The sequence below is a fragment of the Allobosea sp. 10L417 genome (assembly GCF_056395485.1).
In genome coordinates this window covers 112,548-337,400 of record NZ_JBFTJP010000002.1, presented here as the reverse complement: position 1 = coordinate 337,400, position 224,853 = coordinate 112,548, and the positions used below count along the sequence as shown (strand labels likewise).

The following is a 224,853-nucleotide window of genomic DNA, read 5'->3' as shown; positions in this document are numbered from 1 at the left end:
CATTGCCTCGGCAAAATTCAGATCATCCGCAAGCGCTTCGACGAATTCCGGCGGCAGAGCGACCTGATCCTCCGAAATTTCGTTGAACTCGATCTGCGCTACCCATTGGCGCAACTTACGCTCCGCCTCCTCCAGCGCCTTCACCGTCCAGTCGATCGGCTGGCGGTAATGCGTCTTCAGCATCGCGAGACGCAGCACTTCGCCCGGCCATTTGCGGCCGCCGAACGCGTCAGTCTCCAGCAGCTCATGGATCGTGACGAAGTTGCCGAGGGACTTCGACATCTTCTCGCCCTCGACCTGCAGGAAGCCGTTATGCATCCAGATATTGGCCATGAGCGGCTGCCCTTCCCCGCCGCCGAAGGCGCAGCAGGATTGGGCGATCTCGTTCTCATGGTGCGGGAAGACGAGGTCGATGCCGCCGCCATGGATGTCGAAGACGTTCTTCGCCGGATCGTCGCATGCAAGGCCGCCGCCGAAGGGCGAGAGCAGCTTCGCCATCGACATGGCCGAGCATTCGATATGCCAGCCGGGCCGGCCGGGCGTGGCGATGCCGGCCGGCGACGGCCAGCCGGGATCGATGCCGTCACGGCTCGGCTTCCACAGCACGAAATCCATGGAGTCGCGCTTGTACGGTGCGACGTCGACGCGGGCACCGGCCAGCATCTCGTCAAGCGATCGGCGGGCGAGCGTGCCGTATTTCGGCGCCTTGGCGAGATGCGACGCTGCCGGAACATGGAAAAGCACATGCTCCTCGGCGACATAGGCGACGCCACGCGCGATCAGGCGCTCGATGATCGCCTTCATCTCCTCGATATGGTCGGTGGCGCGGGGCTCCGCCGTCGGGCGCAAATTGCCGAGCGCATCCACGTCATGATGGAACTGCGCCGTCGTCGCCCGTGTGACCTGCGCGATCGCCTCGTTCAGCGGCAGGCCGGGAAAGTCGCGGGCAGCGCGGGCGTTGATCTTGTCGTCGACGTCCGTGAGGTTGCGAGCATAGGTGACACGCTCCGCCCCATAGATGTGGCGCAGCAGCCGGTAGAGCACGTCGAAGACGATGACCGGGCGGGCATTGCCGATATGGGCGTAGTCGTAGACCGTCGGGCCGCAAACATACATGCGGACATTCGACGGATCGATCGGCGCGAAGTCCTGCTTCGTCCGCGTCAGCGTGTTGTGGAGCCTCAGGGTCGGCGACATCGGGGGCAAATCCTGGAACGAACGAAACGGCGAAATACGAGAAAAGACCTGGCCGCTGGCCGGGGAGCTTTTGTCGGTTCGTTTTCAGGACGAGGACGTGAGCAGCCGGCCAGCGAAAGCTAGCGGCAAATAATGCAAGGGCTGTTGATGGCGGCTCGCGTCATGATGGAAAGTGATTGCCTGTCCACAGGCCTTGCGTCAAGAGGGCGCCCTATTTGTTGCGGCGCAACATTTCGGCCGCAATTCACGCAAATTTAACCGCCCGGAACCATCCTCCCGATTCACGGGTTCTCCGCCCGTCTTCATCAGGAACCAGATTTCATGCGCCGCGCCGTGGCTTTCGTCGGACTGCTCGGGATCGTCGCCGCCGGCATCTCGCTCTCGATCATGCCGTCCAGCCGTTCGGTCGCCGCCGCAAACGAGCCGCGAACCTTCCTGATCCCCGCCAGCGACGGCTATGGCGTCGCCGACTGCATCTCGACGAAGGCCGAATGCGGCAAGATCGTCGCCAATGCGTGGTGCGAGTCTCAGGGCTTCGGCAAGGCGGTCGCCTTCGGCGTGGCCGATCGCGAGGATTTCACCGGCACGGTCGCCCGCCCAAGCCCGGCCCAGGTGGCAGAGCAGCCGCTCAGCATCACCTGCAGCAACTGACCCGCAGGCCGATCAGCGAATCCACTCCGAGCATTTCGGCGGCTCGCCGGACGTCCCCCAGGGCATGATCGGCACGGTCGAGGTCGAGTTCTGCGGCGAGCCGTCGATCAGCTTGTCGGTGTAGACCAGATAGACCAGCACGTTGCGCTTGGTGTCGCAGCCGCGCACGATCTGCATCTTCTTCCAGACCAGCGAGCGGCGCTCACGGAAGACGACATCGCCCTGCTCCGCCTTTTCCTTGAACTTGATCGGCCCGATCTGGCGGCAGGCCAGCGAGACCTCCGAGACCTCCTCGGCCACGCCGAACATGCCGGAAACGCCACCCTTCTCGGGCACCGTATAGTGGCAGGCCACACCCTCGACGATGGGATCGTCGACGCCGTAGACGGCGAGCTTGTCGTTCGGGGTCAGCATCTTCCAGACGGTCGACTTGCGGAAGATCAGGTCCTCCTGAGCCGTCGCGGGCGACAACAAACCTCCTGACAGGGTGACGGCCAGCGCGGCCAAGACCCAACGGCGAAGCAGCATTCTCATTCTCCCGGCGCGTTCCAGATCGGCGCCCGGCACGATATGGGAAGCCCTGCACCGCTGCACCAGAGTATTGCGCTGCAACCGCCGGGAAGAGGATCGCCGCGTGCTGCCGGAACTGGAAAGCGAAAGGCTGCTGCTGCGCCCGCGCCGGCTTGCGGATATCGAGGCCGTCATGCGCATGAACGCCGACCCGCAGGTGATGCGCCATATCGCGGCGGTCGGAGACCCAGCCATGGGGCGGGAGGCCGTCGCCGCGCGCAGCTTCAACCATGTCGAGCGCGGGCTGGGCTACTGGTCGGTCTTCGCCAAGGCGAACCCTCGAGAATTCACCGGCTATGTCGGGCTCATTCCCGACGGCGACGCGGCGGAGGATGTGCAGATCAGCTACCGTTTCGCGGTGCGGCATTGGGGGCGGGGCTATGCCGGCGAAGCCGCGGCCTGCCTCCTCGACTACAGCTTCGGCACGCTCGGCTTCCCCATGATCGGGATCACGACCCATCCGCTCAACGCCGCCTCGCTGCGTCTGGCCGGGCGGCTGGGCTTCGCGGCGGCGCCGACGGACCCCCGCATCCTCATCGGCGATCCGCCGGTTCCGGCGGCGCGGCTGTGGCTCAAGCGCGGCGCGTGGCCGAAGCTCAGGCCGCCAGAGGCTTGAAGACGAGATAGGCCGCCACGAGCGCGCCGACCACGCCGAGCGCGAACAGGACGAGCTTCATCCGCGTCATCGTGCTGGCGAAGGCGACATTGCCGCTATCGACCTGCGGATAACGGTCGAGCAGGCGCGCCACGGCGAAATTCTCGGCAACGTCGCAGAGGCCGCCCAGGAACCAGCCGCCGCCGCAGAGCGCCGCCACCCACCAGGGCTGGCCGCGCGTGGCGAGGCCGGCGATCAGCAGCGCGCCAACGATCGCATAGGTGAAGGCGCAAGCAACATCTGCGGGCAGCACGCGATTGCGATAGCGCGCCCGCCTCGTCTCGCCATAGAGCGAGAACAGCTTCTCGACATCGGCGACGTTGTAGCCGTCCCAGTCGCTCTCCAGCATGCGCGGCACGCCCTGCCGGCTCGACCAGAAGCCGACCGCCCAGAACAGCACCACCACCAGCACTGGCCCCCAGATGAAGAAGGCGAGCGGGACGATGGTCGAATAGAACGGCACGGTCTCGATCATGGCGGCTCGTTTCTCGCGGCAGGCATCGGCGCTTCGTGGGTCAGGTTATCCGGCGTGCGGGCCGCCGCCAAGCACGGCAAACCCCTTCCCTGCTCAAAGCAGCACTTCCGGCGGCAGCAGGTCGAGGCGGCGCAGCTCGACGCGCGTCTGCTGCGAATCGTAGAGCAGGAAATATTCGTCGAGCTGGGGTGGCGCGATGTCGGTCCCGGACAGCATCGCATGGGCCTGGCCGCGATGGTGGATCTGGTGCTGGAAGAGATGCGCCAGCAGATCGTCGATCCGCTCCTCGACCGCGCCATGCTCGCCGCGGTCCGTAGCGACGGTCGCATCGAGCGCAGCGTCCGAAAGCCCATCGCAGACGGCGATGAGGCGGCGATCGGCTGCGCTCTGCGCCTGGAACAGCGCCGGCGCCTCGAAGGGCCGGAAGCGTTCGAAGACCTGCCGGCCGAGCCCGCCACGCTCGAGCGCATCGATATAGTAGAGATCGACCATCAGATTGTGATTCAACGTCTCGCGCAGCGAGGGAAAGAAGCTCGTGCGCGTTGCCTTGAAGGCGTCGTCGTCCAGCCGCATGCAAGCCGAGAGCAGCCGCCAGTTCGCCCAGGCGTTGTTATGCGCCATCTTGCGGAAATGGGCGCTCAGCGGCCCGCGCCGGCTCGCGTTTTCAGACATCGCGCGGCTCAGACATGTGGCAGGATCTCCTGTTCGATCGCGCCGAAGATGGAGTACCCGGCGGCATCCTTCATCTCGATGCGAACCGTGTCGCCGAAACGCAGGAAGGGCGTCTTCGGTTCGCCCTGAAGGATCGTCTCGACCATGCGCTGCTCGGCGATGCAGGCATAGCCGAGGCCGCCCGCCGCCACCGGCCGGCCCGGCCCGCCATCGGCATCGCGGTTCGAGACCGTGCCGGAGCCGATGATCGTGCCGGCCGAAAGCCGGCGCGTAGCGGCGGCATGCGCCACCAGCGTGCCGAAGTCGAAGGTCATGTCGGCGCCGGCATCGGGCTTGCCGAAGGGGGTGCCGTTGACCTGCGTCAGCAGCGGCAGATGGAGCTTTCCATCCCGCCAGGCCGCGCCGAGTTCTTCAGGCGTGACGGCGACCGGCGAGAAGGCCGAAGACGGCTTTGACTGAACGAATCCAAAGCCTTTCGCCAGTTCGCTCGGAATCCGATTCCGCAAGCTCACGTCGTTTGCGAGCATGACGAGGCGGATGCGGGCGAGCGCATCCTCCCGGCTCGCGCCCATCGGCACGTCGTCGGTGACGACCGCGATCTCCGCCTCGAAATCGATGCCGTCCTCCTCGCTGCGGGCCTGGATCGCCTGGCGCGGACCGAGCGGCGCGTCGCTGCCGCCCTGATACATCAGCGGATCGGTCCAGAAGCTCTCGGGCATGGTCGCCCCCCTCGCCTTCCGGACGAGATCGACATGGTTCACATAGGCGGAGCCGTCGAGCCATTGATAGGCGCGCGGCAACGGCGCAGCGCAGTCATGTTCATGGAAGCGGAAGGACGGCACCGAGCCGTGCTCCAAACCCTCGGCCAGGTCGGCGAGGCGCGGGGCGAGGCGCTTCCAGTCGTCCAGCGCGGCCTGCAGGGTCGCGACGACCGGGAAGGCGTCGGTCGCACGGGTCAGATCCCGCGAGACGATGACGAGGCGGCCATCTCGGCCATGCGTAAGCGAAGCGAGCTTCATCTCTTTCCATTCCTTCCCGGACGCGCCAATAAGGACGCAACGAGCCTTCGGGAGGAGACCATATGGAACGTCGCAGCTTTTTGAAAACGGGGGCACTCGCCGCCGCCGCGACGACCGTCGCGATGCCGGCGATCGCCCAGTCGCAGCCCGAGGTGAAATGGCGGTTGACGTCGAGCTTCCCGAAGTCGCTCGACACCATCTTCGGCACCGCGCAGCAGTTCTCGAAATACGTATCCGAGGCGACGGACGGCAAGTTCGACATCCAGGTCTTCGCTCCCGGCGAGATCGTCCCCGGCCTGCAGGCGCTCGATGCGGTGTCTTCGGGAACTGTCGAATGCGCGCATTCGCCGACCTATTTCTATATCGGCAAGGATCCGACGCTCGGCTTGGGCACCGGCATCCCCTTCGGCCTCAATGCCCGCCAGCAGCATAGCTGGTGGTATTTCGGCGGCGGCGAGCAGATCGTGAACGGCGTGCTCGACCGCTTCAACGCCTATTCCATCCCCTGCGGCAATTCGGGCTGCCAGATGGGCGGMTTCTTCCGCAAGGAACTCGCCGGCCTCGACGACCTCAAGGGCCTGAAGTTCCGCATCGGCGGCATGGGCGGGGCGGTGCTCGCCAAGCTCGGCGTGGTGCCGACGCAGATTGCGCCCGGCGACGTGTATCCGGCGCTGGAGCGCGGCACGATCGACGCTGCCGAGTTCGTCGGCCCCTATGACGACGAGAAGCTCGGCTTCATCCGCGTCGCGAAATACTACTACTACCCCGGCTGGTGGGAGGGCGGCGCGATGCTGCATCTCATCATCGGCAAGGACGCCTGGAGCAAGCTGCCGAAGCATTACCAGGCCATCGTCCAGAACGCCTGCGAAGCCGCCAACAACTGGATGCTGGCGAAGTACGACTTCGTGAATCCCGGCGGCCTGCGCCGGCTGGTGGCGCAGGGCGCGCAGCTGCGCGGCTTCCCGCTGCCAGTCATGGAGGCCGCGCTCAAGGCGGCCGAGGAATATTACGCCGAGACCAGCGCCAAGAGCCCGGACTTCAAGAAGGGATACGACTCCATGGTCGCCTTCCGCGGCGAGAACCTGCTCTGGTGGCAGGTGGCAGAGCTTTCGTACGACAGCTTCATGAACCGGCTGAAGGCGCGCTGAGGCGCGCCTTTTCATCGCTAGATCGCATCGCCATGACGACGAAACCACCCACTGATCCCGAGACCAAGGCGCTCCATCTGGAGCGCTTCCTGCCTTATCGCCTCAACGTGGTCGGCACGCTGGGCGGCCGCGCGCTCGGCCGCATCTATGGCGAGCATTTCGGCATCGGCATCCCGGAATGGCGGGTGGTGGCGCAGCTCGGCGAATTCGGCAAGCTGACCTCACGCGACATCGGCGAGCTCGCCCAGATGCACAAGACCAAGGTCTCGCGCGCCGTCAGCGAGCTGGAGAAGCGGGGCCTCGTCTCGCGCGCCGAGAACCGGCAGGACCGGCGTGAATCCTTCGTGACGCTGACTGCGGCGGGCAAGCGCATCTACGACCAGATCGTGCCGCTCGCGCTCGGCTTCGAGGCGCGCTGGGTCGAGGATATCTCCCCCGACGAGCTCAAGGTGTTCGAGCGCGTGCTGTCGATCCTGACCGAGCGCGGCCGGCATCTCGCCGGCGGCTATCGCGACGAGGACGGGGCCTGAAGGTAACGGCCGTCATGCTCGGGCTTGACCCGAGCATCTCGTGACGCGGAGGCTCCGAGCTTCGTCCGGCCTGAGATTCTCGGGTCAAGCCCGAGAATGACGTGCATTCCCGCAGCGCCCCTAGAAATACTGCGCCAGATTGCGCCTGATCCGCGGCAGCGGATCCTCCCCCTCTGGCGGATAGGCGAAGGGCTGTCCGGTGATCGTCTCGAAGGCGCGGACATAGACCGCCGAGGTCTGGTCGATCAGCTCCTGCGGGATCGGTGGCAGCGCTTCCTTGTAGGGGTCGCAGCGGGCGACCACCCAGTTGCGCACGAAATCCTTGTCGAAGGATTCGGGCTTCTCGCCGGCGGCGAAGCGGGCCGGATAGCTTTCCGCGAACCAGTAGCGGCTCGAATCCGGCGTGTGGATCTCGTCGGCGAGGAGGATGCGCCCCTCGGCGTCGGTGCCGAACTCGTATTTGGTGTCGGCGAGGATGAGGCCGCGCTCGCGGGCGAGCTTCCGGCCACGCGCGAAGAGTGCGAGCGCGTAAGCCGAGACGGTGTCCCATTGCTCCTGCGTCAGCAGTCCGCCCTCGACGATCTGGTGCTCGGAGAGCGGCTCGTCATGGCCGCCGTCGAAGGCCTTGCTCGTCGGCGTGATGATCGCCTCCGGAAGCTCCTGATTGTCGCGCAGGCGGTCCGGCAGGGTGATGCCGTACATATCGCGCTGACCCTGCTTGTAGAGCGTCAGGATCGAGGTGCCGGTCGTCCCGGCCAGATAGCCGCGCACGACGATCTCGACCGGCAGGATCTCGAGGCGCGTGCCGACGACGACGTTGGGATCGGGATATTCGAGCACGTGATTGGGACAGATATCGGCGGTCTGCTCGAACCAGTAGCGCGCCGTCTGGGTCAGCACCTGGCCCTTGAGTGGAATCGACGCGATCGCGCGGTCGAAGGCCGAGAGCCGGTCGGTCGAGATCAGGATGCGGCGGCCATCCGGCAAATCGTAATTCTCGCGGACCTTGCCGCGATAGTAGTTCGGCAGTTCCGGAATGACGGCTTCGTGAAGAGGCAGATAATCGGACATGGCGGAGCTTGCCTCTTTGACGGAGCGCGCGGACAGGCGCCGGAGCGCCGTTCAGGCAGTCCTTCTAGCGAAAGCGCGCGTTTTCCACCACCGCGGCGGCATGTGCTTCCCCCGATTGCTGCAACGGCCCGAATATGGCATGCGAAGCCTCGAGCGGGAGCCAGGTCCGCGGCGCACCGACGCAGGCCGCTCCATAGTTCCGTCGTGTTTGGCGGGTGTTGTTGGGCGGAGCCGGCAAACCGGCTTTCGACCATGGATGGCGTGACCCGACCTGCGATGATCCTGCGACTTTCCAGACGTTTCAGCATGGCGCTGCTGGCGCTCGCAGCCCTCAGCGGGCCTGCCGCAGCGCAATCGCCTTCCTGCGACGCCTGGCGGTCGGAACTCGAAAGCCTGCAAGGCCGCAGCGGCGGCGACCCGCGCGCTGCCCAGGCCGCCGAACGTGTCGGCGCCCAGCTTTCGCAGCTCAACGGGCAATATCGCGCGATGGGCTGCGAGCGTTCTTTCGGCATTTTCGATTCGGGCCCGCCGCAATGCGGTGCGATCCGCGCCCAGCTCGGCCAGCTGCAGTCGCAATATGCGGCGCTGCAGCGGCAGGCGCAGAGCGGCGGGGTCGAGCAGCGGCGCGCCCAGCTCGCCGCTGCGATCAACAACAATTGCCGGGCGCAGCCGCGCGGCTTCTTCGAGACGATCTTCGGGATCGAGCCCCGCCGCGGCGGCGAGATCGATTCGACCATGCCGGAACTCGACCCGGAGCAGCCGATGGAACCGGCGAAGCCGCGCCTCGGCGGCCCGCAGACCGTCTGCGTGCGAACCTGCGACGGCTTCTTCTTTCCGCTGAGCAACAACACCGGCAATCCCGACGAAATGTGCCAGGCGCTCTGCCCCGGCGTCGAAACGCTCGCCTACGGCATGAGTGCCGGCGGCGACGTCCAGAACGCCGCCTCGCGCTCGACCGGGCAGCCTTACTCTTCGCTGCCGAACGCGCTGAAGTACACGCGCAGTTTCGACGCGGCCTGCACCTGCCGCGGCCAGGGCGAGAGCTGGTCGGCGGCACTAAAGAATGCCGAGTATCTGCTCGACAAGCGCAAGGGTGACGTCATCCTGACGGAGCAGCGCGCGGCCGAGCTCTCGCGCCCGAAGATCGACCCGAAGGCGGAGGCCAAGCGGCGGGGCGCGGCACAGCAGCCGGCTCCCACCTCCACCGGGACCGTGCCCGAGGTCGCCGACGACAAGCCGATGCCATCCGAGAACTCGCCGACCTCGGGCACGGAATCAGCCGGTGTCGGCCCCGACATCGTCGGCGAGAAGGTGCTCGACAAGAAGGACGGGCTGAAGAGCGAGTCGCGCAGCGTCACCGGAGAACGCCGCAGCGTCCGGATCGTCGCGCCCAATCTCGCGCCCAATCTGAGTCCGCAACTCGTCCGGCCCTGATCCGGCAAAGTTCCATGCGCCTTGCGCAGGAACGCGGGCAAGACGACAGCGCGCCGGCCGCTGGACGCATGGCTAAAACCGGCGCATAAGGAGCCATCAAGCCGCCCTCGGGAGGCCGCCAGACTGCCTTCCACGGCCCTTCGGGCCGCGCGCTCGCCTCTGACGCTCCCCAGCTCCAGAAGGCCGCCATGTCCGATACGACCACCACGCAGCATCCCCATCCGATCGAGCTCGACGACGCCAAACGACGCCTCAAGGCGATCTTCATCGGCTCCGTCGGCAATCTCGTCGAATGGTACGATTTCTACGCCTACACCGCCTTTGCGCTCTATTTCGCGCCGCATTTCTTTCCTTCGCATGATCCGGTCGTGCAGCAGCTCAATGCCGCGACGCTTTTCGCCGCCGGCTTCATCGTGCGGCCGGTCGGCGGCTGGCTCTTCGGGCATCTCGCGGACCGCTATGGGCGGCGGCTATCGCTGATGGTGTCGGTCCTGATGATGTGCTTCGGCTCGCTCCTCATCGCCTTCACGCCGACCTATGCGACGATCGGCTTCGCTGCCCCGGCCCTGCTGGCGCTGGCGCGTATCATCGAGGGGCTGAGCCTCGGCGGCGAATACGGGGCGAGCGCGACCTATCTCTCCGAGATCGCCGACCCCGAGCATCGCGGTTTCTATTCGAGCTTCCAGTATGTGACGCTGATCGGCGGCCAGCTCACCGCGATCCTGGTGCTGCTGCTGCTCCAGAACGTCTTCCTGACGCATGAGCAGCTTGTCGCCTGGGGCTGGCGCATCCCCTTCGTGATCGGCGCGCTGCTCGCCGTCACCGCGATGTTCATGCGGCGGCATATGCAGGAGACCGAAGCCTTCGAGGCGGCCAAGAGCACGATGAAGCGCGAAAGCTCGCTCAAGGGCCTGCTGCGCTATCCGCGCGAGGTTGCCATCGTGGTCGGCCTCACCGCCGGCGGCACGGCCGCCTTCTACACCTTCACCACCTATATGCAGACCTTCGTCAGGCAGACGGTCGGCCTCTCCGACATCGTGACGACCTATGTCATCGCAGGATCACTGATCTTCGCGGCAGCGCTGCAGCCGATCTACGGGCTGATCTCCGACAAGATCGGCCGCAAGCCGATGCTGATGTTCTTCGGCCTCGCCGGCACGCTCCTGACCGTGCCGATCCTGATGACGCTCGCCGGCACGAAATCGGCGTGGATGGCTTTCCTGCTGATCTGCGGCGCCTGGATCTTCACCGCCGGCTATACCTCGATCAATGCCGTCGTGAAGGCGGAACTCTTCCCGACGGCGATCCGCGCCACGGGGGTCGCCGTGCCCTATGCGGTCACGGTTTCGATCTTCGGCGGCACGGCGCCCGCCATCGCCCTGTTCTTCAAGCAGCAGGGCCACGAAGAGTGGTTCTATTACTACCTCGCCGGGATCATCTTCCTGTCGTTCCTGGTCTATTCGACCATGCGCGACACCAAGCGCGCCTCGGCGATGGAGCGGCACGAGTGAAGCCCTGTCATTCCAGGGCAGGCTGGCTGGCCTGAACCCGGAACCCACGACTGGGCAAATCGCTGCAAGGCGCCGTCATCAAGAGCTCGCCCAGTCGTGGATTCCGGGTTCAAGCGCTACGCGCTCGCCCCGGAATGACAACCTTCAGGTGCTCTCGCCGGCCAGTCGCTTCAGCGCCTTCTCGCGCCCGATCAGCGGCAGCAGCGCCGCCAGTTCCGGGCCGTGATCAAGACCCGTCAGCGCCTGCCGCAGCGGCATGAACAGCGCCTTGCCCTTGGCGCCGGTCGCGGCCGAAACGGCCTGCGTCCAGCTCTTCCAGGTCGTGGCGTCGAAGGGCTCCTGCGGCAGCAGGCCGGCAGCCGTAGCCGCGAAGGACTGATCCGCGATCACGGGCGTGACCGCGCCCTGAACGACCTGCCACCACAAGGTCGCCTCATCCAGCTTCGCGTGGTTGCCGCGCACCGCCAGCCAGAAAGGCTCACCGCCGCCGACGCCGAGCGCCGCGAGCCGCTCCGCAACGGCCTCGAATGAGAAATGATGGAGCGTGCGTGCGCTCAGCGCCGCCAGCTCGTACTCGTCGAACTTGGCCGGTGCCCGCGAGACATGGGCGAGCTCGACGAGACCGGCCAATTCATCGAGGCTCGACACCGGGCGCACCGCATCGGAGGTGCCGACCATTGTCGCCAGTGCCGCGACCGCGAGCGCCTCGACGCCGCTGTCCCGTAGGCCGCGCAGCGAGAGATGGCCGAGGCGCTTGGAAAGCCCCTCGCCGCTCGCGGTGGTCAGCAGGTTGTGATGGCCAAAGGCCGGCAGGCTCGCGCCCAGCGCTTCGAAGATCTGCGCCTGCACCGCGGTGTTGGTAACATGGTCCTCGCCGCGGATGACATGCGTCACGCCGGTCTCGATATCGTCGACCACCGACGGCAGGGTGTAGAGATAGCTGCTGTCCTCGCGCACCAGAACCGGGTCGGAGAGCGAGGCGCAGTCGACGTGGGAGGCGCCGCGCACGAGATCGTCCCAGGTGACCTCGCGCGGCTCCAGCAGGAAGCGCCAGTGCGGCTTGCGCCCCTCCGCCTCGAAGGCCGCCTTCTGCTCGGTGGTGAGCTTCAGCGCGGCCCGGTCGTAAATCGGCGGCAGGCCGCGTGCGAGCTGGCGCTTGCGGCGCCTGTCGAGCTCGTCGGCGGTCTCGTAGCAGGCGTAGAGCCGCCCCGCCTGGCGCAGGCGCTCAGCCGCGGCGTCATAGACCGCAAGCCTCTCCGACTGCTTGATCACGAGATCGGGCACGATGCCGAGCCAGCCGAGATCCTCGGCAATGGCCTGCGCATATTCCGGCTTCGACCGGACGAGATCGGTATCGTCGTAGCGCAGCAGGAAGCGGCCGCCGTGCCGGCGGGCGAAAAGCCAGTTGAACAGCGCCGGCCGGGCGTTGCCGATGTGGAGATAGCCGGTGGGCGACGGCGCGAAGCGAACCAGGGGCGAGGTCATGATGCGGCTTATGGCGCGTTTGCAGGCAGGCGACAATCGCGTCTTTCCGGGCCATGCCGCACCGTTAACCGCGTATTAGGGTTACCAAGGCATGAATTGTCTCCGAGCAGGGCGAAACGGGTGGAGCCGGACAGCTGCTCTGGGAGATCAGGATGCGTATCCGTTCCATCGGGCCCGCGCTCGCGGCCACTGCCCTCGCGGCAGTTCTACTCGCCGCCCCTGCCTACGCGGCGGATTACCTGCGCGGCTCGCAGGTCATCGAGGCTCAGGAACAGCCGACGATCGACCGTGGCATCAACTGGTCCGGCTTCTACTTCGGCGGCGGCGCCGGCGTCTCCGACACCAAGTTCAAGCCCGGGACGGGGCTGCAGGACCTTGCCAACTTCGCATTCCGCAACACGCTGCTTGGCCAACAGGTCAACATGGGCTCGCTGGTCAACAACCTGCCCGAGAAGAGCGATAGCGGCGCGACCTATTTCGGCTTCCTGGGCTACAACTGGGCGTTCGGCGATGTGGTACTGGGCCTGGAGGCCGACTACACCCGCTCCGGACAAAGCTATCAAATCAACGACTCCATTGCCCGCCGCTTCATTACCTCGGACGGCACCATCAACGATTTCTCGTTGAATACGAACCAAAGTGCCAAGCTCGACGACTACGTCACGGCCCGCCTGCGCATGGGCTGGAGCTACGGCAGCATCATGCCGTTCGCCACGATCGGCGGAGCGGTGGGACGCTTCAACACGAGCTCGACGATCGCCACGACCAACTATCTGACCAGAACGAATCCTGTAACCGGGCTGCCGGAGTCCGGTTACTCGGTCGGGCGTTCGCCCGGCGATCCGCCCGTCGGCGCCACCAAAAAGAACGTCTACGGCTTCGGCCTCGCCATAGGCGGCGGCGTGGAATGGGCCCTGTCCGACAATCTCATCCTGCGCGGCGAATATCAGCTCATTCGCTTCGCCGATGTCGAGGGCACAACGACGACGGTCAACACCGCGCGGGCGGCAGCAGCCGTCAAGTTCTGAATTCAAACGATGCCAGAAACAGAAAGGCCGGGACGAAACGTCCCGGCCTTTCTGCATTCTCTCTGCCGCGCAGCCTTATTCGGCCGCCTCGACCTCCGGCCGGGTCCGCCCTGCCCGCTCGCGCTTGACGAGTTCGGCGACGAGGAAGGCCAGCTCCAGCGCCTGCTCAGCATTGAGGCGGGGATCGCAGACCGTGTGATAGCGATCGTTGAGATCGGCGTCGGTCATGCCGCGCGCGCCGCCGGTGCACTCGGTGACGTTCTTGCCGGTCATCTCCAGATGCAGGCCGCCGGCATGGGTGCCTTCAGCCTGGTGGACGGCGAAGAAGTTCTTCACCTCGGTCATGATCAGGTCGAAAGGCCGGGTCTTGTAGCCGCTCGCCGCCTTGACCGTGTTGCCGTGCATCGGGTCGCAGGACCAGACGACGTTGCGCCCTTCGCGCTTGGTCGCGCGCACCAGAGCCGGCAGGTTGTCGAAGACCTTGTCGGCACCGAAGCGGGCGATCAGCGTCAGGCGGCCCGGCTGGTTCTGCGGGTCGAGCACCTCGATCAGCTTGAGCAGGCCGTCGACCGTGGTCGAGGGACCGCATTTCAGGCCGATCGGGTTCTTGATACCGCGGAAGAACTCGACATGGGCATGGTCGAGCTGGCGCGTGCGATCGCCGATCCAGACCATGTGGCCGGAGGTGTCGTACCACTCGCCGGTCGTCGAGTCGGTGCGGGTCATCGCCTGCTCGTAGCCGAGCAGCAGCGCCTCGTGGCTGGTGTAGAAATCGGTCGTACGCATCTCCGGATGGGTCTCCGGATCGATGCCGATCGCGCGCATGAAGTCGAGCGCCTCGGTGATGCGCTCAGCGACTTCCTGATAGCGATGCGACTGCGGGCTATCCTTGACGAAGCCGAGCATCCAGCGATGTGCGTTGTCGAGATTAGCGTAGCCGCCGGTCGCGAAGGCGCGGATCAGGTTCAGCGTCGCGGCCGACTGCCGGTAGGCCTCGAGCTGGCGCCGCGGATCGGGAATGCGCGCCTCTTCCGTGAAGGCGATGTCGTTGACGATGTCGCCCTTGTAGCTGGGAAGCTCGACGCCGCCTTCCTTCTCCGTCGGCGCCGAACGCGGCTTGGCGAACTGGCCGGCGATGCGCCCGACCTTCACCACCGGCGAGCCGCCGGCGAAAGTCAGCACCACCGCCATCTGCAGGAACAGGCGGAAGAAATCGCGGATGTTGTCGGCCGAATGCTCGGCGAAGCTCTCCGCGCAATCGCCTCCCTGAAGGAGGAAGGCCTCGCCGGCCGCAACTTTGCCCAACGCCCGTTTGAGCTTGCGCGCCTCGCCTGCAAAAACGAGCGGCGGAAAGCCGGCGAGCTGCTGCTCGACCGCCTTCAAGGCTGCCTGGTCCGGATAATCCGGAATCTGCTGGGCGGGCTTGGCCCTCCAGCTCTCTGGCGTCCACCGCTCGGACATGGGACTACGTGCTCCTGATCTTTGAGATCGCGCGTGGTTAACCTCTTGGTAGCGCGAAGGCGCGGCTATACACCCAAGGCACGAGAATAGCCACCGCTCGCCGACCGCGCGCCAGCCGCAGGTTTCGGCATCCCAAAACGAGAGCCGAAACGCGGCTTCAGCGCAGCGGCACGCCGCTTCCGCCCTCCGCGCGGGCGATTGCACCGCGCTTCGCCGGGCGGTTCCGCTCCGACGGAATCGACGCTGCGCTGACGCTAGCCCACCCGCGGCGAGCGCATCGTCACGAGTTCCTCGGCTGCGCTCGGGTGCAAGGCGACGGTGCGGTCGAAATCCGCCTTGGTCGCCCCCATCGTCACGGCGATGGCAACGGCCTGGATGATCTCGCCGGCGTCATGGCCGAGGATATGGACGCCGAGTACCTTGTCGGTGGCCGCATCGACGACGAGCTTCATATAGGTGCGCTCGTGCCGCCCGGAGATGGTCGCCTTCATCGGGCGGAAGCCAGATTCGAAGATCCTGACATCATGCCCGGCGGCAATCGCCTGGTTCTCCGACAGGCCGACCGTACCGATCTCCGGCGTGGTGAAGACCGCCGAGGCGACCGTGGCGTGATCGACCGTCCAGGAGCGATTGCCGAAGGTGCTGTCGGCGAAGGCATGTCCCTCCCGGATCGCGACGGGGGTCAGGTTGACGCGGTTGGTGACATCGCCGACCGCGTGGATCGACGGCACGCTGCTGGCCGAGGCTGCGTCGACTGCGATCTCGCAGAGCGGACCGAGTTTCACCCCCGCCCGCTCGAGCCCCAGACCTTTCGTGTTGGGCCGCCGGCCGGTCGCGACGAGAACGACATCGGCATCGATCGGCGCGCCATGGGCACAATGGGCGCGGCGGCTGCCGTCGGCGAGTTCCTCGATACGCTCGATGGTGCAGCCGAGACGCATGGTAATGCCGGCATGGGCCAGCGCATCGCGCAGGCGGTTGCGGACGTCTTCGTCGAAGCCGCGCAGGATGTTATCGCCGCGATGGAGCAGCGTCACGGCAACGCCGAGCCGAGCAAAGAGGCTGGCGAATTCGAGCGCGATGTAGCCGCCGCCAACGACCAGAAGCCGCTTCGGCAAGGCCGGAAGATGGAAGACCTCGTTGGAGGAGATGCCGAGCTCGCCGCCGGGGATCGGCGGGTCGAAGGCGGGCCAGCCACCGGTCGCGACGAGGATGTGCCGGGCGGTGACGGTCTGGCTGCTTTTGACCAACCGAACGCTATGCGGCCCCTCGACGACGGCGCGCTCCTCCCGAATCTCGACCTTGGCGCCTTCAAGACCCTTGCGATAAAGGCCGGACAGGCGCGTGACCTCGTTCGCCACGGCATCGCGCAGTGTCGGCCAGTCGAAGGCGGGTTTGGCACCCAGCGTCCAGCCAAAGCCGGCCGCGTCCTCGAAATCCTCGGCGAAGCGGCTGGCATAGACGAAGAGCTTCTTCGGCACGCAGCCGCGGATGACGCAGGTGCCGCCGATGCGATCCTCCTCCGCGATCATCGCACGGGCGCCATGCCCCGCCGCGATGCGCGCCGCACGCGTGCCGCCGGAGCCCGCCCCGATGACGAAGAGATCGACGTCGAATTCAGCCATGATCTTCTCCTTGGCGCCCCGGTCCGAACCAGAGGATTCCGGCTCCCAGCAGTGCGATCCACCAGCCCTGCCAGGCTCCGTGCCCGACGACGGAAATTGCAAAAGCGCCAGCGAACATGGCCAGGCGCGGCGCCATCTCCCGCGCGCTCATCCGGCGCAGCCGCGCGAGCAGGAGAAGGCCCGCCAGGAGCAGGATGCCTGCTCCGATCACCCCGGTCTCCGCCCATGCCTGCAGCGGCATGTCATGCGGATGCCCGACGCCGAGGAGCGTCCTGTGCTCCGGCGCCACCTCGGTTGCCACGGGGTGGTGGTCCATGCTGGCCGAGGTCCCGAAGCCGGCGCCTGCGATCGGCCGCACCCGCACGACCTCGCCGAAGCTCTGCCAGATATCGATGCGGGCCTGCCCGGTCATCACGGCGAAGCGGTTCAGGATCATCGAGGGCAGCCAATTGTGAGCGGCAATGCCGAGCACCGGCGCCATCACCATGGCGAGGACGAAGCCCAGGCCCGCCGCCGTCAGCGTCAGGCGCGGCCAACAGGCCGACAACGCCCAGCAGACGACACAGACCGCGACGCCAAGCCGCGCGGACGCACTCTCCGAGCGCAGTGCCAATGCGGCAACAGTCAAACCGAGGATGACCGCCAATATCCGGTCGGACCGGCGTGCGGCCGGCGCATTCCAGAGACCGTGAATCGTCGGAACGGCCAGCATCAGCGCTGTGAGTGCGGGCCGGTTGAAGACGAAGCTCATCAGCTTGCCGACGCCGAGCGCCGCCCGCTGCGAGAGGCCAGAGGCAAGTTCGACGATTGATAGCAGGCACGCCAGGATCAGCGCGAATGCGAGCGCACGCAGCCACGCCGGCCTTGGCCTGAACCGGCCCGAGGCGGCAATCGCAAACGCGAAGGCGATCGGCAGAACAAGCTCTGCCCAGGCGCGCAGGGAGGCGCCCGGCTTGTGACTCCATGCAATCGAGATCAGCGCCCAGGCAAGGAAGGCAGCCAGGGTCAGTCCCAGCGGTGTCGCAAGCAGGCTCCGCAAGCGCGCGGCGACGTCTCCCGCCTGGCCCGCGGCGACGGCCGCGGCGATGAAGGGAATGACGGCCAAGCCGAGCATGAGCGGGGCGGAGCGGTTGGCCAGCCACATCGCCAGCGGCATCAGCACCATGAGCGCCACGCCGATCGCTGTCAGGCGCGACGGCAATTTCCCCGTGTCGGGCGCGGATTCGTGGCGGTCGGCGAAACGCATCTGACTCATGGGTTGCGATTACGCGATCGCGAGAAGCGCCGCCAGAGGCTTATCCGGAAGCCGGCCGGAGTCGTAGAACGAAAGGAGCAGAAGCCAAGGCGAACGCGGCGGAACCGGAGCATTATTGTCAAGTCATTATTCAATCAGGCGCAATTGACGCCCTGCGTGGCAAGGTGTCACAGCCGAAGCTGCCCAAAAAAACCACGGCAGGGGCCGTAATCGGAGGAAATCCATGCTGACATCTGTTCTGAAGCGCACAGCCCTGACTGCGGTGGCTCTCGCCGCTCTCTCGACGGCCGCCTTCGCCCAGCTCACTGAACTGAAGATCATGGCCCCCGCAGCGCCGGGCGGCGGCTGGGATGGCACCGCGCGCTCGATGCAGCAGGCTCTGACCTCGGCTGGCATCGTCAAGAGCGTGCAGGTCAACAACGTCACCGGCGCCGGCGGCACGATCGGCCTTGCCCAGCTCATCGGCGCGAAAGGCGACGGCCATCAGCTGATGGTCAACGGCTTCGTGATGGTCGGCGCGATCCTCCTCAACAAGTCGCCGGTCAACCTGACGCAGGTGACGCCGATCGCGCGCCTCACCGCCGAGGCCGAGGTCATCGTCGTCCCGACGGAATCCCCGCTCAAGACCGCCAAGGACCTGGCCGAGCGCCTGAAGGCCGATCCGGCCAAGGTGACCTGGGCGGGCGGCTCGGCCGGCGGCACTGACCACATCCTCGCCGCGCTGTTCGCGCAGGCCGTCGGCGCCGACGCCAAGAAGATCAACTACATCCCGTTCTCGGGCGGCGGCGAGGCACTGGCTGCTATGCTCGGCGGGCGCGTGACCGCCGGCGTCTCCGGCTATGGCGAGTTCGAAGGCCAGATCAAGGCCGGGAAGTTGCGCGTGCTCGCCGTCTCCTCGCCCAAGCGCCTCGAGAATGCGCCGGACGCCCCGACGCTGAAGGAGCAGGGCATCAACCTCGAACTGCTGAACTGGCGTTCGGTCGTCGCCCCTCCCGGCCTCTCGGCCGACCAGACCAAGGCCCTGACCGAAACCGTCGAGAAGATGGTCAAGTCTAAGGAGTGGCAGGAAATCCTCAAGGCCCGCGGCTGGGACGACGCCTTCCTTGCCGGCGCCGCCTTCGACACCTTCCTGAAGGCCGAGATCGAACGCGTCTCGAAGGTGATGACCGAAGTCGGCCTGGTGAAGTAAGTTCTTCCGACGTCTAAGATCGGAGGGGCCGGGAAACCGGCCCCTTTTCTCACCGCCAGAAGCGCCCGAAAGCGCCGGCCTTACCCTGCGGGAACGCCATGACGAACGAGACTCGCACGCAAGGTGCCAACAAGCCGGCACTGGTCGTCGGTGTGCTGCTGCTGATCGTCGCCGCCCTCGTGGGCTACGATGCCTCCACGCAGACCATCACCTCCACCTATGGCATCGGGCCGACGGCCATGCCCTATGTCGTGACGGTCGGCCTCGTCATCCTCGGCCTGGCGCATTTCGTCGTCGCCTTCCGCGAAGGCCTGCCCGAGCCGGAGGCGGCCGACAACAAGGCCCTCCTGTGGATCGCAGGCGGCCTCGTCTTTCTGATTGCCTGCATCGGGCTTGGCGGCGGCTTCATCATCGCCATCTCCGTGGTCTTCGCCTGCACCGCGCGCGGCATGGGCCGGCAGGCCCTGCTGGTCGATGCGGCGATCGGCTTCGTCCTCGGCCTGATCATCTTCCTCGTTTTCGCGAAGCTCCTGACGCTGATCCTGCCGTCGGGACCGCTCGAGCAACTCTTCCTCTGAGCCGGGGCTGAACGATGGATACCTTGTTTTCGCTGCTCAATGGCTTTGGCGTCGCCTTCGAGCCCTCCAAGCTGCTGTTCTGCCTCATCGGCGTCTTTCTCGGCACCGCAGTCGGCGTGCTGCCCGGCATCGGCCCGGCGCTGACCGTCGCGCTGCTGCTGCCGGTCACCTTCAAGCTCGACCCTGCCGGGTCGCTGATCATGTTCGCGGGCATCTACTATGGCGGCATGTATGGCGGATCGACCACCGCGATCCTGCTCAATGCGCCGGGCGAAAGCGCCTCTCTCGCCACGGCCCTCGAAGGCTCGAAGATGGCCAAGGCCGGCCGCGGCGGCCCCGCGCTTGCGACATCGGCGATCGGCTCCTTCGTCGCCGGCCTGATCGCGACGATCGGGCTTGCCTTCCTCGCGCCCTGGCTCGTCGAGGTCGCAGTCAAGTTCGGTCCCTGGGACTATTTCGCCCTGATGATCGTGGCCTTCGTCACGGTATCGGCGACCTTCGGCGACTCGCCGCTGCGCGGCCTCACCAGCCTGTTTCTCGGCATCACGCTGGGTCTGGTCGGCATCGACAAGCTGACCGGCCAGGCGCGTCTGACCTTCGGCGTGCCGGAGCTGCTCAACGGCGTCGAGGTCACGACGCTGGCCGTTGGTCTCTTCGCCGTGGGCGAGGCCTTCTACGTCGCCTCCAAGCGCTTCCGCGAGCCGGAAGAGATCATCCCGATCAAGGGCTCGCTCTGGATGACGAAGGAGGACTGGAAGCGCTCCTGGGCGCCGTGGCTGCGCGGCACCGCCTTCGGCTTCCCGATCGGCGCCTTGCCGGCCGGCGGCGCCGAAGTCCCGACCTTCCTGAGCTACTCGACCGAGAAGAAGCTCTGCAAATACCCGGACGAGTTCGGCAAGGGCGCGATCGAGGGCGTCGCCGGGCCGGAGGCAGCCAACAATGCCTCCGCCGCGGGCACGCTGGTGCCGCTGCTCACGCTCGGCCTGCCGACCTCGGCGACGGCAGCGATCATGCTCGCCGGCTTTCAGCAATATGGCCTCAACCCCGGCCCTCTGCTCTTCGCCGAGAGGCCGGATCTCGTTTGGGGCCTGATCGCCTCGCTCTTCATCGCCAACGTCATGCTGGTGATCCTGAACCTGCCGCTGATCGGGCTCTGGGTCCGGCTGCTCGCGATCCCGCAGCCCTGGCTCTATGCCGGCATCCTCGTCTTCGCGACGATGGGCACGCTCGCGGTCAACGGCTCGGCGGTCGAACTGACCATGCTCTTCGTCTTTGGCTTCATCGGCTACCTGATGCGCCGCTACGACTACCCGGTAGCGCCGATGGTGGTCGGTCTTATCCTCGGGCCGATGGCGGAGCAGCAATTGCGCCGCGCCTTGCAGATCAGCCTCGGCGACCCGATGATCCTGCTGGAGAATCCGATCTCGGCGACACTGCTCGGCATTGCCGCGCTCGCCTTGGTCGCGCCCTTCGCGATGAAGGGGCTGAACCGCTTCAAGGCCTCCGAGGACTGACGAGGCCGAGCCGCAGCAGGCTCTCGCCGGTCGCGACGAGCGCCTCTGCAGGCGGCCTGGGCTGCCAGCCCAGCATGGCCCGCGCCTTGGCGCTGGTCGCGTTCTTGACGCGGCCGAGCTCCGGCGTCGCTGCCTGACGCGCGGTGGCGCTGAAGCGCGCGGCAAAGCGCACCAGCCAGTCCGGCAATGTGCGGGTCGAGACGCCGGCGGCGCGCTCGCCGAGCCCATCCTTCAACGCCTGGGCGATGGCGTGCATCGTCATGAAATCCCCGGCGGTCGCGAGAAAGCGCTCGCCCGCCGCGGCAGGGTCGGTCATGGCGCGCAAATGCAGGTCAGCGACGTCGCGCACATCGACCACGCCGAACATCAGCCGCGGAACCGCCCAGAGCCTCCCCTCCAGCATGGTCTTCACTAGCAGGATCGAGGCGGAAAGGTCCGGCCCCAGCAGCGGACCGAAGACGCCGACCGGATTGACAACGGCGAGTTCGAGCCCCTGCCCTTCCCCGTCGACGAAATCCCAGGCGGCAAGCTCGGCCAGCGTTTTCGACTTCGGATAGGCGGCGAGGCCGGGCGCGGACGGATTGGTCCAGTCGCGCTCGTCATAGGGGCGCCTCAGCGCGCGGCCATAGCCGATGGCCGCGAAGGAAGAGGTCAGCACGGCGCGCTTCACCCCGGCGCGACGAGCGGCGCGGAGAACGCGGAGCGTGCCGTCGCGCGCCGGACGGATCAGTTCATCCTCGTCCCTGGGAGCCGCTGACGCCAGCGGCGATGCGACGTGCATCACACGGGAGCAACCGGCCATCGCCGCATCCCATCCGGCATCCTGCATCAGATCGGCAGCGGCGATCTGCAGGCGCTCGCCCGCATCGATCCCCGCCGCTTTCAAGGCTTCCCGCAAGCGCTCTTCCCGCGCCGGCGAGCGCAGCGTGGCACGAACATCGAATCCCGCCTCCAGCAGCTTCAGGATGCAATGTCCTGCAACGAAGCCGGAGCCTCCGGTCACCAGCACGAGGTCGCGGGTCATGGTCCTGGCTCCGAAAGCTGCAACTGCGACATCCCGCAGATAGGTCGGCAGCCGGACGAACGCCAGCACCCAACATGTATCGGCTGCGCCGGGACGCGATGCGCGGCAGCCGTGGCGCAGATCGCCGCCGGTGCGGCGCTGTGGCGTGTCTCCACTCCCATCGCCCGGCGAACTGGGAAACGGGCAGGCGATACGCCGATGGAGGACCTTGGCGGCACAGGCCCGTAAACCGACGCGCCGAACGAAAACGCCTCCCCTTCCTGCGAAGGGGAGGCGTCGATGGCTGGGCGCTGCCCCCGGCCAGCTGCCTTAGAGCGTATGGCCGCGCTTGCGCATTTCCTGCGAGAAGCGATCGAAGAGATAATTGCTGGTCTGCACGCTCCAGGGCTGCAGAAGCGGGAAGATCTCTTCCATCGCCTTGCCACGCAGGCTGGTATAGCGCTGCCCGACTTCGGACTTGAAGAAGCCGGCGACCGCCTTCAGGTCGGCTTCCGTCATCTTGCTGGCGAAAACGGCGGCAGACGTCTTGATCATCTCCTCGGAGCGCTTGTCGGCCTCGGCCTTCAGCTCGCCGAGCACGGCATCCGTGTCCTTCGCCATTTCCGGCCGGGTTGCCACGAGGCCCTTCGCGCTCTCTTCGAATTCGCGATAGATATTGTTGATATTCTGCGTGACGCCGGTCAGCTCCATGACCTCGCGCGCCGCCTGGAGATGGCTCGGCGTCAATGTCGGCGTCTGGGCAGAGGCGGGAGCGGCGCCCAGCAGCGCGAGGCCGAGGGCCAGGCTGGCGAGAATATGGCGGATCATGCGGTCAAAACCCCTTCATCGTTGACGAGCCGCCGATGCGACCGGCAGCGTCGCCGGCCCTGCCGAGCCGACCATTGTTTCGCGCGTTCCTTAGCGTGGATCGCGCGGGAATGGAATCACTCGATCTTGCCAAGCAGCTTGAGCCCGTCGGCACCGGCGAGGATCGCTCCGGTCGCGAGACCGATGAACAGGCCGTGCTCCACGACCCCTGGCACCATGTTCAGAGCCTGAGCCAATAATTCCGGCCGCTCTATGGCGCCCAGATGAGCGTCGAGGATAAAATGGCCGCCATCGGTGACGAGCGTAGAGCCGTCGGCCCGCTGGCGCAGCGAGATCTTGCCGGCGGAGCCGGAAGCGGCGATGGCCTCAGCCACCGCGCGGCGCGTCGCCTCCAGCCCGAAAGGCACGACCTCGATCGGCAGCGGGAAGCGGCCGAGCTTCTGCACCAGCTTGCCGTCATCGGCGATGACGATCATGCGGGCGGAAGCGGCGGCGACGATCTTCTCGCGCAGCAGCGCCGCGCCGCCGCCCTTGATCAGGCGCAGCTGCGGATCGAGCTCGTCAGCGCCATCGACCGTTAGGTCGAGCTCGGGCGTCTCGTCGAGAGTGGACATCGGGATACCCAACGAGACCGCCTGCGCCTGCGTCGCCTCGGAGGTGGCGACGCAGGTCACCGCGAAGCCGGACGCGACTTTCGTACCGAGGAGATCGACGAAATGCTTCGCGGTGGAGCCCGTTCCGAGACCGAGGCGCATGCCGGGCCTCACGAGCTCGAGCGCGCGGGCGGCAGCCTGCTTCTTCAGATCATCGGCGTTCATAGGATTTGCCCGGATGGAGTTTGATGGAGACCGGCCGCTACCCACGAAAAGTAGCGCCGCTCTCCTGCCGCGCCCGGCGCTCCATGTCCAGCGCGCGCAGGTCGCAAGGTATTATTTGGTTTGCGGCGTGCACACCGTCTTGTCGTCGAAGACGTAGCAGATGCTCATCTCCCCGGTACGGATATTGACGCGGAAGATGCCGCCCTCGCGCTCGTGCCGGGAGGGCATCAGCGCATAGTCGCTCGGCGCCTGAGGCCCGGCCCCCTCGCCCGTCGGGAAGCACACGGTGAGGCCGACGCCGCCCTCCTTCAGCTGGAACTGACAGGCACCGACCTCGCCCGTCGCCTTGTCGATACGGTAGACCCGGTTGAGATCGGTCTGCGGCGCTGGCGCGAACTCGAACGGCCCTGCGAGGGCCGGGAGCGCACATGGCAGCGCAAGGCCGAGTGCCAATCCCAGGCGCGTCGCGCCGGGCCGGATTGCGATGATCTTCGACATGACATGTTCCCTGCCGCGAAGGCGACGAATCGAGCGAACGATACCATCATGCGCGGTGAATTTGGGGAGCCGGTGACATGGCCCTTTGCGGCGGAGCACTTGCCAGCCGGCCCGCGAAGCCGTTTAAGCCGGTCGTCTGCCGCATTGCCCGGAAAGCCACGCCATGAAAGCCACGCCATGAGCCAGCCCCCGATCGTCGTGTTCGATCTCGACGGAACGCTCGCCGAGACCGCACCGGACATCATGCGGGTTCTGAACGTCATTCTGGTGCGCGAAGGCCTGGCCGCATTGCCATTGGACCGGGCACGCGAGCTTGTCGGCGCGGGCGCGCGCGCCCTGATCGAACGCGGCTTCAAGGTATCGGGCCAGCCACTCGACACCGAGACCCTGGAGCGGCTCTTCGCGGATTTTCTAGACATCTACGCCGACGATGTCGCCTCCCACAGCCATCTGTTCGACGGCGTGCTGGGCGCGCTCGATGTACTGGCCGACGAGGGCTACGCGCTCGCCGTCTGCACCAACAAGCCGATCCTGCACACGCGCCTGATCCTCGACCATTTCGACATCGCCAAACGCTTCGCGGCCGTGGCGGGGCGCGACAGCTTCCCCTGGTTCAAGCCCGATCCGCGCCACCTCACGATGACCATCGAGGCGGCGAAGGCCGACGTTTCGCGCGCCGTGATGATCGGCGATTCCCGCACCGACATCGCGACCGCGCGCGCGGCGGGCATCCCGTCGATCTGCGTGCCCTTCGGCTATACCGATGTGCCGATCGAGACGCTGGAACCGGATTTCGTCATCCAGCACTTCGACGAGTTGCCGGGCGCTGTGGATCGCGCGCTCAATCTGGTGCCTGCACGTCCTTGACGGCGTGAAGCGCGCCGACTAGGAGAGGGCCGGTCCGGGCGGCTAGCTCAGCGGTAGAGCACTCCCTTCACACGGGAGGGGTCACAGGTTCGATCCCTGTGCCGCCCACCATTTTCCCGACATCGTCAGCGCAGGACCCGGGCCGCACCATCCGGCAGCGGCTGGCCTCCCTTTGCGATCGCGACCAGTTCCTCGGCGAACCGGGCCGCGATGGGCAGGCGGAAATGCAGGGGATCCCAGTAATTTTCATCCCGCGCCGTGATCGGCGAGGCATGCGCGTAGTCGACCAGCGTCGCGCCATGGCGCCGCGCCAATGCGGCGATACCCGCCTTGCATGCACCGTAGCGCTGCCAGCCCGCCGAGCCTTCGCGGGGGTAGCCCATCAGATGTGCGGGCGGCAGGACGAGCATCACCTGCGTTTCCTTCGGGAAGGCGGCGATCGCCTCCTCCAGCCAGGCCAGAGCGGGAAAGCGCCAGCCAGCGCTTTCAGCGGCTGACACCGGCATCGGCGGCAAGGGCGTCAAATCCAGCTTCTGGCCGCCATTGCTCATGTAGATGTGGCTGCGCGCGCGAGCGAGATCGTAGCTCGCCTCCGGCGGCGTGAAGACCTCGTAGCCGTCACCGCGGATCCGCTCCTGCGACCAGCCGAGGCGATAGGCCATCAGCCGGCCGGCGATCTCCAGATTGGTCAGGTTGAGCAGCTTCGGCCAATCGGTCCAGCGAACCTCTCGCGAGAGCCAGTCCGGCATCGGCCGCGGCGTCAGGCGCTTCGCCGCATCGGTGGCATCGGGCTCGCACCAGGTGACATCGAGGCCCCAGATGATTCGCTTGGGAAGGCTGACATGATCCCGGAACAGCCCGGCCATCTGCAGTTGCTCCCAAGGCGTCGCGGCATTCATCGCAAGGTTGACGAAGCGTGCATCGAGCCCCTGCGAAAGCGTCTGCGGATCGAGAAGGCGCATGGTCGAGGTGCCGAGCACCGCCGCATCGAAGCGCCCGGAGCGCACGAGCTGCGGGTACATGAAGCGCTGGTTGATATCCATGATCGGCCGTGCCGGCTGCCCCGCTCCGACCCGCATGCCGAAAGGATCGAGCGCAGCGACGAACGCGAACAGCAGCCCGGCGCAGCCCGCCGCCGCCACCAGGAACCACCGCGACCAGACGATCCAGGCCTTCTCCATGCTGGCCCTGTACTCCAATGTCATGACCCTGACCGGTTAGCCGGCCGGCGCCCTCTTCGCACATGGGATGCCTCCGTCACAACGCGGAAGGCGCCGCAGTTGGCAGCCGCCGCGCGAACATGCGAGAGAGGCCAGATGATCTCAGGCGCCTTCCGCCGTCTGGCCAGCCCCGCGCAGCGACTTATCGCCGCCCTGATCGCGCTCTGCCTGCTGCCCGGCCCCGGGCATGCTGCGGAAGAGCCGCTGCCGGCTTCCTCCGGAATACAGGATGCGCTCTGCCGCCTGATCGACGACGCCGCACGGGAGCACGCGGTGCCGCCGGCCTTTCTGACCCGGCTGATCTTCCAGGAATCGAGCTTTCGCCCGCATGTCACGAGCCCGGCCGGCGCACAGGGCGTGGCGCAGTTCATGCCCGGCACGGCGCGCGAGCGCGGCCTGCTCGATCCGTTCGACCCCGAGCAGGCCGTGCCCAAGGCTGCGCATTTCCTCGCCGAGCTGCGCAACCGCTTCGGCAATTGGGGGCTTGCGGCGGCGGCCTATAATGGCGGCCCGAACCGCCTTGCCGGCTGGCTTACCGCCCGCGCTGCAGGGCAGACCCGCTTCCTGCCGATGGAGACCGAGAACTATGTCCTGCTGATCACCGGCGCCTCAGTCGAGGACTGGGCCGAGGATGCCCGCAACAGCGCCAATGGCGACGGGCGCTCGCCGCCGGCGCGACCGGCGACACGCGATCAGCTGGCCGCCTGCGCGCCGACGCTGGTCGCGATCCGGCAGGCTCGCCCGGCCCTCCCCGCAATTGCGGAGGCCCCATTCGCGCCCTGGGGCGTCCAGCTCGCCGGCAATTTCTCCAAGGCCCGCGCACTCGCCAGCTTCCAGCGCGCGAGCGCTCGCCACCGCACCATCATCGGCGAGCTCGAGCCGATGATCATCGGCACGCGCCTGCGCAGCCGCGGCACGCGGGCATTCTACCGGGTCCGGCTGCCCGCGGCGACGCGCGCCGAGGCAACCGCACTCTGCCGGCGCATCCAGATCGATCGCGGCGCCTGCGTGGTCCTGAGGAGCTGATCCATCGCAGCCATGTTGCATGTGCGCAACGCGGAATGGCAAAGCTCGAACGCTCTCAGTGATGTGATAAAAGCCCGATTGCAGCGGCCCCGGGAAGCTGACAGGACGTTGAGGAGACGTTGACTTTTCCGTGTCAACTTCGTGTCCACACGCTGCCCCGACCGCCCGAGGTTCTCGATGATCCGCTCCATCCGTCTGGCCATGCTCGCCGGTCTTGGCCTGCTTGCCCTTGGCTCCGCCGCCCGGGCCGAAATCGATCCGCTGACGCGCCAGCCTCTGGTGCAATATGTCGACCCGGCGAAGGCGCAGGCTACCGCCGTTCCGCGCGAGGTCGTTGACTATCCGACGCGATACCAGCCGGGCACGATCGTCATCAATTCGACGGAGCGCCGTCTCTATTTCGTGATGCCCAATGGCAAGGCGGTGCGCTATGGCGTCGGCGTCGGCCGCCCGGGCTTCGACTGGGCGGGCAGCCAGAGCATCACCCGCAAGGCCGAGTGGCCGAGCTGGACCCCGCCGTCGCAGATGCTGAAGCGCCGTCCCGACCTGCCGCGCTTCATGCCCGGCGGCCCGGACAACCCGCTTGGCGCCCGCGCCATGTATCTCGGCTCGACGCTCTATCGCATCCATGGCTCGAACGAGCCGGAGACGATCGGCCAGGCCGTCTCCTCGGGCTGCATCCGCATGCTGAACGAGGACGTCATCGATCTCTACGAGCGCACCAAGGTCGGCACCCGCGTCGTCGTCGCGCGCTGAGTCGCTCACGCTTCATTCCCATCGAATAAGCCGGCGGAAACGCCGGCTTTTTTGTTTGGCCGGCTCGCCCCGCGATCGACCGGTCGCATGGCCCTCGCAACGCAAGGGTTTGGCCACGACGCGCCCCCGCGCGCGTCGGTCGCGCGGACGCGGGAATTGCAGACTTTTTGACGGGCCACACCACAGGCCCGGGATGACCGCGTGGTTGCGGGAGAACGCTGCGCGCTCAGGAGACGAGGGACAGCGGAGCTCCCGGCGCCATTCCGGCTCGGGACATGCGCACATTCATCGGGCTCGACCATTTTCATCAAGGAACCCGAAATCATCGGCTATATTCGCCATTCGACAGTCAAAATTCGCGAACTCCACCGCTCAATTTCAACGACGATGCGCATGCACGCCGGATCGCCAGGCCGGACGAAGCAAAATCGAAGAGCATCGGGAAACAGCCATGGCTCCAAAGGACTGGACCAAACACGCCCTTCCCGCCCAGGCATCGAACGCCGGACGTCGCTGAGCTGTGGCGAACACCGTCCAAAGCCAAGGAACCGCTGCCGAGCCGGCCGAGCGGCGGCTCGGCCAGATCCTGCTTGTCATCACCGCATGCGGCTGGGGCCTGAACTGGTCGGTCCTGAAATTCGTTCTGCTCGACTGGCCGCCGCTGTTTGCGCGCGGCATGGCTGGCCTCCTCGGCGCGGCCGGCCTGGCGGTTTTGGCATGGCGCCGCGGCGAGCCGCTTGGCGTGCCGCGCGAATTCCGCCTCCCGCTCGTGATCGCTGCCGGAATCAACGTGTTCGCCTGGATGGGCTTTACGGCCCTGTCCCTGAATTGGCTGAAGGTTTCCGAAGGCGCCCTCATCGCCTATTCGATGCCGATATGGGCGATGCTGATTGCCTGGCCGCTGCATGGCGAACGCCCGGATCGCCGCAGCCTGCTTGCATTGGCGCTCGGCGTTGCCGGCATCGCGATCTTGATGGGCGGCCCGAACCTCGCCGTCCAAAAACTGCCGGGCGTTCTCTTCGGCCTAGCGGCCGCCATTCTGTTCGCTGTCGGCACCGTCATGGCACGCAAGCCCATCGCGATGCCTTTCATGGCGCTGACGGCATGGCAGGTGGCACTCGGCTGCCTGCCGATGATCGCGCTGAGCCTGTTTCTCGAACAGCCTCATCCTCTCGCATTATCCAGTCAGGGCCTGGTCGGCCTGGCCTATATGGCGGCGGGGCCGATGGCATTGTGCTATCTGACGTGGTTTGGGGCGCTGAAACGCCTGCCCACGTCAACGGCGGCAACGGGCATGCTGATCGTCCCGATTGTGGGAACGCTATCGGCCGTACCGCTGCTCGGAGATACCCTGGGCTCGCGGGAAATCCTCGCCATCGGCGTCGCGCTCAGCGGCGTCGCATTGGCACTCCGCAAGAACCGTCGCTGACATTCGCGGACGCAGGCGTTCGATCGCGAAAACCCGCACGATCGTCAACTGTAGAAGATGTGCCGGCCGATCACGTCCATTTTCTTGAGCTTCTTCGCCCAGCCGGGTTGGACATAGTCGGCGTGGTAATGCATGGCGGCCCCGACCTCTTCGAGATAGATTTTGCCCTCGTAGACTTCGCGGGCGATGCGCATCGCGGCTTTCCATGCCTCGGGTTCGGTGATCCGCAAGGCCTTGCCCTCGCAGGCGAAGGTGAACTGGCAGGCCAGCTTGCGATGTCGGTTCTGGAAGACCACGCCGCAGATCGTCGCCGGATAGACACCGCTCTTGACCCGGTTGAGCACGACCTGGGCGACGGCGGCCCTCCCTTGCTCCACTTCGGAACGCGCCTCGAAATAGACGGCCTGGGCCAGGCAACGCTCTTCGCGCTCCAGGTTCTCGGGCTCGATCAGCCCGACATAAGTCTGCCGCGGTTCAAGCTCCTTCCCGGGCAGGACGATAATGCCCGTCGGCGTTACCCAGGCGATCGTCGTGGCTTCGCTCGTCGGAGTCAGCACGCTCTGCGCCGCGCTCGCGGCAGGGCGCGGGGTCGTTCCATCATTTTTCGCAAGACCCTCGCGCGAAGGCTGCGCGGCTCCTGGGGGCGCCTGCTCGCGCTGCTCGCCGTCGCGCGAGAAGCGCGCGAGACCAGTGTACGGTTTGCCCGCGGGCTCGTGCACGATCGCCAATGCGAGCATCGGGCTGTTCAGCCTGCCGAACAGGCGCAGGTCATCGGCATGGAGACGGCTCTCGGGAAGCTCCGTCGTATGGAAACCCAGTGTGCGGCTATCGACACCGAGGGGGATGCGCGACGGGGCGGGCGACGTCGTTGGCAGGGTCTTGGTAGGCAGCACGACGAGAGCCGCGAGCGCGAGCAGCGCCTGCGGGACGATGCGCTTCATGAAGGATGCTCCGGAGAAATAGGGGCAAGCCGAGCAGGCGCCGCACCGATACCGGCGGCGAGATCAGCGGCTCGCTTGGCTGGAACTTGCTGGGAAGGGGGAAGGGAAACGAGCTAGCGATCGGCCCGGGAGGGAATCAGGCGCGGTTGGACTGCTACGCTCGTCGCTGGCTTTGGTCGCCGGACGGCAATCAGATCAGGCGCAGGACTGCGGGGGTTCGCAGGCGATCTGCCACGGCAGGAGAATGCCGGGGATAGGCTCTGTCGCACCGGCGGCTCTTGGCATCGCCGCGATATCAGGAGCGATCATCACGCGCCGAGAGGCACAGGGCGAAAGCCTTCCGAAAGAAGCTCCTACCTGCATGAGCACTCGGCCCGGCTATACCTGAACATAATCCTATTCACCGCACAGATATCTGCGCAAATGTTACTTTCCATCAAGGACCCTTAACTCAACATTAACCAAACTAGGCGTCGCTTGACCTGCGCTATGACGAGAGACTTCGGCATCTTTGTGACGCAATCGATCCGCCGTCGAATGGCGAACCGGAACTGTAACTGTTACAGGCTCGACAGGCCGGCAGGGCGTGCCAAGTTGCGGCTTCAAACGATTGCGCTGGAGGCGACGATGCGGTGGAGCCGGATTGGCGGCGCATTGATGGTCCTGAGCGGACTACCGGCCCAGGCCCAGACGGGGCCGGCGGACGATCTGGCGCGGCGCAACATCGAACGGCGCGCCGTCGGGGCGATGATCTGGGCGATGCCCGCGGTCAACACCGACCTGATGCTCCAGGAGCCCTCGGCAAGACCAAGGCGAAGCCGAACGACATCGTCTTCTGGTCGCAGCCGGTCAACTGGAAGAACCAGACGCTGACGCCGAACCCGGATTCGATCTACTTCATGTCGTTCTGGAACGTGAAGGACGGCCCCATCGTCATCGAGATCCCGCCTGCGAAGGGCGGATCGATCGCGGGGAACATCGTCACCATCTGGCAGATGCCGCTCGAAGATGCCGGGCCCGAAGGGGCGGACAAGGGCAAGGGCGGCAAGTACCTGATCACGCCGCCGGGCTATAGGGGCAAGGTTCCGGCCGGCTATATCCATCTGCCGTCCGACAGCTATAGCGGCTTTGCGCTGCTGCGCTCGAATTTGCCGAGCCATAGCGCCGCGGATATTGCGAAATCGGTCGCCTACGGCAAGCAGGTCAGGATGTATCCGCTGTCGCGCGCCGCGAACCCGCCGACGACGAATTTCGTCGATGCCTTCGACGTGATGTTCGACTCGACGATCAAATACGACGCCAGCTTCTACCGAAACCTCGACCGCGTCGTGCAGAACGAGCCCTGGCTGCAGCGCGACCGGGTGATGATCGATCAACTGAAGACGCTCGGCATCGAGAAGGGCAAGCCCTTCAATCCCGATGCGAAGACGCAGGAGGCTCTCGGTGCCGGCGCCAAGGAAGCCCATGCTCTGCTTTCGGAGCGCTATGACGCCGGCTTCCCGGTGATCAATCAGGGAATACGCTGGTTCCCCCCTGCGATGCCGGACGTGATCAAGGCGGTCCAGAACGGCTATGCCGATGTCGACCTTTACCCGGTCGATGCGCGCGGCGTGACCTATACGCTCGGCTTTACCGGCATCAAGCGCATCGGCACCGCCCAATTCTACCTGATGGCAAACAAGGACAAAGACGGCAACGCGTTCGACGGCGGCGCCACCTACCGGCTGACCGTGCCGCCCAACGCACCAGTGAAGCAATACTGGTCGGCGACAGTCTACGACCGGGAGACGCACGCCCTCGTCAAGAACATGAACCGTGCCAGCCTCGCCTCGATCAGCCCCGGCGTGCAGAAGAACCAGGATGGGTCGGTCGACGTGATTTTCGGCCCGCTGGCTCCGGCCGGGAAGGAAACGAACTGGGTTCCGACCGATCCCAATCGCAAGTTCGAGCTGCTGTTCCGGCTCTACGGACCGGAGAAACCGCTCTTCGACAAGAGCTGGAAGCTGCCGGACGTGGAGCGAGTCGCCAGCCCCTGAGATCGCCCCGCGGCTTCACGGAAGCGCCTGTCATCCCGGCCGTTGCGGCGCTGAGAGCCGCGATTCATGCCTGAACCTCGACCGGAAATGTTCCGGCGTGGATCCCGGGTCAAGCCCGGGATGACAGCACGTTTCCGTGCAACGTCGCCAAGCCCGAGGCGTCCTTGTTTTCTGCAACTGCGGCACCACGTCGTCCGGAGCAGTGCTTTTCTGGGTCGTCAGCGATCCCGCGACGCCTCCACGCTCGATGAGACGCGCAGATGTCCGAGCAAGCCGAAACTGGATTCCATCAGGAACGCCCCAGCCGTCGGGACTTCATCTTCTTGGCCACGGCAGCGTTCGGCTCGGTCGGGGCAATTGCTGCGGCCTGGCCCATCATCGCTTCGATGAACCCATCCGCTGATGTAGAGGCAGCCGGTGTTCCGGTTTCTATTGATCTTTCCCAGATTCAGCCGGGCCAGCAGATTTCTTTCTTTTGGCAAGGGAAGCCGATTGTGGTGCTGCATCGAACCGCCCAAGCTCTGGCAGAACTGAAGAACTCAAGCCTCATTGCGAGGCTCAGCGATCCCGATTCCTCCGTCTATCAGCAACCGGACTATGCCAGGAACTGGTGTCGCTCGAGCAAACCCGAATTCATGGTTCTCATTGCTATCTGCACCCACCTCGGCTGCATACCCATCGTCAGGCCCGATTTAGGCGATCCCAGCATTGATGCTTCCTGGCCGGGGGGCTATTTCTGCCCTTGCCACGGGTCGAAATACGATTTGGCTGGACGCGTATTCCGAGGCGTTCCAGCGCCATACAATCTTCCCGTCCCCCCGCACCACTACACCAGCGATACGACGCTTGTGGTTGGCGAGAACCCGGTTGGCGAAGACTTCTCGCTTTCTTCGATCGAGCAGCTCTAGCGCTGCCGCTCGCGGGAGAGCCCCTTCTCCGCCAGCGCCGCCTCATAGGCCTTCATCTTCTCGTCGGCCTGCTCGCCAAGCTCGCGCAGATAGTCCCAGGCGTAGATGCCGGTCTCGTGCATGTCGTCGAAACCGAGCCTGACGGCGTAGTTGCCGACCGGCTCGACCCTGAGGATCTCGACCGCGGCCTTGCCGGCGACGATCGTCTTCTGGCTGGGATGGTGGCCCTGGACCTCGGCCGAGGGGCTTTCGACGCGCAGAAGCTCTGCCGGCAGCGTAAAACTCGCCCCGTCATCGAAGGCGACGTGCAGGGTGCGACGGTCTTTCGACAGGCGGATTTCGGTCGGCCAGGATGACATGATCGTGTACGTCCTTCGCAGGCTGCGGCAGTCACGCGCTTGACCTTGGCCGCAGCAGTGCCAATGTCCTGCTATAGCAATGTGCAAACCAGTCCGCATCCTGGTCGGAGCGGCTGGGCGTTCGGAGTTGAGGCAGACGTGCTGCTCGACGACATGAAGCCGCTGACGCGGTCGCCGCTGGTCGATCCGTTCGGCCGGAAAATATCCTATCTGCGCATCTCGGTGACGGATCGCTGCGATTTCCGCTGCGTCTACTGCATGGCCGAGAACATGCAGTTCCTCCCCCGGAAGGAGCTGCTGACGCTGGAAGAGCTCGACCGGATCGCGACCGCCTTCGTCAGCCGCGGCACGCGCAAGCTGCGACTCACCGGCGGCGAGCCGCTGGTGCGCCGGGACATCATGAGCCTGTTCCGCTCGCTCTCGCGCCACCTCGCCTCAGGCGCGCTGGACGAGCTGACGCTGACGACCAACGGTTCGTTGCTCTCGCGCTATGCCGATGAGCTCGCCGGCTATGGCGTGCGCCGCATCAACGTCTCGCTCGACACGCTCGACGCCGACAAGTTCCGCGAGATCACCCGCCGGGGCGATCTCAAGGTCGTGCTCGCCGGCATCGAGGCGGCCCGCAAGGCCGGCATGCGCGTCAAGATCAACGCTGTGGCGCTGAAGGGCGTCAACGACGACGAGATCGAAGAGCTGATGCTCTGGTCGCACGGCCTCGGCATGGACCTCACGCTGATCGAGGTCATGCCGATGGGCGAGATCGAGGTCGGCCGCATCGACCAGTATCTCCCGCTCTCGGTGGTGCGCGGGCGGCTGATGGACAAGTACTCGCTGGTCGACGACCCCTACCGGACGGGCGGGCCGGCGCGCTATGTCCGCGTCAAGGAGACCGGTGGACTGGTCGGCTTCATCACGCCGCTCACCCATAATTTCTGCGAGAGCTGCAACCGCGTGCGGCTGACCTGCACCGGCACGCTCTATATGTGCCTCGGCCAGGAGGACGCCGCCGATCTGCGCGCCGCCGTCCGCTCCTCCCCTGACGACGCCCTGCTCTACCGCGCCATGGACGAGGCCATCGCCCGCAAGCCCAAGGGTCACGATTTCATCATCGACCGGCGCCATGCGCGCCCCGCCGTCGGCCGGCATATGAACGTCACCGGCGGCTGATCGGCAGGACGGCGATTGCCGCGTCAGCTTGACCGGCTGGGCGAATACCGGCACCGTCAGGCGACGGGTGGAGTTGCTGCGGGTCATGTTCAAGGCGATCGCAGGCCGCGTGAGAGCGGCCGCAAGCGCAATCATTGACGCCGTGAGGCAGACCCACGCCGCGCGTCTGGCCGTTATGGCCCTGCGGCTGCGGCGGCTCCTGCCTCTTCTTGCCATCCTCGTCGCGACCACCCTGCTCTTCTGCCTGTTCCTCGGCTGGTCCAGCGGGCGCAATGTCTTCGTTGCACTCGCGCCGGCATCGGCGACCTGGATCGGGGCCGGAATAGTGGGCGCCCTGGCGGGTCTGGTCGTGCTCGAACTCTGTGCGGCCTTCGCGATCACACTCATGACCGCCGCACTGCAGCTCGCCTACGACACCGGGCGGCACCGCGTGCGCGCCCTGCTTGTGATCGCCTGCACGATGGTGCTGGCGGGACTCGGCTGGCGGCTTTCGGCGCTCGATTCCGCAGGCTTGTCCCTCGTCGGCACCCTGCCGATGCTGGCCGGCGCGGGACTTGTCGCGCTGACGATGTGGTTCGAGCGGGCCTATCTGCGCCCGGCCTATCCCGGCTTCCGCGATTTCTGGATCGATGTCGTCGATGCCCGCCAGTTTCTGACGCGAGCCGCCCATGGCGAATGACAATGGCAGCACGGCCTCGCCCCATGGCATCACCCCGGCGATGACGGCGCACCATCTCGCTGAAGCGGTCAGGGCCGGCCACAACGGCGCAAGCGACGCAGTCGAGAACCTGCCCCCGGCCGACGCGACCATGCTGTCGCAGACCGAGCAGACGCTGATCGCCCGGGTGCGCGAACACCACACCATGCTGCGGCAGGAGGCAGCGGCGCGGCTCAACGCCATCCAGGCCGAGATCGTCAGCCGGCGGGAACTCTTCACGCAGCAACGCTTCGAGGGACGGGTGCGCGGTGTCGAGGCGACTATGCGGGCGATGCTCAACAAGCACGGCAGCGAGCTGGAGCAGCGCGTCTACGACGCGCTCCGCGCCAAGCGCGAATACGCGTTCTTCAACTACGAGAACAAGCGCCGCGCCGACCCCAAGCTCGACAAGTGGCAGTTCATCCTGTTCTTCCTCGTCGTGCCGCTGGTGATCGAGAGCCTGCTCAACGGCAATTTCTTTGCCGAAGCCAGCGATTTCGGCCTGGTCGGCGGCGCGGCCACCGCCGTCATCATCTCCGCGCTCAATATCGCGCTCGGCTTTTGCATGGGCATCGGCCCGGCGCGCTACTGCCAGCACGTCAAGAGCTCGCATCTGTTCTGGGCCCTGCCGGCCTATGCCGGGATGATCGCACTCATCGTGCTGTTCAACCTCGCGGTCGGCCATTACCGCGAGATGCTGATCGCCAATCCGGATGCGCGCTCGTTCCAGGTCATGCCGCGCGTGATGGAAAACCCCCTCGCGATCTATGACATCAAATCGGTCGCGCTGGTCATCATCGGCTGCCTCGTCGCCTTCGTCGCGGCGACGAAGGGCTATACCGCCTTCGGCACTTATCCTGGCCATGCCGCCGCCTATAAGCGCTGGCGCCAGCGCTGGAGCGCGGTCGAGGAAGAGCGGCGCCGGCTCGATGGCGAGTTGCTGCCGGAGCTGGAGGCGATCCGTACCCAGATCGACGGCTTCCGCGCCGATTGCCGCGACGAACTCGGCAAGCTGCAGGGCACGAAGGCGGCAGTCGAGAAGGCGCGGGACCTCTATCTCTCCCGCCTCGGCCAGCTGCGCGCGGCCAAGGACGCGGCGATGATGCAATATCGCGAAGCAAATCTTCGGGTCCGCACCGATCTGCCGCCAGCCTATTTCTCGCAATCGCTCAACCTCGCCGAGATCGACCAGCCCGGCGAGCTGCCGGAAATTGTCGCGGCGCGCCGGCAGATAGAGGATTTCGAGCAGCAGCTCACCAGCATGCCGGGGCTTATCGAGGCGAAGCTCAAGGACAGGCTGATGCTGCTGCGCGGCGTCGATCTCGCCGGCGAGATCGAGCAGGTGAAGCTGCGCGCGGCACAGGCGGGGCGCGAAGCCTTCGAGCGCGACGAGGCGGCCCAGAAGCAGGCGGCGGAGGATTTCGCCGCAATGCCACGCTAAAGGTCGGGGCATGAAGACCGAGAACCTGGCCATCGTCGCCTCCCTGCTCGCGGGCGTCGCGCTCGTTGGCTTCTTCGCGGCCCCTTCCCTGCTGCGCGGCCCGCCGCGCGACCAGGAGACGCTGTGCCCGAAGACCGGCCCGGTCGGCCATACGCTGATCCTCGTCGACAAGACCGATCCGTGGAGCGAGGTGCAGGCCGGACGGCTGAAGAAGCTGGTCAAGCAGATCGGCGACGAGCTGCCGGCCGAGCGCATGCTCTCGATCTACGTCTTCAACGACGTCTTCGAGCCCGGCTTCCCGGCCCTGATCTCGCTGTGCAACCCCGGCAAGACCGCAAGCGAGCTGATCGGCAATCCGCGCCGCGAATATGTGAAATGGGTCGAGAAATTCGGCCGCCCGCTCGACGATGCGTTGACCGTGCTGACACAGCCGGCGAAGGGCAACCAGTCTCCGATCGTCGAGGCCATCGGCGACGTGGTGTCGCGCCGCGAGAACCGCGTGCCGAATGGCGACCGCTCGCTCGTCCTCGTCTCGGACATGCTGCAGAACTCCGGGCAGTTCACCGTCTTCGGCAATGCCGCCGGCGCGCGCGACCCGGAGCGGCTGCGGCGCTTGCTCGATAAAGTCTGGCAGGATTCGGGTGCGAAGACGTGGACGCTCAGCATCCATCAGGTTCAGGGCGTCTACGACCCGAACCGGCTGGAGCAGACCGCCACGCTCTGGAAGCAGGCCTTTCAGAAGCTCAACATCGCGGTGACCTGGGACAGGCTGTAGCCTCGACCAAGCCGCCTGCCCTGCTTGGGCCGGCGCGTGGCGGGTTTCAGAGCCTGTAGGCCATCCGCACGCCGCCCCAATGGCGCCCGCGCACGCGCAGCGGCGCGTTGATCTCGCTCAGCGCCTCGCTGCTGCCATTCCCGAAGTCATGATGGCAGAGCTGGACCATGAACGGACGCACAGAGCGGCTCGCGCTGATGCCGGAACGGCTCTCGAGAATGCGCCGGTTGCGGGCATGAATCGCGTTCCAGGCCGGATCATGGCTGCGCGGCATCAGGGACGTCTCGGTGTGATGCACCGGCACATAGCCGTTGCGATCGCTCGGCACGGCAAAGACCAGACGCGGATCGCTCGCCAGCGCCCTCTCCAGGAGTGGCGGCAAGAGCGCTTCCAGCGCAGGCAGGCTCGGGCTCAGATATTGGAGCGGGTCACTCTCGGGAACCGGCGTGTAATCCGCCTCGAACAGGTCTTCTTCCGCCACAAGCCCCTTCTCGATCGCGGCTTCCATCACCGCGGCCACTTCGCGGGCAAAGTCCTGGGCGCGCTCGATGAGCGGCCGATAGGAACGCTCGATGTCCTCGATCATCTGCGCCAGCGCACCGCTGCCGGCGACTGCGTCCGGATCGAAAGCGAGGTGCAATCCCTGCTCGCTTTGCCCTGCCATCCGGCAAGGAAGCGGCGGCAGACCGTCAATGGTAAGCGTGCCCACGCCGCCGCCGAACCGGGCAGACTGCGCGTCGGCGAGAAGCGCGCCGCCGCGGCCAACATCGACGATGCGGCTCGACAGATCGATACCGCCGAGCATCAGCCGGGCACGGCGCGCGGTCGGAAAGCGATCGAAGCGCCGCCTGTCGGCAAAGGCAGAGTGCCGCAGGACCGGCTTGAAGCGCCGGAGCATGCGGCCGACCAGCCGGCTGCCCTTTTCGGAGGCGCGGCGCACCCGCTCACTCTCGGCCACCGTGGCATGCGCGATGCGATCGATTTCATCGGCGCGGCGTGCCACGCCCTCGACGAAAAGCGCCGCCTCCCGGGCATTGCGCGACAATTCCGCCGTCGAGGCCGCCTGCTCCTGTGAGGCCTCGCTGATCGTGCTCATGAGTGGATTGACGTCCCGCACGATCTGGAGCGCTTCGTTGACGCTGCCGGTCGAGCTCTGCGCTGCGTGGGTGAGCCGATCGACCCTGCTGCGGATGTGCTCGACGGCCTCGCTCACCGCGATGGAGAGCGTCTTCACCTCATGCGCGACGACACCGAACCCGCGCCCGGCCTCGCCGGCACGGGCCGCCTCGATGGCCGCATTGAGCGCCAGCAGATTGGTCTGGCGGGCGATCTCGGCAATGGAATCGACGATGCCGCGGATCTCGCCGGTCGCCTCGGCGAGCCCATCAAGCATCAAGGTGGCCTGGCCGGCGCGCGCGACGGCAGCGTCGAGCCGGTCGCGAACGCTGGCCATGGCGCTGTCGACCTGCTCGGCCGACTGCGAAACCTGCTGCGACGCCGCCGCAAGGACCGAAGCGTTCTCGCTCGCGGCGCCAACGGCCATACGCATGCTGCCGGCGCTCTCCAGAATGGTGCGCGAGCCGCTTTCGGAATCGGCCGACAGCTTCTCGACCTCGCCCAATTCCTTCGTGAGCCGATCCATCGCGAACAGGATATCGCGCTCGATATCATCAACCGCATCGCGGAGGGAGAGGTCGCGGGGGGCGATCTGTGGAGCCGACGCCTCTGCCGTCTCGGCCGTCATCGGCTCCGGTGAAGCCTCGCTGCCAGCTGGAGTTCGGGCGCTCAGCCAGCGTCGTATCCTGCCCTGCATCCCCAGCCCAGTCTCACCTAAGGTCAGCCCTGAATCGGTTATGGGTGGCGAGGGTTAACAAAAAGCTTCCTCGACGGCTGCACGGCGCCTGTGCCGCAGAAGCATTGGACCGTCTTCCCAGGCGCCTGTATGGCTTGGCCTTCCGCATCTGACGGGCACGAGCCATGAGCCAGCACAGCTATGACGTCATCGTCGCGGGGGTCGGCGCCATGGGGTCGGCGGCTTGCTGGCACCTCGCCCAGCGCGGTCTCAAGGTGCTGGGGCTCGAGCGGTTCGACCTCGGCCACGCCATGGGCTCCTCCCACGGCCTGACCCGGATCATCCGGCTCGCCTATTTCGAAGGCTCGCACTACGTCCCGATCGTGCGCAGGGCGCATGAGCTCTGGGCCGAGACCGGCAAGCAGGCGGGACTCAAGCTGCTGCATGTCACCGGCTCGCTCGATCTCGCGCCGAAGGGCGGCGGACCTGTCGAATCCTCGTTGCAATCCTGCCTCGACCACGGGCTGACGCATGAGGTTCTGGAGGGGGCCGAGGTGATGCGGCGCTTTCCCGGCTTCCAGCTGCCGGCAGGGCATATCGGCCTGTGGCAGCCGGATGGCGGCTTCGTCGCCTCCGAGAAGGCGATCTATGCCCATGTCGGCCTGGCGCAATCGCGCGGCGCCGACATCCGCACCAACGAACCGCTGCTGGACTGGACGCCGACCGCGCAAGGCGGCGTCATCGTGCGCACCGAGCGTGGAACCTATTCCGCCGGTCGCCTCGTCATCACCTCGGGCGGCTGGATCGCGGATGCGGTGCCGGCGCTGTCGCAGCGGGTCACCACCGTGAAGCAGGCGATCGGCTGGTTCACCACGCGCCGCCCCGAGCTTTTCCGCGAAGGCGCCTTCCCCGTGTTCATTCTCAGCGTCGAGGAAGGCAACTTCTACGGCTTCCCGCTCTATGAGCACCCCGGCTTCAAGCTCGGCGGGCCGCATTTCGGGCGCGAGCCGATGGATCCGCGCGAGCCGGACAGGACTCCGAGCGAGAACCAGGTCAGCCTCATTCGGGAGTGCCTCGCGCGCTACCTTCCCGATGCGGCGGGCGAGCCCTTGACGGTCAAGGGCTGCGTCTACACGGTTTCACCGGACGAGGATTTCATCATCGACACGGTGCCGGGCGTGCCGCAGGCCGTCTTCGCTTCGGCCTGCTCCGGCCATGGCTTCAAATTCGCCAGCGCTATCGGCGAAATCCTCGCCGATCTGTCGACCACCGGCCATTCACCCTTCGACCTCTCTCCCTTCTCGCTTTCCCGCTTCGCGGCCTGAGCCTTTCCGGCAGGATACCCCTTTGGCCAGCGCAGCCGAAAATCGCCGCGGCATCATCTTCATGCTCGCGGCCATGTCGCTCTTCGTCCTCAACGACACGCTGATGAAGCTGGCGCGCCAGACCTACCCGGCCGGTCAAGCCATCGCGCTGAGGACGGCTTTCGCGATCGTCGTCGGCTTCGGGCTTGTCTTCCTCGCCCGCGAGAGCGACCGCCTCGCCATGACCTTCAGGCCGCGCGTGCTGCTGCGCGGGGTCCTCGAGGCCCTCAGCGCGCTGACTTTCGGCTGGTCGCTCGGGCTGCTGCCGCTGGCCAACATCACCGCGATCAACATGGCCTCGCCACTGCTCATCGTCGCGCTTGCGGTGGTGCTGGGGATGGAACGCGTCGGCTGGCGGCGGACGACGGCGCTGACCGTCGGCTTCATCGGCGTGCTGTTCGTGGTGAAGCCGGGCGCGGCCTCCTTCAATTCCGCGGCGCTCGTCGCCCTGTTCAGCACCTTCCTCGTCGCCTGCCGCGATCTCGCGACCCGCACCATCGGCGATGACGTGCCCTCGACAGTCGTTTCGCTCACCACGACGGTCCTCGTCGGCGTCGCCGCCCTCGCCTACGGCCTGACCGAGCAATGGCTGCCGGTCTGGCGGCTCGAGACCGTCTATGTCGCCCTGGCTGCCGTTCTGGTCACAGTCGGCACCTTCTTCATCATCAGCGCGTTCCGCCGCACCGATGTCGGCGTGATCTCGCAGTACCGCTACGCCGTCATCGTCTTCGCGACACTGCTCGGCTATTTCGTCTGGGGCGACGTGCCCGATCTCTTCGCCTTCCTCGGCATCGGGCTGATCGTCGGCAGCGGGCTCTACGCGATGCACCGGCAGCGCGTGCGACCGGATTCCCGGCTGAAGCTCGACCGCCGCCCCGATCCTTCGAAAGAGGCCGCCTGACGGTGGACGGGCCGCGAGGGCCCGTCTCAGGTTTCCGGTGTCAGCGCCGCTTTACGGTTCCAGGCGAGCGATCAGGCTGGAGGTGTCCCAGCGATTGCCGCCCATCTTCTGCACCTCGGCGTAGAACTGATCGACCAGCGCGGTGACCGGCAGCTGTGCGCCATTGCGGCGGGCCTCGTCGAGGACGATGCCGAGGTCCTTGCGCATCCAGTCCACGGCGAAGCCGAAATCGAACTTGTTCTGGTTCATCGTCTTGCCGCGGTTCTCCATCTGCCAGGAGCCGGCGGCGCCCTTGGAAATCACCTCCAGCATGGTCTCGACGTCGAGCCCGGCGCGCTTGGCGAAATGCACGCCCTCGGACAGGCCCTGGACCAGGCCGGCGATGCAGATCTGGTTGACCATCTTGGTGAGCTGGCCGGAGCCGGCCGGGCCCATCAGGCGGCACATCCGGGCAAAGCTCGCGACGACCGGTTCGACGCGGGCGTAGGTCTCAGGCTCGCCGCCGCACATCACGGTCAGAACGCCGTTCTCGGCGCCAGCCTGGCCGCCCGAGACGGGCGCGTCGACGAAGCCGAAGCCGCCAAGCTTTGACGCCTCGTAGAGCTCCCGCGCGACATTGGCCGAGGCGGTGGTGTGGTCGACGAAAACAGCCCCCTTCTCCATGCCCGCGAAGGCGCCGTCCTCTCCTGTCGTCACCGAGCGCAAATCGTCATCGTTGCCGACGCAGGCGAAGACGATCTCCTGACCTTTCGCAGCATCGGCCGGTGTCGCTGCGGACAAGCCGCCATGCTGGGCGACCCAGGCCTGCGCCTTCGTCGGGTTGCGGTTGTAGACGGTGACCTCATGGCCCTTGGCCTTGAGATGGCCCGCCATGGGATATCCCATCACGCCGAGACCGATGAACGCGACTTTGGCCATGAGCAGCTCCCGCTCCTTTTTGAAGACTGAAACGCTTTAGCGCGCCGTTGCCGGTCCGGGAAGACGGATGCGCGCCAGCCCTCCATGCGGCATTTTCCGTTGCAGCCGGGAGACTGGCGGCTTAGCTGCGGTCCATGACCATATCGAACGACGACGAATTGCAGGCCCTCAAGGAGATCGGCGGCATCGTGGCTCGCGCGCTTGCAGCCATGGGCAAGGCTCTGGAGCCCGGCATGACCACTGCGGAACTCGACGCGATCGGGCGCGATTTCCTCGAGCGGCACGGCGCATGCCCGGCCCCCGAACTGGCCTACGGCTTCCCTGGCGCGACCTGCATCAGTGTCAACGAGGAGATCGCCCACGGCATTCCCGGCGAGCGGCGCATCCTCGCGGGCGATCTCGTCAATATCGACGTCTCGGCGGAGAAGGACGGCTTCTTCGGCGATACCGGAGCCTCGTTCGCCGTGCCGCCGGTCAAGCCGAAGGTCGAGCGGCTGTGCCGCGACGGCCGGCGCGCGCTATGGGCCGGCATCGGACAGGTCGGCGCCGGCAAGCCGCTCGCCGGCATCGGCCAAGCCGTGGGGCGCTTCGCGGACAAGAACGGCTATACGCTCGTGCGCAACCTGGCGAGCCACGGCGTCGGCCGCTCGCTGCACGAGGAGCCGACGGAGATTGCGACCTGGCCCGACCGGCGCGAACGCCGGACCATGACGAACGGGCTCGTCTTCACCGTCGAGCCGTTCCTCTCGCTGGGCGCGGACTGGGCGGAACAAGGGGATGGCGATCGCTGGACGCTCTACAGCGATCCCCGCGCGCCAACCGTCCAGTACGAGCACACCGTGGTCGCGACACCGCGCGGCGCCGTCGTCCTGACCCTGCCGGGCTGAAGCCAGGCTACGGCCGGCTCAGCGTAGCGAGAGATGCCGGCTGAGCCGCAATTCGACCCTGTCCCAGACGCGCCGGATGATCTCTACCAGCACAAGATAGATCAGCGCCGCATAGAGATAGATCGACAGGTCGAAGGAGCGGGCGAAGGCGAGCCGCGTCGCGCCCATGAGGTCGAAGAGCGTGACCAGCGAGGCGATGGCGCTCGCCTTGATCATCACGATCAGCTCGTTGCCGAGCGGACGCAGCGCCAGGATCATCGCCTGCGGCATGATTACGAGACGCAGCGTCGCCCAGCGGTGCAGGCCGAGCGAGAGCGCCCCCTCGAACTGCCCGCGCGGGATGGATTGGATCGCGCCGCGCAGGATCTCGGCCTGATAGGCGGCCGTGTTGATCGTGAAGGTGAGAAGCGCGCAATAGAACGGGTCGCGAAAGAACCACCACAGGCCGACATCCTGCCAGAACAGCCGGAACTGACCGAGGCCGTAATAGACGAGGAAAAGCTGGCAGAGCAGCGGCGTGCCCCGAAAGAAGGTGGTGTAGCCGCTCACCAGCTTGCCGATCCAGGGCGCCCCGTAAAGCCTCGCGACCGCAAGGCCGAAAGCCATGACGAAGCCGAGCAGCACCGAGAAGAAGACCAGCTCGACCGTGATCCAGAGGCCGGACGCCATCCGGCAGCCGTAGTTCTGCAGGACTTCGCTACCGACGAACCAGCCGGGGTATTCGCACCAGTTCATCGCGTCGCGCCCCCGAAGGCCGCAAAGCCGCGATTGGCGCGCCTTTCCAGCCCGTCGATCGTCCGGGCAGAGATAAGCGAGAAGAAGAGGTAGATCATCATCGCCGCGCCGAAGAACAGGAAGGGTTCCTTGGTCACGACATTGGCGCGGGTCGTGATGAACATGATGTCCGGCAGGGTGATGACCGAGACCAGCGAAGTCTCCTTGAGCAGCACCATCCAGTTGTTGCCGAGGCCGGGCAGCGCCACACGGACAAGCTGCGGCAGCACGACAAGCCGGAAGGCCTGGCCCTTGCTCAAGCCGAGCGCCGCGGCAGCCTCGCGCTGGCCCTTCTGGATCGAGTTCAGCGCACCGACCCAGACCTCGCTGGAGAAAGCCGAGAGCACGACGCCGAGCGCGACCATGCCCGCAACAAAGGGGGGCATGCTGAAGGAACCGGGCAGGCCGAGGCTCTGCCAGAGCTGCTGAAGCAGGATCTGGATGCCGAAATAGATGATGTAGAGCGTGAGCAGCTCGGGCACGCCGCGAAAGACGGTGGTGTAGAGCGTGGAGATCCAGCGCAGCAGCGCGTTGTCGGAGCGCTTGCCGAGCGCGACGATCAGCCCCAGCGCAAGGCCGAAAGGCAGCGTCGCCAGCGCGATCGAGATCGTGACGGCGGCGCCCTGCAGCAGGGCCCAGCCCCAGCCTTCGGGGCCGAAGCCGAGCAGCGCGAATTTATCGAGCATGAAGATGCCGGGGCAGGAGAAGCTTATGCCCGCCGGCCCAGCCGGGCCGGCGGGAACGGTTCAGGACAGCCGGCTCAGTCGTATTTGAACCACTTGTCCTCGAGCTTCTTGTGCGAGCCGTCGGCCATGGTCTCGGCGATGGCCTTGCTGATCTTCTCCTTGAGCTCCGGGTCCGACTTGCGCACGGCGCCGCCGACGCCGGGGCCATGGATGGCGTCGTCGCGCTTCACCTCGGCGATCTTGCGGCAGCAATCCTTGCCCTTGCCCCGAAGGAAGTCGGACAGCGCGAGCGCGTCGGCGACGATGTAGTCGAGACGGCCGTTGAGCAGGTCGAGATTCGCTTCTTCCTGCGTCGGGTAGAGGCGAATGTCGGAGTCCTTGTAGAACTTCTCGAGATAGTTGGCGTGAATGGTCGAGCCCTGGGTGCCGACCGACTTGCCCTTGAGCGCGGCCGGCGAGATGTCGTCCGACTTGGTGCTCTTCGGCCCGATCGCCCAGATCGGCGTCTTGCTGTAGACCGCGGTGAAGTCGACCCGCTTCTTGCGCTCGTCGGTGGCGTTCATGCCGGCGAAGATGACGTCATACTTGTTGGCGAGCAGCGCCGGGATGATGCCATCCCAATCCTGCACCACCCAGGTGCATTTCACCTTCATCTTCTCGCAGAGCAGGTTGCCGTAATCGATCTCGAAGCCCTCGAGCTCCTTCTTGGCGTTCAGATTGTTGTAGGGCGGATAGGCGCCTTCGGTGCCGATCCGAATCTCCTTCCACTCCTTGGCCTGGGCGAGAGCGCCTGTCGCACCAGCCAGCGTCAGCGCCGCAGCAGCGACGAAACGAACGAAACCCTTCATGAAACCTCCCGCAGTTTCGAGGCCGCCGGATTTACCCTTGTCCCCGGTCCGACCCCGCTGCGACAGATTGGGCGCAGTTTCGCCTTACCCGCAAGAGGGTGCCCCGCAGCTTTTGACGGCCGGCACCGCCCAAAGGGCTGGCAACGAGGTCAATACTGCCAAAGGAGAAGACTGGCGTTGTGCGGGAGGCCCGACGGGCCGCGCGTTTCAGCGACGAGCGTCGATGACCGCCACGATCCAGATCGCAAGGCCGCCCAGCGCAAGCGCCGCACCGACCCAGCCGGTCGAGGTCCAGCCATAGCCAGCAGCGATCGCCATGCCGCCGAGCCAAGGGCCGAGCGCATTGGCGGTGTTGAAGGCGCTGTGGTTGAGCGCGGCGGCCAGCGTCTGCGCGTCCTCGGCGACATCCATCAGGCGCGTCTGCAGCATGGCACCGAGACCGCCGCCGCTGCCGATCATGAAGACGACCAGCGACACCGCCCAGATATTGCCGGAAGCGAAGGGGAAAGCCGCGAGCCAGAAAGCGCTCCAGAGCAAGAGGCCGGCAGTTGCCGGAACCAGCGCCCGGTCTGCCGCCCAGCCGGCGAAGAGCGTGCCGAGTGTCAGTCCAAGCCCGAAGACGGCGAGCACGACCGGCACAAGCGCGGGCGAAGCACCGGTCACCGCCATCAGGGTCGAGGCGAGATAGGCGTAGACCGCGAAGAGTCCGCCGAAACCGATCGCGCCGGTGGCGAGCGTGAGCCAGACCTGCCGACGCTTCAGCGCGCCGAGCTCCCGCAGCGGGCTCGCGCCCGGTTGCACCCTGTCGCGCGGCGCATAGAGCCCGATCAGCAGGACCGTCAGCAGGGCCAGCCCCGCGACGATGGCGAAGCCAGAGCGCCAGCCCAGGACCTGCCCCATCCAGCTCGCGGCGGGAACGCCGAGAATCGTCGCGATCGTCAGGCCAAGCATGACCCGCGCGACCGACTGCGCCCGCCGGTTCGGCGGCGAGAGCGAAGCGGCGACCAATGCCGCGACGCCGAAGTAGGCGCCGTGCGGCAGGCCGCTGAGGAAGCGGAAGGCCAGCATCCAGTGATAGTTCGGCGCCATAGCACTCAGGCCGTTGCCGATCGCGAAGACGGTCATCAGGCCGATCAGCAGCGTACGGCGCGGCACCCGCGCCGCCAGCACGGCAATCAGCGGCGCGCCGACCACGACGCCCAGCGCATAGATGCTGATGACATGCCCTGCCGTGGGTTCGTCGATGCCGAGGCCGGCCGAGAAATAGGGCAGCAGGCTCATCGCCGCGAATTCGGTCGTGCCGATCGCGAAACCGCCCATGGCGAGCGCGAACAGCACCAGCCCGACCGGCGTCGAGCGAATGGCGGACGTGCCTGCGTTCAGGCTGCGATCATGCGCGGCAAGGCTCATAAGTGGCTTTCGAAGGGATGGGCGCGCGATGCTGCGCCGCAACATGGAATAGCCATTCCGACACGCCATAGCAGCAGCGAAAACGACGCGGCCCCATGCACTGAGGGCATGGAAATCCGACCGATACGCTGCGGACGCGCGCAGCTATAAGGCGGGTTCAGACACAGGTGAGAGCAACGTGATTCCCTGGACGGTCCTCGACAGCGCGCCCCTGCCCGATGGCAGCGGAGATCTGCGCCTCAAGCAGCGGGGCAGCGAGTTCTCGATCATGCTGGGCAGCAACGAGCTGATGAACAGCCGTCTCAGCGGCTCGGAGGAGGCGCTGGCGAAGCTGGTCTGCGAGCGGCTGGGCCAGCGCCCCGGAATCCGAATGCTGATCGGCGGACTCGGGATGGGATTCACATTACGGGCCGCCCTCACCCATCTGCCGCCGGATGCAGAGGTCGAGGTGGCCGAACTGATCCCCGCCGTCGTCGACTGGGCGCGCGGGCCGATGGCGGCGGTCTTCGCCGGCTGCCTGGACGATCCGCGCACCCAACTGACCGTTGCCGACGTGGCCGGCGTCATCACCAACGCCAGGGGCCGCTACGACGCGATCCTGCTCGATGTCGACAATGGGCCGGAAGGGCTGACAGTCGCCGGCAATGACCGGCTCTATGCGGCAGGAGGGTTGCACGCCGCCAAGGAGGCGCTGCGGCCGGGCGGCATCCTCGCAATCTGGTCATCGGGCCCGGACCACGGCTTCACCCGGCGCCTGCGCAGCGCAGGCTTCGCCACCGAGGAGATCACGGCACGCGCCCGCCGCACGGGCGGCGGGGCGCGGCATGTGATCTGGCTGGCGGCGCGGCGCTAGCGATACCGAAGAACGGCCGGGATACCGGCCGATCTCCTCAGTTGAGCCGGCAGAGCCCGTCGCAGGGCGCCGCCGAAACGGTCTGGATGAATTCGCCAACCGCCTTCTGCGCATCCGGCTTCAGGACGGGCTGAGCCGCCTGCAAAGACGCGATCAGCGCCTGCCGATCCGGGGGCGCGATGCCAGCGGCGATATCGGCCGCGTTCTCGGCAAGGCTGCGTGCGATCAAGAGCTGATTCTGAGGCTTCAACGCCGGATTGCGCAGCGCCAGCGCCGCTCCGGTGACGATCTGCTGCAGGCCTAGGCGCATTTGCCGGATGCCCTGAAAGCGAGCATCGGTCTTCTCGTCGGCCTGCAGATGCGCGCCGAAATTGTTGATCGCCTGCAGCGACGCGGCGACAGCCTTCAGCAGGAAGACATGGGTCCGCGTCAACTCGTCTTGGTACTCGGCGACGTTCTTGGCCGTGTCCGGCGGCTTCCGGTCGGCCGAGAACAGGGTATAGGCCTGCAGGATTCTCGTCTGCTTCTGGACGATGTTCAGCAACGCCGGGATATCGGCGCCCGTATAGGGCTTCTTGCCGAGGATGGCCTGCTCGTCCCAGACGTCAGCCAGCACCTTGCCTTCGACGGGATCGGCCAGGCGCGGCAGGCTCGGCTGGCTCTCCGACGCCTTCATCATCGTCTCGACCGACGCGGCGGCGGCGTCCATATAGGCCGATCCGTTCTGCGGCACCTCGGCGCGCGCTGCGAACCCCAGGAGACAGGCCCCGCCCAGGGCGGCGAGCCGTGCGATCGAACCGAACCTCGTCATGGTCTTCCTTTTCCTGCGGCGCGAGCCTCAGCCAGAAGGCAGAGCTCGGTGAAGAGAACCTGCGCCGCGCATTGCGCCGTGTTGCTGGTCGCATCGTATTGCGGCGCGACCTCGACGACATCAGCCGCCACGATGTCGCGCCCCTTGAGCGCGCGCAAAATCGCCAGTGCCTCGCGCGGCGTCAAGCCGCCAACTTCGGGCGTGCCGGTGCCGGGCGCAAAACCGGGGTCGAGCGAGTCGACATCGAAGGAGACATAGGTCGGCCCGTCGCCGATCACGGCCAACGCCTTGGCGATCACCGCATCAAGACCGAGATCGTCGACTTCATTGGCATGGATCACGGTCATGCCGGACTCGTAGGAGAACTCCCACAGATATTCGGCGCCGCCGCGGATGCCGATCTGGATCACGCGCTCGGGGTCGAGCACGCCATCCAGCACCGCCTGGCGAAACGGGCCGCCATGATGGAACTTCGAGCCCTCATAGGGGCCGGACGTGTCGCAATGGGCGTCGATATGCACCATGCCGACCGGGCGCTTCGCTCCCACGGCCTTGAGGATCGAATAGGTGATGGAGTGATCGCCGCCCACCGCCAGCGGCGAGACGCCGGCCTCGACGATCGTCCGGAAGGTCGCCTCTATATCCTCATGGCAGCTTTCGAGCGAATAGCGCGAACGGAACGGCACGTCACCGACATCGGCGGCCTTGATCATGGTGAAGGGCGCCGTGCCGAGCGCATGATCCATGGGGCCCATCCGCTCGATGGCACGGACAGCGCGCGGGCCGAGGCGGGCGCCGGCCCGGTTGGTCACGCCCAGATCCATCGGCACGCCGATGATCGCGACATCGAGGCCGCCGATATCGGGCTTGGCGAGGGCGTCCGGGCGATAGGGCGCACCGACGAAGGTCGCGACATCGGCGAAGGGCCATTTGCGCCTGTCGCCGGTGAACTGGCCTGCCGCGACCTTGGCGAAGCGCGGATCGTGAATGTCGCCGCCGCTGGCGCCGGCATAGCGCTGCCTGAGCCGGTTGAGCCTGTCCTGATCCATGCCTGCCTCCTCGCGGACTTGCCTCAGCCCGGAATGCGCTCGAGCATCAGCACCGTGTGGTCCTGATATTCGACCTGTCCGAAGCCCTTGTAGCCGAGCTTTTGCGCGACGCGTAGGGAAGCAACGTTCTCGGGCGCGATGATGCAGACGCTGCGCCGTGCGCCATGGGTCGCCGCAAACCAGCCGTGAGCGGCAGCCGCCGCTTCGCTTGCATAGCCCTTGCCGTGAGCCTCTGCGGCCAAAATCCAACCGGCCTCGGGGGCATTGTCGAACTGCGGGGACAGCCCACGGCAACCGTCGAACAGGCCGATCTCGCCGACGAAGGCGCTGCTGTGTCTCTCGACCGCCACAAACATGCCGTATCCGCGCAGAGCCCAATGGCCGGCGATGCGGGTCAACCGATGCCAGGCCTCCTCCCGGCTGAGCGCCCGGCCGCCGAGGTAGCGAACGACATCCGGGTCGCTGCGCATCGCGTGGATCGCATCGAGATCATCGATCTCAGGGCGGCGCAGCCGCAGGTTTTCAGTCTCGATCATGGCCGCTTTAAGCATCGCCGCGGGAGCGAGCCAAGAGATGCATCGGAACTAGCCGAAAGTCGCAAGAATCGTCGATGAAATCCCTCGCGCTTCGAAAATCCATTCGCTACAACGCGTTTCGGAACGTCGGGCGACAGAACCCCTTTCGAAACGCCCGCACCCCCTGAATGTCCGAGGAGAATCGCTAGATGAAGCGTCGTCAGTTTATTCAGACCGCGGCTGCCGGCGCCGCGGCCAGCGCTGTGGCCATGCCTGCGGTTGCGCAGTCCAATCCCGAGGTGAAGTGGCGCCTGGCCTCGAGCTTCCCGAAGTCGCTCGATACGATCTATGCCGGCGCCGAGATCATGGCCAAGATGGTCTCCGAGCTGACCGACGGAAAGTTCCAGATCCAGGTCTTCGCCGCCGGCGAAATCGTCCCGGCCCTGCAGGCTCTCGACGCCGTCACGAACAACACCGTCGAGATGTGCCACACCGTCTCGTATTACTATGTCGGCAAGGATCCGACCTTCGCGATCCCCGCCTCGGTGCCGTTCGGCCTCAACGCCCGCATGCAGAACGCCTGGCTGTTCCAGCATGGCGGCAACGAGCTGTTCAACGAATTCTACAAGAAGTTCAACGCCTACGGCCTTCCCTGCGGCAATACCGGCGCGCAGATGGGCGGCTGGTTCCGCAAGGAAATCAAGTCGACCACCGATCTCCAAGGCCTGAAGATGCGCATCGGCGGCATCGCCGGCTCGGTGCTGCAGAAGCTCGGCGTCGTGCCGCAGCAGCTCGGCGGCGGCGACATCTACCCGGCGCTCGAGAAGGGCACCATCGACGGCGCCGAGTGGGTCGGTCCCTATGACGACGAGAAGCTCGGCTTCGCCAAGGTCGCGCCGTACTATTACTATCCGGGCTTCTGGGAGGGTGGACCGACCGTCCACGCCTTCGTGAACCTCGAGAAGTGGAACTCGCTGCCGAAGACCTATCAGGCCGCGCTCACCGCCGCCTGCACCTATGCGAACACCCAGATGGCGGCACGCTATGATGTCGTGAATCCGCCGGCGCTGAAGCGACTGGTTGCGGCCGGCACGCAGCTGCGCCCCTTCCCGCAGGACGTGCTGGAAGCGAGCCTCAAGGCCTCGAACGAGCTCTATTCCGAAATTTCGGCGAAGAACCCGGACTTCAAGAAGGCGATCGAGACCATGGCCGCGTTCCGTTCCGACCAGTATCTCTGGTGGCAGGTGGCGGAGCTGAGCTTCGACGTCTTCCAGGTGCGCACGCGCGCACGCTGAACGGCGGACGCCAAATCGTTGTTTCGAAGGCCCGGCATCACGCCGGGCCTTTTTTATTTGGCTGGTTGCCGCGGCGAGCGATCCATTGCGGATTATCGGCCCTGCCCCGCAATCCATGACGAAATTGCATGATTGCCATGCAAATACATCTTGCGCCGACAACCAGACCTGCTTTGCTGGCGTGCGTCAGCAACGACCGGAAAACCGGCGTGCATGCCTCTGAGGGAGAGCAAACTGGATGAAGCGTCGTCTATTCCTGAAGACCGCAGCAATCGGGGCAGCTGCGGGAACTATCGCGAGCCCGGCCATTGCGCAGCCGATGCCGGAGATCAAATGGCGGATCACCTCGTCCTTCCCGAAATCGCTCGATACGATCTACGGCGCCTCGGAAGTTCTGGCCAAGGCCGTTTCAGAAGCGACTGACGGCAATTTTCAAATTCAGGTTTTCGCAGCTGGCGAGATCGTGCCGGCTCTGCAGGCGGCGGATGCCGTGACGAACGGCACCGTCGAGATGTGCCACACCGCCTCCTACTACTATGTCGGAAAAGACCCGACCTTCGCCTTCGGCACGGCCGTGCCGTTCGGACTCAATTCCCGCCAGCAGAACGCCTGGTTTTACCATGGCGGCGGTATGGATTTGCTGAACGAGTTCTACAAGAAGGCGAACATCTACGCCCTGCCCGGTGGCAATACCGGCTGCCAGATGGGTGGGTGGTTCCGCAAGGAGATCAAGACCGCCGCCGACCTGCAGGGCGTGAAGATGCGCATCGGGGGCTTTGCCGGGCAGGTGATGAGCAAGCTCGGCGTCGTGCCGCAACAGATCGGCGGCGGGGATATCTACCCGGCGCTGGAGAAGGGAACCATCGACGCGGCGGAGTGGGTCGGCCCCGCCGATGACGAGAAGCTCGGCTTCAACAAGGTTGCGCCCTATTACTACTATCCCGGCTGGTGGGAGGGCGGAGCCTCGCTCCACTTCTTCATCAACACGGCGAAGTGGAACGAACTGCCGAAGGTCTACAAGTCGCTGCTCACGACAGCCGCCGCCCAGGCGAATATCGACATGCAGGCGAAGTACGACGCCCGCAATCCGGCCGCGCTCAAGCGCCTTGTCGCCGCCGGCGCGCAACTGCGCCCGTTTTCGCAGGAGATCCTCGAAGCCTGCCTGAAGGCATCGAAGGAAGTCTACGCGGAAACCAGCGCCAAGAATCCGGACTTCAAGAAGATCTACGATTCGATGTCGGCCTTCCGCGGCGACCAATATCTGTGGTTCCAGATCGCGGAATACACCTACGACAACTTCCTGATCCGCTCGCGCGTTTCGAACCTGCTCTGACCCAACGGAGCTTCCAGCGCGAGCGACACTTGCCCCGGCGCAAGCCGGGGTTTTTCATCGCATTGCGCCAAGCCACTCCCGCGGCAGCGCGCGCCATGCTAGACGGGATGCCATAGCCGTGCCTTGCTTTAGGGTTAGCAGGCATCGTCGCTCGGAAATCGCCATGCCCCGCACCGTCCTCGCCCTGCTCCTGACCTGCCTTGCGACCGCTGCCACAGCGCAATCGCTCGGCGAGCCCTTGCCGGGGCGCGCCGCTCCTCGCGAATCCTTCAGCAAACCCGCCCCCGCGGCCAGCAAGGGCGCCCGCCCCTGCCCCGAATACGGCGCCGGCTTCGTCCGCCTCGAAGGCTCCTCCCTCTGCGTCCGGGCCGGCGGCTCGGTCCGCGCCGAATTCGGGAAGAGCTCGCGCAACGGTTATGGCAGCCGCGCGGACGGGATGGCCTATCTCGAAAGCCGTGGCCAGACCGCCCTCGGGCCTGTCCGCTCGGTCCTCAGCGTTCGCGGCGGGGTCGATCGCGGCCTGGATTCCGGGCCGTTCCGCTACTGATCTCTTTATTTTCTACCGCGTTGTCGTCACGCGAGCCGGTGTCCGCTGCTCTCAAGGACGCTCTCGCCCTGAGGCTTCAGTAGCCGCGCGACCTCCGCCTGAAGCACGGGAACCAACTCTCGCTCGAACCAGGGATTGCGCTTGAGCCAGGCGTTGTTGCGCCAGGACGGGTGCGGCAGCGGCAGCACGCGCGGATGCACCGGCCGGGCCAGGATCTCACGCCAGTTCGACACCGTCCCCGAGAGATTGGCGGCCTCCTTTGCACCCAGATGCCAGCCCTGGGCATAGCGCCCGATCGCGAGCACAAGCTCGATCCGCGGCAGTGCCGCGAAGACCCGTCCGCGCCAGGCCGGCGCGCATTCCCGCCTCGGCGGCTTGTCTCCGCCCTTCGCGTCCAGCCCCGGAAAGCAATGCCCCATCGGCACGATGGCGACCTTGGCGGCGTCGTAGAACGCCGCCTCGTCGATGCCGAGCCAGCTCCGCAACCTCACGCCGGAAGGGTCGGTGAACGGGCGGCCGCTGGCATGAACGCGCGTGCCTGGGGCCTGCCCGGCGATGCAGAGCCGCGCCGTCGCGGAAGCCTGGATCACCGGGCGCGGCTGGTGCGGCAACGGCGGCAGGTAGAGCGGCGCGTCACGGCAAATCCGGCAGGCCCGCAGTTCCGCCAGCACCTCGTCGAGCGTTTCCGGCGCGCTCATCGCCTTGCCAGCCTGGAACGTCCGGGAGCCTGCGAGATTAGCCCATCGCAGACCCAAGCGGGCTGCTTCGCCGCATAGTCGTGCGGATCGCCTTTCTCGATCCGGGCGAGACCGTTGATGCGGCCGCTCGGACGGTTGCGGATGACATAGAGATCGCCGCTGACCTCGATGGTGAAACAATAGGTCCGGCGCGTTTCCTGCGGACCGTAGTAGTAGCAAACCGCGTCCGCGGTCGTCGTCCAGCAGGCATCCTTGTTCGACACGCCGCGGTTGTGACCGCTCGCGCGACCGTCGGGATGGTGAAACTCGCTGAAGGGCAGGTTGGTGCCGGTATAGACACCGGAGACGGTGTTGCCTTCGAACAGCCGCCGGATCTGCTCACCGTTCAGCCGCTCGGCCGCGCCGGCACCGGTCGCGGCGAGAAGCCCAAGGACCGCGACCGCGATGCCCGAGCACCGTCGCATCAGCGTTGCGCCAGCTTCCGGCTCATCGGCGGCGCCGGGGCGCGCGAGATCAAACCGTCGCAATACCAGGGCGTGCCGTTGTCGGTATGGTTGCGCGGATTGCCGAGTTCGACCTTGGCCAGCGCATTGACCATGCCGTTGCCGACGTTGCGCAGCACGTAGAGGTCGCCGCTCATCTCGACGGTGAAGCAATGCACCGTGCGATCGCTCGGCGGGCCGTAATAGTAGCAGATGCGGTCCGGCTTGGTGATCCAGCAGGCATCGGTATTGGGTTGCCAGCCATTATGGCCGAGCGCCTGCCCGTTCGGATCGTGATACTCGGTGAAGAAGCCGCCATTGGTGTAGCGCCCGGACACCGTGTTGCCGCGAAAGGCGCGTTCGATCGCCTCCCCGCTCAGGCGTTCGACCGCCTGCGCCGCGGTGACCGGAACCAGCAGAGCCAACAGGAACGGGAACAACCGGCGCATCACGCCTTCCAGCTCGGGCGCGTCGACAGCTGATCGTGCCAGCGGCGGATATGGACGAAGTCCTCGGCGAGCGGAATGCGTGAGGGCTTCATGAAGTCGATGGCGATGCCAGCGGTAATATCCGCCACGGAGAGGGCTTCGCCGCAGACGAAGGCGTTGCCGGCAAGCTGCAATTCCAGCAGCCAGAGATGGTCGTCCACGTGGTCCCGATTGGCCTCCGCCCATTCGGGGACCTGGTCCTCAAGCTCTGCCATGGACGGATGGCTGTGGCGGAAGACGGCGGCAACGCTGGCGAACAGCCCGAGCTCGATCCGCCGGTTCCACATCTCGATGGTCGCCTGCTCCTTCGGATCGCGGCCGAACAGCGCCGGCTGGGGATGAAGCGCCTCGATGTAGCGGCAGATCGCGATGGTCTCGGCAAGCGCGGTGCCATCGTCGAGTTCGAGCACCGGCAGGCGCTGCGCCGGGTTGATCCGGGCGAAGGCTTCGGTCCGATGCTCCTTCTTGGCGATGTCGATCGCCACCAGATCCGGCAGCGCCACGCCCTTTTCCGCGAAGAAGATGCGGACCCGCCGCGGATTTGGCGCCCGCCCGCCATCGTAGAGCTTCATCAGATGTTCTCCGTCTCCGGTGCACCGGATCACGGCCCGCGCCGGAAGGTCAACCACATGCTGCGGTTTCGTGACGCCAGCAAGGCGGGCGATGCCGCATCCGGCCGGGAGGGCCCGGGCTCAGCGCGGATGGGCGCGACGCCAGGCCTCGGGCCGCTCGAACTGCAGCGCCCAGAGTCCGCGCCGCGCGGCCCGCGCCTCCTCCTCCTGGGCCCGATAAGCACCATAGGACACCGCTTGGCCGTCGCGGACCATGCGGGCATTGACGTCCTCCTCGCCGACCCGGCAGCGGGCCAGCCCGCGGCCGTAGCGATCGACCTTGCCGATCTCGCAGGTCGCCATCCCCCCGGCCAGCATGGCCTGCAAGGCACGCCGCGCCTCGCGCCCGCAGGCAACCTGCCGGCCGGCCCGGTCGGTGCAGCTCTGGCGATATTCGGGGGCGTCGATCCCCTCCAGCCGCAGCTCCTCGCCGAGCAGCCTCAGCGAATCGCCATCGATCGCCTGCGCCGCTCCGACCAGCGTCCGGGCGGGGCCGAGGCGGTATTGCAGGATCGCACCAGCGAGCGCCAAAAAGCCGAGAAAGCCGAGCGCCACGGCGAAATCCGTGACGCGGCCGACACGGCGCCAGCCGAAGGGGCCGGAACGAGAGCTGCTAAATCCGAAGGGAGCCATCAGGAAGAGCTTAACGATTTGGTGTCCATGATGGCGAGCCGTTTGCGCATCCCGCGCGGCGGCACGAGGATACATCTTTCCGACCATGGCGGAAGTGACGGCCGAACAGGTGCAGCGCGGGCGCGGGCCCGATCCTTCCGTCGTGGCGCGCCGCAAGCACGTTTCACGGGAAGTGAAATCCGTGCGCGAGCGCCTGACGTCCTCGACCGGGCTCGAGCGCGCCTTCGATTCCGAATTGCTGCGCGTCTTCGCGCAATACCGCCTGACCGGCTCCGCCGGCACGCTGGTGCTGGTGATCGGCATCGCCGCAGCCGCCTGTCTGTGGCTGCCGACCATGTATGTCGCGCTGTGGAGCGCCGCGGTCCTCGCCAGCACGCTCATCATCGTCGCCCTGTCGCGCCGCTATCTGCGCAAGCCCGCCGATACGGTCCGGCTGAAACGTTGGCGCCGGCTCTTCACCCTGGCAGAGGGCATTCACGGCTTCTCCTGGGCGCTTCTCCTGCTGCTGTTCGCGCCTGTCGAGGCTCCCGGCGCGAAGGTCTTCGTCACCACGGCGCTGCTCATCGTCAGCGCGCTCACGGTCATGCTCTCCGCCACGATTCCGATCGCGGTCTATGCCGGGCTGACGCCGATCATCGCCGGCATCATGGCGTTCTTCTGGGAACGGCGCGACATGGACAGCGTGACGATGGCGCTGATGGCGGCCTCGGCACAACTCTTCTTCATCTTCCTGGCCAACCGGCTCTATGCCAGCTCGGTCGACTCGATCGGCTTCCGGGCCGAGAAGGACGCGCTGATCGCCGAACTCGAAACCGCGAATGCGAATTCCGACGAGGCCCGGCGCAAGGCGGAGGAAGCCAATCTCGCCAAGTCGCGCTTCCTCGCCACGATGAGCCACGAGCTGCGCACGCCGCTCAACGCCATCCTCGGCTTCTCCGAGGTGATGAAGAGCGAGATCTTCGGCGCGCACGCCAATGCCGCCTACAAGGAATATTCGGCCGATATCCACGGCTCGGGCCAGCACCTGCTGAACCTGATCAACGAAATCCTCGACCTGTCGCGCATCGAAGCCGGCAAATACGAGCTGAACGAGGAGGCGCTGTCGCTCGTCGACATCGTAGAGGACTGCCGGCACATGCTGGCAATGCGCGCCAAGGCCAAGGGCCAGAGCATCCGCACGCTTGCAGAGCCGCAGCTGCCGCGGGTCTGGGCCGATGAGCGCGCCATCCGCCAGGTCGTCCTCAACGTGCTCTCGAACGCGATCAAATTCACGCCTCAGGGCGGCGAGATCACGATCAAGGTCGGCTGGACGGCGACGGGCGGGCAATATGTCTCGGTCGCCGATACCGGGCCCGGCATCCCCGAGAACGAGATCCCGATCGTGATGCAGAGCTTCGGGCGCGGCTCGCTCGCCATCAAAACCGCCGAGCAGGGCTCGGGGCTGGGCCTGCCGATCGTCAAGGGACTGATCGATCTCCACGGCGGCAGCTTCAACCTGAAATCGAAGCCGCGCGCCGGGACGGAAGTGACCATCACCCTGCCGGCCGAGCGCGTGATGGACACGCTCGCCGCCTTGCCCGAGCCGAAGTCGCGGGCGGCATGAACTGCAAATCCGCGGCGGCAACGCCCGAATCTCGCCCCATCGATCGGCAACATCCATAGACGCCTCGCTCGGGGCGCCCACACTCTCCTCTCGGACCCTCGCATCATGAACCGGAAAACGCGCGTCGCCGTGCTCTATGGCGGAAAGTCGGGCGAACACGAGGTCTCGCTGAAATCGGCGGCCTCCGTCCTGCGCTATCTCGACCGGGACCGGTTCGAGCCCGTGCCGATCAGCATCGACAAGCAGGGCCGTTGGCAATGCCACGATCTGCGGCGCATCGAAGCCACGAACAGCGACAGCCTGCCGATCCCGGCGGATTCTCCGGCTATCCGGCTGGAAGCGCGGGGCACGCAGACCGCAATTCTGCCCGCCGACAACACCGCGCCTGCCATCGCGCCGGTCGATGTGGTGTTCCCGGTAATCCACGGCCCGCTCTGCGAGGACGGCGCGATGCAGGGCCTGCTGGAGCTTTCGGGCGCGGCTTATGTCGGTTCGGGCGTGCTGGCCTCCGCGGTGGGCATGCACAAGGACATCGCCAAGCGCCTCGCCGCGCTCGCCGGGCTGCCGGTCGCGCCATATCTTGCCCTGTCGCGCCGCGACTATCGCCGCGACCCCGAGGGCTCGGCGAGTGCGGCGCGCGAGGCACTGACGCTCCCGATCTTCGTCAAGCCCTGCAATATGGGCTCCAGCGTCGGCGTCCATAAGGTCAAGCGCTGGGAGGATCTTGACGCGGCGCTCGCCGATGCCTTCCTGTACGACACCAAGGTGCTGATCGAGCAGGGCATCGATGCCCGCGAGATCGAGGTCGCAGTGCTCGACGGCGATCCGCCGGTGGCGAGCGTCGCGAGCGAGCTCAACGCCGGCCCGCAGCACGAATTCTACTCCTACGAGGCCAAGTATATCGACCAGGACGGCGCAACCGTCGACCTGCCGGCGAAGCTCGATCCGTACCAGATGGCACGCGTGCGCCAGCTCGCCATCGACGCCTTCGTCGCACTGGAATGCAGTGGGCTGGCGCGGGTCGACTTCTTCCTCGACCGCCAGAGCGGCGCCTTCTACTTCAACGAGATCAACACGCTGCCGGGCTTCACCGCGATCAGCATGTATCCGAAGATGATGGAGGCTTCCGGCCTGCCCTACCCCGCGCTAATCACCCGCCTGATCGAACTGGCGCAGGAGCGACACGCCGAGCGGGCGGGGCTGAAGACGGATTATACGGAGTGAGCGGAACGTCATTCTCGGGCGGAGCGAAGCGCAGACCCGAGAATCTCAGAACAAGAGAAGACTGGTTTCCGAGATGCTCGGGTCAAGCCCGAGCATGACTGCTCATCTCAATCCTTCCGCGCGACCTGTGCCTGCTCGAAGGTCGCCATGCCCGAATGGACCGCCGCCGCCGCCTTGACGAGGCCTGCGGCGAGCGCCGCGCCCGTGCCCTCACCCAGCCGCATGTCGAGCGCGAGCAGCGGCACCTTGCCGAGACGAGCGAGCACATCGGCATGGGCGCCCTCAGCCGAGAGATGGCCGGCGATGCAGTGGTCGATCGCGGAGGGCTCGATGGCATGCAGGATCGCCGCGGCAGCCGTCACGACGTATCCATCGAGGATCACCGGGATGCGCTGCGAGCGCGCGGCGATGATCGCGCCGCAGATCGCCGCGACCTCGCGCCCGCCGAGGCGACGCAGCACTTCGAGCGGGTCCTTGAGATGGGCGCGATGCAGGGCCAGCCCCTTCTCCACCGCCGCGACCTTGCGCTTGAAGCCGGCTTCATCGACGCCGGTGCCGTGCCCGCACCAATGCGCGGCGTCGCCGCCATAGAGGGCGGCGTAGATCGCCGCGGCCGAGGTGGTGTTGCCGATGCCCATCTCGCCGAGGCAGAGCAGATCGGTGCCGCCGACAAGCGCTTCCATGCCGAAGGCCATGGTGGCGACGCAGGCGCGCTCGTCGAGTGCATCGGTCTGGGTGAAGTCTCCCGTCGGCAGGTCCAGCGCGAGATCGAAGACCTTGAAGCCGAGATCATAGGCCGCGCAGATCTGGTTGATCGCAGCGCCGCCCGCCGCGAAATTCTCCAGCATCTGGCGCGTCACCGTCTGCGGGTAGGCCGAGACGCCCTGAGCCACGACGCCGTGATTGCCTGCGAAGACGCAGACCAGCGGCCGGTCGACGCGCGGCGGCGCCTTGCCCTGCCAGGCCGCGAGCCATTCCGCGATCTCCTCCATGCGGCCGAGGCTGCCGGCCGGCTTGGTGAGATTGGCGTCGCGGGCGCGTACCGCGTTCGCCGCCGCCATGTCGGGGCCGGGCATCGCGGCGATGAGTTCGCGGATATCGTCGAAGGGCAATCCGGAGGCGGCCATGGGCAAATCCATTACGCAAGGAACCGCATCAGCGCATCGGCATGGCGGCAGGATTGAAGCTGCTGCTATAGGGTCGGGAGCGTGAAGACAATCGAGCAGAACAACGCGGCAGGCATGGCTGAAGCCGAGACGACGACGGAGACGCCCCCGCCGGACTGGCCGGGCTGGACGATCGCGACGGCGATCTGCCTGCGCTTCTGGTCGCGCCTGCCCGTCCCGCCATTGCCCGGCGAGGCCGGCAGCCACGGCATCCCCGACTTCCGCAGCGTGCCACGCGCTCTGCCCTTCGCGGCCCTCGTCATCGCGCTGCCGGCGTCGCTCATCACACTCGGCGCCGGGCTGGCGGGCCTGAGTGGTTTCGTCGTGGCTGCGCTCTCGCTGACCGTGCTGGCGCTGACCACCGGCGCCTTTCACGAGGACGGGCTGGCGGACACCGCCGACGGGCTGTTCGGCGGACACACGCCGGAACGCCGGCTCGAGATCATGAAGGACAGCCGCATCGGCTCCTATGGCGCGCTGGCGCTTGGCCTGTCTCTGCTGCTGCGGGCGAGCCTCATCGCCTTGATCCTCGACCGCTCCGGCGCCTGGGCGGCGGCAGCGGCGGTGCTCGTCGCGGCCCCCTGGTCCCGCGCCGAAGGGCTTTTCCTGCTCGCGACGCAGCCGGCGGCGCGCAGCAGCGGCGCCGCCGCGGCTGTCGGCCAGCCGTCGATCGTCACGGCGCGGATCGCGCTCGCCCTGAGCCTCTTCCTCGCGACCGGGATCGCGCTGTTGGCGCAACTCCCGGTGGCCGGGCTGCTGCTCGGTTTCGCGCTGGCGCATGGTGCCGCAGCCGTGCTGTCGCGGCTGGCGCAACGCCTGATCGGCGGGCAGACCGGCGACATCCTCGGCGCGGCGCAGCAGCTCGCCGAGATCGCGATCTATCTCGGGCTTGCGCTCATGCTGCATCCGAGCGCCTGACCAGCCGCCGCGCCCCCACGCGGACCGCCGCCAAACGTCATGGCGGGAGGCTCGAATGCGCAACGGGACTTGACGGCAACGATTTGTGAGCGCTCGCTCTGCTTGCCTCCCGTCTGCTTACGTTAGGTGACAATGCCATGCGCAAAGCTCTTCTTGGATTCCCGGCCGGACTGTTCGCCGTTGCCGCCGCCTATGCGGTGTCGAGCCTCGTTCTTCCGTCCACGGCCTCCGCCGTGGTCTGTGCCAAGGGCGTCTACCGGGCTGGATGCGCCGGGCCGAACGGCGCTGTCGTCGCACGGCGCGGCTATGTCGCTCCGCGCTCGCACGGCGCCGTGTGCCGACGCTACGGGGTCGTCGGCGGCGTACGCCGCTGCGTCGCCTGGTAGCAGCGGCGTCAATCTTGATCTGAAAGGCATCCGCCCTCCTTGCGACAGGGGCGGAACTTCAGACCGACCAGCCTGTCGCGGGAACAGAACTCAGCTCTTTGATGGCGGATGCATTGCACCGCCCGGAGTAGTCCCGGCTTGCCGCCGGTCCAAGGCGGCAAGAGCCTCTCCGCTCAAACGAAAGAAGAGCTTCTTCGGCTGTGCGGTCGCACCGAGGCTTTCATAGAAGCGCAGCAGGTCCGGGTCGTCGGCATCGGCAGTCCAGTCGATGCGGCGGTGGCCGCGTTCGAGCGCGAGGTCGGCCAGCGCCTCCATCAGCGCGCGCCCCAGGCCGCCACCGCGCGCCGCATCGGCAACGTAGATCTCCTTCAGGAAGAAGCCGGATTTCAGCCCCGGACCCGGATAGAGATTACAGGCAGAGGCGAAGCCGAGCACCGCCTCGCCTTTCACCGCGACGAGGATGTCGACGCCGGCCGGTAGTTGCGCGAGACCGACAAGGATCTCATCGGCCGGCGGACACGGCACCGCGTAGTGGCCCTGCATCTCGACCATCAGCGCGGCCAGCGCCGGATGATCGGCGGGCTGGAGCAGCCGGATCGCGGTTTCGCTCATCGGCCGCCCCACCTGCTCAGTGCAGCAGCGACCAGATGAAGCGGCTGGCGACGAAGAGCAGGAACAGACCGAATGCGACCTCCAGCCGCCGCTTCGAGAGCCGGTGCGCCATGCGCGCGCCGATCGGCGCGGTCCAGATCGAGGTCGGGATGAACAGGATCATGCCGATCAGCGAGACATAGCCGAGCGAGAGCGGCGGCAGGATGTCCATCTTCGGCCAGCCGGCATAGATGAAGCCAAGTGCGCCGGGGATCGAGATCAGCACGCCGAGGCCGGAGGAGGTCGCGACGGCCTGATGGATCGGGCGGCCATAGAAGGTCATGAACAGGCTGGAGAGCTGGCCACCGCCGATGCCCATCAGCGCCGAGAGCACGCCGATGACGCCGCCATAGGCGACCATCAGCGGCTTGCCCGGCATCTCCTCGCCGAACTTCCAGCGATCGGCAGCGAAGAGCAGGCGGATGGCCGAAATCAGTGCCACGACGACGAAAATGATCTTGAAGAGATCGGCCGGCGCGTAGCGGGCGATATAGCTGCCGACGATGACGCCGACCACGACCGGAACGGCCCAGATCTTCAGAATCGAGAGATCGACGAGTCCCTTGGCGCGATGGGCGTTGAAGGAGCGGATCGAGGTCGGGATGATGACGGCCAGCGAAGTGCCCACCGCAAGCGGCATGCGCACCTCGTCGGCCACGCCGATGACGCGGAAGACCTCATACAGCACGGGCACGATGACCGCGCCGCCGCCGACGCCAAAGACGCCGGCAAGAAGCCCCGTGGCCGCGCCGGCGAGCACGAGGGAGACGGCGAGGAAGGCGAGATCGCCGAGAGGAATGCCAGCAAACATGAAAACTCGATCCGGTTGGGCAGCCCGATCTCTCGGCCATTTGCGCGGCCGGGACAAGATGCCACCCCGCATGACGGCTGCGAGAAATCATAGCGCCAAGCCGAACCTCTCCTTGACGCGGTGCGTAGGGATCGACCGTGCCGGCGTTTCTGCTGAGCGTCCCCCTGTTTCGCGGAGGAGACCGAGCGACCGGCAATGTCGGCCGCCGGCCTGACGGCTCACCCCTGCCACAAAACCCTCATTCCAGGGCGAGCCCGGAACGAGGGAGGCTTTCATCCGCCGCGATCACACATCCAGCAGCGGCGCGAAGCCGCCATAGACGACGCGCTTGCCGTCGAAAGGCATCTTGAGCTCCCCCATGCGCGGATCCGCCATCATCTTGCCCCAGGCAGCGGCGCGCGCCTCCTTGGACGGCCACTCGACCCAGCTGAAGACCACCGTCTCGCCGGCTTCAGCCTTCACCGCTCCCTTGAAATCGGTGACCTTGCCATCCGGCACATCGTCACCCCAGGCGTCGACGACGCGGCGGGCGCCGAACTCCTTGAACAGCGCCGCGTGCCCGGCGGCGAAGCTGCGATAGTCGGCCTTGCGATCATTGGGCACGGCAACCAGGACGCCATCGAGGTAGCCCATCGCACCGCCCTCGCCTTCATCGATCAGCGAGGCGAAGCCGCCATAGATCATGCGCTTGCCGTCGAAGGACATCTCCTGGCCCATCATCTCCTTCATGCGCGGATCGCTCATGATCTTCTCATTCGCGGCGTCACGTGTGGCCCGGTCGGGGTATTCGAACCAGGAGAAGACCACGACCTCGTCGGGCGTCGCCTTCACGGCGCCCTTGAAATCGGTGACCTTGCCGTCCGGGACATCGTCGCCCCAGGCCTCGACATGGCGCCTGACGCCGAATTCCTTGAACAGCGGCGCCGCGGCGGCGGCTTGCTTGCGATATGCATCCTTGTTCGCGGCCGGGACCGCGACGACGAAACCATCGACATAAGCCATAGCGTTCTCCTCACTTGCGGCTGCCCGTGCGGCCGCGTCTCAAAACTTTGATATCGACCGACGCTTCCTGCTGTTCGATGCGGAAAAGCGCGCTCAAGCGCAGCAGGAGCCGGTTGCCAGCAGAGGCTGGAAGTTCGCTGCGCCCTTCGGCTCGTCCTCGTAGCGATCGTGGTGACGCATCCAGTCCATGATCCCGTCCTCGTTGCGGCCCTTCGGCATCATGTCGAGGAAGTTGTAGGCACCGATCAGCAGGTCGCCGCCGCGCGCATAGGTCGAGTAGGTGTGGAAGATCTCGCCGGCCGCATTGCGGTAGAAGACACTGAAACCCGGCATCTCGCCGCCTTCGCCTTCATGCGTCTCATAGTTGTATTCGTAGCGGCCGGCCGCCTTCTCCGCCGGGCTCGGCGAGACGTGAAAGTCGTGGTTGAAGTCGCTGCCGGCTGAGGACACCCAGGGGAAATCCCAGCCCATGCGGCGCCGGAACGGCTGGAACTCGGCATAAGGCGCTCGCGAGACCACCACTAGGCTGACGTCGTGGTGTTTCAGATGCTGGTTCGCGCCGTCGAAATGATCGGCGAGCAAGGAGCAGCCCGGGCAGCCTTCCTTGGCGCCCGGCCCGAACATGAAGTGATAGATGAGCAGTTGGCTCTTGCCGTCGAACAGATCGGCCAGCGACAGCCGCCCGTTCGGACCGGCGAAGACATAGTCCTTGTCGATTCTGACCCAGGGCAGCGCGCGCCGCTCGGCCGAGAGCGCGTCGCGTTGGCGGGTGAACTCCTTTTCATGGGCGAGATGGGCCTTGCGGGCCGCAAGCCATTCTTCACGGGATACGATCCTGTGTTCCATCGTCTCCGCTCCCTGTGTTTCCGCCGGCCCACGCCGGCAGCTCTTCCACGCGCTTGCCCGGCGGGGCAGCGCCGCGCTCCTTTTTCAGGCGAAGTAGGCCTCGAGCTTTTCCATGGTTCCGGTCCAGCCATGGGTGTGGCCGCGCACGGCCGCACCGTCGAACAGCTTCTCGTGCAAAAGCGTCAGGATCGTGCCCTCACCATCCGGCTTCAATGTGACGGTGACGCGAGAAACGCGCTCCGGCGTCGTCACCCAGGACCAGCTGAAGACGAGACGCTCGTTCTCGACGACTTCTAGATAGCGCCCGGACACCTCGTGGCGCTGGCCCGTATTCTCGATCATCACGACGCGATAGGCCCCGTCGACGCGCGGATCGATTTCGGCCTCCTGCGCAACGACGTTCTCGGGCCCGAACCAGCGCACGAGCAGCTCCGGATCGGTCCAGGCCGTGTAGACCTCGGCCGGCGACGCGTTGAGGCGGCGCTTCATCGTGAGGCTCGGTGTCACCTGTTGATGCATGTGCCCATCCCTTCAGCCTTCGCCCTTGCGCCGCGCCTCGAGCAGCGCCTCGAGCGCATCGAGCCTTTGGGTCCAGAAGCGCTGATAATGCGCCAGCCAACCCATCGCTTCCTCCATCGGCTCGGCGTTGAGACGACAGGACACGGTGCGCCCCGTCTTCGTCCGCGTGACCAACCCTGCATCCGACAACACTTCGAGATGCTTCATGATCGCCGGCAGCGAGACCGGGAACGGCTTCGCCAGCTCGCTGACGGAAAGCCCGTCTTCCCGCTCCAGCCGCGCCAGCAAGGCCCGCCGCGTCGGATCCGCCAGCGCGGAAAACGTCCTGTCGAGCTGAGCGGCCTGAAACTTAACCATTGAGTTAAGTTTAAAAGCAACCCGTCGACGCCGTCAAGCCCTGCTCGTTCGATGGAAACGGAATGCGCTGTACGGAAAGCTTGTCGGCTGGAGCGGGTGGTTTGTCGAAGCCGCCCGTAGCGGACTTCAACCGCCTTTTCAGATCAGACCAGCCGGCCTCGTCGATCGCCTCGACGCCGGGCTTGGACGCGTCCTTGAGCTTGGGACCAGCACCGGATCCAGCGCGAGCCGATCGGTATTCCACGAGACCACACCCGCGACCTTCGCGCCGAGCGGTTCGGCCATCGCCCTGGCCTCGTCGCGGATCATCCACTCCAGCGGGCCGGTGAAGACCAAGATCTTGCCGGCGACGGAGCTTGCCAAGGGGGCCGCTTCCAGTGGCTGCCGCGAGTCGACGTCAATCGCATGCGAGAGGTTGGTCACATGCGGCCTTTCTCGCGCCCTCCTGCAATCAGCCCTTCCCACTCAACGCCAACGGTTCTTTGATCTTTCCAGATGTGGCAAGCTCGGCGCCCATTGCGGCGTGCGCGCCCCGCTTGCCACTCAGATATCGTCCCAACGCGATCGAAGGCTGCTCGACAAGCCGATACATCATTTCGGCTGCGGGAAACACGATTGCCAGGAACAACAACGCTGTCATCGGCAAACCGATCCTGTCGGCTCCGAGGTGAATGGCCGCGAGCCAGAGAGGCATGTGGATCAGGTAGAGACTATACGAAACCCGGCCAAGCCACTGAGCTGGTGCCGAGAGAAGCAAACGCCAGCGATCGCCATAGGCGACGGTCGTCGCCACGATCCCGACCGCACCCACACCGATGACCCAATCCGACAGATAGCTATGCGTGCTGGGAGCCAGCAGGAGGATCACGGACAGCCCGACGACAACGTGACGGCGGGCCCCGCTGAGCTCCGCGAGCCGGCCGCGCCAGATGGCAAGCGTCTCCGCCATCACGATACCGATGATAAAAAAGATCAGATAGCGGGCGGTAACGATGACGTTTCCCAGCATCGTTGTGGACGATACGTAGATCTGCTGGCCCTCGCCAATCGCCGGCATGAGAAAGCTCGATCCAAGCAGGAGGAGTCCCCCGCCGATCAAAGAACCGACGCGCCAGCGTGTCGCGAGGAGTATCAGGACCGGAAAAATCAGCGCCACGCGAATTTCGACGATGAGACTCCAGATCGGGCTATTGAGACTGATGTCATCAGCTCTGCCGGTGCCGATCAAATGCAGCAGAACGAGCGGCAAGGACAGATCGACATTCCAATTCTCATGCAGCCAAGCGCTGGCCGTCGTCCCGCCGCGATTGCCTGTGAGCCAGAACAGCAAGGCCGCCAATAGAACCGCTACCGCAAACGGCGGATAGAGCCGGGCGAGCCGCTTCACGATGAAATCCTTGAAGACCAGCGACCGGCCGCCAGTGAACGGCAGAGCGACAACGAAGCCGCTCATGACGAAGAATACCAAAACTGCTGCGTGCCCCGCGATGAAAATGCGCAGGGGTGAGTACTTGATAATATTCACCCACTCCGCGCCACTCCCCGTCGGAAACGACAGGTAGATATGCTGGATGACGACGACGGCGGCCATGAGTCCGCGCAACGCATCTATCTGATGTATACGCATTATGGCCGATCTTTCTCCAGGCACCTGTGGTGAACACGAGAGCTCATCGAGTCTTTATGGCCCTGACTTGATCACTGCATTTTCCGGAAATTTGCCTCTCGAGGAACGCCCGGACGACGTGCGTCTTGCGCTCCGTGAAGAGGCTGAAAGCGAAGGCATAGAGGACAAGCGCGACCGTCAGCCCCACGCCCCAACTCACACCCTCCCAGCCGCTGGGCTGCAGGCTCAAACGCGGGTCGGCACGGCCGTTTGCCAGCGCCAGGATGAAGTGCAGTGCGGGAGCATGAAGAACATACAAGCTGAATGAAAATGATGCCAAAAGCGCATTGATGGGTGCAATCTTCAGCAGCACTGGAGAGTTGCTGAACCGCGCGGCAAGAAGGGCGTTCGCAAAAGCCAGACCGAGAACGATCTTCGCGCCTCCCCCCAGCAGCGTGGCCAGAGCCGGAAAACTGAAGCAGGCGGCCACTGCGGCAGCCCAAGCCAAGATCGGGGACGCAAAAATAAGCCTGGGCATGAATCGGACAACCGCCCCAAGCACCCAAATGAAGAAATAATTTATGACTGAAGGATTATTTTTGAACACTATTACAAAATATAATGCAATTATAAATGTGATCCTCAGATCTAAACGCCCCCTCCAGAAAGCGATAAATATGAATGGAAAGGTTAAGTAATAAAACATTTCATATGCGATGCTCCACAACGGGATATTGCTTCCAATCGTCGGCGCAAGAATGGTCTGCAGATTCAAGACATTCAGAATAACCGTAAGAGCGCTATAGCTGGCGACTGTTTCGCCCCCCGCATTGAGGCTAATGCCGAATTGTCCCACCCTGATCAGATCGAGCGTGAAACCCAACGCGAGCGCCGGCAGATACACGGCGTAGATCCGCGATATCCTATTGACCAGATAGTGCCTGCCCTCGAAGCGACCCGAGACGATATCCGAGACCGCACTCCCGCCGACCAGGAACCCGCTCGTGATGAAGAACCAGGTAACCGCTTGGTCGCCACAATTGGTCACGAGATAAACAATCGAAACCAGCGCTGACCGCAGGCTTTCCGATGTGTCGGCGGCCGGAACGAGAACGTTCTCCCGGACGTGGTAGATAAGAACAAGCAGAGCTGCGGCCCAGCGCGTCAGGTCGAGCGCCGAGGCCATGGACGGGCTGATTTCCTTGCTCGACACCGCATGTTCGATGCGACGTCTTGCGGTCCGGGCGATTGACGCTGGCCCTAGCAAGTCAGGCTCCTTCCGCCATGCCACGGCCGTTCACCGGGAACGCGCGAACGATTGAATTGCTCGGCGACGATACGGAGTTCAGCCATCCGACTGCTCCCGCCAACCGCGCCGGCCACGCCAGAGCGCGAGCGCGAAGGCGATTTCGCCCAACAGGATCCCGACGACGGACCAGAGCGGACCGCCGGTGAAGAGCAGGGTTGGAACAGCGATCATCGAGACCGCGGCGGAGACAATACTCGCATGGGCCAGGAGTCGGAACTTGCCCGCCGATTGCAGCAAAGCGCTGTCGGGCGCGCGCAGCATCCTGACACCGACGATAAGCATCCAGAGGGCGACACCCTGCGAGAGATAGCTCAGATCGTACTCGCGCGGGAAAACGAGCCAGGGCGCATAAAACAGCAGCAAGACCGCCGCCATTACCACCAACAACCATGCCGCCACGAGAATATAGCGGAAGAAGGTCACTGCGCGCTCCGCCTCCTCGCTCTGCCTCTCGTTGATGAAGCGCGCGATACGCGGCCGCTCGAACTCCGTCAGAGCATTCATGACCACGGTCAGCGGGCGCGTCAGCAGAGCGCTGGCGGCGATGGCGGCAAACGCGCCCGCGCCGCTCACGAGGGTCACGACATAGGCATGCGCGTTGCCGGTCGCCTCCGTCGTGACGACGCCCAGAAGCGACCAGCCGGAATGCTCCCGCCAGATCCCACTGTAGCGAGACAATTCGGCTCGTGCAGGCCAGCAAAACTGCTGCCGAAGGTAGTCGCGGCCCAACGGGAGCATGCCCAGCGAGCCGCTCAGCAAAAGCGCGAGATAACCAGAGACCGAGTCCGCACGGCCGGCAACCCAAATCGCAAGCATGGCAATGGCGAGCGCCGCACCAGAGACGATATCGGAAGCTGTTGCCCGTAACGGGCGACAAACTGCATAGGAATAGGCGCGACCGAACCAGCGCAGCATCGTCGCCGCTGAGAAGCTGGCGAAAACCGCAGCCTCCAACATGCTTGAGCCGATGGCCAAGGCAATGCCGCCAATCGTTGCGAAAGTGGCTGCGGTGAAGACCAGGTTCATCGCGAACAGGCTCCGCGCCATATTCCGCCGCTGCGCCTCCTCGCCTCGCAGAATCAGCACGGCGATCGGCGCGCAGAACAAGGCGTTCGACAGCCCCATGGCGAGCTGGCTCACAACGAGGAGAAAGGAGAACGTCCCGAAATCGGCCGGCGTCAGCAGGCGAAGCATCTGCAGCGAAAGCAGAAACTGCGTTGCTGCGAGAGCGATCGGCCCGAAGGCGGCGATGCCATAGCGCGAAAGCTGACCCAGCGAGCGCGAAACCCCACCAGCCGCGATGCCGGATCTCCTGAAGCCGTTCACCACACGCGACTCGGTCATGGCCTCGAAACCTCTGGACCATGCGGAGTGGCGCAATCCCGCATCGCCGGCGCCGTCATCGCTCGCCCACCGGCTGTGCAAGGCCGCTGCTTTTCGCGTGGACGCTGACAATCACGATCACCAGCATCAATTGCAGGAACTGGTCGCGGTCCATGATCGTCGTCTCCGTGGCGTTGTGTCCCAGGATGAACACCATCAACGCGAAGAGCAGACAGCCTGATCGGGATCGGAACACCGGATTGCCCAGAAGCGTGACGAATGGCCCTAAGATCAGGGCATAGACGGCCAGGATGATGCCAGGGATGCCGATTTGAGCGGCGAGATCGAGATAGCCGCTGTGGCCGCTGGCCAATGCGGTCAGCCAGCTGCCAGGCTGCGCGTATTCGAAGATCGGGCTGTTCGGGCCGATATTCCAGAACGAGCCATATCCAGACCCCAACAGCCAGTTCTCACCGATATAGCTGAGCAGCGGGCGCCATATCTGTGAACGGCCGGTCAACGTGTCCTGGCGATCGAGAGGCGCGATGATCTGCTCCCAATGCCACATGCCGTAGGCCGTCAGAGCGAGCACTACGAGGCAAGCGGCGATCAGCACGACCCCGCGGTCGCGCTGGCTGTAGAGGGAGAAGAGATACCCCGCAGCCAGGGCGATGACCGTCAGGCCAAATGAGGTTTTCGAATTCGTGAACCAGAGGAAGATGAACGAAAGCAAAATTATAGACAGACGATAGGCGCCACCGGTTCGCGAGAACGAAAACAGCAGTATGGTGATCGCGCAAATCATTCCCGTATAATTTTTCTCAGGAAATATTCCGCGCCAGTCCCCAACCAGAGCTATGGCCCGAAAACTGTCGGCCTGGTGAACGCCGATCGACGGAAGGGCGAATACGGCCGAGAAGTTCAGGAGGCAAACCGCGCCAAGGATCAGGCGAAGTTGCGCGAATGCCCGGTGCGCGCCCAGATGCACCAGACCGAGCGACAGCGTCACGACCACGATCGTCGTCAGCACCAGCCTGCGCACAGCGACATCGGGCTCGATCGCCCAGGACAGGCTCAGCCAGCAATAGCCCAGCACGAGCAGCAGACCGGGCGGAACTGCCTGGAGCTGCCGAAGATCGCGGTGCATCCCGACACCGAAGGCGGTCGCACCGAAGATCGCCATATAGACGAGCTGACGCCACAGCGTGCCCTGCCCCGTCAGGCCGGGGTTCGAAGCCGAAACGGCCAGATCGCTCATATCAGTCGCGATTGGCGCCGTGATCACCATGATGAGAAGAAGGAAGAACGAGATGTCGACGAGTTTGAGACGAGACATCGTGTCCGCCTCGCCCCCCCGCCTGCCGTCCGAGATGTGCGGCATCGCACCAGTCCTAAATCCGGCGCGACCGCGATCTAACAGGTCCATTGAAGTACCAGCCTCTCGTCTCGCCCCAAAAGCAGCGGCACTCGTCGGCGCCCTATTCGTAAGTGATCGATAGGGCATTGATTTTCATCGAGCCCGAGCCCCGCGTGACTTCAACTCCGGTGCCAAGCCCGTTGAACCACTCCTCGCCGGTTATCACGCCCTGCGCGCGCAGCCACAGGAGCATGGCCCGGATATCGACCGATGAAATCCGGACATCCGTCGAGGGCAGCAGGAGGATGTCCGGCACCTGACGGGTGCGATCAATGCTGACCTGCCAGTTGCGACCGGTCTCATCGCGGTATGCCCCGATGGGCGTCGAGGAGCGAACATAGAGTTTCGCGAGATCAGCGGCATGAAAGAAGACCTGCACTTCGAATAGCTGCTGATCATGACGGCCGGCTTCCCGGGTCAGCCATATATTAGTCATGACATTGTACTGATCGAGATTCCCGGCCAGAGCGAAATCGTGATTGTGCTTGAGGACAGCGATGTCTCGCACCTTGCGAGCGCTAATCGGGACAGGAGGCTTGGTGTTATAATAGTTTCCGAAATTGATCGCCAAGAAATTGAACACTCCGGACGCAGGAGGCGTACTCGGCCACGCCCACTCAATCGAAGTCTCTGCCGGAAAGCGATCCGGAAGGATCTTCATCGCGTTCGTATAGTCCTTCCCTTGGATCAGAGCTCCGGCGCCCCAAGGTTCCAGCCACGCCAGCCAGGGTCCCTTCGCGAAAGCCTGACGATCATGCAGTTCAACCACATGCGGTGGGCTCTGCTGGGCCGCTGCCTCGCCGACGGCGAAGCTCGACATCAGAAGTATGGGTGCTGCCCGACACCAGAATTTTTTCAATCGCATCGTCACTCCCTTACGGCACCATGAGACGCTGAACCGACAAACCGAGAGCCTGCCCGAGCCGCAGCTGGTCGAGCGAGCCGAACGACACACCTCCCCGAGACAGACGCCCGAACGCCGCGCGCCTCACCGCGGCCGTGCCCAGGTGCGGCGGCTTGAGTTGAAGATTCCACCCGCTGCAAGCGACCTGACGCAAGATTTGCGCCTGGCATGAGCCTTCGCGACAGGAAACCCTGAAGCCACTCACCCCAGAACCAGCAAGGGTCACATCATCTCGCGCACCCTCGCATCAATCTTCGTCTGCAGGCGCGTGGAGCCCAATATGATCGCCGGCAGCTCGACACCGACCGGCTCCGGCTTGCGGCTCTCGAGCAGGAGCGACAAACCCACGCCAAGGATCAGCCCCGCGGCCGCTCCCAGAATCAAGAACTGGATGCCGTTTGGAAACGTCGCCCGCAGGGGAATTGTCGCCGCCTGCACGACCCGCAGATTCGTCAGCTTGGCAGCTCGCAGATCCGCGTTGATCTGTTCTTCGACGGCGCGCTTAGCGTAGGTTTCAGCATTTAGCGTGGCCAGCGACAGCTCGCGCTTGAGCCGCTCGAATTCAGCCTCCTTGGCGGAGAGCGTGCGCAGCTCGGCATTGAGGCTGCCCATCTCAGTCTGCTGCTGAGCGGAAAGTCCCTCCAGTCCGGCAATCTCTGAATTGACTTTGAACAGCGCAACCATCGCCTCCTGATAGACCTTCACCATCAAGAGCGGCGGATCGTTCGAGGTCGCGTCGCGCCGGGCGCCCGGCCGTGTGGGCGCACTCGCGTCCGAGCCGAGGCTCTCGACGAGGTTGGAGACGAAAGGCGATTGCGTGACAGGCTTGAGAAGCCGAAGCTGTTCCGTCAGCCCCGAGCGTTGTCCCTGCTTCTCCGCGACCGCGATCCGCGTGGCGCTTAAGGAGGCGGAGAGTTCGCTGGCCCGACGCAGCAGCAGACTGCGCTGATCCTGGACCGAGTAGATGGCCTCCCTCCGGGCGAAATCTTCCAGCGCGGCCGAACGGCGTTCGACTTCGGCGTCGAACCGGCCACGCTGACTGCGGAAGAAGTCGGCCGCGCCTGGCTTTTCCGCCAGGTTGAGCTGGCGCGCGATAAAGGAGTCGGTGATCGCATTCGCGAAATCAGCCGCGAGTGCAGGATTGCTGTGTTTGAACGAAATGCGAATAATCTCCGAGTTCGGCTCGGTCCTTACCGTGACGTTCCGGGCCAGCTTCGCTGCGGCCACGTCGACATCGGGAATATTGATCGGAGCCGGCTCCGACTTTCCGTGAACGACAGCCCTTAGCGAGCCGCCAAGACCGTCGAGGATCGATGGTCTTGCGGTGCCGAACCTGTCCAGCCCGACCCGCGTGATCGCATCGCTGATCACTTCCTGGCTTTCCGCGACGCGCGCCTGAGAGCTGACCATCTCGATGGGCCGATTGCCGCTCTCCGGGCCCCCTCCCTGGCTGACGAGCACGGTGCTCGTAGCCTCGAAGACCGGCGTGATCAGCAGATAGAGCGCCACGAATGCGCCTAAACCGACGATCACCGACGTGATCATGATGAGCTTGTGCGACCAGACAGCACGGAGCAGCGCCGCAAACGAGGGGTCCTGGGACCTGAATTGAGCCATTAAAACCCACTCCGCGTTAGAAGTTCCGACACGCGCTCACCAGCAAAGGTCATGCCTGAAGGTAACTTCCAAAAGAAATTGCCCCTGCCGCAAAGGGAACTGCGCCGCATTACCGAAAAATTCCGACACCTCGGTGACGGGGCATGCACCGATTCACGGTGGTGCGGATTGCATGCGTTCAGTCGCGCGCGCGCTCGCCCGCTCCACGAAGCCATTTTCTGCTCCGTTGCGTTCATCCGAGCGAATCCGCCGATCTGCAGGAAGCGGCCGCCGACAGCGCCCAGGCAGCGGGTGGCGGCGCCTTCACGACGACCGCCGAAATCGGCGCGAGGGGCGGTTTGCGTTTGCTTGCCAGCCCGGCCAACAGCCCGAATGCCGTCAGATTCCACGCGACAAACGAGTAAGCTGCTCCCGCGAGCGTGCCGCGGCGAAACCAGAGAAATGCGATGGGTGCGACCAGCGCCATGACAGCGACGATCAGCCAGCCAGCCCGGAACGAACCCGCAATCAAAGCTGCCGCAATGAGCAACCACCAGATCATGATCAAGGCTCCGTTGCGGATCTGACTCAGCCGGGAAACAACCCGGCCGAGATGAGCTCGTCCGAGTGCGCCGCGCAGGACCTCGCCCGCCGCATTTGTGTGTTTCGACCGGATCCTTTTGCGCAGCAGGGCGTAGCTCGCGATGGTATGGCCGAAGTGGCGGACGGCGGGCATGTCAAGCCGTGTGAGCTCCCAGCCACGGCTCGCAAGCCGCGCCGCCAGTTCGAACTCCTCGAAGGCATGCAGATTGCGATCGGCGAAGTAGCCGACCTCGCGAACAGCTGAGCTTCGATAGAGCCCGCCGCAATCCAGCCGGTCGATGCGCGCCGGGTAGAAGGCGCTGTCGGATTGCAGGGCCTGGCGCCGTACGCGGAACTCGTGGTTTGCGGCGTTGACCTCCTCGATCCGCCCGCCCACGCCGGCAATCCGCGGATTGCGCTCCATGAAAGGGATTGCCGCCTCGAGGAACGCCGAATGCAGCTCCATATCGCCATCGAGGATGTAAAAAAATTCACCCTGCGCGTGCTGAAAGGCCAACTGTGCGCCGGCTCCGCAGGACCGGTCGGAGAGGTCGGAGAATTGCACGATTTTTACCGGATAGCGTGCCGCGATTTGCAGCGTGTCATCGGTCGACCCACTATCGGCGAGTATGACCTCACCCCCGAAACGCTCGGCGGCCGCAAGCGCACTCTGCAGCGCTCGCTCGATATGCCGCTCCTCGTTGAGCGCCTTGATGCCTATCGTCAGCTTCATCGAGCGCGTCCCGGGTTCTCCAGCTTTGACGCAGAATTCATCACAACTATACGCCACGATTCTCCGCTCCAACGATTAATCAGGAAAGTAATCGCTGATATTCGAATATTACGCGGTCGAACGACGCAGTTTTTCCCAGCCGCGCCGCGCGCTCGCTCATCTCCTCGTAGAACGGATCATCGTGGAGGAGCCGCCTGATGGCGGCGGCAAGGCCCGCGGCATCGTCCAGCCCCAGAAGAACGCCGCATGCGATCCCCCGATCATCGGTGATGCCTTCGACCTGGACCGGAATATCGGAGACGACGAGGGGAATGCCGAGTTTGGCAGCCTCGATCAACGCCAGGCTGTGCCCTTCAAAGCGGCTCATCTGGACGAAGACATCAGCCGAGGCCAGCGCAGCCAAGGCCTGCTCACGCGCCATGAAGCCATGCAGAGTCACGCGATCGGCGACGCCGCTGGCGTCAATGAAAGCGCGAAGCTGGCCTTCCTCCGGGCCTCCCCCCACGATGCTAATCCGAACGCCCGGCAGTTGCTGTGCCGCGCGGATCAGCACCTCGTAATTCTTCTGCTCCGAGAGGCGTCCTAACGCGACGACATGATCGCGTGGGCCCACGCCCCGCCGCGCGTCGCGGCGCACCTTGAGTGCAGCAAGACAACGCTCGATGCGCGGCGGCAGCGCATTGTGGATGACCCTCTGTTTCGTCGACAGCAAGCTGCCGGCTTTTGCGTAGGAATGCGCGACGGCGGTCGACACGCTGACGGCGGCGGCAACATTGGGCAGCAACCGGACGTAACGGTCGAGCAGCCCCACGGCACCGCTCAAGGTGTCGGCAGGGGTATGATGCGTCGATACGACCCGGATTTTCAGATCCGCGACGCACGCCGCAAGCGGAACGACCAGATTCGCCCCCGGCATGGCGGTGATCACCCAGTCCGGGCGCGTCTCGCGAAAATAGCGAACGAGGTGAAAGAAAAACGCCGTCAGTTGGCCAAACGTCCGGGGCTTGCCTGCGCAGATATGGGTCCATGCGACTGCGCCGGTCGTGGCACTCGCGGCTTCGGGCAGCGGCCAGAACGCGGCGAGCCCACTGTCGTGACCATTTCTGGCGAGCGCACCCGCGAGATCAGCCCAGAGCTCGCCGACGCCGCCCGCCGCCGAATGATTGACCATGAAGCAGACACGCCGCCTTGAGGCTTGTTGAAGGTTCAGCGTCACCAGTCGCCTCTCTCGCCAATCAGCCCTTGTCGCCCACGCACGCAGATCGCTCTGCTTCCGCGTTCCACAGCGCCCCGAGGTCATGCTGCACGCGCGGGCCGCGGCCCGCTCTCGCTGCCTCGCGGTCCCTGCCAAATATGCATCATCCTGGCGATCATCGCGTCATGGCTGAGCTCGCGCCGAAAGGTGCGGTAAGCATTCTCCGCAAGCAATTGCCGCAGAGCCTCATCGGATTCGAGCCGCGCGACAGCATTGGCCAGCGCCGCATGATCTCCGACGGGGACGAACAGACAGTCAAACCCGTCCTTGAGCGTTTCTGGGATCGCCCCCACCGGCGTGGTCACCACTGGCAGATGCGCGGCGAATGCCTCGATGATCGACATCGGGAAGCCCTCTTGATGCGAGGGCACGATCATGATGTCGGCTGCGTCGATAACGCTCCACATCCGCGTTCTGTCGATCCAACCGAGGAAGTCGCAGCAGTCTTCCACGCCAAGTTCGCGGGCCATCTGCTCGAAATGGGCGATCATTCCTCCGCCAGCGAGGGTCAGCCGCACATTGAGGCCGGCCTTCCGTAGCTCCGCAAGCGCAAGCAGAGCCTCCCGGACGCCCTTTCGCGGCGTCAGGTTCGCGAGCAGTACCAGTTGGAGCGGCTGCCCCGGCTCGCGCCGAATGTTGCGCGGCTTTCGCCCAGCAAGCCTGATAGCATTCTGAACGAGCGCGATCTTGTCGTCAGCGATATTAAGTTTGTCCCTGAGAACGCTTTTCCAGACATTGCCGAGAACGACGTTGACGCTTGCCGCCTGACAGACCTTTCGGGCGATCCGCTTCCACAGCGGCGAAGCCGTCTCGATGAAATCAGGAAACTCGGCACCGTGATGATGCAGGATGACACGCGTTCCGAACGCCCTGGCCAGCAGCACAAACATGCCTTCGCGCAGCACGCTCAGCCTTTGCGTCAATTGGACATGTACAACGCTTCGCCGATTGACCATCAGCAATGCGGTGAATGCTGCGGCAGCTGCAGGTGTCTCGTAGAGCGACTTCAGGACGGTCCCCTCGCTGCGCGTGTTGAGAACATGCGTGCGCTTGCCGGCCGCGATCAGCCCCGCTTCCATTTCACGCGTCATCGTGCCGAGCCCCCCGCCTTGGAGACGCCCGCCCGGCGACACGAAGATCACCTGTTGAAACTCTGCCACGCCACGGGCTCCCACACGTAAACAAAGCATCTTCGATAAGCTGAAGGACCGCGCGCCCCCAGCTCAGGCGCGGGTTTTGGTCAGCAAATGAAATGCCGCGATCGGGTTCGTCGAAAGATAGCGCGGCCCCAGGCGACGCGGCTCCTGCCGCATTCGATGGAGCCATTCGAGGCCGGCCCCCTGCATCCAGATCGGCGCCCGTGGAACATTGCCTGCGACATGATCGAACAGACCACCGCAGGTTCTGATCCAGGCCAGCCCGGCCAGCTTGGCCTGCCAGCGGGTCGCAAGACGCTCTTGGGCAGGGCTACCCAGACCGAGCCAGAGGATATCTGTGCCTGCATCCGTGATGGACCGACGGATCGCTTCCTCATCCCCTTCGCCAAAGTATCCCTGACAACAGCCGACGACCCGCAGTTGCGGGTATTGGCGCGTAAGCCGCTCTGCCGCCTGCTCCGCGACCCCGGGCTTTCCGCCTAGGAAAAAGAAGCGGATGCCGTTTTTGGCTGCCAGTGCAGCGCAGTCATGGATCAGGTCCGTCGTCGCAACACGCTCGGGCAGCGGGCGATTTGTCAGCCACCGCGATGCGATCACGAGGGGGGCGCCATCGGCATCGACGATGTCCGCCTGCGTGACGAGCTGCCGGAACTCCCCGTCACCGTGATAGCGCGCGATGACCGATCCATTTGACGCGATAACGACTCTGGGATGCGCCAACGAACCGGCTCGCGCCGCGCCGCAATCGCGAAGCATCAACTCAGCGAGCTCCTTGCGCGTGACGCGTGCTGTCGGAATCCCGCCGACGACCATCGTGTCGAGCGGCTTGGCACCCCTGGTCGCTCCCAAGTGGATCGGAATGCGATCGCTTGCCGGCTTCAACCATTTTTTTCTCTGCATTCCCTCACCTCGAGAAGTCAGAACCCAATGTCGATCGGAGAATCGAATAGATTCTCTTGAATTCAATGATATTAAATCGAGTGATTGATCTGATTCCTTAGTAAGCATCAGATTTTTGACTTATCTCCATGGAGATCGTCGTCAGAATTATACGTATATCCAGCCAGATAGACCTGTTTTCGACGTACCATATATCGAGATTTACGCGCCGCTCCATGCTCTCGACGGTTGGAGTCGGGCCACGAGAGCCATTGACTTGAGCCCAACCTGTAAGCCCCGGCTTGACAGAAAAGCGCCGCGAATAGGCAGCAATCCGCTGCCCGTAGTAGTCATCATGCGCTAGCGCGTGAGGGCGCGGCCCGACGAACGCCATCTCGCCACGCATGACGTTCAATAATTGCGGCAATTCGTCGAGGCTCGACCTACGAAGGAAGCGCCCAACTGCAGTAACGCGATGGTCGACGCGCTCTGCTTGGCGCACGACCGGGCCGTTTTCCTGCACATACATGGAGCGAAATTTGTAGATCTGGAACTTGCGACCGTTGAGGCCGGTTCGCAATTGCCGGAATAACACAGGCCCTTTGCTGTTAGCCCGGATCGCAACGGCGATCATGAAGAAGAGCGGCGTGAGAACCAGAAGCGCCATCACTGCTGACAGCGAACTCACAGCGCCGCGCAAATCTGACGACAGTCTCCAGTTGAATCGATTGACCCTGGGATTGACGGCGAGAGCGGGACCAGCGCCTGCCCTAACGTCGCCCGGTCCTGTACCGTCCATGCGACCCTCAATTCATTAATAATCTATTAATTATACGTTTCTCGCAGTGCAGCATTGATGTCAAGCCGCAGAATTGTGCATAATAAAATAATAATGCTCAATTCGGTGTCATATAATTGTTATCATTAAGCGCTATACCGCAACGTAATTTTCGCATGGCTATTTCATGTGCCCGCAATTTAGCCAACGACATATTTCACTTAATTATCGATCGACGCATATTCTGGTTTATTATTGTAATGTCTTTGATCCATGTTGGACATAAGTTCATATTGCGCGAGTCCATAAGTATCGTACACTGGTTATATTTCACGATTAGCTGCTATTAAATCCCATGATCCAACGTCAGATTTAGCCTAAATATCAGGCAATCTGCATTTTGTACTTGAATAACGTGAAACTCGCGGCAAACTGACGTGCCGAGAAACCGACAGAGCCGCCGAATAATGTTGCAATCACCGCGCGGACTGCCTCACAGCGATTATACGCGGCGGATTGATGGATTTGACGGACTTCGAGCAATCGCGGCACTGATGGTTGTGGCCAACCACAAGACGGCAATTGCGCATGAATTTAATATATACAGTGGATCTTACGGAGTAACTCTGTTCTTTATTTTGAGCGGATTCCTGATCGTAAATATACTTAGAAATTATAAATATAACATCGACATGGGAGTCGGAATTTACAACGACTATATCTATAATTTTTATCTGAACAGGTTACTCAGAATCTGGCCACCATACTTCTTGACGATTGCATTGGCGTTCACGATGGGCGTGATCGGGATATGGAATCCGCTGACGCCATCCGAGCTGGCGGGCTCCCTGACGTTCACGATGAATGTCTTCCAGGCCTACTACTGGGCTGACTATCCCGAGCATATTGGCGCGCTTTGGAGCATCGCAATCGAAGAGCAGTTCTATCTCTGGGCAGCACCGGTTTTCCTCCTGAGCCCGAGACGTTATTTTCCCGCCATCTGCATGATTGTCATCGTCATCGCAGGCCTATCTGTCCCGCTGAACTGGCTGCTTGGCCTCCCCAGTCGAGCCATCTATGTCGGTTCCGCAGTCAATTTCGGTTTCATGGCTCTCGGCGGGCTCTGCAGCATCGCCATCAGACCATCCCCCATCTACGCAAGGGCCGCGCCGTTTGCCCTGATAGCCTTCCTTCTTCTGCCCATTGCAGCTTCCCATTACCCGACCAATGGTCTGCCGGCGTTGCTATTGAGAGCGTCGACCGCGCCGATCGTCGCTGTGCTGCTGCTCGGAATAGTCAGTGATCAAAAGAGCCTTTTGGTTCGGGCCCTCAGCCTCAAGCCGTTGGTCTATGTCGGACAGATCAGCTACGGCCTCTACCTCTATCACGGCCTCGTGGATCTCAGGCCGCTACCCATTGAGCCTCTTTGGCTTGGCCTCGTTGAAACCCCGATTGCATTCGCCGCCGCGTCGCTATCGTGGCGCTACATGGAACGCCCATTGATTGGGCTGAAAGGGCGCCTCCGGCGGGAACCGACGGCCAGCGCGCCCGCGTCATCGCGTATAAAGGGCGAGAGGAGCTGAAGCGGGGGCGTCAGCCTGTCTATGCAGCTCTTCGTCTTCGCGATTGCGGATGATCGTGATCGATCGAGGTTGGAGCGCCTTACCGCAAGATAGAGCCATGAGAAATGCGATGTGGAATCCCACATCGCGATCGCTCGGGTGCTTCGAGGGATAGACGTCATCAACGAAAATAAATCGCGATACGGTCGCCGGCGATCTCGTGGATCGCCATCTCGACATCGTAGATCGCGCCCATGACCTCTGCCGTTATGATCGCTTCCGGCGGCCCTTGATGCAGCACCCGGCCGTCGCGCATCGCGACAATCCGATCGGCGTAACAGGAGGCGAAATTAATGTCGTGCAGCACGACGACGACTGTCTTGCCGAGTTCGTCGGCCATGCGGCGCAGGAGGCGCATCATGCCGCGGGCATGTTTCATGTCGAGATTGTTGAGTGGCTCGTCGAGCAGCACGTAATCGGTGTCCTGGCACAGCACCATCGCGACGTGCGCGCGCTGGCGCTGGCCGCCAGAAAGCTCGTCGAGGAAGCGATCGGCCAGCGGTTCGAGTGCGAGGAAGGCGAGTGCGCGCTCGACATGGTACCTGTCCTCCTCGGTAAGCCTGCCCTTCGAATGCGGATAGCGGCCGAAGGCGACGAGGTCGCGCACGGTCAGCCGCGCGGCGATGTGGTTGTCCTGCCGCAGGATCGAGAGCCGCCGCGCCAGATGGTCGGAGGGCGTGCGCAGCACATCGAGCCCGTCGACCAGGATCTGCCCGCCGCTCATCGGGATCAGCCTGCCGATCATGGAAAGCAGCGTCGACTTGCCGGCGCCGTTGGGGCCGATCACCGCGGTGACGCCGGCCTTCGGCAGGGTAAGGCTGACGCCGTCGACGACGAGCGTCTCGTCATAGTGCTTGCTGGCGTTGCGGATCTCGATCACCGGACACTCCCCCGGACCAGCAGGATGATGAAGACGATGCCGCCGAGGAATTCGACGATAATCGCCAGCGCCGTGTCGAAGGCGAAGACGCGTTCGAGCATGAGCTGGCCGCCGACCAAGAAGAGGATGGCGAGCAGGATCGCCGCCGGCAGGATCAGGATGTGCCGGTGCGAACGGATCAGCGCATAGGCGAGGTTGGCGACGAGCAGCCCGAAGAAGGCAACCGGCCCGACCAGAGCCGTCGACACGCTGACAAGGAGTGCGATCACGAGCAGGAGCCGCGTGATCCGGCTGCGGTAGTTGATGCCGAGTGCGATGGCGCTGTCGCGCCCGAGCGCCAGCACGTCGAGCTCGTGACGGCTCCGCCAGGCGGGAATCGAGGCCAGCGCCGTCGCCAAGGCGGCGATGCCGAGCAGCGTCGGATCGACCGTGTTGAAGCTGGCGAAGAAGCGGTCCTGCAGCACGACGAAGTCGTTGGGGTCGATCATCCGCTGCATTACGGACGACAGGCTGCGGAACAGGATGCCGAGCACCGCCCGCCAACGCCGCCTTCCAACGCGCGACCGTGGCTGGAGGCTCATGGGTGACGAAGCGGATATCGAGCCGCGCCGACTCGCCGAGTCGGCTAAAGGCGGATCGGGGCCTCGCCTCGCCCAGGATCGCCCTGACGATGCGTCGCACGGCCAATCCGTCGCGCGGGGCGTTCAAATGTCGGCCCATTGCCGCAACAGGTTGTGATAGGTATTCGCCAGCGTCAGCACGGAGGGGTGATCGTCCGGCAGGTCCTGCCGCAGGCGGATGATCGCCAGATCGAGCTGGTGCAAGAGGCCCCGGTTGGCCTCGTCCTTGATCATCGACTGGGTCCAGAAGAAGGAGGCCCAGCGGCTGCCGCGAGTGATCTCGTTGACGCTGTGCAGGCAGGTGGTCGGATAGACGATGAGGTCGCCTGCCGGCAACTTCACCTCGCGCGTGCCGTAGGTGTCCTCGATCACCAATTCGCCGCCGTCATAGTCCTCAGGCGGAGTTAGAAACAACGTTGAGGAGATGTCGGCGCGCATCCGCGCCCCGCCCGCGGCGGAGCGCACCGCGGCATCCACATGGCTGCCGAAACGCATGCCGATATCGTAGCGGTTGAACATCGGTGGCAGCACTCGCAGCGGCATGGCCGCCGAAGTGAAGGTCGCATTGCGGCCCAGCCCATGCAGCACGATTTGGCCGAGCTCGCGCGCTTGCGGTGAATCCACGGGAAGTTGCAGGTTGTTCTTGACCTTGCGAGCCTGCTCGCCGGCCGTCACGGAACCGTCCGTCCAGGCCGAAGCCTCAAGGACGGAGCGGCAGTGTTGGACCTCCTCGGATGTCAACAGGCCGGGAATGTGTACGAGCATGTCGTGTTCTCGACAGAAAGAGATGGAAGGACCGGGACCGGCCTTCCATCCAGATCAAGGCTGCGTTGATCGCTGGCTCAGAAGGTGGCTCCCACCGTCAGCACCACTGTGCGTCCAGCTGACGGTATTGCACGCGCCGTATTCAGGTTTTCGCCTTGGAAGAACGAGTCGTAATTCAGCCGGTCCGTAAGATTGTAGCCGTTGAGCGCCACGCGCCAGTTTCTGTATTCATATGAAATCAGCGCATCGAGCGAGAAGCTATGCGGAAGCTCTGCCATCTCGTCGTTGCGGATATACATCTTGTCGCGATAGGTGAAGCCGCCCCCCACCAATAGACTTCCCGGCACCGCGCCTGCGAAAAGCGTCGCAACATCATACGTCGTCCACAGCGAAACCGAATTCTTTGGCACGCCCGGCACCGGGTTGCCCTTATTGGCTACGACGTTCGTGCCGACGATCTCGCTGTCGAGATAGGCATAAGCGAGATTGACGGCCCAGGCATCGGTCACCTTGCCGGAGAGGCCCGCTTCGAAACCTCGAACCCGCTGCTTTTCTCCTGTCTGCGTCAGGACGCCACTCGTCGGGTCGGAGTAATAGGCATTGTTTTTCGTCACTTGGAATACAGCCGCGGTTAATCCGAGGCGCCCGTCGAGAAGACCGATCTTTGCACCAAGCTCAAAAGTGTCGGTCGTCTCGGGATCAAGATTTGTGCGTGCGGCGACGATCGGATTGACGTCGGAGGCAACATACTGCCCGAAGGGCAGGTTCGCTGCCGACGCAAACGAAGCGTAGAAGGTGTAGTCCTTGGTCGGCTCCCAGATCAGACTTGCCTTCGGACTCCAAAAATTGGCATCCGCATCCGTGATTGTTCGCCCCGTCGCTGCGGTTAAATCGTATTTGGAACGGAAATAGTCCCAGCGAACGCCGCCCAGGATCGAGAACTGGTCGGTGAGCCACACACGGTCGCTCGCGAAAAGCGCGACATCGTCGGATTCCGAGCGTTTCACATTGTTCGGATTCGGCAAGATCGCATAGTTCGCCCACGTATTCGGGGACCAGAGGCGCGGAATCGGATTCTTCGCGGGAGAGTATGAAAAGCCCTGCCGCTTGTCGTCCTGGTGGTTCAGGTCGAGCCCGAAGATCAACTCGTGGCGCAGGAAGCCGGTGTGGAACTTGGCGATGCCGGTGGACACATTCTGGATGCCCCAGGCCTTCTGCTCATAAGTTGGGCCGCCGCCGGCACCGTAGACGATGATCGGGTTTCCACCAGCGAAGAACGTGTTTGCGCAAGCCTGGTCGCAGCTTGGGGTCGTCGCGCTGAATCGGCGATCGTAATGTGAGAGCCTCGTGTCGTTGCTGAACGTCAGCCAATCCGTCACCTTCGTCTTGAAACGCGAGGTGATCATATCGACGTCGGAGACGTCCTCATCGCTGGATTTTCCGTAATAGAAGTTCCGCGGAATGCCGAATTCGGTCACCGGTCGACGTATGGTCGAGGCAGTCCTACCGATCATCGGAACTCCATAGTCCGGCGTGCGGTCATTGTGCTGGTGGAAATAGTTCAGGTGCCAGGTCGTATCCGTGCCCAGCCCCATGGCCAGCGAGGCGGCAAGCCCCCACCGATCTGACTTGACGCCCTCACGGTCGGCAATGTCTTGCCGATTTGCCATCCCATTGATGCGCAGCGCCGTTGTTTCGTTGATCTGCTTGTTGACGTCGAACGTTCCACGGGCCAACGCGCCGGTGCCAAACGAGCCATTCACGTCATAACGATCACCAAGGCCTGCTTGCTTCGAGGTCGTGTTGATCGCGCCACCGGAGGTACCGACGCCAAAGCTCTCGGAAGACGGCCCTTTGAGCACTTGCACCTGCTCGTAGTTGAAGCTGTCGCGGACATAGACGCCAAAATCACGTAGACCGTCGACATAGTTGTCGCCGAACGCCTCAAAACCGCGGATGCGGAAACGGTCGCCGTTCGGCCCGCCATTGGCCTCCCCGATCGCGACGGTGATGCCCGGGACGTTGCGGAGGGCTTGTTCGAGCGTCGTGATCCTCTGCTGCTGGATGATCTCCTGCGGCACAACGTTGACAACCTGCGGAATGTCCTGGACGCGCCCGGGCAGACGGTCGACACCGGTTTGCGCTTGCAGCGTGTTCCCTCCGGCACCGCCCTGCACGTCGATCGTCGGCAGATCAATTGATGCTTCACCAGCCGCCTGAGCCATGACCTCAAATGGAACGAGTGCGGCGGCGCCCACGGTGAGCCCCAAAACCCACGTGTTCTGGGAGGAGGATTCGCGATCCCTGTCCTGGTTCATCTTCGGCGCACCCCAAGCCCGCTTTCAGCAATCCAAAAGGCTATAAGGGTTGGAAAACTGCGGTCGCAACACCGATGTTTCAGGTCACGTCTAAGTTTTGTTTTGCGCATTTTAGAGCGATTATAAAATCAAACTTCATGCTGAATTCGACTTGAGTGAGGCATATACGATCTCCCAACATTCTCCGGCGATGCAACGAGATCGAAACAGTGAACACGACTTCCCGTCTCTCGGACTTGATTGATGCTCAGTTGCCTTTCAAGCCTGCGTCAACTCGCGAGGTGGGCGCGCCCCGTTCAAGCCATCTGCGCAGATTGCGCCTTCTCATGGCGCTGGACGTCCTATTGGTTACAGGCAGCGTCAAAGGAGCAGCTGCTCAACTCGGCTTGAGCGCACCTGCGATGAGCCGCCTTCTGGGACAGATCCGCGCAGAGGTCGGCGATCCGATCTTTGTGAGAACCGGACGCCAATTGGTTCCCACACCACGGGCGGAAGCGATGCGCCTGGCCTTACGGAATCTTGCATCCGACGTGGAGCGCGTGCTCGATCGCAATTACGATTTGCCAGCCGCAGAGCAGAATGAGCACCGTGGCTCCAAACCGCTGTCGCGCCGGTCCCCTCCCCTGGGAATCCGGCCAAGCGTGTTGCTCGATGGTCAGCCCACTCCTGTGGAATTCGCAAAAGGTTTGGCTGAGCTCGCGAATACCTCTGATCCCCGACGACGCCTGGCTGGCTATCTGGCTTTGATGGGGCGTGGCATCGGCAACTCCCGGCCATTGACCCAAACAGAGGCTGACGATGCCTTTGAGATCATTCTCAACGGGCAAGCGGATCCGCTTCAGATTGGTGCGTTTCTCCTCCTGATGCACTATAGGCGCGAGACCGCGCCTGAACTTGCCGGCATGGTCTCGGCAGCTCGTCGTGTTAGTCAAACAGCAGGGCAATCCCCTGATCATGTCGATCTCGACTGGCCGGCCTATCTGCCCAGGCAGTCGCCGCGTCCACCGTGGTTCCTTCAGGCAGCACGCCTTGTCGCCAATGCCGGATATCGGGTCCTTCTGCACGGACCGACGACTGACGCAGCCAGCAGTCTCACGGAACTCGGTTTGGAAAAATTGGGCATTCGAAAATGTTCATCGCCATCCGAAGCCCGAAAGAAACTCAAGTCCGACGGTATTACCTTCTTGTCGCTTCGGTCACTTGGAGCTCAATTACAAAATCTACTGGACCTTTACCCAGTGTTCGAGTCTCGGACTCCCATCCATTCAGTGGTGCACATGCTCAATCCACTGGGAGCCGATGCCATTTTGGCAGGCGTCGCCCGCATCACTTACCATGGCATGCATCGGGATGCTGCCCATCTACTGCAATGGCCGGGAATGTCGGTCCTAGCCGCGCCCGAGATGTTGCCGAGTTCAATCCGTTCAAGACCGCCAAAATCTATCGCCTCAGCGACGGTATCTCGGACGAGGTGATACTTCCCATGCAGAACGAGATCAGGTCGCCACCTCGCTCGATCTATTCAGTCATGGAAAACTGGGAAGCGGTTTGGGCGGGGGCAGAACGCGACGCGCGCGCGGTCGAAGTGGTTGTCAACACGGCGGCGGTAGCGCTTCTGACCATTCGCAAACAGGGAGTTGATGACTACCCACGCGCTCTGGAGGAAGCACGCCTCCTTTGGCAGGAACGTTTCAGTTAGCTGGAGTGTGGCCCTGCGGGCAGACAGGATCAGGTTGCGGTTTTGACCAAAAGCCGGGCGTGTCGATCCTCGAACTGCTGCCGGCTGAAAAACAGCCGAGCGCGGGAGTGCAGTCGACTTGGGCTGCTGCAGCTCTCGCCGTCGGGACAGAGCGCTGGTTCGGCGGCGCTCGATCAGCGGAGACTTTGGAGGCTTGCCGAAGAGCCGACCCTGCACAGGCCCATTTCCTGCAGCGCGTAGGCGGCTCTCAGGCAAATGTCCTCCCGCCACGGCGGTGCGATGAGCTGGACCCCGATCGGAAGTCCGCCGCCCCGGACCGGCACGACCGCGACGGGCAGCCCGATGCAAGAGATCGGCTGTGTGAACAGCCCCAGGCTTGGGCGCAGCGGAAGGGTCTCGCCCCTGACCTCCAGGGTCTTTTGACCGATGAGCGGCGCCGGGCATGGCGTGGCCGGCGCGATAATGAGATCGACTTCGGCGAAGCATCGCATCATCTCGTCATGGAACCAGCGGCGAGCACGTTGTGCCTGGACATACCACGCAGCCGGCAGCAGGGCGCCCGCCAGGAAGCGATCGCGCGTTTCGGGATCAAAATCATCGGCCCGTTCGCGCAGGCGCGGCAGATGGAAGGTCGAGCTTTCCGCATTGGTGATCAGGAAGGCGGCGGCGCGTGCGATCGCGGCGCCCTCCATGACGAGGCCCGGCTTGCCGCCAAGCGCCTTGGCCACCGCTGCAACTGCAGCGTCAGCTTCCGGCATGCCGTCGGTCGCGAAATAGCCGGCCGCCACGGCGATGCGCAGCCCCGAGAGCCCATCATGCAGATGCGGCATCACCGGCTCGACCGGCCGCTGTGCACAGGCCGGGTCGCCCGCATCGGGGCCCTGCATCAGGTCGTAGGAAAGCGCGAGATCGGTTGCGTCCCGCGCCAACGGTCCGAGATGGTCGAGGGAATCGCAGAAGGGAAACGAACGCGTGCGCGGCAGGCGCCCATAAGTCGGCTTGAGCCCGAAAACCCCGCAAAGCGAGCCCGGGACGCGGATCGAGCCGTTGGTGTCGGAGCCGAGCGCGATCGGCACGAAGCCTGCGGCAGTCGCTGCACCGGAGCCCGAGGAGGAGCCACCGGCCATCCGCGCCAGATCGTACGGGTTCCGGCAGGGGCCGTCATGGGCGTTCTCGCCGGTGAAGTCATAGGCATATTCGCCCATATTGAGGCCGCCGAGCAGGATCGCGCCGGCCGTGGCGAGGCGCTCGACGAGCACCGCGTCCCGCGTGGCCGGCCGCCGCTCTCGGTTGATCTTCGAGCCGGCGCGCGTCGGCAGGCCGGTGATGTCGAACAGGTTCTTGGCGGCGAAGGGCACGCCCGCCAGCGGCCCAAGCGGCTCACCGCGCGATCGGGCAACGTCGACCACGCGTGCCTGCTCCAAGGCGCGCTGCGCCGTCAAGTCGGTGAAGGCGTTCACATGCGGATCGAGCCTTGCGATGCGGGCGAGCGCCGCTGCGACCCCCTCCTCGGCGGTAGCCTCCCCGTCGCGAATCCTGCGGGCGGCCTCGTGAGCCGGGGCGAAGGCGTCGCTCATCGGCCGCCTCCCGGCAAGCCGGGGCGGAAATTTGGCGCCAGCTCCAGCCTGTCGTCGGCCAGCGGCGTCGCGTCGACGATCCGCGCCATGTTGTGGGCGATGGTGAGGAATTGCAACACGACCGGCTTTTGCGCCTCGCTGATCGCCAGGCCCAGCGTCGGTGCCATCACCTCGAGATGGCGGGCGGGGTCGAAGCCTCCGGGCGAATTGTCTGCCGTCTTCATGCTTCCGCTCTCTCCATGCGAACGAGCGCTGCCACAAAGGCCGCGCCGATCTCGGCGCTGGTCGTGACGCAGCCGAAGATGCCGCCCTGGGCCGCGATCATCCGCAACCCGACCTCGTGGAATTCCGGGACGTAAGAGGCACAGGCGTCGCCGGGTACGAGGCAACGATAGCCGCGATCATTTGCTTCGCGGATGGTGGTGTGGACGCAGACCTCGGTGGTGACACCGGCGACGATCAGGAAGGTGATGCCGCGATTGCGCAGCATCAGGTCGATATCCGTCTGGTAGAAGGCACCCTTGCCGGGCTTGTCGACGACGGGTTCGCCGGAAAGCGGAGCGAGCTCGGCAATGATGTCGTGGCCGGGCTCGCCGCGGACGAGGATGCGGCCCATCGGGCCGCAGGCGCCGATCCGCTTGTCCGGAGAAGAGCGCTCCAGCTTGGCGGGCGGCGCGTCCGAGAGATCGGCGCGATGGCCTTCGCGCGTGTGAATGATGAAAAGACCGGCCTCTCGCGCAGTGTCGAGCAAGCTTTGGCATGGGGCAATGGCGGTGCGGAGCCGCGAGACGTCGTTGCCGAGTGCCGTGCCAAAGCCACCGGGTTCGAGAAAGTCGCGCTGCATGTCGATCATCAGCAAGGCGGTTCGCTCTGGCTCGAGCGCGAAAGGCGCGGGCTGAGCCGGAATGACGAGACGACCCATAGCGACTCCCTGGGCGACAGATGCCGAAGGCTCTGCAAGGCGCGTGCCCGCCCGCTCCGGCGCGGCCGTCATCGGCGATCGCCGGGTTTTCGGCGCGGCCGGCCGCAATGCCGAACCGCGCGCACAACTCTTGCATACATGCCGATGGGAACTGCCTGCCCTTTGGGCACTATGATGGAGGCCGCCGCGTGCAAACCCTGACCGAGCTTTTGGCCGCGCATCTCGCGGGAGCCCGGCGCCTCAGCGAGACCGTGACGGGCTGCTATGCGCGCTGGCGGGCGCATGGCGACCCGGCGATGTTCATCACGCTGCGCCCTGAAGCAGAGGTCGTCGCGGAAGCCGAGCGCTTGCAGGCGGAGGGACCGCGAGGCCGCAGGCTCTGGGGTATGCCGATCGCCGTCAAGGACAATATCGACGTCGCGGGCCTGCCCACGACCGCCGCCTGTCCCGCCTTCGCCTACACGCCGACACAAGATGCGAGCGCCGTCGGGCGGCTCCGGGCAGAAGGCGCGATCGTCATCGGCAAGACCAATCTCGACCAGTTCGCGACTGGGCTCAACGGCACGCGCTCGCCCTATGGGACGCCACGCAACGCGCTGCGGGCCGACCTCGTTCCCGGCGGGTCGAGCTCCGGCTCGGCGAGCGCGGTCGCGGCCGGAATCGTGCCGGTTGCGCTCGGCACGGATACGGCCGGCTCGGGGCGCGTTCCCGCAGGCTTGCAGAATATCGTCGGGCTCAAGCCAAGTGTCGGGCTGGTACCGAGCGCCGGCGTCGTGCCGGCCTGCCGCACGCTGGACTGCATCTCCGTCTTCGCGCTGACGGTGGAAGATGCCTGGGCCGTGCTCGATGTCATGGCGGGGCTCGATCCGGCCGATCCGTTTTCGAGGTCGCTGCCGCTCGGCCGCCCCGGCGCCGCGCCGCCCTCGATCCGGCTCGGCGTGCCCGGCCCGGCCGATCGCGATTTCGCCGGTGATCGCCTTGCCGAAGCGAGCTACGCGGCGGCGCTCGAGCGGGCGGCAGCGCTTGGAGCCGAGATCGTGCCGCTCGACTTTGCGCCCTTCTACGAGACCGCGCGGTTGCTCTACGATGGCCCCTGGGTCGCCGAACGCTGGCTCGCCATCCGTGATCTCTACACGAGCGATCCAGATGCGATCCTGCCGGTGATCCAACAGGTCATCGCCGGCAAGCCCTTGCCGGATGCCGCAGCCGCCTTCGCCGCGCGCTATCGCCTGGCGGAACTCGCGCTCGCGGCCAAGGCCACGATGAAGGCCGTCGACGCCCTGATGGTGCCGACGGTTCCCCGCCCGGTGACCATGGCCGAGATGGCGGCTGATCCGATCGGCGCCAACTCCATGCTTGGACGCTATACCAATTTCGTGAACCTGCTGGATCTTTGCGCACTCGCTTTGCCGGTCAGCGTCGCAAGCGACGGCACGGCGGCCGGCGTCACGCTGATCGCGCCAGTGGCACAGGATGCGGCTCTTGCAGGCTTCGGGCGCGCCTTCCATGCCGCCAGCGGCCTGCCGCTCGGCGCAACCGGCCGTCCCATGCCGGCGGCGCCGGATTGGCCGACTTCGGGCGAACCCGGCGGCATCGAGATCGCGGTCGTCGGCGCCCATCTTTCAGGCATGCCGCTCAATGGCGAGCTGACGGCTCTGGGCGGCAGTTTTATCCGCGCGACGACGACGACGCCCGACTACCGGCTCTTCGCCTTGCCGGGTGGCCCGCCGATGCGGCCGGGCCTGGTGCGCGTCGCGAATGGCGGCGGAGCCATCTCGCTGGAGGTCTGGTCGCTGCCGCCGGAGGGCTTCGGCCGCTTCGTCGCCGGTATTCCCGCGCCGCTGGGGATCGGCACGCTGGGGCTGGCCGACGGCACGCTGGTCAAGGGCTTCCTGTGCGAGGCCGTGGCGACGCAGGACGCGCGGGACGTCACCCACTTCGGCGGCTGGCGCGCCTTCGTCGCGGCGCAGTCGGCTCAGCGCGCCCCCGCATAGCTGCGAAAGGCATCGCGCACGAAGCCGATATGGGCCCGCATCGCATCAGTGGCGGCCTGCCGGTCACCGCGCAGAATCGCCTGCACGATCACGTCATGTTCCTGCCAGGAGCCTCCGAGCCGCCCGGTCGTGCGGAACTGTGCCCGCCGGAACGGCGCGACGCGCTTGCGCGTCATCAGCGTCATCTCGGCCAGATAGCCGTTATGGGTGCCGGCATAGATCGCGCCGTGAAAGGCCTCGTTGCGTTCGTGGTAGCGCAGCGGATCGCCCTGGTGCACCAGTCCGCGCAACTCCAGATGGATCGCCTCCAGCCCGTGGCGCTCGGCCGTGTCCATGTTGTGGGCGGAGAGCCCGGCGCAGAGCGCTTCCAGCTCTGCCATCGCCTCGAACATGTCGTGGAGTTGCTCCGGTGTCGGCAACGCGACGAGCGCGCCACGATGCGGCCTGACCTGCACCAGCCCGGAAGCGGACAATTGGCGGATGGCTTCGCGGACGGGCGTGCGCGATACGCCGAAGCGCTTGGCCAGCTCCTGCTCGTCGAGCGCCTGGCCGGGCGCGAGCAGGCCGGAGACGATCTCGTCGGCTAGCTGCAGGCGCAGGCTCTCGGTGCGGGTGAGCGCACCCGCTTCGGCATCGGGTTGGGTCGCACTGCGTCGCATGGCGGCCGGTCGTGGAAGCGCAGCCGCCGGGGCGCCCGGCCTAGCGGGCAAGATTCGCTCGGTCATCCCCGCCGCTCATTCGGCGATGATGCTGACATGAGCGGCCACGACGCGCCAGCCTTCCGGAAACCGGACCCAGCTCTGGCTCTGGCGCCCGATCTTGCCGGTCATGCCATCCCGGCGAAACAGCGTGTTCGCGGTGGCGAAGTCATCGCCATAGGTGGTGATCCGGGTCCGTTCCAGCGCCCGCATCAGCCCTACGGGCGAGCGCCCTGCCCGGAAGGCCGCGATTTCCGCATAGCCATAAAGGTTCTCGCCCACGCCGTAGCGCAGGGTTTCAGGGGCGTTCCTGAAAAGCTTGTCGAGCGTTTCCACATCGTTCGTGGTCAGCGCTTTCTCATATTCGGCGAAAGCGGCTTCTACTTCCGCAAGGATGGCGGGATCGTTGATCTTCATGGCCCTGTTGCTTCGACGTGCGGGTGAAGGAGGCGTCATGCCGGCGGGTGCGGAATCGCGGTGAGCAATTCTTTCGTATACTCCGCCGTGGGCGCGCCGAGGACGGCCTCGGCCGTGCCCTGCTCGACGATCTGCCCGCTGCGCATCACGATCACCCGGTCGCAGAGCAGGCGCACAACGTTGAGGTCATGCGAGACGAAGATGTAGCTCATGCCGAGCCGCTGCTTGAGCTCCTCCAGCAGGTTGAGCACGACGGCCTGGACGGAGACGTCGAGCGCGGCAGTCGGCTCGTCGAGGATGACGAGATCGGGGTCGAGCGCGATTGCCCGCGCGATGCCGACGCGCGCTTTCTGGCCGCCCGAGAGCTGATGCGGGAAGCGGTCGATCAGCTCCACCGGCAGGCCGACGAGCTGCGCCAGCTCCTCGCAGCGGGCTCTGAGCGCGGCGCGGCCCCGGACACTCCCCATGCGCAGGATCGGGTCGACGATAGCCCGCTCGGCCGTAAAGCGCGGATTGAGGCTGTCGGTCGGATCCTGGAACACCATCTGGATACGTCGCCGGAAGGGCGATGCGGCGAACTGTTTCGCCGGAATCGCGCCGATATCCTGCCCGGCGAAGATGATGCGACCGGATGTCGGATCGAGCAGCCGGTTGACCATCATCGAGGTCGTCGATTTGCCGCAGCCGGATTCGCCGACGAGGCCCAGCGTCTCGCCGCGGCGCACCTCGAACCCGATGCTGTCGACGGCACGGAAGGCCGGCTGGTCCGGCTCCGCCTTGCCCATGAGCTTGGCGAGGAACGAGCCCTTGGCCGGGCGAGGATATTCCTTGACGAGATTCTCGACGACGAGAAGCGGCGTTGCGCCGGCGGAGCTTGGCGGTGGGCGCGCGCTGGAGCGCGCGGCCGGCTGGGTGGCAGCCGCCCGCTTCGCCTGGTCCTCCGGCAAAAGATCGCGCAGGCTCATTCCGATGCGCGGCGTCGCCTTCATCAGCCTGCGCGTATAGGGATGCTGCGGATTGCGGAAGATGTCGGCGGCGCTCGCCGTCTCGACGACGCGGCCCTTCTCCATCACGACGACCTTGTCGCAATAGGCGGCGGCGAGGCCGAGATCATGGGTGATCAGGATGGTCGACATGCCGCGCTCGCGCGTCAGCTCGACGATGAGGTCCATCACCGCCTTCTGCGTGGTGACGTCGAGGCCTGTGGTGGGTTCGTCAGCGATCAGCAGCTGCGGCTGGCAGGCCAGCGCCAAAGCGATGACCACGCGCTGGCACATGCCGCCGGAAAGCTCGAACGGATAGGCGTCATAGCGTTCGGCCGGGCGCGCGATCCTGACCTTCTCCAGCGCCTCGATCGCCTTCTCCCGCGCGGTCGCGCGCGTCGCCTGGACATGCTGGACGAGCACGTCTTCGATCTGCTTGCCGACCTTGCGAATCGGATTCAGCGCGGCCCGCGGATTCTGGAAGATCATCGAGATCTCGCGGCCGCGCAGGTCGCGCATCTGCGCCTCGGTCGCGGAGACCAGATCGACGCCGGAGAAGGCGATCGAACCTTCCGCAACCCGGCCGGCCCGGTCGAGGATGCGGACTACCGCGTAGGACGTCACGGACTTTCCGGAGCCGGATTCGCCGACGATCGCGACCGTCTCGCCCTTGCCGACGCTGATGTCGATTGCTTTCACGGCCTGCACCGTGCCACGGCGGGTCGCGAATTCGACGGTGAGGTTGCTGACATCGAGGAGAGGCGTGCTCATCGTCAGTTCCTCCGCTGCGGGTCGACGAGGTCGCGTACGCCGTCGCCGAGCAGGTTGAAGCAGAACACCGCGGTCATCAGCGCAAGGCCCGGAAAGAAGGCGACCCACCACTCGCCCGAGACGATGAAGCTCGCGCCTTCGGCGACCATGATGCCCCATTCCGGGGTCGGCGGCCGGACGCCGAGGCCGATGAAAGACAATCCCGCCGCGTTCAGGATGGCGTAGCCCATGGTCAGCGACATCTGCACGGCCATGATCGGCATGATGTTGGGCACGATCTGCGTCAGCAGCAGCCGCCATTCCGAATTGCCCGAGAGCCTCGCCGCCTGCACGAAGCCGGCCTCGCGGCGGATATTCGCCTCGGCGCGGGCGACGCGTGCGTAGAGCGGGAAATTGATGATGGCGGTGGCGATGACGATGTTGGTCACGGAGTTGCCGAGCGCCGCGACGATGCCCATCGCCAGCACGAAGAGCGGAAAGGCCATGATCGTGTCGGCGACGCGCCCGACCAGCGTGTCGACCCAGCCGCCGAAGAAGCCGGCCATGACGCCGGCAAGCCCGCCGAGCAGGAAGACCAGTGCGACCGAGGCAACGGCGATCGAGAAATCGAGCCGCGTCGCCGCGACCACGCGGCTGAAGATGTCGCGGCCGAGTTGGTCGGTTCCGAACCAATGCGCCGCGCTCGGCCCCTGAAGGGCCGCATTCGTGTTCGAGGCCAGCGGATCATAGGGCGTGAGCCAGGGGCCGAAGACGGCCGCCAGCAGGATCAGCGCGAACAGCCCGAAGGCGAAGCCGGTCACGGGGTTTTCCGCGACGATATGCCGGGCGTGGGCCAGCAGCGTTGTCGAGGGCGGAGCCTCGAAACGCAGTTGGGCGGGCTCGATCTTGCTCAACTCGTTCATGACTCAGCCCTCCAGCCGGACACGGGGGTCGATGACGCCGTAGAGGATGTCGATCATGAGGTTCAGCGCGACGTAGAGGATCGCCATGGTCAGCACGAAGCCCTGGATCGGCGCGTAGTCGGAGGCGAGCAAGGCCTCGACCGCATAGGAGCCGACGCCCGGCCAGGCGAAGACCTTCTCGACCAGCACATTGGCGCCGAGAAGGAAGGAGAAGACCATGCCCAGCGTGGTGACCACCGGCAGCATGGCGTTGCGGAAGGCGTAGGTGCCGATGACCTTGCGGCTCGACAGGCCGCTGGCGCGCGCCGTACGCACGAAATCGGCGCCGAGCACGGCCAGCATCGAGGCGCGTGTCATGCGCGTGATCGGCGCCAGCGAGAAGATCGCGAGCGTCAGCGCCGGCAGCAGCAATTGCGCGAGCACGGCCCGGAAGATCTCGAGATCGCGCGCGATCAGGCTGTCGATCAGCAGGAAGCCGGTGACGCGCGGCGGCTCCGAGAAGAAGACATCGAGCCGCCCGAGCGGAGCCGGCGCCCAGCCGAGGATGAAATAGAAGACGTAGACCAGAAGCAGCCCGGTGAAGAACACCGGCAGCGAGACGCCGGCTGTCGCGACGATCCGGCAGAGAGGGTCGATCCAGGAGCCTTGTCGGACGGCCGCCAGCACGCCGAGCGGCAGCGCGATCGCCATCGAGATCAGCAGCCCTATGAGCGTGAGTTCGGCCGAAGCCGGCAGGCGCTGCGCCAGATCGACTGTCACCGGCTGTCCCGTCGTCAGCGAGGTGCCGAGATCGCCTTTAACCAGCGCTGTCACATAGGACGCGAACTGGACCGGCAGCGGCTGATCGAGCCCAAGCTTGCCGCGGATATCGGCGATGGCCTCCTTCGAGGCGGCGGGGCCCGCAAAATAGGCGGCGGTGTCGCCAGGCAGCACGCGCGTCAGCAGAAAAGTCACGATGATGACGCCGATCACCGAAGGGATCGTCGTCTTCAAACGGGCGGCGATCATGCCTAGCATGTACAGTTCCCCCGAGATTGCTTGCGTCATTCTCGGGCGGAACGCAGCGCAGACCCGAGAATCGCTTGATCGAGATGCTCGGGCCGAGCCCGAGGATGACGAGCAGGCGCATGGCACCTGCTCGTGAAAACACCCCTCACCCCTTGGTGAAGTAGCGGAAGTCCGGCTCGCGGCAGGGCTGGAACTGGTAGCCGCCGATCGACTTCTGCATCGCGACGTCGTGGGTCGGCTGAGAGATCGGGATCATCGGCACTTCGCGCTCGACCAGCTTGACGAAGTCGACCACGAACTTCTGGTACGCGGCTGTGTCCGTGGTGAAGCGGGCGGCATTGATCAGCTTGTCGAGCTCCGGGTTCTGGTAATTGGCGATATTGAAGATCGAATTGTTGCCGTGCATCGTCCAGAACAGATAATAATCGGGATAATCGAGCCAGCCGGCGAAGCGGTTCAGCGTCATCGGATTGGTTTTCTTGGCGATCTCGGTGCGGAAATTCGCGCCGGGAATCTTGGCGATCTCAACCTCGATGCCGATCGCGCCCAGCGCTTCCTTGATGAGCACGGACATCGGCTCGGCCACCGTCGCGTTTCCGGCATCGAACTGCAGCGTAGTCGAGAAGCCGCCACCGGCGGACGCGACGAGCGCCTTCGCCTTCTCGACATTGGTCTTGTAGGCGAAGGGCGTCGGCCAGGCCGGCGGCGGTGTCTCAGGTCCCCCGGACATGTCGACGCCACGACCAAACAGCGAGGCCTGCAGCATCTTGTCGTAGGGCAGCACCCATGCGACGGCCTGGCGCAGACGGGCATCCTTGAACGGCCCGACCTGGCTATTGAGATAGAGGCCCCAGACGCCGTTGGGAATGGGAACGCCGACGACGTTGATCTTGCCGCCGTCGAGCAAATCCTTGAAATCCTTAGGGGGCAGACCGTAGGAGACGTCGGCGTCACCGCGCTCAATGAGCGCGCGGCGCGTCGAAGGCGAGGCGATGTCGCGCGCGATGATGCGCTTGAGCTGCGGCAGCTTCCCGCTAGCCCAGGCGTCATTGCGCACATAGATCGTCTCGACGCCGGGCTTCCAGCTCTCGACTTTGAAGGCGCCGGAGCCCGCTACATTGTTCTTCAGCCATTCCTTCGCGAGCGGATCGCCGCCGCTGTTCTTGATCGCCAGTTCGGAGTCGAAGACGAAGGGGATCGTGACCGCCAGATTCGGCATGGTCAGCTTGTCCTTGCGCAGGAAATCAATTCGGAAAGTCTTGTCGTCGACGGCGACGAACTGCTCCGGCTTCTCCAGCGAGCCGGCGTTCATCTGCGTGGTGGCGAAGCCGCCGATGGTGACGGCGCGGTCCAGCGACCACTTCACATCCCTGGCCGTGACGGGGCGGCCGGAATGGAATTTGGCATCGCGCAGTTTGAAAGTGCAGCTCATGCCGTCGGAGGCGACCTGCCAGCTTTCCGCAAGCTCGCCTTCGAGCTCACTCATCGAAACCTGGTTGCCGCCACCGCCGGGGATCGGCACGGGTTTGAAGCGCAGCAGACGGTCATAGCAGTTGAGCGCCACGCCGTTCACAGGTTGCGAGGCGCCGATGCCCTGCATGTCCAGGCTGTTCGGCCCATATTCCTGCACCAGCAGCAAGGTTTCGGCGCGGCTTGGTGATTGCGCGCTGGCGCGCCCCGACATCAGGAATGGCGCGGACAGGCCTCCGGCAATGGCGGCGCGACGCGTGATGGCCATGGTGCTCTCCCGAGATAGCCGACGCCGCTCTGCGCCGGACGCTTCCGTTCGGGAGGGGCAATGCAGTTACCGTGCCGGGCTTGAAGCGCTCCCGTGCCGGGGATGGGCACCGATTGCGGCGGGCAAACGCGCAGTCATGCATACAATTTGAGATCCCTCGCTCAATAATTCGCCAATTTATACGCTGCCAGTAATTTCACCACGGCACATGGCCAGATGTGCTCCATCGCGAGCGCTCGCCCGGCGTGACCAGGAGCGGCGCAGAAGCGCTGCTATCGATACTTCACTGATTTACGCGGCAGATCGGCTGCCAGCGCAGCAAACGTGGCTGTCCCGGCAGTCCGTCCAAGCACCCGGATTCATGTCGGCGCAGGCAGCTGGCGGGCGAGCCGTGGCGGCGGACGAGCATCGATGGCCCGCTCTCGATTCCGCATCGGCCGTCGATCGGGCCCGGCGTCAATTTGGCTGGCGATGGCGCGAAGACGATCTCCACCCGCGCACGTCGCAATGCAGAACCTACGAAGCCCGCCTCGGTCATAGACTAAAGGATGACAACGACGCTGTTCAGACAGAGGCGTAGATATTTCATCATGACGGCAATCGGGCGCTCAGATCCGATCTAATCCATTAAATCGGGAGGATAACGATGCACCTGACCCGTCGCGGGTTTACGACCGTTCTCGCCGGTACCATTGCCGCCCCGGCCGTCATGCGGACTGCCTACGCCCAAGGCGCCACCGTCAAACTCGGCATGGTCGTGCCGATGACCGGCGCCGCCGCCGAATCCGGCTCCTTCGCCCAGACCGGCGCCAAGATCGCGCTCGAACAGGTCAACAAGGCCGGCGGCGTGCTCGGCAAGCCGCTCGAACTGATCTTCGAGGACGACCAGACCACCAATCCCGGTGCGGTCCTCGCCTTCTCCAAGCTCGCCAGCCAGCCCGACATCGTCGCCTTCATCGGCTCGATCCGCTCCACGCAGATGCATGCGATGGCGCCCGATATGCTGAAGATCGGCAAGCCCGTCGGCTTCGGCGGCACGGACCCGAACCTGACCAAGCTCGGCAATCCCTGGCTCTTCCGCTTCCGCCCGAACGATTCCTATTCGGGCAAGGTGATCGCGCAGTTCGGCGTCAAGGAACTCGGCAAGAAGAAATGGGCGATCGTCCATTCGACCGACGCCTTCGGCACGGCCGGCGGCAAGGCGCTTGCCGATGCCCTGCCCGACAACGGCGCGACGCTCGCGCTCGACCAGGGCTATGCCAACCAGAGCCAGGATTTCACGCCGGTCGTTCTGGCGGTGCGCCAGTCCGGTGCAGACATCCTCGGCACCTACTTCACCTTCGAGACCGATCTCGGCATCTTCGCCCGTCAATTGCGCCAGCTCGGCGTCACCATCCCTTGGGTCGGCTCGCCCTCGATCGTCAACATCTCGGCGCTCAAGCTCGCCGGTCCGGCGCTCTACAACACCTATGGCGTGGCGGACTATGCCGAGGACTCGAGCGATGCCTCCAAGGCCTTCGGCAAGGCCTATCGCGATGTCCGCAAGGTCGCGCCCGACAACCAGTCGTCCTGGACCTACGACGCCGTGACCTGCCTCGCCATGGCGATGAACAAGGCGGGCTCGACCGAGCCCAACAAGGTGCGCGAGGCCATGCTGGCGATCCGCGGCCATAACGGCGCCGAAGGCCAATACAACTTCGACAAGAACGGTGACGGCCTGCACGGCTACAACATCGTCAAGAACGACAAGGGCGACATCAAGTTCGACAACCGGCTCGACTTCACGCCGGACCTCGGCTGATTCCCGCCGAGGCGCGCCGGCTTCTCTGCGAAGCGGGGATCCGGCAGCCGCGCGGGGCTCGACAACGAACCTCGCACGGCGAAAGCCGCACGGCGCATCTCGTACCACGCCTTTCGAGGCGGGCGGCCTCGCGCCGTTCGCCGCGAAGGACCGATCGGCTCCACGCAAGCGCGGTAGACAGATGGATCTCGTTCTTCAGCTTCTTTTCACCGGGATCGGCATCGGCTCGGTCTATGCGCTGGTCGCGCTCGGCTTCGTCCTGATCTTCCGGGCCACCAATGTCGTGAATTTCGCCCAGGGCGAGTTCTCGATGGTGGCCGCCTTCCTGATGGTGGTCTTCTCGGTCAAGATCGGCCTGCCCTACTGGATGGCTTTCATCATCGCTCTGGTCTGCATGGCGGGGCTCGGCACGGTCTTCAATCTCGCGGTCTATTATCCGCTGCGCCACCGCACCTACCTGCCGGTCATCATCTCGACGATCGGCGCCTCGATCTTCATGGCCAACACCACGCTCGCGATCCACGGACCGGAGCCGGAGGTGCTCTCCGGCTGGTTCGACACGCCCGGCTTCATGCTCGGCCCGGTCTATCTCGACAACCAATACGTCCTGATCATCGTCGTGACCGCACTGCTGGTCGCGCTCCAATACTGGTTCTTCGAGCACACCCTGCTCGGCAAGAAGTTGCAGGCGACCTCGCAGGACAAGGAGACGGCCTCGCTGCTCGGCATTCCCGTCGCAGTGATGATCATGATCACCTTCGTCTATTCGGCGGTGATCGGCGGGATTGCGGGCATCCTGGTCGCGCCGGTCCTCTTCGTCTCGATCGGCATGGGCGCGACCATCGCGCTTAAGGCCTTCGCAGCCACCATCATCGGCGGCTTCGGCGACGTAACGGGCGCGATCATCGGTGGCCTCGCGCTCGGCGTCATCGAGACTTTCGGCGCCGCCTATATCTCCGTGCCCTACAAGGACGGCTTCGCCTTCCTGGTGCTGATCGCCTTCCTGATCTTCCGGCCGCAGGGCATCTTCGGCGAGCGCGTGGCGGAAAAAGCATGAGCACGACCGAAACCACCGCCGCCACAGACGACATCCGGCCGCGTCTGCGCTGGGGCGTCCCGGCCTATATCCTGCTCGTCCTCGCGGCGATGACGCTCGCCATCATCGTCCCCAAGACCGGCTATATCCTCAACATCTCGATGCAGGCGACGACCTATGCCATCGCCGTGCTCGGGTTGACGATCGTGCTGGGGCTCTGCGGCCAGATCAATCTGGCGCAGGCTGCCTTCTTCGGGCTCGGCGCCTATGCGGTTGGCCTCGGCCAGACCGATTACGGCCTGAATTTCTGGGTCTGCCTGCTGGTCGGCACCGGCCTTGCCGCCGGCTTCGGCGCGCTGCTCGGCGCCTCGACGCTCCGGCTCGGCGGCCACTACCTCGCCATGGTGACGATCTCCTTCCAGCAGATCGTCACCCTCGTCCTGATCAACTGGATCCCCGTCACCAAAGGGCCGGACGGTGTCCGCGCCATCCCGCGGCCACCGCTATTCACGGACGGCTCGACCTATCTCGCGCTCTGCATCGCGCTGCTGGGCATACTCGGCTATCTGGTCTGGCGCCTGCGCGACACCAAGCTCGGCCGCGCCATGCGGGCGGTGCGCGACAACGAACTCGCCGCCGGCGTCGCCGGCATCGACGTCTACCGCACCAAGGTCACGGCCTTCGCCCTCTCCGCCATCCTCGGCGGCATCGGCGGCGGTCTCTTCGCCGGCGGCTTCGCCTATGTCAGCCCGGACCAGTTCTCCTTCGCGGAGTCGGTGGTGTTCCTGACCATGGTGCTGCTTGGCGGCGTCGCCTCGCCGGTCGGCGCCGTCATCGGCACGGGCCTGCTGATCCTGATCCCGGAATGGCTGCGCTTCCTCAAGAGCATCCCCGGCCTCTATCTCGCGATCTATGGCGCGGCGGTGATCCTGATCGTGCTGTTCATGCCGGACGGCATCTGGGGCTTCCTGCGCGGCCAGCTCGACCGCTTCAAGCGGGCCGTGCTGCCCGGCCGGACGGCCGCGACGCTGCAACTGTCGGGCGGCGGTGAAGGCACCGAGACCGTGATGGAGGTGCGCGGGCTCTCCAAGCATTTCGGCGGCCTCAAGGCGGTCGACGAGGTCGATCTCACCATCAAGCGCGGCGGCGTGCATGCTCTGATCGGCCCGAACGGGTCCGGCAAGACCACGACGCTGAACGTCCTCTCCGGCCTCTACCGGGCGACGGCCGGAACCATCAAGCTCAACGGGCAGGACATCACCGACCTGCCGCCGCATGCCCGCACCAGGGCCGGGCTCGGCCGCACCTTCCAGAACATCCGGCTCTGGCGCTCGATGACGGCGCTGGAGAACGTCATGGTCGGTGCCGAGCGCCCAGGAAGCCCGATCGGCAACGACCCCGCCGCGCTGCTGGCGCGTGCGCGGGCGGCGCTCGCCTTCGTCGATCTGGAGGACCGGGCTGACGAGGTTGTGGCGAATTTTTCCTATGGCCATCAGCGTGCGGTCGAGATCGCCCGCGCTTTGGCCGGCGATCCCGTCCTGCTCCTGCTCGACGAGCCCGGCGCGGGGCTCAACTCCTCGGAGAAGGTCGAGCTGCGCAATCTGCTCAAGCGCATCTCGGCCCGCGGCCTCACCATCCTCATCATCGACCACGACATGACCCTGGTGAGCGAGGTCGCGCAGCACATTACCGTGCTGAACTTCGGCCGCCGCATCGCCGACGGCTATTCCGCCGACGTGCTGAAGCATCCCGACGTGATCGCGGCCTATCTGGGAACGGCACCCGATGTCCCTGCTTGAACTGAAATCCCTCGTCGTTCGCTACGGCGAGGTCGAAGCCGTCGACGGCATCTCGCTCGTCGTCGAGGCCGGCGAGGTCGTCACCCTGCTCGGCTCGAACGGGGCCGGCAAATCCACCACGCTGCGCGCCATCTCCGGCCTCGCGAAGCCGGCCTCGGGCGACATCCTCTTCGAAGGTCAGTCGATCGTCGGCCTTAGGCCCGAGGCGATCGTGCGCCGCGGCATCGCCCATGTGCCGGAAGGCCGGCGCGTCTTTCCGGGGTTGAGCGTGCGCGAGAACATCATGCTCGGCGCCTCGAACCGGCCCGGCCTGAAGACCGCCGCGATCAGGCGCGAAGCGGACGAGATGTTCGACCTGTTCCCCGATATCCGCCGCTTCGCCAATGCGCTGGGCTGGACGCTCTCGGGCGGCCAGCAGCAGATGGTGGCGGTCGCGCGCGGCCTGATGGCGAAACCGCGCATCCTGCTGCTCGACGAGCCGTCGCTAGGATTGGCGCCGGTCATCGTCCAGGCGGTGTTCGCGATCATCGCCGAGATACGCCGGCGCGGCACGACGGTGCTGCTGGTCGAGCAGAACGCCCGCATGGGCCTGTCGGTGGCCGATCGCGGCTATGTGCTGGAAACCGGCAAGCTTGTACTCTCCGGCACGCCGGAACAGCTCTGGTCGAACGAGGAAATCCGCGCTGCCTATCTCGGCGGACGCACCGCCGCAGCCTGACAGCCGGAGCGCTTTTCGAAAGGAAACGCAATGACGACTGCCAAGAACACGATTTGCCTCTGGTACGATAAGGACGCCGAGGCCGCGGCACGCTTCTACGCTCAGACCTTTCCCGACAGCGCCGTCGACGCGGTCTTCCGTGCGCCCACCGATTTTCCTTCCGGCAAGGCCGGCGATGTGCTGACGGTCACCTTCACGGTTCTCGGCATACCCTGCCTCGGCCTCAATGGCGGCCCCACCTTCAAGCACAGCGAGGCCTTCTCGTTCCAGGTCGCCACCGACGACCAGCAGGAGACCGACCACTACTGGAACGCCATCGTCGGCAATGGCGGCCGGGAGAGCGCCTGCGGCTGGTGCAAGGACAAATGGGGCATCTCCTGGCAGATCACGCCGCGGGTGCTGTCGGAGGCGCTGGCCGTCGGCGGCGAGGAAGCGAAGCGCGCCTTTGCCGCGATGATGACGATGCGGAAAATCGATGTCGCCGCGATCGAGGCGGCACGACGCGGCTGATCGCCCCGCTCGACCTGCAGCCGTGACCTGAACGCCGGCTCAGGCCGCCACAGCAGCCTCGTGTCGCGAGACATGCGCGACGGCGGCACGAAGATCGTCCAGCGTCGCATCCGCTCCCACGCAGCGCTCTGCGAGATGGCGGCGGAAGAGGCGTGCGCCGGGGCGGGCCGGAAACAGTCCGACGAGGTGGCGGGTGAAGGCGTGCAGCCGCCCGCCCCGCTCGAGACGCGCGGCGATATGCGGCTCCAGCGCTTCCAGCATGGCGAAGGCATCCGGCACGGGCGCATCCGAGCCGAAGAGCAGCGGATCGACCTGCAGCAGGATTTCCGGGTTCTGATAGGCCTCGCGGCCGATCATCACGCCGTCGAGCTTCTCCAGATGCGGCGGCCATTCGGACGGCGCCTTGATGCCGCCGTTGATGGCGATCGGCAGATCGGGGTTGGCAGCTTTCAGCCGATAGGCTCGCTCATAATCGAGCGGCGGGATCTCGCGGTTCTCCTTGGGCGAGAGGCCCTGCAGCCAGGCCTTGCGAGCATGGACAATCAGCGCATCGACGCCAGCGGCGTGGACAGAAGCAGTGAGAGCGTCGAGCGCCACTTCCGGGTCCTGATCATCGACCCCGATGCGGCATTTCACGGTCACGGGAATGGAAACCGCGGCCTTCATCGCCGCGACGCAATCGCCGACCAGCGCCGGTTCGCGCATCAGGCAGGCGCCGAAGGCACCGCCCTGCACCCGGTCGGAGGGGCAGCCGCAATTCAGGTTGATCTCGTCATAGCCGAAATCGGCACCGATCTTCGCCGCTTCGGCCAGGAGCTTTGGATCGTTGCCGCCGAGCTGTAGCGCGACCGGGTGTTCCCCGGCATCGAAGCCAATCAGACGCTGGCGGTCGCCGCGGATCACCGCCTGCGCCGTCACCATCTCGGTGTAGAGCAGCGCATGGCGCGACATCAGGCGGTGGATGATCCGGCAGGCGGAATCGGTCCAGTCCATCATGGGTGCCACAGAGAAGCGCATGTTCGGGAGCGGCAAGTTCATGGCCGCTCCCCTAACGCATCCGGCGCGATTTTGCACGCCGGCTCGTCGGCTCACTTCTTGGCGCGGGCGACGATCTGCGTTGGGTTGACGAAGCGCAGAGCGATGATCAGCCAGATCAGCGTCGTGATCATGTAGATCACGGCCATGGCGTCGATCGACTGTACCGCGCGCACGCCGGCAGCGAAGACCGCGTAATACAGCGCGACGACGAGTGTCTGGCTGGTCGGGCCGGCCGTCAGGAAGGTCAGCTCGAACATCGCCAGCGTCCGCACCAGCACCAGCAGCAATGCAGCGAGGATGCCGGGCATCAGCAGCGGCAGCAACACATGCACGAAGAGCTTGAAGGTGTTGGCGCCGAAGACGCGCGCCGCCGACTCGATCTTGGTGTCGATCTGCTCGATGAAGGGGATCATCACCAGGATGACGAAGGGCACGGTCGGCACGAGGTTCGCCAGCACCACGCCCGACATCTGGCCGGCGAAGCCGGTCTGGTAGAGCACGGTCGCGAGCGGAATGCCGAAGGTGATCGGCGGCACCAGCAGCGGCAGCAGGAAGAGCAGCATCACCAGCTTCTTGCCCGGGAAATCCCGCCGCGCCAGCGCATAGGCCGCGGGCACACCGATCAGCCCTGAGAGCGCCACCACCAGGAAGACGATCTGGAAGGTGACCAGCAGCACGTCGTGGAGCTGGAATTCCGACCAGGCGGCCGAATACCAGCGCGTCGTCCAACCGGCCGGCAGCCAGGTGCCGAGCCAGCGCGTCGCGAAGGAGGACGTCACCACCGTCGCGATCATCGCGAAGAGGTTGACGATGAAGAAGCCGATTAGCGTCCAGTTGGCGGCTGCCCAGAGCTTCGTCGAGAGACGTGTATCCTTGACCATCGGCTCAGCCCTTTCCGCCGCCGGCAGGGCCGCGATAGAGCAGGCCGCGCGCCGCCAGCACCACGACGACGATGGCAAGCTGAACCATGCCCATGATCATCGCGACGGCGGACGCCATCGAGTAATCGTATTCCTCGAAGGCCGCCTGATAGGCCGCGATCGAGATCACGCGGGTCGGCCCGGCCGGCGCGCCGAGCAGCACCGCCGAGGGGAAGACCGAGAAGGCCTGCACGAAGCTCAGGCAGAAGGTGATGGCGAGGCCCGGCAGCAGCAGCGGCAGGAGAATGTGCTTGAAGCGCTCCCAGGGGCCGGCGCCCAGCGTCGCGCCCGCCTGCTCAAGCGCCGGATCGATGCCGGAGAGGTAGGAGAGCGTCAGCAGGAAGGTGAAGGGGAAGCCGGTGATGACCAGCGACAGCATCACGCCCCAGTAGTTGTGAAGCAGCTTCACCGGGGTCGAGATGAGGCCGAGCGTCATCAGCGTGCGGTTGAACCAGCCTTGCGGGCCGAGATAGTTCAGCAGGCCTTGAGCGACGAGCACGGTGCCGAGCGTGATCGGGATAACCAGGATGGTCGTCAGCAGGCGCTGGTTCTGCATCAGCCGGACGCGGAAGGCGACCGGGATCGCGAGCAGGAGCGTCGCGACCGTCACCGGCAGGGCGAGCCACAGCGTGGTTCCGATCGTCCCATAGAGGAAGGAATCGGAGAAGAAGCGCTGGTAGTTGGCGAAGACGCCGCCGGCCTTCGGCTCGAAGGAAAGGACCAGCCCGTAGAGGAACGGGTAGATGAACAGCGCCAGCAGGAACAGGATCGCCGGCACGACGAGCAGGGTCAGCCCGTCGAAGCCACGGGCGGCCAGCCTCTGCTTCAGCGGAATGGAGGAGAGGTCCGTGCTCACGCCGCCCCTCCGTAGACGAGGACGCGTTCCGGATCGGCGGTCAGCGTCACCGCCTCGCCCGGAGACAGCTTGTCACGGGCCAGGAAGGAGAGGTCGGTACCGTCAGCCATGCGGGCGAAGCCGACGAACTCGCGGCCGCGGAACTCGGTCGAGACCACCTTGGCCTTGAGGCCGGGCTGGCCGGATGCCACGGGATGCAGATCCTCCGGGCGGATGGCCAGAGTGCCGTCGGAACCGGCCGAGACCGCAGCGCGGGCGCGGCCCGAAAGCTGCGCATCGCCGACGGCTACAGTCGCCCTGCCCTCGCCTGCCGAGACGACCTTGCCCTTCACCTTGTTGCGGAAGCCCATGAACTCCGCGACGTCGAGATGGTCCGGCCGCAGGAAGAGGTCCTCCGGCGTGCCGACCTGGCGAACCTGCCCGTCACGCAGCACGACGATGCGGTCGGCGAGCGAAAGCGCCTCCTCCTGGTCGTGGGTGACATAGATCGTGGTGGCGCCGAGCGTATTGTGGATGCGGCGGATCTCGGCGCGCATCTCCAGGCGCAGCTTGGCGTCGAGGTTCGAGAGCGGCTCGTCCATCAGCACGAGCGGCGGCTCGACGACGATGGCGCGCGCGATGGCGACACGCTGCTGCTGCCCGCCCGAAAGCTGGCCGGGCAGCTTCTCGGTCTGGCCCTGCAAATGCACCAGCGCCGCGGCTTCCGCCACGCGCTTGTCGATCTCGGCGCGCGGCATGCCGCGCATCTTGAGGCCGAAGCCGATGTTCTTGTTCACCGTCATGTGCGGGAACAGGGCGTAGTTCTGGAAAACCATGCCGAAGCCGCGTTCTTCCGGCCGCAGCGGGTCAATGCGCTTGTCGTCGAGCCAAATGCCGCCGCCCGTCGCAGGCAGCAGGCCGGCAATCAGGTTCAGGGTCGTAGACTTGCCGCAGCCGGAAGGCCCGAGCAAAGCGATGAACTCGCCCTTGCCGATCGTCAGCGAGACGTCCTTGAGCGCGTTATGGGTGCCGAAGTCACGGCTCAGGCGGTCGAGCTTGAGCTCGCGGAACGAAGCTGCGTTGATGGTCATGGCTTCCGGATGATCTGAGAGCGGGGTCGAAATGCCCGGCGGCGGACTTCGAATTACGGCCGAAGCCCGCCGCCGTGACCGGTCTTACTTCTTCTTGGCGCCGCCGACCTGCTCGTCCCAGATGCGGAAGGCGACGACCATCTTCTCCGGATCGAGCGGCGTTTCCATCGGGTTATCGGCGATCAGCTTCTCGTATTCGGGGCGGCCGAACTCGGCGATGGCCTTCTGGCTGGAAGCCGGCGCCATCGAGAGCGGCACGTCCTTCACGGCCGGACCCGGATAGAAATAGCCTTCGTCATAGGTGAAGGCCTGCTGCGCGGGCGTCAGCATGTGACGGACCAGATCGAGCAGAACGGCGAGCTTCTCGTCGGACACACCCTTCGGGATCATCATGTACTGGGCGTCGGTGACCCAGTGGAAACCCTTGAGCGCCTGGATCTTGGCTTCCTTCGGCACGATGCCGAGCACGCGCGGGTTGATGTCCCAGCCCGTCGTGCTGACGATGATGTCGCGCGAGCCGTCGCCGAGTTCCTTCATCGTCGCGCCGGTGCCGCCCGGATAGTACTCGATGTTCTCGCCGAGCTCCTTCAGATAGGCCCAGGTCTTGTCCCAGCCCTTCTCCGGATCCTTCGGGTCCTTGTCGCCGAGGATGTAGGGCAGACCCATGATCCAGGTGCGGCCGGGGCCCGAATTGGCCGGGCGGGCATAGAGGAAGCGGTTCTTGTTCTGCTTCGTCCAGGCCAGCAGTTCCTCGGCCGTGGTCGGCACGTTCTTGACCTTGTCCGGCATGTACTCGAGCAGCGGGCCGGAGGGGTAATAGACCATCGCCATGGCCTGGCCCTGCCCGAGATTGTGCATGGCGAGCGCCGGCTTCAGGAGCACGTCGTCGGGCTTCGGCAATTCGGAAGCGAAGCGCGGGAACAGCTCGATCCAGAGCTTCTGGTCGATGCCGGCGGAGAGCACGTCGAGACCGCCGATGACGAAGTCGATGTCGGAACGGCCGGCGTTCTGCTGAGCCTTCAGCTTGGCCGGCAGCTCGGGCGCCGGAGCCTTGGTGAAGACCATCCGCGAGACGGCCTTGGGGTTTGCCTTGGCGTAATTCTCAAGCGGCGTCTGAACCAGCGCCAAGGCGCCGCCGACGTCGATGATGCTGATCGTGAGCGGCGATGCCGGCAGCTTGAGCTGCTGCGCGAAGACGCCCGGCGCCTGCATTGCTGCGCCGAGACCGGCGACGCCACCAATGAAATGGCGCCGATTGATGCTGTCCTGAGCCATGTTTTCTCCTCCAGATGCGGATGCCCGCTTCTTCAGCTTTTTTATGTTCCGACGGTCCGGCCGCCGCATCCGGAGCCCGCCTTGCGACCCGGGAACCTGCCAAGTTGACGCAGCCCCCGGTTGATCGGTATCCTAGTATACTAGTCATCAAGAGCTTGGCAATGGCCCACCCTGCAGCCCGTCATAGCACGGATCAGATCTACAGCGTGCTACGCACGGACATCATCAGCGGCGCGCTGAAGCCCCGCGAATCGATGTCCGAGGCGCGGATGGCGCTGCGCTTCGGCGTCAGCCGCACCCCGGTGCGGGAAGCGTTCAAGCGGCTTGTCGACGAGGGCTTCCTGGTCGCGGTGCCGCAGGTCGGCACCTTCGTCGCGCCGATCGACCTCGCCGCCGTCCATGACAGCCAGTTCGTCCGCGAGACGCTGGAATGCCGCACCGTGGTGCTCGCCGCCCAGTGCATCGGCGACGCCGACCGCCGCCGGCTCGAAGCGCAGATCGAAGAGCAGGCGGAGGCCGTGCGGCGACAGGACCGGTCCGAGATTTTCCGCCTCGACGAGGTGTTCCACGCCGAAATCTCGCGCATCGCCGGCCACCGGGCCGTCTGGAGCATGATCGAGGGCGTGAAGGCCCAGATGGACCGGGTGCGCTGCCTCTCCCTCGAAACCCCGTCCTGGTCCGAGGTGATCCTGCACGAGCACAGGATCATCGCCGCCTGCGTCATGAAACATGACGCAAAAGGCGCGGAGGCCGCGATGCGCGCGCATCTGCGCACCGTCTTCGCGACGATCGACACGATCGCGAAGGACCATGCGGACGCATTCGACGATTCACGCCTCGAGCACGATGCCTCCTGAGGCCCATCCGCCCCGATAAAGCGATTTTTCTCGAAGGATTACCGACAATGGAACAATGCTGGCGCTGGTTCGGGCCGGACGATGTCGTGACTCTGGCTCAGGCCAGGCAGGCCGGGGCGACCGGCATCGTGAACTCGCTGCACCAGATCCCCTACGGCGTGGTCTGGAGCGTCGAGGAGATCGAGAAGCGCCAGGCGATCATCCGCTCGGACAAAAGCTTCGGCCTGGAATGGAAGGTGGTCGAAAGCCTGCCTATCCATGAGAGCGTCAAGATCGGCGAAGGCGATCTCGAAACCGTCTTCGAGAACTACCGCCAGTCGATGCGCAACCTCGCGGCCTGCGGACTCGAGGTGATCTGCTACAACTTCATGCCGGTGCTGGACTGGACCCGCACCGAGCTGGCCCACAAACTGCCCGGCGGTGGCACGGCACTGCGCTTCAACCTGCATGAATATGTCGCGCTCGATCATTTCATGCTGAAGCGCAAGGGCGCCGAGGAGGGGCATTCGGCCGAGGTGATGGACAAGGCCAAGGCCTGGTTCGACAAGTCCTCGCAAGCCGATCGCGACCGGCTGCTCTCCAGCGTCATGGCCGGCCTACCCGGCGCCTTCGACCGCTACGACCTGCCCGGCCTCGCCCGCATCCTCGAGCGCTATGCCGGCATGACCCATGACAAGCTGCGGGCCAACCTGAAGCGTTTCCTCGAGGCGATCATCCCGACCGCCGAGGAAGTCGGCATCCGCATGTGCATCCACCCGGACGACCCGCCGCGCTCGCTCTTCGGCCTGCCGCGGATCTGCTCGACCGAGGACGACATCGCCTTCATCCTCGACTCGGTCGATTCCCCGTCGAACGGTCTCACACTGTGTTCCGGCTCGCTCGGCGCCAATCCGAAGAATGACGTGCCCCGCATCGCGCGACGCTTCGCCGACAAGATCTGGTTCGCGCATCTGCGCAATGTCGCCAAGGACCCGGATGGCTCCTTCATGGAAGCCGAGCATCTCGGCGGCGATACCGACATGGTCGCGCTCATCGACGTGCTGATGGCCGAGGAGCAGCGCCGCCGTGCCGCCGGCATCCCGCATTGGCGCATCCCGATGCGCCCCGACCACGGCCACGAGTTGCTGGACGATGTCGGCAAGGGCAGTTTTCCGGGCTACCCGGCCGTCGGGCGCCTGCGTGGCCTCGCGGAGCTGCGCGGCGTGATGACCACGCTGGCGCAGCTCAAGGGTTACGCTGCGTGAGATGCGAAAGGCGGGCTAAAGCCCGCCTTTGCAATAGCTCAAGATAGTCCAAAGCCGTCATTCTCGGGCGAAGCGTAGCGGAGACCCGAGAAACGCTTTCAGGATAAAAAGCCCCTTTTGGCCGGAAATGCTCGGGTCAAGCCCGAGCATGACGCGGTATCGGCGCCTCAGTGATCGTGGGAATGGCCCTTGTGGCCATCGGCGGCGCCATGGCCGCGACCATGATCGTGATCGCCGTGGCCGTGATGGTCGTGATCATGGCCGCAGCTCTCACCATGAGCGTGATGGTGCTCATGTGCGTGATCGTGGCCATGGTGCTCGTGATGATGCCCATGGCTGTGGTCATGCCCATGATGGGCATGCCCATGATCGTGATCGTGATGATCGTCCCCGCAGCCGCAGTCATCGCCGTGGGCGTGATGGTGGACCTCCTGCTCCGGCTGGAACGGGCGCTCGACATCCGTCATCGAACAGCCCTGGCCGCGAACCAGCTCGGCCAAAGCGGGATGACTGGGGATATAGAGCGCGTCGGGCGTCATTTCCGCCGGGACATGATGGCCGCCGAGATGCCAGGCGAGGCGCACCAGCCGCAGCGGGTTCTCGGCACGGACTTCAAGAAGGCTTTCAGGAGCGGCCTTGACCTGCACGAGGCGGCCATCCTCCAGCTTCAGCGCATCGCCGTCGTTCAGCGTCGCAGGCTTGTCGAGATCGATCGCGAATTCGAGCCCGCCTGCAGCCGTCACGGCGACGCCGTTGCTGTTGCGGCCCTGATATCCAAGGCTGAGCGTATCGACGACGCGCTCGGCGCGAACAGCGGCTTTGCGAAGGACGGAAGTGGCGCGAAGCATATGCAGCGATCCCATGGCTGGGGCTGGAGCGCGAGGCTTCAAGCCCGGACCGGAGCTTAGTAGCACAAACCGAGGGGCGCGCTACCAAGCTCGCGGGATCGTGGGAGGTCAGCGCGGCAGCGCCTTGACCTCGGCGTCGAACTTCTTGAGCAGGCGCGAGCGCTCGGCCGGCGAGCCCCAACGCGGCGTGTCGTAGTCGATCAGCTTCATCTCGGCGAATTTCGGCGCGTCCGGCGAGAGCAGCGCGTTCTTGTTCGACGGGATCGAGTTGATCTTCAGCTTCGCATTGATGTTCTGCGCATCGGGCGAGAGCGTGAAATCGACGAATTTGCGCGCGGCTTCAGGGTTCTTGCCGCCCTTGATGATCGAGACCGATCCGGTCTCGTAGCCGGTGCCCTCGCAGGGGGCGACGGTCTCGATCGGCGCGCCCTGGAGCTTCTGCGTCAGCATGTCATGGATGAAGGCGATGCCGACCGCCGTCTCGCCGAGCGCGGCCGCCTTCACCGGTGCGATACCGGATTTGGTGTACTGGCTGATGTTCTTGTGCAGGTCCTTGAGGAATTCGAAGCCCTTCTCCTCGCCGAGGCGCTGCACCGTCGTCGCCAGGAAGACATAGGCCGTGCCCGACGAGCTGGGATCAGCGATCTGGACCTCGTCGCGCAGCTTGGGATCGAGCAGATCGGCCCAGCATTTAGGGGCGGCGATACCCTTCTTCTTCAGCACCTCGGTGTTGTAGCCCACACCGAGAGCGCCGAGATAAATGCCATTGGTGCGGAACTTCGACTGCTCGGCATGGCGCTGCGCCCAGTCATGCAGCTCCGGCAACTTCGGCGACTTGTACTCGTCCAGAAGCCCTTCGTCGGCCGCCTGCAGATGCGGCTCGCCCGGCCCGCCCCACCAGACATCGCCGCGCGGATTGCTCGCCTCGGCCTTGACCTGGGCATAGACCTCGCCAGTGCTCTTTCTGATCATCGAGACCTTGATCCCGGTCGCCTTCTCGAACATCGCCGCGCCTTCGCGGCACTGTTCTTCGAGGATCGAGCAATAGACCGTGACCTGCCCCTGGGCGAAGGCCGGCTGGGCAGCGGCCGCAAGCACAAGGCCGGCAAGCAGCGCGCCGGCAGGCGCGAAACGCGAAGCGAACATCATTTTCCTCCATCAGATTCGTTTGCCGACGAAGAAATCGGCCGACCAATGGGGAGTCAAGGACCAAGCGGAGCCATCGAATGCGACTGCGCCCGCTAGGCTTTCCGCTCGGGATTGGCCAGAGGAAGCGCGTCTGCTTCCTGTTCTGCCACATCGGCCGGCACGGCCCGCTTCTTCTTGGCGGCCGGTTTCTTGCGGCGCTTCGGCTTGGCCTTCGGCAGCTGCGTATCCTGCAATATCTCGAGCTGGACCTGCTGGATCTCGGCGAGGCGCTGCCATTGCCGCGTAATCAGATGGTCCATCTTCTCATGCAAATGCCGGATTTCGAGCTCGGCCTTCAGATTGACCTGATAGTCGTTGAGCGAGCGCAGCCGGTCCTTCGTTTCCTGCCGCTTCTGGCTCATCATGATGATCGGCGCCTGCACTGCCGCAATGCAGGACAGGACGAGATTGAGCAGGATGAAGGGATAGGGGTCAAAGGCCTTGCCCTCCCCGATCGCGGCGTTGATCGCCATCCAGACGACAAGCACGATGCCAAAGCTGATCAGGAAGGCCCAGGAACCGCCAAAGCTCGCGAGATTGTCGGATAGGCGTTCGCCCAGCGTGCGATGCTCCTCGAAATCGTCCTCGACGTTCTCGGCGATGGTCTCCTGTCGGGCGATGCTCTCGGCCACCTCCCGATCGAGGTCGGAATATTCGCCGTGCTCCTCGCGCAGGATCTCCTCGACATAGCGGGTCCGATAACGCGCCAGCTCCTTCAGGCTGATCAGCGCGTGGTCGGGCAGATCCGGAAAGTCGGCGCGGATGTGATCGACGAGCGCGGGGCGCAGCGTGCCGATCTCGATGAGGTTCCTACGGGCCATATCCTGGCCGCTGATGGCGCAGATGCCACGCTTCTTGCCGAGCGGACTGTGGGACGTTGGCGGCTCGATCACGGGGACCGGCGGCACAGCTGGAATTTCGCTCTCCAGATTTGTCATGCGTGCATCATGCCTCTTCCCCGTCGCGGCGCTCGGCGCCGCGTCCGGTCATTTTCCTGCGAGCAGCTTCGCCGCCCGGAAATGCCCGAAGGAACCGACTCCTCCGGGCTCCGCTCAGCCGATACCAGACTCAGGCCTTCAGCTTTTCGTCGTCTTCGGCATCTTCCGCCGAATCGTCGTCCTCGTCATCCTCGTCTTCATCATCGTTCTCGGCCGCCTCTTCCTCGTCCTCTTCTTCGTCCTCTTCTCCGGCGTCGAGGTCGAGATATTCGTAACCGAAGACGATCTCGCCGGTTTCGGGATCAAAAGCGCTGACCGAGGAATCCTCGAAGGCTTCGATCAGCAATTCGGCATCATCGGGCCCATCGACCTCGAAGCGACGCACCACCTCCTCGCCGTCTGCCTTGAGGACAAGTTCGATCGACCAGCCCCGCCCGGTGGTGTCGTAGATGCATTTCAGACCCTGGATCGCCAGCATGATGCTCTCTCCTGAGATTGATCCGATGCGCGGCTGCGCATCGGCCAGATGCCCGAGCTGCGTGACGGACATGCGACGCCCCGGAGAACGCCGACAGGAGAACGGAAGCCGGGCCGAAGGCGCCCACCGGCAATCGGGCTATCGCGACGCCTCAGCCAGGAAACGCTCGACCTCGTCGCGGCCGGGCGCGCCGCTGCGGCCGCCGAAGCGGGTGCACTTGATGGCCGCCGCGGCGGAGGCGAATCGGATCGCGTCAGCTTCCGCCTGCCCCTCTGCGAGCGCCAGGGCGAAGGCGCCGTGCCAGACATCGCCCGCGCCCAGCGTATCGACGGTCTCGACGGGAAAAGCCGGGCTGTGGCGAACCTCGCCCTGCTCGACATGGAGCACGCCTTCCTTGCCGAGCGTCACAGCCAGCCAGGTCGGGACATCCGCCGCCACCTTCGCGAGCCCGGCTCGCGGATCCTCCTCGCCAGAGAGCTCGCGCAATGCCTGCTGGCTGAAAGCGACATGGCTCGCCGTCCCGACGAGCTCCGGATGAGGCGGCCTGCGGTCGCCGTCGAGCACGCCGGGAACACCGGCGGCGCGGGCGAGCTTCAGCGCCGCCAACGCCCCCTCGCCCCAGCGCGTGTCGGCGAGGACGGCGTCGGCTCCTTCCGGCAAGCGCGGAGGCAGCCAATCGGCGTCCTCCGGCATCGCCGGGTCGGAATGGGAGATCACCATGCGCTCACCCTCGGCATCGACGAGGATGGCGGAGACCGGCGAGGTCAGGCCGGCGACGCGCCTTGCAAAAGCGGCGTCGACGCCCTCCGCCTTCAGATCCGCGACGATCTGGTCGCCGGTCAGATCGTCGGCGAGGCGCGTCGCCAGCCAGCAGGCGCCGCCGAGCCGCGCGATCGCGACGGAGGCGTTGCCGGCGCAGCCGCCGCCGACCACGGCGAGCCCGCGCGAGCGGTATTTCTCGCCGCGGGTCGGCATGGCCTCGACGCTGTAGACGTAGTCGAGCGTGGCGATGCCGAGGCAGAAGACGCCGGCCAAGATCTCACCAGGCCCCGGTGTTCGGCATGCTGGCCCAGGGTTCGGCCACAGGCTTCGGATCGCCCTTCTGCAGCAGCTCGATCGAGATGTTGTCGGGCGAGCGAATGAAGGCCATGTTGCCGTCGCGCGGCGGACGATTGATGGTGACGCCGGCCTTCATCAGCTTCTCGCAGGTCGCGTAGATATCGTCGACCTCATAGGCGAGATGGCCGAAATTGCGCCCGCCCGTATAGGTTTCCGGGTCCCAGTTATAGGTCAGCTCGAGCGTCGGGCGGCCGCGCGAGGCGCCGGCCTTGGCCTCGGCCAGATCGTCGGACGCGGCGAGGAAGACCAGCGTGAAGCGGCCCTTCTCGCTCTCGATGCGGCGGGTTTCGACCAGCCCGAACTTGTTGACGTAGAAATCGAGCGCCTGATCGAGATCGGTCACGCGGACCATGGTGTGGAGATATCGCATCGTCTTTCCTCGTTGAGCGGGAACAGGGTTGATCCTTTCTCTAATTCGGGCAAGAGCTGCCGCGTTCCAAGGTACGCCAAGCAGGACGAGCCATGACGACAACGCAAGACGGCCCATTGATGGCGCCGCCTGAGCGCGCCACGCCCGCCCAGATCGCACAGATCAAGCAGCGCGCCGCGATCCTTTCGGTGATGGCGACCATCCTGCTCACGGCAGCGAAAATGGTCGGCGCCATCATTTCCGGTTCGCTCGCCCTGCTGACCGACGCGCTGCAGGGGCTGGTCGATGTCGGCTCGACGCTGTTCACCTGGTTCGCCGTGCGCGCCTCGGACAAGCCGGCCGACGACGAACACCATTACGGGCATGGCAAGGTCGAGGCGCTGGCGGCGCTGGTCGAGACCGCGATCCTGTTCACGCTTGCCGGCGCGATCCTGTGGGAGGCCGGCAGCAGGCTGTGGCACAACCTGATCGAGCACGTCGCGGTGACGCCGCTGGTCATCGGCGTGATGCTTCTCTCGATGACGGTCGACGCCATCCGCTGGCGCTCGCTCACCAAGGTCGCAAAGGAGACCGGCAGCGAGGCGCTCGCCGGTGAAGCCACGCATTTCTCGGCCGATTTCGTCGGCTCGGCGCTTGTTCTCGCCGGCCTCATCGGCATCTGGTACGGCTTCGAGCGCGCCGACACGGCCGCCGCCTTCGCCATCGCGGCCTACACCGCCTTCTCGGCCTTCCGGCTGGCCCGCCGCGTCCTCGACACGCTGATGGACACAGCACCTGAAGGTGTCACAGAAAAGCTGCGCGAGGCCGCGCGGCGCGTGCCAGGAGTGGTCGGGATCAATTGGCTCAGGGTCCGGCCCGCCGGCGGGCGTGTCCATGGCGAGATCGGCATCAGCGTCTCGCGGACGCTGCCGCTTGACCGCGTCACCGCGATCAAGGCCGAGCTCGGCGGGGCCCTGCTGAAGGCCGAGCCCGATGCCGAGATCACCATCACGGCCGATCCAGTCCAGGTCGATGACGAAACGGCGCTGGAGCGCGTGCTCCTGATCGCTCTCAAGCTGAAGATCCCGGTGCACCATGTCACGGTCCACAGCATCGGCGGCAAACTCTCGGTCAGCCTGGACATGGAGGTCGATGCCAACCTGCCGCTCGGCGAGGCGCACGAGATCGCGACCCGGCTCGAAAGCGCAATCCGGGCGGAATTCGGCGGCGAGACGGAGGTCGAGACCCATATCGAGCCGATGGAGACCGGCCAGCCTCATGGCCACAACGCCGCCTGGGAGACTGTCGAGGATATCGGCAAGGCGCTGGCAGGCGAGACTGCGAAGCTCGGCGGCCCTATCCACGACATCCACAGCGTGCGCGTGCGCCAGACAGCCAAGGGGCTGGTGGTCAATTATCACTGCCGCGTCGACCCGGCCCTGAACGTGGTGGCCGTGCATGATGCGGTCGATGCGATCGAGCGGGCGGTGCGGATCGCGCGTCCGCAGGTCTGCCGGCTGGTCAGCCATGCCGAGCCGGCGGTTTCGGCCGGTTCCTAGCCGTCATTCTCGGGCGAAGCGAAGCGCAGGCCCGAGAATCTCTTTCCCGAGGGGCCTCCAAAACCTCCTTGTCATGAGATGCCCGGGTCAAGCCCGGGCATGAAGGCCTTGTTTCCCTCCCGAGCCGGCATGCTCTAGAAACGCTCCCTGAACTTCGCCATCAGGGCTCCCATGCGCAACGACGATGCTCCGCTGATCCGCCTCGAGGATTACCGCCCCTCCGACTGGCTGATCGACACGGTCGATCTCGACATCAGCCTGCAGCCGCAGAAGACGCGCGTGCGCGCCCTGCTCGCCTTTCGCCCCAATCCGGAAGGGCAGCCCGGCGCGCCGCTCAAGCTCGACGGCGACGAGCTGGCGCTGAAATCGCTCGCCCTCGACGGCAAGCCGCTCGATGCTTCCGCCTATACGGCGACGCCGCAGGCGCTGACGATACCAAGCCCGCCGCCGCATGATTTCACGCTGACCATCGAGACCGAGCTCGATCCGTCCGCCAATACGAAGCTGATGGGGCTCTACCGCTCGTCGAAGGTCTATTGCACCCAGTGCGAGGCCGACGGCTTCCGCCGCATCACCTATTTCCTCGACCGACCCGATGTGATGAGCGTCTACACGGTCAGGCTGGAAGCGGCGAAGGCCGAGGCGCCCGTCCTGCTCTCGAACGGCAATCTCATCGCCACCGGCGAAGTGCCGGGCACGGACCGGCATTTCGCCCTGTGGCACGACCCGCATCCGAAGCCGGCCTATCTCTTCGCGCTGGTCGGCGGCGCGCTCGACCATGTCCGGCAGGACTATGTCACGGCCGACGGCCACAAGGTCGAGCTCGCCGTCTATGTCGAGCCCGGCAAGGCCGGACGCGCGGGCTGGGCGCTGGATTCACTGGTCCGCTGCATGCGCTGGGACGAGAAGGTCTTCGGCCGCAACTATGATCTCGACGTGTTCAACGTCGTCGCCGTGTCGGATTTCAACATGGGGGCGATGGAGAACAAGGGCCTCAACATCTTCAACGACAAATACGTCCTGGCCGACCCGCAGACCGCGACCGACGGCGACTATGCCTCGATCGAGGCGATCATCGCGCATGAATACTTCCACAACTGGACCGGCAATCGCATTACCTGCCGCGACTGGTTCCAGCTCTGCCTGAAAGAAGGGCTCACCGTCTTTCGCGACCAGGAATTCTCCGCCGACGAACGCTCGCGCTCGGTGAAGCGCATCGCCGACGTTCGCACGCTGCGCTCGACGCAGTTCTCGGAGGATGCGGGCCCCCTCGCCCATCCGGTGCGGCCGCGCGCCTACAAGGAGATCAACAACTTCTATACACCGACGGTCTACGAGAAGGGTGCGGAGGTCATCCGCATGCTCAAGACGCTGATCGGCGACGAAGCCTTCCGGCAGGGCATGGACCTCTATTTCGAGCGCTGCGACGGCACGGCGGCGACGATCGAGGAATTCCTCGCCTGTTTTGCGGAAAGCTCGGGCAAGGACCTCGGCCATTTCGCCCGCTGGTACGAGCAGGCCGGCACTCCGACCATCGTCGCCTCCGGCCGCTATGACGCTGCGACCCGGCGCTATACGCTCGACCTGGCACAGAGCACGCCGCCGACGCCCGGCCAGAGCGACAAGCAGCCCGTCGTCCTGCCGATCAAGCTCGGCCTTGTCGGAGCCGGGGGCGATCTGCCGCTGCAGACGCAATCCAATGCCTATGCCGGCGATGGCCTCGTCATTCTCGACAGCGCCTCGCTCTCCGTGACCTTCGACAATGTCGACGAACCGCCGATCCCTTCGCTGCTGCGCGGCCTCTCAGCGCCCGCACGGCTGGAACTCGATCTCGCGGACGCCGATCTCGTCAGGCAGTTCTCGGCGGACAGCGATTCCTTCAACCGCTGGCAGGCCCTGCAGACCATCGCCATCCGTGCCCTCGTCGCGGCCGGAAAGCCCGGCGCGGCCCGCAGCGCGCTCAATGCGACAGCCACCGGGCTCGGCCGGGCGCTGGACGGCTTCCTTAAGGCCGAAGCTCTGGCCGACCCCGCCTTCGCCGCGCAGGTGCTGCGCCTGCCGGCTCCCGCCGACATCGCACGCGAGATCGGCCGCGACGTCGATCCGGACGCGATCTTCAAAGCTCACCGGAGCCTGTCGGCCGCTATCGGAGCGGCCGTCCTCCCACAGCTTCCGCCTTTGCGAGAGGCGTTGGCGACAAAGGGCACGTTCAAGGCGGACGCCAGCTCCGCCGGGCGTCGCGCACTTCGCAACGAACTGCTCGGGCTCGCCGCTCTCGCCACCCCGGCAGAGGGCGCCGCTCTGTGCGAGGAGCAATTCGCTTCCGCCGACAACCTGACCGACCGACTGGCAGCGTTGGCCGCGATGACGCTGATCCCCGGCGAGCGACGCGAAGCCCTGATCACCCGTTTTGCGGCGGCCTATGCCGGCGAGCCGCTCGTCCTCGACAAATGGCTGATGGCGCAGGCGCTGATCGCCGAGCCCGAGACGCTGGAGCGGGTCAAGCAGCTGATGCAGCACCCCGCCTTCTCGCTCGGCAATCCGAACCGGGTGCGGGCGCTGATCGGAGGGTTCGCGGCCAATCTCACCCAATTCAACCGCGCCGATGGCGAGGGCTACGACTTCGTCTGCGACATCGTCATCGCGCTGGACAAGACCAACCCTCAGGTCGCCTCGCGCCTCCTCGGCTCGTTCAAGAGCTGGCGCATGCTGGAGCCCGGCCGCAAGCAGCTGGCACAGGAGGCGTTGAGCACCGTCGCGCGGATGCCGAACCTGTCGCGGGATGTCGCCGACATCGCCGAAAGAGCCCTCGCCTGAGCCCGTCTTCCCAAAGGTTAACGGCGACCTGTCCAATTCATTAACGTTTCATTACCCGCGCAGGATTCATCGGATAAGCAACACAACCTAAAGGAGAATTCTGGGCTCCCAACGCAACTCAGGGCTAGACAAAACCGGGCTCTCGGATTCAACTGACTGTGATTCGCGGGGATGCGGCACGTCTCCCGATCTTACTGACGGTAATGTTTTCCGAAGGGGGACGGGCATGTCGCGTGCCAACGCGGATTGCGCACCTGTGCGCGCCGATACGATTCTGGGTGTAGCGAGATCGCTGACCCATCCGTTGTATCAGCGCTTCGAGGGTTTCGAGCCCGCACTCAGAACTGCGATCCCCGTCCTGGTCGGGTTCTTCCTCGTCATCCTCGGCGCCGGCGCGATCATGCAGACATCCGCGATGCGCGACGACGCGCTCGTGGATGCCGCCGCCGATATGGATCTGGTTTCCGCGCTGGTCGCCCGCGAGCTCGACACTGCGACGCTCGCCGGCAAGGAGCCCGCGGCGGTGCTCGCCGGGCTCACGGCCCGCCACCTCGCCGCCCATGGCCGCATCGTCCATGTCAGCGGCGCCGACGGGCGCGTCATCGCCAGCGAGCCCGTGATCGGCCAGACGCAGCGCAGCCTCACCGACTTCCTCGGCCAGACCCAGCCGCTCACCGTCTTCGGCGACCGCGCCGGCGTGATGCGCATAGCCCTGCCCAACGGCGCCGAGGTTTTCGCGAGCGTGCGCAACCTCGCCGCCCCGCTCGGCCAGGTCGCGGTGCTGCAGCCGGTCTCGCGCGCCCTCTCGGTCTGGCAGATCCGCCGCTCCGGCCTCGCCATCCTGTTCGGCGCGGCGGGCCTCGTCCTCGGCGTCATCACGCTGGCCTTCATGCTGCAGTCGAAGCGCGCCCGCGCCGCCGACGAGGATTGCGACTGCGTGCGCGAACGCATCGACACCGCGCTCAACCGCGGCCATTGCGGCCTCTGGGACTGGGATCTCGCCCGCGGCCGCATCTACTGGTCGGATTCGATGTATGCCCTGCTCGGCTACGACCGCGCTGGCGAATACATGTCGTTCGGCGAGGTCAGCAGCTTCATCCACCATGAGGACGTCGACCTCTACGCCATCGCCGATGCGGTGAGCCGCGGCGAGGCCAGCCATCTCGATCAGGAATTCCGGGTCCGCGCGATTTCGGGCGAGTGGATCTGGCTCAAGGCCCGTGCCGAGCTCGTCATCGATCGGCGCACCCGCTCGCGCCACCTCGTCGGCATCGTCGTCGACATCTCCGAACAGCGCCGCATGGCCGAGCGCACCGCCACCGCCGACGCCCGCCTGCGCGATGCGGTCGAGGCGATCTCGGAAGCCTTCGTGCTCTGGGATGCCGACAACCGGCTGATCCTCTGCAACGCCAAGTACCAACAGCTCCACCAGCTCCCGGCCGAGGCCCTGCAATCGGGCACGAGCTATGACGAGATCATGGAGCGCTCGGCCCAGCCGCAGATCGATCAGGAGCCGATGCGGGTCCAGCGCGGCGCCGCCGGCGCCACCTCCTATGAAGCGCGGCTCTCCGACGGGCGCTGGCTCCAGATCAACGGCCGGCGCACCAAGGATGGCGGCTCGGTCTCGGTCGGCACCGACATCACCAAGCTGAAGCAGCAGGAAGAGCGCCTGACCCAGTCCGAGCACCAGCTCCTGATGCACGTCACCGACCTCAAGGCCTCTCGCCAGAAGCTGGAAGCCCAGGCCCAGCAGCTCGCGGATCTAGCCGAGCGCTACCTCGAACAGAAGGCGGCGGCCGAGAGCGCCAACCGCGCCAAGTCCGAATTCCTCGCCAATATGAGCCATGAGCTGCGCACGCCGCTCAACGCCATCATCGGCTTCTCCGAGATCATGGAGAACGGCCTGTTCGGCCCGCTCGGCGAGAAATACTCCGACTACGTCCGCGACATCCGCTCGAGCGGCGGCTATCTGCTGGGGATCATCGACGATGTTCTCGACATGTCGCGCATCGAATCCGGCAAGATGCGGCTGGAGAAGTCCGAGATCGCCATCGGCCCGGTGCTGGATCAGGCCCTGCTCAAGGTGCAGCCGGAGATCGAGCGCAAGCAGCTGATCGTCAATCTCGAGGGCCCGCTCGACACCCATCTCGAGGCCGATCCGCGCGCGCTCTACCAGATCCTCGGCAACCTGCTCGACAACGCCGCCAAGTTCACGCCGGAAGGCGGGCGGATCGCGGTGCGTACCCGACATGTGCCGGGCGCGCTCAACATCTTCATCGAGGACACCGGCATCGGCATCCCCAAGGAGAAGATCGACCGCGTCGGCCGGCCGTTCGAGCAGGTCGAGGGCGATCTGGTGCGCAGCTACAAGGGCTCGGGCCTCGGCCTCGCCATCGCCCGGTCGCTGGCCGAGCTGCATGGCGGCTCGCTCAGGCTGCGCTCGGCGATGGGCGCCGGGACGATCGTGATGGTGCATCTGCCGCTCGACGGCGGCGCCGAACGCGTCACCGCGCAGGCGGCCTGAGCCTAAACCGCCTCCGGCGGCCGCCGCCTCGCCATGCTCGGGCCAGACCCGGGCATCTCCTGCCGGAAGTGGCTCCTGCGTCCTCTCGTCATGAGGGTCCCGGGCCTGGCCCGAGCGTGACGCCTAGTTTCCCTTCCGGGCCTCTCCCAGCACGCGCGTGAAGATCGCCCTCACCGCTGCGCGCACCTCGTCCAACTCCGCCTTCAGCACCTTGGCGTCGGGCCGTCCGACCGCCGTCGCGATCCGCCGCAGCACCCGAGGTGGCACGGCCTTGGGATCGAACGCTTCCTCCACCGTGAAGCGCTGCCAGAGCTGGACGTCGCCGATCAGGCGATGTGCATCGAGCAACATCGAAGCATCCCCGTCAGAGAGCAGCCCAGCCGCCCGCGCGGCGGCGAAGACGGAGGCCGTATCGTTGACGATCAGGCCGGGATGGTCGCTGGCATAGGCCAGCAGCAGGAACTGGGCGAGGAAATCGAGATCGGTCAGACCGCCGGCAGCCAGCTTCAGGTCCCAGGCGTCCTTTTCGCCCTTCTCCTTGGCGATCAGGGCCCGCATTTCGGCGACGGCAGCCGCGACCTTGGCAGGCGCGCGCTTGCGGGAGAGGATCGCCCGGATCGACGCTTCGGCCCGCTTCGCCAGCCCGGCGTCGCCGGCGACGACGCGGGCGCGGGTCAGCGCCATCTCCTCCCAGATCTCCGCTTCACCGGTGTGATAGGCTTCGAAGCCGGCGAACTGCGTCGCCGCCGGGCTTTTGTTGCCGGTGGGGCGCAAGCGCATGTCGACCTGATAGAGCGTGCCGCGGCGCGTCGGCACCGTCAGCGCCGCGACCAGCCGCTGGGTGAAGCGGATATGCCAGGTGACAGGATCGAGGCTCTTGGCGCCGCTGCTCGGCCCGGCATCCTCGGGCCGATCGTAGAGCAGGATGAGATCGAGGTCGGATGACGGCGTCAGCTCTCCCGCGCCGAGCCGGCCGAGCCCGAGCACGACCGTCTCCGCCCCGTCGATTACGCCATGATCGGCAGTGAAAGACGCGCGCGTATCGGCAAAGGCCACGCGCAGGCAGGCTTCGGCCACGGCGCAATAGGCCTGACCTGCTCCTTGTGCCGGATAGACGCCGGAGAGCAGCCGCGCGCCCACGAGGAAATTCTCCTGACGGGCGGCGTCACGGAGCCGGTCGAGCCCGTCCTCTACGCTTGGCGGCGGCGAGCCGACATAGCTGCGGATGCGGCGTTCCAGCGTGTCGACATCGAGCACCGCCTGCCCGAATGCCGGGTCGATGACCCCGTCGAGCACATGCGGATGCAAGGCCGCGACCTTGGCGAGGCGCGGCGCGCTGCCGAGGATCTCGGCGAAGAGCGTCAGCAGGGAATCATGCGAGCGCAGCAGCGTCAGAAGCTCGACCGCTGCCGGCATCCGCACGAAGGCGTTGTCGAGATGGGCGAGCGCGCCGTCGGGATCGGCGGTGCGGCCGAGCGCGACCAGCAGCGCCGGTGTCAGCTCCGTCAGCACTTCGCGGGCGCGGGCGCTGGTGACGGCGGCGCGGCGGCCGAAATGCCAGCCCCGCACCGTCTCCGCCGCCGTCATGCCATCGCGGAAGCCGAGCTTGCCGAGCGTCTCGACCGTCTCCGGGTCGGGCTCGGAACCGGTGAAACTCAGCGTCCCGGCTTCCGAGGCAAGGCTCGGCCCTTCCTCGAACAGCAGGGCATAATGGCCCTCGATGGTCTTGGCATGGGCCGTCAGTTCCTTGCCGAAGGCGGCGGCGTTGGCATAGCCGCAGAAACGGGCGAAGGCGTCGAGATCGCCCGCCGCCTTCGGCAGGGTCTGGGTCTGCTCGTCGTCGCGCATCTGCAGGCGGTGCTCGATGGTGCGCAGCCAGCGATAGGATTCGGAAAGTTCGTCGCGTGCCTGCGGCGTGATCCAGCCTTCGTTCGTCAGCTCCTTGAGCATGTCGAGCGTGCGCGGCCCCCGCAGCGCCGGGCGGCGGCCGCCGAAGACGAGCTGTTGCGTCTGGACGAAGAACTCAATCTCGCGGATGCCGCCGCGGCCGAGCTTCACATTGTGGCCGGCGACGGCGATGGTCTCGTGGCCCTTCACCGTCTGGATCTGGCGCTTCATCGCATGGATGTCCGCGATGGTCGCGAAGTCGAAATATTTGCGCCAGATGAAGGGGGCGAGATCCTTGATGAAGCGCAGGCCGAGATCGGTGTCGCCGGCGATCGGGCGCGCCTTGATCATGGCGGCGCGCTCCCAGTTCTGGCCCACGGTCTCGTAGTAGGAATAAGCCGATGGCAGCGCGATCGCGACATGGGTCGAGGCGGGGTCGGGTCGGAGCCGCAGGTCGACGCGGAAGACGTAGCCGTCCGGCGTGCGCTCCTGGATGATGCGGGCGATCTGCTGGGTGAGCTTGACGAAGAAGCTCGACGGCTCGCCGACGCCAGCGGCCTCCGCCGCCTCGGGATCGAAGAAGACCACGATGTCGATGTCGGAGGAATAGTTCAGTTCCCCCGCGCCATGCTTGCCGAGCGCCAGCACGACGAGGCCGGAGCCGGGCCCCAGATTGGCGGGGTCGGCCAGATTGATTTTTCCGAGATCGGCGGCCTGTCGCAGCACATGGTTGGTCGCGAGGCGCACGGCCATGTCGGCGGTCGCAGTCAGCGCTGCCGTCACAGTCTCGACGTTCCAGACGCCGCCGATATCCGCGAGCGCGATCAGGAGCGCCATGGCGCGGCGGAAGCGGCGCAGCTCGCGCATCAGGTCCGCGGTCTCGCAGCCAGCCCCGGCAAAGGCTTCGATCCCGGCGAGCAGTGCGTCACGACGCGCCTCGGGCGCTTGCGTCAGGCAGGCGAGCAGGGCCTCGGGATCGAAGCGCACGACCTGGGAGAGGAAGGGAGAATGCGCGAGCACACCGGCGACCAGAGCGGCGCTGCGCGGATGTTCGGCCAGATGAGTCTTCAGCGCCTCGGCCGCCGCCTCGTCGTGCAGCCGCTCGATCAGCTCGCGCGCCAGCAGCGCCTCGGCCTTGGCGCGTGCCGGCAAGACCGGTGCCGCACCCAGCCTGTCACAGAGCCGCTCAACCATCGCACACCTTCCTCCTCAGGAGGACGGCACGCCAGCAGGGTTTGCGACGGCTGTCGAGCTTTGAGCTTCGGGAGCCGCCTGCGTTTCCACAGACTTGCTCTCAGCCATCGGCAGGGCGATGACGACGCGCAGCCCGGGAGCGTTGTCCTCCAGGCCGAGGCGGCCGCCATGCAGGCGCACGACACCGGCTGCCAACGACAGGCCCAGGCCGAAGCCGGGCTTGCTGCGGCTGGTGTCGAGCCGCACGAAACGGTCGAGCACGCGGCCGCGATCGGCTTCCGGGATGCCTGGCCCGTGATCGGCCACGGAAAGCTCGATCTCGGCTCCGTTGCGCCTTGCGGCGACGGTCACGGTGCCGTCCCCGCCCTGTTCGGGGCCGCCGTATTTCAGGGCGTTGTCGATCAGATTGGCGACGGCCTGCCCGACCAGCTCGCGGTTTCCGACGATCCGCAGGTCCGGCTCGACTTCGCCGACCAGCGAGAGCCCGGCATCCTCGGCGAGCGGCTCGTAGAGTTCCGTCATTCCCGAGACGATCTCCGAGAGATCAAGCTCAGCCATATTGTCGCTGACGCGGCCCGCTTCCAGCCGTGCCAGCATCAACAGGGCGTTGAAGACGCGGATCAGATTGTCCGCCTCCTCGATGGAGCCATCAAGCGCAGCCCGCAGCTCGTCCGGCGACCGTGCACTGCGCAGCGCCTCCTCGGCCCGGCTACGCAAGCGGGTGAGCGGTGTCTTGAGGTCATGGGCGATGTTGTCGGTCACCTGCTGCATGCCCGCCATCAGCTCTCCGATGCGGTCGAGCATGGCATTGAGATTCAGCGCGAGGCGATCGAGTTCGTCGCCAGTGCCGGTGATGGCGAGGCGCCCCTTCAGGTCGCCCTCCATGATGCCATGCGCCGTCTCGCTCATGCCATCGATACGCTTCAGCACGCGRCGCGCCACAAACCAGCTTGCAAAGCAGCCGAGAACGAAGACCAGCGCTGCCGACCAGCCGGCGGCGCGGCGGATCACGGCGCCAAGCCGGTCACGCTCCTCGAGATCGCGGCCGACGAGAAGGCGGAACCCGGCCGGCAGGATGAAGACGCGCACAAGCGCATGGCTCGGCGTATCGACCGTTTCGCTGGAGCGAGCGTATTCGATCTCGCTCTCGCCGGTACGATCGAGCGTGCCGGGCGGGATCGCCTCGACATTGCCGGCGATGCGCTCGCCTACCGGCGTCGTGACGAGGTAGAGAGAAGCACCCGGCCCGCGCGAGCGGCGCTCGACGATGTTGACCAGCCGGCGGATGCCGCCCTGGCGCTGCTGCTCGGCCAGCCCCTGGATCTCGGCATCGATGGTCGAGCGGATCTGGTCGGTCAGCAGACGCTGTGCATTCCAGGCGACATAGCCGAGCACGAAGGCGGCGAAGAGTGCGAAGATGACGAGATAGGCAGCCGTCAGCTTGAAGGCGGTGGTGCGGAACAGCGTCGGCAGGAATTTCTGGCGCCGTCGTGCGGGAGCATCAGCGGGCGCTGTCACGGACCATGTATCCCGCGCCGCGGATGGTGTGGATCATCGGCTGCTCGAAACCCTTGTCGACCTTGGCGCGCAGGCGGCTGACATGCACGTCGATGACATTGGTCTGGGGATCGAAGTGATAGTCCCAGACGTTCTCCAGCAGCATGGTGCGCGTCACGACCTGCCCAGCATGCTTCATCAGATACTCGAGCAGGCGGAACTCGCGCGGCTGCAGGACGATCTCCTGCCCCTCGCGGGTGACGCGATGGGCGAGCCGATCGAGCACCAGTTCGCCGACGCGATAGCTGGTCGGCTCCGAAGCCGGCGCGCCGCGGCGGCGGGCCAGCACCTCGACGCGGGCCAGCAATTCGGAAAAGGCATAGGGCTTGGGCAGGTAATCGTCACCGCCCGCGCGCAGACCCTTCACCCGGTCGTCGACCTGGGCCAGCGCCGACAGGATGAGCGCCGGCGTCTCGTCCTTCTGTTCGCGCAGCGAGCGGATCAGGGAAAGACCGTCGAGGCGGGGCAGCATGCGATCGACGACCAGCACGTCGTAGCCGCCACCCTCAGCCATCGCATAGCCCTGCAGCCCGTCGGCCGCATGATCGGCGACATGGCCGACCTCGCGGAACGCTTTGGTCAGATAGGCCGCAGCCTCGGCATCATCTTCGACGATCAGGAGTCGCATGAGTATAACCTAGCTCAGAGCAAACGCCGATCCAAACGGACCGGCCTTTGCTCTGTTTCCGCCTATCGCATTTTCTTCACGCGCGCCGGCTTCCACGTCACGCATAAACAAAAAACGGCAGGCCGGAGGATACGCATCCGGCCTGCCGCCGCGATGGCTGGTCCCCTCGGCTGGGGCGACAGGAAGACCGAGGGAACCTGCCTGCTTCGTTCAGGCCGCCGGCTGGCGGCCAACCTCGAAGGTCACGTCACGAGACTTGCCTTCGCGGAACAGGGTGATCGTGGCCTTGGTGCCAGGGGCGAAGGTCGCGATCTTGCGGGACAGGTCGCGGGCGTCCTTGATCGCCTCGCCGTTGACCGCCGTGATGGTGTCGCCGCGGCGGATGCCGGCCTTGGCTGCGGGGCCGTTGCCCTGCGCCTCGGCGACGAGCGCGCCCTTGGCTTCCTTCAGGCCGATGGCATCGGCCATCTCGCCGGTGACCGGCTGGATCTGCACGCCGATGAAGCCGCGCGCCACCGTGCCATCCTTCTTCAGCGAGTCCACGACCTGCTTGACCGTGGAGGCCGGGATCGCGAAGGCGATGCCGACATTGCCGCCGGAAGGCGAGTAGATCGCGGTGTTCACGCCGACGACTTCGCCATTCTGGTTGAAGGTCGGACCACCCGAGTTGCCGCGGTTGATCGGCGCGTCGATCTGCATGTAGTCGTCATAAGGGCCGGAGCCGATGTCGCGCCCCTGGGCCGAGACGATGCCGGCCGTGACCGTGCCGCCGAGGCCGAAGGGGTTGCCGATCGCCAGCACCCAGTCGCCGATGCGCGGCTTGCCTTCGCCGAGCTTCACATAGGGGTAGTCACCGGCATCCTTGACCTTGAGCAGGGCGAGATCGGTGCGCGGATCGGTGCCGATGACCTTGGCTTCCAGCGTCTTGCCGGAGTCGGTGACGAGCTGGACCTCCACGGCGTTCTCGACGACGTGGTTGTTGGTCACGACATAACCGTCCTGGCTGACGAAGAAGCCCGAGCCCTGAGCCATGCCCTGGCGCGGCTGCGGCTTGTTCGGACGGTCGTTCTCGCCAGGCTCGCGGAAGAAGCGGCGCAGCTGCGGCGGCAGATCATCCAGATTCTGCTCGTCACTGGCGGCTGCGGCCTGCGTCTTGACGCGGACGGAGACGACCGCGGGCTTCACCTTGTCGACCAGATCGGCAAAGGAAGGCAGCGTGCTCTGCGCGCCGGAGAGCTGAATCGGCTGTGCAATGGCGTTGTGGTTCTGCATCAGGGCGCTGTCGGCAAGGCCGGCGGCCAGACCGATGCCGAGAATGGCGGTGCCGGCGAGAAGGGCGCCGCGCTTCAGGATGGACTTACGGGTTTCGTTCTGTGTCGTCATGATTTGAACCTCGTGAGCGTCAGGGTTTTCCCTGTTCGTGACGAGGAAGATGATGCCAGCCGCCTTACGCGGCTTTGGCCTGAACATGACGGTTTCGTAAGATTCAGCGGCAAGACCGCCCGCACCATCTTGACGGCTGGCGGCTCGCCGGCGCCCCCTGTGCCTGGGATGGGGGAAGGCGCCTATGCGTATCATCTGGGGGATTTCGTTTGCCGTGGCCTGCCTGAGCGGCCCTGCCGTCGCGCAGCAGGGTTCGGCCTATAATACCGGGCTGCGGGTGGCGCAGGCACGGGGGTATGAAAACGCCGATTGCTATGCTCGCGTCTTCGCGAAACATGCGGTCGTCGTCGAGAAGCTCGGCGGCAAGCGCAGCTGGTATGCCAACTCGACGCCAGCCTACAATGCGGAGCAGCGCTCTCGCTGCGGGATCGACCGACTGCAGGATCTGGCGGCACGGCGAGATTCGGAGCGCTTCGGCGCGCCCGGCGCATCACGCGCACGCGGCGGAGCCTATGGTGCGGGATTGAGAGTCGCGGCGGAGCGCGGCTATTCCGGCAGCGACGCTACCTGCTTCGCACGAACCTATGCGACCTTCGCTTCGCCTCATCCCGCCCCGACCGGCCGGGGCACCTATGCTATCGCCGGCACCAGCATGCGCGCCTATTCGCACGAACTGTTTCGGGCGTGCGGGATTAGCCGCTAGGGCTTCTCGTCCGCCGCGATGAGAGCCGCGAGCTTTTCGCGCTCCTCGGCGGACAGAGTCTGCGGCCCAGCCATCGAAGCCGTGCGGTGGCGCGCGCGCATCCATACGAAGGCGAGCGCCAGCAGCAGAATGACGAAAGGCGCCGCCCAGAGCAAAGCCGTGCGTGCATTGAAGGGCGGACGAAGCAGCACGAAATCGCCATAGCGGGCGACCACGAAATCGACCACCGCCTTGTCGCTGTCGCCGGCAACGAGCCTTTCCCGCACGAGCAGGCGCAGGTCGCGCGCCAGCGGCGCATCGGAATCGTCGATAGACTGGTTCTGGCAGACGAGGCAGCGCAGGCCGCCGGAAATGGCGCGTGCCCGCTGCTCCAGCGCCGGATTCTTCAGCACCTCGTCGGGCTGCACGGCCTGTGCGCCGGTGATTGCCAGCAGCACGATGCCAAACGTCAGGAGAAGGCGACGCATCGGCCTACTCCGCCGGCTGCGGCGCGGCCACCGCTGGCGCGGCACGCTTCGGAGCCGCCAGCCGGAAGCGCCGGTCGGTGAGCGAAAGCCCGCCCCCCAGAGCCATGATGATCGAGCCAATCCAGATCAGCAGGATCAACGGTTTGTCGTAAAGCCGTACCGCGACGCCGCCATCCTGCGCCTCGCCGAGGCTGACATAGGCCTGGCTCAGCCCGTCCGTGCGGATGCCGGCTTCGGTCGTCGGCATGCTTCGGGCGGTATAGATGCGCTTCGACGCCTCGAGCGGCGCCAGTTCCCGGTCGCCGGAGAACAGCTGAAAACGCGCGACCTCGGCGCGGAAATTCGGCCCGGTCCGGGGCGTGACGCCCTCCAGCACGACCGTGTAGCGCCCGCTCGTCAGGCGCTCGCCCGGCTTGAGGACCGCAAGCGACTCGGTGCTCCAGGCTTGAGCGGCGATGCCGATGATGCTGAAGCCGATGCCGGCATGGGCCAGCGCCGTGCCCCAGGCCGAGCGCGGCAGCCCCTTGGCGCGCGACAGCACGGCCTGCCAGCCGCTGGCTCGCGCGACGATGCGCTCGCCAAGATCGACCGCCGCCCCCAGGATCAGGAAGACGCCGAGCCCAACGCCGAGCGGCGCCAGGACCGGCCCGCCCCGGGTGAAGGCGATCACCGCGAGCGACGTCAGCACGGCCAAACCGAAGGCGGCGGCGTTGCGCTGGGCGGCGCCGAGCAGATCGCCGCGCTTCCAGGCGAGCGACTGGCCGATCGGCAGGATCAGCAGCAGCGGCACCATCACCGGGATGAAGGTCGCGTTGTAGAAGGGCGCTCCGACCGAAATCTTGTCGCCGGTCAGCATCTCCAGCACCAGCGGATAGAGCGTGCCGACGAAAACCGTGGCGCAGGCAGTGGCAAGGAAGATGTTGTTGACGACCAGCGCTCCCTCCCGGGAGATCGGCGCGAACAGCCCGCCCTGCCGCAAGAGCGGCGCACGCCAGGCGAAGAGCGCGAGCGAACCGCCGACGAAGAAGACCAGGATGAAGAGGATGAACAGGCCGCGCGCCGGGTCGCTGGCGAAGGAATGGACCGAGGTCAGCACGCCGGAGCGGACGATGAAGGTGCCGAGCAGCGACAGCGAGAAGGTCAGGATCGCGAGCAGGATCGTCCAGACCTTGAGCGCATCGCGCTTCTCCATCACCACGGTCGAGTGGATCAGGGCCGTGCCCGCGAGCCAGGGCATGAAGGAGGCGTTCTCGACAGGGTCCCAAAACCACCAGCCGCCCCAACCGAGCTCGTAATAAGCCCAGTAGGAGCCCATCGCGATGCCGAGCGTCAGGAAGGTCCAGGCCAACAGCGTCCAGGGCCTGACGGCACGCGCCCACATCGCATCGATGCGCCCGTCGATCAGGGCGGCGACGGCGAAGGCATAGGTGATCGAGAAGCCGACATAGCCGATGTAGAGCAACGGCGGATGGATCGCGAGGCCGAGGTCCTGCAGGATCGGGTTGAGGTCCTGCCCTTCCGCCGGGGGCTGCGCCAGGCGCTGGAACGGGTTAGAGGTGAGCAGCAGGAAGGCGAGGAAGGCCACGGCGACCAACCCCTGCACGGCCAGGGTCCCGGCCCGCAGCCGCGGCGGCAATGAGTTGCGCGACAGCGCGACCAGCGCCCCGAACAGGGTCAGGATCAGCACCCAGAGCAGCATCGAGCCCTCATGGTTGCCCCAGACCGAGGTCAGCTTGTAGATCAGCGGCTGCGCCGAATGGGAATTCGCGACGACGTTCGCCACCGAGAAATCCGAACGGACATAGGATGCGACCAATGCCGCGAACGACAACGCGACCAGCGCGAAGCTGATCAGCGCCGCGCTGCTGCCGACCGACGCCAGTGCCCTGTCATGACGCACGACGCCCCAGAACGGCACCAGTGCCTGGATGACGGAGACACCGAGCGCCAGCGCCAGCGCGTAATGACCGATCTCGACGATCATGCCCGGCTCACGGCTTGGCCGCGGGCGCGGCGGGTGCGCCGGCGCCGCCGGGCTGCCAATGCCCCTGCTTCTTCAGCGTGTCGGCGACTTCGCGCGGCATATAGGTCTCGTCATGCTTGGCCAGCACCGAATCTGCCTTGAACCGCCCTGCTCCTTCGAAGACGCCCTCGGTCACTACGCCCTGCCCCTCACGGAACAGATCCGGCAGCAACCCGTCATAGCCGACCTTCATGGCGGTCTTGCCATCGGTGATCGCGAAGGAGACGCGCTGGCCTGGTCCACGCTGGACGGAGCCCGTCTCGACGAGGCCGCCAAGTCGCATTCGGGTACCGGGGGCTACTCCCTTCTCGACGATCTCCGTCGGGCCGTAGAAGAAGACGATCGTATCGCGCATCGCGAAGAGCACGAGCCCGGCCGCGAAGCACAGCACGGCGCCGGCCGCCGCGATCAGCGCGAGGCGGCGCTGCTTGCGGGTCAGGCGGCGCTTGGCCGGCATGGAGCGGGTGGGCTGGGCGATACTCACGGCTTGGCATCCTTCAAGGCCAATTCATCGACCAGGGCATCGATCGCCGCAAGTGCAGCCTGATCCTGCGACAGGCGCTCGCGCGCCGTCTTCACCGCTTGCACCGCGGCATCCCGGTCGCCGATCACGGCGCGGGCCCGGATGAGGCGGCTCCATTCGGGCAGCGTTCCGCCGCCATCGGCCAGCCGCGCGGCCAGGCCGTCCACCATGCCCTTGATCGCCTGCTGGCGTTCGGCCTCCGGCAAGGCTGCGACCGCCTTGCGCCCGGCATCGGCCTGCATCTGCTCGATACGGGCGCGCACAGCGCCGGCCCAATCGGCCTGTGGCGGCGCATCGGCGAGGAGTTGCTGCAGATCGGAAAGTGCCCCCTCCCCGTCACCATCCTGCTCCTTGCCGACGGCGAGGTAGTAGCGCGCTCGCGGATTCCTCGGGTCGAGCTTGACCGCTTCCGCCAAGGCTTCCCGCGCGGCTGCTGTCACAATCCCGCCAGCTTCGAGAATGCGGGCTTCGCCGAGCCCGGCGAGCAGATCGGTATCGGGCCTGCCGTAGCGAACCGTCGCGGCGAAAGCCTTCACTGCCTCGTCGTAACGTCCCTGTCTCAGATAGATCGGCGCGATCAGCGACCACCCCTTGGCGTCCGTCGGATTGGCCGCGAGATGGGCCTCCATGCGCGCCAGGACAACGGCAAAATCCTGCTGCGGCCCGGCCTTCTCGACCCGCGCGGCCAGCGGCTGGTCGGAGAAGCCGGGCGAGCCGTACAGCCCGTAGACCAATAAGGCGAGGAGCGGCACAACCGACAGCATCAGCGCGGAGCTGGCCCGGCGGCGGCGCAAGGACGGTTCGGTCTCGCCCGAAGGCCCCACCTCGTCGTTGGCGGCCCGCAGCAGGCGGCGCGCCGCTTCAGCACGCGCGGCCTCCGCTTCCGGCTCCGCGATCAGCTTGCGCCCGAGATCGCGATCGATCTCCTTGAGCTGGGCGCGATAGAGGCTCTTGGCATCCGCGATATCGGCGAAATCCTGAACCTGGCCGTGGCTGAGCGGCCGGAGCAAGGCGAAGATCGCCGCTCCCGTCATCGCTGCAAAGATCGTCCAGATCATCATGAGGTGTTCTTAGCGAATCGGCCGGTCGAGTTCATGGCGACAAAGGGTCACGCGGGCTTGGATTTGATCTAGATCGAAGGCAGGACGAGCCGCGCGCGCAGCCCGCCCAGCTGCGAACGCTGCAGCGTCAGCTCGCCGCCATAGAGCTTGGCGAGATCGACGACAATCGACAATCCGAGGCCCGAACCCGGCGTCGCCTCGTCGAGCCGGCGGCCGCGCTTCAGCACTTCCGCCCTGGCGCCGTCGGGGAGGCCCGGACCATCGTCGTCGATCAGCAATGCCATCTTCTCGTCGTCAACGGCCTTGGCGCCCTCCAGCGAAACCTCAACGCGGGACGCCGCCCATTTGAAGGCATTGTCGAGCAGGTTTCCGAGCATCTCCTCGAAATCCTGCTTTTCGCCGCGAAAGCGCAGCGTCTTCGGAACGGCGTGCGATCCGGCGATCTCTCTGTCCTGGGAGATCTTCATGAAGGTCCGCAGGAGCGCTTCAAGCGAGGGAACCACTTCGGTGACGCCACCCAGCGCCCCGGACAACGCTGCGGCCCGCGCACGATCGAGATAGTACTGGACCTGATCGCGCATGATCGCCGTCTGTGTCCGAACCGTCTGAGGGAGTTGCCCTTCGCCCGAACCCGCCTCGTTCATCATGACGCTGAGCGGCGTCTTGAGGGCGTGGGCGAGGTTGCCGACCTGGGTGCGAGCACGGTCGAGTATCTCGTGATTGGCATCGATCAACTGATTGAGCTCGCTGGCGAGCGGGGCGAGGTCAGGCGGATACTGGCCGACGATGCGCGGGCTCTCGCCCGTTCTCACCGAACCGACCGCGGTCCGCAGGCGCACCAGCGGGCGCAGGCCGAACCGGACCTGCACGAGCGTCGAGGCGACGAGCGCAATGCCGAGCAGCAGGAAGGTCATCGCGAGCGCGAAGCGGAAATCCTGGATATCGCCCTCGATCTCGTCGGCGGGCGCGGCGACGGCGACGGTGAAGCGACCGTCCTCGCCGACATCGATCTCGCGCTCGAGAATACGCAGCATGCGATCGTCCGGGCCGGAGACATAGCTCTCCCGCAGGCCGCGGCTGTTCGGCGTGATCGACTGGTCGAGGAGCTTCGGCAGCTGGCCGCCGACCAGCGAGCGCGAGGCACGCACATTGGGCCGCTCGCCGTCGAGGCGGGTGATCTGCCAGTACCAGCCAGTCAGCGGCAGATCGAAGCGCGGCTCGCCGAGATCGCCAACCGTCTGGCGCTCCGTTTCCGGCGGCGCGGCGAGGTCAGCCACGAGTTGCTTGATATAGACCGAAAGCCGCTCGTCGAAACCGCGCTCGGCCGAGCGGCGGTAGAAGGTGGTGAGGCCGACGCCCGCCAGGACTAGGATGAGGACGCAGCAGAACGCTGCCGAGAGGAAGAGCCGCGCTCCCAGCGAATAACGATGGGATTTGAGGACCATCTCCCTAAATCAGACCTTTTCCGGAGCGGCGGCGATGTAGCCGAGGCCCCGGACGGTCTCGATGATGTCGACCCCGAGCTTCTTGCGGAGGCGGCCGACGAAAACCTCGATCGTGTTGGAATCGCGATCGAAGTCCTGATCGTAGAGATGCTCGACCAGTTCGGTGCGCGAAACGACGCGCCCCTGATGGTGCATCAGGTAGGAGAGAAGCCGGTATTCATGCGAGGTCAGCTTCACCGGATTGCCGTCGACCACCACGCGGCTTGCCCGCGTATCGAGCCGGACGGGTCCGCAGACCAGTTCCGAGGTGGCATGGCCGGCCGCGCGCCGTAGCAGGGCCCGCACGCGCGCCAGCAGCTCCTCGACATGGAAAGGCTTGACGACATAGTCGTCGGCGCCGGCGTCGAACCCTCCAACCTTGTCGCTCCAGCGGTCGCGCGCCGTCAGGATCAGCACCGGCATGGTCTTGCCAGCCCGGCGCCAGCCCTGCAGCACCGCGACACCATCGACCTTCGGCAGGCCGAGGTCGAGGATGACGGCGTCATAGGGCTCGGTCTCGCCGAGATAGAGCCCCTCCTCGCCGTCGAAAGCCTTGTCGACGGCGTAGCCGGCGTTCTCCAGCGCGGTCACGATCTGGCGGTTGAGGTCCTTGTCGTCCTCGACGACGAGCAGTCTCACGGTGGGTTCGCTCCAGTTTGTGCAGATGCCGGCAAGCGCTCAGCGGATGGTGGCGATCTTGCCGGATTGTCCTTCCAGCGTCACGCGTGCGACGCGCCCGTCGCGTTTCAGCGTCGTAACGACATAGACGAAATCATCGCCCTGCCGACAGAGCCTGATGCGGACGACTTCGCCGGGAGCCGCATGGCGGGCATGGCGCGAGGCCTCGGCAGGTTGCATGACCCGGCCTTCGGCAACGGCGTCGCGCGTTTCATCCGAGGACAGGCAAGACATCGGCGTCGCATCGTCGACGCGGATGATCGGCATCGGCGACGAAGTCATGAGCGCGAAAGCGAGGATCGGTTCGACCGGCATCATCGACATGGGCTAATCCCATCCGCGTGAATGGGCCATGAATGCATCACCCCGACCACAACCTAGACTAGATCATCCGACGGCGATCCGTCCACGCCATTCGCGCCCTCGCCCCACGGTTGTGCTCAGCTGGGCCAAAGACAAAGCGAGCTCCTGCTGCGCGGAGCCGAAATGCGCAAGCTCCTGCTCGGGTGGATAAATCCATTCGGGCGCGTTCACGATTTCGGCATGTATTAGCGTCTCACCATCGAGGACGCGGATTTCGTAGCGCTCAACTTCTTCGCCGGTGGGAACTTCGGCCAGATCCCACGAATCACCGTCGCTGCGGGTGCGCCGTACCCAGCTCAGACGGATGCCGGCGTCGGAACGGCGAGCCTTCGCCCGGGCCGGAGAGAACGGCAGCAGCGCATCGGCGCGCACCTCGACCGTGACCTCCGTCATCGTCGGATCGCCGACATCGTGGCGCGCGGGGCCGATGCGATAGCGGCGCTGTTTGCCGATCTCGGACAGCTGCGTCGTCAGTGTCACCGCCGCTCCGTCGAGAACGACCACGCGAGCCCCGGGCGGCAGATGGCGGGAAGCACCCGCTTCCGATCCACCAATTCCACGGACGAAATTTGAGAGGCGGAAGCGCTGCGGACCGATGAGATCGACCTGCGCCGCTGTCACGATCTCGACCTCGCCGTCCTCGCCGATCAAAGCCAGCGCGTTGGCGCCGGCGAGCGCTGCATGCGGCGACACGGACGACAGGACGCCGCCGCGTAACCGGACTTCGAGCACGGTGCGCTGATCGGTTCGCCAGAGCGGCCCTGGCGGGAGCTCGGTCAGCGTTTCGCCAATGATCGAGGGAGCCTCGACGAAGCCGCCGAGATCGAACAAGCCGGCCTCGTCGGCACTCCAGATCGCCAGCGCTCCCGGCCAGGGCGATGCGAAAGCCGCGACCGAGAGCAGCGCCGGTGGCTGCGCCGCGACGATCGGCAGGGCGAGCGGAACCACAAGAGGCCGGCCGGGCAAGGCCGGCGGCGTCCGCGGGGAGCGAGGGCCGCCCTTCGCGCCGGCACTGGAATAGATCGCCGGCTCGACCGCGCGCGCACTGACCTGCCGGGTCGGGCCATCGGCGATGCGCGTCACCCGGAACAAGCGGCGCCCCGCATCGACCGGAACGGAGACGACGTCCCCCGGCTCGAGATCAAGACAGCGCGGCGACAGCTCGCATTCCAGCGTCTCGCGCGCCGCCCACGCCTCCTGCAGGCGCTGGTCGGCCAGGCGTTGGGCCTCGGCGATGCGCGTCACGATCGCCGTCTCGACCGCGACCTCCCGGCGCGCCGCGCCGGCAAGGCGACGCGAGCGGCTTGCGGCTTTGCGATAGTCGTTTTCGCTGTCGCTGAAGTCGAGGCGCAGCTCCAGCGGCAGCTCCGTTTCCTGGCTGCGGCGCAGGGTGAAGGGCTCGCCGTCACGATCCGCAACGAAATCGTCGTGGTCGAGCAGCCGCGCGACCTTGCCGCCCCGCCCCTCGAAGCGCAGGCGCCCCGCGCTCATCACGGCGTCGAAGCCGAAGGTCTGAGCCAGCGTCTCGAGCGCCTGGCGGGCGGAAAGCGGGCGGTCGAGGACGTAGCCATCCACGAAGCCGTCCACGGTCATGCCCTCTGCAGGCGGCAGGCCGAATTCGGCGAGCAGCCCGGCGATGAGGCGATCGACCGGTATTCCCTCCAGCCGGCCGTTCAACCAATGCCCGGTCTCGAAATTGGCGCCGTCGGCCCAGATACCGCCGAGATCAGGAAAAGCCGGGAATGGCCGGGCATCCCAGTTCCAGACGACGATATGCGCGGGGTCGACCATGCGGATCCCGCTGACGGGATGAACCGGATTGCGCGTGGGATCGAAGCCGAGGCGGGCGGGATCGAAGCCGGAGATGATCGCCTCCAGCCCGCGCGTCTGCACCAGATCGTCACGAGCGCCGCTGGAGAAGGGCGGGAAGCCGCCCTCGGCCGAGCGCGTGTCGGGAAAGACATTGGGCGCGTTGGCGCCCTTGTCCACGGCCGGGATGCCGATCTCGGTGAGCCAGATCGGCTTCGCGCCCGGAACGAAGGGCGTGGCAGTGGTCTCGGCGCCCCCAGAGCGCCGGACATGCGCATTGTTCCACCAGCCATGCAGATCCTTGGGCCGAAACTGCCAAGGCTTTCCGTAGGCGCCGTCGGTGATCGGCACCCTCACCTGGGCTGTACGGCCTTCTTCATCGGCATAATACCAGTCAAAGGCTTCACCCGCAGTCAGCCGATTGCGGAGATAGGCGAGATCGGCGGGCCCGCGCGCGACGGCAGCATCGGCGTGATCGCCGGAATCGCGCCAGTCCGACAGCGGAGGATAATAGTCGATGCCAACAGCACCGATCGCCGGCGAGGCCCACAGCGGATCGAGCGGAAAATCGATGTCCTCGCCGCCGTCTCGGACATCGGCGCCATACTCCGTCCAGTCGGCGGCGTAGGTCAGGGTCGCCTCGGGCAGAATGGCTTCGACGTCCTGAGCGATCCCGATGAGGTGCTCGACCATCGGATAGCCCGACGTTGCGCGCAAATGCGTCAGCCCGACCAGTTCGGATCCGATCACGAAGCCTTCGACGCCACCTGCGGCCTGCGCCAGCATCGCGCAATGCATGATCTGGCGGCGGTACGACCACTCGTCTGGCTTGGAGCAGCCGATGGCATCGCCCACAAGCGACATGTCGGCCGGCCCGACCGTGCCGACGAAGGCGGCGACCTGCGCGGCGGCGGCCGCAGTTCCCTCCGCGCTCCCTGTGCGGCCGGGCGCGGGATCGCAGCTGATCCGGCCGCGCCAGGGATAGCGCGGCTGGCTGACCCCACCCGACCAGGGGTCCGGCAGGGCATTGCCGATCGGGACATCCATCATCAGGAAGGGATAGAGGACGACTTCGAGACCGTAATCGAAGCGCAGGCGCCGAATCAGTGCGATCACGCTCTCGTCGGAGGGCGTGCCGCCGAAGGCCGGGCGGCCGTCCATTTGGCTGACGGGGCGGCCCGAAGCGCGCGCCAGCCCTGCGACCGACCATTCGGCACCGACCGTCGGCTTGTGCGGAATCTCGACGCGCGGCGCGACGCTGCAGGAACCGGCGCGCAGATCGTCGCCGAACCAGGACACCACGAGCGAAACGGAGCGCAAACCGGGGCAGAGCGCGAGGAGATGGCCGAGCGCCGTATCGACGTCCGAGCCGCCATAGAGCTGGTGGCGCGTCAGGCTCTCGCTGACGCCCGGCTCGGGCTCATGGCTGACCGGCCTGGTGTCGTAGACGAATTCGCCGGCGCCGGGGATCAGCGAGACGGCGCGGATCATGCCACCCAGCCCCTCGACGGCACGCACGACCTCGAAATCGAACTGGGGCACGCGATTGCCATAGTCGGCAAGCGGGAGGCGCTCGAAGACGACATAGGCCAAGCCGCGGTAGGCCGGCGCGTCGCCCGCCTCCTTCGCGGCGATCAACGGATCCGGCTCCTGCGCTTCATGCCCGTGATGGACGCGCATCGCGACCGTGTTGACGTCGAGCTCACGTCCGTCGACCCAGATGCGCCGGATGAAGGCGATCGGCCCCTCGCAGAGGCCGATCGCGAGGTTGGCGTGGTAGCTGTAGGTTGTCTCAAAAGTCTTCTTCGAGCTGCCACCCTTGGCGCCGCTCTTGCTGCGGGTGACCGAAACGCTGACCTCCTCCTCGAAGCGCGTCGCCCAGATGAGCTGGCCGCCGAGGCGTGCCCGGCCATAGACCCGCGGAATCGATGCGCCCTCGGTGGAGGCGAGCCCGTTCACCTCCTTCAGCCGCGGCCCTTCGACCATCTTGTTGCCGCCTGCGCCGCCGAGCCAGGCCTGGTCGATGGTCGCGCCGGCCAGACCGCCGAGCGCCTGGCCGATCATGCCGCCGACCGGGCCGCCCAAGGCTGTGCCGAGCGCAGCGCCCGCGACCTGGAGGAGAAGCGTCGCCATCAGTCGGTCACTCCGGGGAAGGAAAAGGCATGGCTGAGATGGCGCCGCCACCAGGGCGTGAACGCGACCTCGGCGACGGCCGCCCCGTCATGGGCGTGGATGATGCGATCGGGCGCGCTCAGGATGGCGCAGTGCTTTGCCGGCAGATGCTCGCGCCAGCGGAAGAGCAGCACATCGCCACGCCGTTCAGCCCCGGTCGCGACCGGCATGAGATGGCGCAGCGCCGCGCTCGCCAGCGTCTCCTGCCGCAGGCTTTCGGCCCAATTTGCCGTGTAGGGCGGCGGCGCTTCCGGCTCCTCGCCCAGCAGATCGCGCCAGATCCCCCTGACGAGGCCGAGGCAGTCGCAGCCGACGCCGCACAGCGAGGCCTGGTGGTGATAGGGCGTGCCAAGCCATAGACGCGCGGCTTCGACGATTTCATCGCGTCTCATCGGAACAGGCTCCCCCCGTCGAGCGCACCGTCGCCGGGACGGACGCCGCCGATGATGAAGTCCGTCGTCGGCATATGCGGAAAGCCGCGGAAATTGACGCCGTTTCCGAATTTCGTCCGGCAGGTGGCGAAGCTCTTGTCGCATCCCGGCGCGACGCTAAAAGCGTCGCCTGCAAGGATCGCTCCGGCCGGAATCTGCCAGAGCTGGAAGACGGCGTGATCGCCCTCGATGCCGTGCCGCTTCACCTCCGTGGCGAAGCCGGCGTTGGCGCCGCCGGTGAAGACAAGCCGTCCGCCGGTGAAGTGGCCATCGGGATAGGAAGCGAGCGCTCCCGCGGTCAGCGTCAGGCGGCCATCGCTCCCACTGACGGCCGCGGCGACCGGCACCAATGCGACGCCGCAGCGCGCATCGCCGAGATCCGCCGAGCACGAGCGCAGGTAGAGGCGTCCACGCTCCTCGTCGAAGGCCTTGGCGATGCCGCGCATCTCGGCCGTGAAGCCGTACTCGCCGCGCCGCACCTCGCCGACGAAGCCCTCCTCGAGCAGCAACCTCTGCTCGGGCACGGCCCAATTGACCAGCCAGACGCGGACTCGCGCATCGTCGTAGAGCCCCCGCGCGAGGTCGGCCTCGTTCAGGCCCGATGCCGCGAAAGCACCGGCGACATCGCCGCCGCCGATGGCGAATCCCAGCTCGGCCGTCGTCTCGGCTGCCTCAAGCCCGGTCGACGCCGCATAGGTCAGACCGTCGAAGTCTAGAGCCCGGTCATGATCGGTGAAGCCGAGCACCAGCCCGTCGCGCCGCGTCAGGCTCCAGCAGCGGCACAGGGTGGTCGCCCCGCTCTCGATATGGGCGGCGAGACCGGCGGGGATAGCGCGCATGGTGGAACCTCAGGGCAGGATCTCGACGACGGGGATGCGCGGGATCTCGCCAGCCTCGAAAGCCGAGAGATCGACATCGATCGCGTCGACGTCGAAGCGCACGGGAACGTCGAAGGCGAAGCCAGCGGTCACCGTCGCGCCCGGTGGCGGGATCGAGCCGGGCGCGAAGGTGATGCGCCCGGTCGCGGTGTCGCAGGCGAAGCTCTCCGCCGGCTGCTCGACGCCATCGAGCGCAATCTGCACGGTGCCTTCGCATGGCTTCGCAATCGCGCGGCTATAGGCGGACGGGCCGGCGCCATAGATCTTGCAGAGCTGGAAGGCCGCCGCGACGCCATCGCCAATCCCGATGATCTGATCCGTGGCGGCAGGCTCGCGCGAGGGAGGCGAGCTCTTCCAGTCGAGCTGGTCGCGCCAGCGGAAACCATGAAGCCGGCCGCGGCGCTCCTCGAAGAAGCTGACGACGGCCGCCAGGGCATCGAAGCTGCGTACGCCGAGCCCGGCGTCGTAGCGGCGCCGGGAATGGGCCCAGCGGCTATTACGAACCTCGCGCCCGGAGGCGAGCGTGACGATCTGCGTCTGACGCTCCGGCCCACCCCGCGCGCCACGCGCCACATCGGTCGGAAAACGGACTTCGTGAAAATCAGCCATGGGGACTCCGCTCATAGCGCACGGCTGCCGCGCGCAACGGCGCGGGCGATCGCGGCGGAGACCTGCGCTTCGGACCGGCGGAAGCTCTCGGCGTCGGGCGTCGACACCTGCACGACAACGCTGGGTGGCCGCACTGGGCCGCTGCCCGCCGCGCGCACGCCAAGCCGCCCATCGGGGCCGCGCGACAGCGGCATGATGGCCTCGGCGCCGCGCTCGCCCATCAAGCCGAGTCCGCGCCCGGTCGGGAAATAGGATGGGGAAGCAACGATGCCGCCTTCGGCGAAGGCCTTGACCGGAATGCTCGCAGCGACCGACCCAAAGCCGCCGGTGAACAGGTCAGTAAGACTTTTCACACCCATGCCGAGCAGACTGGAGAGGCCTGTCTGGAGCGGCTTGAGAGCCGTCTTGAGCAGGCTGTCGGTCAGCGAGCGGCCGACGCTACGCAGCACGTCCTCGAAGCGCTTGCCCTCCACGACGCCGCGAGAGAACGCATTTACGATCGATTTACCAAAGCTTTCCGAGGTTTTGCTCAAAGATTGAGTCAATTTATCCATCGTCCGCAGATCAGACAGACGATCGGTCTCGACCTCATCGTCACCGGTCATGTCATCCTCTTCAGATATTGATTCAGGAATTCAACTCAACTGTCTGGATGGGCGGCCATGAGAGCTGCCAGAGCGGCGCGATCCGTGGCGCCGCCGGCTTCGCTCTGATGTGCCCTCAGGGCTGCCGCGATCTCGCGCGGCGTCGCCGCCCAGAACTGCTCGGGCGGCCAGGCCAGCCGCCCTAGCCCGAAGGCCATGACATCGCTCCAGGGAAAGGCCGCCGACGGCTTCACGCCCCCGGCGGCGGCGAAGGGCGGCCCGTATCGCCCTCGCCGAAAGTGGCTTCCAGCAGCGCAATCGCGGCTTTGATCGCCCCGCTCAGCCCACCGTCGAAGGACAGGTTCGCCACATCCTCGTCCCGAATCGCCCTGCCCGCCCCCCGCAAGCCCGCCGCGAGAATGCGGATGATGTCGCGGGCGGAGAGCCGGCCATGCACGAAGCGCTCCCCGAGAGCGGGCAGGCTGTCGACGGCGAAGGCATGCTCCAGCTCGGCCAGCGCTCCCAGCGTCAGCCGCATGGGCAACGCATCGCCCGCGACCATGAGCGCGGTCTCTCCTCTGTGACGATTGACCATCACCGTCTCCTCAAAGCGCCGTGAAAGCGAGCGGGCCGGCGGATTCCAGCGAGAGGTCGAACGTGACCTCCCCGGCATGGTCGCCCCGGTACTCGAGGCTCGTCAGCTGGAAGAGACCTTCGATTATGCCGAAATCCGGCACCACGACCTGCCAACCTTGGATCAAACCGTCGAAAAAAACCTGGCGGACGAGAGCGTCGGAAGCCTCATCCTTGAAGATGCCGGAGCCGCTGATGCTGGCCCGGCGCACGCCCGCCCCGGCCAGTAATTCGCGCCAGCGCCCCGCGGATTCCGAATGGGTCACGTCCACGGTCTCGGCGTTGAACGCGATCTGCCGCGCCCGCAAGCCTGCGACGGTGACGAATGCGCCGACGCCATCCGCCGCCTTGAGCAGCAGATCCTTGCCTTTCTGTGCCGCCATGCGGCTTCTCCTTCCAATATTGGGGGTTGCCGGTGTCAGAGTGTTTCGGTGACCGCCCGAAAGCGGATCGTCACATGGCCGAGCCCGCTGCGCGGCTCGCGGGCGAGCCGGCTCGACAGCCAGCGCAGATTGACGAGGGCGTGCCCTTCCAGAGCGAGTTCGGCTTCGTCGAGCGCGCCGACGATCAGCCCAGCCGCCTGCAAGGCCTGCTGCGAGGAGCCGCTTTGCGACGCCCAGACGACGAGCGCGAGTTCCTGCTCGCAGCCGCGTTCGCTGCCGGTCGACCAGTCGCGGGCCTCGACATCGCCATGGACGACGTAGAGGCCGCGAGCCGCGCGCGGCGCCTCGCCATGGATGCGGCCGGGGCCGATCAGCGCCGTCAGCGCGGCATCGGCCGTCAAGCGAGCCTGAATTGCAGCGCGCAGGGCAAGGATCGCGCCGCTCATGGCTTCACCTCCTCCGCAAGACAGACGAGGCGCCGACGCGAACCGTCGGGATCGGCAACCGTTCGGATGTCGAAGATCCGGTCGCCGTCGCGCAGCCGCTTGCCGCCGTCGAGATCGCCGCGCCAACGCAGCGTCACGCGATGAGTGCCAACCTGCTCCGGGCGCCCCTGACGCCATTGCTCGGCGCCCGCAAGCCATTCGACCTGCGCCCAGAAGGCGGCCACCACCTCGAAGACCTGGGTTACCCCTCCCAGCTCATCCGGCGTGGAAACCGGCGCTTCCAGAGTAAGCCGGCGCCTCAGTCTGCCGATCGCAGCTCCAGCAGCCCTCGCCATGGTCAAAGCCTTCCACGGCGGAACGGAGACACCAACGCTGCGATCGCACTCGGCAGCGCCCGTGCGTCGCGGCTGGCGACATCGCCGCGCTCCTCGAACCAGCGGGCGGCCAATCTGAGCACGGCCTGGCGCAGGGGGGCGGGCACGGCGGCGGCTGTCGCCCCGTACCCGGCAACGATGTCGATCTCGATCGCGCCGTGATGGCGGCCGATCTCCGGCAGCTCTCCGGTTACGCGGATCAGTGGAGGGTCGGCACTCCTGTCCAGCGTGAGCGCCGCCTCGGCGACCGGTTGCGGAGCCCCGAGCATATCGTAGACCCGCGCCGCCTCGATCCTTGCGATCGGCGACAGCGGCAGCCTGATCTCGCCATTGCCGGGCCAACGATCGAGAACGATGCGCCAGGGCTGCTCGATCAGGCAGCGGCCCGCTGCCGCTTCGATCATCAGCCGAGCGGCCGTGATCAGTGTAGCGAGCAGATCATCCTCATTGTTATGGTCCAGGCGCAGGAATAGCCGGGTCTCGTTGAGCGTGACCGGTTCTGCCGTCGGCGGAGCCAGGGCGAGCGGCGTCATGTTCATCCCCTTCGTGGAATCGTCTGAAAGGTTCATTTGCGGAGCGAGGCGCGCTATCAGCGTTCCATCGGAAAGGAGCACTCGATGCGCATCGCGAATTGGATCGTCGCCGCCTCGCTCGGCGGCGCGGTCTGCGGGCTCGGCCCCCTGCCCGCGCAGGCCGTGGTCGGCGGGCGTGAAGGCGGACCCGCCGTCGGCTCGACCTTGATGGTGCTCAATGCCCGCGGCGGGGTATGCAGCGGTATCGTGCTCTCGCCGCGCGCCATCCTGACAGCGGCTCACTGCGCCGCCGGCGGAACGGAGCTGCGCATCCATTGGCGCGAAGCTGGCGAGCCCGTCCTGATCGCGCCTGCGGCGGTCAGCTTGCATCCCGAGTTCGATGCCGGTGCGATCCGCAGCCGGCGGCGCTCGATCGACCTCGCTCTGATCCGGCTCGCCGAGCCTCTGCCGGCGCGTTTCGCCCCTGCGGAGCTGGCCGACGGGCCGCTGCCTCCAGCAGGAAGCCCTGTCACGCTCGCCGGTTATGGGGTCGCCCGCGAGGGCGAAGCCCGCAGCACGGGCACATACCGATCCGCCACCCTGGCGGCGATCGAGCCCTATGGACCGAGCCGCATCCTGCTGTGGGCGGCCGATCCGGCCGGTGCGGGCAAGCAGCCCGGCGCCAGCGCCTGCCAGGGTGATTCCGGCGGACCGATCTTCGCCGATGGCGGCATCAGCGCCGTGACGAGTTGGTCCACCGGTCCGAAAGGCCGCAATTGCGGCCTCCTCACCCAGGGCATTCTGGTCGCGCCGCAACGCCAGTGGATCGACACGACACTTTCCCGATGGGGCGATACGGCACGCTGGTCAAAAGGCCGGTGAAAACGCTGGACTGCGCCGCGCCACCTCCTAGATTGATCGGCCGTCCACTGGTTCACATCATGATCCTGCGCTCGCTTACCGCTCTCGCGTTTTCCCTTCTGGCTGCCGCAACGGCGCAGCCCGCTCTGGCCGTCGTCGGAGGCACCGACTCACGCGATGCCCATGGAGCGCGTGCCTGGACCGTGCGGGTCGAGACCAGCCGGGGCGAGCTCTGCTCGGGCGCTGTGATCGCGCCTGAGATCGTGCTGACGGCCGCGCATTGCCTGATGGGCGGCGGCTCGATCAGCGTGGTCAGCCTCGACCCCCGTTTCCGCGCGCGGCGGCAGATCGTCGTCGCGGTCCTGCCGCATCCGAGTTTCGTGCCCGGCACTACGCCGCGCACGCAACCGGGCACCGACCTCGCCCTGCTGCGGCTGGCACAGCCGCTGCCGCCGGATATCGAGCCGCTCACGCTGGGCGGCGGCCTCTGGCAAGGCGAAACCGTCACCATGGCGGGCTACGGCCTCTCCGCCGAGAACAACAAGCGCACCGCCCGTCGCCTGCGTGAAACGCAGCTGCTCAACGCCGGCAACTATACGACCCAGAACACGGTCAAGGTCGCGGTCGACATCGAGGCGCGCGGCGAAACGCCGGGCGCAGGCGCGTGCCGCGGCGATTCCGGCGGTCCGGTGCTGCGCGGCTCGACGCGCTCGCGGGATCTCGTCGGCATCGTGAGCTGGTCGAGCGGACCGCTCAACACGCGTGCCCGGCGCATTTGCGGCGGCTTCACCGCCATTACGCCGATCAGCGACTACCGCGGCTGGATCTCCGAGGGCAGCGCACGGCTGCTTTCGTTCGGCAGCGAGGCGCCACCGGACGAGGCGGCCCAGCCGCGCGCTGCCTTCAGCTGGTGGTTTTCGCGCTGAGCAACTTCAGACCGCGAATTTCAACCCCTTGATCGCCGCGAAATCCTGCACGCCGCCGCCCACGCGCTTGGTCGTGTAGAACAGCACATACGGCTTGGCGGAATACGGGTCGCGCAGGATGCGCACGCCCGCCCGGTCGACGACGAGGTAGCCGCGCCGGAAATCGCCGAAGGCGATCGAGACCGCGTTGTTGGCGACGTTCGGCATGTCTTCCGCCTCGACCAGCGGGAAGCCGAGCAAGGTCGCTGGCGCACCGGCGGAAGCTGGCGGCTGCCAGAGATAATTCCCGGTGGTGTCCTTGAACTTGCGGACAGCGGCCTGCGTCTTGCGGTTCATCACGAAGGAAGCGTTCTGGCGATAGCCGGCCTTCAGCGCGTAGACGAGGTCGACCAGCACGTCGGACGGGTTCGAGGCGGCGAAGGCGCCGGCCACACCGGTGTGGAGCACGCCGATATTGCCCCAGGCCCAGCTCGCATCGGCTACGGTCGGGTAGGCGAGGAAGCCCTTCGGCTTGTCGGTGCCGTCGCCATTAACGAAGGCGGCGCCCTCCTGCTCGGCGAAAGCGCTCTCGGCCTCTTCGGCGATCCACTGGTCGATGTTGACGATGGCATCGTCGAGCAGCGTCTGCGTCGCGGCCGGCATGGCATAGAGTTCCATCGCCGGGAAGGAGAGCTCGGCCAGGGTGGGCGAACCCGTCTGCGGGCGCGCCGCGGTCTCCGCGACCCAGCCCGCGGCCGGGCCGGTCGTCGAGAAGGCCTTCTTGTAGGTGCCCGACGAGATCGTCCGCACTGTCGCCAGCGACCGGATCGGCGAGACGCTGGCCAGGCGGCGCAGGATCTCGCCCTCGACGGTCGAAGGCGCCAGGTAGCCGCCATCCGGGCCGGAGCCGGTGGAAAGCGCCTTGGCCTCCAGCCGCTTCAGGCCGCCGGCCTCGCCGGTGCGGACATAGGCCGCGAAGGCCGCCTTGTGCTCGGCGACGAGCGGGTCGCGGGCCGGGCCGTCCTGGCCGAGCGGCGGGCGGGCCCGGTCGAGAGTCAGCCGGTCGATGCGGCGCATGGTGTCGTCGAGCGCGGCATCCATGCGGATGAGCTTCTCCTCGGTCAGCGGATCGGCACTGTTGCGAGCTTCGATCCCGGCGAGGCGCTCGTCATTGGCGGCGCGATAGCTATCCAGCGTGTAGCGCAGATCCTCGAAGGCGAGCGCGAGGTCGGCGCCGGCCGCCTTGGTCTCCGGAGCATGGTCGAGATGGGTCATGGATTCTCCTCGGGTGAAGGTCAAAGGAAAGCGAGGTTGCGGAAGGCCGTCTTGACGGCGCTGATCCGGGCCTGGGGCAGCATCGGGAAGGTCACGATAGAGACCTCCCAGAGATCGACGCGCTCGAGCCGGCGCAGCCCGGAGCGGGGCTCGTTGCGGGCGCGATCGGGGCGGAAGCCGATCGACAGCCCGTCGATCGCACCTTCCCGCATCAGGGCATGGATTTCGCGAGCGCGGGCGACGGCAAGCGAAAGCCGGCCGCGCACGAAGAGGCCGCGGCTGTCCTCGCTCAGGCTCAGCCAGCGGCTGAGCGGCTCGGCCGGGTCGTGCTGCCAGAGCAGCTTGACGCCGGAGGGCCCGCGCCGGGCGAGACTATCGCGGAAGGCGCCGGGCTCGACCACGTCCTTCCCGAGATCGGGGATGCGGAACAGGCTGGCATAGCCCTCGAAGACCCCGTCCGGCATGACGCGCGCCGGCTGCAGCGGCAGCAACTTGGATTCGAGTGGAAGCCGATGCGGGCCGTTCATCGGCCTCCCTCCGCGCCTTTGCCGGCTTGCGGACTCCCTCCCTCCAGCTTCGCCAGCGTGCGGACGAAGCTGCTGAAGGTCTCCGTCGTCACGCCTTGGGGGCGCGCCTTGGCCGGCTGTGGCCGGCCGGTTCCCGGCCTGGTCGATGGCGGTTTGGCATCGCTGCTGCCCTTCATGATGGATCCCCCTCGTGGCGCGCGTTGAAGCGGTTGAGTTCGCGGACGAAGTCGTCGAAGCGGCGGTTCGCCGCGGTCAGTTCGCGTAGGACGAGCCAGGCGAGGCCGGAGGCGCTCGCGGCCCAGAGCAGCAGGCCGAGATGGCCGACATCGGCCCGGCCGATGAAGGCCGTAACGATTTGGTCGAGCATGTTCATGATTGCTCCTTCCCGGAGGCGCGCCGGCCGTAGCCGACCGCTTCGCGTTTCTCGTCGTCGTCGAGGAAATTCGCCGCGCCGACGCGCCGCCAGAGCGATTCGCGCTCGTCTGCGAGCGCCTCGACCGCATCGAGATCAGGTTCCAGCAAAAGGTCATCGCCGAAGGCGGGGCCAAGCCATTGCGCCAGCGACTGCGCCGTGCGTCTCACCAGTGGGATCACGGTCTGGCGCCAGAGTGCGCGGTTGGCCTCGGCGAAATTGGCGTGCGTGTTGTCGCCGGGCAGGCCGAGCAGCAGCGGCGGCACGCCGAAAGCGAGCGCGATCTCGCGCGCCGCCGCGCCCTTCGCCGAGACGAAATCGAGTTCCGCCGGGGTTAACGAGAGCGGCTTCCTATTATCAACGAGAGACACCGAAATTCGTCGCCAGTGCTGCTGACGAGTGAGGTCGGGCGCCATCCGCTCGGGTGCAGGCGGCGTAGGCTACAAGGCCATTCTCCCCAACATGCTTGCGACAAGCAGCGGTTGCAGTAGGGTCGCCATCAACGACCGACTCCCGGGGGCCAAGTGACCACAGACCTTCAAGACATCTCGCGACGCCTTTTCGCTGCGGCCGATCAACTTTGGACCAACAGCAACCTGCGCCCGGATCAGTACGCGCAGCCGGTGCTGGCGCTCATCGCTCTTCGCCAGATGGAGGCCAAATTCGAAGCGGTCCACAACGACCTACAGCCTCACTTCAAGGGTCGCCTGAAGCCCACGCCGGCCGACTATCAAGCCCGTGGTGCGGTCTACCTCCCGGAGGTGGCCCGCTTCTCGCGGCTGCTGGCGCTGCCCGGGACCGCGGACCTTGGCGCCGAGCTGAACGCCGCCATGAAGGGGATCGCCGAGGCGAACCCGGACCTCGCAGGTGCGCTACCCCAGGGCTATCAGGGTCTGCCGAACTCCGTACTGCAGGAGCTGCTGCGCCTCCTGGCACCGCTGAAGATCGAAGGGGACGCCTATGGGCTCATCTTCGAGTACTTCATGGGCCAGTTCGCCTCCTCCTTCATGCAGAAGGGTGGCGAGTACTTCACCCCAGCCTCCATCGTGAAGCTCATCGTCGAGGTAATCGAGCCCTATCACGGCGCGATCCTCGATCCGGCTTGCGGCTCGGGTGGCATGTTCGTGCATTCCGCGGAGTTCGTCCGCCGCCACCACAAGGCCCCCGAGAGCGAGATCAGCGTTTTCGGCGTCGAGAAGATGGCTGACACACTCCGCCTCTGCCGCCTCAACCTGGCGATCCACGGGCTCTCAGGTGATCTGCGCGAAGCCAGCAGCTACTACGACGACCCGCATAAACTCATCGGGCGGTTCGACTTCGTGATGGCGAACCCGCCCTTCAACCAGTCGGAGGTTGACCGGGCAAAGCTGGTCAACGAAGCCGGGACGGTTGATGCGCGGTTCCCGTTGGGGCTGCCTACCGTCAACAACGCGAACTACCTCTGGATCAACCTGTTCTACGCTGCGCTGAACGCGACGGGTCGCGGTGGTTTTGTGATGGCCAACAGTGCCTCGGACGTGGGTGGTAGCGAGCGCGAGCTTCGGAGGAAACTCATTAAGACCGGTGCGGTGGACTGCATCGTCGCGGTGGGCCCAAACATGTTCTTCACGGTCACCCTACCGGTGATGCTCTGGTTCCTCGACAAGGGCAAAGCAACGGGCCCACGAGGCGACCAGGTCCTGTTCATCGATGCACGGCACTTTTTTCGACAAGTGACACGGGCCCACCGAGTCTTTGATCCGGACCACATCGAGTTCATCGGCAACATCGTCAGGCTGTGGCGCGGAGAGGAGATGGAGACCCACGCTGGCAGCAAGCCACGCATGACAGAGGTCTTCCCAGATGGCCGCTATCGGGACATTCCGGGCCTCTGCAAGGTGGTCGGGCGGGAAAAGATTGAGGACGAGGGCTGGAGCTTGAACCCTGGACGCTATGTGGGCGTCGTGCCAGGGCAGCCGGTCGAGGATGGGGAGTTCAAGTTGAAGCTGGAGGCCCTGCAGGAGGAACTGGAGGCGTTGAATGCCGACGCCGCTGGACTTCAGGCACGGATCGCGCAGAACGTGGCGGAGCTGTTCGACGCATGACGATCCCCACCGGATGGCGAAAGATGGTGCTCGCGGACGTATGCAGTCTCCGGGGTGGCTCGGCATTCAAGCCAGCCTTGCAGGGGCGGACTTCCGGCAAGTACCCCTTCATCAAGGTTCGGGACTTCAACTCTAGCCAGAACCTGATCCGCATCAACGACGCCGACCACTGGGTTGAGGAGACGGATACATCTTCAATCCAGGGAAAACCGTTCGTCTCGGGAACGTCGGTGTTCGCGAAGATCGGAGAGGCGCTGAAGCACAACCGAGTTCGATTGCTCACGCGCCGAACCTTCATTGACAACAACTTGATGGGCGCGGTGCCCAAGCCTGAGGTGGTCGAGCCCAACTTCTTGTTTCAACTTCTCCGAACGTTCGACTTCGGGGCGAGCAACGCGGGTACCGCAGTTCCATATCTTACCGCCTCCAATCTTGGGCGGTCGGAAGTGTTGGTGCCGCCACTCGACGTGCAAAGTCGCATCGTCGCTATCCTCGGCGCGTATGACGACCTGATTGAGGTGAACCGGCGCCGGATCGCGCTAATGGAGGAGATGGCGCGGCGCCTGTTCCAGGAGTGGTTCATTCACTTCCGGTTCCCGGGGCATGAAGGCGTGCCTGGAGGTGACCAACTGCCGGACGGCTGGCGTTTAGTCCCTTTCGGCAGCCTCGCAGCCGAAGTACGGGACGCTATCGATCCGAGTGATGTGGGCGGCGCGACACCATACGTCGGACTGGAACACATTCCTCGCCGATCCACGACCCTCGATGATTGGGGGCGGTCGGACGAGGTCACGAGCTTAAAGCTGCGGTTCACGCGCGGCGATGTCCTGTTCGGTAAGATCAGGCCGTACTTTCACAAGGTCGCTTGGGCTCCGATTGCTGGAGTTTGTTCCTCAGACGCGATGGTCTTCCGCAGTAGATCCGCGGACCACGCAGGCCTTGTCCTCGCCGTCGCCTCCAGCGACCAATTCGTCGCGCACTCGGTGCAGACGTCGAACGGTACTAAGATGCCCCGAGCCAACTCCGGTGTCCTTGCTCAGTATCCGGTCCCGCTGCCGCCCGAGGAGCTGCTCCATAGGTTCAATGGCGTGATGTTTGATTGGGTCGAAATGGCAGCTGTGCTCAACGCAGCCAACCGGCGCCTCGTCGCCTCCCACGACCTCCTGCTCCCCCGCCTGGTCTCTGGAGAGTTGTCGGTCGCCGCTGCCGAACACGAGCTGAAGGCCGCGGCCTGATGCGTCCTGCTGGTGCCTCGCCCTCCCTCTCAGGCACTATCGCCAGTGAGATGGCCGTGGTGGAGGTGCCGGCCATCGAGCTGCTGCAGTCCCTTGGTTGGCAGCATCGTGACCTTATGCAGGAGGAGCCGGGGGCGAAGAACCCCACAGGGCGTCTGTCCTTCCGCGAGGTGATCCTCCCCGCTCATCTCCGCGTTGCGCTGCGCCGGCTGAACCCTGCGTTGCCGGAGGAGGCGTTGCAGCAGGCCGAGGCGAAGCTGACGGAAGACCGCTCCGCCATGTTGCCTGTAGCGGCCAACCGAGAGGTCTACAGGCTCCTGCGCGATGGCGTTCCCGTCGAGGTGCGGCAGCCGGATGGCTCGCTGAAACCGGAGCGCATCGCCCTGATCGACTGGACGAACCCGGCCAGCAACGACTTCTTCCTCGCGTCCCAATTCTGGATAGAGAGCGACCTCTACAAGCGCCGGCCGGACACGGTCGGCTTCGTTAACGGAATTCCCCTCCTACTCGCGGAGTGGAAGGCCCCGATGCAGTCTGTTCAGGAAGCCTACGAGGCCAACCTGCGGGACTACCGCGACACCATTCCGCGAATGTTCGACTTCAACGGCTTCACGATCCTCTCCAACGGCCTGGAAGCCCTCATGGGCGCAGGCCATGGTCCTTTCGAGAGCTTCGCGCCGTGGAAGAAGCTGGAGGAGGACGACCCCACGAGCGTGGCGATGGAGACCCTGTTGCGGGCGACCTGCGAGCCGCCGCGCTTCCTCGATCTTATCGAGAACTTCCTGCTCTTCGACGATGCCCGTGGTGGGTTGCGGAAGGTGGTCGCGAAGTACCATCAGATGCTCGGCGTAAACCGCGCCATCGAGGCAGTCGAGCAGATCGGGGAGAACCGCGGCCGCCTCGGCGTCTTCTGGCACACCCAGGGCAGCGGCAAGAGCCTCTCCATGGTTATGTTCGCCGAAAAGGTACTGCGCCGCCTCGGTGGCAACTGGACCTTCGTGGTGATCACCGACCGGCAAGAGTTGGACGAGCAGATCGCTGGCACATTCGCGACCGTCGGAGCACTCTCTAAGAAGGTCGCTGACTGCCAGGCCCAGAGCCGGGTTCACCTCCGTGAACTTCTCGCTGGCCAAGAGCGATACGTTTTCACGCTGATCCACAAGTTCTCAGTCGAACGTGGCGAGGCGATGCCGGTGCTGTCGACGCGGAGCGACATTATCGTCATCACCGACGAGGCCCACAGAAGCCAGTACGACCAACTCGCCGCCAACATGCGCCGAGCGCTGCCCAACGCGGCCTTTATTGGCTTCACCGGGACGCCACTGATCGCGGGCCAGGAGGAGCGCACCCGCGAGGTCTTCGGCGACTACGTCTCGGTCTACAACTTCGCGCAGTCCATCGCGGACGGCGCCACCGTGCCCCTCTACTACGAGGCGCGGAAACCGGAGCTGCAGCTCGACGCCGAAGAGCTTCGGGACGACCTTGATGACCTGCTCGACGAAGCCGCTCTCGACGAAGATCAGGAGAAGCGGCTGCAGCGGGAGTTCGCCCGGCAGTACCACCTGATCACCCGCGAGGACCGGTTGGACCAGGTTGCCGCCGATCTCGTTCGCCACTTCGCAGCCCGTGGGTACCTCGGCAAGGCGATGTTCGTCGCCATCGACAAGGCCACTGCGGTCCGCATGCACGACAAGGTGAAGGCCAACTGGACGGCGCTACTGATGGCTGAAGAAGCGCGACTGGCGGCAGCTCCCGAAGAAGCCCGGGGCGCCCTTGCGGAGCGCTTGGAGTGGATGCGCTCGGTCGATATGGCGGTGGTGGTCAGCTCGTCGCAGAATGAGATTGCGGACCTCAAGGCGAAGGGTCTCGACATACTTCCCCATCGCGAGCGGATGCAGAAGGAGGACCTAGAGAGCAAGTTCAAGGATCCGGACGATCCCCTCCGGATCGTCTTCGTTTGCGCGATGTGGATCACCGGCTTCGATGTGCCGACCTGCAGCACGGTCTATCTCGACAAGCCGATGAAGAACCACACGCTGATGCAGACCATCGCCCGGGCGAACAGGCGGGCGCCGGGCAAGAGCGCGGGCGTCATCGTCGACTATGTCGGCGTCTTCTTGAACTTGCAGAAGGCCCTTGCGATCTACGCGGGGCAGCAGGGCGGTGGCGCTCCGATCCGGAATAAGGGCGAGCTGGTCGCCGTGTTGGACGAGGCGCTGGCGCGAGCGCGAACCTTCTGCACGGGCGTGGGTGTCAACATCGACGCCATACTCACGGTGGACAAACTGGCGCGGCTGGCACTGATCGGAAAGGGGGTCGAGGCCCTGATCGCACCGGACGAGCGACGACGGGAGTTCTTCCGCCTCGCGGGAGCCACCACGCGTGCCTACAAGGCTCTCCTGCCGGACGAGAGAGCTGCCCCCTACCTCAAGCCCGTGGCGGCCGTCCACGTGCTCGCAGAGGCCGTGCGGGGTAAGCTCGGTCCTGTGGACATCGCCGCCATCTCGGCAAAGATCGAAGCTTTATTGGACGAGAGGGTCGAGGGCGTGGCGATCACCGCGCCCATCATCCAGGGTGACGAGGCCGGAGGGCGTGTCGACCTGTCCAGCATCGACTTCGAGAAGCTCGCGGCACTGTTCGCTAGCCAGCCCAAGACGGCGGCCGAACAACTCAAGACGGCGGCCGAGAGGAAGGCCCACGACATGGCCGCGAAAAACCCAACCCGGGTTCACCTCGTCGAGAAGTTCGAGAAACTAGTCGACGAGTACAACCTCGGCACACTCGACGCCGAAACCTTCTTCGCCGCGTTGAAGAAACTCATCGCCGAGATGGGCGATGAGGACCGCCGGGCGGCTCGCGAAGGACTGAGCGAGGATGAACTCGCGATCTTCGACCTTCTGAGCAAGCCCGAACCTAGGCTCACTAAGGCCCAGGAGGTCGAAGTGAAGAGGGTGGCCCAAGAGCTGCTGGAGAAGCTCCAGGAGTTGCTGCACGTGAACCAATGGCAGTTGCGGCCTCAGCCCCGCGCCGCGGTTCAGTCGACGATCCGGTTCGCGCTGAACGATCTCCCCGAAGAGCCCTATCCGGAGGAGGTCTGGAACGAGAAGGTCGATGCCGTCTGGCAGTTCGTGTTCAGCCGGTATCGAGCAGACGCAGGTGCAGTCGCGGCGCGTTGAGCGAAGCTCGCCGCCGCGCGAAGGCTCGGCCATTTTGCCGCAAAAATCTGAGACGCCATCCACATAGCGGCGGGCGCCATTTCCCCCCGCACCACCACCCTTCCGCTCTCGTAGGCGACCAAGCGTCGCCTTCGGAGCCCACACAAGCGTGGCGCGGCGGCAGTGTTCCTTGGAGTGGGCGCGGAATGGCCTTCAAGTCCCGTGCAGCGTTCCACAGAGCTTGCCCTAGTGGGCCGTTCCAAGATCAGCTGCCTTCGTTCCACACGAGTGGTCCATTGACATTCGCGCCAACATCTAAGAACCTAGTGGAACAACGCGACTGGAGACAGCCATGCTCATCGGATACGCCCGCACCTCCACCCTCGACCAGATGGCGGGCCTCGAAGCCCAGCAACGGGACCTCAAGACGGCCGGCTGCGAGCGGACCTACCTCGAGCAGGTGTCATCCGTCGACGTGGCGGAACGGCTGGAGTTGGCCCGAGCCCTCGACAATCTCCGCCCTGATGACGTGCTCGTCGTGACCAAGCTGGACCGTCTGGCCCGTTCTATGGCCCACTTGATGGAACTGCTGAAGCTCGTCGAGGGCAAGGGGGCCACCCTGCGCATCCTCTCGATGAACCTCGACACCGGAACGCCTACCGGGAGGCTGATGCTGAACGTGCTTGGAAGCGTGGCTCAGTTCGAGCGCGAGATCATGCTTGAACGCCAACGAGAGGGGATAGCCAAGGCCAAGGCCGCCGGGAAGTACAAGGGCCGGGCGCCAACGGCACGGGCCAAGGAGGGACAGGTCGTGTCGCTGGCGGCCAAGGGCATCAGCCTGTCGGAGATCGCCCGGCAACTTGGCATCGGAAAGGCCAGCGTCCATCGCATCCTGAAGAACGGCCAACTCGGCACGAGCAGCCCTCATCAGACAGCACCGCAATGAAAAGTGGAGTCACTGCACTTTTGCTTCGACTCGCGAGCGTTGGTGCATTGTTCACGGTCAGGCATTACGCTCGGGCTAGAAACCGCACATGATCCGTCGTCCGGACTCCGCTGTTGATCACTCGCGAGCACACTCAAGAAGCCCTCTCCAGAGCATACGTGCACGCACTAGCAGGGGTGGCGGGGGTCAATCTGACTCGCCCGGAAAGCGACTACGGGATTGACGGGGCGTTTCAGCCGGTTCGGATCATCAACGGCGCACGTGTGCCATCTGCCTTCCCGGTCGAGTATCAAATGAAGGCAACAACCCGCTGGCAGCACGAGGGCGCATTCGTCACCTATGACCTTGAGGTCCGCGCTCACCGCATCTTGACGGACCGCGAACCCGGACAGGCGATGGCGATCCTCATCCTGCTCTGCCTCCCACGCGATGAAGCTACGTGGCTGAACGGCAACGAGCAGCATTTGCGACTCCAGCACTGCTGCTATTGGTTTCGCCCTGAAGGTCCGCCTACAGCCAACGTATCAACCGTCCGTATCCGCATCCCGCGGTCCAACGTGCTGACGCCAGATGCTCTGAAAAACATCATGTCCAGTGCTCGCGCTGAGGCGATGCGATGAGCGAGCCGGTCGATCTCATCGACAGCGTCCCGCTTCATGCGCTGAAGCGATACCTCGCCGCGTTGGGGTGGAGCCGTCGCTTGCTTTCAAGCGGGAACGACCTGTTCTCGACGGCGCGGGAAGGCCAAGAGGTAGAGATCATTCTGCCTGAGAACAGCGGCGCACGAAACCTGCGGACTCTGGTCCGGGGTGCACTCGACACCTTGTCAGCTTTGGAGAACCGCTCGGATGCCGATATGGCGGCGGCCATCCGTGCGATTGGGTACGACCTTGTCCGGTCACGACTTCCCGACACGGCGGTTCGCGCTGGGACTATTCGGCTAGGAGCAGCGGAAGAGTTCATCAGACGAATGGGAAAGATGCTGGCAGCGGCGGCACATGCCGAGCTTCATGTCGGTCCGTACGCCCAGCGCCTGAGCGCCATCGCCACATCATACGCCAGTGAATGCAGGTTCGGGCACACCTTCAGGGGCAGCTTCGGCTTCACCGTCGAGTCGCCGGTTGGGCCCAACACTCTGAACACCGGCGAGCTATCGCCAGCGCCTGAACTCAGCCGGCGATCCGTCATGCGGTTGGCGAGAGGGCTTCGCATCATCGAGAGCGCCATAGTCGACGAAGAGCCATCGCAGATCGTCCAGGCTTATGGGCAAGGGCTCAACGCAAACGCCTGCGAAGACCTTGCGGCGATGATCGACGCTCCTCAGGTCGGCAAAATCAGGTTCGACATAGCGTTTTCTCCAGAGTGGGGGCTGCCCGATGATGTCCCACGTTGTTCGGCTGTAGTGATCGAGCGCGACGGCGGCGTCGAGGTGATCCGCGAGGCCGCCAAGGAACTACGCACGGTCAACTACGAGAAGCGGCGGACAGTCGTCGGAAAGGTACGCAGGCTGCATTCGATGGAGGACACGCCAGCTGAACTATTCACCATCTCCGGTGTGCAGGAGATCACCGTTGAATGGCAGAGCGAAGAGTTTGGAAAGCTGCTAGTTCGGGCATCGGTCGGGCCTGAGGAGTATCTGCAAGCTCACGAGGCGCACCGTGACGGCAGGCAGGTGTCTCTCTACGGAGAACTGGAACAGCGTCCTTGGCGCCTAGAGAACGCTCGGGACTTCAAAGTCCTGTAGACTTGCAGCTCCGCCATCCCGATTTTATTTCTGTCTCTGTCTGTCAGGGTACGGACGCAACTAATCAGGACATCGAATGGCCGGCCTATGCCGTGCTCCGGGGTGCGGCAAGCCCGCCACCCGCTACGGGCACTTCTGCACGACCCACAAGAGCCGCTGGAGACGTCATGGCGACGTCGGGCAGGTGGGCATCACCAAGGAGGTCCTCAAGCCCTACGCGAACCTCGTGAGGGCTAGGATCGAGAAGAACACAGTCAACCCCACATGGACCACCTGCGATGAGCGCTGGCAGGCCGTGGTGGCCCACGCGAGGGGCATCCTCGGGGACGCCGACAGGGGCGTGCCAGGGAGCCGCAATGAGAGGATTGCCGCCAAGGCCATCGTGAAGCTCGGAGCCGACGTCGAGCCCCGCGTGGTCGTGGAGACCGTGCTCGCCATGTACATGCTGTGGGACCTAGAGCCCCGCAGGTTCCGCTCTGACGGGGCCTTCAGGAGGCAACTGGTTCGGCGGGTGATGCGCCTCAGCGAGATCAACGTGGGCGAGTGGTACGACCACCAAACGGGGCGGATGAAGCGGGCCTATCGGGACTTCACGCCGGGCTCCTCCGACGTCATCGCCGGGTGGCTGGTGGAGACGTTGGGGTCTGTCGGGTTCCATCTCGCCAGGCTCCACCGGGCGGATATCGAGAAGGGCCAGCAGCAGAAGGCCGAGTTCCATAAGGCGCTGACGGACCTCGCATGAACGAGATGGCTGGCGCGGTCGAGGCCATGGAACTCACCGACATTCCCGAGGATCGCTTCTTCAACCCTTGGCGGGTGCCTGTGACGGCCGCCGCGAGGGAGTTCGTCGAGGAGATCATCCGCGACGTGGAAGCCTTCGAGCAGGCCCAGAAGCTACGCCAACGGAAACGGCGCCCGGCTGATCAGGAGACCTTTCGATCGACCTTGTCGGCCCTAGTTTGCGACCTCGCCCACACAATACTCAGCGATGCCGAGGCCGGCTTCGTCGTCAGTCGGTCCTTTCAGGAGTTGGGTCGCAGGTCGCGCTACCGCGCCCCGGCGCTCAACAAGACCTTTCCCGGTCTACTCGACATGCTGGGGGCGCCGAAGTTGGCCATCATCCGGCAAGACATCGGGTTTCAGCGGTTCCAGAAGCCCGGCCAGCGGACCCGTGTCCTGCCCGGAGCAGCCTTCCTTGAGCGGTTCGGCCGTGTGGCCCTGCAGTTCGAGGACCTCCGCGAAGACCGCGCTGAGCTGGTTATCCTGAAGGCGGAGAAGGAGGGGCACTGGGACACCGGCCGGTTAGTCGAGTACCCCGACACGCCAGACACTTCGAAGGTCCGGGCGGACGTTCGGCGGATCAACAACTTCCTCCGCGATGCCGATCTCAACTTCGACGAAGGCGAGGTGGAACTCCGCCGTCCACTGGACCTGACGAACCGACAGTTGAAGCGCATCTTCAACAACGGTCGCTTCGACAGCGGGGGGCGCCTGTTTGGGGGTTTCTGGCAGCCGCTTTCGAAGAAGCATCGCCTAGCGGGCCTGACCATCGACGAGGAGGCCGTGGCCGAGCTGGACTTCGGACAGATGTCTCTGCGGACCTTGTATGGCTTGGAAGGGAAGCCCGTGCCCGCTGGCGACCTCTATGCCATTCCGGGGCTTGAGGATTGGAGGGAGGGGACTAAGCTCTTCATCAACGCCCTCCTCTTCACGGAAGGACCGAGGACGAGGAAGCCACAGGGGACCAAGACCATCTTACCCCGTGGGGTTTCAGCGGCGGAGTTGATCCGGCGGATCAGTGAGTTCCATGCCCCAGTCGCTCATCACTTCGGAACCGAGATTGGACATCACCTCCAGTTCATCGAAAGCGAGGTGATGATGGGGGTACTGCTCGCTCTGTTGGACGAGGACATCGTCACCCTCCCTATCCACGATGCGGTGATGGCTCCCTCGTCGAGGAGTGACCGGGTGTTGGAGGTGATGAAGGAAGTCTTCGAGAAGAGGGTTGGTGCTGAGGCCCTGATCTCGGTGACGATCTAACAGCCGAGAGCACAGGGCTCGGGTCTCCCTCTCTAATTGAGCCACCTCAGCTTCCTGTATATAGGGACCCGTAACTCCCCCTCCGTTCACCACAGCCGGCCGTACCCTTCAGCGAGCACCCACGCGGCGGCGAGCACGATGGCTCCGAGGACGCAGAGGGTCGCAGGCCACCCTCTGGCCACCAACTGGGCTCCCTTCCATCGAACCTCGATCTCATTCTGACTTGGGTTCTTCATCGCCAGCGGCCCTCCTGTTGGTGCGCCTTGTCGGCTTGATCGGGTAGAACATCGGCCCCCAGTTCAGATACGAGCGTCCGCCGCTCTTCCAGACGAACTCAAGGTGGCCTCGTGGCTTCCTGCGCGATGCCTCACGGTCGAAGTGGATCACGATGTGGTCGAGAACCTGCCGCAGGAGGACTTGGGCCCTCGGCCGAATGTCACCCTCCCCCTTCTCCAGTAGGTCGTCGAGGTCAGTCAGGCGCTTCATGACCACAGGCCGAGCGGTGTCGCGGAACGCTGCTTCTAGCGCCACCTTCCGCGCCTTCATCTCGACGAGCGCCTCGTCCAGCCGCGCCAGCCGATCCACAAGCTGAGGAAGTGGTCGCTGGGCGATTGCCTCCACCAAGCTCGCCGCCTGCTCCTGCGTGATGCTCATGTGGTCTTCGACCCGATTGAGTTCTTCCATCAGGTCTTCGTCATGGGTCGGCGCGTCCTCAATGAACTTGAACATCTGCTCCCGGAGCGTGTCCTCCAGGGTCTCCTGCCGAACGGTGCGGCACTCGCAGGATTGGCCGAGCTTGGCATTGTGGCACACGAAGACGTGGTAGAACGGCTTTGGCGCCTGTCCCTTGCGTGTCCGAACCATCGGACCGCCGCATTCCTCGCACTTTACCAGCCCCGAGAACATCGAGGCGATGGCTCTCGTCGATGGCCCCGCCACGGGCTTGTCGAGGGCTCTGACGGCCTCGAAGGTCTCTTGGGTGACGACGGCCGGGTAGTAGTTGAGGATCGGCTCCAGCGGCTCCCTACGCCCTCCAACCATCCGATGGGGGACGAAGGTCCCGACCGCCGCGGGGTGATTGAGGACTAGACGGACATACGACCGATGCCACCATCTCGCTCGTCCGAAAGGCTTGAGGCCCTCCCTGTTGAAAATCGCCGTGATGGCATGTTGTCCATGACCTTCGAGGGTCAGGTCGTAGATGCGGCGCACGATGGCGGCTCGTTCCTCGACGACCTCAAACCCCTTACCGACCCGCTGGAGCCACGCAGGGACCAGCGACGTGATGGCCTCCCCCGCAGCCGCGCGAGTTCGCTTCCGAAACCAATCAGCCTTGATCCGCTGGGACTTGGTCTCGCTCTCCTCGTTCGCCCTAATCATCTCCAGCAGGGAGACCAGAAGGTCTACGGGGTTCGCGTTCACGGTCGCCCTGGAGTATTCCTTCGGCGTGCCTTTCAGCGTCACGAGGGTGATGCCGGCGTTGACGATCTGAAGGAAGGTGGCTTGCGCGTCGAGGATGGCCTCGCGGGAAACTCGGTCCAGACTCTCGACAAGCAGGTAGCTGCCAGACGGGATGATCTCCTCTTCGACAGCGTCGAGGAACGCCCTCAAAGCGCCCTTGCGCCGGTTCTTGCCGGAGAAGGCCGAGACGCCGAGGTCCTCAAAGGTTGTCGTACGGTCGAGTTCCAGGCCCTTCTGGCGGCAGTAGTCCTCGGCTAGCGCGAGTTGGCGACGGTGACTGTCGCCCTTGCTCTGCTCGGCCGTCGAGAAGCGCAGGTAGCTGTACGCCTTGGGCTTCGTGGGGGTGGTGTCGTGCATGATGTCCTCGCCGAAGCAGTCGTAACTTCGGTGTCTTTTGAACACAACTGGTTCCAGTCGAGACCGCCTTCAAGCAGCAGCGGGCGGCCGGCATTGCGCGCCCCTTGAAAGGAATCCTCCAGCTCCTGCTTCAGCCGGTCGAACTGCGCCTCGGTCAGCGTCGCGCCTTCCGGCCCGTCATAGACCAGAGCGCCCGAGGGCCTTGCGGCATTGTCGAGCAGGGCCTTGTGCCAATTGCTGGCGGCGTTGTGGATGTCCAGTGCACTCGCCGCCGGCTCGACCGGCGAGAGGCCATAGTGGTCGTCGACCGGGTGGAACAGCGTCAGATGCAGGATCGGCGGCAATTCGCCCTCATCCTGCCTGAAACGCACCGTGTCGCCGCCGACGGTGTAGTCATAGCCCTCCGGCCAGCCGTCGCGGCCGGGCACGACGCGCATCCGGTCGGGCCTCAGCGCATAGAGCTCGCGCGGCTCGCGACTGGTGCTCACCGCCTCGACATAGGCGTTGCCGGCAACGAGCAGATGGCCGAACAGCATCTCGCGGAAGGCGATGCCGCCCTGGCGGGGATTGGGCCGCTCGACCAGCGCCAGCGCCGGATGCTCCGGCATCTCGCGGTCTGCGACCTTGGCGACGAGCGGCGTCTGCGCCGCGGCCTCCGCGATCAGGCGGATGCAGCGATGCACCACCGGGTTGCGCTCATAGCCCTCGCGCGACAGGGCGACATAATCGCGGGGCGTCCAGACCGCCCGCCCCGCCTCGTGCAAGGCGATGAGCGGCCCGACGCGCGAGCGCTTCTGGTCCGGCGCGGCTCGGCCGCGCAGGTTGCGAAGGAAATCGAACATGGAGGTCTCGCTGTTGGAGCGTGAAACGACGTGGCGTCATGGTCGGGCTTGACCCGACCATCTCGGAAACCAGCGCCCTCTCGTCATGAGATTCCCGGGTCGAAGCTTCGCTGCGCCCGAGAATGACGCCTCTACATCCCCCTCACCCGCGGCCGGCCCTTCGGCGCGAGCATCAGATGGGTCAGCGCCCAGACGAGCGCGTCGAGCCGGTCGGGCGAGCGGCCGCCTTCGAGGCCGCGCGGCCCGAAGGCGCACATCTCGTCCTCCAGCTCCGGGAAGGTGCCGGCATGGCGCACGCGGCACTGCGCATAGAGCGCGGCGACCGGCTCGGCGCGCAGGTATTTGCCGCGCGTTGCCCGCACCGAGAGCACGGGAACGCCGGCATCGACCTCGCGGATCACGCTCTCGACCATCTCGCCGCCTTGGTTGACCTCAACGACCAGCGCATCCGCCTCGTGCCGGCGATAGAGCGCCACGGCCCTCTCGGCCCACTCCTGCGGCCGTGCGCCGGCAAGCGTCGCATCCTCCAGCACATGGCCGATGCCGTCGCGATCGATGCCGGCCACAACCAGCCCGCAGCGATCGGCGCGCTGCGAGGAGGAGGCCGGTGGATCGACGGCAACGGCGATGCGGGCGAGCGGCGGATGCTGCCGCTCGCGAGCCGCCTCGATCATCGCGCGGGTCCAGAGCGCGTCCGGGCTCTCCTCGACGATCTCGCCATCGAGCTCCTGCCGGCCGAGGCGCGTCCCGCCATAGGTTTCGGTGACGGTACGGACGAAGTCCGCGGCGAGGTTGAAACGATTGTCCCGCGTCTTCGCCCGGCTGACCGCGACATGCGGCTCGGCCAGCAGGCGCTTGACCAGCGGCACCGGGCGCGGCGTCGTCGTGATGACCTGCCGAGGGTGATCGCCGAGGCGAAGCCCGAATTGCAGCATGTCCCAGCACTCCTGAAGGTTCGGCCATTTCGCCATTTCGTCGGACCAGGCCGCGCCGAATTGCGGCCCGCGCAGCCCTTCCGGGTCTTCCGCGGAGAAGACCTGCGCGATCGCGCCGTTTGGCCATTGCAGGCGGCGCAGCGAGGGCTGCCAGATCGGCCGCTCCCAGCGCGTGTGGATTGCGAGCAGGCCGGAGACACCCTCGATCATCACGTCGCGCACCTGACCCTGGGTCTCGCCGATCAGGGCGATGCGCCCGGTCCGTATCTCTGCGAAGGGCGGATGGCCCAGTGCCATGCCCTTGACCCATTCGGCGCCGGTGCGGGTCTTGCCGGCGCCGCGTCCGCCGAGGACGAGCCAGATCGGCTTCGCAGGTTGGGGCGGCAACTGGTCCGGCCGCGCCCAGATCGTCCACTCCGCCATCACGGTCTCGACAATCTCAGATGGGGCCGTCTCCACCAGCTTCTTGAGCACCCTCACCCGCCTCTTCGGCGGCAAGTGCTTCAAGACGTCGAGCAAGCTCCTGACGGAGCTGTGCGACATGTCGCAGACCGTCCGCAGCAGAGAGTTCATCAGGCTGCTTATCCCTTTTCGCGGTCTGCGGCTCTTCGATCGCGACCAGCTCGCGCACGGTCCGCGCCAGCGTCGCCAGTGCCTTGGCGTCGGCCTCGCTCGCCGGTGCCCCCTTCGGCAGATCGGCGAGATGCTGCTCATGTGAATCGAGCTGGCGCTTGGCGGCGTGCCAGAGCTGGCCCACCACCGCTCTCCGGGAGACCGGCTGGCGTTTTCGCTTCGGTGCGGCGGGCGGTGGCAATGTTTCCATGCTGTCGTCTTCGGCCATGCGTCCCTTCCCGGATGACGGGCACGAAAAAGCCGCCGGCTGAGGGCGCGGCGGCTTCGTTCGGGCAGATTTCGTGAGCGTTCCTGATCTCTACACGATCAGCGTCACGTTGTCAAGATAATATTCCTACAACCTGGAGGCGCAAACTGCGAGAAAAAGTCAGGCTTGTTCCTTCTCGATCCATTTGTAGGTCGCGGCCGGAACGTAGTTCCCCATCCGGTCCAGCAGCGTCGCCGGCTCGGTATCGGTCATCGCCATGGCGCGATGGCTCTGCTTCAGGAAACCAGCCTCGACGGTCTGGTCGAGGAAGGTCGCCAGCGGATCGTAGAAACCCGCAACGTTCAGCAGGCCGAGCGGCTTGGCATGGATACCGAGCTGCCCCCAGGTCCAGATCTCGAACAGCTCCTCGAAGGTGCCGATGCCGCCGGGCATGGCGATGAAGCCGTCCGAGAGCTCGGCCATCCGCGCCTTGCGGGTGTGCATGGTGTCGACCACCTCGAGCCAGGTCAGCCCGATATGGCCGACCTCCTTGTCCTTCAACGCCTTGGGAATGACACCGTGAACCTGGCCGCCCGCTTCCAACGCCGCGTTGGCGACAATGCCCATCAGCCCGACGGCACCGCCGCCATAGACCAGCGTCAGACCGCGCCGGGCGATCTCGCCGCCCATGGCCCGGGCTCCCGCCGCATAGACGGGATCAATGCCGGGATTGGAACCGCAGAAGACACAAACCGATCTCATGTACCAAGAGCCTGCAAGATACGGGCCCAGGAACGCTGGCCCTTGTGGAAGGAGGACATGTCGTACTTTTCGTTCGGCGAGTGCACTCGGTCGTCGTCGAGGCCGAAGCCGACGAAGAGGGTATCGATGCCGAGCGTCCGCTTGAAATCGCCACCGACCGGGATCGAGCCACCGCTGCCGATCGAGACCACGCGCCCACCCCATTCATCGGCGAGTGCCGTGCGCGCCTTCTGAAGCACCGGCGAATCCGTCGGGACCGCCAGCGCCGGCGAGCCGGAATGGCTGATGAACTCTGCGGAGACATCCTCCGGCAGCCGGTCGCGGACGAACTGACGGAAGGCTTCGGCGATCTTGGCCGGATCCTGATCGCCGACGAGGCGGAAGGAGACCTTGGCCGAGGCTTTTCCGGGAATGACGGTCTTGCTGCCCTCGCCGGAATAGCCGCCCCAGATGCCGTTGACGTCACAGGTCGGGCGCGACTGGATCTGCTCGATCAGCATGCGCCCCTTCTCACCGATGGAATGCTTCAGCCCAACCTGCCCGAGGAACTCCTTCTCCGTCAGGTTGAGATCGGCCCACTCCGCCTTCTGGGCATTGGTCGGCTCATGCACGCCTTCGTAGAAGCCGGGAACTGTGATGCGGCCGTTCTCGTCGTGCAGCTCGCCGAGGATCTTCGTCAGCACATGGATCGGGTTGCAGGCCGCGCCGCCGAACAGGCCGGAATGCAGATCGCGATCGGCAGCCGTCAGCGTCACCTCCTGATAGACCATGCCGCGCAGGGTCGAGGTGATCAGAGGCGTCTCGCGGTCCCACATGCCGGTGTCGCAGACCAGCGCGTAGTCGGCCTTCAGCTCGGCAGCATTGGCCTTGATGTAGCCGGGAAGGTTGACCGAGCCGGATTCCTCCTCGCCCTCGACCAGGATCGTCAGCCCGATCGGTAGGTCGCCGGTCTCAGCCAGCATCGCGCGCACGGCCTCGATGAAGGTCATCACCTGCCCCTTGTCGTCGCAGGCGCCGCGAGCCGAGATGACCTTGCGGCCGGGCTCCAGCTCGCGCACGGTCGGCTTGAACGGGTCGGTGTCCCACAGGCTCAGCGGGTCGACCGGCTGCACGTCATAATGCCCATAGAACAGCGCATGCGGCGCGCCCGGCTTCGGCCGATGGGCGAGGACGACGGGGTGTCCGCCGGTCTCGCGCAATTCCGCCTTGAAGCCGAGAGATTCAAGATCGGCCCTCAGCCATTCGGCAGCGGCGCGTGTCTGCGCATTGAACGCCGGATCGGTGCCGATCGAAGGGATTTCGAGCCAGGAAGACAGGCGTTCGAGGGAAGCGTCGAGCCCGGCGTCGAGACGGTCGAGAATAGCGGGGAGCTTGGTCATGGCAGCCATCGGAAGCGATTCAGGTGACGCCATCATGGCAAGAGCCCAAACCGGCGTCAGCCCACAATCGTGCATTGCCGCCCGGCCCGATCGCAGCTCTAATTGACAACGCTTCGCAACTGCATTGACAGCATGCGGAACGGCGGCTACTTCTTATTGCAAACAAGTCGCAGCAAGGTCAGATCATGTCGCAAGGCGCCCCGGAATCCTCGTCGATCTGGCTACGATCGCGGGGCGAGCCCTCCCTGACGGATGTTTTTCGCACCATCAAGGTGACGCCGACCTCCTCGACCTGGCGAAAGTTCCTGGCCTTCTTCGGTCCGGGTTATCTCGTCGCCGTCGGCTATATGGACCCCGGCAACTGGGCAACCTCGCTCGCCGGCGGCGCCCAATTCGGCTACACGCTGCTGGTCGTCGCCCTGGTCTCGAACCTGATGGCGATCATCCTGCAGTCGCTCTGCGCGCGGCTCGCCATCGCCACCGGCCGCGACCTCGCCCAGGCCTGCCGCGACGCCTATCCGCCCTACATGGCCTGGCCGCTCTGGCTGCTGGCCGAGCTCGCGATCTGCGCGACCGACCTCGCAGAAGTGATCGGCACCGCGATCGGCCTCAACCTCCTCTTCGGCATCCCGCTCGAGATCGGCGTTCTGATCACCGCCTTCGACGTCTTCATCATCTTATGGCTGCAGACGCGCGGATTCCGGTGGATCGAGGCCTTCATCATCACGTTGCTCGGCGTCATCGCGCTGTGCTTCGGCATCCAGATCGCGCTCGCCGATCCGAACTGGGGCGAAGTGATCCGCGGCTTTGCGCCGACGACCGAGATCGTGACCAACCCGAACATGCTCTACATCGCGCTCGGCATCATCGGCGCGACGGTCATGCCGCATAATCTCTACCTGCACTCCGGTATCGTGCAGACCCGCGCCTATGGCCACACACTGCCTGAGAAGCGCGAGGCACTGAAGTTCGCGACGATCGACTCCACCGTGGCGCTCTGCTTCGCGCTGCTGATCAACGCGTCCATCCTGATCCTCGCCGCGGCGACCTTCTATAAGGCCGGCCATCACGACGTCGCCGAGCTCGGCAAGGCGCAGGAACTCCTGCAGCCGCTGCTCGGCGCCTCGATCGCGCCATCGCTCTTCGCCATCGCCCTGCTCTGCTGCGGCCTCAACTCGACCGTGACTGCGACCATGGCCGGGCAGATCGTGATGGAAGGCTTCCTGCGCATCCGCCTGCCCGCCTGGATGCGGCGGCTGGTGACGCGCCTCGTCGCGATCGTTCCGGCGATCGCGGTCACGCTGATCTATGGCGAGAGCCAGACGGCGAAACTGCTCATCCTGAGCCAGGTCGTCCTCAGCCTGCAGCTGCCTTTCGCGGTGGTGCCGCTGGTCATGTTCACCGCATCGAAGGGCAAGATGGGCGCTCTGGTGGCGCCGCGCTGGCTCAGCCTGACAGCGGGCTTCATCGCCGCGATCATCATCCTGCTGAACCTCAAGCTGCTGTTCGATCTCGCGACCGGGGCGTGACGGCGGCGACAGCGTTCCGATAAAGAACTCGTCATGCTCGGGCTTGGCCCGAGCATCTCCTGCCAAAAGACGCGCCAGTGCCCTTTCGGGGCTGAGATTCTCGGGTCTGCGCTTCGCTCCGCCCGAGAACGACGCCCGGGCTCAGCGCTTCCCGGACATCGAGCCGAGAATGCCGCGCAGGATCGCGTTACCCACCTGGCGGCCGATCGAGGTCGCGGCCGAGCGCGCGGCCGAGGTAATGACCTTCTCCGCCATGCTCTGCGGCAGCGGACCGCCACGCGAACCCGGCCCTGTCTTCGGGCGCTGCTGGGGCGCGCCGCCGCCGAGCCAGCCGCCGATCGTGTCGAGGATGCCCCCTCCCCCACCGGTGGACGCCTCGATGGACGAGCCGTCCGGATTGAGGTTCTTGCGCTTCATCAGCACTTCATAGGCCGACTCGCGGTCGATCATGGTGTCGTACTTGCCCTTCTCGGGCGAGGCATTGATCGCCTGCTGGCGCTGCTGCGGCGTGCATGGACCGACCTGCGCCATCGGCGGCGCGATCAGCGCGCGCTCGACCATCTCCGGCGAGCCCTTGCCCTCCAGCATAGAGATCAGCGCCTCGCCGACGGCGAGCTGGCTGATCGCCTCTTCCGTCTTGATCTTCGGGTTCTGGCGGAAGGTCTCGGCAGCGGCGCGCACGGCCTTCTGGTCGCGCGGGGTGAAGGCGCGCAGCGCGTGCTGGACACGGTTGCCGAGCTGGGCCAGCACCGTGTCGGGGATATCGAGCGGGTTCTGCGTGACGAAATAGACGCCGACGCCCTTGGAGCGGATCAGGCGAACGACCTGCTCGACCGCCGTCAGCAGCGCCTTGGGGGCGCCGTTGAAGAGCAGATGCGCCTCGTCGAAGAAGAAGACGAGCTTCGGCTTGTCGAGATCGCCAACCTCGGGAAGCTGCTCGAACAGCTCCGAGAGCAGCCAGAGCAGGAAGGTCGCGTAAAGCCGCGGATTGTTCATCAGCTTGTCGGCGGCGAGGATGTTGACGATGCCGCGGCCGTCGCGATCCGTCTTCATCAGGTCGTTGATGTCCAGAGCCGGCTCGCCGAAGAACAAATCGCCCTTCTGGTTCTCCAGTACCAGCAGCGCGCGCTGGATCGTGCCGACGGTCGCGGAGGTGACATTGCCGTATTTGGTGGTCAGGTCCTGCGCATTCTCGGCGATAAAGGTCAGGATCGCACGCAGATCCTTGAGATCGAGCAGCAGGAGCTTCTGCTCGTCGGCGATGCGGAAGGCGATGTTGAGCACGCCCTCCTGCGTGTCGTTGAGATCGAGCAGGCGCGCTAGCAGCAGCGGCCCCATCTCGGAGATCGTGGCCCGGACCGGGTGCCCCTGCTCGCCGAACACGTCCCAGAAGACGGTGGTGAACTGATCAGGTTCGTATTTCAGCCCGAGTTCCTTGGCCCGGTTGACGAAGGCCGGCTTGGAATCGCCCGGCGCCACGATGCCGGAGAGATCGCCCTTGATGTCGGCAGCGAAGACCGGGACGCCGTTGCGGGCGAAGCCCTCGGCCATGACCTGGAGCGTCACCGTCTTGCCGGTTCCGGTCGCGCCGGTCACGAGACCGTGGCGATTGGCGAGCTTGAGCAGCAGGTTCTCCGGCTTGCCGCTCTTGCCGATCAGAATCGCGCCGTCATCCGCCATCACACCCGCCTATGAGATTTCCCAGAACGTCAGTGGAGGGTGTAACCAAACGACGCAGAAGGCGGAAGCCCAAGCCCGTTGGAATCAGATCGTAAATATGTAAACTATTTTTACTGGGCTTCGCGGCGAAGCCGTTTGGCGAGGGGATTGGGACCATGGAAGAATTGCTCACGCGAGTGGCCGCTGCGGCCGGCATCAACGAGGAACTCGCCCGCAAGGCGGTCGGCATCATCCTCGCTTTCCTGCAGAAGGAAGGCCCGGCGACCGAGATCGGCCAGCTGATGGCTGCCCTGCCGGGCGCGCAGGCGCTCGCGGATGCCGAAGGAGGCGCCAAGGGCGGCATGCTCGGCGCGATCGGCGGGCTGATGGGCGGTGGCGGCGGCGTCATGGCGCTCGGCGGCCAGCTCATGGGCGCGGGCCTCTCGATGGGCCAGATCCAGAGCGTGTCCAAGGAAATGTTCGCCGTCGGCCGCGAGAAGGCCGGCGAGGACGCAATGGGCGCGATCGTGGGCGCCATTCCGGGGCTCGGCCAGTTCGTCTGATCCCGATCGATATTTTTGCGCCGTCGCGACGCCGTCCTTGTGCGGCATAGCGGCGGCGTTTTGTATCCCCTTCGTATTTCTGCACCTGCCCTGCGACGAAGTAGGGATGGCGGTGCGCGCCCGCCCATGGCAATCAGCGCTCCACGGCTGCACATTGTGCGGAAGAGGAGCATCGGCGCGCATGAACTCGGCTGCCCCATCCGACCTTCCCTACCTCGACGCCTTCCCGGCGCCGTCGCATGACGTCTGGCGTGCGGCGGTCGACAAGGTTCTGAAGGGTGCGGATTTCGAGAAACGGCTGGTCGGCCGCACCGCTGATGGCATCCGCATCGAGCCGCTCTACCCCGCTGCCTCCCCCACCGCGCGGGCCTTGCGCTCCGAAGCCGGGCGCTGGCATGTCGCCGCGCGGCTCGACCATCCCGCGCCGAAGGAAGCCCAGGCGCTTGCGCTCGCCGATCTGGAAGGCGGCGCCGACACGCTGACGATCAGCTTTGCGGGCGCGCCGGCGGCACGCGGCTATGGCCTCGTCGCCGATGATGTCGCAACTCTCGATGCCGCGCTCGACGGCGCGATGCTCGATCTCATCCAGCTGCGGCTCGACCCTGCCCCGGAGGGCCGCATCAACGCCTTGCTGCTGGCGGCGCTGATCGAGAAGCGGGGCCATGCGCCGGCCGAGCTTTCCATGGATTTCGGCCTCGACCCGATCGGCGTCTTCGCCGGCCTCGGATCGCTCGCCGTCTCCTGGTCGGAGGTCGGGCGCCGCCTCACTGAGACCATCCGCGCTCTCAAGGACCGCGGCTTCTCCGGCCCGTTCATCACTGTCGACAGCCGCCCCTATCACGAGGCCGGCGCCAGCGAGGCGCAGGAACTCGGCGCAGCGCTTGCCACCGCGGTTGCCTATCTGCGCACGCTCGAAGCGCAGGGATTTTCACTGGCAGAGGCGCGCGACACCCTCTCCTTCACGCTTGTCGCCGACACCGACGAGTTTCTGACGGTCGCGAAATTCCGGGCTGCCCGGCTGCTCTGGAAACGTATCCAGCAGGCGTGCGGGCTGACCCCGAAGCCGGCGCGAATCCATGCGGAGACGGCCTGGCGTTCGCTGACCAGGCGCGATCCCCATGTCAATCTGCTGCGCGGCACGGTCGCAGCCTTCTCGGCCGGAGTCGGCGGGGCGGATTCGCTGACCGTCCAGCCCTTCACCGCCGCGCGCGGTCTGGCCGACGCCTTCGCGCGCCGCGTCGCGCGCAACACGCAGTTGATCCTGCTCGAAGAGAGCAATCTCTGGCGCGTCGCCGATCCGGCGGCTGGCGCCGGCGGCTTCGAGGCGTTGACGCAGGCACTTTGCGAGAAGGCCTGGCAAGCCTTCCAGGAGATCGAGCGGCAGAGCAGCGGCGATCTGCGCGGCATCGTCGCCGGGCTCGCCAACGGTTCCGTCCAGAAGACCCTCGCCGAGCAGAGGGCAGCGCGCACGAAGGCGATTGCCACCCGCCGGGAGCCGATCACCGGCACCAGCGAGTTCCCCAATATCGGCGAGGGCGTGGTGACCGTGCTGGAAGTCGCGCCGGTCGTCCGCGGAGAACGACGTCCTCCCGGCAGCCTCGCCGAGCGCAACCAGGGCGAAATCATACGCTCCTTCGTCGGCGGAGCCGGCCGGGCCGATGCCCGGATCGCGCCCGGCGCGGCCCTGCACGCGGATGCGCTGCCCTCGCTCAGATTGTCGGAGCCGTTCGAGGCTCTGCGCGACAAGGCCGATGCCCTGCCGCAACGCCCGGTCGTCTTCCTGGCGACGCTCGGCTCCATCGCCGACTTCACCGCGCGCGCCGGCTTTGCCCGCAACCTGTTCGAGGCCGGCGGCCTTGCCGCGCCGAGCGGCGACGGCTTCGCCACCGACGGCGCCACCGATCTCGACGCGCTGGTCGGGGCCTTCCGCGCCTCGGATGCGAAGCTCGCCTGCCTGTGCGGTTCGGAACCGGCCTATGCCGCAGAAGGCGCTGCCGCGGCCGAAGCGCTCGCCGCGGCCGGTGCCACGGTCTGGCTCGCCGGCCGCCCCGCCGACAGCGAAGCTTTGAACAAGGCCGGCGTATCCTCGTTCATCTTCATGGGTTGCGATGTGGTCGAGGCGCTCGAACACGCGCAGGCCATCGCAAGGGCCTGATCGGAGACATGAGTTTGACTGCCATCGCCCTCACCATCGCCGGCTCGGATTCGAGCGGCGGCGCCGGCATCCAGGCCGATCTGAAGACCTTCGCGGCGCATCAGGTCTATGGCGCCAGCGTCATCGTCGCGCTGACCGCGCAGAACACGAAGGGCGTCAGCGCCATCCACGCCGTGCCGCGCGACTTCGTCGCCCAGCAGATGGACGCCGTCTTCGAGGATCTCGATGTCGGCGCGGTCAAGATCGGCATGCTGGCGACTGCCGAGTTGATCGAGACAGTCGCAGCCGGCCTGAAGCGCCACGGAGCGAAGAACGTCGTGCTCGATCCCGTCATGATCGCGGCTTCCGGCGCGCGGCTGCTCGAGACATCGGCGGTCGAGGCAATCCGCAAGCACCTCTTTCCGCTCGCGACGCTGATCACCCCGAACCTGCCCGAGGCCGCCGCCCTGCTCGGCTCCAGCATGGCGGAGACCGAACAGGCCGTCGACGAGCAGGCCGAGAAGCTTGCAGCGCTGGGCGCCGCCAATGTCCTGATCAAGGGCGGCCATGGCAGCGGCGATATCAGCAGCGACCTCCTGTTGCTCGCTGGCGGCGCGCGCCAGCGCTTCAATGCGCCACGTGTCTCGACCCGCAACACGCATGGCACCGGCTGCACCTTGTCCTCTGCGATCACCGCCAATCTCGCCAAGGGGCTGGCGCTGCCGGAGGCTGTCGGTCACGCCAAGACCTATATTTCCGCCGCCATCGCCGCCGCCGACGAGGTTGCGGTTGGCCACGGCCACGGACCGGTGCATCATTTCCACCACTGGTGGGACAGGACCGACGGGAGCCAGCCATGACCGCGATCCCGGATTTCACGAAGCTCGCCTTCGCCGACACCCGGACGGCGGCGTCTGCAGACTTAGCGGCGGCCGAACCCTGGATGACACCGGAAGATATTCCGGTAAAGCCGCTCTATACGGCCGCTGACCGCGAAGGGCTGCCCTTCGTCGAGACGCTTCCGGGTATCGCGCCCTATCTGCGCGGCCCCTACCCGACGATGTACGTCAACCAGCCCTGGACGATCCGGCAATATGCCGGCTTCTCCACGGCCGAGGATTCGAACGCCTTCTATCGGCGCAACCTCGCCGCCGGACAGAAGGGGCTCTCGGTCGCCTTCGACCTCGCCACCCATCGCGGCTATGACAGCGACCATCCGCGCGTCGCTGGCGATGTCGGCATGGCGGGCGTCGCGATCGACTCGATCTACGACATGCGCACGCTGTTCTCCGGCATCCCGCTCGACCAGATGAGCGTGTCGATGACGATGAACGGCGCCGTTCTGCCGGTTCTGGCGCTCTATATCGTCGCGGCCGAGGAACAGGGCGTGCCGCAGGCCAAGCTCTCGGGGACCATCCAGAACGACATCCTCAAGGAGTTCATGGTCCGCAATACCTATATCTACCCGCCCTCGCCCTCGATGCGGATCATCGGCGACATCTTCGCCTTCACCTCGGCGAACATGCCGAAATTCAACTCGATCTCGATCTCCGGCTACCACATGCAGGAGGCGGGAGCGACGCAGGACCTGGAACTCGGCTACACGCTCGCCGATGGCGTCGAATATATCCGCGCAGGCCAGCAGGCGGGGCTTTCGGTCGATGTCTTCGCGCCGCGCCTGTCGTTCTTCTGGGCGATCGGCATGAACTTCTTCATGGAAGTCGCCAAGATGCGCGCCGCCAGGCTGATCTGGGCGAAGCTCGTCAAGGACTTCGGCGCGCAGAACGAGAAATCCCTGCCGTTGCGCACGCACTGCCAGACCTCCGGCTGGTCGCTGACGGCGCAGGACGTGTTCAACAACGTGCCGCGCACGATGATCGAGGCGATGGCGGCGACGCAGGGGCACACCCAGTCCCTGCACACCAACGCGCTCGACGAGGCGCTGGCGCTGCCGACCGATTTCTCCGCCCGCATCGCCCGCAACACCCAGATCCTGCTGCAGCAGGAGAGCGGCACGACGCGGATCATCGATCCCTGGGGCGGCTCCTATTATGTCGAACGGCTCACCGCGGAACTCGCCGAGAAGGCCTGGGGCCATATCCGGGAAGTCGAGGCGCTCGGCGGTATGGCTAAGGCGATCGAGGCCGGTATCCCGAAGCTGCGGATCGAGGAGGCCGCCGCCAAGACCCAGGCCCGCATCGACGGCGGCCAGCAGGCGATCATCGGCGTCAACTGCTTCAAGCCGGAGAATGAGGCTTCCATCGAGGTGCTCAAGGTCAACAACGCCTCGGTGCGCGCCCAGCAGCTCGACAAGCTGAAGCGCCTCAAGGCCGAACGTGACGAGACCGAGGTGCAGGCTGCCCTAGCTGCGCTCACCGATGGCGCGGCCGGCAATGCCAATCTGCTCGACCTCGCGGTCAAAGCGGCGCGCGCCAAGGCCACTGTCGGCGAGATTTCCATGGCCATGGAGAAGGTGTTCGGGCGCCACAGGGCCGAGATCAAGGCGATCTCGGGGGTCTACAAGCGGGAGGTCGGCGAGATGAACCCAGCCGTCACGCGGGTCCAGCTGATGTGCGGGGCTTTCGAGGAGGCCGATGGGCGCCGCCCGCGCATCCTCGTCGCCAAGATGGGGCAGGACGGGCACGACCGCGGCCAGAAGGTCATCGCCTCGGCCTTCGCCGATCTCGGCTTCGACGTCGATATCGGACCTCTCTTCGCGACGCCCGATGAAGCGGCGCGCCAGGCGGTCGAGAACGACGTCCACATTGTCGGCGTGTCCTCGCTGGCGGCAGGACATCTCACGCTGGTGCCGGAGCTGAAGGCGGCGCTGGCCAAGGCGGGCCGGCCCGACATCATGATCGTGGTCGGCGGCGTCATCCCGCCGCAGGATTTCGACGCCCTGATCGAAGCGGGCGCCTCGGCGATCTTCCCGCCCGGCACCGTCATCGCCGACGCCGCCGAGAAGCTTCTGGAAGAGCTGAACCAACGGCTGGGCTACGCCCAGCGCACGGTCGCTGCGGAGTAACGAAAAGGCGGGCGCTGCCCTCGGACCGCGCCCGCCCCATGGTCACAGCCGGCGTGGCGACACTTACCGCCAGCCGTAACCATAGCCGTAGCGCGGCGGAGGCGGCCGCATGCCGTAACCGTCGTAGTAGCGGTGCCAGCGACGCTGGCCCCAGAAGCCATGGACGGCGGGCGGCGCGGGCCGCCAATCGGCGCCATAAGCCGGGCGCTCATAGGCGGGCTCGTAACGGCCGCCGAAAGCCTGGGCATTTCCTGCTCCGGCGAAGGTGGAAGCGGCGAGCACGATGCCGCCCAGTGCGAAGGCCGCCAAACCTAAGCGGGCGCGATTGCGGAACATGGTCCCTGTCCTGTCTCGCGGCGGGGAGAATTCCCCTGCCGTGAGAGGAACATTCGCAAAACCCGGCTGAACGCGCTTTGAGGGCGCCGTTCAGCCACCGTTTAACTGCCGGAAAGCTGCTCGCGCTTCAGCAGCAGCGAAGCGGCGATCACGACGATGGCCACGGCCCCGATCATGATCGTGCAGGCGGCATTGATCTCGGGCGACACGCCGAGTTTGACCGCCGAGTAGAGCCGCATCGGCAGAGTGGTCGCGCCGGGGCCGGTCGTGAAGCTCGCGACGACGAGGTCGTCGAGCGAGAGCGTGAAAGCGAGCATCCAGGCCGCCGCCACCGCCGGCCAGATCAGCGGCAGGGTCACCGTCCAGAAGGTGACGAAAGGCGTGGCGCCGAGATCCTGCGCCGCCTCCTCCAGCGAGCGGTCGAAGCCGGCGAGCCGCGATTGCACGACGATACAGGCGAAGCCGAGACCGAAGGTCGCGTGGGCGATCGTGACGGTCCAGAAGCCGCGCTCGACATCGACGGCTACGAAAAGCAGCAGCAACGACAGGCCCGTCACCACCTCGGGCATGACAAGCGGTGCCAGCACCATGCCGGAGAACAAGGTGCGCCCCATGAAACGGCCATGGCGGGCGAGAGCCAGTGCCGCGAGCGTGCCGAGAATGGTCGCCAGCGTCGCCGAGACGACGCCGAGGCGGATCGAAAGCCAGGCCGCATCGAGCAGCGGCTCATTCTGCATCAAGGCGCCGTACCAATGCGTCGAGAAGCCGCCCCAGACCGTCACCAGCCGCGAGGCGTTGAAGGAATAGGCGATGAGCGTCAGGATCGGCAAATAGAGGAAGGCGAAGCCGACGATCAGCGCGAGGATCAACCCGGGGCCGAGCCGGCTCATGCCGCCATCTCCCGTCGCAGCCGCGCCCGCTGGAGCAGGACGAGCGGCAGCACCAGCACGACGAGCAGTACCACCGCCACCGCCGAGGCCAGTGGCCAGTCGCGGTTCGAGAAGAACTCGTTCCAGAGCACCTTGCCGATCATCACGGTGTCGGGGCCGCCGAGCAGGTCGGGGATGACGAACTCGCCCACCGCGGGGATGAAGACCAGCGCGGAGCCGGCGAGGATACCAGGCAGCGAAAGCGGCAAAGTCACCGTGAAGAAGGCTGTGACGGGCGTTGCACCGAGATCGGCCGCCGCTTCGAGCAAGCCGCGATCAAGTTTTTCCAGCGTCGCGAAGAGCGGCAGCACCATAAATGGCAGGTAGGAATAGACCATGCCGAGCAGCACGGCCGTCTCGGTGTTGAGCAGGCGCAGCGGCTCGATTTCGAAGCCGAGGAAAGCAAGCGCAGCGTCGAGCAGCCCGTCCGGCCTGAGGATGCCGATCCAGGCGTAGACGCGGATCAGGAACGACGTCCAGAACGGCAGGATGACGAAGACGAGCAGGAGACCGCGCCAGCGCGACGGCGCCGAGGCCATTGCATAAGCGAGCGGATAGCCGATCGCGAGGGCGAAGAGCGTGGTCAGCGCCGCGATGCGCAGGGAATAGAGATAGCTCTGCCAATAGAGGGGGTCGTCGCCGAGCAGCTTGAAGTTCTCGAAATCGAGCTGCGACAGGAACGCGCCGAGCTGCGCGAGCCCCTCGAAATGCGGCGCATAGGGCGGCAGCGCCGTCGCCGCCTGCGAAAAGGCCATGCGCAGCACGATGGCGAAGGGCGCGAGGAAGAACAGCGCCAGCCAGAGATAAGGCACGGCGACGACGAGGCGGCGAAGCCGCTGCAGCGAAGCGACCGCGCTCATGATGTCACTGCGCCGTCGTGCTCGGGCTTGCCCCGAGCATCTGGTGACATGAGAGGCTGCAGCGCCTCCTTCTGCCAGAGATTCTCGGGTCTGCGCTTCGCTCCGCCCGAGAATGACGCCCCTGCCCCAGCGCGCCTCATGGCGGCAGCACCACGCCGGCCTCGACATCCCAGGAGAGCCAGACCTTGTCGTCCCAAGCGAAGGGCCGCGCCATGCGCCGTGTCCGGTTGGCGAGCGCGACCTTGACGAGCTGACCACCCTCCCCTTGAGCGTTTTGCCCGCCGAGCATCACCTGGATCATGGTGAAGTCGCCGAGATAGCCGATATCCCAGATCTCGCCCGCGACCTTGTTGACCGCCTGGCCCGGCTCGTCATGGGCGATTTCGATCTTCTCCGGCCGGATGCCGATGACGAGCGGTTCGCCCGGCTTCAGCGCCGGTGCGTCCTCGTCGAGCTCGACGGTGCCGACATGCGGCACCTCGGCGCGGACCAGTTCGCCCTCGACGGCGGCGATCCTGCCTTCGAAAATGTTGATGTCGCCAACGAACTCCGCGACATGCCGGTTGGCCGGCGCCTCATAGATCACGTCGGGCGGGCCGATCTGGACGAGCTTGCCGTGGTCCATCACCGCCATGCGGTCGGCCATTGTCATGGCCTCGTCCTGGTCGTGAGTGACGACCATGAAGGTCAGGCCGAGCTCGCTCTGCAGATCCATCAGCTCGAACTGGGTCTGCTCGCGCAGCTTCTTGTCGAGCGCCGCCATCGGCTCGTCGAGCAGGAGCAGTTTGGGCCGCTTGGCGAGCGAACGCGCGAGCGCGACGCGCTGGCGCTGACCGCCGGAGAGCTGATGCGGCTTGCGCCCGCCGAGGCCGGAGAGCTTGACCAGCGCCAGCATCTCCTCGACGCGCCGGTCGATCTCGGCGCGTGGCAGTCCCTCGCGCTTCAGCCCATAAGCAATGTTGTTGGCCACGCTGAGATGCGGGAACAGCGCATAGGACTGGAACATCATGTTGATCGGCCGCAGATGCGGCGGGATGCCGGTGATGTCCTGCCCGGCGAGCAGGATCGTGCCCGCATCCGGCGTCTCGAAGCCGGCGAGCATGCGCATCAGCGTGGTCTTGCCGCAGCCGGACGGACCGAGCAGCGCAAAGAACTCGCGGGGATAGAGCGCGAGCGAGAGGTCGCCCACCGCCGTGACGTCGCCAAAGCGCTTGGTCACGCCCCGGAACTCCACCAGCGGCTTCGCCGCCGGGTCGTTCCAGGGCTGGAAGGCCCGGCGCACGCTGCCGGGCGAGGTCTTCTTCATGGGGCCGGCGACCTGTCCGAAACCGGTCACTTGCCGGTCTTCACGCGCGTCCAGAGCCGGTTCACCAGCCGCTGCGCCTTCTGGTCGTAGGGCGTGATCGTGTAGAGCCGCGCCATCACCGCATCCGACGGGTAGATCCCTGGGTTGTCGCGCACCGCGGCCGAGAGCAGCGGCTTCGAAGCGATGTTGCCGTTGGCGTACTGGATGAAGTCAGAGTTCTTCGCGGCCATCTCCGGCCGGTTGACGAAGTCGATGAACTTCAGCGCCCCGTCGACATTGCCGGCATCCTTCGGGATCACGAAGGAGTCGAACCACATCAGCGCGCCCTCCTTCGGGATGGAATAGGCGATCTGGACGCCGTTCTTGGCCTCCTCGGCGCGCTTCTTCGCCTGAAGGATGTCGCCGGAATAGCCGACGGCCAGGCAGATATCGCCATTCGCCAGCGCGTTGATATATTCCGAGGAGTGGAACTTCTGGATGTGCGGGCGGATCTTGCGCAGGAGCTCGCCGGCCTTGTTCAGATCGGCCTCGTTCTTCGAGTCGGGGTCGAGCCCGAGATAGCGCAGCGCCGCCGGGAACATCTCCTCGACCGCATCGAGCACATGGACGCCGCAGTTGGAGAGCTTCTTGAGTTGCTCGGGCTCGAAGACGATCTTCCAGCTGTCGATCACCGCGTCGGGGCCGAGGCGTTCCTTGATCTTGGCGGTGTTGTAGCCAATCCCCGTAGTGCCCCACATGTAGTTCACGGCGTATTTGTTGCCGGGATCGTATTTCGACAGACGGGTCTGGATTTCCGGCCAGAGATTCTTGAGGTTCGGCGCCTTGTCCTTGTCGATCGGCTGGTAGAGGCCGAGCGGGATGTGGCGCGGCAGGAACGACGCGGTGACGACGATCAGGTCGTAGCCGGTCTTGCCGGCCAGAAGCTTGGTCTCGACCGTCTCCATCTGGTCGAAGGTGTCGTAGACGACGGTGATGCCGGTTTCCTTCTTGAAGGCATCAAGCACCTCCGGATCGACATAGTCAGACCAGTTGAAGATGCGCAGCTGCTTCTCCTGCGCGGCCGCCGGTGCGGCGAGAAGTCCCAGCCCGATCGCGCAGGCGGCAATAGCCTCGGCCAATCGCTTCGTCGTCTTACCCAATCTGCCCCTCCATCAAGCTCAGGCGCGCGCACGCTAACAGCTTTCCCCCCGGCATCAACCGGCTTCAGGCGCGCTCCGATGCGCGCGCACAGCCCTGGGTTGCCAAGAGGCCCTGCAGCATGTCGGCGCGGGGTGACGCAAGCGTGATCGGCGATGTTCTTGCCGGCTTCAGCAGCCCTGCACATACCGTGCCGGATGCGCTTCCTCCGCCGCTTCCTGCTTTTCTTCGTCATCGCCTTCCTGCTGCCGCTCGCGACCCATGCGGGCTGGTGGATCTGGCAGACGCATGCTCCCGACTGGCGGCGGGCCGACTGGACGAGCGCGAAGCTTTTGCCCGCCGCCGCGGTCGAGCCCGAAGCGACGGTGCATCTCTTCGCCGCGCGCGTCGGGCGCTGGCGCGGAATCTTCGCGCATCATTCCTGGATCGTGGTGAAGGAGCGCGGCGCGAGCGCCTATACGCGCTTCGACGTCGTCGGCTGGGGCATGCCGGTTCGGATCAACCATCGCGACGCCGATGGCCGCTGGTTCGGCAATATGCCGGAACTCGTCGCCGAAGTCCGCGGCGATGCCGCCGAACGGCTGATTCCGCGCATTCGGGCGGCGGTTGCGAGCTACGCCTATTCGAGCCCGGACAGCTATCTCGCCTGGCCGGGACCGAATTCGAACAGCTTCGTCCAGCACGTTCTGTCGGAGGTGCCGGAACTCCGGCAGGCGCTGCCGCCGACGGCCATCGGCAAGGACTGGCGCGCCGACGGGCTGTTCGCCGGCCTTACCGCCAGCAGGACGGGCATCCAGGCCTCGGCCTATGGGATTGCGGGCGTCACGGTGGGCTGGGTCGAGGGCATCGAGATCAACATCCTCGGCCTCGTCGCCGGGTTCGACCTGCGCAGCCCGGCGCTGAAGCTGCCGGGCTGGGGGCGGATCGGGGTTTGAAGCCGGTCGTCATTCTCGGGTGAAGCGAAGCGCAGACCCGAGAATCTCCCGCCGGAGAGGGCACTGGTTTCCAGGATGCTCGGGTCAAGCCCGAGCATGACGCACCTTCTCTCAGACCGCCTCGAAAGCCTGTGCCAGATCGGAGATCAAATCCTCGATGTTCTCGATGCCGACCGAGATGCGGATCAGCGCGTCGGTCAGGCCGATCTCCTCACGCAGCTCCCTGGCGACGCCGGAATGGGTCATCGCCGCCGGATGCGAGACCAGCGTCTCGGTGCCGCCGAGGCTGACGGCGAGCTTCATGATCTGGAGGTTGTCGAGGAGCGCGAAGGCTTCCTTCTCTCCGCCCTTGACGTCGAAGGCGAAAGTCGAGCCCGCGGCGCTGCACTGCCGGTCGAAGACGGCCTTGCGCGGATCGCTGTCCTTGAGGTTGCCGAGATAGTGGACCTTAGCCACCTTCGGGTGGTTTTCGAGGTACTCCGCCACCAGCTTGGCGTTCTCGTTGGCGCGGCTCATGCGGATATCCAGCGTCTCCAGCGAGCGCATCAGCATCCAGCAGGAGTTCGGGTCTGCTTGCGTGCCGAGCGAGCCGCGCCAGGCCTTCACCTGCCGCACCAGCGCCTCGGAACCGCTGATCGAGCCGCCGACGAGATCGGAATGGCCGCCGACATATTTCGTCAGCGAAAGCAGAGTGAGGTCGGCGCCGAGGTTGAGTGGCTTCTGGTATTTCGGGCCGAGCAGCGTGTTGTCGACGACGACCGGTGGACGGTGGCCCTGCGACTTCTCCAGCTCGTCGGCGATCACCTTGCAGGCGGCGAGATCGACGAGGCCGTTGGTCGGATTGGCGGGGGTTTCGACCATGATCATCGCGACGCGGCCCTTGGCGGCAGCCGCCTTGGCAACCTCCCGCATCTGCGCGATGTCGAGCCCGTCGGTGAAGCCGAACGGCGTGATGCCGAAGGCGCCCATCTGGTTCTTGAGCAGGGTTTCCGTGCCGCCATAGAGCGGACGGGAATGGAGGATCGTGTCACCCGGACGCAGGAAGGCGAAGCAGGTCGTGGCGATCGCGGCCATGCCGGAGGCGAAGACGGCGCATTTCTCGGCCTCGTCCCAGATCGCCAGGCGATCCTCGAGAATCTCCATGTTGGGATGGTTGAAGCGTGAATAGACCAGCCCGGGCTTCTCGCCGGGTTTCGGCTGGCGCCGCCCCGAGGTGAAGTCGAAGAAGTCCTTGCCCTGCTGGGCGTTCTCGAAAACGAAGGTCGAGGTCAGGAAGACCGGCGGCTTGAGCGAACCTTCCGACATGGCCGGCGAATAGCCGAAGCCCATCATCAGCGTCTCCGGATGGAGCTTTCGGTTGGCGATCCGGTCCTTGTGATAGCTATCCCCGTTCATGAGCTGTCTCCCTTTTTTCGGCCGCGCCGTTGAATCCCTGCCTTTGAGAATAATCTCATCAGAGCGCCATTGCTTGGTCGATAAAGCTCACCGTAAACTCACGATTGCAGCTTCCTGCTCACAAACCTGCACAGCGGAGCATATCATGCTCGACACGATCGATCGTCGGATTCTCTCGGTGCTCCGCGAGGACGGGCGGATCACCAATCAGGATCTCTCGCAGCGGGTCGGGCTGTCGCCGACGCCCTGCCTGCGCCGGCTCAAGCGGCTGGAGGAGACCGGCGTCATCCAAGGCTATGCGGCAGTCGTCGACCCCAAGGCTTATGGCCTGCCCTTCAGCGTCTTCGTCTCGGTGCGTCTCACCCAGCAGAACCAGGAGCAGATCGCCGAATTCGAGAAGGCCGTCGAAAGCTGGAGCGAAGTCGCCGAATGCTACCTCATGACCGGCTCGCAGGACTATCTGCTGCGCGTCGTCACCGACGGCATCGAAGGCTATGAGCGCTTCCTCAAGCAGAAGGCGACGCGGCTGAAATGCATCCAGTCGGTCGAATCCAACTTCGCGCTCGCGACGATCAAGAAGCGTTCGGGCCTGCCGCCGATCTAGGGTCTGGCCTCGTCAGGCGCCGCGATCCATGGCGCGGCGCACGACCTGAGTGACCTCGCTGTTCGACAGGAACAGGTCGTGGCGCAGCATGCTCCAGCCGCGGCCGGACGTATCCGCGACGCGCACGCCCAGCGCATCGAGGCGCGAGCGGTCGGCAGCACCGGCGCGTGCAACGCCGCCGGCGATGCGCGCCGAGACCGCAAGCGCCCGGTCGCCGGGATCGATGATCACTGTCATGCGCTGCGCCAGCGGTCCGAGCTTCTTCACCGTCTGCTCGAAGGCGTCGATGTCGACATCGGGCGAAGCCAGCACGACGGAGCCGATCCGGGCATAGACATCCTGGGAATCGCGCAATTCGCGTAGGCCTTCCAGTGTCAGGAAGGTTCCCATCGAGTGGGCGACGATGTGGATGCGCCCGACCGTCGGGTTGGCAACGAGCGCCTGCAGGCTCTGGACGAAGCCGTCGCGCGACCAGAGCGCGCTCTCGCGGTCATAGGCGTAGTCGAACAGCTTGCCGCCGGACGGCCAAGTGAAGAGCGCGGTGCGGCCCTGGAATTCGAGCGAATGCGAGAGCTGGCCGGCGCTGCGCGCGGCTGTTTCGAAGGTTTCGTTGAAGCCGTGGACATAGAGCAGCACGTCGCGGCCATTGGCGGCATCCGAGAAGGCGCGCGGGGCGTCGTTGGTCACCTCGCGGCCGACGCCTAGCACAGCCCAGTCGCCACTGACGGCGGAGGAAACACGTCCGGATATTCCCCTGCCAGGCGCTGACAGGCGCACCTCGGCGAAGGTCAGCGGCCCCCGATCGGTGCCGAAATAGGGCGCGGCATTGCCGACCGACCTGCGCGTCGTCATGACCAGCAGACGCGGATCCTTGCCGAGCGCCGAGCTATCGGCGCGCTCCGGCTCGGCGAAGGGCGAAACGCTCGCTTCGCTCTGGGCGCAGGCGGCAAGCCCGAGGGGCAGGAACGCGGCGAGCGCCAGCGAGCGGCATGAAAAGTCGCGCCTCGTGACAGGCATGGCGGCAGGCATCCAAGATCGATCGTGAGAGGCCGAATGGCCAACCGGGCCTTAAGGGCAGGCTAACGCGGCCAGAATGGGGCGGCCCTGCGGCCTGGCTGCGGGGATCGCCCACCGTTGCAGCGATGTGACATCATTGGCCGCCGGAGAGGATCGTTACCGGAGCGGTCACGACCAAGCCGACGGTCGAGCCCACCGTGCCGACGACGCCGCCGGCGATGTCGCCGATCCGGTCGCCGAATTGCTGCCCGGCGAAGCCGATGCCCTTATCCTGCCGCAGCCGCTCGCCGATGAGCCGTACCACCTTGGGCGAGGAAGCGAACTTGGCGTGGTTCAGGCTGTCGCCCGAGGCCACCTCCGAGATGTCGATGATCCGCACGCCGAGCTTTTCCAGCTCCGCGATGATCTCGGTATCCTTCGCAGAGACGGAGCCGAGCCGGGTCTTGTCGCCTGCGAAGCGGCGCGAGAAGTCGAGCGCCTTGTCGTCGGCCGATACGAAGACGGTGACGGGCCGACGGATCTGCGCCATCTGCGTCTTGAAGACATCGAGATCGACATCGGGCGCGGCCAGCATGACGTCGCGCAGCTTGCCACCGAAGGCCCCGTCGCCGCGGATCGCGGCCTGGCGCAACGTCTCCAGCGTCAGCAGCGTGCCCATGGAATGAGCGAGAATATCCATGCGTGTGGAGCCGAGATCGCGCGGGATGCCGCGCAGACTGGCCTCGAGGAAGTCGCGCGAGTAGTAGGCGCTCTCGCGGTCATAGGGATAGGCGAGGAGTTCGCCGCGCGAGGGCCAGGAGAACAGCACCGGCACACCCTTGAAGCCGGAATCATAGACGATCTGGGCGAAGCGGTAGGCCGCATCGGCGAAATTCGTGTTGTAGCCGTGGACGAAGACGAGCACGTCGCGCTGATCGACCGGCCGGCTCTGGAGTTCCTTGCGCACATCCGAGATCACGGGCGCTAGGTCGAGCCGCTGGACATAAGTCGCGGTGAAATACTTGGCCGGATCGCCCGGCCCCGAGCTCGGCAGCTCCAGATTGCCGGGCTTGTGGCTGCGCGGCACGGTGATGTCGAGCCGCGCGAAGGAGAGCTTCGGCGAACGCTCGCCATTGAAATAGACCGGCTGCGCCGAGGGCTCGCGCGTCGTCGCGACATAGATTTCGACCGTGCCGGCGATGTCGGCCGCAGGCGCCTGGCTCAATTCAAGCGTGCGTGGCGTCGAGCAGCCCGCAAGGACCAGCGGCAGCAGCAACGCCAAAACAACACCGCGAAACCGCACCGCCACTCCAATCATCGCTCAGTCGTCTCACCGGATGCGCCGATCTTCAAGATGCGTGCATGACACAGTGATGAAGCAACTGGCGCACGGCGAACTCCTTGTCCCCCTCGGCGGCACCTTGCTAACTGGCGTCATGGCCCACCGCACGCCCACCGCCGACTCGCTCGGCGCCGCGCTTCTCGCCGGCGAACGCGCCGCCCTGGCCCGCGCGATCACGCTCGCGGAATCGCGCCGCGCCGACCATCGCGAGCAGGCGCAGGCGCTGATCCAGCGGCTGTTGCCCCATACCGGGCGTGCCATCCGCGTCGGCATCACCGGCGTTCCCGGGGTCGGCAAATCGACGACGATCGACGCGCTCGGCAGTCACCTCACGGCCAAGGGACACAAGGTAGCGGTGCTGGCGGTCGACCCCTCCTCGACCCGCACCGGCGGGTCGATTCTCGGCGACAAGACCCGGATGGCACGCCTCTCCGTCGATCCGAACGCCTATATTCGGCCATCGCCCTCCTCCGGCACGCTCGGCGGCGTCGCGGCCAAGACGCGCGAGACGATGCTGCTCTGCGAGGCGGCAGGGTTCGACGTCATCCTGGTCGAGACCGTCGGCGTGGGGCAGTCCGAAACGGCGGTGGCCGATCTCACCGACTTCTTCCTGGTGCTGATGCTGCCCAATGCCGGCGACGAACTGCAGGGCATCAAGAAGGGCATCATCGAGCTTGCCGACATGATCGCGGTCAACAAGGCGGACGGGGCCGGAGCAGCTGCGGCCCGCGCGGCAGCGGCCCAGTACAGGGCCGCACTTCATATCCTGGCGCCCACCTCGACCCTGTGGAGCACGCCCGTGATGACGATCTCCGGCCTGACCGGCGAAGGGCTCGACGCGCTCTGGACCAGGATCGAGGATCATCGCGCCCGCTTCGAAGCCAAGGGCCTGATCACCGAGAAGCGCCGGCGCCAGGACGTCAAATGGATGTGGGCGATGGTGCAGGATCGGCTGCAGGCCAAGCTCAGGCACGACCCTGCGCTGAAGGCGCGCGCGCCGGAACTGGAGGCTGCGGTCTCATCCGGCAAGCTCGCACCGACGCTTGCCGCCGAGGAGATCGCCCGCGCGCTCGGGCTCTAGCCGACGCCAGCCGCATCTTGCCTGTTCTGCGCGGCGTCGGTTTCAAATCGGGACAGCGGGGCTGGCACGCCGTTTGATCGCGGCGGGGTCGAAGGGGAGGTTCCATGGTGCTTTCGCGGCGCGGTTTCCTGGCTGCCGGCCTGACAGCCCCGGCATGGTTTCACCTGCCGGCCCGTGCGCAATCGGCAGCGCCATCCCGCGGCGGCCCGCTTGGCCATTTCGGCCTGGACGCCGCCCAGTTCGGATTGCGGCCGGGCGCTTCGGAGGATCAGTCAAGCCGGCTCCAGGCGGCATTGAATGAAGCGGCAAAGCGCAATGCCCCGCTCATGGTTCCAGCTGGGCGCTACCGACTTGCCTCAGTCCGCCTGCCGGACGGCGCGAACATCGTTGGGATGCCCGGGCAGACCCTCCTCGTGACTGCAAATGGCAATCCGCTGTTTGTCGCCAACAATATCGCTCGCGCAAATCTGACCGGCCTTGCCTTCGACGGGCTCGACATCCCTTCGCCGCAGCGCGACGGCCTCGTCGCCTGCAACAATATCGGCGCGATCACGATCTCGGACTGCGACTTCGCCAAGGCCGGGTCGGTCGGCCTGACCCTGCACCGCTGCGGCGGGCGCATCGTGGCAAGCCGCTTCCGCGGCATGCGCGATTCCGCCCTGTTCTCGTTCGACTCGGCGGGCCTCATCATCGAGCAGAACGATATCGAGGATTGCGGCAACAACGGTATCCAGATCTGGCGGAGCCAGGCCGGCGACGACCGGTCGATCCTGCGCGGCAATCGCGTCAGCCGCATTCGCGCCGATGCAGGCGGCAACGGGCAGAACGGCAATGGCATCAGTCTCTACCGCGCCGGCGGCGTGATCATCGAAGGCAACCAGCTGCGCGACTGCGCCATGACCTTCATCCGCAACAATTCCGGCTCCGGGGTGCAGATCCTCGGGAATCAGGGCCGCCGCTGCGGCGAAGTCGCGCTCTATGCCGAATTCGCCTTCGAGGGCACGATCATGGCGAACAACCTGGTCGAGGACTGCGCCCAAGGCGCCAACATCACCAATCTCGACCATGGTGGGCGGCTCGCCGTCTTCGCCAACAACATCATTCGCAACGCCAAGCGCGACCTGCCGCCCAATGGCGGGGAGCCGGTCGGCGGCATCGGAGTCCATGTCGAGGCCGAGGTGGCCGTGACCGGAAACGTGATCGAGAATGCGAGCGAGATCGGCATCTCGCTCGGCTGGTCCTGGGGGATGCGCAACCTGGTGGCGACCGGCAACATCGTGCGCAAGGCCGGCATCGGCATTGCCGTCTCGCTGGTGCCGAAGGAGCGCAACGCCGTCATCGCGAACAACGTCATCGACGAGGCACGCAATGGCGCCATCGTCGGCACCGAATACGGCAAGCCGGTCACCGGCGACCTCGCCAAGGCGCCCGACGCCAGAGCGGCGGGCATCCGGGTCGAGAACAACGCGGTCCGCTGATGCGCCTCAGGCAGCCGGTGCGCGGATGCGTCCGACCTCGATGCCGTTCCAGTTCTTCAGCACGGTTTCGCGCAGCGGCGCGAAGGCGGTCTGCGTCGCCTCGTCCATCGGCAGGAAGCGGGCGATCAGCGCGCCCAGCGCAACTTCCGCGGCACGGCCAGCGCCGTCATCGCATTTCAGCGCGATGCCATAGCCCAGCTCCGGCAAGGCAGCGCAGTAAACACCTTCGGCGCCAGTCTTGGTGAAGGCGCGGGCGCCGAGCAAGCTCATCAGCCGCGTGTCGTAGCGATCAGTGCCAGCCACCATGAAAGGGTGGGCCGCTGCGGCGGCGCGAATGCGCGCGGCGGCTTTCGCCCGCTCGGGGCCAAAGCCGTGGCCCGTGCCGAGGCGCGCGAAGCCCAACGCCAGCGCCTTCAGCGGCACAGCATAGGAGGGAATCGAACAGCCATCGATGCCCATGCGCTCGCTGGAATGCTCAGCACCGGTCACCTCCTCGAGGGCGCCGCGCACCGCCCGCTGGACGGCATGGCCCTGCTTCACATAGCCGGCCGGATCCTCATCCAGGCTGCAGGACAGGCAGACAAATCCGGCATGCTTGCCCGAGCAATTATTGTTGAGCGCGCTCGGCTCGGCGCCCGACTTGGCCAAGGCCCGCGCCACCGAGTCATTCATCGGCCAATGCGCCCCGCATTCGAGGCAGCCGGCGTCGCGGCCGGCCTTCTTCAGCATCGCGAGCGAGGTCTCGGCGTGCAGCGGCTCGCCTGAATGCGAGGAGACGGCCAGCGCGATCTCGGGCTCGGTCAGGCCGTAGTGGTCGGCCGCGCCGCTTTCCAGCAAAGGCAGCGCCTGGATCGCCTTCACCGCCGAGCGCGGAAAGACAGGCCGCTCGATGTCACCAACTGCGAAAACCACTCCACCATCGGCATCGACGATGATCGCAGACCCCCGATGGCGCGATTCGACGACATTGCCGCGCGTGACTTCGGCGAGGACGGGGTTTTCCATGGCGACCTCCAGATTCCGCTTGCTGCGGATTGCCGCTTTTGGCGCCGGGCGCGCCACCTGTCAAAAGCGCTGGCGGAAACCGCGAACGGCTGCCACCGTACACCCATCAGCCGTGCCACCGCCGAGCAGGATACCGATGTCGCCGGACTACGAGACCGAATACAACAACCGTGCCCGCGTGCCGGAGCATCCCGGCATCATCGCCGGCTGGCAGGCCGACGCCGCCGCCTACAGGGCGACCGCGCTGTGCGAGCTCGGCGTCTCCTATGGCGAGGGCGAGCGGCAGCTCTACGATCTGTTCAAGCCGGAGACGATCCGCGGCGACGCGCTTGTGATGTTCATCCATGGCGGCTACTGGCAGGCGCTCGACCGGAGCTTCTTCTCGCATATGGCGCGTGGGCTGAACCAGCTCGGCCTGCCCGTGGCGGTCGTCGGCTACGATCTTTGCCCGCAGGTCCATCTCGGGCACATCGTCTGGGAGCTTCAGCAGGCAGCTGCCGCGCTCTGGCGTCGCTTCGGCCTGCCGGTCGTCGCGACCGGCCACTCTGCCGGCGGGCATCTCAGCGCCTGCACGCTCGCTACCGACTGGAAGAATGTTGGCGCCGACCTGCCCGAGCATCTGGTGCCCGCCGCCTATGGCATTTCCGGCCTCTACAACCTCAAACCCCTGACCGAGACAAGCATCAACAACGCTCTCGGCCTCAGCATGGAAGCTGCCGAGCTCGAAAGCCCGCTATTCTGGTCGGCGCCGTCGCGGCTGACGATGGATGCCGTGGTCGGCGGCGAGGAGAGCGCCGAGTACCACAAGCAGAGCCGCCGGATCGTCGATGTGTGGGGGCTGGAAGGCGTGACGACGCGCTATGAGGAAATCCCCGGCGCCAATCATTTCACCATCATCGCCGGGCTGACAGAGCCGGACAATCCGATGACACGGCGCATCGCGGCGCTCGCTGGCGCCTGATCTCTCCGCAGAGGGCATAGCCTGCGCTGAAGCATCAGCCTCGCCCGAAAACCGCATTTCCCTTTTCGGGCCGATGCCTTATCCAGACCGCATCAGAGTTTCGGAGAGCGCGATGCAGACCTTCTTCGTCGAGATCAAATGCAAGCTCGGCAAGACCTATGAGGTCGCCAGCGAACTGGCCGATCGCGAGATCGCCTCGGAGATCTACTCGACCGCCGGCAACTACGACATCCTGGCCAAGTTCCATGTCGGCGCCGACGTCGATATCGGCCATTTCGTCGCGCAAAAGGTGCAGTCGATCCCCGAGATCGCGGACACGCACACGATCATCACCTTCAAGGCCTTCTGAGCCGCGCTCGCATTCGAGGCTTCGATTCAACCAGCGCATCTTCTGGTTGGAAGCGGCGTTTCCTGAGTCGCGCCAACGGATTGTCACAGCCTGCTCACAGAGCGATTCACCTCTTTCACAGATTGATTCAATCGGCCGCGGCCCGATCTTTGCCCTTGCTGCGGCCACCGAGGCATCCTGACCGCTTGACGCCGCATGGCCTTTTGCGCGACCAGCATCCTTCGGACTGCAGGGACCATCGCGCCATGAAAAGCACGCTCTCCACCGATCTGCGCTCGGGCGCGCTCGTCTATCATCGCCAGCCCCGGCCCGGTAAGCTGGAGATCCAGGCGACCAAGCCGCTCGGCAACCAGCGCGATCTGGCGCTGGCCTACTCGCCCGGCGTCGCCGCTGCCTGCGAGGCGATCGTCGACGACCCGTCTCAAGCGGCCGAACTCACCTCACGCCAGAACCTCGTCGCCGTCATCACCAACGGCACGGCCGTGCTGGGCCTGGGCGACATCGGCCCGCTGGCTTCCAAGCCGGTGATGGAAGGCAAGGCGGTCCTGTTCAAGAAATTCGCCGGCATCGACTGCTTCGACATCGAGGTCGAGCAAAAGAACATCGAGAAGTTCGTCGAGGTCGTCGCTGCACTGGAGCCGACCTTCGGCGGCATCAACCTCGAGGACATCAAGGGGCCGGAGTGCTTCGAGATCGAGGAGCAGCTCAAGGCCCGGATGAAGATCCCGGTCTTTCATGACGACCAGCACGGCACCGCGATCATCGTCGGCGCGGCCGTCCTGAACGGCCTCGACCTCGCCGGCAAGAAGATCGCCGACGTCAAGATCGTCGTCTCCGGCGCCGGCGCGGCCGCTCTCGCCTGCACCAACCTGCTCGTCGAGCTCGGTGCGCAGCGCAAGAACATCTGGGTCACCGATCTCGAAGGCGTGGTCTACCAAGGCCGAAACACGCTGATGGATCGCTGGAAGGAGGTCTATGCGCAAGAGACGGACGCGCGCACGCTGGCCGACGTGATCGGCGGAGCCGACATCTTCCTCGGCCTGTCCGCCGCAGGCGTGCTCAAGCCCGAGATGGCCAAGAGCATGGCGCCGAAGCCGCTGATCCTGGCGCTCGCCAACCCCAATCCCGAGATCACGCCCGAGGACGCGCTCGCCGTGCGTCCCGACGCGATGATCTGCACCGGCCGCTCGGACTATCCGAACCAGGTCAACAACGTCCTGTGCTTCCCCTACATCTTCCGCGGCGCGCTCGACGTGCAGGCGACGACGATCAACGAGGCGATGAAGCTCGCCGCGGTGCGCGCCATCGCGGCGCTCGCCCGCGAGGCCTCCTCGGATGTGGCGGCGCGCGCCTATGGCGGCGAAACCTCGACCTTCGGCGCGACCTCGCTGATCCCGAACCCCTTCGATCCGCGCCTGATCATGCGCATCGCCCCGGCCGTGGCGGAAGCCGCCATGGTGACCGGCGTCGCGCGCAAGCCGCTGGTCGATGTCGAGGCCTATCGCGAGCAGCTCTCGCGCTTCGTCTTCCGCTCGGGCTTCATCATGAAGCCGCTGTTCCAGCAGGCCAAGGCCGACCCCAAGCGCGTCATCTACGCCGAAGGCGAGGATGAGCGCGTGCTGCGCGCCGCCCAGGTCGCGCTGGAGGAAGGCCTCGCCATCCCGATCCTGATCGGCCGCCCGAGCGTGATCGAGACCCGCATCCAGCGCTTTGGCCTGTCGCTGAAGCCGGGCGTCGACTTCCAGGTGGTCAACCCCGAGGACGACCCGCGCTATCGCGACTACGTCCAGACCTATCTCGACATCGCCGGCCGGCGCGGCATCACGCCAGAGGCGGCGCGCGCGCTGGTGCGCACCAACAACACGGTGATTGCCGCGCTCGCGGTGGCGCGTGGCGAGGCGGATGCGATGATCTCCGGGCTCGAAGGCCGGTTCATGTCGCGTCTGCGGCACATCAAGGACATCATCGGCCTGGCGCCCGGTGTCTGCGATATCGCGGCCATGACGCTGATCATCACCAACAAGGGTGCCTTCTTCCTCTCCGACACCCATGTGAAGCACGATCCGAGCGCGGAGGAGATCGCGGACATGACAGTGCTCGCGGCGAGCCATGTCCAGCGCTTCGGCCTCGACCCCAAGATCGCTCTGCTCTCGCATTCGGATTTCGGCGCGGCCGACACCCCGAGCGCGCTGAAGATGCGTAATGCGCTGAAGCTGATCCGCGAGCGCGCGCCGCATCTGGAGTGCGACGGCGAGATGGAGGTCGAGACGGCCCTGGTGCCGCTGATCCGCGAGCGCGTGCTGCCCTCCTCGACTCTGAAGGGCATGGCGAACGTCCTGATCTTCCCGAACCTCGACGCGGCGAACATCGCCCATCAGTTCGCCAAGGTGCTGGCGGATGCGCTGCCGGTCGGCCCGATCCTGATCGGCACGGCCAAGCCCGCTCATATCCTCACCAGCTCGGTGACGGCACGCGGCGTGGTCAACATGACGGCCGTGGCGGTGGTAGAGGCCCAGGAGAGATCCGCGGCAGCCGGTTGATCGGCGCGATGCCCCTGCCACGCGCTCTACTGGCCCTCACGATCGGTCTTTGCCTGGCCGCGACGGCGACACCGGCACAGGAGCCGCTGCGCGAGGAGCCCGGTTTCCTGCGCGTCCAGATCGATGGCCGCGTAGCTCGCCTCGAAACCCTGGTCGTCCGCCCCGATCGCGCGTCGGGCCGTCTGCCACTCGCGCTGATCACGCATGGCAAGGCGCCGAGTCATACGAGGATGGGCGATCTGCGCGCCGTCGGTTATGCGGCCATCGCACGCGACCTCGCCCGCCGGGGCTGGATCGCCGCGGTCGTCGTCCGGCGCGGTTTTGGACAATCGGACGGCCCCTTCTCCACGGAAGGTGCGGGTTGCGACCTGCCCAACATGGTGCCGCGTTTCGAGAGCGACGCAAAGGAGCTCGAGGCCGCGCTCAAGGCTTTGACAGAGCGACCCGACGTCGCGCCCGACCGCATCATCGCCTTGGGTGAATCGGCGGGCGGCGCCGCAGTCATGGCGCTGGCCCAACGCAAGCCGCCCGGCCTGAAGGCCGTGATCAACGTCGCCGGCGGGCTCGATCTCAGCGACTGCGTCGAGAAGGGCCGGGACGCGCTCGTCGCGACCGTCCGGCACTGGCCGTGGAAGGATACCGTGCCGCAGCTCTGGGTCTATGCCGGCAACGACGAGCTCTTCCCGCCGTTCCTCGTCGACCGTATGCGGGGCGCGGCTCTCGACCGTGGCGGCGACGTACGTCTCATTGCGTTGCCGGAGGTCAAACCACGCGGCCACGCCGCCTTGCAGAACGGCAGAGCCCGCTTCGTTTGGCTCCGGGAGATGGACACTTCTTTGCGCGCCTGGAATCTGCCGACCCATTCTCCGGGACGGCCGAAGACGGAGTTCGACCGCATCGGCCTCGAAGGACGTGCTTCGGTGTTCGAGAACTATTTCAGCGCGCCCGGTGAAAAGGCGATGGCCGTCAGCCGAACCGGCAAGAGCTTCACCTACCGCTACGGCGAAAAGGATCTCGAGGCAGCCCGTCGCAACGCGCTGTCCGATTGCGGCAAGAAGGCCGAGGATTGCCGCCTGGCTTTCGAGAACGACCAAGCCGTCGACGCGCCCTAGCGCAGGATCGGCTTTTCCGACTTGGCAGACTCACTCAGGCGGGTTCTACTTCCCTCCGTCGGGCATCGCTCGCAACGGCGCCCGGTCAAGGGAGGTTGCCATGCTCGACGTCACGCGCCGCACAGCTCCTCTGGCATTCGCCGCCATCCTGGCCGCAACCCGCGCCGAAGCGGTCCAGAGCCGGATCGTCTTCCACCGGGGCAATGACGGCGACCCCGAAACGCTCGATCCGCACAAGACCTCCACCGTCGCCGAAGCGCATCTGCTGCGCGACCTGCGCGAAGGCCTCGTCATCCACAATATGAGGGGCGAGGTCGTGCCCGGCGTCGCCGAGAGCTGGACGATGAGCCCGGACGGCAAGAGCTGGCGCTTCAACCTGCGCCCCAACGCGAAATGGTCGAATGGCGACCCGGTACGTGCCGCCGACTTCGTCTACTCCTTCCGCCGTATCCTCGATCCGGAAACCGGCGCGCGATACGCCAACCTGCTCTATCCGATCCGCAATGCCGAGCCGATCCACAAGGCATCGACCGGCTCCGCCCTCGACGATCTCGGCGTGGTCGCTTCCGGCGAGCACGTGCTGGAGATCGCGCTCGAACGGCCGACGCCCTATCTGCTCGAGCTTCTGACCCATCAGAGCACGCTGCCCGTCCATCCCGCCAGCACGGCCAAGGCTACGCAGGAACCGGGGCGCCCAGAAAACTGGATCACCAACGGCGCCTACATGCTGAAGGAGTTCGCCCCGAATTCGCATATCCGCCTCGATCGGAACCCCCATTTCCACGACGCCGCCAATGTGAAGATCGACACGGTGATCTTCTATCCGGCCTCCGATCTCGTGGCGGCGGCCCGGCGCTTCCAGGCCGGAGAGTTGCATCTGACGACAGACATTCCGGCAGACCAGTTCAAGCAACTGCGCCAGAAACTCGGAGACCAGGTTCGGATCGGCCCCTATCTCGCGACCTATTTCCTGATCCTCAACAGCGCCAAGCCGCCCTTCGACGATGCCCGCGTGCGCCGGGCTCTTTCGCTGCAGATCGACCGCGAATTCATCGCCGACCGGGTCTGGGGCGGTACGATGCTGCCGGCCTATGGGGTGGTGCCACCCCATATTGGCAATTACGGCGAGCGGGCCGAACTCGACTTCCGGCACAATTCGGTACTGGAGCGTGAGGAGGAGGCCAAGCGTCTTTTGGCCTCGGCCGGCTTCGGCAACAGCTTTCCGCTGCGGATCGAATACCGCTTCAACACGACCGACAACAACCGCCACACCGCCGAGGCGATCGCGGAACAATGGCACGCCATCGGTGTGGAGACCCGCTTCGTCGAGACCGACTACCGGACGCATTTCGCCTATCTGCGCGAAGGCGGCGATTTCGACGTCGCCCGCTACGGCTGGATCGGCGATTATTCGGACCCGCAGAACTTCCTGTTCCTGTTCCAGAGCGACAATGTCGGGTTCAACATCGGCAAGTACGGCAACCCGCAATTCGACTCGCTGATGAAGCTCGCCGCCGACGAACTCGACATCTCCAAGCGCGCCCTCATCCTGCGCGAGGCCGATAGCATCGTCATCAGCGAAGAGCCCTGGATTCCGCTGCTGCACTATTCGACCAAGAATCTCGTCTCGCCGAAGCTCGTCGGCTTCGAGCAGAACCTGCGCGGTGCGATCCCGACGCGGTTCCTCAGTCTGAAAGCCTAATACTGCGCCCTGCGCCAGACGCCGGGCCGTTTCCCTGCCTTGATGCTCGCAAGCGCCGCGAAGCTCCGCTAGGAAGAGCGCGTCCTTTTCCCACCCAGCGGGTCCGCAGCGATGAGCCGTATCGTCTATGTCAATGGCGCCTACCTCCCCGAGGAGGATGCCAAGATTTCCGTGTTCGATCGCGGCTTCATCTTCGGTGACGGCATCTACGAGGTTTCGGCCGTGATCGGCGGCAAGCTCGTCGACTGCGAGGCGCATCTGGCCCGCCTCGAGCGCTCCTGCGGCGAGATCCGGCTTGCGCTGCCTTGGTCGAAGGCCGAGCTCGTCGCGATCCATGAGGAGCTGATCAAGCGCAACAACCTCGACGAAGGCGGCATCTATCTGCAGGTCTCGCGCGGCGCGGCCGATCGCGACTTCCCCTTCCCGAAGGATGTCGCGCCTACGCTGGTGATGTTCACCCAGGCCCGCAATTTCGTGAACGCGCCGACGGCGAAGACCGGCATCAAGGTCGTCTCGACGCCGGACCTGCGCTGGGCCCGCCGCGACATCAAGAGCGTCAACCTGCTCGCGCCGGTGCTCGCCAAGCAGTTCGCGCTGGAGAGCGGGGCGCAGGAGGCCTGGCTGATCGAGGACGGCGTGGTGACGGAGGGTGCCTCCTCCACCGCCTGGATCGTCAAGGGCAAGACGCTGATCTCGCGCCCGCTCTCGAACAAGGTGCTGCCGGGCATCACCCGCAAGGCGGTGCTGGCCTATCTCGCGGAATCCGGTTTCGCCTTCGAGGAGCGCGAGTTCACGCTGGAGGAGGCGCTCGATGCCGAGGAGGCCTTCATCACCTCCGCGACCAGCCTCGTCATGCCGGTGACCTCGATCGACGGCCACACGATCCATAACGGCGCCCCCGGCCCGACCGCGCTGCGCCTGCGTGAGATCTATATCGCCTACGCCCGCAAGGGCGGCGTCCTGGGCTGAAATCGCAGGCCACTGCGTATCTCGTTGTCGTGCTCGCCCTTGTGGCGAGCATCCACGCCGTGAACGTCGCCCTCGACGAAGAAAGACGTGGATGGTCGGGACGAGCCCGACCATGACGGGCGGCGCTAAACGGCGTCCCCGGGCCGCTCTGCCCGCTCCCCCATCACATAGGTCGCGGCCACGTTACGCTCGTCGCCGAGCGTGACGAGCACAAACAGCTCCTCCGCGAGATCGCGCACCGTCTCCATGCGATGGGCCATCGCGCGTGTCGCCCCGGTGTCGAGCACGACGACATCCGCCTCGCGGCCAGGCTCGAAGTCTCCGATCAGATGGTCGAGGCCGAGCGCGACGGCATTGCCGCGCGTGATCGCGTGAAGCGCCGCGAAAGCGGAAAGCGACTGCCCCTGCAACTGCAGCACCTTGTAGGCCTCGGCCATGGTCCGCAGCATCGAATAGGAGGTGCCGCCGCCGATATCGGTCGCAACGGCGACCTCCACGCCGCGCTGCCGGGCATGGGCCCAGTCGAATAGGCCGGAGCCCAGGAACAGGTTCGAGGTCGGGCAGAACACCGCAACCGCGCCGGTCTCAGCAAAGGCCTGCCATTCGTTGTGGGTCATGTGGATGCAGTGCCCCATCAGGCTCTTAGGCCCGAGCAGCCCGTAGCCCCGGTAGATGTCGGCATAATCGGCCGCCTGCGGAAAAAGCTCGCTGGCCAAGGCGATCTCGGCCCGGTTCTCGTCGATATGGGTCTGGACATGGCAGTCGGGATGCTCCGCGGCGAGCCTTCCTGCCGCCGCCATCTGTTCGGGCGTCGAGGTGATCGCGAAGCGCGGGGTGATGGCGTAGAGCTGCCGGCCCTTGCCGTGCCAGCGCGCGATCAGCGCCTTCGAATCGCGATAGCCGCTCTCGGCCGTGTCGGTCAGCGCCTCCGGCGCGTTGCGGTCCATCATCACCTTGCCGGCGATCATGCGGGTATTGCGGCGCTGAGATTCGGCAAAGAAGGCTTCGGCCGATTGCGGATGGACTGAGCAATAGACTGCCGCCGTGGTCGTGCCGTTTGCCAAGAGCTCGTCGAGGAAGAAGCGCGAGAGCTTCTCGGCATGTCCCTGCTGCGCGAGCTTCTGCTCCTCGACGAAGGTGTATTTGTTCAGCCACTCCATCAGTTGCGCGCCGTAGGAGGCGACAACTTGCGTCTGCGGCATGTGGATGTGCGCGTCGATGAAACCCGGCATGATCAGATGCGGGCGATGGTCGATGATCTCGGCATCGGCCGGCAGCGTCCGCAGCAAATCCCGCGCCTCGCCGGCCGCCTTGATCATACCGTTCTCGATGACCAGCAGCCCGTCGGGGACATAGCGATGCGCAGCCTCGCCTGCTGTTTCCGGATCATCGACGAACCAGAGCAGGCGGCCACGCAGGGCGCGCAGGGCGGCGGGTGCAGTCACGGCGGGCAACTCCGGCACAATTCCACATCACATCTGCACCAAATCGAAGCTTCCGGCCAAGCGCGGATCGTGCCTAATCTGCAGGCATGAAATGGCTATGCGAGCGGAGCGGGCGGGATGCGTGAGACCTTGCGCTTCCTGCTCGGCGACAGGTTGGTCGAACTCGACCGCTGCGACCCGACTTTGACCGTGCTCGACTGGCTGCGCCTCGACCAGCGCATGACCGGCACGAAGGAGGGCTGCGCCGAAGGCGATTGCGGCGCCTGCACCGTCGTCGTCGGCCGGCTCGACCGCGGCAATCTGCGATACGAGGCGATCAATGCCTGCATCCGCTTCCTGCCGACGCTGTACGGCTGCCAGGTTCTGACCGTCGAGCATCTGAAGAGCACGGATGGCAGCCTCCACCCGGTCCAGCAGGCGATGGTGGAATGCCACGGCTCGCAATGCGGCTTCTGCACGCCAGGCTTCGTGATGTCGTTGCTGGCGCTCAGGCTCAACGAGGTCGAGCCGAGCACAGGGCGCATCGAGGATGCGTTGGCCGGTAACCTCTGCCGCTGCACCGGCTACGAACCGATCATTGCCGCAGGCCGCCGCATGGACGAGATCGCGCCGCGGGATGCGGATCGCTTCCTGCAGGAACGCGGGGCCGTGGCGAACAGACTCGCCGCGCTGAACGATACGGAAACGCTGGCCCTGCGGGGCGAAGGCGGGCGCTTCTACGCCCCGGCGACGGTCGAGGCGCTCGCCAATGTGATTGCCGCGCATCCGCAGGCGACGTTGGTCGCCGGCGCGACGGATGTCGGGCTCTGGGTCACCAAGGCCATGAAGCGCCTCGACCCGGTGATCTATCTCGGACGCGTAGAGGCTCTGCGGGCGATCACCGATGAGGGCGATCATCTCCGCTTCGGCGCGATGGCCGGCCATATCGACGTCCGCGCAGCGCTGGCCGGGCTTTCGCCGCAGCTCGACGAATTGATGCGGCGCTTCGGCGGCGAGCAGGTACGCAATGCCGGCACGGTCGGCGGCAATATCGCCAATGGTTCGCCGATCGGGGACCTGCCGCCGGCCCTGATCGCGCTCGGCGCGACGCTGGTGCTGGCGCGACGCGCCGAGGCCGGCATCGAGCGCCGCGTCATACCGCTCGAACGCTTCTTCCTCGACTATCGCAAGCAGGACCGGCGCCACGGCGAATTCGTCGAGGCCGTGCTGGTGCCGAAGCTGGCCCCCGGGATGCTCTTCCACGCCTCCAAGGTCTCGAAACGCTTCGACGAGGATATCTCGGCCGTCTGCAGCACCTTCCGACTGCAGCTCGGCCCGGATGGCCGCATCGGCGAAGCCCGCCTCGCCTATGGCGGCATGGCCGGCGTCCCGAAGCGGGCGGCGGCTGCCGAGGCCGCCCTGGTGGGCCGCGCGTGGGACGACGGCGCCGTCGCAGCCGCCGTCGCCGCGCTGGCGCAGGATTTCTCACCGCTCGACGACATGCGCGCCTCGGCGCATTATCGGCTGAAGATCGCCGGCAACCTGCTGCGCCGTTTTCTGATCGAGACGACGCAGCCCGCGACCGAAACGCGGGTCGCCGGCCTGCTGGCGGAGGCCACCCATGGCTGACGCACGCCACAAGCTCGATATCGCACTGGAGAGCGGCCCTGTGGGCAGCGCCCGCATCCATGACTCCGCGCCCAAGCATGTCGCGGGCGAAGCTGTTTATATCGACGACATCGCCGCGCCCGAAGGGCTGCTTCATGCCTATCTCGGCACGAGCGCCATCGCCCATGGCAAATTGCGGTCACTTGATCTCACGGCGGTGCGTGCCGCGCCGGGCGTCGTCGCCGTGCTGACGGCGGCGGACATCCCCGGCGCCAACGACATCTCCTCGACGCATCTGCATGACGAACCGGTCTTCGCGACCGAGGCCATCCTGTTCCACGGCCAGCCGCTCTTCGCCGTGGCGGCAGAGACGCGCGAGCAGGCACGCCGCGCCGCAACGCTGGCGAAGGCGGAGTATGCCGAGGAAGAGCCGCTGATCGACATCGCCACCGCGCGCGAAGCGGGAGGCAAGCTGGTCACCGCGCCGCTCAAGTTGGAACGGGGCGATGTCGCGGCCGCGCTCGCAGAGAGCCCGCGCCGGCTGAAGGGCTCGATGACGATCGGCGGGCAGGAGCATTTCTACCTCGAAAGCCAAGTCGCGCTGGCGATCCCCGGCGAGGACGAGGACATGGCCGTGCTGGTCTCGACCCAGCATCCGAGCGAGGTCCAGCACATGGTCGCCGCCGTGCTCGGCGTCGGCTCGCATGCGGTGACGGTCGAGGTCCGGCGCATGGGCGGCGGCTTTGGCGGCAAGGAGACGCAGGCCAATCTCTTCGCCTGCGTCGCCGCGCTCTGCGCCCGCAAGCTCAAACGGCCGATCAAGCTCCGGCCCGATCGCGACGACGACATGGCGATCACCGGCAAGCGCCATGATTTCGTCTGCGACTACGAGATCGGCTTCGACGACGACGGCCGCATCCATGCGCTCGATGCCGTCTATGCAGCGCGCTGCGGCTGGAACGCCGACCTGTCGGGGCCGGTAACCGACCGCGCCCTCTTCCACATGGATAATTGCTATTTCTACCCGGCGGTGCGCGCGCGCTCCGAGCCACTCTTCACCAACACCTGCTCGAACACGGCCTTCCGGGGCTTCGGCGGGCCGCAGGGCATGGTCGGGGCCGAGCGCTTCATCGAGGAGGTCGCCTTTGCGACCGGGCTCGACCCGCTGGAGGTGCGGCGGCGCAATCTCTATGGCGGGGCAGGCCGCGACGTCACGCCCTATCACCAGACGGTCGAGGATAACATCGCGGCCGAAATCATCGCCGATCTGGAGCGGCGCTGCGACTACCAGGCGCGCAAGACGGCAATCCGCGAGGCGAACGCAACGAGCCCCATCGTCAAGCGCGGAATCGCACTGACGCCGGTGAAATTCGGCATCTCCTTCACCGCGACCTGGTTCAATCAGGCCGGGGCGCTGGTGCATGTCTATACGGACGGCACGGTCGCGCTGAACCACGGCGGCACCGAGATGGGGCAAGGGCTCTACATCAAGGTGGCGCAAGTCGTGGCCCATTCCTTCGGCATCGGGCTAGACCAGATCAAGATCACCGCGACCACGACCGGCAAGGTGCCGAACACCTCGGCCACCGCCGCCTCCTCCGGCTCCGATCTCAACGGCATGGCGGCGCTCGACGCCTGCGAGACGATCAAGAAGCGGCTCACCGCCTTCGCCGCGAAGCACTGGCAGGAACTGCCAGAGGATATCGCCTTCCTGCAGGGGCGCGTGAAGATCGGCGCTCGCGAGATCGCCTTCAAGGAACTTGTCGCCGCCGCCTATATGGCGCGCGTCCAGCTTTCGGCGACGGGCTTCTACGCCACCCCCAAGATTCATTGGGATCGCAAGGCCGGGCGCGGCCACCCCTTCTACTATTTCGCCTATGGCGCCGCGGCTGCCGAGGTCGCGATCGACACGCTGACCGGCGAATACAAGGTCGAGCGTGTCGACATCCTCCATGATTGCGGGCAGTCGCTGAACCCCGCGATCGACAAGGGCCAGATCGAGGGCGGCTTCGTGCAGGGCATGGGCTGGCTGACGACCGAAGAGCTGGTCTGGGATAAAAAGGGCCGGCTCTGGACCCATGCGCCCTCAACCTACAAGATTCCCGTCGCCTCCGACCGGCCGCGCATCTTCAACGTCCACCTGCTGGAGAATGCGCCGAACCGCGAGCCGACGATCCACCGCTCCAAGGCGGTGGGCGAGCCGCCGCTGATGCTGGCGATCTCGGTTCTGCACGCGCTGTCGGATGCGGTGGCGAGCGTGGGCGACTATCGGATCTGCCCGCGCCTCGATGCGCCGGCGACGCCCGAGCGGGTGCTGGATGCAGTGGAGCGAGTCCGGGCGGAGGCTGGGCGATGAGGTTCGGAACCTCCCCCGTCATTCCGGGGCTTCGCGCAGCGGAGAGCCCGGAACCCATAACCGCCGACGACGTTCGAAAGAGCGTCACAGTGCCTGCCCTTTCCTTCTCGACCTGTGGTTATGGGTTCCGGGCTCAGGCCTGCGGCCTGCCCCGGAATGACGGGTGAGCAGCGCATGACCCTCGCCGCCTTCCTTGATGTCCATCAGCGCGAAGGCGTCGTGCTCGTCCGGATCGAAGCGGCGGAAGGCTCAACGCCGCGCGAGGTCGGCGCCCGCATGGCCGTGAGCCCCGGTGCCATCGCCGGGACGATCGGCGGCGGGCAACTCGAATTCCACTGCATCGACCTCGCCCGGCACATGCTGAGCGAGGGCGCCGAGGACCAACTGCTCGACATTCCGCTTGGCCCGCAGATGGGACAGTGCTGCGGGGGGCGGGTCCGTGTTTCGCTGCGCCATGCCGGTACGGCCGAGATCGCCCTGTTCAGCGCCCGCGAGAAAGCGGCGGCAGCGGCGCGGCCACCGGTGCTGATCTTCGGCGCCGGCCATACCGGCAGGGCCCTGGCCCATGCGCTGGCGCCCCTGCCCTTCTCGGTTTCGCTGATCGACGATCGCGACGACGTCATGGGCGGGCTGCCAGCCGCCGTCACCTGCATCCGCATGGCCGATCCCGTCGATGCGGTCGCGAGCGCTCCGGCAAAGGCCGCCTTCGTCGTGCTCTCGCACAGCCACGCGCTGGACTACCGGCTGACAGAGGCGGCGCTGGCGCGCGGCGATGCGGCCTATGTCGGCATGATCGGCTCGGCGACCAAGCGCGCCCGCTTCGAGTCGAGTTTTCTGCGCAGCGGCGGCCGACGCGAGGCTCTGGCACGATTGACCTGCCCGATCGGCGGTTCCGATGTGGACGACAAGCGCCCGGAGGTGATCGCGGCCTTGACGACAGCCGAGCTGGTGCGTTGCTTGCTTGGCCGCCGGGAACCGGCGAGAGGGAGACGCCCGAGACATGAATCAGCCGCGTGAGCAGGAAGTGCCGCCGCGGCTGGCGCTCGCCCATATCTCCAAGAGCTTTCCCGGCGTCAAAGCCAATGAAGACATCAGCCTGAGCGTCAGGCCCGGCGAGATCCACGCCCTGCTCGGCGAGAACGGCGCCGGCAAGTCTACGCTGGTCAAGATCATCTACGGCGTGCAGCAGGCCGACGAAGGCACGATCCACTGGAATGGCTCGGCCGTCTCGATTCCGTCGCCCAAGGCGGCGCGCAAGCTCGGCATCGGCATGGTCTTCCAGCATTTCTCGCTGTTCGACGCGATGACCGTGATCGAGAACATCGCGCTCGGGCTCGACGAAGCGGTGGATCGCGAGGAGCTGAAGCGCCGCGTCGCGGCGATCCTGCAATCCTACTCGCTGCCGCTGGATCCGGAGCGGGAGGTGCATACGCTCTCGGTCGGCGAGCGCCAGCGCATCGAGATCGTGCGCTGCCTGCTGCAGAAACCGAAACTGCTGATCATGGACGAACCCACCTCGGTGCTGACGCCGCAGGAGGTGGAGCGCCTGTTCGAGACGCTGCGCCAAATCGCGGCGCAGGGCTGCTCGATCCTCTACATTTCGCACAAGCTGCATGAGATCAAAGCGCTCTGCGACAGCGCCACCATCCTGCGCGGCGGGCGCGTGGTCGCGACCTGCGATCCAAAGGTCGAGACGACCAAGCGCATGGCCGAGTTGATGATCGGCGCGGAGCTGCGCAAGATCGAGCACGGCAAGACGGCCGGCAGCGGCGCTGTCCGATTGGAGGCCAAGGGGCTTTCGCTGCCGGGCGAGCCGCCTTTCGGCACCGATCTGGAGAACGTTACCTTCGAGGCGCGGGCGGGCGAGATCCTCGGTATCGCCGGCGTCGCCGGCAACGGACAGGCCGAGCTGCTGACCGCGCTCTCGGGCGAGCAACTCGCCGGCTGGGCCGAGGCGATCAGGCTCGACGGCAGGGCCATCGGCCTGGAGGGCGCCGGGACGCGCCGGGCGCTCGGCCTCGCCTGCGTGCCCGAAGAGCGAAACGGCCACGCCGCGGTGCCCGATTTCTCGCTCGCCGACAACGGTGTCCTGACCGCGCGCCACAGGCTTCCATTGGCGCCGCACGGCTTCATCAGCCGGGGCGCCGTCCGGCGCTTCGCCGATGGCGTCATCAAGCTCTTCGATGTCAGGACCACCGGCAATGCCGCGCTCGCCCGCTCGCTCTCGGGCGGCAATCTGCAGAAATTCATCATGGGCCGCGAGATCGGCCAGCAGCCGGCCGTGCTCGTGGTCTCGCAGCCGACCTGGGGGGTCGATGCGGGCGCCGCCGCCGCGATCCGGCAGGAACTCGTCGACCTCGCCGCCAAGGGCTCGGCTGTGGTGGTGATCTCGCAGGATCTCGACGAATTGCTCGAGCTTGCCGACCGGCTCTGCGTCATCAATGAAGGCCGGCTCTCGGCGCCGCGCCCGGTCGCGAGCCTCGGCATCGACGAGATCGGCCTGATGATGGGCGGCGTCCACGGCGCGGAGGGAGCCGTTCATGCTTGAATGGCGCCGCCGCCGCGAGCCGAGCACGCTGATGCTGGCCTTGAGCCCGTTGATCGCGATCGGTCTGACCATGCTGCTCGGCATGATCGTCTTCACCGCCATGGGCTATGACGGCTTCCATGCGGTCGGGAGCATTTTTCTGACGCCGTTCCTGGAGCCGCAGCGCTGGGCCGATATCGGCGTCAAGGGCGCGCCGCTCATCATGATCGCGCTTGGGCTGGCCATCGGCTTCCGCGCCAATGTCTGGAACATCGGCGCGGAGGGGCAATACATCATGGGCGCCATCGCCGGTACCAGCGTCGCGCTCGCGACCTACGACATGACCGGCTGGTGGATCCTGCCCGCGATGGTATTGGCCGGCATCCTCGGTGGCATGGCCTGGGCCGCGATCCCCGCCTTCCTGCGCGTCAAGCTGCAGGTCAGCGAGATCCTGACCAGCCTGATGCTGACCTATGTCGCGGTCCAGTTCCTGTATTTCCTCGTGCGCGGACCGTGGAAGGACCCGGACGGCTTCAATTTCCCGCAAACGCGGATGTTCACGGCCGACCAGACGCTGCCGACGGTGCTCGAAGGCTCGCTCGTCCATCTCGGTATCCCGGTCGCGCTCGTCCTTGCCGTCATCGCCTGGCTGCTGATGGAGAAGACCACCGCCGGCTATGCCATCAAGGTCGTCGGCCTTGCGCCCGCCGCCGCCCGCCATGGCGGTTTCAGCGCCGCACGCGCGACCTGGGCGACGCTGCTGATCAGCGGCGCGCTCGCCGGCCTCGCCGGGCTGTTCGAGGCAGCCGGCCCCTTCGGGCAGCTCACCCCGCAATTCCCGGTCGGCTACGGCTTCACCGCGATCATCGTCGCCTTCCTCGGCCGGCTCAATCCGCTCGGCATCGTCTTCGGCGGCCTCGTGCTGGCCGCGACCTATGTCGGCGGCGAGATCGCGCAATCGACGGTTCGGCTGCCGCAGGCCGCGACCGGCATGTTCCAGGCCACGCTGCTGTTCATGCTGCTCGCGACGGACGTGCTGGTCCGCTGGCGCATCGTCTGGAAGCGGAGGGCGGTGTGATGCGTTTCGCGACGGAACCTCGCCGTCATTCCGGGGCGGCCCGCAGGGCCGAGCCCGGAACCCATGAACACCGGCCAAGCCGCAGGAATCGCCGGGTTCGGGCTAGCATATCTGGACAAGAACCTGTGTTCATGGGTTCCGGGCTCATCGCTTCGCGATGCCCCGGAATGACGAGGGGGAGCGCATGACGACGGCCATGCTCGTCTCCATCCTGATGACCCTGATCGCGGCTTCGACGCCGTTGCTGCTGGCGGCGCTGGGCGAGCTCGTCGCCGAGAAGGCAGGCGTGCTCAACCTCGGCGTCGAGGGCATGATGCTGTGCGGCGCGGTCGCCGGCTTCGCCGTCGCCTTCTCGACCGGCAGCACTGGCATTGGCCTCGTCGCGGCCGCCTGCGCCGGTATCGCTGCCTCGATGGTCTTTGCCGTGCTCGCCCTCTCGCTGATGGCCAATCAGGTCGCGACGGGCCTCGCGCTGACGATCTTCGGCATCGGCGCCTCCTCCCTGATCGGCGCCGGCTTCGTCGGGCGCACCGTGACGCGCCTGCAGCCGGTGTTTCCGGCGGCGCTTTCGGAACACCCGCTGCTCCGGGTGATCTTCGGCCACGACATCCTCGTCTATCTCTCGCTGGCACTCGTCGCGGGCGTCAGCTACTTCCTGCACCGCACGCGCCCGGGACTTATTCTGCGCGCTGTCGGCGAGAACGATGCCTCCGCCCACGCCATCGGCTATCCCGTGATCGCGATCCGCTACGCGGCGATCGCCTTCGGCGGTGCGTTGGCCGGGCTCGGCGGCGCCTATTTCTCGCTGGCGCTGACGCCGATGTGGGCGGACCGGCTGACCGCCGGACGCGGCTGGATCGCGCTGGCGCTCGTCGTGTTCTCGGCCTGGAAGCCGGGGCGACTGCTGCTCGGCGCCTATCTCTTCGGTGCCGTGATGACGCTCGAATTACAGGCCAAGGCCGCCGGCGTGACCTGGCTCGCGCCGGAGGTGCTGGCGATGGCCCCCTACCTTGCGACCATTGCGGTTCTGACCATGATGTCGCTAGGACGAAAGACCGRCCGGCTCGACGCGCCTGCCTGCCTCGGCAAACCCTTCTCGGCGTCCTGACGCCGCATCCGACTACGGGGAGTTATAGGACATGACCAGCATCATCACCCGCCGCAGGCTGACCTTCGGCGCGGCCGCAGCCACCACCCTGCCGATCCTCGGCCGCGGCGCCTCGGCACAGTCGCCGCTCGGCGTGGGCTTCATCTATGTCGGCCCCATCGGCGACCACGGCTACACCTGGACGCATGACCAGGGCCGGCTCGCGCTGGAAAAGGAATACGGCGCGAAGATCAAGACCAGCTTCATCGAGAACGTCGCGGAAGGCCCTGATGCCGCCCGCGCACTGCGCCAGCTCGCCCAGGCCGGCAACCAGCTGATCTTCTCGACCTCCTTCGGGTTCATGAACCCGACGATCCAGGTCGCCAAGCAGTTCCCGAAGATCAAGTTCGAGCACGCCACCGGCTATATGCGCGCCGAGAACGTCGCCACCTACAATGCGCGCTTCTATGAGGGCCGCGCCGTGATCGGCACCATCGCCGGCCACATGTCGAAGACCGGTCAGGCCGGCTACGTCGCCTCCTTCCCGATCCCGGAGGTGGTGATGGGCATCAACGCCTTCCACCTCGCCGCTCGGAAGGTGAACCCGAACTTCAAGACCAAGGTCGTCTGGGCCTCGACCTGGTACGACCCCGCCAAGGAAGCCGACGCCGCCAAGGCGCTGATCGACCAGGGCGCGGACATGATCACGCAGCACACCGACTCGGCGGCTCCGCTGCAGGCGGCCGAGCAGCGCGGCGTCTTCGCCTTCGGCCAGGCCTCCGATATGAAGGCCTTCGCGCCGAAGGCCCATCTCACCGCCATCGTCGACGACTGGTCGGGCTACTACATCAAGCGCGTCAAGGATGTCATGGACGGCAGCTGGAAGACCGGCGACGTCTGGGGCGGCCTGAAGGCAGGAATGGTCAGGATCGCGCCGTACAACGACGCGGTCACGCCCGCGGCACGCGCGGCCGCCGACGAGGTGATCAAGAGCATCTCGGCCGGCACGCTGCACCCCTTCACCGGCGAACTGAAGGATCAGAAGGGCGAGGTTCGCCTCAAGGCCGGCGAGACGGCGAGCGACGAGATGCTCTCCAAGATGGACTGGTACGTCGACGGCATCCAGGCCTGATTCCGCTCTCCATCGGCGCCGGCGGGCTTGCTCCCGCCGGCGGCACGATTCGCAGGTCCTTGTTTGCCTTTCACCGTCAGGGAATGGTCCCGGGAGTGCCTACCCCCGTAGAAATCGGCATTATCGACCCTATTATCGACGGAACGAAGCCGTTTCCTGTGCGTATCTACCGCCGCGGGCATCGTCTTTCCGCGATAACCGTGGCAACTGCGTGAGTTGCGCGCCGCGAATAGCATCCATGTGTCGCGGTCGCTCGTGTCGGAAACGAGCATGAACGGCCGTAGTCCAGCACGCGACGCCTGAAGCACCTTCTCAAGGAGGATTTCATGACCAAGAACGAACTGATCGCCGCCATCGCGGATGAGACCGGCAAGACGAAGGCGGACGTCTCCGCCATCCTGGCCTCTCTCGGCACGACCGTCGCCAAGACACTCAAGAGCGGCGACGACGTCACGCTCGGCGGCATCGGCAAGCTCTCCGCCGCCAAGCGCGAGGCCCGCGAGGCCCGCAATCCGTCGACCGGCGCGACCATCAAGGTTCCGGCCAAGACCGTCGTGAAGTTCAAGGTCACCAAGGACCTCGCCGACGCGGTGGCGTAACGCCATCCATCGGGATCGAGCGGCGTTCGCGTTCCCTAGCGCGAACGCCGCTTGAGTCTCGCCGTCATGCTCGGACTTGACCCGAGCATCTCTTCGACGAGATTCTCGGGTCTACGCTTCGCTCCGCCCGAGAATGACGCTGGCTCCATGTTCCTTCGCCTCTTCACCGATCTGCGCGCCGCCAAGGTCCCCGTGACCCTGCGCGAATATCTGACGCTGCTCGAAGGCGTCGAGGCCGACCTCGCCGAGCACAAGGTCGACGAATTCTACTATCTCGCCCGCGCTACGCTGGTGAAGGACGAGCGCCATCTCGACAAGTTCGACCAGGTCTTTGCCCAGGTATTCAAGGGCATGGAGACGCTGGGCCAGGCGATCGAGGAAGCCGGCATTCCCGAGGAATGGCTGCGCAAGCTCGCCGAGAAATTCCTGACCGACGAGGAAAAGGCGCAGATTGATGCGCTGGGCTGGGACAAGCTCTGGGAGACGCTGAAGCAGCGGCTCGCAGAGCAGAAGGACCGTCACCAGGGCGGCAACAAATGGATCGGCACCGGCGGCACCTCACCCTATGGCGCCTATGGCTACAATCCCGAAGGCATCCGCATCGGTCAGGACAAGAACCGCAATTTCCGAGCGGTGAAGGTCTGGGACAAGCGCGAGTTCAAGGATTTCGACGACACGCGCGAGCTCGGCGTGCGTAACCTGCGCGTCGCATTGAGGCGGCTGCGCCGCTTCGCCCGTACGGGCGCGGCCGAGGAACTCGACCTCGACAACACGATCAGCGAGACGGCCAAGCACGGCTATCTCGACGTCAAGCTGCGGCCGGAGCGACGCAACGCCGTGAAGGTGCTGCTCTTCCTCGATGTCGGCGGCTCGATGGACTGGCATATCGAGCTGGCCGAGGAGCTGTTCTCGGCGGCGCGGGCCGAGTTCAAGCATTTCGAGCATTTCTACTTCCACAACTGCCCCTATGAGCGCGTCTGGAAAGAGAACCGCCGCCGTCACGACCAGATCATCCCGACTTGGGACGTGCTGCGGACCTATCCGGCCGATTACCGCCTCGTCTTCGTCGGCGATGCCTCGATGAGTCCCTACGAGATCGCGATGCCCGGCGGCTCGGTCGAGCACTGGAACGAGGAGGCCGGCGAGGTCTGGATGAACAGGCTGGTGAACAAGTTCCCGAAATCGGTCTGGCTCAATCCGGTCCAGCAGCATCTGTGGAACTATACGCAATCGATCCGTCAAATCGGCGGGTTGATGGGCGGACGCATGTTCCCGCTGACGCTCGACGGCCTCGATGGTGCGATGAGAGTTCTGGCGCGCTGAACCACGACGATCGGCCCGCTTCCCTTGGGCGGCCGGAATGCTCTAACTGCCCGCCATGACGAACAACCACGACGACGACGCCCCTGCCCCGAGCTGGCGCCAACGCCCGAAGCCTGTCGGATTCGAGATCAGCTACAGGCTCGACGGCGACACCCTCGAGATCGATCGGACGCGCCGCGTCGACAGCGTCAGGCTCAGCGCCGTCGAGCAGGTGCGTTTCGTCTATGCGCCAGGCAACATCTCGTCCAAGGGCTACAAGACGCAGCTAAGGCTCAGCGACGGCCGGACCGTGACTTTCGGCAACCTGTCATGGCGCTCGCTGACGGACCTCGATCGCGACGATGCGCGCTATCACCGCTTCGTCTCGGCATTGTCAGCCGCAATCGCACGGGCCAACCCGCGCGCCCGCTTCGTCGCCGGGCGGCCGAAGCCGCTCTGGCTCGGCGTCGTGTTCGTGGGCGCGGTGTCGCTGCTGATGCTCGCCGCCTTCACGTTGCGCGCCTTCCAGCAGGGAGCGACCAATGCCGGGCTGCTCGGCCTGCTGCTGGTCGCGGCCTCGTTCTGGCAGGTCTGGCCGCTCGTCAGCCTCAACCGGCCGCGCGAACTCGCGACCGGCGAAGTGCCCGACAGCCTCGTTCCCGGCCGCCCCGGCTAACGCTCAGCGCACCACCAGCACCGAGGACTTGGCCCGGCGCACGATGGCGGAGGCGTTCGAGCCGATGACGTAGGCCAGCATGCCGGGCTCGTGCGAGCCGATGACGATGAGATCGGCCCCGGCCGCATCAGCCTCGGCCAGCACCTCGCCATGGACCGAGCCCAACAGCACCTTCGCCGAGACCTGATCGGCCGGCAGGTCGACCGTGGCAGCGATTTCGGCAAGCTTCGCTTCGGCGTCCTGCTGCTGTTCGGAATCGAAATCAGCAGGGACGAATTCCATGTACGTGACAGGGATCAGCGAGCGGACATAGACCAGCCGCACCACGCCGCCCGATATCTTGGCGAAGGATACGGCGGCAGCGATCGCTGGCTTGGCTAGATCGGCCTCCGCCAGATCGACGGGAACCAGAATCGACTTGTACATCGTATCCTCCAAGGCTGGTTGCAGAACCATTCTGGAGTTTGCCAGCACGCGCGCCATGATCCAGCGCAAAATGCGCGCTGCGGCAGGGCGCCGCGCGCCGGTCGGTCAGCGGAGTTTCAACCCTGGCGCGCGGGGGTGCGCACGACCAGCCCGTCAAGATTGTCTCTGATCCGGATCTGGCAGGAGAGACGCGAGGTCGGCCGGACGTCGAAGGCGAAGTCCAGCATGTCCTCTTCCATCGGCTCGGCATGGCCGACGGCTTCCATCCAGGCATCGTCGACATAGACGTGGCAGGTGGCGCAGGCGCAGGCGCCGCCACATTCGGCCTCGATACCGGGAATCGCGTTGCGGATCGCCGTTTCCATCACCGTGGAGCCCGTTTCGCCCTCGACGGTGCGGCTCTCTCCGTGAGCGTCGATGAAGGTGATGTTCGGCATAAGAAACTCCGGCGCGCTATGACGGCCTCGCTTAGAGCATTTCAAAGCGGCACGGAACGGGCTTTTCCGCCGCAGCGCCGGTTCAGGCCGCGCAGTCGAAGCGCGCGATCGCCGCCCGTGCCTCGGCGGCGGCCAGGGCTAGTTCATCGAGAGCGCTCTCGGTCAGACGCGGCTCCGCATCGCCGAGGCTGTGCTCGATCCGATCTGCCGCTTGGGCGACCTGCCAGGCGCCAATGGCGCGGGCAGCGCCCTTCAAGGTGTGCGCCGCGTCCATCCGAGCTTGCGTGTCCGCGCTGCCGTGGATGGTGCGAAGATGCGCCACGCATTGCTGGGCGAACAGGGTGAGCAATTCGCGCTCGAGCTCATGATCGCCGCCGGTCTGGCGGTGAAGATGCTCGGTATCGATCGCGCTCTGGGGCATGGGCAACTCGTGAACATCGGATCGCCGCATGGGCGGTCTCACCCACTCCAAGAAGCGACTTGATGGTGAACGAGGCGTTAACGACGTTTGTGAATCGAGCACTCAAATGGGTTTCCAAGGTTACGGGGCTCCACTACCCTTCCAATTGGTAAATGATGGGCGCAGTGTCTCCGATCATCCCGGCCAGAGGCGGCAAGGGGCGACGGGGACGGGCTTTCGCGTCCATCGTCAGTAGCGTGGCGAGGCGGCAACGATGAATCGACCCAAGAAGCTCCAGGATCCCACTGAAGCTGCGATGTCGGCGATCGAGGAGGCGCTTCGACTCGACCAGCCCCAATCCGATATCGCCAGAGGCGAGACGGAGACGCTGGTCAGCGCCGAGCCCCGGCTTCCCATCACCAGCGAGAATGATCTCAAGCTCGAATTGCCGCGTGTCGAGCCTGCAGCTGCCGCCGCGCAGCCCGCGCCCGTAACCCCTCCCCCGGCGCAGCCGCGCGCCAGCGCTGCGCTTGCGCCCGACACCACCCGCGTCGCCAATGACGACCGCCGCGATTCCAGCTCGCTGGTGCAGGCTTTCGCCGTCCGCCCGTCGCGCAAGCCTTATTGGTTCGCCGCGCTCGCCTCGCTCGCCTGGCTGGGCGGCGCGGCCTTCGTGCTGTTCGGCCGCTACGGCTCCTTCAGCAATGGTCTTCCCGAGCCGGTCGCCAATTTCGGCATCGGCGAATGGACACTGCTTGCGCTCTCGATCGGTGCGCCGGTCGTGTTCTTCTTCGTGCTGGCGGCGCTCTATCGCCGTACGCAGGAGATGCGCCTGATCTCGCGGGCGATGACCGAGGTCGCGCTGCGTCTCGCCGAGCCTGAGGTCGCAGGGGCGGATTCCGTCCTGTCGCTCAGCCAGACCATCCGCCGCGAGGTCGCCGCCATGGGCGACGGCATCGAGCGCGCCGTGGCGCGCGCCGGCGAATTGGAGACGATCGTGCGCGGCGAGATCTCGACGCTCGAGCGCGCCTATGCCGACAACGAAATCCGGCTGCGTTCCCTGATCGACGAACTCGTCACCCAGCGCGAGGCCGTGGTCGGCAATGCCGAGCGCGTCAAGCTCGCGATCAGCGGCGCGCATGACGGGCTCGCCAAGGACCTAGACAGCGCCAGCCGTGTCATCGCCGAGGCCGTCGCGCAGGCAGGCGACCGCGTCACCGGTTCGCTCGGGGCCAAGGGCGACCAGATCACCCAGGCGCTCGGCCGGGCCGGCGAGCGGATGGTCGAGGAGATCAGCGGCCGCGGACATGATCTCGTCGAGAGGCTGCAGGTGACTTCGGGCGAGGTCTCCGAGCGGCTGGCCGGCGCCAGCGACAATCTTTCGACCATGCTCGACGGTCGCGCCAAGGAGATCGCAGGCTCGCTGGAACGCACGGGCGCTTCGCTGACCGAAGGTCTGACAGCCAGCGCCCAGGGCGTCACCCGCGCCATCAGCGAGACCGGCGCGCAGGTCGCGGAGTCGCTGACCGCCCGCGTCGATGTCGTCAACGAGACCCTGAAGAGCACCGGCGAGACGCTGGCCAAGGACATCTCCGCCCGCGGGACCGAGGCGGCGGAGCGTTTCGAGACCAGCAGCCGCAATATGGTCGCGCTGATCGAGAGCCAGAGCGAAGCCCTGCAGAAGCGCCTGTCGGAGTCCGGCGAGGCGCTGCGCAGCGCCCTCTCCGACGAGGGCGAGAGCGTCACCACCCGCCTTGCCGAGGTCGGCCGCGGCGTCAACGGCCTGCTCATCCGCCAGAACGAGGCCATCGCCAGCCGCCTCACGCAGGTCGGCGAGAGCGTCCATTCCCTTATCGGCACGCATGGCGACACGCTGGTCGGCCGCCTCAACGACACCGCTCGGACCGTCGACGACGTGCTCCGCGAGCGCAGCGAGGCGATCATCCTGCGCGTCAACGACGCCAGCGAGACGCTGAGCAATGCCGTCGAGAAGCATGGCGATGCGCTCACCGGCCGCATCACCGATGTCGCCGGCCAGGTGCACGGCCTGTTCACCGAGCAGGCAGGCAAGCTGGTCGATCGCCTCGGCGAAACCGGCGAGACCGTGCATGCTCTGCTCGACCAGCAGGCAGAGAAGCTCGTCGAGCGCGTTTCCGGCGCCGGCAACGAACTCGCCAACCTCGTCGGCCAGCAAAGCGGTTCCGCCGTGGCCCGCGTCTCGGAGGCTGGCAGCGAGCTGGCCCGCCTGCTCGTGGAACGCAGCGAAGCGGCCGTCGCCAACGTCTCCGAAGCCAGCCGCAACCTGACCGCGCTCATGGGCGAACAAGGCGATGCCACCGTCGCCCGCGTTTCCGATGCCGGCGCTGATGTCGCCCGGCTGCTCTCGGAGCGCAGCGAGGCGCTGGTCGCCAGCGTGTCGGGTGCCGTCAACACCGTCGAGACCCGCCTGCGCGACGAGAGCGACCTGCTCGTCGGCCGCCTGACCCAGGCCGGCCAGGACGTCGGCAACGTCGTCGGCCACCAGAGCGAGCGCCTGATCTCCGGCCTCTCCGAGACCGGCATGCGCGTCAGCGCCCTGCTGGAAGAGCAGGCCGGCGCAATGACCGTGAAGGTTTCGCAGGCAGGCCTCGAGATCAAGGATCTGCTCGGCAGCGAGAGCCAGGCTCTGGCGAGCCGCGTCGCCGATGTCGGCCGTTCCGTGCACGGCATCCTGGCCGAGCGCAGCAACGCGCTGATCTCCCGCCTCGCCGAAACCGGCGAGAGCATCGACCAGAAGCTGGAAGAGCGCGGCATGGTGCTCGCCCAGCGCATCACCGGCAGCGTCGAAGCCGCGCAGAACGCACTGGAACAGCAGCAGACGGGTTTCCTCGCGAGCATCGGCGAGACCGGCGACAAGGTCGGTGCCCTGCTCGGCGAGCAGCGCGAGACGATGGTCCGCGACCTCGTCAGCACCGGTCGCGAGGTCCACACCCTGCTCGGCGAGCAGAGCGAAGATCTGGCGCGCCGCATGACCGAGGCGACCCGCACGCTCACCGAGACGATCAATGTCGACGGCCGCCATGTCGCCGACCGCGTCTTCGAGGCGACGCAGGGCCTGCGCGACACCTTCACGATCCATGCCGAGGACGCGCGCACCATGCTCGCCGGCACCGGCCGCGAGATCGTGATGGCGCTCACCCAGCAGGGCGGACGCGTCAACGAAGCGCTTTCCGCCAACGCGGAATCGATGCTGCGTTCGGTCGAGGGCCGCGCCCAGGCATTGACCGAAGCCCTGGCGCAGCGCCACGACGCGCTGACTCGCCTCTTCGACGAGCGTGGCCGCGAGATCGAGACCGCGCTCGGCTCGCGCATGGCGACGCTGTCCACGCTGTTCGACACGCAGGGCCGCGAGATCGACACCGCGCTCGGCGCCCGCCTGTCGACGCTGTCCACCCTGTTCGACACGCAGGGCCGCGACATCGACACCGCACTCGGCGCCCGCCTCTCGGCGCTGGCCACCTTGTTCGACACGCAGGGCCGCGAGGTCGAGACCGCCCTCGGCGCGCGCCTGAGCGCCTTCGAGGACCTGATCGTCCGTCAGGGCGGTGCGCTCACCGCCAAGATCTCCGGCGATGCCCGCGAGCTCACCGAGGCGCTGCATAGCGGCATCGCCCAGGTCGAGAAGCTGATCTCCGAGGACGGCGTCACGCTCGCCGACAAGGTCGGCACCCGCGCGCTCGAAGCCGCAGAGCTCCTCGCCAGCCGCACCCGCGAAGCCGCGGATGCGATGGAAGGCCAGATCAAGCTGTTCGAGGACCGCTCGGGCGCCAAGAGCGCCGAGATCGCCGGCGCGCTCGACAGCCTGATCGCCCGCATCGACGGCAGCCTCGGCTCGCGGGCCACTGCCCTCAACGAGGCGCTGGTGGAACGCACGGTCGACATCGCCCGCGTGCTGGCAGAGGGCGGCCGCGAGGTCACCCGCGCGCTTGCCGCCAAGGCGGACGAGATCGGCGAGGTCGTGACCTCGAAGAGCGAGTCGCTGACGCGCACGCTCAGCGACAAGGCGGACAGCATCAACGCCACGCTGGGCGGCCGCGCCCTGCAGATCGCCGATACGCTCGACCAGAGCGTCGCGCGCTTCGAGGAGCGCGTCGTCAACCGGCTCGACACCGTCTCTCACACGCTCGACAGCCGTGGCGACGAAATCGCGACGACGCTGCAGGGACGCTCCGAGGCGATCGCAGCCACGTTGTCGGAACGGGCGCAGGAGCTGCGCGCGCTTTTCGACAACCAGGGCAACGGCATGGTCTCCTCGCTCGCCCAACAGAGCGAAGCCATCGCGGCCGCTCTCAGCGAGCGCGCCGAGCAACTGCGTACCCTGTTCGACGATCGCGGCCTGGGAATCGTCGCGGCGCTCGGCCGGCGCGGCGACGCCATCTCCGGTGCGCTCGACCAGCGTGCCGAGCAGCTGCGCGCGATCTTCGAGGATCAGGGCACCGGCGTCGTCACCGCGCTCGAACGCCAGGGCGCGGCGATCGCGAACTCGCTGGAGGAGCAGACGGATGCGCTGCGGACCGCGTTCGACGCCAAGGGCCACGGCCTTGTCGAAGTGCTCGGCCGCCAGGGCGAAACGCTGACCCAGTCGCTCGACGAACGGGTCGAGGCGCTGCGCGCAGTCTTCGACGCCAAGGGCAATGGCGCCGTCGAGGCGTTGAATGAGCGTGGTGAGGCGCTGGCCGCCGAGTTCGCCAYGGTCGGGGAAACGGTGGTGCGCGCGCTCGAAAGCCGCGGCAACGCCATCGTCGCCGGGCTGCGTGACCGCGGCGCGGCCATCGCCAATGCGGTCGAGGCTTCGTCCAACGCGCTGCGCGAGACGCTTGAGGCCAGCTCGAAGCAGTCGGTCGAGGCCCTGGTCAGCACGAACGAGCAGCTGCGCGAGGAGCTCGGCGGCATGCTCGGCCGCCTGGGCGAAGCCAACAAGCTGATGCAGCAGATCGTCAACGGCGCGAACAAGAACCTGGCCGCCGTCGAGAACAGCCTGTCGACCCGCGTCGGCGAGTTGCAGAACGTCATCGGCACCGTGATGACGGAGGCAGGCAACGCCTCGCAGCAGGTCACGGCGCAGATCGCGGAGCTGAAGAGCTACTCGGAAGGCACCCTGCGCGAGACGACGGCCCTGATCGGCCAGCTCGACAATCGCGGCACCTCGCTCAACGAGGCGACGCAGGCCAGCAGTGCTGCGCTCAACGCCGTTGCCGGCCGGCTCGAACAGATCGAAGGACGCGTCGGCAAGGCGCTGGCCGAGCGCCGCGATGCGCTGGAGCAGCTCCATGGGTTGATCGCCAACCGCACCGACGATGTCGAGGCGATCACCCGCTCCTTCGCTTCGCTGATCGACGAGTCGCTCGGCACCGCCGAGGCGCGAGCGCGCCAGATCGGCACCGTGCTCTCCGACTCGGCCGAATCGACGACGAGCGCCATCGCGCAGCAGTTCGAGACGATCCGCGCCGCGACCGGCAAGGAACGCGAGCGCACCGCGGAAGCCCTGCGCGAGGCCTATACCCAGGTCTCGACCGAGATCAGCGGCGAGCTCGCCAAGGTGACCGAGCGCTTCCAGAAGGCGGCGCAGGACATGCGCGGCATCACCGGCGACATCCAGCGCGAGCTGGAGGCAACGCGGGCAGAAATGAAGCGCGGCGTGCTCGAGCTGCCGAAGGAGGCACAGGAATCGACCTCTGCGATGCGGCGTGTCGTGGCCGAGCAGATCAAGGCGCTGAACGATCTCACCGAGATCGTGACGCGTTCCGGCCGGCGCGGCGACGTCTCGCTGCCGATCGACGCCGTCGTGAGCCGCAAGGCAACGGTCGCCGCCGCCCCTGCCCCGGCCCCGCAGTCGGCTCCGGCCTTCACGCCGGCGCCGCAGCCGAAGCCGGCGGCAGCGGAACCTCTGCTGCGCCCCTCGCTCGATGCCTCGGCCGAGACGGCGCGCGTCGCCACCCCTCGCGCGGAGCCCCGCAGCGAGCCCACTCCTGCGCCGAGCCGCCCGGCTCCGACCCAGGAGGCCCCGCGCCGGCAGCCCGACGCGACGGTGCAGCAGCCCGCCAAAGCCGGCTGGCTCTCCGATCTGCTCAGCCGCGCCTCGCGCGAGGACAAGCAGCCGGAGCCCAGCAAGCCGACGACCCATTCGATCGAGAAGCTCGACTCGCTCTCCGTCGATATCGCGCGGATGATCGACCATGACGCCGCCGTCGAGCTGTGGGATCGCTACAAGCGCGGCGAGCGCAACGTCTTCACCCGCCGGCTCTACACGCTGCAGGGCCAGCAGACCTTCGACGACATCCGCCGCAAGTACCGGCGCGACCCGGAGTTCAAGGAGACGGTCGATCGCTACATCGACGAGTTCGAGCGTCTGCTCGGCGAAGCGGCCAAGGACGACCGCGACTCGATGGTGGCCAAGACCTACCTGACTTCGGAAACCGGCAAGGTCTACACCATGCTGGCCCATGCCAGCGGCCGCTTCGAGTAGGCGGCCGGTTCCCTGCGGACTGGAACGACAAAGGCCGCCCGAGAGGGCGGCCTTTCCTTTTGCGAGATGGTGGTTCCGGATAAGATCAGCTGACTCTACGCCGCGGCGCGGAAGCACACCTCGCCCCGGTTGAGGAAGCAGGCCTTGTCGAAGAGCGACAGGTCGAGCGGGTTGGGCAGCCGCACATCCGCGATGTCCGGAAACGGCTTGCCCGAGGCATCGTAGGACCGGTCGATCTGCGAGATGAAGATGAGGATCAGCCCCCTCTCCCGCGCGAAGGCTCGCAACGCCCTCACCTGAAGCGCCAGCTCCGGGGTATCGCGCCGCTGGTCGAGCAGTTGCAGGTAGTCGATGACCGCCACCGTGCCGCGCGGCGCCGTCGCCAGCGTTCCCACGATGTGGTCAGCGCTGATCGCATCGGAGCAATCGCAGTCGAACAGGCCGGCGAACTCATCCGGCTCGATGCCGAGCGCACGCAGGCGGCCCGCCACGTCGAGCGGCGTGTATTCGAGCGTGAAGAAGGCGCCACGACGGCCAGCTCTCATGGCTTCCGCCAGTAGGCCAAGGCTCGCCAGCGTCTTGCCCTGGCCCGGCCGCCCGGCCATCAGGACGAGATCGCCCGGCGTAAAGCGAGACAACAGCGCGTGGGCCGTTTCGGTTCGGGGCAGCTTCGCGACAAGCAAGCTCCAACTGCGATACCCTTCATCTGTCGCGATACGGTCGAGAGCGGCGTGGAGGGGAATCCGCTCTCTGCGGCTCAACAGCCTGGCTCTGCGCTTCAGTTGATGGATCGGGGCCGACAACGTCATGACATGAACCTCCTATCGCGGGCAGCGAGCGCAATCCCTCCTCATGCGTGATGCCCGGACAGTCGGTCAGATCGTCGAAATGCCCTGTATGATCATACTTCCCCGGCTGGAGGGGGGAGGCTCGGGCCGAGCCGGAATCAGAATTTAGAGCATTTCCGCGCATCTTCGAAGCGCGGAAATGCTCTGGATCGCCGCGCGTCCTCTCGGATGCGAAGTGGCGATCTATCTCTTTGTTTTAACATCGGATTTCTTCGAAAAGTGGATTCCACTTTTCGGTCCGATGCTATAGCCCTTTGATTGGACGCATTTTCTTCACGCGAACCGAGGCCACTTCGCTCGAAAATGCTCAGGCCGATGCCGGCCGGGCAGGCTCAGCGCGCCCAGCGCACGATCTCGATCAGAACCTGCGACAGCGCCCGGTCGAGCGCCTGCGCGGCTCCCGCCCCGTCGACAGAGCTGGCCGGCACGCGGGCCGAGAACAGGCGCGCGCGCTGGATTTTGCCGCTCTGATCGCCAACGATCCGGGCGGTGATCTCGACCACCGCCATCCCGGTCGCAGCGTCGATGTTGAAGCTGCGGATGTTGGTGTTGAGCTGCACATCCGGCTGGATGCGCTGGCCTGGCGCCGAAACGGAGCCGATGCGGCTGGCATTCTCGAAGGTCTGGATAAGCCTCGCCTGCACCAGCGCGGGGATGCGATCGGCCCACTGAGCTCCGCCGACGAAGGAAAGGGCCCCGCCCGAATCCCTGACGATGACCCGATCGGAATCGAGCGCCTGCACCGTGGTCGGCTCGGCTACCACCATCACGGCGCGCGAGCCGCCGACCTTGCCGAAGCCGCTCGGTGCCGAGAGGTCGAACGTCGTCGGTGTCGGACCGCTGCAGCCTGCAAGCATGGCGCCGGTGACCAGCAGGAGGGCCGTGAGGCGAGCCTTCGTCGCCGGGAAGAGCGCTGCCTCGATCGTCATCGCTTAGCGGGATCCATTGTATTGCGGGAGCGGCGGCTTGCCGCCGAGGATGAGCTGCTGCGGATTGCGCTCGAAATTGCGCAATGTCCGGTTGATTTCGGTCAKGGTTTTCTTGCCGTCCGAGGCCAAGGCTTCGACATCCCGCAGCCCCGGCCCGGTGAAGCGGTTGATACCGGCGGTGATCTCGGCCGTGCGCTTGTCGAGATTGTCGGCGAGCACGCGCATCGATTTGGCGGCGTCGGCGACCTCCTGGAACGCGCTGCGGCCTTCCCCGCCGGCGCCGGCGTTGAGGAAGCCCTGCGCCGCCTTCAACACGCCCTCGACCTGGTCGGCCGCCTTGTCGAGCTTGGCCGAGATCGAGGCGGCATCCTTGACCACCTTCGCAACGTCGGCGCTCGAACCGCCGAGCGCGCCCGTGAATTTGTCGACGTTCTCGATGATGGCCGCAACCTTCTGCCGATCGACCGAGCGCACCACCCCGGTCAGCTCCTCGCTCAGAGTCTGAAGCCGTTGCGAGAGGGGTTGAATCGTCTCGGCGATGTTGCTGAAGCCGGCCATCAGCTTGTCGAGACCGTCGGAGTTCTTGCCCAGCGCCTCCGAGAACTTCTCGACATTGCGGACGGTGTTATTGAGCGGACCGGCGTTCTGCTTGATCAGCCCGTCGAGCGAGGTGAGCATCGTGTCGGCCTTCTGCGCGACGTTGCGCACGGTCTCGATGATGTCCTGCAGTTCGGAACGCTCGGCGATGATCGTCGGCATCGGCTCGCCGGGCTTGGCGGTCAGCACCGGGGCGTCCGGGGCACCGCCGATCAGTTGGAGCGCGACCACACCGGCCAGGCCCTGCGCCTCGATGCGGGCGCGGGTATCCTCGCGCAGCGGCGTCGTGCTGGCGACCTGAATGACGGCGTAGATGCGGCGCGGATCGTCCGGCTGAAGCTCGATGCTGGTGACCTCGCCGACGCGCAATCCGTTGAACAGCACGCTCGAACCGCGGCCTAGGCCGGTCACGGTGCCGGTGAAGATGACGCGCACGCTCTCCCTGCGCCCGGCCGCGCCACTGTTGAACCAGTAGACGAAGCCGAACGCCGCGGCCAGGACCGCGAGCGTGAAGAGACCGACGAGTGCGTAGTTGGCGCGCGATTCCATGCCCTAGCCGTTTCGTTCCCGTTCCCCGGCCGGCAGCCGGGCCATGGCGCGCTCGCCACCGAAATACGCCTTAAGCCACGGATGATCCGACGCCAGCATCGTCGCCAGCGGGCCAACCGCGATCACCTTCTTGTCCGCAAGCGCGGCGATTCGGTCACAGGCATGATACAGGCTGTCGAGATCATGGGTCACCATGAAGACGGTCAGCCCGAGAGTCTTCTTCAGGGTCATGATGAGGTCGTCGAACTCCGCCGCGCCGATGGGGTCCAGCCCCGATGTCGGTTCGTCGAGGAATACGATCTCCGGGTCGAGCGCAAGCGCCCGGGCGAGCGCTGCGCGCTTGATCATGCCGCCCGACAGCTCCGAGGGAACCTTGTCCGCCGCATCGAGCGGCAATCCCACGAGATCGAGCTTCACCATCGCCAGCTCTTCGAGCAGGTGAGGTGAAAGATGCAGATATTCGCGCATCGGCACCTGGATGTTCTGCTTCACCGTCAGCGCCGAGAACAGCGCGCCCTGCTGGAACATCACGCCCGAGCGGCGCTCCACCACGCGCCGCTGTTGCGGCGTCAGCGTATCGACGTTCTCGCCGAAGACTTCGATGGTTCCGCGCGCCTTCTGGACCAAGCCGAGGATCGTGCGCGTCAGCACCGACTTGCCCTGCCCCGAGCCGCCGACGAAGCCCAGGATCTCGCCGCGCAGCACGTCGAGATCGAGGCCGTCCATGATGACCTTCTCACCGAAGGCAACCTTGAGATTGCGCACCCGGATGACCGCTTCGGGCTCCCCCGCCTTCGGGTTTTCCGCCGATGAAACGGGTTGCGGCGCAGGAGCCGGAGATCTGTCGGGGAAAGCCATCGTCAGAACTCGATCGACGCGAAGAACATGGCAAAGAGGCCGTCGACGACGATGACCATGAAGATCGCCTTCACCACCGAAGCCGTGACCTGGCGTCCGAGCGACTCCGCCGAGCCCTGAACCGCCAAGCCCTCGATCGAGGCGATCAGCCCGATGACGAAGGCCATGAACGGCGCCTTGATCAGCCCGACGGCGAAATGCTTCCAGGTGATGACCGATTGCAGCCGGGCGAGGAAGGTATCGACCCCGATGCCGCCATAGAGCCAGGCGACGAGGCCGGCGCCGACAAGGCCCGCCATGGCCGAGATGAAGGTCAGGATCGGCAGCGAGATGATCAGAGCGAGAATACGCGGCACGACCAGAACTTCGATCGGATCGAGGCCCATGACACGCAGAGCATCGATCTCCTCGCGCATCTTCATCGAGCCGATCTCGGCGGTGAAGGCCGAGCCCGAGCGGCCCGCGATCATGATTGAGGTCAGGAGCACGGCGAGCTCGCGCAGGATTAGGATGCCGGTCAGGTTGACGACGAAAGCCGCGGCGCCGAACTGCTGAAGCTGAAAGATGCCCTGCTGCGCGACGATGCACCCGACAAGGAACGAGATCAGCATGATGATCGGCGCGCCGTTGAAGGCGATCAGCTCGATCTGGTTGACGAGGGACGGCCCACGGAACTTGCGCGGACCGAGAACGACGCCAATGGAGCCAACCACGACCTCGCCGAGGAACATGGCGCCGCCGACCATGTCGCGGCCGAAGCGCACGACCGCTTCCCCGATATCGACGAGGATGTCGACCACCCGGAAATGTCGCTGCGACGCCTGCAGGTCCGCGTCATGGACATGGACCTCCGCAAGCAGGATGGCATGCTCGGGCTTGTCGCTGACGATATCGACAGCCGCGCCCTCCCTCTCCTGCCGCTCCTTCAAGCGATTGAGGACATAGGCACCGAGCGTGTCGAGACGACTGACGCCGGAAAGATCGAGCCGCACATGCCGCGCCTGCCGCAGATCCTCGCCGATCTCGGCGATCAGCTTTTCGATGCGCGGCGCACGGTCGGCGCTCCAGGAACCGGCAAGCGCCACCGAGACCGTCCCGGCATCGGAGCGGATGATCGTCTGCGGTTCGGCGGTATCAACGCTCGCCATGTCGCTATGACGTCCCTCGCCCTGCCCAGGGCAGCCTCGCGGCTGCGCAACACCAGTCTCTCGCGTCGAAATCGACCCCTCAAGCTCTGTATTGCCGCGACCAAGGCACTTGGCAAGCATAGGGCAATGCCCAACGCACTTCCGCCGGCAAACGTTGCCGAAGGGCCATAGAATCGGCCTTTTTCGCAAGCGTCTCGCTGACGCCGGCGCCGGAAGCAGCAATTTCTTAAACAATCGTGGAGCAGCCTCGCTTTTGGAAAATCCCGACGGCCGTTGATTCGGCCGG

At 65.8% G+C, this 224,853-nt stretch carries 206 protein-coding genes, 1 tRNA gene and 1 pseudogene (1 of these 208 cut by a window edge); 83 read left to right on the top strand and 125 right to left on the bottom strand.

Going from position 1 to position 224,853, the window contains the following annotated elements:
• Positions 1–1,206: the 5' portion of a cysteine--tRNA ligase gene (gene cysS, locus AC1DE3_RS07780; RefSeq protein WP_441512370.1), read on the bottom strand. The gene continues 318 nt to the left of window position 1, outside the view; the window shows 1,206 of its 1,524 coding nt (coding positions 1–1,206); it begins with the start codon at positions 1,204–1,206; its stop codon lies beyond the left edge, outside the window.
• Between the two features lie 312 nt (positions 1,207–1,518).
• Here cysS and AC1DE3_RS07775 point away from each other — a divergent pair, with 312 nt between their 5' ends.
• A complete protein-coding gene (locus AC1DE3_RS07775; protein ID WP_441512369.1) occupies positions 1,519–1,848 on the top strand; it encodes a hypothetical protein in 330 nt (109 codons plus the stop codon).
• A gap of 12 nt (positions 1,849–1,860) precedes the next feature.
• Here the strand turns inward: AC1DE3_RS07775 and AC1DE3_RS07770 are convergent, their stop codons facing one another.
• A complete protein-coding gene (locus tag AC1DE3_RS07770; RefSeq protein ID WP_441512368.1) occupies positions 1,861–2,382 on the bottom strand; it encodes a CreA family protein in 522 nt (173 codons plus the stop codon).
• Between the two features lie 100 nt (positions 2,383–2,482).
• Between AC1DE3_RS07770 and AC1DE3_RS07765 the strand changes: the two genes are divergently transcribed.
• A complete protein-coding gene (locus AC1DE3_RS07765; protein ID WP_476852304.1) occupies positions 2,483–3,034 on the top strand; it encodes a GNAT family N-acetyltransferase in 552 nt (183 codons plus the stop codon).
• Here AC1DE3_RS07765 and AC1DE3_RS07760 read toward each other — a convergent pair.
• From AC1DE3_RS07760 to AC1DE3_RS07750, 3 genes are all read right to left on the bottom strand, one after another.
• Positions 3,015–3,548 (bottom strand): hypothetical protein, encoded by a 534-nt coding sequence (locus AC1DE3_RS07760; RefSeq protein ID WP_441512366.1) that lies wholly within the window; start codon positions 3,546–3,548, stop codon positions 3,015–3,017. The genes AC1DE3_RS07765 and AC1DE3_RS07760 overlap by 20 nt on opposite strands.
• Positions 3,549–3,641: 93 nt before the next feature.
• Positions 3,642–4,220, bottom strand: a complete 579-nt coding sequence (locus AC1DE3_RS07755) for a DinB family protein (protein ID WP_441512365.1) — start codon at positions 4,218–4,220, stop codon at positions 3,642–3,644.
• An 8-nt stretch (positions 4,221–4,228) separates the two neighbouring features.
• Positions 4,229–5,239, bottom strand: a complete 1,011-nt coding sequence (locus AC1DE3_RS07750) for a fumarylacetoacetate hydrolase family protein (protein WP_441512364.1) — start codon at positions 5,237–5,239, stop codon at positions 4,229–4,231.
• Positions 5,240–5,301: 62 nt separating this feature from the next.
• Between AC1DE3_RS07750 and AC1DE3_RS07745 the strand changes: the two genes are divergently transcribed.
• Positions 5,302–6,387: a TRAP transporter substrate-binding protein gene (locus AC1DE3_RS07745; protein WP_441512363.1), complete on the top strand. Its 1,086-nt coding sequence runs from the start codon at positions 5,302–5,304 to the stop codon at positions 6,385–6,387.
• Between the two features lie 32 nt (positions 6,388–6,419).
• Complete coding sequence (locus tag AC1DE3_RS07740; RefSeq protein ID WP_441512362.1) at positions 6,420–6,917, top strand: MarR family winged helix-turn-helix transcriptional regulator; 498 nt, start codon at positions 6,420–6,422, stop codon at positions 6,915–6,917.
• Positions 6,918–7,037: 120 nt separating this feature from the next.
• On the opposite strand, the gene AC1DE3_RS07735 is transcribed toward AC1DE3_RS07740, so the two are convergent.
• Positions 7,038–7,988 (bottom strand): phosphoribosylaminoimidazolesuccinocarboxamide synthase, encoded by a 951-nt coding sequence (locus AC1DE3_RS07735; RefSeq protein ID WP_476852303.1) that lies wholly within the window; start codon positions 7,986–7,988, stop codon positions 7,038–7,040.
• A 261-nt stretch (positions 7,989–8,249) separates the two neighbouring features.
• Here AC1DE3_RS07735 and AC1DE3_RS07730 point away from each other — a divergent pair, with 261 nt between their 5' ends.
• Both AC1DE3_RS07730 and AC1DE3_RS07725 read left to right on the top strand, forming a co-directional pair.
• Complete coding sequence (locus AC1DE3_RS07730) at positions 8,250–9,422, top strand: DUF2865 domain-containing protein (RefSeq protein WP_441512360.1); 1,173 nt, start codon at positions 8,250–8,252, stop codon at positions 9,420–9,422.
• Between the two features lie 188 nt (positions 9,423–9,610).
• Complete coding sequence (locus AC1DE3_RS07725; RefSeq protein WP_441512359.1) at positions 9,611–10,933, top strand: MFS transporter; 1,323 nt, start codon at positions 9,611–9,613, stop codon at positions 10,931–10,933.
• 144 nt (positions 10,934–11,077) lie between these two features.
• Here AC1DE3_RS07725 and gltX read toward each other — a convergent pair whose 3' ends face one another.
• A complete protein-coding gene (gltX, locus tag AC1DE3_RS07720) occupies positions 11,078–12,421 on the bottom strand; it encodes a glutamate--tRNA ligase (protein ID WP_476852353.1) in 1,344 nt (447 codons plus the stop codon).
• A gap of 149 nt (positions 12,422–12,570) precedes the next feature.
• Here gltX and AC1DE3_RS07715 point away from each other — a divergent pair, with 149 nt between their 5' ends.
• Positions 12,571–13,446 carry an outer membrane protein gene (locus AC1DE3_RS07715; protein WP_441512358.1) on the top strand — a complete coding sequence of 292 codons (876 nt, stop codon included), beginning with the start codon at positions 12,571–12,573 and terminating at the stop codon, positions 13,444–13,446.
• Positions 13,447–13,521: 75 nt separating this feature from the next.
• Here the strand turns inward: AC1DE3_RS07715 and AC1DE3_RS07710 are convergent, their stop codons facing one another.
• The 3 genes from AC1DE3_RS07710 to AC1DE3_RS07700 form a co-directional block, all read right to left on the bottom strand.
• The gene (locus AC1DE3_RS07710; RefSeq protein ID WP_441512357.1) at positions 13,522–14,907 is read right to left on the bottom strand and encodes a class II 3-deoxy-7-phosphoheptulonate synthase; all 1,386 of its coding nucleotides are present in this window, start codon (positions 14,905–14,907) and stop codon (positions 13,522–13,524) included.
• Positions 14,908–15,161: 254 nt separating this feature from the next.
• Complete coding sequence (gene gor, locus AC1DE3_RS07705) at positions 15,162–16,532, bottom strand: glutathione-disulfide reductase (RefSeq protein ID WP_441512356.1); 1,371 nt, start codon at positions 16,530–16,532, stop codon at positions 15,162–15,164.
• Positions 16,525–17,778: an O-antigen ligase family protein gene (locus AC1DE3_RS07700; protein WP_476852302.1), complete on the bottom strand. Its 1,254-nt coding sequence runs from the start codon at positions 17,776–17,778 to the stop codon at positions 16,525–16,527. Before AC1DE3_RS07700 ends, gor begins: the two co-directional genes overlap by 8 nt.
• Before the next feature lie 232 nt (positions 17,779–18,010).
• Here AC1DE3_RS07700 and AC1DE3_RS07695 point away from each other — a divergent pair, with 232 nt between their 5' ends.
• The 3 genes from AC1DE3_RS07695 (at position 18,011) to AC1DE3_RS07685 (ending at position 21,068) form a co-directional block, all read left to right on the top strand.
• A complete protein-coding gene (locus AC1DE3_RS07695) occupies positions 18,011–18,976 on the top strand; it encodes a Bug family tripartite tricarboxylate transporter substrate binding protein (protein WP_441512354.1) in 966 nt (321 codons plus the stop codon).
• 98 nt (positions 18,977–19,074) lie between these two features.
• Positions 19,075–19,554 (top strand): tripartite tricarboxylate transporter TctB family protein, encoded by a 480-nt coding sequence (locus AC1DE3_RS07690; protein WP_441512353.1) that lies wholly within the window; start codon positions 19,075–19,077, stop codon positions 19,552–19,554.
• Positions 19,555–19,568: 14 nt separating this feature from the next.
• On the top strand, positions 19,569–21,068 hold the full coding sequence (locus AC1DE3_RS07685; RefSeq protein WP_441512352.1) for a tripartite tricarboxylate transporter permease: 1,500 nt from the start codon (positions 19,569–19,571) through the stop codon (positions 21,066–21,068).
• On the opposite strand, the gene AC1DE3_RS07680 is transcribed toward AC1DE3_RS07685, so the two are convergent.
• From AC1DE3_RS07680 to AC1DE3_RS07665, 4 genes are all read right to left on the bottom strand, one after another.
• Positions 21,049–22,092, bottom strand: a complete 1,044-nt coding sequence (locus AC1DE3_RS07680; protein WP_476852301.1) for an SDR family oxidoreductase — start codon at positions 22,090–22,092, stop codon at positions 21,049–21,051. The genes AC1DE3_RS07685 and AC1DE3_RS07680 overlap by 20 nt on opposite strands.
• A 309-nt stretch (positions 22,093–22,401) precedes the next feature.
• Entirely contained in the window at positions 22,402–22,899 is a 498-nt protein-coding gene (locus AC1DE3_RS07675) for a DUF2059 domain-containing protein (RefSeq protein WP_441512350.1), read from the bottom strand.
• Between the two features lie 116 nt (positions 22,900–23,015).
• Positions 23,016–23,717, bottom strand: a complete 702-nt coding sequence (rpiA, locus tag AC1DE3_RS07670; RefSeq protein ID WP_441512349.1) for a ribose-5-phosphate isomerase RpiA — start codon at positions 23,715–23,717, stop codon at positions 23,016–23,018.
• 111 nt (positions 23,718–23,828) lie between these two features.
• Complete coding sequence (locus AC1DE3_RS07665; protein ID WP_441512348.1) at positions 23,829–24,215, bottom strand: hypothetical protein; 387 nt, start codon at positions 24,213–24,215, stop codon at positions 23,829–23,831.
• A gap of 177 nt (positions 24,216–24,392) precedes the next feature.
• Here AC1DE3_RS07665 and gph point away from each other — a divergent pair, with 177 nt between their 5' ends.
• Positions 24,393–25,082 (top strand): phosphoglycolate phosphatase, encoded by a 690-nt coding sequence (gene gph, locus AC1DE3_RS07660; RefSeq protein ID WP_441512347.1) that lies wholly within the window; start codon positions 24,393–24,395, stop codon positions 25,080–25,082.
• A gap of 36 nt (positions 25,083–25,118) precedes the next feature.
• Positions 25,119–25,193 (top strand) — tRNA-Val (locus tag AC1DE3_RS07655).
• A gap of 14 nt (positions 25,194–25,207) precedes the next feature.
• On the opposite strand, the gene AC1DE3_RS07650 is transcribed toward AC1DE3_RS07655, so the two are convergent.
• Positions 25,208–26,263 carry a hypothetical protein gene (locus tag AC1DE3_RS07650; RefSeq protein WP_476779849.1) on the bottom strand — a complete coding sequence of 352 codons (1,056 nt, stop codon included), beginning with the start codon at positions 26,261–26,263 and terminating at the stop codon, positions 25,208–25,210.
• Positions 26,264–26,398: 135 nt separating this feature from the next.
• Here AC1DE3_RS07650 and AC1DE3_RS07645 point away from each other — a divergent pair, with 135 nt between their 5' ends.
• The 3 genes from AC1DE3_RS07645 to AC1DE3_RS07635 all read left to right on the top strand — a co-directional run bounded on the left by AC1DE3_RS07645 (position 26,399) and on the right by AC1DE3_RS07635 (position 29,513).
• Complete coding sequence (locus tag AC1DE3_RS07645; protein ID WP_476779848.1) at positions 26,399–27,328, top strand: lytic transglycosylase domain-containing protein; 930 nt, start codon at positions 26,399–26,401, stop codon at positions 27,326–27,328.
• Positions 27,329–27,505: 177 nt separating this feature from the next.
• Positions 27,506–28,084 carry a L,D-transpeptidase gene (locus tag AC1DE3_RS07640; protein WP_441512344.1) on the top strand — a complete coding sequence of 193 codons (579 nt, stop codon included), beginning with the start codon at positions 27,506–27,508 and terminating at the stop codon, positions 28,082–28,084.
• Between the two features lie 520 nt (positions 28,085–28,604).
• Positions 28,605–29,513, top strand: a complete 909-nt coding sequence (locus AC1DE3_RS07635; protein ID WP_441512343.1) for a DMT family transporter — start codon at positions 28,605–28,607, stop codon at positions 29,511–29,513.
• Between the two features lie 44 nt (positions 29,514–29,557).
• Here AC1DE3_RS07635 and AC1DE3_RS07630 read toward each other — a convergent pair whose 3' ends face one another.
• Entirely contained in the window at positions 29,558–30,454 is an 897-nt protein-coding gene (locus tag AC1DE3_RS07630; RefSeq protein ID WP_441512342.1) for a cell wall hydrolase, read from the bottom strand.
• 632 nt (positions 30,455–31,086) lie between these two features.
• On the opposite strand from AC1DE3_RS07630, the gene AC1DE3_RS07625 reads away from it, so the two are divergent.
• On the top strand, positions 31,087–32,490 hold the full coding sequence (locus AC1DE3_RS07625; protein WP_476852300.1) for a DUF1254 domain-containing protein: 1,404 nt from the start codon (positions 31,087–31,089) through the stop codon (positions 32,488–32,490).
• 260 nt (positions 32,491–32,750) lie between these two features.
• Positions 32,751–33,398: a ubiquinol-cytochrome c reductase iron-sulfur subunit gene (gene petA, locus AC1DE3_RS07620; protein ID WP_441512341.1), complete on the top strand. Its 648-nt coding sequence runs from the start codon at positions 32,751–32,753 to the stop codon at positions 33,396–33,398.
• Here petA and AC1DE3_RS07615 read toward each other — a convergent pair.
• Positions 33,395–33,760 carry a gamma-butyrobetaine hydroxylase family protein gene (locus tag AC1DE3_RS07615; protein WP_441512559.1) on the bottom strand — a complete coding sequence of 122 codons (366 nt, stop codon included), beginning with the start codon at positions 33,758–33,760 and terminating at the stop codon, positions 33,395–33,397. The two genes, petA and AC1DE3_RS07615, sit on opposite strands and share 4 nt — an antisense overlap.
• A gap of 150 nt (positions 33,761–33,910) precedes the next feature.
• Here AC1DE3_RS07615 and moaA point away from each other — a divergent pair, with 150 nt between their 5' ends.
• The 4 genes from moaA (at position 33,911) to AC1DE3_RS07595 (ending at position 37,837) form a co-directional block, all read left to right on the top strand.
• Positions 33,911–34,924, top strand: a complete 1,014-nt coding sequence (gene moaA, locus AC1DE3_RS07610) for a GTP 3',8-cyclase MoaA (protein WP_441512558.1) — start codon at positions 33,911–33,913, stop codon at positions 34,922–34,924.
• A gap of 142 nt (positions 34,925–35,066) precedes the next feature.
• On the top strand, positions 35,067–35,603 hold the full coding sequence (locus tag AC1DE3_RS07605) for a hypothetical protein (RefSeq protein WP_476852299.1): 537 nt from the start codon (positions 35,067–35,069) through the stop codon (positions 35,601–35,603).
• Positions 35,593–37,062 (top strand): hypothetical protein, encoded by a 1,470-nt coding sequence (locus tag AC1DE3_RS07600; protein ID WP_441512339.1) that lies wholly within the window; start codon positions 35,593–35,595, stop codon positions 37,060–37,062. Before AC1DE3_RS07605 ends, AC1DE3_RS07600 begins: the two co-directional genes overlap by 11 nt.
• Before the next feature lie 10 nt (positions 37,063–37,072).
• Positions 37,073–37,837 (top strand): hypothetical protein, encoded by a 765-nt coding sequence (locus AC1DE3_RS07595; RefSeq protein WP_441512338.1) that lies wholly within the window; start codon positions 37,073–37,075, stop codon positions 37,835–37,837.
• A 46-nt stretch (positions 37,838–37,883) separates the two neighbouring features.
• On the opposite strand, the gene AC1DE3_RS07590 is transcribed toward AC1DE3_RS07595, so the two are convergent.
• Positions 37,884–39,581: a methyl-accepting chemotaxis protein gene (locus tag AC1DE3_RS07590; RefSeq protein WP_441512337.1), complete on the bottom strand. Its 1,698-nt coding sequence runs from the start codon at positions 39,579–39,581 to the stop codon at positions 37,884–37,886.
• A 233-nt stretch (positions 39,582–39,814) separates the two neighbouring features.
• Here AC1DE3_RS07590 and solA point away from each other — a divergent pair, with 233 nt between their 5' ends.
• Together solA and AC1DE3_RS07580 are read left to right on the top strand one after the other, a co-directional pair.
• Entirely contained in the window at positions 39,815–40,954 is a 1,140-nt protein-coding gene (gene solA, locus AC1DE3_RS07585; protein ID WP_441512336.1) for an N-methyl-L-tryptophan oxidase, read from the top strand.
• A gap of 22 nt (positions 40,955–40,976) precedes the next feature.
• Positions 40,977–41,894 carry a DMT family transporter gene (locus AC1DE3_RS07580; protein WP_441512335.1) on the top strand — a complete coding sequence of 306 codons (918 nt, stop codon included), beginning with the start codon at positions 40,977–40,979 and terminating at the stop codon, positions 41,892–41,894.
• A gap of 51 nt (positions 41,895–41,945) precedes the next feature.
• Here the strand turns inward: AC1DE3_RS07580 and AC1DE3_RS07575 are convergent, their stop codons facing one another.
• Positions 41,946–42,812, bottom strand: coding sequence for an NAD(P)-dependent oxidoreductase (locus AC1DE3_RS07575; protein WP_476852298.1), 867 nt, complete (start codon positions 42,810–42,812; stop codon positions 41,946–41,948).
• A 134-nt stretch (positions 42,813–42,946) separates the two neighbouring features.
• Between AC1DE3_RS07575 and map the strand changes: the two genes are divergently transcribed.
• Positions 42,947–43,699 (top strand): type I methionyl aminopeptidase, encoded by a 753-nt coding sequence (map, locus tag AC1DE3_RS07570; RefSeq protein WP_441512333.1) that lies wholly within the window; start codon positions 42,947–42,949, stop codon positions 43,697–43,699.
• 18 nt (positions 43,700–43,717) lie between these two features.
• On the opposite strand, the gene AC1DE3_RS07565 is transcribed toward map, so the two are convergent.
• The 4 genes from AC1DE3_RS07565 to AC1DE3_RS07550 form a co-directional block, all read right to left on the bottom strand.
• Positions 43,718–44,434 (bottom strand): ABC transporter permease, encoded by a 717-nt coding sequence (locus AC1DE3_RS07565; protein ID WP_441512332.1) that lies wholly within the window; start codon positions 44,432–44,434, stop codon positions 43,718–43,720.
• Positions 44,431–45,159, bottom strand: a complete 729-nt coding sequence (locus tag AC1DE3_RS07560) for an ABC transporter permease (protein WP_441512331.1) — start codon at positions 45,157–45,159, stop codon at positions 44,431–44,433. Before AC1DE3_RS07560 ends, AC1DE3_RS07565 begins: the two co-directional genes overlap by 4 nt.
• 74 nt (positions 45,160–45,233) lie before the next feature.
• Positions 45,234–46,007: a transporter substrate-binding domain-containing protein gene (locus tag AC1DE3_RS07555; protein ID WP_441512330.1), complete on the bottom strand. Its 774-nt coding sequence runs from the start codon at positions 46,005–46,007 to the stop codon at positions 45,234–45,236.
• A 207-nt stretch (positions 46,008–46,214) separates the two neighbouring features.
• Positions 46,215–47,417: an MFS transporter gene (locus AC1DE3_RS07550; RefSeq protein WP_476779845.1), complete on the bottom strand. Its 1,203-nt coding sequence runs from the start codon at positions 47,415–47,417 to the stop codon at positions 46,215–46,217.
• Between the two features lie 178 nt (positions 47,418–47,595).
• Here AC1DE3_RS07550 and AC1DE3_RS07545 point away from each other — a divergent pair, with 178 nt between their 5' ends.
• A complete protein-coding gene (locus AC1DE3_RS07545) occupies positions 47,596–48,270 on the top strand; it encodes a spermidine synthase (RefSeq protein ID WP_441512328.1) in 675 nt (224 codons plus the stop codon).
• 37 nt (positions 48,271–48,307) lie between these two features.
• On the opposite strand, the gene AC1DE3_RS07540 is transcribed toward AC1DE3_RS07545, so the two are convergent.
• Genes AC1DE3_RS07540 through AC1DE3_RS07530 form a run of 3 tightly spaced genes read right to left on the bottom strand, consistent with a single transcriptional unit; the run spans position 48,308 to position 50,666 of the window.
• Complete coding sequence (locus tag AC1DE3_RS07540) at positions 48,308–49,081, bottom strand: hypothetical protein (protein WP_476779844.1); 774 nt, start codon at positions 49,079–49,081, stop codon at positions 48,308–48,310.
• Positions 49,078–50,130, bottom strand: coding sequence for an agmatinase (speB, locus tag AC1DE3_RS07535; RefSeq protein WP_441512326.1), 1,053 nt, complete (start codon positions 50,128–50,130; stop codon positions 49,078–49,080). The genes AC1DE3_RS07540 and speB overlap by 4 nt, the downstream gene beginning before the upstream one ends.
• Positions 50,131–50,153: 23 nt before the next feature.
• Positions 50,154–50,666, bottom strand: coding sequence for a GNAT family N-acetyltransferase (locus AC1DE3_RS07530; protein WP_441512325.1), 513 nt, complete (start codon positions 50,664–50,666; stop codon positions 50,154–50,156).
• A gap of 188 nt (positions 50,667–50,854) precedes the next feature.
• Here AC1DE3_RS07530 and AC1DE3_RS07525 point away from each other — a divergent pair, with 188 nt between their 5' ends.
• The 3 genes from AC1DE3_RS07525 to AC1DE3_RS07515 all read left to right on the top strand — a co-directional run bounded on the left by AC1DE3_RS07525 (position 50,855) and on the right by AC1DE3_RS07515 (position 53,820).
• On the top strand, positions 50,855–51,940 hold the full coding sequence (locus AC1DE3_RS07525) for a TRAP transporter substrate-binding protein (protein WP_441512324.1): 1,086 nt from the start codon (positions 50,855–50,857) through the stop codon (positions 51,938–51,940).
• A gap of 238 nt (positions 51,941–52,178) precedes the next feature.
• The gene (locus tag AC1DE3_RS07520; protein WP_441512323.1) at positions 52,179–53,273 is read left to right on the top strand and encodes a TRAP transporter substrate-binding protein; all 1,095 of its coding nucleotides are present in this window, start codon (positions 52,179–52,181) and stop codon (positions 53,271–53,273) included.
• Between the two features lie 163 nt (positions 53,274–53,436).
• On the top strand, positions 53,437–53,820 hold the full coding sequence (locus tag AC1DE3_RS07515) for a porin family protein (RefSeq protein ID WP_441512322.1): 384 nt from the start codon (positions 53,437–53,439) through the stop codon (positions 53,818–53,820).
• Positions 53,821–53,846: 26 nt separating this feature from the next.
• Here AC1DE3_RS07515 and AC1DE3_RS07510 read toward each other — a convergent pair whose 3' ends face one another.
• The 5 genes from AC1DE3_RS07510 to AC1DE3_RS07490 form a co-directional block, all read right to left on the bottom strand.
• Complete coding sequence (locus AC1DE3_RS07510) at positions 53,847–54,518, bottom strand: uracil-DNA glycosylase family protein (RefSeq protein ID WP_441512321.1); 672 nt, start codon at positions 54,516–54,518, stop codon at positions 53,847–53,849.
• Positions 54,515–54,982, bottom strand: a complete 468-nt coding sequence (locus tag AC1DE3_RS07505) for a hypothetical protein (protein WP_441512320.1) — start codon at positions 54,980–54,982, stop codon at positions 54,515–54,517. Before AC1DE3_RS07505 ends, AC1DE3_RS07510 begins: the two co-directional genes overlap by 4 nt.
• Positions 54,982–55,449 carry a hypothetical protein gene (locus AC1DE3_RS07500; RefSeq protein ID WP_441512319.1) on the bottom strand — a complete coding sequence of 156 codons (468 nt, stop codon included), beginning with the start codon at positions 55,447–55,449 and terminating at the stop codon, positions 54,982–54,984. Before AC1DE3_RS07500 ends, AC1DE3_RS07505 begins: the two co-directional genes overlap by 1 nt.
• A complete protein-coding gene (locus AC1DE3_RS07495) occupies positions 55,449–56,060 on the bottom strand; it encodes a glutathione S-transferase family protein (protein ID WP_441512318.1) in 612 nt (203 codons plus the stop codon). The genes AC1DE3_RS07500 and AC1DE3_RS07495 overlap by 1 nt, the downstream gene beginning before the upstream one ends.
• Before the next feature lie 120 nt (positions 56,061–56,180).
• The gene (locus AC1DE3_RS07490) at positions 56,181–56,732 is read right to left on the bottom strand and encodes a thermonuclease family protein (RefSeq protein ID WP_441512317.1); all 552 of its coding nucleotides are present in this window, start codon (positions 56,730–56,732) and stop codon (positions 56,181–56,183) included.
• Between the two features lie 85 nt (positions 56,733–56,817).
• On the opposite strand from AC1DE3_RS07490, the gene AC1DE3_RS07485 reads away from it, so the two are divergent.
• On the top strand, positions 56,818–58,335 hold the full coding sequence (locus tag AC1DE3_RS07485; protein WP_441512316.1) for a sensor histidine kinase: 1,518 nt from the start codon (positions 56,818–56,820) through the stop codon (positions 58,333–58,335).
• A gap of 105 nt (positions 58,336–58,440) precedes the next feature.
• Positions 58,441–59,559, top strand: a complete 1,119-nt coding sequence (locus AC1DE3_RS07480; protein ID WP_441512315.1) for a D-alanine--D-alanine ligase family protein — start codon at positions 58,441–58,443, stop codon at positions 59,557–59,559.
• A 107-nt stretch (positions 59,560–59,666) separates the two neighbouring features.
• Here AC1DE3_RS07480 and cobT read toward each other — a convergent pair whose 3' ends face one another.
• Complete coding sequence (cobT, locus tag AC1DE3_RS07475) at positions 59,667–60,686, bottom strand: nicotinate-nucleotide--dimethylbenzimidazole phosphoribosyltransferase (RefSeq protein WP_441512314.1); 1,020 nt, start codon at positions 60,684–60,686, stop codon at positions 59,667–59,669.
• A gap of 114 nt (positions 60,687–60,800) precedes the next feature.
• Between cobT and AC1DE3_RS07470 the strand changes: the two genes are divergently transcribed.
• Positions 60,801–61,643, top strand: coding sequence for an adenosylcobinamide-GDP ribazoletransferase (locus AC1DE3_RS07470; RefSeq protein ID WP_441512557.1), 843 nt, complete (start codon positions 60,801–60,803; stop codon positions 61,641–61,643).
• 137 nt (positions 61,644–61,780) lie between these two features.
• Positions 61,781–62,029 carry a hypothetical protein gene (locus AC1DE3_RS07465; RefSeq protein ID WP_441512313.1) on the top strand — a complete coding sequence of 83 codons (249 nt, stop codon included), beginning with the start codon at positions 61,781–61,783 and terminating at the stop codon, positions 62,027–62,029.
• A 90-nt stretch (positions 62,030–62,119) separates the two neighbouring features.
• Here AC1DE3_RS07465 and AC1DE3_RS07460 read toward each other — a convergent pair whose 3' ends face one another.
• The 18 genes from AC1DE3_RS07460 to AC1DE3_RS07375 all read right to left on the bottom strand — a co-directional run bounded on the left by AC1DE3_RS07460 (position 62,120) and on the right by AC1DE3_RS07375 (position 79,775).
• Positions 62,120–62,641 carry a GNAT family N-acetyltransferase gene (locus AC1DE3_RS07460; protein WP_441512312.1) on the bottom strand — a complete coding sequence of 174 codons (522 nt, stop codon included), beginning with the start codon at positions 62,639–62,641 and terminating at the stop codon, positions 62,120–62,122.
• A gap of 16 nt (positions 62,642–62,657) precedes the next feature.
• Complete coding sequence (locus AC1DE3_RS07455) at positions 62,658–63,491, bottom strand: sulfite exporter TauE/SafE family protein (RefSeq protein ID WP_441512311.1); 834 nt, start codon at positions 63,489–63,491, stop codon at positions 62,658–62,660.
• A gap of 285 nt (positions 63,492–63,776) precedes the next feature.
• Complete coding sequence (locus tag AC1DE3_RS07450) at positions 63,777–64,493, bottom strand: DUF1428 domain-containing protein (RefSeq protein ID WP_441512310.1); 717 nt, start codon at positions 64,491–64,493, stop codon at positions 63,777–63,779.
• Positions 64,494–64,586: 93 nt separating this feature from the next.
• Entirely contained in the window at positions 64,587–65,339 is a 753-nt protein-coding gene (locus AC1DE3_RS07445; RefSeq protein ID WP_441512309.1) for a DUF899 domain-containing protein, read from the bottom strand.
• An 84-nt stretch (positions 65,340–65,423) separates the two neighbouring features.
• The gene (locus tag AC1DE3_RS07440; protein ID WP_441512308.1) at positions 65,424–65,858 is read right to left on the bottom strand and encodes an SRPBCC family protein; all 435 of its coding nucleotides are present in this window, start codon (positions 65,856–65,858) and stop codon (positions 65,424–65,426) included.
• A 12-nt stretch (positions 65,859–65,870) separates the two neighbouring features.
• Positions 65,871–66,215 carry an ArsR/SmtB family transcription factor gene (locus tag AC1DE3_RS07435; RefSeq protein WP_441512307.1) on the bottom strand — a complete coding sequence of 115 codons (345 nt, stop codon included), beginning with the start codon at positions 66,213–66,215 and terminating at the stop codon, positions 65,871–65,873.
• Between the two features lie 138 nt (positions 66,216–66,353).
• Positions 66,354–66,638, bottom strand: coding sequence for a hypothetical protein (locus AC1DE3_RS07430; protein ID WP_441512306.1), 285 nt, complete (start codon positions 66,636–66,638; stop codon positions 66,354–66,356).
• Between the two features lie 28 nt (positions 66,639–66,666).
• Positions 66,667–67,842, bottom strand: coding sequence for an acyltransferase family protein (locus tag AC1DE3_RS07425; protein ID WP_441512305.1), 1,176 nt, complete (start codon positions 67,840–67,842; stop codon positions 66,667–66,669).
• Positions 67,843–67,885: 43 nt separating this feature from the next.
• Positions 67,886–69,007 carry an acyltransferase family protein gene (locus AC1DE3_RS07420; protein WP_476779839.1) on the bottom strand — a complete coding sequence of 374 codons (1,122 nt, stop codon included), beginning with the start codon at positions 69,005–69,007 and terminating at the stop codon, positions 67,886–67,888.
• A 159-nt stretch (positions 69,008–69,166) separates the two neighbouring features.
• Positions 69,167–70,324 carry a polysaccharide biosynthesis protein gene (locus tag AC1DE3_RS07415; protein ID WP_476779838.1) on the bottom strand — a complete coding sequence of 386 codons (1,158 nt, stop codon included), beginning with the start codon at positions 70,322–70,324 and terminating at the stop codon, positions 69,167–69,169.
• Positions 70,325–70,529: 205 nt separating this feature from the next.
• Entirely contained in the window at positions 70,530–71,834 is a 1,305-nt protein-coding gene (locus AC1DE3_RS07410; protein WP_441512302.1) for an O-antigen ligase family protein, read from the bottom strand.
• 97 nt (positions 71,835–71,931) lie between these two features.
• Positions 71,932–72,690 carry a hypothetical protein gene (locus AC1DE3_RS07405; protein ID WP_476779836.1) on the bottom strand — a complete coding sequence of 253 codons (759 nt, stop codon included), beginning with the start codon at positions 72,688–72,690 and terminating at the stop codon, positions 71,932–71,934.
• A gap of 306 nt (positions 72,691–72,996) precedes the next feature.
• Complete coding sequence (locus tag AC1DE3_RS07400; RefSeq protein WP_441512300.1) at positions 72,997–74,391, bottom strand: GumC family protein; 1,395 nt, start codon at positions 74,389–74,391, stop codon at positions 72,997–72,999.
• A 232-nt stretch (positions 74,392–74,623) separates the two neighbouring features.
• Positions 74,624–75,685 carry a glycosyltransferase family 2 protein gene (locus AC1DE3_RS07395; protein WP_441512299.1) on the bottom strand — a complete coding sequence of 354 codons (1,062 nt, stop codon included), beginning with the start codon at positions 75,683–75,685 and terminating at the stop codon, positions 74,624–74,626.
• A gap of 79 nt (positions 75,686–75,764) precedes the next feature.
• The gene (locus AC1DE3_RS07390; RefSeq protein WP_441512298.1) at positions 75,765–76,901 is read right to left on the bottom strand and encodes a glycosyltransferase; all 1,137 of its coding nucleotides are present in this window, start codon (positions 76,899–76,901) and stop codon (positions 75,765–75,767) included.
• Between the two features lie 80 nt (positions 76,902–76,981).
• Positions 76,982–78,100 (bottom strand): glycosyltransferase family 4 protein, encoded by a 1,119-nt coding sequence (locus tag AC1DE3_RS07385; RefSeq protein ID WP_441512297.1) that lies wholly within the window; start codon positions 78,098–78,100, stop codon positions 76,982–76,984.
• Between the two features lie 63 nt (positions 78,101–78,163).
• Complete coding sequence (locus AC1DE3_RS07380) at positions 78,164–78,997, bottom strand: WecB/TagA/CpsF family glycosyltransferase (RefSeq protein WP_441512296.1); 834 nt, start codon at positions 78,995–78,997, stop codon at positions 78,164–78,166.
• 97 nt (positions 78,998–79,094) lie between these two features.
• Positions 79,095–79,775: a sugar transferase gene (locus AC1DE3_RS07375; RefSeq protein ID WP_441512295.1), complete on the bottom strand. Its 681-nt coding sequence runs from the start codon at positions 79,773–79,775 to the stop codon at positions 79,095–79,097.
• A 446-nt stretch (positions 79,776–80,221) separates the two neighbouring features.
• On the opposite strand from AC1DE3_RS07375, the gene AC1DE3_RS07370 reads away from it, so the two are divergent.
• Positions 80,222–81,337 (top strand): acyltransferase family protein, encoded by a 1,116-nt coding sequence (locus AC1DE3_RS07370; RefSeq protein ID WP_441512294.1) that lies wholly within the window; start codon positions 80,222–80,224, stop codon positions 81,335–81,337.
• Positions 81,338–81,497: 160 nt separating this feature from the next.
• Here the strand turns inward: AC1DE3_RS07370 and AC1DE3_RS07365 are convergent, their stop codons facing one another.
• The 4 genes from AC1DE3_RS07365 to AC1DE3_RS07350 form a co-directional block, all read right to left on the bottom strand.
• Positions 81,498–82,256 (bottom strand): iron ABC transporter ATP-binding protein, encoded by a 759-nt coding sequence (locus tag AC1DE3_RS07365; RefSeq protein ID WP_441512293.1) that lies wholly within the window; start codon positions 82,254–82,256, stop codon positions 81,498–81,500.
• Complete coding sequence (locus AC1DE3_RS07360; protein ID WP_441512292.1) at positions 82,253–82,789, bottom strand: iron chelate uptake ABC transporter family permease subunit; 537 nt, start codon at positions 82,787–82,789, stop codon at positions 82,253–82,255. Before AC1DE3_RS07360 ends, AC1DE3_RS07365 begins: the two co-directional genes overlap by 4 nt.
• Before the next feature lie 171 nt (positions 82,790–82,960).
• Complete coding sequence (locus AC1DE3_RS07355; protein ID WP_441512291.1) at positions 82,961–83,641, bottom strand: Fe2+-dependent dioxygenase; 681 nt, start codon at positions 83,639–83,641, stop codon at positions 82,961–82,963.
• Between the two features lie 77 nt (positions 83,642–83,718).
• The gene (locus AC1DE3_RS07350; protein WP_476852297.1) at positions 83,719–85,959 is read right to left on the bottom strand and encodes a TonB-dependent receptor; all 2,241 of its coding nucleotides are present in this window, start codon (positions 85,957–85,959) and stop codon (positions 83,719–83,721) included.
• A 209-nt stretch (positions 85,960–86,168) separates the two neighbouring features.
• On the opposite strand from AC1DE3_RS07350, the gene AC1DE3_RS07345 reads away from it, so the two are divergent.
• Entirely contained in the window at positions 86,169–87,434 is a 1,266-nt protein-coding gene (locus AC1DE3_RS07345) for a LysR family transcriptional regulator (RefSeq protein ID WP_476852296.1), read from the top strand.
• Positions 87,435–87,442: 8 nt separating this feature from the next.
• The gene (locus AC1DE3_RS07340) at positions 87,443–87,658 is read left to right on the top strand and encodes a hypothetical protein (RefSeq protein WP_476852295.1); all 216 of its coding nucleotides are present in this window, start codon (positions 87,443–87,445) and stop codon (positions 87,656–87,658) included.
• A 173-nt stretch (positions 87,659–87,831) separates the two neighbouring features.
• On the opposite strand, the gene AC1DE3_RS07335 is transcribed toward AC1DE3_RS07340, so the two are convergent.
• From AC1DE3_RS07335 to AC1DE3_RS07325, 3 genes are read right to left on the bottom strand one after another with little or no spacing between them, the layout of a single operon-like run.
• The gene (locus AC1DE3_RS07335) at positions 87,832–89,235 is read right to left on the bottom strand and encodes an AtzE family amidohydrolase (protein WP_441512288.1); all 1,404 of its coding nucleotides are present in this window, start codon (positions 89,233–89,235) and stop codon (positions 87,832–87,834) included.
• On the bottom strand, positions 89,232–89,459 hold the full coding sequence (locus tag AC1DE3_RS07330; protein WP_441512287.1) for a DUF4089 domain-containing protein: 228 nt from the start codon (positions 89,457–89,459) through the stop codon (positions 89,232–89,234). The genes AC1DE3_RS07335 and AC1DE3_RS07330 overlap by 4 nt, the downstream gene beginning before the upstream one ends.
• Positions 89,456–90,157 (bottom strand): cysteine hydrolase family protein, encoded by a 702-nt coding sequence (locus tag AC1DE3_RS07325; protein WP_441512286.1) that lies wholly within the window; start codon positions 90,155–90,157, stop codon positions 89,456–89,458. Before AC1DE3_RS07325 ends, AC1DE3_RS07330 begins: the two co-directional genes overlap by 4 nt.
• 188 nt (positions 90,158–90,345) lie before the next feature.
• On the opposite strand from AC1DE3_RS07325, the gene atzF reads away from it, so the two are divergent.
• Entirely contained in the window at positions 90,346–92,151 is a 1,806-nt protein-coding gene (atzF, locus tag AC1DE3_RS07320) for an allophanate hydrolase (RefSeq protein WP_441512285.1), read from the top strand.
• Here the strand turns inward: atzF and AC1DE3_RS07315 are convergent.
• The 6 genes from AC1DE3_RS07315 to AC1DE3_RS07290 form a co-directional block, all read right to left on the bottom strand.
• Positions 92,133–92,810: a GntR family transcriptional regulator gene (locus tag AC1DE3_RS07315; RefSeq protein ID WP_441512284.1), complete on the bottom strand. Its 678-nt coding sequence runs from the start codon at positions 92,808–92,810 to the stop codon at positions 92,133–92,135. The genes atzF and AC1DE3_RS07315 overlap by 19 nt on opposite strands.
• A 75-nt stretch (positions 92,811–92,885) precedes the next feature.
• Entirely contained in the window at positions 92,886–93,266 is a 381-nt protein-coding gene (hpxZ, locus tag AC1DE3_RS07310) for an oxalurate catabolism protein HpxZ (protein WP_441512283.1), read from the bottom strand.
• Between the two features lie 35 nt (positions 93,267–93,301).
• A complete protein-coding gene (locus tag AC1DE3_RS07305) occupies positions 93,302–95,020 on the bottom strand; it encodes a dipeptide ABC transporter ATP-binding protein (protein WP_441512282.1) in 1,719 nt (572 codons plus the stop codon).
• 2 nt (positions 95,021–95,022) lie between these two features.
• A complete protein-coding gene (locus AC1DE3_RS07300) occupies positions 95,023–95,922 on the bottom strand; it encodes an ABC transporter permease (protein ID WP_441512281.1) in 900 nt (299 codons plus the stop codon).
• A 3-nt stretch (positions 95,923–95,925) separates the two neighbouring features.
• Entirely contained in the window at positions 95,926–96,939 is a 1,014-nt protein-coding gene (locus AC1DE3_RS07295; RefSeq protein ID WP_476852294.1) for an ABC transporter permease, read from the bottom strand.
• A gap of 136 nt (positions 96,940–97,075) precedes the next feature.
• Complete coding sequence (locus AC1DE3_RS07290) at positions 97,076–98,668, bottom strand: ABC transporter substrate-binding protein (RefSeq protein ID WP_441512279.1); 1,593 nt, start codon at positions 98,666–98,668, stop codon at positions 97,076–97,078.
• 646 nt (positions 98,669–99,314) lie between these two features.
• Between AC1DE3_RS07290 and AC1DE3_RS07285 the strand changes: the two genes are divergently transcribed.
• From AC1DE3_RS07285 to AC1DE3_RS07265, 5 genes are all read left to right on the top strand, one after another.
• A complete protein-coding gene (locus tag AC1DE3_RS07285; protein ID WP_441512278.1) occupies positions 99,315–100,469 on the top strand; it encodes an ABC transporter substrate-binding protein in 1,155 nt (384 codons plus the stop codon).
• Between the two features lie 181 nt (positions 100,470–100,650).
• A complete protein-coding gene (locus tag AC1DE3_RS07280; RefSeq protein WP_441512277.1) occupies positions 100,651–101,526 on the top strand; it encodes a branched-chain amino acid ABC transporter permease in 876 nt (291 codons plus the stop codon).
• Positions 101,523–103,304, top strand: a complete 1,782-nt coding sequence (locus tag AC1DE3_RS07275) for a branched-chain amino acid ABC transporter ATP-binding protein/permease (protein WP_441512276.1) — start codon at positions 101,523–101,525, stop codon at positions 103,302–103,304. The genes AC1DE3_RS07280 and AC1DE3_RS07275 overlap by 4 nt, the downstream gene beginning before the upstream one ends.
• Positions 103,291–104,022 carry an ABC transporter ATP-binding protein gene (locus tag AC1DE3_RS07270; protein WP_441512275.1) on the top strand — a complete coding sequence of 244 codons (732 nt, stop codon included), beginning with the start codon at positions 103,291–103,293 and terminating at the stop codon, positions 104,020–104,022. Before AC1DE3_RS07275 ends, AC1DE3_RS07270 begins: the two co-directional genes overlap by 14 nt.
• A 30-nt stretch (positions 104,023–104,052) precedes the next feature.
• The gene (locus tag AC1DE3_RS07265) at positions 104,053–104,532 is read left to right on the top strand and encodes a VOC family protein (protein WP_441512274.1); all 480 of its coding nucleotides are present in this window, start codon (positions 104,053–104,055) and stop codon (positions 104,530–104,532) included.
• A 39-nt stretch (positions 104,533–104,571) separates the two neighbouring features.
• On the opposite strand, the gene dusA is transcribed toward AC1DE3_RS07265, so the two are convergent.
• The 5 genes from dusA to AC1DE3_RS07240 all read right to left on the bottom strand — a co-directional run bounded on the left by dusA (position 104,572) and on the right by AC1DE3_RS07240 (position 109,691).
• A complete protein-coding gene (gene dusA / locus AC1DE3_RS07260; RefSeq protein WP_476852293.1) occupies positions 104,572–105,570 on the bottom strand; it encodes a tRNA dihydrouridine(20/20a) synthase DusA in 999 nt (332 codons plus the stop codon).
• 50 nt (positions 105,571–105,620) lie between these two features.
• Positions 105,621–106,451, bottom strand: coding sequence for an ABC transporter permease (locus AC1DE3_RS07255; protein WP_441512272.1), 831 nt, complete (start codon positions 106,449–106,451; stop codon positions 105,621–105,623).
• A 4-nt stretch (positions 106,452–106,455) separates the two neighbouring features.
• Positions 106,456–107,346, bottom strand: a complete 891-nt coding sequence (locus tag AC1DE3_RS07250) for an ABC transporter permease (RefSeq protein ID WP_441512271.1) — start codon at positions 107,344–107,346, stop codon at positions 106,456–106,458.
• On the bottom strand, positions 107,343–108,410 hold the full coding sequence (locus tag AC1DE3_RS07245) for an ABC transporter ATP-binding protein (protein WP_441512556.1): 1,068 nt from the start codon (positions 108,408–108,410) through the stop codon (positions 107,343–107,345). The genes AC1DE3_RS07250 and AC1DE3_RS07245 overlap by 4 nt, the downstream gene beginning before the upstream one ends.
• 90 nt (positions 108,411–108,500) lie before the next feature.
• Positions 108,501–109,691, bottom strand: a complete 1,191-nt coding sequence (locus AC1DE3_RS07240) for an extracellular solute-binding protein (protein WP_441512270.1) — start codon at positions 109,689–109,691, stop codon at positions 108,501–108,503.
• Between the two features lie 14 nt (positions 109,692–109,705).
• Between AC1DE3_RS07240 and AC1DE3_RS07235 the strand changes: the two genes are divergently transcribed.
• Both AC1DE3_RS07235 and uxuA read left to right on the top strand, forming a co-directional pair.
• Positions 109,706–110,548, top strand: a complete 843-nt coding sequence (locus tag AC1DE3_RS07235; protein WP_441512269.1) for a GntR family transcriptional regulator — start codon at positions 109,706–109,708, stop codon at positions 110,546–110,548.
• 47 nt (positions 110,549–110,595) lie between these two features.
• A complete protein-coding gene (uxuA, locus tag AC1DE3_RS07230) occupies positions 110,596–111,792 on the top strand; it encodes a mannonate dehydratase (RefSeq protein ID WP_441512268.1) in 1,197 nt (398 codons plus the stop codon).
• A 167-nt stretch (positions 111,793–111,959) separates the two neighbouring features.
• Here the strand turns inward: uxuA and AC1DE3_RS07225 are convergent, their stop codons facing one another.
• The 6 genes from AC1DE3_RS07225 to AC1DE3_RS07200 all read right to left on the bottom strand — a co-directional run bounded on the left by AC1DE3_RS07225 (position 111,960) and on the right by AC1DE3_RS07200 (position 116,733).
• Positions 111,960–112,640, bottom strand: a complete 681-nt coding sequence (locus AC1DE3_RS07225) for an urease accessory protein UreE (protein ID WP_441512267.1) — start codon at positions 112,638–112,640, stop codon at positions 111,960–111,962.
• A 108-nt stretch (positions 112,641–112,748) separates the two neighbouring features.
• Entirely contained in the window at positions 112,749–113,786 is a 1,038-nt protein-coding gene (locus AC1DE3_RS07220) for an ABC transporter substrate-binding protein (RefSeq protein ID WP_441512555.1), read from the bottom strand.
• A 95-nt stretch (positions 113,787–113,881) separates the two neighbouring features.
• Entirely contained in the window at positions 113,882–114,766 is an 885-nt protein-coding gene (locus tag AC1DE3_RS07215; protein ID WP_441512266.1) for a DUF1003 domain-containing protein, read from the bottom strand.
• Positions 114,767–114,896: 130 nt separating this feature from the next.
• Positions 114,897–115,316, bottom strand: coding sequence for a hypothetical protein (locus AC1DE3_RS07210; protein ID WP_441512265.1), 420 nt, complete (start codon positions 115,314–115,316; stop codon positions 114,897–114,899).
• Positions 115,317–115,382: 66 nt separating this feature from the next.
• Positions 115,383–116,279 carry a PfkB family carbohydrate kinase gene (locus tag AC1DE3_RS07205; RefSeq protein ID WP_441512264.1) on the bottom strand — a complete coding sequence of 299 codons (897 nt, stop codon included), beginning with the start codon at positions 116,277–116,279 and terminating at the stop codon, positions 115,383–115,385.
• A 4-nt stretch (positions 116,280–116,283) separates the two neighbouring features.
• Positions 116,284–116,733, bottom strand: coding sequence for a VOC family protein (locus AC1DE3_RS07200; RefSeq protein WP_441512263.1), 450 nt, complete (start codon positions 116,731–116,733; stop codon positions 116,284–116,286).
• A gap of 92 nt (positions 116,734–116,825) precedes the next feature.
• Between AC1DE3_RS07200 and AC1DE3_RS07195 the strand changes: the two genes are divergently transcribed.
• From AC1DE3_RS07195 to AC1DE3_RS07185, 3 genes are all read left to right on the top strand, one after another.
• Complete coding sequence (locus tag AC1DE3_RS07195; RefSeq protein WP_441512262.1) at positions 116,826–118,271, top strand: cation diffusion facilitator family transporter; 1,446 nt, start codon at positions 116,826–116,828, stop codon at positions 118,269–118,271.
• Between the two features lie 171 nt (positions 118,272–118,442).
• Positions 118,443–121,088 carry an aminopeptidase N gene (gene pepN, locus AC1DE3_RS07190; protein WP_441512261.1) on the top strand — a complete coding sequence of 882 codons (2,646 nt, stop codon included), beginning with the start codon at positions 118,443–118,445 and terminating at the stop codon, positions 121,086–121,088.
• A gap of 226 nt (positions 121,089–121,314) precedes the next feature.
• Positions 121,315–123,612 carry a PAS domain-containing sensor histidine kinase gene (locus tag AC1DE3_RS07185; protein WP_441512260.1) on the top strand — a complete coding sequence of 766 codons (2,298 nt, stop codon included), beginning with the start codon at positions 121,315–121,317 and terminating at the stop codon, positions 123,610–123,612.
• 123 nt (positions 123,613–123,735) lie between these two features.
• On the opposite strand, the gene AC1DE3_RS07180 is transcribed toward AC1DE3_RS07185, so the two are convergent.
• The 4 genes from AC1DE3_RS07180 to AC1DE3_RS07165 all read right to left on the bottom strand — a co-directional run bounded on the left by AC1DE3_RS07180 (position 123,736) and on the right by AC1DE3_RS07165 (position 130,261).
• On the bottom strand, positions 123,736–126,693 hold the full coding sequence (locus AC1DE3_RS07180; RefSeq protein ID WP_476852292.1) for a bifunctional [glutamine synthetase] adenylyltransferase/[glutamine synthetase]-adenylyl-L-tyrosine phosphorylase: 2,958 nt from the start codon (positions 126,691–126,693) through the stop codon (positions 123,736–123,738).
• A 15-nt stretch (positions 126,694–126,708) separates the two neighbouring features.
• On the bottom strand, positions 126,709–128,211 hold the full coding sequence (locus AC1DE3_RS07175) for a HAMP domain-containing sensor histidine kinase (RefSeq protein ID WP_441512258.1): 1,503 nt from the start codon (positions 128,209–128,211) through the stop codon (positions 126,709–126,711).
• Positions 128,195–128,878, bottom strand: a complete 684-nt coding sequence (locus AC1DE3_RS07170; protein WP_441512257.1) for a winged helix-turn-helix domain-containing protein — start codon at positions 128,876–128,878, stop codon at positions 128,195–128,197. Before AC1DE3_RS07170 ends, AC1DE3_RS07175 begins: the two co-directional genes overlap by 17 nt.
• Positions 128,879–129,088: 210 nt before the next feature.
• Complete coding sequence (locus AC1DE3_RS07165; protein ID WP_441512256.1) at positions 129,089–130,261, bottom strand: trypsin-like peptidase domain-containing protein; 1,173 nt, start codon at positions 130,259–130,261, stop codon at positions 129,089–129,091.
• Positions 130,262–130,445: 184 nt separating this feature from the next.
• Here AC1DE3_RS07165 and AC1DE3_RS07160 point away from each other — a divergent pair, with 184 nt between their 5' ends.
• Positions 130,446–130,964, top strand: a complete 519-nt coding sequence (locus AC1DE3_RS07160; protein ID WP_441512255.1) for a hypothetical protein — start codon at positions 130,446–130,448, stop codon at positions 130,962–130,964.
• On the opposite strand, the gene AC1DE3_RS07155 is transcribed toward AC1DE3_RS07160, so the two are convergent.
• The 18 genes from AC1DE3_RS07155 to AC1DE3_RS07070 form a co-directional block, all read right to left on the bottom strand.
• Positions 130,961–131,431 (bottom strand): cytochrome c-type biogenesis protein, encoded by a 471-nt coding sequence (locus AC1DE3_RS07155; protein ID WP_441512254.1) that lies wholly within the window; start codon positions 131,429–131,431, stop codon positions 130,961–130,963. The genes AC1DE3_RS07160 and AC1DE3_RS07155 overlap by 4 nt on opposite strands.
• A 4-nt stretch (positions 131,432–131,435) precedes the next feature.
• Entirely contained in the window at positions 131,436–133,415 is a 1,980-nt protein-coding gene (locus tag AC1DE3_RS07150; protein ID WP_441512253.1) for a heme lyase CcmF/NrfE family subunit, read from the bottom strand.
• A 7-nt stretch (positions 133,416–133,422) separates the two neighbouring features.
• The gene (gene ccmE, locus AC1DE3_RS07145; protein WP_441512554.1) at positions 133,423–133,893 is read right to left on the bottom strand and encodes a cytochrome c maturation protein CcmE; all 471 of its coding nucleotides are present in this window, start codon (positions 133,891–133,893) and stop codon (positions 133,423–133,425) included.
• Positions 133,894–133,934: 41 nt separating this feature from the next.
• A complete protein-coding gene (gene ccmI / locus AC1DE3_RS07140; protein ID WP_441512252.1) occupies positions 133,935–135,038 on the bottom strand; it encodes a c-type cytochrome biogenesis protein CcmI in 1,104 nt (367 codons plus the stop codon).
• Positions 135,039–135,106: 68 nt separating this feature from the next.
• On the bottom strand, positions 135,107–136,483 hold the full coding sequence (locus AC1DE3_RS07135; RefSeq protein WP_441512251.1) for a sensor histidine kinase: 1,377 nt from the start codon (positions 136,481–136,483) through the stop codon (positions 135,107–135,109).
• A 9-nt stretch (positions 136,484–136,492) separates the two neighbouring features.
• Positions 136,493–137,161 carry a response regulator transcription factor gene (locus tag AC1DE3_RS07130; protein WP_265052504.1) on the bottom strand — a complete coding sequence of 223 codons (669 nt, stop codon included), beginning with the start codon at positions 137,159–137,161 and terminating at the stop codon, positions 136,493–136,495.
• 39 nt (positions 137,162–137,200) lie between these two features.
• Entirely contained in the window at positions 137,201–137,524 is a 324-nt protein-coding gene (locus tag AC1DE3_RS07125) for a PepSY domain-containing protein (RefSeq protein ID WP_441512250.1), read from the bottom strand.
• 63 nt (positions 137,525–137,587) lie between these two features.
• Positions 137,588–141,505 carry a baseplate multidomain protein megatron gene (locus AC1DE3_RS07120; protein WP_476852291.1) on the bottom strand — a complete coding sequence of 1,306 codons (3,918 nt, stop codon included), beginning with the start codon at positions 141,503–141,505 and terminating at the stop codon, positions 137,588–137,590.
• A complete protein-coding gene (locus AC1DE3_RS07115) occupies positions 141,505–141,936 on the bottom strand; it encodes a C40 family peptidase (protein WP_441512248.1) in 432 nt (143 codons plus the stop codon). Before AC1DE3_RS07115 ends, AC1DE3_RS07120 begins: the two co-directional genes overlap by 1 nt.
• A complete protein-coding gene (locus AC1DE3_RS07110) occupies positions 141,933–142,814 on the bottom strand; it encodes a DUF2163 domain-containing protein (protein ID WP_441512247.1) in 882 nt (293 codons plus the stop codon). Before AC1DE3_RS07110 ends, AC1DE3_RS07115 begins: the two co-directional genes overlap by 4 nt.
• Before the next feature lie 9 nt (positions 142,815–142,823).
• Complete coding sequence (locus tag AC1DE3_RS07105; RefSeq protein WP_441512246.1) at positions 142,824–143,462, bottom strand: phage distal tail protein, Rcc01695 family; 639 nt, start codon at positions 143,460–143,462, stop codon at positions 142,824–142,826.
• 11 nt (positions 143,463–143,473) lie between these two features.
• Positions 143,474–144,067, bottom strand: a complete 594-nt coding sequence (locus tag AC1DE3_RS07100) for a phage tail tape measure protein (protein WP_441512245.1) — start codon at positions 144,065–144,067, stop codon at positions 143,474–143,476.
• Positions 144,068–144,102: 35 nt separating this feature from the next.
• Positions 144,103–144,300, bottom strand: coding sequence for a phage tail assembly chaperone (locus AC1DE3_RS07095; RefSeq protein ID WP_441512244.1), 198 nt, complete (start codon positions 144,298–144,300; stop codon positions 144,103–144,105).
• Positions 144,297–144,641, bottom strand: a complete 345-nt coding sequence (locus AC1DE3_RS07090) for a gene transfer agent family protein (protein WP_441512243.1) — start codon at positions 144,639–144,641, stop codon at positions 144,297–144,299. Before AC1DE3_RS07090 ends, AC1DE3_RS07095 begins: the two co-directional genes overlap by 4 nt.
• 10 nt (positions 144,642–144,651) lie before the next feature.
• The gene (locus AC1DE3_RS07085) at positions 144,652–145,062 is read right to left on the bottom strand and encodes a phage major tail protein, TP901-1 family (protein ID WP_441512242.1); all 411 of its coding nucleotides are present in this window, start codon (positions 145,060–145,062) and stop codon (positions 144,652–144,654) included.
• 35 nt (positions 145,063–145,097) lie between these two features.
• A complete protein-coding gene (locus AC1DE3_RS07080; RefSeq protein WP_441512241.1) occupies positions 145,098–145,508 on the bottom strand; it encodes a DUF3168 domain-containing protein in 411 nt (136 codons plus the stop codon).
• Positions 145,505–145,843: a phage head closure protein gene (locus AC1DE3_RS07075; protein WP_441512240.1), complete on the bottom strand. Its 339-nt coding sequence runs from the start codon at positions 145,841–145,843 to the stop codon at positions 145,505–145,507. Before AC1DE3_RS07075 ends, AC1DE3_RS07080 begins: the two co-directional genes overlap by 4 nt.
• 2 nt (positions 145,844–145,845) lie before the next feature.
• The gene (locus AC1DE3_RS07070) at positions 145,846–146,415 is read right to left on the bottom strand and encodes a head-tail connector protein (protein WP_441512239.1); all 570 of its coding nucleotides are present in this window, start codon (positions 146,413–146,415) and stop codon (positions 145,846–145,848) included.
• Between the two features lie 84 nt (positions 146,416–146,499).
• Between AC1DE3_RS07070 and AC1DE3_RS07065 the strand changes: the two genes are divergently transcribed.
• Together AC1DE3_RS07065 and AC1DE3_RS07060 are read left to right on the top strand one after the other, a co-directional pair.
• Positions 146,500–147,276: a S1 family peptidase gene (locus AC1DE3_RS07065; RefSeq protein ID WP_441512238.1), complete on the top strand. Its 777-nt coding sequence runs from the start codon at positions 146,500–146,502 to the stop codon at positions 147,274–147,276.
• A gap of 59 nt (positions 147,277–147,335) precedes the next feature.
• Positions 147,336–148,181: a S1 family peptidase gene (locus AC1DE3_RS07060; protein WP_441512237.1), complete on the top strand. Its 846-nt coding sequence runs from the start codon at positions 147,336–147,338 to the stop codon at positions 148,179–148,181.
• Positions 148,182–148,187: 6 nt separating this feature from the next.
• Here AC1DE3_RS07060 and AC1DE3_RS07055 read toward each other — a convergent pair whose 3' ends face one another.
• The 4 genes and pseudogenes from AC1DE3_RS07055 to AC1DE3_RS07040 form a co-directional block, all read right to left on the bottom strand.
• Complete coding sequence (locus AC1DE3_RS07055) at positions 148,188–149,435, bottom strand: phage major capsid protein (protein ID WP_476779831.1); 1,248 nt, start codon at positions 149,433–149,435, stop codon at positions 148,188–148,190.
• A gap of 20 nt (positions 149,436–149,455) precedes the next feature.
• Entirely contained in the window at positions 149,456–149,962 is a 507-nt protein-coding gene (locus AC1DE3_RS07050) for an HK97 family phage prohead protease (protein ID WP_441511148.1), read from the bottom strand.
• Between the two features lie 172 nt (positions 149,963–150,134).
• A complete protein-coding gene (locus AC1DE3_RS07045; protein WP_441511147.1) occupies positions 150,135–150,335 on the bottom strand; it encodes a hypothetical protein in 201 nt (66 codons plus the stop codon).
• Positions 150,332–150,724: pseudogene (locus tag AC1DE3_RS07040) on the bottom strand (phage portal protein); the annotation flags it as partial. The gene AC1DE3_RS07045 and the pseudogene AC1DE3_RS07040, both read right to left, overlap by 4 nt.
• 174 nt (positions 150,725–150,898) lie before the next feature.
• On the opposite strand from AC1DE3_RS07040, the gene AC1DE3_RS07035 reads away from it, so the two are divergent.
• The 8 genes from AC1DE3_RS07035 to AC1DE3_RS07000 all read left to right on the top strand — a co-directional run bounded on the left by AC1DE3_RS07035 (position 150,899) and on the right by AC1DE3_RS07000 (position 161,578).
• Positions 150,899–152,458: a type I restriction-modification system subunit M gene (locus AC1DE3_RS07035; RefSeq protein ID WP_476852290.1), complete on the top strand. Its 1,560-nt coding sequence runs from the start codon at positions 150,899–150,901 to the stop codon at positions 152,456–152,458.
• Positions 152,455–153,693, top strand: coding sequence for a restriction endonuclease subunit S (locus tag AC1DE3_RS07030; RefSeq protein ID WP_476852289.1), 1,239 nt, complete (start codon positions 152,455–152,457; stop codon positions 153,691–153,693). Before AC1DE3_RS07035 ends, AC1DE3_RS07030 begins: the two co-directional genes overlap by 4 nt.
• A gap of 50 nt (positions 153,694–153,743) precedes the next feature.
• Positions 153,744–156,869, top strand: a complete 3,126-nt coding sequence (locus AC1DE3_RS07025) for a type I restriction endonuclease subunit R (protein ID WP_476852288.1) — start codon at positions 153,744–153,746, stop codon at positions 156,867–156,869.
• Positions 156,870–157,200: 331 nt separating this feature from the next.
• Entirely contained in the window at positions 157,201–157,794 is a 594-nt protein-coding gene (locus AC1DE3_RS07020; RefSeq protein ID WP_476852287.1) for a recombinase family protein, read from the top strand.
• A gap of 113 nt (positions 157,795–157,907) precedes the next feature.
• Positions 157,908–158,414: a DUF4365 domain-containing protein gene (locus AC1DE3_RS07015; RefSeq protein ID WP_476852286.1), complete on the top strand. Its 507-nt coding sequence runs from the start codon at positions 157,908–157,910 to the stop codon at positions 158,412–158,414.
• The gene (locus AC1DE3_RS07010) at positions 158,411–159,538 is read left to right on the top strand and encodes a hypothetical protein (protein ID WP_476852285.1); all 1,128 of its coding nucleotides are present in this window, start codon (positions 158,411–158,413) and stop codon (positions 159,536–159,538) included. Before AC1DE3_RS07015 ends, AC1DE3_RS07010 begins: the two co-directional genes overlap by 4 nt.
• Positions 159,539–159,722: 184 nt before the next feature.
• Positions 159,723–160,280 carry a hypothetical protein gene (locus tag AC1DE3_RS07005; RefSeq protein WP_476852284.1) on the top strand — a complete coding sequence of 186 codons (558 nt, stop codon included), beginning with the start codon at positions 159,723–159,725 and terminating at the stop codon, positions 160,278–160,280.
• Entirely contained in the window at positions 160,277–161,578 is a 1,302-nt protein-coding gene (locus AC1DE3_RS07000; protein ID WP_476852283.1) for a hypothetical protein, read from the top strand. The genes AC1DE3_RS07005 and AC1DE3_RS07000 overlap by 4 nt, the downstream gene beginning before the upstream one ends.
• Before the next feature lie 213 nt (positions 161,579–161,791).
• Here the strand turns inward: AC1DE3_RS07000 and AC1DE3_RS06995 are convergent, their stop codons facing one another.
• The 6 genes from AC1DE3_RS06995 to AC1DE3_RS06970 form a co-directional block, all read right to left on the bottom strand.
• A complete protein-coding gene (locus AC1DE3_RS06995) occupies positions 161,792–163,396 on the bottom strand; it encodes a recombinase family protein (RefSeq protein WP_476852282.1) in 1,605 nt (534 codons plus the stop codon).
• A complete protein-coding gene (locus tag AC1DE3_RS06990) occupies positions 163,294–164,238 on the bottom strand; it encodes a phage portal protein (protein ID WP_476852281.1) in 945 nt (314 codons plus the stop codon). Before AC1DE3_RS06990 ends, AC1DE3_RS06995 begins: the two co-directional genes overlap by 103 nt.
• A 131-nt stretch (positions 164,239–164,369) precedes the next feature.
• Positions 164,370–165,596, bottom strand: a complete 1,227-nt coding sequence (locus AC1DE3_RS06985; protein WP_476852352.1) for a DNA-packaging protein — start codon at positions 165,594–165,596, stop codon at positions 164,370–164,372.
• Positions 165,597–165,612: 16 nt separating this feature from the next.
• A complete protein-coding gene (locus tag AC1DE3_RS06980) occupies positions 165,613–166,014 on the bottom strand; it encodes a hypothetical protein (RefSeq protein WP_441511127.1) in 402 nt (133 codons plus the stop codon).
• Between the two features lie 159 nt (positions 166,015–166,173).
• A complete protein-coding gene (locus AC1DE3_RS06975) occupies positions 166,174–166,755 on the bottom strand; it encodes an LOG family protein (protein WP_441511126.1) in 582 nt (193 codons plus the stop codon).
• The gene (locus AC1DE3_RS06970; RefSeq protein ID WP_441511125.1) at positions 166,752–168,134 is read right to left on the bottom strand and encodes a dipeptidase; all 1,383 of its coding nucleotides are present in this window, start codon (positions 168,132–168,134) and stop codon (positions 166,752–166,754) included. Before AC1DE3_RS06970 ends, AC1DE3_RS06975 begins: the two co-directional genes overlap by 4 nt.
• A gap of 185 nt (positions 168,135–168,319) precedes the next feature.
• Here AC1DE3_RS06970 and AC1DE3_RS06965 point away from each other — a divergent pair, with 185 nt between their 5' ends.
• On the top strand, positions 168,320–169,663 hold the full coding sequence (locus AC1DE3_RS06965) for an Nramp family divalent metal transporter (protein WP_441511124.1): 1,344 nt from the start codon (positions 168,320–168,322) through the stop codon (positions 169,661–169,663).
• 141 nt (positions 169,664–169,804) lie between these two features.
• Here AC1DE3_RS06965 and AC1DE3_RS06960 read toward each other — a convergent pair whose 3' ends face one another.
• A complete protein-coding gene (locus tag AC1DE3_RS06960; protein ID WP_441511123.1) occupies positions 169,805–171,343 on the bottom strand; it encodes a helicase HerA-like domain-containing protein in 1,539 nt (512 codons plus the stop codon).
• Between the two features lie 155 nt (positions 171,344–171,498).
• Between AC1DE3_RS06960 and AC1DE3_RS06955 the strand changes: the two genes are divergently transcribed.
• The 4 genes from AC1DE3_RS06955 to scpA all read left to right on the top strand — a co-directional run bounded on the left by AC1DE3_RS06955 (position 171,499) and on the right by scpA (position 177,044).
• Positions 171,499–171,885, top strand: coding sequence for a DUF2267 domain-containing protein (locus AC1DE3_RS06955; RefSeq protein ID WP_149130337.1), 387 nt, complete (start codon positions 171,499–171,501; stop codon positions 171,883–171,885).
• 181 nt (positions 171,886–172,066) lie between these two features.
• A complete protein-coding gene (locus AC1DE3_RS06950; RefSeq protein ID WP_441511122.1) occupies positions 172,067–174,040 on the top strand; it encodes a methylmalonyl-CoA mutase subunit beta in 1,974 nt (657 codons plus the stop codon).
• A gap of 14 nt (positions 174,041–174,054) precedes the next feature.
• Positions 174,055–174,879 (top strand): bifunctional hydroxymethylpyrimidine kinase/phosphomethylpyrimidine kinase, encoded by an 825-nt coding sequence (thiD, locus tag AC1DE3_RS06945; protein WP_441511197.1) that lies wholly within the window; start codon positions 174,055–174,057, stop codon positions 174,877–174,879.
• On the top strand, positions 174,876–177,044 hold the full coding sequence (scpA, locus tag AC1DE3_RS06940) for a methylmalonyl-CoA mutase (protein ID WP_441511121.1): 2,169 nt from the start codon (positions 174,876–174,878) through the stop codon (positions 177,042–177,044). The genes thiD and scpA overlap by 4 nt, the downstream gene beginning before the upstream one ends.
• 63 nt (positions 177,045–177,107) lie before the next feature.
• Here the strand turns inward: scpA and AC1DE3_RS06935 are convergent, their stop codons facing one another.
• From AC1DE3_RS06935 to AC1DE3_RS06915, 5 genes are all read right to left on the bottom strand, one after another.
• On the bottom strand, positions 177,108–177,380 hold the full coding sequence (locus AC1DE3_RS06935; protein ID WP_476779828.1) for a hypothetical protein: 273 nt from the start codon (positions 177,378–177,380) through the stop codon (positions 177,108–177,110).
• A gap of 101 nt (positions 177,381–177,481) precedes the next feature.
• Positions 177,482–178,270 carry an ABC transporter permease gene (locus AC1DE3_RS06930; protein ID WP_441511119.1) on the bottom strand — a complete coding sequence of 263 codons (789 nt, stop codon included), beginning with the start codon at positions 178,268–178,270 and terminating at the stop codon, positions 177,482–177,484.
• The gene (locus tag AC1DE3_RS06925; RefSeq protein WP_441511118.1) at positions 178,267–179,169 is read right to left on the bottom strand and encodes an ABC transporter permease; all 903 of its coding nucleotides are present in this window, start codon (positions 179,167–179,169) and stop codon (positions 178,267–178,269) included. Before AC1DE3_RS06925 ends, AC1DE3_RS06930 begins: the two co-directional genes overlap by 4 nt.
• 136 nt (positions 179,170–179,305) lie before the next feature.
• A complete protein-coding gene (locus AC1DE3_RS06920) occupies positions 179,306–180,475 on the bottom strand; it encodes an ABC transporter ATP-binding protein (RefSeq protein WP_441511196.1) in 1,170 nt (389 codons plus the stop codon).
• 26 nt (positions 180,476–180,501) lie between these two features.
• The gene (locus AC1DE3_RS06915; protein WP_441511117.1) at positions 180,502–181,614 is read right to left on the bottom strand and encodes a polyamine ABC transporter substrate-binding protein; all 1,113 of its coding nucleotides are present in this window, start codon (positions 181,612–181,614) and stop codon (positions 180,502–180,504) included.
• 195 nt (positions 181,615–181,809) lie between these two features.
• Between AC1DE3_RS06915 and AC1DE3_RS06910 the strand changes: the two genes are divergently transcribed.
• Complete coding sequence (locus AC1DE3_RS06910) at positions 181,810–182,547, top strand: DUF3750 domain-containing protein (RefSeq protein ID WP_441511116.1); 738 nt, start codon at positions 181,810–181,812, stop codon at positions 182,545–182,547.
• Positions 182,548–182,658: 111 nt separating this feature from the next.
• On the opposite strand, the gene AC1DE3_RS06905 is transcribed toward AC1DE3_RS06910, so the two are convergent.
• On the bottom strand, positions 182,659–183,942 hold the full coding sequence (locus tag AC1DE3_RS06905) for a cystathionine gamma-synthase family protein (protein ID WP_441511115.1): 1,284 nt from the start codon (positions 183,940–183,942) through the stop codon (positions 182,659–182,661).
• 145 nt (positions 183,943–184,087) lie between these two features.
• On the opposite strand from AC1DE3_RS06905, the gene AC1DE3_RS06900 reads away from it, so the two are divergent.
• Entirely contained in the window at positions 184,088–184,546 is a 459-nt protein-coding gene (locus tag AC1DE3_RS06900) for an Lrp/AsnC family transcriptional regulator (RefSeq protein WP_441511114.1), read from the top strand.
• A 12-nt stretch (positions 184,547–184,558) separates the two neighbouring features.
• Here the strand turns inward: AC1DE3_RS06900 and AC1DE3_RS06895 are convergent, their stop codons facing one another.
• Positions 184,559–185,563, bottom strand: coding sequence for an alpha/beta hydrolase (locus AC1DE3_RS06895; RefSeq protein WP_441511113.1), 1,005 nt, complete (start codon positions 185,561–185,563; stop codon positions 184,559–184,561).
• Positions 185,564–185,696: 133 nt separating this feature from the next.
• Positions 185,697–186,845 (bottom strand): alpha/beta hydrolase, encoded by a 1,149-nt coding sequence (locus AC1DE3_RS06890; RefSeq protein WP_441511112.1) that lies wholly within the window; start codon positions 186,843–186,845, stop codon positions 185,697–185,699.
• A gap of 133 nt (positions 186,846–186,978) precedes the next feature.
• On the opposite strand from AC1DE3_RS06890, the gene meaB reads away from it, so the two are divergent.
• Both meaB and AC1DE3_RS06880 read left to right on the top strand, forming a co-directional pair.
• The gene (gene meaB, locus AC1DE3_RS06885; protein WP_441511195.1) at positions 186,979–187,965 is read left to right on the top strand and encodes a methylmalonyl Co-A mutase-associated GTPase MeaB; all 987 of its coding nucleotides are present in this window, start codon (positions 186,979–186,981) and stop codon (positions 187,963–187,965) included.
• A gap of 104 nt (positions 187,966–188,069) precedes the next feature.
• On the top strand, positions 188,070–189,443 hold the full coding sequence (locus tag AC1DE3_RS06880) for a TIGR03808 family TAT-translocated repetitive protein (protein ID WP_441511111.1): 1,374 nt from the start codon (positions 188,070–188,072) through the stop codon (positions 189,441–189,443).
• Between the two features lie 6 nt (positions 189,444–189,449).
• Here AC1DE3_RS06880 and AC1DE3_RS06875 read toward each other — a convergent pair whose 3' ends face one another.
• Positions 189,450–190,448 carry an asparaginase gene (locus tag AC1DE3_RS06875; protein ID WP_441511110.1) on the bottom strand — a complete coding sequence of 333 codons (999 nt, stop codon included), beginning with the start codon at positions 190,446–190,448 and terminating at the stop codon, positions 189,450–189,452.
• Positions 190,449–190,584: 136 nt separating this feature from the next.
• Between AC1DE3_RS06875 and AC1DE3_RS06870 the strand changes: the two genes are divergently transcribed.
• The 6 genes from AC1DE3_RS06870 (at position 190,585) to AC1DE3_RS06845 (ending at position 198,081) form a co-directional block, all read left to right on the top strand.
• Positions 190,585–191,409 carry an alpha/beta hydrolase gene (locus tag AC1DE3_RS06870; protein ID WP_441511109.1) on the top strand — a complete coding sequence of 275 codons (825 nt, stop codon included), beginning with the start codon at positions 190,585–190,587 and terminating at the stop codon, positions 191,407–191,409.
• Between the two features lie 112 nt (positions 191,410–191,521).
• Entirely contained in the window at positions 191,522–191,758 is a 237-nt protein-coding gene (locus tag AC1DE3_RS06865) for an Lrp/AsnC ligand binding domain-containing protein (RefSeq protein ID WP_066610093.1), read from the top strand.
• 245 nt (positions 191,759–192,003) lie between these two features.
• The gene (locus AC1DE3_RS06860) at positions 192,004–194,298 is read left to right on the top strand and encodes an NADP-dependent malic enzyme (RefSeq protein WP_441511108.1); all 2,295 of its coding nucleotides are present in this window, start codon (positions 192,004–192,006) and stop codon (positions 194,296–194,298) included.
• An 8-nt stretch (positions 194,299–194,306) separates the two neighbouring features.
• Positions 194,307–195,410: an alpha/beta hydrolase family protein gene (locus AC1DE3_RS06855; RefSeq protein WP_441511107.1), complete on the top strand. Its 1,104-nt coding sequence runs from the start codon at positions 194,307–194,309 to the stop codon at positions 195,408–195,410.
• A 100-nt stretch (positions 195,411–195,510) separates the two neighbouring features.
• Complete coding sequence (locus AC1DE3_RS06850) at positions 195,511–197,112, top strand: peptide ABC transporter substrate-binding protein (protein ID WP_441511106.1); 1,602 nt, start codon at positions 195,511–195,513, stop codon at positions 197,110–197,112.
• Positions 197,113–197,223: 111 nt separating this feature from the next.
• Positions 197,224–198,081 (top strand): D-amino-acid transaminase, encoded by an 858-nt coding sequence (locus tag AC1DE3_RS06845; RefSeq protein ID WP_441511105.1) that lies wholly within the window; start codon positions 197,224–197,226, stop codon positions 198,079–198,081.
• A gap of 125 nt (positions 198,082–198,206) precedes the next feature.
• On the opposite strand, the gene guaD is transcribed toward AC1DE3_RS06845, so the two are convergent.
• Positions 198,207–199,526: a guanine deaminase gene (guaD, locus tag AC1DE3_RS06840; protein WP_441511104.1), complete on the bottom strand. Its 1,320-nt coding sequence runs from the start codon at positions 199,524–199,526 to the stop codon at positions 198,207–198,209.
• Positions 199,527–199,643: 117 nt separating this feature from the next.
• Between guaD and xdhA the strand changes: the two genes are divergently transcribed.
• The 10 genes from xdhA to AC1DE3_RS06790 all read left to right on the top strand — a co-directional run bounded on the left by xdhA (position 199,644) and on the right by AC1DE3_RS06790 (position 211,870).
• Entirely contained in the window at positions 199,644–201,134 is a 1,491-nt protein-coding gene (gene xdhA, locus AC1DE3_RS06835) for a xanthine dehydrogenase small subunit (protein ID WP_476852280.1), read from the top strand.
• On the top strand, positions 201,127–203,469 hold the full coding sequence (gene xdhB / locus AC1DE3_RS06830; RefSeq protein ID WP_441511102.1) for a xanthine dehydrogenase molybdopterin binding subunit: 2,343 nt from the start codon (positions 201,127–201,129) through the stop codon (positions 203,467–203,469). The genes xdhA and xdhB overlap by 8 nt, the downstream gene beginning before the upstream one ends.
• A 174-nt stretch (positions 203,470–203,643) precedes the next feature.
• Positions 203,644–204,486 carry a xanthine dehydrogenase accessory protein XdhC gene (gene xdhC / locus AC1DE3_RS06825; protein WP_476852279.1) on the top strand — a complete coding sequence of 281 codons (843 nt, stop codon included), beginning with the start codon at positions 203,644–203,646 and terminating at the stop codon, positions 204,484–204,486.
• The gene (locus tag AC1DE3_RS06820; protein ID WP_441511100.1) at positions 204,470–206,017 is read left to right on the top strand and encodes an ABC transporter ATP-binding protein; all 1,548 of its coding nucleotides are present in this window, start codon (positions 204,470–204,472) and stop codon (positions 206,015–206,017) included. The genes xdhC and AC1DE3_RS06820 overlap by 17 nt, the downstream gene beginning before the upstream one ends.
• On the top strand, positions 206,010–207,074 hold the full coding sequence (locus AC1DE3_RS06815; protein ID WP_441511099.1) for an ABC transporter permease: 1,065 nt from the start codon (positions 206,010–206,012) through the stop codon (positions 207,072–207,074). Before AC1DE3_RS06820 ends, AC1DE3_RS06815 begins: the two co-directional genes overlap by 8 nt.
• 184 nt (positions 207,075–207,258) lie before the next feature.
• Positions 207,259–208,182 carry an ABC transporter permease gene (locus AC1DE3_RS06810; protein WP_476852278.1) on the top strand — a complete coding sequence of 308 codons (924 nt, stop codon included), beginning with the start codon at positions 207,259–207,261 and terminating at the stop codon, positions 208,180–208,182.
• Positions 208,183–208,213: 31 nt separating this feature from the next.
• The gene (locus AC1DE3_RS06805) at positions 208,214–209,293 is read left to right on the top strand and encodes a BMP family ABC transporter substrate-binding protein (protein ID WP_476779826.1); all 1,080 of its coding nucleotides are present in this window, start codon (positions 208,214–208,216) and stop codon (positions 209,291–209,293) included.
• Between the two features lie 326 nt (positions 209,294–209,619).
• Complete coding sequence (locus AC1DE3_RS06800) at positions 209,620–209,892, top strand: HU family DNA-binding protein (RefSeq protein WP_265052451.1); 273 nt, start codon at positions 209,620–209,622, stop codon at positions 209,890–209,892.
• Between the two features lie 147 nt (positions 209,893–210,039).
• Complete coding sequence (locus AC1DE3_RS06795) at positions 210,040–211,215, top strand: vWA domain-containing protein (RefSeq protein WP_476779825.1); 1,176 nt, start codon at positions 210,040–210,042, stop codon at positions 211,213–211,215.
• A gap of 55 nt (positions 211,216–211,270) precedes the next feature.
• Positions 211,271–211,870 (top strand): hypothetical protein, encoded by a 600-nt coding sequence (locus AC1DE3_RS06790; RefSeq protein WP_441511095.1) that lies wholly within the window; start codon positions 211,271–211,273, stop codon positions 211,868–211,870.
• A 3-nt stretch (positions 211,871–211,873) separates the two neighbouring features.
• Here the strand turns inward: AC1DE3_RS06790 and AC1DE3_RS06785 are convergent, their stop codons facing one another.
• The 3 genes from AC1DE3_RS06785 to AC1DE3_RS06775 form a co-directional block, all read right to left on the bottom strand.
• Positions 211,874–212,296: a universal stress protein gene (locus AC1DE3_RS06785; protein WP_441511094.1), complete on the bottom strand. Its 423-nt coding sequence runs from the start codon at positions 212,294–212,296 to the stop codon at positions 211,874–211,876.
• Positions 212,297–212,412: 116 nt separating this feature from the next.
• A complete protein-coding gene (locus tag AC1DE3_RS06780; protein ID WP_441511093.1) occupies positions 212,413–212,733 on the bottom strand; it encodes a 2Fe-2S iron-sulfur cluster-binding protein in 321 nt (106 codons plus the stop codon).
• Between the two features lie 82 nt (positions 212,734–212,815).
• Positions 212,816–213,154: an Hpt domain-containing protein gene (locus AC1DE3_RS06775; protein WP_441511092.1), complete on the bottom strand. Its 339-nt coding sequence runs from the start codon at positions 213,152–213,154 to the stop codon at positions 212,816–212,818.
• A gap of 253 nt (positions 213,155–213,407) precedes the next feature.
• Here AC1DE3_RS06775 and AC1DE3_RS06770 point away from each other — a divergent pair, with 253 nt between their 5' ends.
• Positions 213,408–219,638: an apolipoprotein A-IV repeat region-like domain-containing protein gene (locus AC1DE3_RS06770; protein WP_476852277.1), complete on the top strand. Its 6,231-nt coding sequence runs from the start codon at positions 213,408–213,410 to the stop codon at positions 219,636–219,638.
• A 95-nt stretch (positions 219,639–219,733) separates the two neighbouring features.
• Here the strand turns inward: AC1DE3_RS06770 and AC1DE3_RS06765 are convergent, their stop codons facing one another.
• The 5 genes from AC1DE3_RS06765 to AC1DE3_RS06745 all read right to left on the bottom strand — a co-directional run bounded on the left by AC1DE3_RS06765 (position 219,734) and on the right by AC1DE3_RS06745 (position 224,567).
• On the bottom strand, positions 219,734–220,447 hold the full coding sequence (locus AC1DE3_RS06765; protein WP_441511090.1) for a DNA helicase: 714 nt from the start codon (positions 220,445–220,447) through the stop codon (positions 219,734–219,736).
• Positions 220,448–220,818: 371 nt separating this feature from the next.
• Positions 220,819–221,415, bottom strand: a complete 597-nt coding sequence (locus tag AC1DE3_RS06760; protein ID WP_476779823.1) for an ABC-type transport auxiliary lipoprotein family protein — start codon at positions 221,413–221,415, stop codon at positions 220,819–220,821.
• A 3-nt stretch (positions 221,416–221,418) separates the two neighbouring features.
• A complete protein-coding gene (locus tag AC1DE3_RS06755) occupies positions 221,419–222,561 on the bottom strand; it encodes an MlaD family protein (RefSeq protein WP_476852276.1) in 1,143 nt (380 codons plus the stop codon).
• A 3-nt stretch (positions 222,562–222,564) separates the two neighbouring features.
• Positions 222,565–223,419, bottom strand: a complete 855-nt coding sequence (locus AC1DE3_RS06750; RefSeq protein ID WP_441511087.1) for an ABC transporter ATP-binding protein — start codon at positions 223,417–223,419, stop codon at positions 222,565–222,567.
• 2 nt (positions 223,420–223,421) lie between these two features.
• On the bottom strand, positions 223,422–224,567 hold the full coding sequence (locus AC1DE3_RS06745; RefSeq protein WP_441511086.1) for an MlaE family lipid ABC transporter permease subunit: 1,146 nt from the start codon (positions 224,565–224,567) through the stop codon (positions 223,422–223,424).
• Between the last annotated feature and the right edge of the window lie 286 nt (positions 224,568–224,853).

Excerpts from the sequence above, each read along its gene's own strand:
- AC1DE3_RS06855 (WP_441511107.1), top strand. The coding sequence starts at position 194,307 with ATGCCCCTGCCACGCGCTCTACTGGCCCTCACGATCGGTCTTTGCCTG.
- AC1DE3_RS06930 (WP_441511119.1), bottom strand. The coding sequence starts at position 178,270 with ATGAGCCGGCTCGGCCCCGGGTTGATCCTCGCGCTGATCGTCGGCTTC.
- AC1DE3_RS06985 (WP_476852352.1), bottom strand. The coding sequence starts at position 165,596 with ATGGCGGAGTGGACGATCTGGGCGCGGCCGGACCAGTTGCCGCCCCAA.
- AC1DE3_RS07025 (WP_476852288.1), top strand. The coding sequence starts at position 153,744 with ATGGCCGTGGTGGAGGTGCCGGCCATCGAGCTGCTGCAGTCCCTTGGT.
- AC1DE3_RS07680 (WP_476852301.1), bottom strand. The coding sequence starts at position 22,092 with ATGACCCGCGACCTCGTGCTGGTGACCGGAGGCTCCGGCTTCGTTGCA.
- AC1DE3_RS06900 (WP_441511114.1), top strand. The coding sequence starts at position 184,088 with ATGCTCGACACGATCGATCGTCGGATTCTCTCGGTGCTCCGCGAGGAC.
- AC1DE3_RS07460 (WP_441512312.1), bottom strand. The coding sequence starts at position 62,641 with ATGAGCGAAACCGCGATCCGGCTGCTCCAGCCCGCCGATCATCCGGCG.
- AC1DE3_RS07075 (WP_441512240.1), bottom strand. The coding sequence starts at position 145,843 with ATGGCGAGGGCTGCTGGAGCTGCGATCGGCAGACTGAGGCGCCGGCTT.
- AC1DE3_RS06920 (WP_441511196.1), bottom strand. The coding sequence starts at position 180,475 with ATGAAGAAGACCTCGCCCGGCAGCGTGCGCCGGGCCTTCCAGCCCTGG.
- AC1DE3_RS06795 (WP_476779825.1), top strand. The coding sequence starts at position 210,040 with ATGTTCCTTCGCCTCTTCACCGATCTGCGCGCCGCCAAGGTCCCCGTG.
- AC1DE3_RS06960 (WP_441511123.1), bottom strand. The coding sequence starts at position 171,343 with ATGGCGGATGACGGCGCGATTCTGATCGGCAAGAGCGGCAAGCCGGAG.
- AC1DE3_RS06905 (WP_441511115.1), bottom strand. The coding sequence starts at position 183,942 with ATGAACGGGGATAGCTATCACAAGGACCGGATCGCCAACCGAAAGCTC.
- AC1DE3_RS07070 (WP_441512239.1), bottom strand. The coding sequence starts at position 146,415 with ATGACGCCGCTCGCCCTGGCTCCGCCGACGGCAGAACCGGTCACGCTC.
- AC1DE3_RS06955 (WP_149130337.1), top strand. The coding sequence starts at position 171,499 with ATGGAAGAATTGCTCACGCGAGTGGCCGCTGCGGCCGGCATCAACGAG.
- AC1DE3_RS07650 (WP_476779849.1), bottom strand. The coding sequence starts at position 26,263 with ATGGAGAAGGCCTGGATCGTCTGGTCGCGGTGGTTCCTGGTGGCGGCG.
- xdhA (WP_476852280.1), top strand. The coding sequence starts at position 199,644 with ATGCGTGAGACCTTGCGCTTCCTGCTCGGCGACAGGTTGGTCGAACTC.
- AC1DE3_RS06860 (WP_441511108.1), top strand. The coding sequence starts at position 192,004 with ATGAAAAGCACGCTCTCCACCGATCTGCGCTCGGGCGCGCTCGTCTAT.
- AC1DE3_RS07565 (WP_441512332.1), bottom strand. The coding sequence starts at position 44,434 with ATGAACTGGTGCGAATACCCCGGCTGGTTCGTCGGTAGCGAAGTCCTG.
- dusA (WP_476852293.1), bottom strand. The coding sequence starts at position 105,570 with ATGAACTTGCCGCTCCCGAACATGCGCTTCTCTGTGGCACCCATGATG.
- AC1DE3_RS06765 (WP_441511090.1), bottom strand. The coding sequence starts at position 220,447 with ATGACGTTGTCGGCCCCGATCCATCAACTGAAGCGCAGAGCCAGGCTG.
- AC1DE3_RS07665 (WP_441512348.1), bottom strand. The coding sequence starts at position 24,215 with ATGTCGAAGATCATCGCAATCCGGCCCGGCGCGACGCGCCTGGGATTG.
- AC1DE3_RS07105 (WP_441512246.1), bottom strand. The coding sequence starts at position 143,462 with ATGGCTGATTTTCACGAAGTCCGTTTTCCGACCGATGTGGCGCGTGGC.
- AC1DE3_RS07685 (WP_441512352.1), top strand. The coding sequence starts at position 19,569 with ATGGATACCTTGTTTTCGCTGCTCAATGGCTTTGGCGTCGCCTTCGAG.
- AC1DE3_RS07300 (WP_441512281.1), bottom strand. The coding sequence starts at position 95,922 with ATGAACGAGTTGAGCAAGATCGAGCCCGCCCAACTGCGTTTCGAGGCT.
- AC1DE3_RS06845 (WP_441511105.1), top strand. The coding sequence starts at position 197,224 with ATGAGCCGTATCGTCTATGTCAATGGCGCCTACCTCCCCGAGGAGGAT.
- AC1DE3_RS07100 (WP_441512245.1), bottom strand. The coding sequence starts at position 144,067 with ATGACCGGTGACGATGAGGTCGAGACCGATCGTCTGTCTGATCTGCGG.
- AC1DE3_RS06745 (WP_441511086.1), bottom strand. The coding sequence starts at position 224,567 with ATGGCGAGCGTTGATACCGCCGAACCGCAGACGATCATCCGCTCCGAT.
- AC1DE3_RS07555 (WP_441512330.1), bottom strand. The coding sequence starts at position 46,007 with ATGAAGGGTTTCGTTCGTTTCGTCGCTGCTGCGGCGCTGACGCTGGCT.
- AC1DE3_RS07315 (WP_441512284.1), bottom strand. The coding sequence starts at position 92,810 with ATGCGACGCAGTGCGACCCAACCCGATGCCGAAGCGGGTGCGCTCACC.
- AC1DE3_RS07455 (WP_441512311.1), bottom strand. The coding sequence starts at position 63,491 with ATGTTTGCTGGCATTCCTCTCGGCGATCTCGCCTTCCTCGCCGTCTCC.
- xdhC (WP_476852279.1), top strand. The coding sequence starts at position 203,644 with ATGACCCTCGCCGCCTTCCTTGATGTCCATCAGCGCGAAGGCGTCGTG.
- AC1DE3_RS07085 (WP_441512242.1), bottom strand. The coding sequence starts at position 145,062 with ATGGCGGCACAGAAAGGCAAGGATCTGCTGCTCAAGGCGGCGGATGGC.
- AC1DE3_RS06970 (WP_441511125.1), bottom strand. The coding sequence starts at position 168,134 with ATGACCAAGCTCCCCGCTATTCTCGACCGTCTCGACGCCGGGCTCGAC.
- AC1DE3_RS07330 (WP_441512287.1), bottom strand. The coding sequence starts at position 89,459 with ATGAAGACGGCAGACAATTCGCCCGGAGGCTTCGACCCCGCCCGCCAT.
- AC1DE3_RS07435 (WP_441512307.1), bottom strand. The coding sequence starts at position 66,215 with ATGGTTAAGTTTCAGGCCGCTCAGCTCGACAGGACGTTTTCCGCGCTG.
- AC1DE3_RS07445 (WP_441512309.1), bottom strand. The coding sequence starts at position 65,339 with ATGGAACACAGGATCGTATCCCGTGAAGAATGGCTTGCGGCCCGCAAG.
- AC1DE3_RS07255 (WP_441512272.1), bottom strand. The coding sequence starts at position 106,451 with ATGGTCAAGGATACACGTCTCTCGACGAAGCTCTGGGCAGCCGCCAAC.
- AC1DE3_RS07120 (WP_476852291.1), bottom strand. The coding sequence starts at position 141,505 with ATGGCGACGCTTCTCCTCCAGGTCGCGGGCGCTGCGCTCGGCACAGCC.
- AC1DE3_RS07725 (WP_441512359.1), top strand. The coding sequence starts at position 9,611 with ATGTCCGATACGACCACCACGCAGCATCCCCATCCGATCGAGCTCGAC.
- AC1DE3_RS07575 (WP_476852298.1), bottom strand. The coding sequence starts at position 42,812 with ATGGCCAAAGTCGCGTTCATCGGTCTCGGCGTGATGGGATATCCCATG.
- AC1DE3_RS06800 (WP_265052451.1), top strand. The coding sequence starts at position 209,620 with ATGACCAAGAACGAACTGATCGCCGCCATCGCGGATGAGACCGGCAAG.
- meaB (WP_441511195.1), top strand. The coding sequence starts at position 186,979 with ATGGCCCACCGCACGCCCACCGCCGACTCGCTCGGCGCCGCGCTTCTC.
- AC1DE3_RS07020 (WP_476852287.1), top strand. The coding sequence starts at position 157,201 with ATGCTCATCGGATACGCCCGCACCTCCACCCTCGACCAGATGGCGGGC.
- AC1DE3_RS06935 (WP_476779828.1), bottom strand. The coding sequence starts at position 177,380 with ATGTTCCGCAATCGCGCCCGCTTAGGTTTGGCGGCCTTCGCACTGGGC.
- AC1DE3_RS07530 (WP_441512325.1), bottom strand. The coding sequence starts at position 50,666 with ATGATCGAGACTGAAAACCTGCGGCTGCGCCGCCCTGAGATCGATGAT.
- AC1DE3_RS06775 (WP_441511092.1), bottom strand. The coding sequence starts at position 213,154 with ATGCCCCAGAGCGCGATCGATACCGAGCATCTTCACCGCCAGACCGGC.
- AC1DE3_RS07115 (WP_441512248.1), bottom strand. The coding sequence starts at position 141,936 with ATGAGACGCGATGAAATCGTCGAAGCCGCGCGTCTATGGCTTGGCACG.
- AC1DE3_RS06815 (WP_441511099.1), top strand. The coding sequence starts at position 206,010 with ATGCTTGAATGGCGCCGCCGCCGCGAGCCGAGCACGCTGATGCTGGCC.
- AC1DE3_RS07630 (WP_441512342.1), bottom strand. The coding sequence starts at position 30,454 with ATGAAGCGCATCGTCCCGCAGGCGCTGCTCGCGCTCGCGGCTCTCGTC.
- AC1DE3_RS07185 (WP_441512260.1), top strand. The coding sequence starts at position 121,315 with ATGTCGCGTGCCAACGCGGATTGCGCACCTGTGCGCGCCGATACGATT.
- AC1DE3_RS07305 (WP_441512282.1), bottom strand. The coding sequence starts at position 95,020 with ATGAGCACGCCTCTCCTCGATGTCAGCAACCTCACCGTCGAATTCGCG.
- AC1DE3_RS07180 (WP_476852292.1), bottom strand. The coding sequence starts at position 126,693 with ATGGTTGAGCGGCTCTGTGACAGGCTGGGTGCGGCACCGGTCTTGCCG.
- AC1DE3_RS06880 (WP_441511111.1), top strand. The coding sequence starts at position 188,070 with ATGGTGCTTTCGCGGCGCGGTTTCCTGGCTGCCGGCCTGACAGCCCCG.
- AC1DE3_RS06820 (WP_441511100.1), top strand. The coding sequence starts at position 204,470 with ATGAATCAGCCGCGTGAGCAGGAAGTGCCGCCGCGGCTGGCGCTCGCC.
- AC1DE3_RS07060 (WP_441512237.1), top strand. The coding sequence starts at position 147,336 with ATGATCCTGCGCTCGCTTACCGCTCTCGCGTTTTCCCTTCTGGCTGCC.
- AC1DE3_RS06975 (WP_441511126.1), bottom strand. The coding sequence starts at position 166,755 with ATGAGATCGGTTTGTGTCTTCTGCGGTTCCAATCCCGGCATTGATCCC.
- AC1DE3_RS07135 (WP_441512251.1), bottom strand. The coding sequence starts at position 136,483 with ATGGTCCTCAAATCCCATCGTTATTCGCTGGGAGCGCGGCTCTTCCTC.
- AC1DE3_RS07540 (WP_476779844.1), bottom strand. The coding sequence starts at position 49,081 with ATGACGAGGTTCGGTTCGATCGCACGGCTCGCCGCCCTGGGCGGGGCC.
- AC1DE3_RS07395 (WP_441512299.1), bottom strand. The coding sequence starts at position 75,685 with ATGAAGCTGACGATAGGCATCAAGGCGCTCAACGAGGAGCGGCATATC.
- AC1DE3_RS06980 (WP_441511127.1), bottom strand. The coding sequence starts at position 166,014 with ATGGCCGAAGACGACAGCATGGAAACATTGCCACCGCCCGCCGCACCG.
- pepN (WP_441512261.1), top strand. The coding sequence starts at position 118,443 with ATGCGCAACGACGATGCTCCGCTGATCCGCCTCGAGGATTACCGCCCC.
- AC1DE3_RS07675 (WP_441512350.1), bottom strand. The coding sequence starts at position 22,899 with ATGATCCGCCATATTCTCGCCAGCCTGGCCCTCGGCCTCGCGCTGCTG.
- gor (WP_441512356.1), bottom strand. The coding sequence starts at position 16,532 with ATGGCTGAATTCGACGTCGATCTCTTCGTCATCGGGGCGGGCTCCGGC.
- AC1DE3_RS07770 (WP_441512368.1), bottom strand. The coding sequence starts at position 2,382 with ATGAGAATGCTGCTTCGCCGTTGGGTCTTGGCCGCGCTGGCCGTCACC.
- AC1DE3_RS06895 (WP_441511113.1), bottom strand. The coding sequence starts at position 185,563 with ATGCCTGTCACGAGGCGCGACTTTTCATGCCGCTCGCTGGCGCTCGCC.
- AC1DE3_RS07325 (WP_441512286.1), bottom strand. The coding sequence starts at position 90,157 with ATGGGTCGTCTCGTCATTCCGGCTCAGCCCGCGCCTTTCGCGCTCGAG.
- AC1DE3_RS07590 (WP_441512337.1), bottom strand. The coding sequence starts at position 39,581 with ATGACGGCCGAGACGGCAGAGGCGTCGGCTCCACAGATCGCCCCCCGC.
- cobT (WP_441512314.1), bottom strand. The coding sequence starts at position 60,686 with ATGGCCGCCTCCGGATTGCCCTTCGACGATATCCGCGAACTCATCGCC.
- AC1DE3_RS07090 (WP_441512243.1), bottom strand. The coding sequence starts at position 144,641 with ATGGTCAATCGTCACAGAGGAGAGACCGCGCTCATGGTCGCGGGCGAT.
- gph (WP_441512347.1), top strand. The coding sequence starts at position 24,393 with ATGAGCCAGCCCCCGATCGTCGTGTTCGATCTCGACGGAACGCTCGCC.
- AC1DE3_RS07000 (WP_476852283.1), top strand. The coding sequence starts at position 160,277 with ATGAACGAGATGGCTGGCGCGGTCGAGGCCATGGAACTCACCGACATT.
- AC1DE3_RS07735 (WP_476852303.1), bottom strand. The coding sequence starts at position 7,988 with ATGTCCGATTATCTGCCTCTTCACGAAGCCGTCATTCCGGAACTGCCG.
- AC1DE3_RS07440 (WP_441512308.1), bottom strand. The coding sequence starts at position 65,858 with ATGCATCAACAGGTGACACCGAGCCTCACGATGAAGCGCCGCCTCAAC.
- AC1DE3_RS07560 (WP_441512331.1), bottom strand. The coding sequence starts at position 45,159 with ATGCTCGATAAATTCGCGCTGCTCGGCTTCGGCCCCGAAGGCTGGGGC.
- AC1DE3_RS07195 (WP_441512262.1), top strand. The coding sequence starts at position 116,826 with ATGACGACAACGCAAGACGGCCCATTGATGGCGCCGCCTGAGCGCGCC.
- AC1DE3_RS07690 (WP_441512353.1), top strand. The coding sequence starts at position 19,075 with ATGACGAACGAGACTCGCACGCAAGGTGCCAACAAGCCGGCACTGGTC.
- AC1DE3_RS07270 (WP_441512275.1), top strand. The coding sequence starts at position 103,291 with ATGTCCCTGCTTGAACTGAAATCCCTCGTCGTTCGCTACGGCGAGGTC.
- solA (WP_441512336.1), top strand. The coding sequence starts at position 39,815 with ATGAGCCAGCACAGCTATGACGTCATCGTCGCGGGGGTCGGCGCCATG.
- AC1DE3_RS07050 (WP_441511148.1), bottom strand. The coding sequence starts at position 149,962 with ATGAACGGCCCGCATCGGCTTCCACTCGAATCCAAGTTGCTGCCGCTG.
- speB (WP_441512326.1), bottom strand. The coding sequence starts at position 50,130 with ATGGATCAGGACAGGCTCAACCGGCTCAGGCAGCGCTATGCCGGCGCC.
- AC1DE3_RS07480 (WP_441512315.1), top strand. The coding sequence starts at position 58,441 with ATGAACCGGAAAACGCGCGTCGCCGTGCTCTATGGCGGAAAGTCGGGC.
- AC1DE3_RS07715 (WP_441512358.1), top strand. The coding sequence starts at position 12,571 with ATGCGTATCCGTTCCATCGGGCCCGCGCTCGCGGCCACTGCCCTCGCG.
- AC1DE3_RS07510 (WP_441512321.1), bottom strand. The coding sequence starts at position 54,518 with ATGAGCGCGCCGGAAACGCTCGACGAGGTGCTGGCGGAACTGCGGGCC.
- AC1DE3_RS07645 (WP_476779848.1), top strand. The coding sequence starts at position 26,399 with ATGATCTCAGGCGCCTTCCGCCGTCTGGCCAGCCCCGCGCAGCGACTT.
- AC1DE3_RS07125 (WP_441512250.1), bottom strand. The coding sequence starts at position 137,524 with ATGTCGATGATGCCGGTCGAACCGATCCTCGCTTTCGCGCTCATGACT.
- AC1DE3_RS06760 (WP_476779823.1), bottom strand. The coding sequence starts at position 221,415 with ATGACGATCGAGGCAGCGCTCTTCCCGGCGACGAAGGCTCGCCTCACG.
- AC1DE3_RS07290 (WP_441512279.1), bottom strand. The coding sequence starts at position 98,668 with ATGGCCATCACGCGTCGCGCCGCCATTGCCGGAGGCCTGTCCGCGCCA.
- AC1DE3_RS06875 (WP_441511110.1), bottom strand. The coding sequence starts at position 190,448 with ATGGAAAACCCCGTCCTCGCCGAAGTCACGCGCGGCAATGTCGTCGAA.
- AC1DE3_RS06870 (WP_441511109.1), top strand. The coding sequence starts at position 190,585 with ATGTCGCCGGACTACGAGACCGAATACAACAACCGTGCCCGCGTGCCG.
- AC1DE3_RS07350 (WP_476852297.1), bottom strand. The coding sequence starts at position 85,959 with ATGAACCAGGACAGGGATCGCGAATCCTCCTCCCAGAACACGTGGGTT.
- AC1DE3_RS07170 (WP_441512257.1), bottom strand. The coding sequence starts at position 128,878 with ATGCGACTCCTGATCGTCGAAGATGATGCCGAGGCTGCGGCCTATCTG.
- AC1DE3_RS07470 (WP_441512557.1), top strand. The coding sequence starts at position 60,801 with ATGGCTGAAGCCGAGACGACGACGGAGACGCCCCCGCCGGACTGGCCG.
- AC1DE3_RS07420 (WP_476779839.1), bottom strand. The coding sequence starts at position 69,007 with ATGGCCTCGGCGCTCGACCTGACGCGCTGGGCCGCAGCTCTGCTTGTT.
- AC1DE3_RS07400 (WP_441512300.1), bottom strand. The coding sequence starts at position 74,391 with ATGGCTCAATTCAGGTCCCAGGACCCCTCGTTTGCGGCGCTGCTCCGT.
- AC1DE3_RS07010 (WP_476852285.1), top strand. The coding sequence starts at position 158,411 with ATGAGCGAGCCGGTCGATCTCATCGACAGCGTCCCGCTTCATGCGCTG.
- moaA (WP_441512558.1), top strand. The coding sequence starts at position 33,911 with ATGAAGCCGCTGACGCGGTCGCCGCTGGTCGATCCGTTCGGCCGGAAA.
- AC1DE3_RS07280 (WP_441512277.1), top strand. The coding sequence starts at position 100,651 with ATGGATCTCGTTCTTCAGCTTCTTTTCACCGGGATCGGCATCGGCTCG.
- AC1DE3_RS07155 (WP_441512254.1), bottom strand. The coding sequence starts at position 131,431 with ATGCGTCGCCTTCTCCTGACGTTTGGCATCGTGCTGCTGGCAATCACC.
- AC1DE3_RS06950 (WP_441511122.1), top strand. The coding sequence starts at position 172,067 with ATGAACTCGGCTGCCCCATCCGACCTTCCCTACCTCGACGCCTTCCCG.
- AC1DE3_RS06850 (WP_441511106.1), top strand. The coding sequence starts at position 195,511 with ATGCTCGACGTCACGCGCCGCACAGCTCCTCTGGCATTCGCCGCCATC.
- AC1DE3_RS07150 (WP_441512253.1), bottom strand. The coding sequence starts at position 133,415 with ATGATCGTCGAGATCGGTCATTACGCGCTGGCGCTGGCGCTCGGTGTC.
- AC1DE3_RS06990 (WP_476852281.1), bottom strand. The coding sequence starts at position 164,238 with ATGTTCGATTTCCTTCGCAACCTGCGCGGCCGAGCCGCGCCGGACCAG.
- AC1DE3_RS07045 (WP_441511147.1), bottom strand. The coding sequence starts at position 150,335 with ATGAACATGCTCGACCAAATCGTTACGGCCTTCATCGGCCGGGCCGAT.
- AC1DE3_RS07380 (WP_441512296.1), bottom strand. The coding sequence starts at position 78,997 with ATGCAGAGAAAAAAATGGTTGAAGCCGGCAAGCGATCGCATTCCGATC.
- AC1DE3_RS07375 (WP_441512295.1), bottom strand. The coding sequence starts at position 79,775 with ATGGACGGTACAGGACCGGGCGACGTTAGGGCAGGCGCTGGTCCCGCT.
- AC1DE3_RS07340 (WP_476852295.1), top strand. The coding sequence starts at position 87,443 with ATGCAGAACGAGATCAGGTCGCCACCTCGCTCGATCTATTCAGTCATG.
- AC1DE3_RS07355 (WP_441512291.1), bottom strand. The coding sequence starts at position 83,641 with ATGCTCGTACACATTCCCGGCCTGTTGACATCCGAGGAGGTCCAACAC.
- AC1DE3_RS06790 (WP_441511095.1), top strand. The coding sequence starts at position 211,271 with ATGACGAACAACCACGACGACGACGCCCCTGCCCCGAGCTGGCGCCAA.
- scpA (WP_441511121.1), top strand. The coding sequence starts at position 174,876 with ATGACCGCGATCCCGGATTTCACGAAGCTCGCCTTCGCCGACACCCGG.
- AC1DE3_RS07240 (WP_441512270.1), bottom strand. The coding sequence starts at position 109,691 with ATGGCTCAGGACAGCATCAATCGGCGCCATTTCATTGGTGGCGTCGCC.
- xdhB (WP_441511102.1), top strand. The coding sequence starts at position 201,127 with ATGGCTGACGCACGCCACAAGCTCGATATCGCACTGGAGAGCGGCCCT.
- AC1DE3_RS07700 (WP_476852302.1), bottom strand. The coding sequence starts at position 17,778 with ATGCGTTTCGCCGACCGCCACGAATCCGCGCCCGACACGGGGAAATTG.
- AC1DE3_RS07520 (WP_441512323.1), top strand. The coding sequence starts at position 52,179 with ATGAAGCGTCGTCTATTCCTGAAGACCGCAGCAATCGGGGCAGCTGCG.
- ccmI (WP_441512252.1), bottom strand. The coding sequence starts at position 135,038 with ATGATGATCTGGACGATCTTTGCAGCGATGACGGGAGCGGCGATCTTC.
- AC1DE3_RS07055 (WP_476779831.1), bottom strand. The coding sequence starts at position 149,435 with ATGACCCATCTCGACCATGCTCCGGAGACCAAGGCGGCCGGCGCCGAC.
- AC1DE3_RS07405 (WP_476779836.1), bottom strand. The coding sequence starts at position 72,690 with ATGTCGAGCTTCGCCGTCGGCGAGGCAGCGGCCCAGCAGAGCCCACCG.
- AC1DE3_RS07750 (WP_441512364.1), bottom strand. The coding sequence starts at position 5,239 with ATGAAGCTCGCTTCGCTTACGCATGGCCGAGATGGCCGCCTCGTCATC.
- AC1DE3_RS07760 (WP_441512366.1), bottom strand. The coding sequence starts at position 3,548 with ATGATCGAGACCGTGCCGTTCTATTCGACCATCGTCCCGCTCGCCTTC.
- AC1DE3_RS07695 (WP_441512354.1), top strand. The coding sequence starts at position 18,011 with ATGCTGACATCTGTTCTGAAGCGCACAGCCCTGACTGCGGTGGCTCTC.
- AC1DE3_RS07550 (WP_476779845.1), bottom strand. The coding sequence starts at position 47,417 with ATGAGCCTTGCCGCGCATGATCGCAGCCTGAACGCAGGCACGTCCGCC.
- uxuA (WP_441512268.1), top strand. The coding sequence starts at position 110,596 with ATGGAACAATGCTGGCGCTGGTTCGGGCCGGACGATGTCGTGACTCTG.
- AC1DE3_RS07165 (WP_441512256.1), bottom strand. The coding sequence starts at position 130,261 with ATGACGACACAGAACGAAACCCGTAAGTCCATCCTGAAGCGCGGCGCC.
- AC1DE3_RS07220 (WP_441512555.1), bottom strand. The coding sequence starts at position 113,786 with ATGTTCGCTTCGCGTTTCGCGCCTGCCGGCGCGCTGCTTGCCGGCCTT.
- AC1DE3_RS07285 (WP_441512278.1), top strand. The coding sequence starts at position 99,315 with ATGCACCTGACCCGTCGCGGGTTTACGACCGTTCTCGCCGGTACCATT.
- AC1DE3_RS06785 (WP_441511094.1), bottom strand. The coding sequence starts at position 212,296 with ATGTACAAGTCGATTCTGGTTCCCGTCGATCTGGCGGAGGCCGATCTA.
- AC1DE3_RS07210 (WP_441512265.1), bottom strand. The coding sequence starts at position 115,316 with ATGTCCGTCACGCAGCTCGGGCATCTGGCCGATGCGCAGCCGCGCATC.
- AC1DE3_RS07200 (WP_441512263.1), bottom strand. The coding sequence starts at position 116,733 with ATGCGATATCTCCACACCATGGTCCGCGTGACCGATCTCGATCAGGCG.
- AC1DE3_RS07485 (WP_441512316.1), top strand. The coding sequence starts at position 56,818 with ATGGCGGAAGTGACGGCCGAACAGGTGCAGCGCGGGCGCGGGCCCGAT.
- rpiA (WP_441512349.1), bottom strand. The coding sequence starts at position 23,717 with ATGAACGCCGATGATCTGAAGAAGCAGGCTGCCGCCCGCGCGCTCGAG.
- AC1DE3_RS07415 (WP_476779838.1), bottom strand. The coding sequence starts at position 70,324 with ATGCTTCGCCTGCTGACGCCGGCCGATTTCGGGACGTTCTCCTTTCTC.
- AC1DE3_RS07525 (WP_441512324.1), top strand. The coding sequence starts at position 50,855 with ATGAAGCGTCGTCAGTTTATTCAGACCGCGGCTGCCGGCGCCGCGGCC.
- AC1DE3_RS06995 (WP_476852282.1), bottom strand. The coding sequence starts at position 163,396 with ATGCACGACACCACCCCCACGAAGCCCAAGGCGTACAGCTACCTGCGC.
- AC1DE3_RS07755 (WP_441512365.1), bottom strand. The coding sequence starts at position 4,220 with ATGTCTGAAAACGCGAGCCGGCGCGGGCCGCTGAGCGCCCATTTCCGC.
- AC1DE3_RS07595 (WP_441512338.1), top strand. The coding sequence starts at position 37,073 with ATGAAGACCGAGAACCTGGCCATCGTCGCCTCCCTGCTCGCGGGCGTC.
- AC1DE3_RS07065 (WP_441512238.1), top strand. The coding sequence starts at position 146,500 with ATGCGCATCGCGAATTGGATCGTCGCCGCCTCGCTCGGCGGCGCGGTC.
- AC1DE3_RS07505 (WP_441512320.1), bottom strand. The coding sequence starts at position 54,982 with ATGCGACGGTGCTCGGGCATCGCGGTCGCGGTCCTTGGGCTTCTCGCC.
- AC1DE3_RS07515 (WP_441512322.1), top strand. The coding sequence starts at position 53,437 with ATGCCCCGCACCGTCCTCGCCCTGCTCCTGACCTGCCTTGCGACCGCT.
- map (WP_441512333.1), top strand. The coding sequence starts at position 42,947 with ATGACCATATCGAACGACGACGAATTGCAGGCCCTCAAGGAGATCGGC.
- AC1DE3_RS07425 (WP_441512305.1), bottom strand. The coding sequence starts at position 67,842 with ATGCGTATACATCAGATAGATGCGTTGCGCGGACTCATGGCCGCCGTC.
- AC1DE3_RS06865 (WP_066610093.1), top strand. The coding sequence starts at position 191,522 with ATGCAGACCTTCTTCGTCGAGATCAAATGCAAGCTCGGCAAGACCTAT.
- AC1DE3_RS06750 (WP_441511087.1), bottom strand. The coding sequence starts at position 223,419 with ATGGCTTTCCCCGACAGATCTCCGGCTCCTGCGCCGCAACCCGTTTCA.
- AC1DE3_RS07465 (WP_441512313.1), top strand. The coding sequence starts at position 61,781 with ATGCGCAAAGCTCTTCTTGGATTCCCGGCCGGACTGTTCGCCGTTGCC.
- AC1DE3_RS07235 (WP_441512269.1), top strand. The coding sequence starts at position 109,706 with ATGCGGATGCCCGCTTCTTCAGCTTTTTTATGTTCCGACGGTCCGGCC.
- AC1DE3_RS07275 (WP_441512276.1), top strand. The coding sequence starts at position 101,523 with ATGAGCACGACCGAAACCACCGCCGCCACAGACGACATCCGGCCGCGT.
- AC1DE3_RS06780 (WP_441511093.1), bottom strand. The coding sequence starts at position 212,733 with ATGCCGAACATCACCTTCATCGACGCTCACGGAGAGAGCCGCACCGTC.
- AC1DE3_RS07030 (WP_476852289.1), top strand. The coding sequence starts at position 152,455 with ATGACGATCCCCACCGGATGGCGAAAGATGGTGCTCGCGGACGTATGC.
- AC1DE3_RS07500 (WP_441512319.1), bottom strand. The coding sequence starts at position 55,449 with ATGCGCCGGTTGTTCCCGTTCCTGTTGGCTCTGCTGGTTCCGGTCACC.
- AC1DE3_RS07450 (WP_441512310.1), bottom strand. The coding sequence starts at position 64,493 with ATGGCTTATGTCGATGGTTTCGTCGTCGCGGTCCCGGCCGCGAACAAG.
- AC1DE3_RS06805 (WP_476779826.1), top strand. The coding sequence starts at position 208,214 with ATGACCAGCATCATCACCCGCCGCAGGCTGACCTTCGGCGCGGCCGCA.
- AC1DE3_RS07370 (WP_441512294.1), top strand. The coding sequence starts at position 80,222 with ATGTTGCAATCACCGCGCGGACTGCCTCACAGCGATTATACGCGGCGG.
- AC1DE3_RS07335 (WP_441512288.1), bottom strand. The coding sequence starts at position 89,235 with ATGAGCGACGCCTTCGCCCCGGCTCACGAGGCCGCCCGCAGGATTCGC.
- AC1DE3_RS07080 (WP_441512241.1), bottom strand. The coding sequence starts at position 145,508 with ATGAGCGGCGCGATCCTTGCCCTGCGCGCTGCAATTCAGGCTCGCTTG.
- AC1DE3_RS07710 (WP_441512357.1), bottom strand. The coding sequence starts at position 14,907 with ATGTCCGAGCGGTGGACGCCAGAGAGCTGGAGGGCCAAGCCCGCCCAG.
- AC1DE3_RS07490 (WP_441512317.1), bottom strand. The coding sequence starts at position 56,732 with ATGGCTCCCTTCGGATTTAGCAGCTCTCGTTCCGGCCCCTTCGGCTGG.
- AC1DE3_RS07215 (WP_441512266.1), bottom strand. The coding sequence starts at position 114,766 with ATGACAAATCTGGAGAGCGAAATTCCAGCTGTGCCGCCGGTCCCCGTG.
- AC1DE3_RS07160 (WP_441512255.1), top strand. The coding sequence starts at position 130,446 with ATGCGTATCATCTGGGGGATTTCGTTTGCCGTGGCCTGCCTGAGCGGC.
- AC1DE3_RS07740 (WP_441512362.1), top strand. The coding sequence starts at position 6,420 with ATGACGACGAAACCACCCACTGATCCCGAGACCAAGGCGCTCCATCTG.
- AC1DE3_RS06910 (WP_441511116.1), top strand. The coding sequence starts at position 181,810 with ATGCGCTTCCTCCGCCGCTTCCTGCTTTTCTTCGTCATCGCCTTCCTG.
- AC1DE3_RS07410 (WP_441512302.1), bottom strand. The coding sequence starts at position 71,834 with ATGCCGCACATCTCGGACGGCAGGCGGGGGGGCGAGGCGGACACGATG.
- AC1DE3_RS07495 (WP_441512318.1), bottom strand. The coding sequence starts at position 56,060 with ATGAAGCTCTACGATGGCGGGCGGGCGCCAAATCCGCGGCGGGTCCGC.
- AC1DE3_RS06925 (WP_441511118.1), bottom strand. The coding sequence starts at position 179,169 with ATGAGCGCGGTCGCTTCGCTGCAGCGGCTTCGCCGCCTCGTCGTCGCC.
- AC1DE3_RS07110 (WP_441512247.1), bottom strand. The coding sequence starts at position 142,814 with ATGCGCGCTATCCCCGCCGGTCTCGCCGCCCATATCGAGAGCGGGGCG.
- AC1DE3_RS06965 (WP_441511124.1), top strand. The coding sequence starts at position 168,320 with ATGTCGCAAGGCGCCCCGGAATCCTCGTCGATCTGGCTACGATCGCGG.
- petA (WP_441512341.1), top strand. The coding sequence starts at position 32,751 with ATGTCCGAGCAAGCCGAAACTGGATTCCATCAGGAACGCCCCAGCCGT.
- AC1DE3_RS07225 (WP_441512267.1), bottom strand. The coding sequence starts at position 112,640 with ATGCTTCGCGCCACTTCCGTCCTTCGCAAAGCCGCTGTTCGCGCCGAG.
- AC1DE3_RS07265 (WP_441512274.1), top strand. The coding sequence starts at position 104,053 with ATGACGACTGCCAAGAACACGATTTGCCTCTGGTACGATAAGGACGCC.
- hpxZ (WP_441512283.1), bottom strand. The coding sequence starts at position 93,266 with ATGAAGATCAACGATCCCGCCATCCTTGCGGAAGTAGAAGCCGCTTTC.
- AC1DE3_RS07640 (WP_441512344.1), top strand. The coding sequence starts at position 27,506 with ATGATCCGCTCCATCCGTCTGGCCATGCTCGCCGGTCTTGGCCTGCTT.
- AC1DE3_RS07295 (WP_476852294.1), bottom strand. The coding sequence starts at position 96,939 with ATGCTAGGCATGATCGCCGCCCGTTTGAAGACGACGATCCCTTCGGTG.
- AC1DE3_RS07600 (WP_441512339.1), top strand. The coding sequence starts at position 35,593 with ATGGCGAATGACAATGGCAGCACGGCCTCGCCCCATGGCATCACCCCG.
- AC1DE3_RS07775 (WP_441512369.1), top strand. The coding sequence starts at position 1,519 with ATGCGCCGCGCCGTGGCTTTCGTCGGACTGCTCGGGATCGTCGCCGCC.